Consider the following 229,826-nt stretch of genomic DNA (forward strand, 5'->3'; position numbering starts at 1 on the left):
TCCCTCGCGGGCTCCCCGGCCTCATCCGTGTCCACACGGCTCACGAAGCCTTTCCGAGCGCCTCGATGAGCTCGTCCCGGTTCATCGAAGAGCGCCCGGGGATGTCGGCATCGGCGGCACGTTCATGGAGCTGCTTCTTGTTGAGCCGTTCCAGGGTGCCCTTGCCCTGCTTGCCTCCCGCCCGGCCCTTGCGCTGCTTGCTCCCCGCCCGGTCGACGCTCTTCTGCAGTACGTCCGTCAGGTCGACCACGCTGGTGGCCTGCGGGGGCGGCTCGGCCTTCTCGTATGTCTCCCCCTTGGCCTTCGCCTCGACGAGCTCCAGAACGCGCTCGCGGTAGATGTCCCGGTATTCCTCCGGGTGCCACTCCATGTCGAGGGCCTCGACCAGCTCCACCGCCGTCTTGAGCTCCTTCTCGGGCAGCTTGGCCGACGTCAGGCATGTAAGATAAGTAGGCTGGTTCTGCACTTGCCTGAACGGTATCCAAGGGTGATAGGCACGTTGGCTACGTCTGCTGTCCTCCACCGCACTACCGAGCTGAGCGAGCCATATCGGGGGACGGGTCTACGTACTGGGTCGAAGTTCCTGCGCTACACCCTGCCGGGGTTCGAGCCGGGTGAGGACGGCCAGCACCGCACGATCCAGGCCCGGAGGATCAAGTACCGCGTCGCGGTGCCGGGTTACGAGTGGCTGTCGGACGACCAGATCGAGAAGGTCCTCGACTGCACGACGCACGCCCGCGACCGGTTCCTCGTGGCCCTGCTGGCCGTCACCGGGATGCGGATCGGCGAGGGGCTGGGGCTGCGGCGCGAGGACATGCACTTCCTGCCCGACTTCACCTCGCTGGGCTGCCGGGTCGGGGGACCGCATGTCCATGTGCGGCGCCGTCTGAACAGCAACAATGCGTATGCCAAGTCGCATTACTCGCGGTGGATTCCGGTGGAGGCCGAGACCGTGGAGCTGTACGCCGCCTACCGCTAAGAGCGTGACACGGTGCCTGAGGCGGAGGGCTGCGACATGGTGTTCGTGAACCTGTTCCACGCCCCGCTGGGCGTCGGGCCTGGCTGGACCGCCCTGCTCGACCAGCTCCACCGCGACCTGCTCACCCTCGCCCCGGACTACCAGCTCGACGACCTCGCCACCAGATTCGGCGGCCTGTGCATCCACATTGCCGACCGCTTCGACGAGGCCGGCGAGTACAACGGCGCCTTCATGGATGCCGCGACCGCCCTCAGCGATGCCGCGGAGACCGTCTCCGAGCACACCTGCGAGCTGTGCTAAGCCCCCGGCCGTCCGCGCTTCCGCGGCGACCACCACCCCGCATGGATCATCACCGTCTGCGAGACGTGCCGCACCCGCCCCCTGAGCAGATCAGCCATCCGAACGCGCGCCATCAGCAACGTGCCTAACCAAGCTCTACGGCGCTGAACTGCAAGAACTCTTGACAACACTAGATAAGCGACGGCCCCTGAAGATCACCGTGGAGACCACAGCCCTGACCGGCGAGACCGTGACCACCGTGTACGACCGCGGCCTCGCCCGCCTCATCCACCACGAGATCGACCACCGCGACGGCCTGCTCTGCACCGCCCGCATGCGAACTGGAGTCGACCCGATCCCCGTGGAGGAGTACCGGCAGACCGGCCGGCCCTGGGTGTACGAAGGCGCCTGACCATGCCTCACGGGCGGGGCCGGTGTCTGCCGTTTTCCCGTCCTACTGGAGTTCGCTGAAGCGTTCGGTCGCTCGGGTGCGGCCAGCGACGATGATGGTGTCGTCAGCCTCCACGACGGTCTCGGCGGTGGCGTAGGTGAAACCTTCGCCGGGGCGTTTGATGGCGACGACGGTGACGCCGTAGCGGGAGCGGACGGCGCTGTTGGACAGGGGGATGCCGACGATGTCGGCGGGCGGGTTGGTTTTGACCATGGCGAAGTCGTCCTCGAACTCGATGTAATCGAGCATGCGGCCGCGTACGAGGTGGGCGACGCGCTGGCCCATGTCGTGTTCGGGGTAGACGACGTGGTGGACGCCCAGCTGGGTGAGGATGCGGCCGTGGGCTTCGCTGATGGCCTTGGCCCAGACGTTTTCGATGCCGAAGGAGATCAGCAGCGAGGCGGTGAGGATGCTGGCTTCCAGGTCGGTGCCGATGGCGACGACGGCACGGTCGAACTCGTGGACGCCGAGCTGGCGCAGGGCGCCTTCCTTGGTGGAGTCGGCCCGCACGGTATGGGTGAGAGTGCTGGAGAGGGCTTGGACAACTTCTGCGTCTTCGTCGATGCCGAGGACTTCGGTGTCTTCGTCGACGAGTTCCAGGGCCAGTGCGCGGCCGAAGCGGCCCAGGCCGATGACGACGACGGAGCCGTGTGGTCCCGTGCGGCGTTTCTTGGGGGAGGCCTTCCTAGCCAATGACGGGTCGCTCCTCGGGAAGGTCGTACAGGCGGACGCGGCTGCGCAGGGCGAGTGCGGACGCGACGGTGATGGGGCCGAGCCGGCCGATGAACATCAACGCGATCAGCAGCAGCTGCAAGCCGGGGGACAGGTCGGCGGTGATGCCGGTGGACAGGCCGACGGTGGCGAAGGCGGAGGTGACCTCGAAGAGAGCCTGGTCCAGGCTGTGGTCGGAGACGACCATGAAGGTCACGGTGGTGATGGCGACGGCGGCCACGGACAGCAGTACCACGGTAAGGGCCTGGCGATGGAGGTCGCCGTGAAGGCGGCGGTGGAAGATGTTGACCGCGCCCTCACCACGGATCTCGGCGTATATGACGAAGAACAGCACGGCGAAGGTCGTGACCTTGATACCGCCGGCGGTGCCGGCGCTGGCGCCGCCGATGAACATCAGCACGTCGGTGCCGAGCCAGCTCGCGGGGTTCATCTGCGAGGTGTCGATGCTGTTGAACCCGGCGGTTCGCGGCATGACGCCCTGGAAGAACCCGGCCAGCAGCTTCCCCGGTGTGTCCAGGGGACCCAGGGTGGCCGGGTTGGACCATTCGATCGCGGTGATGAAGGCGCTGCCGCCGACCAGGAAGACCCCGGAGGCCCACAGCACGATCTTGGTGTGCAGGGACCAGCCGCGTGGCTTACGGAATCGGCGGCGCAGCTCGAACAGGACGGGGAAGCCCAGTCCGCCGGCGATGACAGCCAGCGCGATGGGCAGGCAGATCCACGGATCGGCGACGAAGCCCATCAGGCTGTCGGAGTAGAGGGCGAATCCGGCATTGTTGAACGCCGAGACGGCGTGGAAGACGCCGAGCCACAGCGCTCGCGTCCAGGACTCGTCGTAGGCGACGGCGAACCGCAGGGTCAGCACCAGCGCGGTGACCGCCTCCAGCAGCAGGCTGGCCTTGACCACACCGGTCACGACCGAGCGGACATCGCCCAGCCCCAGAGTCTTGGTCTCCGCGGCGGCCGTCATGCGCGCCTTCAGGCCGATGCGGTGGGAGACCAGCAGGACCAGCAGGGAGGCGAAGGTCATGATGCCGAAGCCGCCCACCTGGATCAGCGCCAGGATCACCGCCTGCCCGAATCCGCTCCAGTAGCCGGGGGTGTCCACCACGACCAGACCGGTCACACACACCGCGGAGGTGGAAGTGAACAACGCCTCCAGCACACTGGCACCGCCAGGCCCCGTCTTGGCGACCGGCAGCATCAGCAGACCGGTCCCGACCGCGACCGCCGCAGCGAAGCCGGCCACGACCACCTGCGCCGGATGCCGAAGACGCGGCCACCGACGCATCACCACAACAAGCCCTCCGCCCAGCGGACAGGCACCTTGATTGTTCGCACCCGGAGACGATAGACAACACCAGCACCCGTCCCCGGCACCGGACCCTGCCGTACGTCCGTCGTCGTGTCTGGGCTTGCAGCATGCGCCCCCGCCGCGGCAACCGTCCGCTACGGGTCCCGGGGGTTCAGTCATGACACCCCCGCCCGGCTCCGCTCAACGACGCCGCGGCCCTGGTGTCACGTGGGGCCGTCTGGCCGACGATGGCGACGACGGGAACGTGGTCGAGTTTGGCGTCATGGAGCCCGTTGAGCAGATGAACGGCTCCAGGACCTGAGGTCGCGGCGCAGACCCCGACTCTGCCGCAGAACTTGGTGTAGCCCACCGCCTGGAAGGCCGACATCTCCTCGTGCCGGGACTGGATGAACCTCGGTGGGTCCTCCGCCCGGTCCCACGCTGCGAGCAGTCCGTTGATGCCATCGCCCGCGTAGGCGAAGACGTGCTCCACATCCCACTCGCGCAGCCGCTTGAGGATGTAGTCGGCAACGTGCGTTCTGCTCATGACACACCTCCGACCGCTCGTGCGTCAGTGGCATCGTCGGGTATCACGCAGAAATCGCCTCAACCCCCGTTTCCGCTGCTCATCCGAGGAGCGCACGGGGCTTGAGCGGTGGAGTCCGCATGCCCTCGCCGGTGCGCAGGGCCGTGAGGAATTCGGCGAGCATCTCCTCGGCCGTGTGCTGCGGGGTCCCAGCTGGTCCCGGGCGCGTGCAGCATCCAGGAGGGGCAGCTCGAGCAGGGCGTCGAGCAACTGCGGCGGGACGGGGGCGAGGTGGGCCGTCCACGCGGCGCTTGCGGCGGTGTGGACGGCCTGCCGGGGCAGCCGCACCACGCGGGCGCCGAGCAGTCGGGCAAGCACCCCCGCGTCGATCACGGGTTCGGCGGCCAGGTTGAAGGCGCCCCGGGCGTCGGACCGCCGGTCAGCTGTTCCTGCGTGCCTGCACGGAGGCGAGCATCGACCCGGACGAGACGTACGTGACGAACGCGGTGACGCACTTCAGGTTCATCAGAGGGAGGAGCGCGGCAAGCGGCGCATCCACAAGCCCCGCTGCGCGAGCTGACCGCGTGCCAGCCGTGGCTCGCGGCCGAACGTCACCTCGTGAAAACCGAGTTGATCATTACGGTGGGCGCCACCGCGGGCAAGGCGCTGTACGGCTCCGGCTCCCGCGTGACGCGGGAGTGCAGCACCGTGCTCGACCCCCGGACGGCCTTGACGCCGACGAAGTCGTGGCCACGATCCACCCTTCGACCGTGCTGCGTGTCGAACGAGAACCGCGAGGAGATATACGCGGGCCTGGTGTGCGAACTCCGAGTAGCGACAGCGGCCCTGGGCTGACTTTGGCTTCATACGTTCACCTGGCCGAGCCCGCCGGGGGGTGCCGGTTCGCGGCTGAGGCTCGTCCGGTACGGCCAGCCGGGTATCTTGCCCTCTGGCTCGTCCGCGCCTTGGGGGCGGTGGAGGTTCTCGCTGAAAGCCTTGAGCAGTGTCGGAAGAACGGAAGGCAGCGGGCAAGGACGTGTCCGGGATGCTGGGCCTCTATGGGCGCGGAGTCCGTACGGCGCTGCGGGACAACGCGACGGCGTACGGTTTCTCGATCTCCATCACGGCAGCGTACGGACTCGTGACTAGCACCCAGGGGACCGCTGCCGCGGGCGAGACCGTGATGTTCGCGCTGGGGTCCGCGACGGCGTTCCTCGTAGTGGGCCTGGTCTTTCTGACACTTTTCCGCCACGCCCGGCTGTCCGAGGGAGAACAGGAACTGACCCTCGGCGGAGTCATCGATGTGCTCTCCGTGGCCGTTGCCGTGTCGGCGGCCTATGGACTGTCCCTCGTTCCTGGTTTCGCCGCGTGGCCTTTGACCGGCCTTGGCACGGTCAGCGCGTACCTGCTGGCCGGTGGCATGGACGTGGTCCTTGCCCGTCTCACGGCACGGCACACCAGCATGGGTAAGCCGGAGTGACGCGTTGCGTACCATGCGACCCGCCCGTTCGGCACCCGCGCGTACCGTACGACAGCAGACTGTTCCGCTTTCCTCGTGAGGGCCGCCGCCAGTTCTGCACGATTCATCGAGGACCTGCCGCGAATGCCGGCCTCGGTGGCTCGCTCGTACAGTTCGGACTTGCTCAGCCTGGCCAGATCCTTCTTTGCCGGTGCACGTTTTCCCTAGCCCCGGGCGGAGTCGACGCTGGCTTCCAGCACGCTCATGAGGTCCACGACGTTGGTGGACTCGGGCGGTTCCTGCGCCTTTTCCACCGTCTCCCCCCTTCTGCTTCGCCTCGACGAGCTTGCGGACGTTTTCCTGATAGACGTCGTGGTAGTCCTCGGGATTCCATGTGGTGCTCAGCGTTTCGATGAGCTGCACCGCGGTCTTGAGCTCCTTGCCGCGCACCCGCGACTTTCCGGGCAGATCGCGTACCTCGCGGTTCGGGTCGCGCACCTCATCGGCCCAATGCAGTGTGTGCAGCGCCAGGATGTCGTCCTCCGCCTTCACCGCCACGAGGTATTCGCGGTTCCGCATCACGAAAGTGGCGATACCGGCCTTGTTGCACTCGGCAAGCGCTCTGTGCAGCAGGCTGTAGACCTTTCCGTGCTCCTTCCCGCCCGGCCCCCGGTAGTACGTCTGGTCGAAAAAAATGGGCTCCACTTCATCGAGGTCGACAAAGCCGCTGATCTCCAGGGCCTTGGAACGCCCGGGCGCGATCTCGTCCAGTTCATCGGGCTCGATCAGGACGTATTCGTCGCCCACATCGAGCCCCTTGACGATCTCGTCGGCCGGAACCTCTTTGCCGGTGCGTTCGTTCACCCGCCGGTTACGGATCCGGTCGGGGGTACCGCGCTGGATGTGGTGAAAGCGGATGGTGTGGCTGTCCGTCGCGGAATACAGCCGCGCCCCCGCCCTCGCCCCGGGCGAGTGTTGACCCTGGGGCGGATGCGGATCACAGTGTGAGTAGGCATGCTCACGAGATCGGAGAATGCTGTGATCATTCTCGGAATCATTCTGCTGGTCATCGGTTTCGTGGCCGAGATCTCCATACTGTGGACCATCGGCCTCATCCTGCTCGTTGTCGGAGCGGCTCTGTGGCTCCTCGGTTCCATGGGCCGCGCGGTCGGCGGACGACGGCACTACTGGTAGCGGAAGTGGCCTTTTCCCATTTCGAGGAGGTGGTCCAGGTGACCGCTCCCACCCATGTGCCGAGCATGGAGCAGCACCCGGACATCGTGGAACTGCGCGCGCGTTACGAAAGAGCGGCTGTGACACCTTTCGGGCAGGGCCTGGAGGCCCTGGCCATTGTCGTCGGCCTCTTTCTCGCCGTCTCGCCCTGGGTTGTGGGTTTCAGCGGACTGACGACGCTGGCGGCGGCCAACCTGATCACCGGAGTCGCCTACGCGGTGCTCATCGGGGGTTTCGGCCCCGCCTTCGAGCGGAGCCACGCCCGCGGCTGGGCCGCGACCGCGATCGGACTGTGGACCGTCATCGCGCCGTGGTCCGTGGCCGGCGACGTCGCCACGACCCGCACCGTCATCAGCAACGTCATCACCGGCGCCCTGGCGCTGTGCCTCGCGCTGGCGATGTGCAGTCTCGCCAGAACGGATGCCCGCCGGCTGGCCAGGCAGACGGAGGGAACGCCGCGCCCGGCGGGCAGGCTGTTCCACCGCACCGCTCCGACGCCCCCGGCGGCCCGCGGCGAGCGCCCCGGGGCTGTGCCGGGCGCGAACCCCGAGGTCACGGGTATGGGCGACCGCCGAGCGGACATAGGGCGCGACAAGGACGCGGGCGGCCGAGGCGAGCAGTGACCGAGGGCACCGGCCCTCTCCCCGTACCGCCCGGATCACCTGCACGGGATTCCGCAGGAGGGCGTCGTCAATCGCCTTTCGGGCGGCCGGCCCCGACCCGGCAGGCACGCCCTGGGGCGCCCCGTACCCCCGGCCCCCCGGCGTCCGGACCACCAGCACATCGTCCACGCCGACCTCGGCCACCGTGTCCGCTCCGTCTCGGTGATCCGCCGTTTACGCCCCTGGTCACCGAGATCCTCCAAACCTTCCAGGCCACAACGGTTGAAGCGGTGCAGCCGGCGGCGCACAGTCTTCTGCCCGCATCCGACCTCATCCGCGATTGTTGGCACCCGCAGTCCGGCCCAGCTCAGATCCACCATTCGCGCCCGCATCACCAGATCTCGCGGAGCCTTCCGCGCCCGTGCCAGCCGCCGGATCACCGCAAGCTCGTCATCATCACGGCCCGGCCGTGCCCGTAACACCATCGACCAGCACCCGTCCCCGAGCACTCGCAACCACCCCGCCACCAGCACATATACCCAGCGAAAGAGGAATCGAGCACTAGCCCGCTGTCCTATCGCATTGAAGCTGTCGGATTCTCACCTCGTTCTCGTTCACGCTGTCGGATTCTCATCGCGTCACGCGCTGGGCGCGGCTTTTGCTTCGTTTCTGGGGTTTTGTCTCACTTCGTTGGTCGCGTTCTCACTGCACCTGCCACGGTCGCTTTCGGCATGGAGAGCCGAGCTGGCAGAGGGTTGCTCGCTTCGGTAGTTCCACATCTTCCTGGCCGAGAGCTGCTCCCCGGCGGCGAGGCCGCACCGCAGCCTGGTGAACCTCGCGCCGGAGCCCAAACCAGGCCCAAGGCCGATCGGCTGGCCGCGGAGTAAGTCGCGGCCGTTCCTCGTCATTGGCGGCTGATCGTGCGGGTGACGCCCGCCGCGATCGTCGTCGCGAGGACCCAGCCCGTGGTGATCAGGGCGTAGGCCAGCGACTGGAGTCCCGTGCTGGTCGGCGTATAGGCGTGTTCCTGGCCGAAGTCGATGATCGGCAACAGAAGGTCGAGTGTGTAGAAGAGCGCGTTGAAGGGCGGGGCCTCGTCCGGTTTCAGGGCGCGGGGGCGCTCGGCCGTGTAGGCGAGCGTGCCGATCAGCAGGAGTGAGAGAAGCCAGGAGGCCGCGCGGACGGGGCGGAAGCCGTAGCCGACCGTGGCGTCTTGGACGTAGCCCCACAGGCGGGCGTAGGGCGACAGAGTTGCGCGGTGCCGGCGCTGTTTGGCGAGTTGGACCGTGCGGGCCGCGCCGTCGTTGCCGATGCGGCGGTAGGCGGCGGTGAGTTGTTCGTACGAGAACGGGACGTGGCCGTCTCTGTCCCGCCGCAGCAGCGCCAGCCGGCGTTCGGCCAGCTCGTGCGGGGCGAGTGTGGTGTAGGTCAGGCCGTCGAGCCGGACCTCGTCGGGCCAGGTCTCCGGGGCGATGTGGAGCAGATCCAGCTGGGAGCGGCGCAGTGAGACCATGCCCTGGATGGGCCGGGCCTCGCGGAACCAGAGTTCACCGGCGACCAGGCTGCTGGCTCGCAGAGCGACACCGCCCGGGTGGGAGAGCGTTGCGTAGGAAAAATTGAGCTGGCCTGGTATGCGCGCACCGCGCAGATTAATCCGGCCGTTCGAGACGAGCCGCATCGCGTTCAGATCCGCGCCGACGCTGAGCGTCGAGGCGTGCAGGGTGGTGTCAGTGGGGTTGTCGAGCCGCGAGTCGCTGAGGCCGAGCGTGCCCGCGATCGTCGCTCCCTTGAGGCAGAGTTCGCCGTTCGCCGTCAAGTACCGGGCATTGAGGTCGGAGCCAACCGCCAGGCCAGTGCCACGCAGGGCCACGCCCGCGGGGCAGTTGAGCTGCGCCTCGTCGAGGTCGAGGGCGCCCGCGATGCTCGCGCCGTACAGACGGAGCGTGCCGTGCACGGTCAGGCCGCGTGCCGAGAGGTGGTCCTCGATCACGGCGCCGTTGAGCTGCAGGACGTCCTCGCGACGCCGGTTCGGGACAGGTGGGATGGGCGGGACGGAGGCGTCGTGCAGCGGCGCGGACGTCGCGTCGGCCCCCTGAGCCGGTTCGCCGATGCGGGCACGGTCCAGGAACAGCGCCCCCGTGATCCGCGCCCCGGCCAGGCGTACGGGGCCGCGCACCCGGCACAGCGTCAGGCGCAGTGAGTCGTCGAGTCTGAGCGCCGTGGCATGCAGCGACGGCAGGACGGAGACGCCGAGGCTGAGTCGGCGTAACTGAGCGCCGTACAGGTCGACTTCTTCCTCGAAGTAGCAGGCCCACAGGTGGACGGGGCAGTCGACGGCCGCGTACTGGAGGTCGAGCCGGCCCGTGATCCGGGCGCCCGCCACCTTGAGGACGGCGGTCTCGCCCGCCGTGCGTGGCCCGTTGAGCAGCAGGGTGCGCAACACCTCGGCGCGCAGGGTGCGTTCGGGTCCCCAGGTATTCCCGGCCGTGGCTTCCTCGTCGGGGGTCGTACGGAAGTTGACCTCGGTCCCGCGCGGAAACGCCTGCCAGACCCGCAGCTCGGCCGAGGTCAGCTCATCGATCTCCATCGCGCGACTGTGGCCACACGGGCCGGTCTTGTCAACGGGTCTACGGGGTCACCACGATCAACAGAGCTGTCCCGTCCATCAGCACGATTCCGCGAAAGCCATGTCAATTGAGAACACTGAGGCCCGGTGTTCTCAATCAAGGTGCCACCCCATCAGGTCAGCGGCTTGCCATCTGACAGATGCACTTCGACGGGACACCCGCCTCACCGCGGGCCCGCTTCGACGCTGTGCGCGCGACCTCGGGCGTGACCCGTGAGGTGGCAGTCCAGCTGCAGTGGCGTCCGGCGTGGCCCCCGCAGCTGGCGACACACCCCCGCACACCCTCTGCGGATCGGCCTGCCACCGCGGAACATTGTTCCATGGCCGCACGCCTATATCGGCTTCCCGACGACTCCGCGAGCAGAGGGGCTTCACATGACCGTGGGAAAGATGAATTTCGGCACGACCAACGATGCCGGTGGGGACGTGACCTCCCTTGTCTCTACTAGTTTCTCCACATTGCTCGTCTACGGGCACCAGGGGTCGGGCATCACGGGGAGGTCAGACCCGGGCAACGGGGTAAACGGTGTCTCCCAGTCGGGCGTCGGTCTGTTCGGGGAAACCACCACCGGCATTGGCGCGAGAGGGCTCGCCCTGGACAGCAGCACTGGGGCCACCGGGGTGCTTGGGGAGTCCCGGGGGTTGAACGGCAACGGGGTCGTCGGCGTGGCGTTCAACGGAACCAATGCTTACGGCATCTGGGGCCAGGGCGGCGATGGCTGGGCCGGGTGGTTCAGCGGGAAGGTCCATGTCTCCGGCACCCTGACCAAGGGGGCCGGCGGGTTTCTGATCGATCATCCGCTCGACCCGGAGAACCGCTATCTGCTGCACTCGTTCGTCGAGTCCGCCGAACGGCTGAACATGTACAGCGGCACGGTGGTGACGGACGCCGACGGGGCCGCGGTCATCGAACTGCCGGAGTACTTCGAGGCCCTGAACGAGGACTTCCGTTACCAACTCACCGCCATCGGCACCTTCGCCCAGGCGATCGTGACGGACGAGGTACGGGACAACCGCTTCACCATCGCCACCGACCGCCCCGAGGTGAAGGTCTCGTGGCAGGTAAGTGGTGTCCGGCGGGACCCTTTCGCACGGGCGAACCCCTTGAGGGTGGGCGAGGAGAAGCCCGAGGAAGAACGAGGCACATATGTGCACCCCGAAGCCTGGGGCAAGCCGACGGAGGCGGGCGCGGACTTCGCGCGGGCCGCAGCGCTACACGAGCAGGTGGAGTCGCTCAAGCCCGCCGAGTACCGCATGCCGCCCAGTGTCGGTGGCGAGCAGCAAGCCTGAGCGCGAAAGGCAGCCGGTGGGGCCGTCGCGAGGACCGGACATCATCCCGTGAGCAGAGCTCGTGGCGCCACGGCATAGGGGATATCCCCTATGCCGCCCCAAAGGCCAACGGACCAGCAGCTGACGCAGTGCCCGCGCCTTACCGTCACCCCGCAGCAACGTAATTAGTCGGTGGCCCCATCCAGGCAGGGGAGGTCCCCGCCAAGGTGCTCACCTCCGCCAGGCGCCTGGGCGCACACGGTCGGACCCGGCTGAGCCGCACAGCTCGACCAACTCCACCGAGACCTGCTCACCCTCGCCCCGGACTACCAGCTCGACAGCCTCACCACGAGATTCGGCGGCCTGCGCATCCACCTCGCCGACTGTTTCGACGAGGCCAGCGAGTACGACGGCGCCTGCATGGACGCCGCAACCGCACTCACGGACGCCGCCGAGACCGCCTCCGAGCACACCTGCGAGCGCTGCGGAGCCCCCCGGCCGCCCCCGCTTCCGCGGCGACCATCACCACACCTGGATCATCACCGTCTGCGAGACATGCCGTACCCCGAGTCGAGCCGACACCGTCGTTGCCGACAAGCGGGTTGACTAGTGAACACAAAAGCGTCTGCATCGCGATGGTCTCGCCGCGCGCCCGGAGCAGGGCAAGGGACTCACGGTTGCGCAAGGCCACCCTGACGACGGCGGCCAGGCTGCTCTCATGCATGGCATCGCGAAGGAGGGCGTACGGCCGCGCCGTGGTGGGGTCGCTGCCGAGGTAGTAGGGCTTGTGCAGCAGTAGCGGGTCGATCCGGTCTGCGGCAACGAAGGCGAGGACCTCGATGGCACGAGGCGACGTCGGCAGCGGAAGGTCGGCGAGGTCATCCTCGGAGAGCACCACAACGCGCCCGTCGCCGGCGTCGTAGCCTCGGGCTACCTGGTCAAAGGGGACGTCCACGCCCTCGCGTTCGCAGACACGTCGCAGCCGGATCCGGCCGCCGCCGCACCGCGTGTGCACCTGGTGGAGCGGGACAGGATGTGGGGCGGTCGCGGCGTGGACGGTCACTGGGATGGTCACCAGGCCCCAGGTGATCGTCCGCTTCGCGATGGTCTGCGCCATGATCCCATCGCACCGCCCACCCGGGCGGATCGCACGTCGGACGACCTGTCTGGCCCGGGCGGCAGACCCCATGATGCAGCTGTCGGCATGGGTGCCGACCAGCGGCCAGCAGCGTGGCAGGGTGGGGACATGTGCGGCCGATACGTTTCCACTCGCCGTCCGCAGGACCTTGCGGCCACGTTCGACGTCACGCAGTGGGACCCCGACCAAGCGCTCGATCCGAACTGGAATGTGGCCCCGACCAACGACGTGTGGTCGGTCCTGGAACGCGTTGAGCGCGACAGGCGGCGAAGTCACCCGGCAGCTGCGGCCGCTGCGCTGGGGCCTGGTGCCCTCGTGGGCGAAGAGTCTGAGTGTGGGCGCGAAAATGATCAATGCCCGGGTAGAGACCGTCGCGGAGAAGCCGGCCTGCCGCCGGGCCTTTGCCAAGCGCCGCTGCCTGTTGCCCGCGGACGGCTTCCATGAGTGGCAGGCCGTCGCGGCGACCGAGACGACCAAGGCCCGCAAGCAGCCGTACTTCATCAGCCCTGAAGACGGCCAGGTCATGGCGCTCGCCGGGCTGTACGAGTACTGGCGCGATCCCGACGTCTCCGACGACGATCTGGGTGCGTGGTGGACGACCTGCACAATCATCACGACCGAGGCCACCGATGCCGCCGGACGCGTCCACCCCCGCATGCCCCTGGCCATCGCTCCCGACGACTGGAGCGCCTGGCTCGACCCCACCCACCAGGACACCGGCGAGCTGCGCGCCCTGCTGGCAGCCCCAGCCGCCGGCCATCTGGACGCCCGCGCGGTATCCGTGGCGGTCAACAACGTACGCAACAACGGCCCGCACCTCCTGGACGAAATCGGCGAGGACCACGCCGAGGCGTGAGGCCGGGACCATCTCCTGGCCCAGCGGAATACCGTAGGGTACGGGTACGTACCCGTACCCTATGAGGGTGGGAAGGAGCCTGACGATGTCCGATGCCAATATCCGCCTCCCTGAGGAGGCCAAGGAGCGGCTCGCCGCGATTGCGGCCGCCGAGGGCCTGTCGCTGCGCGCATACCTGGCCCGCCTGGCCGAGACGCTGCTTACGCCGGCCGAGCGTGCCGAGCGCGCGGAGAAGGCCCGCATCGTGCTGGAGAAGTGGAACGGTTATGCCCCGACCACGGCAGAGGAACAGGACCTGGACAGTGAACTCGACCGGCGTCTGGCACAGGTGACCGGCCGGTGACCGACGCCATGCACATCGTCTTGGACGAGACCGCGATGGCCGCGGCCGGCCAGGGCAACGTCCTCGCCTCCCGTCTCATCCACCGAGCCCATGCCGAGGCGGACTGGTACCTGTACGCGCCCGCCTGCGCACTGGTGGAAGCCGATCGCAGGCGGCCTGGCACGGCCGAGCACCTGGCAGCCCTGCCCGGCATCACCGTCCTGGACCTGGACCTGCCCGCCGCCCTGGCCGTGGCGCAGCGGGAAACGTGGGCCGCGGCCCACTGCCAGTACGCCGCGCAGCCCACTCCCGAGCGCCCCGACGGCGCGATCGTTGCCACCACCGCACCGAAGCGATGGGACGGTGAACCGGTCCGCATCCTGGACCTCAACGCCTGACCGCTGAGTGTGGTGACGGGACTGGTCGTAGGGGACGTCGACGCCCTCGCGTTCGCAGGCGCGTCGCAGCCGGATCCTTGGGCAGAATCAGCCGTTTCCCGATTCCCCGCTGTATGCCGTGATGCTGCTCGACCTCAAGACGGCCTGACCCCGCACCGTGGCAGTCCGTACGTCTGCCATCAAAGCGTCGCCCCCTGGTCGTGCGGGTGCCTGGTCAGCAGCACGAGGTCGTCCCTCTCGCGCTGGTTGAACGGCTCCCGCTACGGCCTGCTCGAACCCCGCGCGGGCCTCCGGCGTTGCCGAGCTGGTGGCGGTCAGACCAAAACGGGGACGCCCGTGATCATCGCCACCCATCCATGGACGTAGCACCGTCCGGGTACGCCGTTACCGAAACCCCCTCGCAGAACGGCGTCTTCAGCCCCGCAGGCAACACTGCCGCCCTGACCTGCGACGTTGAGGAAGACAAACACCTACTTCGGCACTACTGGGCACCGCGCAGGTGGTCTTGGCGGGCGGTGACCAAAGCGCGCCAGCGGGCGCGGACGGTGTGTTGGTTGTCGAGCCACCGGATGGCGGGCCCGTCAGGCTGGGGCCGGTCGCCCATGGAAGCGGCGATGTGGACGTAGTACCTGAAGTCGCCGCTCGCGGTCACCTCGCGCAGGCGATCGAGAATGGCGGTCAGGTCGTCCTGTGCGTCGCGTACGGCGTGGTGGAAGGCAAGGACGGTCTCCAGGGGCGTCTACGAGATGAGGGAGATCGTTAGCGTGATCCTGTACCAGAACCGCGCCGGCTGCCAGTGGGACTTCCTACCGCACGACCTGCCCCCTAAAGGGGGGCCTACTACTACTTCGCCGTCTGGCGCGACGACGGCACCGATCAGAGGATCCACGAACTGCTGCGCTGGTACACGCGAGAACACAAACGCCGATTAGCCGACCCCAGCCTCATCGTGCTCGATACCCAGAGCAAGCACGCGGCTGCCGGGGTGCCCGCGACCACGACCGGGAAGGACGCGGCCAAGAAAGTGCCGGGCCGCAAGCTCGGGCTGGCCGTTGACGTGCTGGGCCTGGTGATCGCGGTGACGGTGGCGGCCGCCTCGGCCCACGAGAACCAGGTCGGGACCCGCCTGCTGCACAAGGTCGCCGAGCAGACCAGCACGGTCAAGAAGGCACTGGTGGACCAGGGCTTCAAGACCGCGGTCGTCGCTCACGGAGCACGCTTGGGCATCGACGTCGAGATTATCGAGCGCAACCCTGCCGACAAGGGCTTCGTCCCGCAGGCCAAGCGGTGGGTAGTGGAACGCGCCTACGGGATCTTGATGATGTACCGGCGCCTCGTACGCGAATACGACCACCGCCCCAAGAGCGCGGAATCCCGCGTGTACTGGGCGATGACCGACGTGATGACGCGCCGGCTGACCGGCACCCCTCACCTGGCGGGACGCATGACCGTCGCCGACGCCGCGAAGCCACTCCTGGAGCGGATCGATGAACGCGAGCAGGCCATAACCGACCAGGCCGAGCTGGTGCGGGCACAGATCGAAGAGCTCACCGCGCGGCTCGGTGAAGCCGACGAGCACCTCGAACACCTGCGGATCACCCGCAAGACGGTTCTCGCCCTCGCAGACGGACCCGCCCACGAACCGACGCTGCAGCCGGCGCCCGAACTGCCCGAACACCCCGCCTACCAGCAGATCATGGCCGTCTTCACCGACAGCGACGACCCTCTGCGGGCCCGCGACCTGTGCCCGGCCCTCGACCTGCCGATCGTGCCGAAGAACACCGAGGGCATCCGCTCCAAGCTCAAGCGCCTGGTCAGCCGCGGGATCCTCGCCGAGATCGAACCCGGCCTGTTCGCCCGGCCCCGCCCGTAGCCCTGCACCGACCCCCACGAGCGGCAAGCCTTACCTCGCGCCAACCCCGTAACGGACATCGAGCCTCATAAGGCCCTCTCACGCAGGAGCAGCAGGAGATCACCGAGACCCAGATGCGCGCCCTGAACGAGGCGAACCGCAGCTAGCCTCGCCCCAAGCGGGCTGTCCGAGGCGTGATCGCAAATGCGTAAAACACTCCTGACCTGGAAGGCCGGGTCAGCGGTCCGGCACTGTGATCGTTCCCTTGCCGATGACAGCGGTGAAGCCTCCGACCGTGATGCCGATGAGATGGCCTCCCTCGGTGTGAGCGCCTACCTCGATAAGACTGGGACGCCCCATGCGGACCCCCTGCAGGATGCGGAGCGTCTGCTCGCCGTCGGACAGGGCCGACCGCTGGGCGAGACTCCCGATCAGCCCGGCACCCGCGGAGCCGGTGGCGGGATCCTCATCGACCCCGGCAGCGGGAGCGAATGCCCGTGCGTACAGGGTGCTGCCGCTGCGGAACTCTCCGGCGAACACGTAAAAGGTGCGGCGGCCAGCCGTCGGCGACTCCGGCTGCCCAGACGGCCTTGTCCAGGACGGCGCGGTCAACAGCGTCGGCGGACGTCAGACGCACGTAGCAGAACGGGAGTCCGGCCCCTCCGTACCAGCACTCCACGATGTCCTCCCCTGTCAGGGAGAGCACCTGCGTGATCGTCTTCACCGGCGGGCGGTGGCAGGGGGCCTCGAAGGGAAAGTCCACGGCCATCCGGCTGAATATGCCGCGGACGTCCACGGTGACAGGACCGATGCCCTCCTCGGATGTCATCCTCTCGCCTGCCTCAGAGCGTCCGTGCCCGCCGACGGCGAGCACGGACGCGGTACCTATGGTCGGGTGGCCGGCGAACGGCAGCTCCATGTGCGGGGTGAAGATCCGCAGCTGGTAGCTGTGGCGGGAGGCAAGTGGGAAGACAACGGTCGTCTCGGAGAAGCCAAACTCCCTGGCCGGGGTTTGCATCGTGGCCGCGGACATACCACGCGCGTCCGGGAAGACAGCCAACTGATTGCCGCCGCCGAGCGGTTGTTCAGTGAAGACGTCGGCGATGACGAACCTATAGTCCATGGTCAATTGGCGATGACGTCGATCTCGACGGTGGCACCGAGCGGGAGCGCAGCGACGCCGATCGCCGTACGCGCGGGGTAGGGCGCGCTGAACATCTTCTCGTGCACGGTGTTCACCGCGGCGAAGTCCGCCATGTCGGTCACCGCCTTCTGCCGGCGTGCAGCCGATCCCAGATCTGCGCTTCACGGGGTGGGTGCTCTGCACCACCCCGGGCCGCAGGGCGTTTCAGCCGACGCGCCGCCGTGCGCCAAGGTCTGGACGAGCGCCGGGAGTTGGCTGTCTCCCGACCCCTCGACCCGGAACAAGAGCCGGCCATCACGTCCCGCAGAAAGGGTGGTTCGTTCGGGCCGCACCTGTTACCCTCCCACCCCCACCGATCATACATTAATTCAGAATGTGTATGAATGGAGGAAACGTGCGGGGAAAGACGGCCGTGGTACTCGGCGGAAGCGTGGCGGGGCTGTGCGCCGCGGGAGTGCTCGCGAGGCATTTCGACGAGGTAATCGTCCTGGAGCGGGACCAGCTCCCACCGGACGCGGAGCACCGGCGGGGCGTGCCGCAGAGCAAGCACCCGCACTTCCTCCTCAACTCCGGGCGCCGCGCGATCGGTGAGATCTTCCCCGGGTTCGAAGAGGCACTGATCGCCGCCGGCGGGATGCACCTGATGCCGTCGATGGACGCGGCCTACTGCGAGAACGACGGCTGGGCCCCGCGCAAGTCCGGCTCGATGACGATGGTCTACAGCTCCCGCGTACTCATCGAGCGGGTCCTGCGCGACAAGGTCCGCGAGCTGCCGACCGTCGAGATCCGCGAAGGCGTGACCGTCACCGGGCTCCGTACCACCGGGGGCGGCACCGAGCGAGGGCGCGTCGAGGGAGTCGAGTACCGTGCGGGCGACGACTCGGGCCACCTGGCCGCCGATGTGGTCGTCGACGCACTGGGGCGCGGGTCCTCCGTCGCCGACTGGCTGATCAAGGCGGGCTGGCCGGCGCCGCCGGAGAAGACCCTCGACGCCAAGGTCACCTACACCTCGCGGTGGTACGACCTGCCGCCCGCCGGGCGGCGTCCGGAGTCATGGTGGTGGAAGCACCTGGTCATCACTCCGTCCCAGGACACCGGTGACCATCCCGAGGAGCACGAGTTCCTCAGCAACTTCTTCCCGATCGAGGGCGACCGCGCCATCGTGTGCATGGGGGCGTGGGGCATCAGGATGCCGCGCAAGGTCGACGCTTTCGAGAAGGCCGTGGACCGCGTGAGGGCTACGGCCTTCGGACAGGCGACGCGTGCCTGCACTCCCACCTCCGAGGTGCACCTGACCCGTTCGACCGGCAACAAGTGGCGCCGCTACGACCTGCTCGACCGGCCCCCGCTCGGGCTGGTGTGCATCGGAGACTCGATCTGCGCGTTCAACCCGTTCTACGCCCAGGGGATGAGCTCGGCGGCCCGCTCCGCGCTCATCCTCGCCGAGCTGCTGCACGGCCGCGCCACCCTCGACCTCACCTTCTTCCGTGAGTTCCTCGCCCGGCAGAAGAAGTCACTCGACGTGCCCTGGATGCTCGCCATGGCCCGTGACCAGGCCTATGACTTCGCGACCGGCAGCGAGGTCGCCGCTCCGTGGCGCCGCAGGCTGGCCGCGCGCCTCAGCTGGCCGGTGTTCAACGCCATCAACGCCACCAGCCGCGAGGACGCCTACGTCGAGCGGACGTTCGCCCAGGTCTTCAACCTCGACAAGTCGCTCAGGGACATGGCCACCGATCCGCGGTTCTGGTTCGGCATCGCGCGTTACAAGGTCCGCCAGCGGCTCGGACGCACGGTCGTGCCCGGCGGGTTCGACGACCAACAGGACCCGCCCGGCACCGACTTCACCGACCGGACCGGCACCGGCCGCGCCGGTACAGCACCGTCCGCCGAGAGCGACCTCGTCCACGACTGACCGAGGAGCACGCAATGGCCTATTCATGCGACTCAGCGGCCGAGCGCCTCGCGGAAAGGCTCGGCTTCTCCTGCCATGACGCCAATCCTGTCGTGGACTTCCGCAACCCGTTCGGTCTCGAGAACGGCACCATGCCGTTCCTCGAACTGCTCGTCATCGGCGGCGCGGTGTTCGCCCTCGTCCATGGGTGGCGGCGATGGCGGCGCGACGGCGACCCGGTCAACATCTCGCTGTGGTTCGCCTCGGTCGTCTACCTGACGGTGATCGAGCCGCCGCTCTACTTCCCCGGCTGGTTCGGCCTGGAGGAACACGTTGGTCTTATCTTCTCCCACAACGTGTTCACCGTGCAGTTCATGTACGACCGGCTGCCGCTCTACATCGTGGCCTTCTACCCGGCGCTTTCGCAGCTCGCCTACGAGTTGGTCCGCGCCCTCGGTGTCTTCGCGCGGCGCGGGCCCCTGGCCGGTTCGCTGGCGGTCGCGTTCGTTTGCCAGGCGTTCTACGAGATCTTCGACCAGCTCGGACCCCAGCTGAAGTGGTGGGCCTGGAACCCCGGCAACAAGATGATCAACGAGCCGGCGCTCGCCTCGGTCCCGATGAACAGCATGTTCCTGTTCGCCTCGGTGTCCTTCGGCGGGATGACCTACCTCGTCATCCGGCTGGTCGGCGCGAAGGACGGGCGGGGCACACTCACCGGCCGACGGATCAGCCTGCGCACCGTCGCCGCCGGCGCCCTGACACCGTTGGCGATGGCGATCGCCGGCGTGCCCAGCAACGCCTTCCGCGGCGGGGATCAGGTCGGGATCCAGCGAGCCATCCTCGGCGCCGAGCTCGCCCTGGTCTGGATCGTCGGCCTCTACCTTCTCGCGGACGCCTGGCGCGCGCGGCGAACCGATCCGGCCCCGGTGGCGTCGCCGCTGTTCGTGTGGACCTACCCGGCGCTCTACCTGGGCGTTCACTTCGTCCTCTGGCTGATCGCGTTGCCGGCCTACTTCGCGGCGGCCGACGGTATCACCGAGCAGGGCTCGCCGATCGGCAGCCTGTGGTACACCGCGCTGTGCACCGTCGCAGCGACCGGGCTCACCGTGGCCGCACTCCGCGCGACCACGTCCCAACGGGCAAAGGAGCCTGTGCGATCCTGAAACCATGGGGCACCACGGCTGGGGAGGCCGACCTCCCGCATCGGAGGCGGAGGCACGGCAGCGCATCATCGATGCGACCGCCCGCTGCATCGACCGGCACGGTGTCACAAAGACGACCCTGTCCGACGTCGCCGGCGAACTCGGCGTCACCCGCCAGACCGTCTACCGCCACTTCGGCCGCCTCAACGACATCCTCGCCGAGGTCGCGGCCCAGGGCGCCGAATCGTTCGTCGAGCTGATGCTCGCTCACCTGCAAGGGATCACCGACCCGGCCGAAGCCGTCGTCGAAGGCATGGTCTTCTGCGTACGGACCATCCCCGCCGAGCCACGCCTGAGTCTGCTGCTGCAACTCGAAGACACCACCGCCTTCGGCCGCGGCGCCACCACCCGGCACACCATCGCCTACGGCGCCAAGATGTTGCAGCGCTTCCCCGTCGACTGGGCCACCGCCGACATCGGTGCGGACGACCTCGACGGCCTCGCCGAGATCATCATGCGACTCCTGACATCGCTGCTCCAGCACCCAAGCGAGCCACCGCAGGACGAAACCCAACTCCGCACCCTCCTCAACCGCTGGCTGGCCCCGGCACTGTCCCGGACAGCAGCGGCCGCGCATCCGCATTCTTGAGGCTCGCCATCCCGAGGAACGCGCCATCGGAGAGGTCGCCGACCGGCTGGCACGGGCCGCAGGGTGCACACGGCGCCTAGACACCTTGGTGTTCACCGACGACGCCGGTGGCCAGGACGACGAGCCCGCGGACGAGGGCGACGACGAGGCCGAGGACATTGAGGCGGTCCTGTCGCAGATCAAGGCCCACCCCGGAAACGTCAGCCTCAACTCGCTGCTGGACGAGATCTCCAAGCTCAAGCAGGTGCGGGCGCTTGCCGTGCCGGCCGACGCCTTCGCCCGGCGTTGTCACGTTGTTGGGCGGTAATCGCCTGACGGGGTGTCGGGGTGTGGTGGGCCTGTGGTGGGGGCCTTGGGGGTCAGCCCGTGGCGGGCAGGCCGGTGCCGGCGGTGATGTGGTCCCAGACAGTGAAGCGGACGAGCCTCTCGAAGCGGTGGTCGGCGGCGGTCATCAGGTGTCGTCGGGGACGGAAGTGGGGCGAGATGCCGCTGAACGCGGACAGGAACTTCTGGGCCGCGCCGGGTACACGCATCTGCTTCTTCATGAGCTTGGCCATGAACCGCCTGGCGGCCTTGGTGTCCCACTTGGACTGCACCAGGATGTCGAGCACATTGCCGTTCTGGTCAATGGCGCGCCACAGGGAGTGCCGCTCGCCGTTGATCTTCACGAAGCCTCGTCGAGATGCAGCGTCTCGACCGGGACCGACGGTCGTCCCAGCCGCTCGGCGAACACGGCCCGCCACGGAGCGAAGAACCTCCCGTCGTCCAGGAACGCATCAATCCGGGCCAGCTCGACCGGTAGCTGCCGTGCCTGCTCCGGCAACGCCTCCCACCACGTGTCCTGCACTCCCGCGACCCGCAACAACGCCACCACCCCCGGCCGCCGACGACCCATCTCAACTGTCGCGGCCATCCGCAACCCACACCAGCTCTCCCCAAAGGTCAATCCGGCGGCAGCCCCGACTTCTTCAGGGGCAAGTAGTTAACACATAAGCACAGCGCTATTACGGTGCGTGATAAAGTCCCAGTCGAAGATTCAAGCATCGAAAGGACACCTGCTGACGACGGAACTGCCGGACGTGCCCGATTCGGCGCCGGCGAACGCCGCGAGCGAACTGATGCGCTCATGCTCGCCGACGGTGCTGGCCAACCACTGCCTCCGGACCTACCTCCGCTGTCCTGCGGGCAGCACCGCGGCTGAACTTCAAAGAGTTCATGACCAGTGCCCACCTGCGTGAATCACACAACAAACCCCACTCCGCCGCTGCCACCCACTACGACGACACGGACATCGTGGAACGCATCGCGGCCGCACCGTTCGACTCCTGACGAAAAGAGGGGCAATGACCGATAACGCGGCCCCGGCCGCGGTCGGCGCACCGACACAGGATCTGACTGCCGTCGTCGGCTACCACTTCATCTACACCTACGCCAACGGATGGCGCTACGAGATCTACGTCAAGAACAACCACACCCTCGACTACCGCATCCACAGCGGCCTAGTCGGCGGCCGATGGGTCAAAGACCAACAGATGAGCCTGGTCCGGCTCGAAGAGGACCAATTCAAGATGTTTTGGACCGAACCCACCGGCACTTCGGTCGCGGTGAACATCATGCCCGCCCGGCGGCTACTGCACGGAGTGATCTTCTTCCCGCAATGGATCCAACAGCACGGCGAACGTACCGCCCTGTACCAGAACAAGCACCTCGACCAGATGCGCCGCTACCGCGACCAAGGACCCACCTACCCGATCAGCGTCGTCGCCGAATTCGCGAAGATCACGTTCGCTGAATACGTCGGCATGGACGACGAGACCGTCATCGCAGTCGCACCCGCCGACCTTCCGCCGGGCCGGCTCGACCGAACCAACTAGCTACTGGCCCCTGTCGGCGTAGGCGACCGCGCATCCCTTCGTAGGCCAGACAGGCGGGTGCGGCCGGTCGATACGGGCCGGCTGCACCCGCGCGGGCACAGTGGCCGCGCCAGCGCGGCGATCTCGTCCAGTTCCCTACGGTGCTGCGGCAGAGCCAGGCGCAGCGCCTGATGGAGTTTCAGGAACTGGGTGGTTTCCTGATCCGTGTAAGGCCGCATCCGCTCCGCGGCCAGAGTCCACGAAGCCCGCCCCACACCGCCGGCCTCGTGGCGCAGCAGCGCCTGCCCGTCCCGCCGGATCACCGTCACTGCGGTGATCGCCGGATGCCGCTGCGCGAGGTCCACACCTATGAGCGCTTCACAAGCGTTCTAAGTGCAATCTAAGAGCGTTTCAAGTTAACTTCACAAGCGTCTCGTGTAGAGTCGGCGATGGAGGTGAACCCTGTGCCCAACGACGAAGAGGCGCTGTTCAGCCGGGTCGACGCACTGCTTGAGAAGGTCGCCGACCCCCTGCCACCGCCTGCCGAGCGCAAGCGCCTTCGGGAAGCGGCCAACCTGAGCCAGGACGAGGTCGCCAAGACGCTCAAGACCCGACGCGAGTCGGTCGGGAAATGGGAGGCCGGCCACAGCGAGCCGCGGCCGCCGAAGCGCGCGGCCTACGCACGGCTCCTGGAGCGCCTCGCCGCGCGCTTCCCCGCGCCGGACGCCGCGCCCGCCCAACAGGAGACGCAGGCGCCCGAGACCTTCGCCGGACCCACCACTGTCGCCTCGCAGTCTGCCGCTTCTGCTCCGGCTGCCACGCCGCAGTCCGAGCACGCGCCGCGTCGGCCATCGTCCCGGCGCCCGGCGAAGAAGGCCGCCGCCAAGCCGGCCGTCGACGCGCGGTTCCCGCACGGGCCGCTCGCCGTGCTGGACGGCGACGGCTCCGCGTACGGCGTCGACGGGATCGTGCTGGACTGCCCGGCCACCACCGTCTCGGAGCTGGTGGAGTGGACGCTGCGCGAGTCCGGTCTCGGGGCCCCGCGGCTGCACCGCAACGGCCGCGACTCCGACCCGCTGATCGTGCTCACCGCGGCGGCCGCCGTGAAGCTCGGGCTGCCCGAGCGCCTTGAGGGCCACGAGCAGCGCCGCTCCCTGCGCCTGGAGGACGGCCACCCCGTCCTCAAACAGCTCACCAAGGCGAAGTGGAAGCTCACCCAGCGCGGCTTCGGCCCGTGGGCCCGCGTCTACCGCCCGGCGCAGGGCAACCAGCGCCAGTGCGTGCAACTCGCCGTGCTGTCCTGGGATGCGCTCGATGCCCGGTCCTGGCCCGCTGTCGCCGGCATGGCGCCGGCCGACATCGCCCGCGTCCTCGGCATCTACGCCCAGCGCGTCATCACCCCCCGCGGCTCGACCGCCGTCTCGGGGCTCGAGCTGATGACCGCGCTGCGCCCGCCGACTAGGGCCGTGCAGGACCACGCCACCGGTCAGTGGATCTCCGGCCACAACCCGGGCTCGCTCGGCACGGAACCGGTCGACCCGGCACCGCCGGAGGCCACCAGTGAGCACCCCGTGGTCGTGCACGGCGGCTGGACGGGCGGCTTCCTCGATGAGGAGGCGTACCAGTGGGTGCGCGACCCGAAGTTGCTCTCCGATGAGGAGTGCCTGCTGCCCTTCGCGATCGGCCTGGACATCAACACGGCCTTCCTCGCGGCCGCGGCCCGCCTGGTGGTCGGGCTGTCCGGACCCCAGTACGTGCAGCACCCGGCGTTCGACAAGAAGATCCCCGGTTCCTGGTTCGTGGACCTGTCCGGAATCGAACTGGACCCGCGCCTGCCGTCGCCGTTCACGCCCAGCGGACAGCGCCCCGAGGGCCCGGCCTGGTACCAGACACACACCGTCGCCTACGCTCAGGAACTGGGCTACAACGTCCAGCCCGTCGAGGCGTACCTGCGGCGCGAGACCGGCGCGTACCTGGACCCGTGGCACGACCGCCTCAAGACCGCCTACGTCGACACCATGGCCGATCTGGGCGTCACCAAGGACCTCAGCGACACCGAGTTCCTCGCCGCGATGGAGCGGCACAAGCAGACCGACCCGGGCCTGGCGGCCGTCCTCGCCGCCATCAAGGCCACGGTCAAGGGCGGCGTCGGCAAACTCCGCGAGCGCCCGCAGGGCCGCCATTACAAGGACGGCGAGCGGTGGCCTGCCCTAAAGCGCCCGACCTGGCGCCCGGACATCCGCGCCGCCGTCATCAGCAAGGCCCGGGTCAACATGCACCGCAAGCTGGCCAACATGGCGAAGATGACGGGCCTGTACCCGCTGGCCGTGCTGTCCGACTGCGTCGTCTACCCCTCCCCGGGGGCTTCACCGCTGGACTTCCTGCCGTACGCCGCCTCCGGCAAGCCGCAGCCGGGCGGGTTCCGCCTCGGACCCACCCCGGGCCTGGCCAAGCTGGAGGGCGTCCAGGAGATGGCCTGGGCGGTCGACCTGATGGAGCAGGGATACAACCCCGCACGCCACATCAAGGGCGGCGACGCCGTCATGGACGAAGGAGAGTAGGCCGTGACAGACGTCCACGACGCCCTGGAGCGCGCCGACCAGGAGACCTTCACCCGTGAACCCCCCAAGGGCCTGAAGGCCCGAATCAACTTCCTGGTCAAGCAGCTCAAGACGACCAAGGCCGTCGCGAGCGAGATCGGGGTCAGCCAGCGATCGGTGGAGCGCTACCGCACCGGCGAGCGGAAGCACCCGCCCAAGGAGATCACGGACCGGATCGACGCTGCGGTGCGTGCGCGCTGGCAGCCGCAGGTCCGCAAGAGGCGCCAGAAGCAAGCCGCCACCGCCACTGGCATCACCGTCGAGACCAGGGCCCGGTTCGGATACACCGCGCCGATCGGCACCACCGACGACGGCCGCATGCGGCGGCTGACTGTCCACCTCCCGCCGGAGTACGCACGCCGCCTGTTTGACGCCCGCGAGCAGGGCGCAAGCGACCAGCAAATGCGAGACATCGTCGCCGAAGGACTGCAGGAGATCTATTTCAAGGACGGCGGCCGACGCGCCGACAACCTCGAAGTCGAATTCACGGACATCGACTATTTCGATGTCTCGTTCTGAAAGGGGAAACGCGCCGCCCCGCTGCAGGTGACCACCCCGCACCCTGCCCCGCGCTGAAGCTGAGAGGACACACAGGTGATCCGCGCCGGACGAAAGCACCTCGTACGGACGAGGGAACAGCTCGCGCAGGACATGGGCATGGCCATGGGCACCTTCCGTAACGAAAAGCCCTACGCGGCAGGGGGCTTCCCCGCGCCCATCAGCTCAAAAGGGGTACGGGTGATGCTGTGGGACGGCGAGCAGACCGACGCCTTCCTGGCCGACGAGCCGGTGCCCGACCTTCCACCCGTCGGCGCCGACGACGACCTCCTCGACCGCCAGGAAGCCGCGGCCGAGCTCAACGTCATGCCGAAGACCTGGGACGACTACAAGACGAGCCCACAGATCGCCCCGCACCTGGTCGTGGTGCACGGTGTCGAGCACTATCCCCGCGCCGTCATCAGGGCCTTCAGAAACAGTCGGCCGGGCAAGCAGGCCGCGACCGGCCGCCCCAAAGGCAGCGCAAACGCCATCCCGCGCAGCCAACTGCACGACGAGATCGCTCCGCTGCTCGACGCAGCGCCGGCCATCGCCATCAACGAAGTCCGCGAGCAGCTGGGCATGGCCTACAGCACGGCACAGCAGGCCCTCGCCACGTTGCGCGGGGACCGCATCGCCGACCTCCTGACGGCCGCCCCGGAGCTGTCGTTCGACCAGGCCGCCGAACAACTCGGCTACCCACCGGCAGTACGCAGAGTCGCCCGCCAGGCAACCGCCCGAACACACCGAGAACACGACCATGCGTGATGCGTGAGGTCCTCGCTGCACACGAGTGGAACGCCCGCTACGCCGCAGGCCGCGGGTTCCGGCCCGTCACAGACGACGAAGCCGCCGCCTTCGCCGGGCACGATGTTCCCCAAGGTCGGGATCGCTCTAGCTGCCTGTGGCGCCCTGGTCTTGCTGACCGAGAACAAAGGAGCCTTGGCCGTCGGCGTCCAGTCCAGTGTCGAGGATCTTGTCGTCCAGGAAGGCAGCGGTCTGCTCGTCCATAAAGATCCGCGATCCCTCGGCGGTCAGGATCTGGTCGCCTTCGGCGGGTCCCGCGACGACCGCGAGCTGCAAGGTCTCGGCATCGTCGCTCGTGGTGATACGCAGTCCGACGTCCGCCGGTGCGCCCTCTGCGCTGGTGATCGTGCGAACGGCCTCGATGGCCGTGGGGGTGAGCATCAACATGGTCCAGATCCTCCCCCCAAACAGCCTCCCACGCACGTCGTAGGGTCGACCTCCGCACCACCCCGCGCGACTCCGGTCCGGCCCACCGACGCCGCGCACGATGGAGGGTGAGCGAGCACGACGAGGACCAGGGCGTCATCGCCGAACCAGCCCGGCCGTTGGACGCCGCGCAGGTTCGCGCGGTGATGCCCAGAACGGCCTGCAGGAGACTGGAGAGGGGCTCAGGAGGCCCTCATGCGTGTCCAGGACATTCGGATCGGCGAGACCTACCAGGTGAAGGTCCCGCAGCGTCTGCCGCCGGCCCTCCGCACCCGCCATCCCCGCACCCGCACGGAGTTCGCTGCCGACATGCGGCTGTACCAGCGCCGCGGCGACCGCTTCGACATCACCGTCACCGACATCGCCCCCGAAGCCGCCACAGTCGACGGCTACGAGGCCATCACCACCAACCGGGCCACCCTGCGCCTCACTGCAGAGCAGGCCGAGCTCCTGGAGCTCCCCGCCGGTCCCGCGTACGAGATCGACGGCTTCATCACCGACACCGACGGCAACGAGGCCATCCTCGACGCCACCGTCACCTACACCGCGCTGCCCGCCGTCTGGCTGCGCCCCCTCGAAGAGCCCGTCCGCATCGCCCCCGGCATCGCTCGCTTCCACCGCGCCCGGGTCCAGGCGCAAGCCACCGGGATGACCGTCCAGGACGTCACTCGTGCCGCTCAGGACGCCCAAGAACACCAGCGTGACGTCGCCGGGCAAGCACTGGACAGCTACCGAGCCGAGCAATGGCTCCGGATTGCCGAAGTCCAACACCAGGAATGGCGCCGGATCTCGGCACTCATGACAGACACCGCAATGAAGACCTACGCCCCGCAGAGCGACCCGGAGGCCGTACCGCCAGGTTCCTGAACGACGCTTGCGGCTACGCCGTTACGGTGACCGCCACGCCTTGCACGGCACCGTCCTGTAACCGCTGCTGCTGTGAGGCACACACCCCGTTTTCCCAGGTCGACGGAGTGCGACGTGAGACTCTCAGGTGTCAGGAGAGCCGTCGGCGAGTACCTGCGGCGGCTACATGTGGCGCTGCTCCTGGTCCTGCTGCTCGCGGTGGTGTGCAACGTGGTGCTGCCGGTAATCGTCGGAAGGGTTGTCGTCGGAGCGGTGCTGCTCGTGGTCGTCGTGGTGAGTGGCTGGGATGGTGTCGTGGGTGCAGCGCAGCATTTGCACGCACCAGGCGGCACACGGGTGCTCCACGGGTAGCAGGCCAGCCCCGCCCGCGCAGCCGCAGCCGGTCGTTTAACCTCGATTGGTTACAGAACGCCACATGCGTGATCGAAATGTCGAGGGATTCCACGTCGGAGCTTGTGTCGGACGACGATTCGCTGGGCGGTATGCGTCCGAGCCTGGACGGGGACGAGGCCGTCTTGGGTTACGAGCCCAGGAGGGTCTCCCGGATCGCTGCCGGGTTCTGCACACCATCACGGTGGGAGGGAAGAGGGGCCGGTGGGACGACGTGCCGGCACGGGTCGGCAGGCGGCTGGAGGTGGCTCGGGCCGAGGAGCGCCGCCGCCAGGCTGCGGCTCAGGAGGTAGCGGACCGGGCCGCTGCCGATCGGGCCCGTGCCGAGGCTGAGGCCGCCGAACGAGCTCGCCGTGCCCGGCCGTGCGCGCAGTGCGGGGAACCCGAGACCGGCGGGCTGTGCGCGGTGTGCTGGGAGCACGGCGAGACCGAGAAGCTCGTTGGCCAGGCCGTCACCGCGGCCGCCGTTGGTCTCGGCGACCCGCACGACCCCGGCATCACCGCAGCCCTCGCCGCCGAGGCCGAGGCCACCATCCGCACCCGCATCCAGGACGCCTGCGGCCGCGTCGATACCGACGGAGCCACCGACATCACGATCGCCATCGCCGGACGACTCGCTGCCGAGTCGATCCTCAAGGACCAGCGCGCCACCGCCCTGCACGCCTTGGGCCTCACCCACCAGGCCCAGGCCGAGGCCGACCTCGCCCGACAGGCGCAGCTCCGCCGCCTGCACCCCTCGGCTGAGGCCGCCGAGGAAGCCGCCACCGAAGCCGCGGAGCAAGTTCGCTCCCGCACCGCCGAGTACCTGTTCGCCACCCGCAGCCAGGCATGGCACCCTGCCCAGCTCCCCACCCAGGCCGAGACTCCGACGCTGCAGGGGCGTGCCGCCGTCTACGAGACGGGCGCCGCCCAGGTGCGCGCCGCGACCGTCGCCCCCGTGCAGGCTAAGGGCAAGGTCGTGCCGGATGCGCGGCGCAGCCCTCGCGTCGAGCGCCTGCACCGCGTGGAGCAGGTGGAACTGCAGGCAGCGGCGGAGGCGGAGGAGACGGCCCGGCTGCGGGCGCAGATCGCCGGCTGACACGCCGTCTGACCGCCCAGCCCGGCCGTGCCTCTGGAGTGCATGACCCGGTGGGCTGGCTGCTCGGACGAGGGCTGCCCACCCTGAGCCCCTGCACCGACATGCGGTGCGACGAGGGCGTCCTCATGCATTCCGGCGGCGTCTGCGAGCGCTGCGAGGACCTGGTCATCGATCGTCGCGGCCGCCGCCGTCGTGTCGCTGCCGAGGTCCAGGCCGAGCTGCCCGACGCCACGCCCGAGCAACAACGCGAGGCATTCGAGGGCCGGCTGCGTGAGAGCCGTGCCACCGGCCGTCCGCCCCGGCCCGCAGGCCAGATCGACGTGCATATCGGCGCCTTGCAGCGGCATCCGGTCGATGCCGCGCTCCCGCAGTCAAGCGCCGGCTCCGCGACCGTCACCATTGCCGCGTACGAGAACCTCCCGGGAGCCCCGCACCCGATCGCGGCGCCACGGCGGCGGTCACGGGGGAGAACCCGGCGTCCAGCAGGCCACGGGCCGCCAGCTCCGGCCGTACGCCCTCGCCGAACCAGTACGCCTCCTCCAGGTGCGGATAGCCGGAGAGGACGAAGTGCTCGATGCCCAGGGCGTGGTACTCCTCGATCCGGTCCGCCACCTCGCCATGGCTCCCGACCAGCGCGGTGCCCGCCCCGCCGCGTACCAGCCCGACACCGGCCCACAGGTTGGGTGCGATCTCCAGCTTGTCGCGCGCACCGCCGTGCAGCGCCAGCATCCGCTGCTGGCCCACCGACTCGCTCTTGCCCAGGGCCTGTTGGGCGGCAGCGACGGTGTCCGGACCGAGGTCGTCGAGCAGTCGGCCGGCGGCCGCCCAGGCTTCCTTCGCGGAGTCCCGTGAGAGGGTGTGCAGCCGGATGCCGAAGCGGACCGTACGCCCTTCCTGCTCCGCCAGCCCGCGAATCCAGTCGATTTTCTCCTTCACCTGCGCCGGCGGCTCGCCCCACGTGAGATAGACATCCGCGTTCCGGGCCGCGACCGGCCCCGCGGCCCCCGACGAACCGCCGAAGAAGATCTGCGGCAGCGGGTCCGGCGGCAGCGCGGTCAGACCGCCCTCGACCTGGTAGTGCACGCCCTCGAAGTCGATCGGCCGGCCACTCCACACACCCCGTACGACCTGTAGGAATTCATCCGTGCGGGCATACCGCCGGTCGTGGTCGAGAGGGTCACCGAACCGCTTCTGCTCGGTCGGGTCGCCGCCGGTGACCACATTCAGCAGCAGCCGCCCGCGCGCAATGCGCTGATACGTCGCGGCCATCTGTGCGGCCAGCACCGGTGAGATCACTCCGGGCCGGAAGGCGACCAGAAACTTCAGCCGCTCGGTGACCTGGGTCAGCGCCATCGTCGTCAGCCATGCGTCCTCGCACCAGGTGCCGGTCGGTGTGAGGACCGCTTCGAACCCCAACTGCTCGGTGGCCTTTGCGATTTGGGCCAGATACTCGATGTCCGGGGCGCGTACCCCGCTGACCGGGGTGATGCGGTCGCGCCGGATACCGCCGTCGGTGTACGTGTGCCGGTCGACGAGCGTTCGCCCGTCGCCGCCGGTCGGCAGAAACCAATGCAGGTGTACGGACATGTCACACGGCCTTTCACAGGCTTGCGCGGGGGGAGGAACCGACCGGCGGTGACCGGCAACCGCGAATCAGAAACCGCAGAGAGCGAGGGGAGAGCGTGGGAGAACCGGAGATCGGGGGTGAGAGGTGGAGAGCGCGTCAGCGGCCGCGGTGACACGCGGCGGAGGTCACTCGCAGCAGGTCGATATGACCGCGCGTGGTGAGGGGAGCTGACGTAGGCATGCGGCCGAACGTAGCGGCGCGCTTCGAGACGGTCAAACGTCATCTCGGCTGATGGACCATTGTTTCGCGGGTATTGCGGGCAATGGGGCGTCGCGTGCAGCCAGCCGGTCGCCATCGCACACACGCATCCAATCCCGTCGTACACATGGCGGTGCGCCACAGCCTGGAGTCTGTGGCGCACCGGTGGTGGGGTGTTGCCTGGCGAGCTACCCCACGCGCTCGATCCGCGCATTGCGGATGAGGAACTTCCCCTCCTCGCGGACCTGCTCGAACGCCGCGTTGTTGAGCAGCACACAGCTGCCCGACGTCGAAGTGACGGACACGGTGGTGGACTTGTTGTTGTCCAGGTTGGTCACCTTCAGCTTGGTGCCGGCGGGGAACTCGCCGCTGGACGCCGCCGGTGCACCGCCTTCGCCGGAGACGGTCACCGTCGACCCCTTGCAGACCACCTCGCCCTCCGGCGCTGCTGAGCCTTGCGCCTGATCACCGCCGCCGTTGTCGTTGGCGCCGCCGGCGTCACCTGCCTGGCCGCCTTCGCCGCCTCCTCCCACGCATCCGGCCGCCTTCCGCTGGGCCTCGATCTGTTTGATCACCGCCTGACGGTTGGCGATCCGGGCGACTGACTGGGCGTCAGGGTTGGCCTGCTGCGCGGCGATGAACTTCTGGTTGTTGCTCAGTGCGGTGGCCAGTCCGTCGCACGCCGCCGACGCCTGGCTGGTGCCGGTGGTGACCATGGCGATTCCGCCGACCAGCGTGGCGGCACTGGCGAAGAGGGTGATCTTTGTGCCCTTGCCGACTCTTCTCTTCCGGGACATGTATGGCTCCTGTCCTCATGGAACCCCGGGGGCGAGGGTTCGGTTGCCGGTCAGTACGTCGAGGCCGGTCGGCCCACTCAAGCCCGCCCCGAAGTTGTCCTGGGGTGACAAGCCCAACTGAGCGGTCGTGGTCAAGAGGAGGAGACGAGAGAGGGAGTGAGGGAAGGGCACCGTCCAGAGGGAACATGAAGGACGAATGGGGACATTGGTAATCATCGTGTGCTGTACGACCAAACGCCGGAAAAGCCGAAAAGGACGCTGATCTTCGCTTCAGGGATCTGCGGGGGGTGCCGTAGCCGCCCCGTACTACTCCATCCGTCCTCCCCTCCGCCGACTTGACGCTCTATCAGGCAACCCTCCTCCCTTTACTTGGCCCATACACAACTCTCTTTTGTATCGTTGTCGCCTCGATTCTTGACCATGGCGCGGCGGTGTCGTTCACTGCAGCAGTTCCGGGCCGGTCAGGGCGGCCCCATGGGAGGTACCTGAAATGAATGCAAGACTGCGTCGCATCGTCACCAGTGCGATGGCGCTTTCGCTTGCCGTACCGTTGGCGGCCTGCGGAAAGGATCAATCCGACGCAGGCGCCAAAAAGGAGTCCATTGGCCTGCTTCTGCCGGAGAACAAAGCGGCTCGTTACGAGAAGTTCGACTACCGCATCATCTCGCGGCGGATAGCCACCCTTTGCCTCGAATGTGAATTGGACTACCGCAATGCGCAGTCGGTGGTCGAGACCCAGAAAATGCAGTTCGAGGGTTTGGTGAAGAAGGGCGTCAAGGTCATCATTCTGGATCCGGTCGACGCCCAGGCGGCCAAGAGCTGGGTGAACGCGGCCGCCAGGAAAGGCGTCAAGGTTATCGCTTACGACCGGCTCGCCGAGGGCGATGTCGCGGCATACATCTCCTACGACAACGAGAACGTCGGCCGGCTCCAGGGCCAGGGCATCGTCGCGGCACTGGGCTCCCGGGCGGCCACCGCCGACGTCGTCATGATGAACGGCTCGCCGACCGACCCGAACGCGCCGTCGTTCAAGAGGGGTGCGCACAAGGTCCTGGACCGCAAGGTCCGCAAGATCGTCTCCGAGCACGACATCCCGGACTGGTCACCGGACGAGGCCAAGAGGAAGATGACCGAGGTCATCAACGCCCTTGGCCCGGAGGGATTCGACGCCGTCTACTCGGCCAACGACGGGATGGCGGGCGGCATCGCCGAGGCGCTCGCATCGGCCGGTATCAAGAATGTGCCGCTCGGCGGCCAGGACGCCGAAGTCGCCGCACTGCAGCGCATCATCAAGGGGACGCAGTCCTTCACCATTTACAAGGAGGTCAGGCCGGAGGCCGAGACCGCCGCCGAAATCGCTTTCCGCCTGCTGCGCGGCAAGAGCATCGCATCCCTCACCTCGACGACCGTCGACAGCAAGAGCAAGTCCGGGATTCCCGCCAAGCTCTTCAACGCGAAGATCGTCACCAAGAAGAACATGAAGGACACCGTGGTGCGCGACGGCGTCGTCCGTACCGACCTGCTGTGTGTCAAGGACATCGCCGCCGCCTGCAAGTCCCTTGGTCTGGAATGATTCTTATGTGCTTATACCTCAAGGGAGGCCCGCCGCTCCGGAGCGGCGGGCCTCCCTTGAGGTATGGGCCCGTCGCCCGGGACCCGGCCCGGACCTGGGCGGTGAGCTGCCGAGCCCTTGTGGGACGGTGACCGGACGAGCGGTGCCGCTGCCGTACGGTGGCGACGAGCGCGCTCCGGTCGTCCTGGGTCCGCTCCGGCGCCCGAGTTCGAGGTGCCAACGCTCAAGTCACGTTTGTGCCGTTATTGGTTCGATTCTTGACGATGAGGGTGGCTGTGACGTTCACTTTCAGCCGTTACGGGCCGGTCAGGGCGGCCCCTTGCGGAGGTACCTGAAATGAATGCAGCACTGCGTCGTATGATCACTGGTGCAATGGCACTCTCCCTTGCCGTGCCACTGGCGGCCTGCGGAGGTGGCAACGACGATGCAGGTGCCGGTCCGGAGTCGATCGGGCTGCTCCTCCCGGAGAACAAGGCGTCGCGTTACGAGACATTCGACCGCCGCGTCATTTCCAGCCGGATCTCGACGCTCTGCCTCGAATGCAAACTGGACTACCGCAACGCCGGTTCCCAGGTCGATATCCAGAAGCGACAGTTCGATGCCCTGGTGAAGAAGGGGGTCAAGGTCATCATCCTGGACCCGGTCGACTCCGAGGCCGCGGGGCGCTGGGTGGACGCGGCCGCCAAGAAGGGCGTCAAGGTCGTCGCCTATGACCGGCTGGTCGAGGGCGATATCGCGGCGTATGTCTCCTACGACAACGAGAAGATCGGCCAGTTGCAGGGACAGGGAATTCTCGATGCCCTCGGCTCACAGGCGGCCGCCGCCGATGTCGTGATGCTGAACGGCTCGGCGACCGATCCCAATGCCCCGTCGTTCAAGAAGGGCGCCCACGCGGTCCTCGACGGCAAGGTACACAAGATCATTTACGAGCGGTCCATCCCCGAATGGTCCTCGGACGAAGCCAAGAAGCAGCTGGCCAAGGTCATCAAGGACCACGGCCCGACCGGCGTCGACGCCGTCTACTCGGCCAATGACGGAATGGCGGGCGGAGCCGCCGAGGCGCTCGCATCGGCCGGCCTCAAGAATGTGCCGCTCGGCGGCCAGGACGCCGAACTCCCCGCGCTGCAACGCCTGGTGAGCGGAACTCAGTCGTTCACGATTTACAAGCAGGTCAGGCCGGAGGCCGAGACCGCCGCCGAAATCGCCTTCCGTCTTCTGCGGGGCAAGAGCATCAAATCCCTGGCCCCGACGACCGTCGACAACAAGAGCAAGTCCGGGATCCCGGCCAAGCTCTTCGACGCGCAGATCGTCACCAAGCAGAATATGAAGGAGACCGTTATCCGCGACGGTGCCGTACCCGCCAGCTGGATCTGCACCAAGGATTTCGAGGCCGCCTGCAAGTCCCTGGGGCTACTGGACTGACCCGCGCCGTCGGGACCGAACCGGTGGCGGAGCGCAGAGGCTCCAGGGCGTACGGACCGACCAGGGAGGACATCGCACGCCATGGACACCGAGGAGCCGCAGCACACCCCGGCCGGGGCCGGGACCGCCGGAGTCGGAGCAGCGCCCGCGGCCGACAAGCCGCTGGCCGGGAGCGTGGTGCTGGTCACCGGAGCCTCCAGCGGCATCGGGGAGGCGACGGCACTGTCCCTCGCCCGGCTGGGGTGCTCCCTCGCGCTGGTCGCGCGCCGCGCAGACCGGCTGGCGCGGCTCGCCGACGCGGTCGGCGCGGAGGGCGCCCCGTCCCTCGCGCTGACCGCGGACCTGAGTGCCCCGGATCAGGCCCGTCGGACGGTCGAGGACACGGTGCGCCACTTCGGCCGGCTGGACGTGCTGGTGAACAACGCCGGATACGGAGCGCGGGGCGCGGTCGAGGAGAGCGACCCCGAGGACTGGGAGCGGATGGTCGACCTCAACCTCAAGGCCGTGCTGCATCTGTCGCACGCGGCACTTCCGCATCTGCTGCGCGCCGCGGAGGAGGGCGGACGCGGCGTCGCCGACCTCGTGAACGTCAGCTCGGTCGCGGGCCGGATCGCCCGGAAGAACAACGGCGTCTACTCGGCCACCAAGCACGCGGTGTGCGCCTTCAGTGAGTCCCTGCGCCAGGAGGTGCACGGACGAGGCGTCCGGATCGGCCTGGTCGAGCCGGGGCTGACCGCCACCGAGATGACGGCGGACGGCTACTCGGCGTTCGGCACGCCGCAGGAACGCTGGCTGCGGGCCGCGGACATCGCCCGCTCCATCAGCTTCATGATCACTCAGCCGCCCCATGTGGCGATCAACGAGATCATGGTCCGGCCGACCGCCCAAGAGCGCTGACCCGTGCCACCCCAGCGCCCGCCGGGCGACCGCCTTCGGCGCGTCCGCCGTGGTCATGCGTGGTCATGAGCGGGCCCAGCGCCGGGGACGCCCCCCAGCTCACCGATGCGCCCCGGTGAGCTCCACGAGGTAGCCGCAGAACTGCCGCTCGCCATCGTCCGGTGTCCAGCCGTCCGCCGAGGTCAGCGCGGTCAGTGTGCCCGAGCCCGGCACGGGGTGGCGCGTGGTGTCGGATCCCCCGGGGCGGGGCGCGTACCGGCAGTGCACCGCGCTGATCCCGGCGACGGTCGCCCGTGTCTCCGCCGCTTCACCGGCCCCGCCGTGATGTTCCTCGGCGCCGTCGACCCGGTCGGCGGCATCGGCGCCCACGACGTCGGCGAGCCACTCCTTGTCGGCGTCGACGAGTGTCCAGGACACCGGTGACCCGATGCTGAACGGGGTGCCGCAGCACTGCATTTGCCAGTCATCAACCCAGACGGTGAGTTCCATCCGGTCATTCTGCTCCGCCCCGGTGCCCGGGAACGCCGGCGGTACCGGGGCCCGTAGCGGCACCGGGGGCGGCGGAACACCGGGGACACCGGCCGGTCGGCCGGTCCGGCGCTGACCGGGTCCCTGCGCTTCCCGTGATCACCGGCGCCCCGCCCGTTCACCTCACCGAACCGGCCGCCCGATCCAGTCGTACGCGGCCCGCGCCGTGAACTCGCCCTGGCCGCCCCTGAACAGCAGCCCGACCTGTGCGAACGCCGGATCGTCGGCCGTCTCCGCCACGTACGGGACCGCGATGCACCGCATCGCCGCCCGATGCGCCGCCAGCGCTCCCGGCGCCGCGTCCTCCAGCACCACACAATGGGCCGGCTCGACGCCCAGCCGGCGCGCCGCCTCCAGGAACACATCCGGCTCGGGCTTACCGCGCGCCACTTCCTCGGCCGACACGATCGTGGTCAGCAGCGAGTCCAGCCCCGTACCGTCGAGCACCGCCTCGATCGCCGCCCGCGACGAGCCCGACGCCACCGCCATCGGATGCCCGGCCGCGTACAGCCGCTCCACGAAACCGCGCATCTCGGGGAAGACCTCGGTATGCGCCCGTGCCAGCTCCAGATAGGTGCGGTTCTTGACCGCCAGCAACTCCTCGACCGGCGCGTCGATGCCGAACTCCCGGGTGAGGATCTCCAGCGTTTCGCGCGTCCCGATGCCGATGAAGCGACTGTGGTGCTCCCAGCTGAAGTCCGTCACCCCGTAACCGGCCAGCAGTCGGCGCCCCGCCTCGTAGTAGTTCGGCTCGCTGTCCACCAACGTGCCGTCAAGATCGAAGATCACCGGGGCGCGTGGGGCGGACATGACGCGGGTGACCTGGGAGGCGGGGGAGGAGCTCATGCCACCCAGCATGCCAAGGCGCCCGAGCGGCAACGCGCGGCGGGGCCGCTCACCACCGCCCAACGCCACTCACCGCTGTACCGACGTGCCGTCCACACGCTCATCGCTTCTCGACGTGCCGTCCACACCCTCACCGCTGTCTCGACGTGCCGCCCACCGCCTCCACCAGCGGCAGCATCCGTTGCGGCACCCGCTCCCGCAGCGCCACCTCCGTACGCGTGCGCACCACCCCCGGCAGACTGATCAGCCGCTGGATCACGTCCTCCAGGTGCTCCGCGTCCCGCGCCACCACCCGTGTCAGCAGATCCCCGCCGCCGGTCGTCGAGAACGCCTCGATGATCTGCGGCACCTCGGACAGCGCGGCGGCCACCTCCTCCAGCCGCCCCTGCGTCACCTCGATGTGCACAAACGCCAGCACGGTATGGCCGAGGGCGGCGGGTGACAGCCGCGGGCTGTAGCCGGTGATCACCCCGTCCCGCTCCAGACGGTCCAGACGCGCCTGCACGGTGCCGCGGGCGACACCGAGGATGCGCGCGTACTCCCGCACGCTGGTGCGCGGCCGCTCCAGCAGCAGCCGGAGGATCTTCGCGTCGAGGGCGTCCACAGCCATGGTCCAACCGCCTCCTCACGGATTGCGTGCGTTCCCTGTGACTGTACCAATGGCTCAATCTTCGCAGAGATGTTGAGCCACCGGCCCGACGGATAGTCCTCTGCTCCACAGATGGCGTTGCGATGGACTGCGCCGGGCGGCAATGGAGCCGTCCCCGGACACCCGCAGCGCCTCTGTCGTGCCTGTCGAGGCGCCCACGCAGGGTCGTCAGCCGCTGCGCCCAGTCGTGAGAAGGCCGTCAGCGAGAGAGAGGACGGCCAGGCGCTGGGCATCTTCGCGTTCATGTGTGGCGGCGCTTCTCGGCACTGTGCCGACCGGCTGAGTAAGGCCGAGATCTCTCCGCAGCAGGCGGCCACGGCCGCCGACGACCGGAAGAAGGGAACCGTCACCGGCGTGAGTCTCGAAGACTCCGATGACGGCGCCACCATCTGGTCGGTAGACGTCGTCACCACGAACGACTGGTACAAGACCACGTTCGACGTCGACGCCGCCAACGGCAAGGCCCTGCGGCAGAAGGTCGACCGGGACCTCTCCGTATCGGGGGTCGTGTTTCCTCCATGGCACGATCGGGCGGTCATCGCATCCCAGCGTCGGCAGCCGGCAATCAAGCTGCTGACGACGTTCGGGGCTTCGTGCAGCGAGTCGGGAAACGCCTTGGCTGAATGGCGAAAGCAGCCCTGAGCCCGACCCGTGTGTGGTGATCACGGGCGTCTGCTCAGCGACCGAGGCCGTTGCGGAGTTCCTTTCTGTTCAGGTGGGACAAGGGGCCCGACCGGCATGCCGCGGGAGCGCCGGCAGGTGCCAACCCGTGCGTGTGCCCCGTCGGGCAGCGTCTACCCGCGCTGGTCGAAGAACCTGTGTCAGGTCCGGGTTGGCCGCCCGCGCGGCATCGAGGTCCGACGGGGTGGGGCCTCCTGCAGCGCGCCGGTCAGCTGGAATTCTGCTGCCCCGGCCTGGTGGCCTTTCGCTTGAGCTCGTCGTTGTCGGCCGGGGCGCCCAGCCCCGACTCCTGCCATGCTTGAGCACGCAGAGCTTGAGCACGCAGAGTCTGTGACAGCCACGTCACCAGTCGCTGGACGCGGGTGGCCAGAGGGTATTGCGGGCCTGGTCATCGACGAGGTTCGCCACGTACTCCCGCACCCTCCGCAGATCCGTCCGCGAGAACCCCCGCCACCCGCGCGAAGACCGTCTCCAACCCAGCCCACAGGCCGACATCGCCCGTCCCCACCATGCCCAGAACCACGGAACCGCCCGGCTCGCGCACGATTCTCGCTGAAGTATGAGTGCGGTGCGACCAGGCTGACATACCGTTCGTGACCGTACGGCCCATACCGTTTGTGACCGTATGGCCGGGATTTCCGGTCGTGGGATGCAACTGGGCGCGTTGCGGGCCCCTAGTCTCCAGGGTCGGCGATCCTGGTGCGACCATGCCGATGCTGCTCCTCGCCGTCGTGGTGCTCGCGGCCGCGAACGCGCTCAATAACCTGCTCCCGCCCGCCGCGTACGTCCCGGTGTGCGCCACCGCCGCCGCGCTGCTCGTGCTGATCGCCCGCCGGGCCGGACTCACCTGGGGCGAGCTGGGGCTCGGCAGGGCCTCCGCCCGCCGCGGACTGCGCTGGGGACTGGTCCTGGCCGGAGCCGTGACGGTGGTGTATCTGATCGGCCTCGCCGTGCCGTTCACCCGGGAGGTCTTCCAGGACGAGCGTGTGGCGGGACTGTCCGGAGGAGAGGTCGTGTACCGGGTACTGGTACGCGTACCGCTCGGCACGGCGCTGCTCGAAGAGATGGCCTTCCGCGGTGTCCTGTGGGCCTTGGTGACACGACGGTGGGGTCCGGCATGGGCCACCGCCGTCTCCTCGGCGCTCTTCGGTCTCTGGCACATCCAGCCGTCACGTGGCCTCACCCACGCCAACGCGGCGGCCGCGGCGGTCTTCGGCCCCGGTGCGACCGGCGTCGCCCTCTCCGTGACGGCGGCCGTCGCCGGCACCGCCCTCGCCGGCGTCCTGCTGTGCGAGCTCCGTCGCCGCTCCGGCAGCCTGATCCCGCCCATGGCCCTGCACTGCGCCCTCAACAGCGCGGGCTATGCGCTTGCCTGGGCGGTGAGCCGCGGCGGGGACCATGGGGGATTCGCCACCTTGAAGTTGCAGGTTGCGGGCCTGGTGTGAGCGGCAAGTGGGACACTCGATCCAGCCGGTTGACAGGTCCCGTGATCGCGCCTGGACAACGCCCCTGATCCGTGTAACGGGGGCTCCCACGGTCCTCCGCCTCGGCTTTGGGCCGAATCCACTCGGTGCCAGGCAGCAGCCGCTCATCACAAAGCGCGCGCGTGACATAGCCGTGTGTCACGACCTCTTGTCCTCCGGTGGCGCGCTGTACCCGCAGCGCACTCCCCGCCGGTAGCCGGACCCGGCCCGGAGTCGAGTGGGAGCTTGGTCCACCTTGGTGGACCGTTGGTCTCCTTACGGTGTGCCAGGTGCAAACGAGGCTGTGCCAATGGCTCAACAAGTTCGGCTTCTGTTGAGCCAGCAGCGCCCTGGATGCTGTGATGTACCCGTCGATGGCGCTGCGGATTCCGTGGCGCCTTTTTCATGCTGGAACGCAAAGGGGCGGGAATCTGTGCTGAAGAGGGTGTTCGTGGCTCCAGATGCCGGGCGACTGCGGCTGCGCGGTGCCGTTCGGGCCGTCCTCGGCGTCGGCCTGGCGGTGGCAGTCTGTGGCCTTGCCGGGCATTCGCTCGTCGCGGCTATCACCGGTGGACTCGCCGCACTCCTCGCCCTCTTCACTGTCACCGACCCGACGGTCCGTGGGCAGGTGATCAGCACCGTGCTGCTGCCCACGATCGGATTCCCGGTGCTCGCCCTCGCGGCGGTGTTGCACGACGTACCCGGGGCGCGGGACGTGGCGTTCATCGCCATTGTGGGGGCAGGCGTGTACGCGCGCCGCTGGGGCCCGCGCGGTCACGCACTCGGTGTATTCGCGTTTATGACCTTCTTCGCCACGCAATTCCTGCACACGGTGCCGGCCCAGCTGCCCGAGCTGTACACCGCCATGCTCCTGTCCTTGCTCGCCTCCTCCGCCGTGCGCTTCGGCCTCTGGTGCTACGAGCGGCGGCTGCCCCCGGCCGTGGTGCCCACCCCGCCGGGCGGCACGGGCCTTGCCCGTGCGACCACCCGCCAGGCCGTCCAGGCGATGGCCGGCGGTGCCTTCGCCCTGCTGGCGGGGCAGCTGCTGTCCGAGCAGCGCTGGTACTGGGCCGTGGGCGCCACGTGGTGGGTCTTCGTGAACACGGCCTCGCGAGGCGAGACCCTCGTGCGCAGCTTCCGCCGGGTCCTCGGGACGGTGATCGGGATCGCAGTCGGAATGGTTGTTGCTGTCCCGCTGCAAGGAGCGGCGCTGCCCAGTGCAGTCCTCGTCGCGGTGTGTGTCTTCGGGATCTTCTACACGGCCGCGGTCTCGTACACCTGGATGATGCTCTCGGTGACGGTGATGGCGGGGCTGCTCTACGGGCTTCTGGGGGTGCTCGACCCCGGTCTGCTGGCTCTGCGTGTGGCAGAGACCGGTGTCGGGGTGCTCGGCGCCGTGCTGGCGGTCCTCTTCGTACTGCCCATCACCACCCACGCCACCACCGACGCCTGGATCGAGCGCGCCTTGCGTTGCGTGCACGCATGCACTGCCGAGGCCGCCGCGCGCCTCGCGGGTGATCAGGCCGCGGACCCCGCTCCACGTGTCGCTGAACTGGAGCTGTTGCTCGGGCGGGTGCGGCTTTCTCTCGCCCCGCTGGTGCATCCACTGAGCCCGATGCGCGCTCGTAAGGAAAGGGCTCGTCGCGTTCTCGCGCTGCTCGACGACTGCGCCCGCGAGGTTCGCGGACTGGCCTCCGTCGCTGCAGACCCGGAAGCCTCTCACGACGCCCGCCTGGCTGCCGCCTGCTGGCGTGTGGAGGCTGCGGTGGAAGGGCTTACGACGGCGGAGAAAGCGTGCGCGCCGTCGGTGGAATCCGCTGCTCTCGTGGCAGGTGCTGCGGCAGAACCAGCGCTCGCCCACTTGCACGGTCTGGAACGGGCCCTCGCCGAACTCGCTGTACCACTGAGAGGCTCCACCCGTGCGCCCTTGATTGGCGCTTGAGTTGCCAGTGTCTCGTGGCTGGTGTCGGCGCTCCGGGACGGTACGCGCTTACGTCCATGGATCTGGCTATGGATCCGGTTGTTGACTCGGTACACAGCATCAGCGGCATTTTTCTGCGCAGCGCTGCCGACTTCATCGTCGGCTGTTAGCGTCGGCCGAGCACCTCAACGGGCAGGCGGGTGAAGGGCGGACCAGTGGCCACGACGGACACCCTGCGGGCGTACATCGGATCGTTCACCACGGCCGGCGGCCTCGGCATCACCACCGCGGCCGTTGACCCTGGGACCGGCGCACTCACCCCGCGGCACGCCACCGCCGCCGTCCCCAACCCCTCCTACCTCGCCACGAGCCCGGACGGCCACCTCCTCTACGCGGTCAGCGAGACCCCGGACGGCGCGGCCGCCGCCTTCACCCTCACCCCGGAGGGGCCCCGACTTCTCGCCCCCGCGGTCCCCGTAGGCGGCGCCGATCCCACCCACCTCACGCTCACCGGCGGCCACCTCATCACCGCCAACTACAGCTCCGGCAGCGTCAGTACGCTCCCGGTACGGGCCGACGGCACGCTCGGCGGGCCGGCCATCGTGCTCCCGCACCGCGGCGGCGGCCCGCAGACCGGCCGTCAGGAGGGCCCGCACGCACACGCCGTGCTGCCCGATCCCGCCGGCCGGCTGCTGCTCAGCGTCGACCTCGGCACGGACTCGGTGCGCGTCTGCGCCCTCGACGCGGCCACCGGCGCGCTGACCGTACGCGACGAGGTCCCGCTGCGGCCCGGCAGCGGACCGCGCCATCTCGCCTTCCACCCGCGCGGTGACCGCGCCTACGTCGTCAACGAACTCGATCCGACGGTCACGGTCTGCCGCTGGGATGCCGACCAGGGCACGCTCACGCCACTGGGGGAGACCCGTCTGCTCCCCGACGGTGTCCCGTCGGCCGGTACCTTTCCCTCCGAACTCGTCATCTCTCCAAAAGGTCGGTTCGCCTGGGCCGCCAATCGGGGCCACGACAGCATCTCCGTGCTGTCCCTCGCCGCGCCGGACGTCCCCGCGACCCTCGTCACGACCGTCTCCTGCGGCGGCCACTGGCCTCGCGACCTGGCACTCCACCCGGACGGCAGGTATCTCTACGCCGCCAATGAACGCTCCGGCGACGTCACCTGGTTCACCGTCGACCCGGACACGGGTATCCCGGCCCGGACCGGCTCCATCGAGGCACCGGCCGCCTCCTGCGTGGTGTTCGCCTGACCTCGCCTGACCACGTCGGTCCGGCCCCGGGCGCTCACCCCTGCGGGAAACCGCCCGCCGAAGTACCCCTCGATCCCGGTGACCCGGCCGTCCCCTACGCAGAACGCGCCCTTGTCGATGTGGTCGTCCTGTGGACTGGTGAAGACGAAGTCCTCGGCGAGCAGCCGGCCCCTGGCCGCGCGGTCCTGCGCGAGACAGCTCGCGAAACAGGCGCGGACGGCGTCCGTGTCCGAGGTGTCCGAGGCACCCCACTGGAAACTCGACTGAGAGCCCGGCCGCGAGTCCGACTCGGAGCCCGGCCGCGAGTCCGACTCCGGACTCGGATCAGTACCCGGCATGGAACTCCTCCCGTAGGCGGCCTCCTCGCGGCCCGAGGAGCCTGCGGTCAACACCGGACCCGCACGAACGTAGACCGTGACCGCCGCCCCACCCGTCGGCCGACACGAGAGACGTACGGCAAAGCCGATGACAGGGGCGCTCGCGGACGCATGGAGGGCCGGGCACGCCCGCACCTTCCCCGCCACCGCTCCAGGCCGCAGAAGGGCGTCTGCGCTGATCACGCGATATGCATCACGCGACACCCATCACCCGACACGCATTCACCCGACACTCGTCACGCATCACACCTCACGCGATACCTACCGGCCCGGCCCGCCCCGCCCGGACAGCGCGAAGGGCCACCCCACACGCTCTGTGCGGAGCGGCCCTTCGGAGGTCCGCCGACGGAGTGCCCTACCGGACCGGCGCGCCCTGCTGCAGGGTGATACCCACCGCGGCCGCGTAGTTCGACAGCACCAGCCGACCCACCGCGCCGTACGCGCCGAGCGCCTCCGCCGACGCGCAGCCCGCCTCCGCCGCGGCCGCCCCCACAAGGCCATCGGCGATCTCCGGGCCGATCAGACACGGGGCCAGCGCCAGCTGCTGCGAGCCGGAGCCGCGCAGCTGCTCGGCGGTGCGGGAGATCGCGCCCTCCTCGTCCAGCGCGGCGGCCAGCACCGGCACCGCCAGCCGTGCCGAGAGCAGCATGCCGGTGATCCCGGCGGCCTGCACGGCCTCGTCGCCGCCCACGGTGGCGAGGATGATGCCGTCCGCGGCGGTGGCGACGGTGAACAGCCGCGCCCGGTCGGCGCGCGCCAGACCGGCCTCGGACAGCCGGACGTGCAGGGCCTCCGCGAGCAGCGGGTGCGGGCCGAGCACATCGGTCAGCTCGGCGCCGGAGCCGCTGTTCATGATGGCCTGGCGTATCCGGCGCTGCAGCGCGCTGTCCGGGCCGGCCAGCAGCGGGACGACGACTGCGGCGGGACCGGCCTCCGGGGACTGACCGTCGGCGCCTTCCCGGGCCGTCTGCTCGGCGGCGGCCTGCGCCAGCACGGCCTCCAGGGACGGAAACTCGTCGTCACCGCCGTCGACGTAGCCGATCCGGGCGTCGAGGCCCGGCAGCTCGGAGCGGGCGATGCTGGAGACCTCCTCCGCCAGGCTGCGGGAGGCGGGGGCGGGGGTGCCGGGCACGGCGAGCACCAGGGCGGGTGCGCCCTCGGGGGCGGCGAGCGGTTCCGGCTTGCGGTGGCGGCCGGACTTTCGCGCGCGCGGCATACGTACAGGCAGGCCGGGTGCGGCTCCAGGGCTCGGGGTTGCGGCGTCAACATGGGGCGAGCCAGGTGCGGGCCCAGTGGGGGAACTCATGGCGCCGCATGCTAATGCCTCGGACCACCCCGGCGCCGAGGGAGGGCTCGGTCGAGAGGTATCCGTCCCGATTTATCCCGCGCGTCTCGCCGGCTAACCCCTTACATGCCGCGTGATCTGCAACAACTTCGGATCGGTGGGCAAAACCAGGCGGTTTCCGGCGAGCGCCGCGGCGATGGTGACAGCCCCGTCGAGGGGGCTTCCCGCGGCCTCGGTCAGGAGAGCGTCCGGCAGCCGATCGGCAAGCGCTTCGCGCAGCGGAGCCAGCAGCGGTTCGCCGATACGGAACAGGCCGCCGGTGTACGCCACCGCGCCGCGGGATCCCGGAGGGCAGACCGCTGCGGCGGCGTCGGCGATGTGGCGCGCGGCATCGCACAGGATGCCCGCGGCCACCGGGTCCTCGGAGGCGCACCGTGCGACTTCCGGGGCGAACGAGGCCAGTGCGGCGGGCCGGTCGGGCCTCGGATAGAGCGCCCCGGGCAGCTCGGTGACCGGCCCGAACATCGCTTCCGCGCGGGCCAGTAGGGCGGCCGAACCGCCCCGCCGTCCGTCGTACGCGCGCATCGCGGCCTCCAGCCCGGCGCGGCCGATCCAGGCGCCGCTGCCGCAGTCGCCCAGCAGATGGCCCCAGCCGTCCGCGCGGCGCCAGCCGGCCGCCGGGGTCAGGTCCGTGCCCAGGGCGATCATTCCGGTGCCCGCGGCGACGACGGCACCGGGCCGCTGGTCCAGGGCCCCGGCGTACGCGGTGACGGCATCCGCGGCCAGGGCGAGGTGCCGGACCCCGAACGCGGTGGCCAGCGCGGCGGGTAACCGGGCGCGCAGATCGTCTCCCAGGCTGCCCATCCCGGCGGCGCCCACACAGCAGGCGGCGAATTCGTCCGCGCCGGTCTCGTGCCGCAACTCATCGGCGGCAGGCAGGAGTTGGGACAGTAGATGCGCCGCGTCGATACCCGCCGGGCCGGTGTGTACCGGCTCGTCAGAGGCGTACGTGACCGACGGGCCGACCCCGTGGCCGTCCGCGCGGGCGACGGCGATCCGCAGCCCGGAGCCGCCGGAGTCCACACCGAGGACATGGCTGCCGCGTCCCACGGGGGCGCCGGCGGCCCGGTCCGCTGGGGTGACCGGCGGCTCACCCAAGGCCGCGGGCGTCCTGCTTGAGGGCGGTGTCGACGGTCAGCGCCGTGGCGACCACCAGGCTCAGCAGCGGGTCGGGCAACTGGCGGTGGACCTGCAGCACATAGTTGTCCGCGGTGGTGAACATCGTCTTGGCGAGGCCCTCCCAGGTCTTGGTGATCCGGGCGACCTCGGTGTCGGTGTGGTCCACGATCGCGAAGTTCCACGCGCGCCAGTTCTCGGCCTTGATGGCGCCGACCTGCTGGCCGCTGACCATCATCGCGAAATTGATCTTCCCGATGGCGTTCAGCTGCACGATCTCGCCGACCTGCTGGCCGTCCGGACGCTCCACCAGCACCTTGGACTTGATGAGCTTCGCGGGCCGGGTCAGCAACAGCTGCGTCTGGCCGTGCGCGTCCCGGATCTCCAGCTTGTGGGTCATGTACTGATCCAGGCTGGAGACGACGCGCAACACCTTCTTCGCGGTGCTCTGGCCGACCTGCACCACCGCGCCGAGGGTGTTTCCGTGCTGGTCGAAAACGGAGTACTCGTTGGTGACCTCGATGAGCTTGGCCTTCTGGTTCACGACCAGGACCGGCTCGGTGAACAGGGTGCCGCCGCCCGGCCCGGTGGGCGCCACCCCGGCCTGCTGCTGGACCTGCTGCTGGATGCCCGCCGGGTTGCCGCCCGGCTGCCCCGGCACCTGCTGCTGGGGGTACGGCTGCGGCATTGGCTGGCCGGGCGTCTGCTGCTGGGGGGAGCCGTAGCCCTGCCGGCCCTGCTCCTGCTGGCCGTACGGCGCGCCGCCCTGCTGCTGCCCCTGCGGCGGGAACTGAGGCGCCTGCTGCGAGGGCGTCTGCTGCTGGAGAGTTTGCTGAGGAGCTTGCAGCGGGGTCTGCTGCTGTGGCGCCTCGTGTGCGGGGTGTTTGGCCATCTGGGGCGCCCGGCTCTGCGCCGGCGCCGACGACTGCTGGCCCGGGTGGGTGTGCGCGGTCCACTGGGAGCCGTCCCACCAACGCAGTTGGTGGGGGGTGCCCTGCGGGTCGGCGTACCAGCCCGCAGGGATGTTCGCATTGGTCATGCGGGCACACTATCGCCCGGCGTCAGGGCAGCCGCCAGTCCACAGGCTGTGCCCCCTGCCGCACCAGCAGCTCGTTCGTCCGGCTGAACGGCCGCGAGCCGAAGAACCCACGATCCGCGGACATGGGGGAGGGGTGCGCCGATTCGACGGCCGGAAGATCACTCAGCAACGGCCGCAGATTGCGCGCATCACGCCCCCACAGCACCGACACCAGCGGACGGTCACGTGCCACCAGCGCGCGGATGGCCTGCTCGGTCACCTCCTCCCAGCCCTTGCCGCGGTGCGCCGCCGGCTTGCGGGGTGCCGTCGTCAGCGCCCTGTTCAGCAGCAGTACACCCTGCCGCGTCCACGGCGTGAGGTCGCCGTTGGACGGCCGGGGCATCCCGAGATCGGAGTGCAGCTCGCGGTAGATGTTCTCCAGGCTCCCGGGCAGCGGACGCACATCCGGCGCCACGGAGAAGCTCAGTCCGACCGCGTGCCCCGGTGTGGGGTAGGGATCCTGTCCGACGATGAGCACCCGCACCTCATCGAAGGGCTGTTGGAAGGCGCGCAGAACGTTGTTGCCGGCCGGCAGATACGTACGCCCCGCGGCGATCTCCGCCCGCAGGAAGTCGCCCATCGCGGCGATCCGTCCGGCGACGGGCTCAAGTGCCTTGGCCCAGCCCGGTTCGACGATGTCTTGAAGAGGTCGTGCAGCCACAGGATCACCCTACTGGCCGACGGCCGATCCTTTTAATCGATGGCCTGCGATTCTCCTTCCCACGCATCCGGTCATCCGTATCCGGTCATCCTGACGTTGCTCACCTTGCCTACATTGCTCGTGTTGCTCACGTTGCGCCGACGGGGACCGCGTCGGTGATTCCGGTGGGATACCGACCCAGTCCCGGACGGAGCCCCCCGGCACGCGTACCCCGGTAGCCCTCCGACGGAGATCGCAAGGAGCCCCAACCGCGGGGACATGCAGGCGTGTTGTCCGTCCGCCACCGCGCACCCGCGCCCCCTCACCCCACGGCGGCCGCCCGTACGCACAGCACGTCCGGCAGATGGGAGGCGAGCTGCCGCCAGCTGTCGCCGTCGTCCGCGCTGGCGTACAGCTCGCCGTTGCGGTTGCCGAAATACACCCCCGCGGGGTCGGCGTCGTCGACGCACAGTGCGTCACGGAGCACCGTGCCGTAATGGTCTTCCTGGGGCAGTCCGGCGGTCAGCGCCTCCCAGCTCCCGCCCGCGTCGGCCGTGCGGTAGACCCGACAGCGGTGGTCGGCCGGCACCCGGTCGATATCGGCGGTGATGGGGAAGACATAGGCGACATCTCCCCTGCTGGGGTGGGCGGCCGCGGCGAAGCCGAAGTCCGAGGGCAGCCCGCCGCCGATGTCCGCCCATCGGGCGCCCGCGTCATCGCTGCGGTAGACGCCCCAGTGGTTCTGCAGATACAGCCGGTCGCGGTGCACCGGGTCCTGGGCGATCTTGTGGACACATTGGCCGAATTCGGGCTGCTGGTCCGGGAGGAACACCGCCTTCACTCCGGTGTTCGACGGCATCCAGCTGGCGCCGCCGTCGAGGGTGCGGAAGACCCCGGCGGCCGAGACCGCGACGGTCACCGCATCGGCGTCCCGTGGGTCGGTGATCACCGTGTGGACGGCCAGCCCGCCGCCGCCCGGCACCCATTTCTCCCGCGTGGGATGGTCCCAGAGCGGCCGCACCAGCTCGAACGTCTCGCCGTTGTCCTCGGACCGGAACAGCCCGCCCGGCTCGGTGCCCGCGTACACCACGTCGGGGGCGGCCGGGCCCGCCGGATGCAGCTGCCAGACCCGCTCCAGCGAAGTCCCGGTGTACGACGGGTACTTGACCGCGGGCCGGGCCGGCTCGTGCCAGGTTTCGCCCAGGTCGTCGGAGTGGAAAACCGACGGTCCCCAATGCGAGCTGTCCGCTCCGGCCAGCAGCCGGGGCGTGGCGCGACGGGTGTCGATCCCGAGGGAGTACACCGCCTGCGCGGGGAAATGGGGCCCGCTCAACGCCCACTCACCATGCCGCCTTCGGCCGATGAAGAGCCCTTTGCGCGTGCCCACCGCGAGTAGTACGTCTGTCATGCCGAACACCTCCGGGACGCCGTTGTCTCAGGTAGTGGCAAGTCTGCACCCGACCACTGACAACGGCGTTCCCGTGCGGTATCCGCGCAGGTCAGAGGGGAGAAGAGCGGAGCTGTCAGAGGGCTCGGTGGTACGGCCGCGGGACGTGGACGTCGGCGCCCAGTTCGCGGGCCGCCTGCTGGGCGAAGCCGGGCGACCGGAGCAGTTCCCGGCCGAGCAGCACGGCGTCGGCCTGGCCGTCCGCGATGATCTTCTCGGCCTGCCGCGCCTCGGTGATCAGACCGACGGCACCCACCGGCAGACCGGTCTCCTTCCGGACCCGCTCGGCGAACGGCACCTGGAAGCCGGGCGCCGCCTCGATCTTCGCGTCCGGCGCGTTGCCGCCCGTGGAGGTGTCCAGCAGATCGATGCCATGTGCCCGCAGGTCACCGGCGAACCGGACGGTGTCGTCGGCCGTCCAGCCCTCGCGCTCGTCGTCCGTGTCCTCGCTCAGCCAGTCCGTCGCCGAGATCCGGAAGAAGACCGGCAGGTGGTCCGGCCACACCTCCCGTACGGCGGCCACCACCTCCAGCGGGAAGCGGGTCCGGTTCTCGTACGAGCCGCCGTACGCGTCGGTGCGCAGGTTGGTGAAGGGGGAGAGGAACTCGTGGATCAGGTAGCCGTGCGCACCGTGGATCTCGGCCACCTCGAAGCCGGCGGCCAGCGCCCTGCGGGCGGTCGCCGCGAACTGCTCGACGAGCTCACCGATCTGCGCCGTGGTCAGCTCCGCGGGCGTCGCGGAGCGCTCGTCGAACGGCACCGGGCTCGGACCGACCGGCGCCCACCCGTAGCCCTCGCCGGGCCGGATCGGGGCGCCGCGGTCCACCCATGTCCGCTCGGTGGACGCCTTCCGCCCGGCGTGCGCGATCTGGATGCCGGGCACCGACCCCTGCGAGGTGAGGAAGCCGGTGATACGTCGGAACGCCTCGGTCTGGGTGTCGTTCCACAGCCCGAGGTCGTAGGGGCTGATGCGTCCTTCGGGGCTCACGGCGGTCGCCTCGGTGAGGATGAGGCCCGTGCCGCCCGCCGCCCGGGCCGCCAGATGCTGGAAGTGCCAGTCGCCGGGCGCGCCCTCCCCCGGGCCCTCCGGCGCCGCCGAATACTGGCACATCGGCGCCATCCAGAGGCGGTTCGGAATGGTCAGCGAGCGAAGGTTGATCGGCTCGAACAGTGCGCTCACGGCAGGCTCCTGTACCTGAAGGTGTTCGGGCCCGGACGGGCCCGGCGGGTCATACGATAAGCATCGTATTACGGTGGCTGTCAAACTACGATGTCTTTCGTACAAGCGGGGGAGGGTGTGGTCGCGCACAGGAGCAATGCTCTCGGAGGTCGTCCGAACTACGATGCTTTCCGTACGATGGCCGTCCGGTGAGCTCTCCCGCACTCCGCCGCGAGCGCCCGAATCCCCGCCCGGAACGTGACCGGGCCGCACGTCAGGAGCCGTCATGCCGACCGATACGACGTCCACGAATGCGACGTCCACGGGTGCCCCGTCCGGCTCCCGGTCGCTGGAGCACCCGGCCCGCGAGGACATCCGGCTCGCGGATGTCCTGCATGCGCTCGCCGACCCGATGCGCCTGCGGATCGTCCGGGCGCTGGCCGCCGCCGACGGGGAGCTGAACTGCGCGGACATCGAACTGCCGGTCAGCAAGTCGACCTGCACCCACCACTTCCGGGTGCTGCGTGAGTACGGCGTCATCCAGCAGATCTACCGGGGCACGGCCAAGATGAACGGGCTGCGCCGGGCCGACCTGGACGCGCTCTTCCCCGGCCTGATCGACGGCGTCCTCCGGGCCGCGGACCTTCAGGCCCGCCGTCTCGGCGACGTGTGAGCCCCGGGGCGCCTGCGCCTCCGCCCGGCTCAGCCCGCCGCTCTCGGGGGTGCCTGCGCACAACGCCGTCGCCCCCAGGGGGCCCGCCCTCCGCCCGGCTCACTCCGCCGAGCGTGCCGCCCCCAACAGCCCCTCCCAGTCCGGCAGTTTGACCGTCCCGCGCCCCAGCTGCTGACCCCACGCCGCCTCCGCGGCCTCGATGCCCAGCCAGCCCGCCCAGGAGACCGGCTGCTGGCCCGCCTGCCGCAGTGCGTCCACCGGATCGTCGGCGACATCACGCTCCGCCAGAGCGGCGGCATCCTCCAGGAGCGATGCCGCGGTCTCCTTGGCGCAGGGCCGGTTGGTGCCGATCACCCCGGTGGGGCCGCGCTTGATCCAGCCCGCCACGTAGACACCGGGGCTGGCCGCCCCGTTCAGCAGCACCCGCCCCGCCCGGTGCGGCACCGTCCCGGTCGCGTCGTCGAACGGCAGCCCCGGCTGCGGCGTCCCCCGATAGCCGACCGAACGCAGCACCAACTGCGCCTCGATGTCCTCGTATGCGCCGGTTCCCACGATCCCGCCGTGCCCGTCCGGTGCCGTCCGCTCGAATCGGACCGCCCGTACGCCGGTGGCGGCGTCCCCGAGGATCTCGACCGGACGCAGGAAGAACCGAAGATGGATCCGGCGCTCGTCCCGCTCCGACGCGGCCGTCGCCCCCGCCGTCGATCCCGCCGCCGCGGCATCATCCGACCGCTCCGCCCAGTCGTGCAGCACCTGAACGTTTCGCCGTCCGGCCGCCGGCAGCCCACTGGAATCGTGGTACCCCGGATCCCCCGCCAGCTCCTCGGGCCGTACGACCACCTCCGCACCCGGAAGGGTCGCCAGTTCCCGCAGCTCCTTGGTGGTGAACCTGGCCTGCGACGGGCCGCGCCTGCCCACCATCCAGATGTCCTCGACACGGCTGTCGGCGAGCGCGCCGAGCGCCCCCTGAGGCATGTCCGTGCCGGCCAGGTCCGCCGCGCCGCGGGCCAGGATCCGGGCCACGTCCACGGCCACATTGCCCACGCCGATCACGACCGCGGACCGGGCCGAGAGCGCGAAGCGGTGGGCGACGGCGTCCGGATGCGCGCTGTACCAGGCCACGAAGGAGGTCGCCGAATGGCTGCCGGGCAGGTCCTCACCGGGGATGCCGAGATGCCGGTCGGTGGCGGCACCCACGCAGAACACCACCGCGTGGAAGATCTCGCGCAGCTCCCGGGGGCCCAGCCCCGGCGCGCCCGCCTCCACATTCCCCAGGAAGTGCACGCGAGGGTGCTCCAGCACCGTCCGAAGGTTGTTCTGCAGCGATTTGATCTTCTCGTGGTCCGGCGCGACCCCGTAGCGGACCAGGCCGTACGGGCAGGGCAGCCGGTCCAGGAGGTACACCTCCACATCCGGCACGGCCTGCTGTTCGACCAGGGACTGGGCGGTGTAGACACCACTGGGTCCAGAACCGATCACTGCGACACGAAGCACAAGAGCCCCTTTCGCGGAGTACCCCCAGCATCGCACCGGCGGGCGCCCGGCGGGAGATGAGCTATCGGGGTTGCTCACGATGCGATGAGCGTGCCGCGTCCCTGGGCCGGGTGGGCCGGCGGCTACGTTTTTCCCGTGTCGGAAAGTGACTTTTATACCGTTAATAGCCGATATAAGGCCCAAGATGCGGCCTCGGAGTGGCCCGTCTGGGAGCTCCGAGGCCATGGCTCGGCCGCGCCCGCCCCGGAGCCCGCCGCCCCCGACGATCCGGCCGGGACGCCAGGCCCCGGAGACGCCCCGCGCCGGCCCGATCCGCTGGGGCCGTGGTTCAGCGCCCGGCTGACATTCGCCGACGGCGCCCGGATCGATGTCCTGGTGACGGTCGCCGACGACGGTCACATCACCGTCGAGGACATGCGGGCCGATCCGCCCCTGACGCTCGACGGCCTCGCCGCGCTGGCGCGCTGGATCGAGGGCCCGTTGGACGATGCCTGCCGGATGGTGATGGGACGGCCACGGAAGGACCGACCCTCCCCCGGGCGGGAGCAGGACGCGGTGGATCCGACGAAAACGGCCGGTTTGAAGCCGGGGGCATGGCCGGATTCGGTGCCGGTGCCCGGTCTGGCGGGGGATGTGGAGGCACAGACGGCCACGGACGCGGTGAGGGCTGTGGTGACGAATGCGGTCACCGGTGCGGCCGGGGATACGGATGCCGAGCCGGTTTCCCCCCGTATGGGGGACGAGGAACCGGCCTCGGGACGATCGGCGGACGAGGACGTGGCGGTGCCCGCGGGGGGCGTCGCCCACGGTGACGGAGTGCTGTGCGGAGAGGCCGCACGCCCCGCCGAGCCGCAGTCCGAGCACGCCGTCGCCGTGGAGGGCTGCGCGCACGCCCCGGACCCGTCGACGACCGAAGGTCCCTCGACGGACTCCGCGGCATCGCCGGAACGCGACGCGGCCTCCCCGGAGAGCCCGCCCCCGGAGAACTCGGTCGCCTCCCCGGACGGCTCCGCCGAGCCGCCCGCGCCCTCCCCGTCCGCCGTGCTCGCCCGGTTGCGGGCCGGTGAGCGCCGCAAATTCGCCGCGGACGTCTACCGGGAGGCGCAACGGGAGGGGCGCGATCCGGTGCTGGCCGTGATGAACGCCACCGGACGCAACCGCCGAAGATCGTTGCGTCTGATCGCCGGCGCCCGGGACGACGGCCTGCTGACGCCACGCCACAACAAGCGCTAGCGGGCCGTTTCCGCTACGGACCCACGGGGCCCGGTGTCCCCCTCCGTGGCCCCGACCCAGCGGGCGGCTCCGTATCCGGAGGAACTCCCAACTCCCAGTCCAGCCCATACCGTTGGAACAACTCGGCACGCAGCCGGGCCTGCGGCATCTGCGCTCCCGGCAGCAGCATCGGCACCACCGAGCCCATCAGCAGAGCCCGCAAGAGGGGATAGTCGGCATCCGGGTCCGTCGATCCGTATGCCACGACCGTCTCGCGCAGCAGCTGGGCCAGCCGTTGCTGTTCGGGGCACTGGATGAATCCCTCGGCCGTCAGAATGCCCGCCATATGCGTCCGCATCAGCAGCGGACGGTCGTGTGCCAGCCCGAGGATGGCATCGATGGCGCGGGCCAACAGCTCACGCCCCGCATCCGGCCCGGTCGGCTGTGGCTCGCGCTCCAGCGCCGCCTGGAGGGTGAGATGCATCAGCCGGTGCACGGCCGATTGCAGCAGCTGCCGCTTGCCGGGGAAGTAGTAGGAGACCAGCCCGCGAGCCGCCCCGGCGCGCTGTGCGATATCACCCAGCGTGGTCGCCTCAAGCCCGCGCTCGCCCACCAGCTCGACCGTCGCCTGCAGCAGCCGCTCCCGTGATCGCCGCCGCAATTCTTCGTTGACCGACGCGCTGCGGGGGGACATGCTGTAACTCCTGCGTTGACTGGCTGCGAGCCAATATACTCAGCACGACTCCGGATGTCCGCCTTCTCAAGGGTGGCGAATCCGGTCAGACTGCCTGATTCGGGCGACGCGGGGGATCGCCCGAATCGGGTGGCACAACGACACCCGGCCACCCCATACGACGTCTCGATTTCCCACGTCGGACGGGGTGGCCGGGCGCGCTTCGCCGGTCGCGGGATCGGCAGTCTCCGGTGCTACGGGGCAGTGGTGCGGCGCCCACCGGCTGCCCCGGCCCGTAAGCCCTTACGCCTTGTCCGCCGCGGCGTAAAGCGCCGCCACATCGATCTTCTTCATGCCGAGCATGGCCTTCATGGCGCGCTCCGCACGGCCCTTGTCCGGGTCGTTCATCAGCTCCACCATCCCGGCCGGCGCCACCTGCCAGGACAAGCCGTACCTGTCCTTCAGCCAGCCGCACGGGCCTTCCTCGCCGCCCTCGGAGAGCTTGGACCAGTAGTAGTCGATCTCTTCCTGGTCTGCGCAGTTGATGAGCAGCGAAATCGCCTCGCTGAAGGTGAACTCGGGGCCGCCGTTGATCGCGGTGTACTCCTGGCCGTCGAGCTCGAAGTCGACGGTCAGTACGGTGCCGGCCTCCCGCGGACCGGCCTCGTTGTAGTAGGAGACGTTGGTGATCTTGGAGTTGGGGAACACCGAGACATAGAACTCGGCGGCCTCCTTGCCCTGGGTGTCGAACCAGAGGTTGGGGATGATCTTCGGCATGGCCACTCTCCTGGTGTCGTCGGCGTTGCTGCCTCTCCCAGTACTGACCGTTGCACCGGGCGAAAGTCATCGCTAGTCGGTACCGCGTCTCGGGGCGCTCCCGATATCGCTGGGCGGGCATTGCCGTCCAGGGCTCCCGGCATCGCTGGGCGGGAACTGCCGTCCGGGACATGAACCGCCCGCCGACCGGTGCGTTCCGGTGGGCGGGCGGTTTCGTGCGACGTTGCGAAGTGCGGAGAGCACGGGGGAGACGGGAGGGGTGCGCCGTACGTCAAGGCCCCTACTTCGCGCGAGCCTCAAGGGTTGGTCGGACAGATCCCCTAAGGGTTGCGTCTGCCCCTAGCAGTCCACGACGTGCGGGGCCGGGGCGGTATTCCCGGGCCGGGGGAGGATTTTCCGCGGTGGGGGCAGGGGCGGCAGTCCCGCGGAGGAGGCCGCTCTCCCGCCCCCAGGGGAAGGCTGCTCAACCCCCTCCCCGGACGGGACCGCTTTACCGCCCCCGAAGGAAGCCCCTCTACCTCCGTGCCTCCGCCGTCACCGGTTTCGGGATCAGGAACGATGTCGCGATGGCCGCGGCCATGATGACCACGCCCGCGATCATGCCGGCGACGTAACCGGACGGCGACGACGGGTCCGCGGGCAGGGCCGCCGTCTTGACCGCGAAGAGCACGGCGAAGCTGAGGCCCGCGCCGAGGTTGAACGCGCCCGCGTTGAGGCCGGGGAGGAAGCCCGGGTTCTCGTTGGGGGACAGGACGATGCCGAGTCCGTTGAGGACGATGTTCGCGACGCCCGCATACGTGACGCCCACCAGCAGGGACGCCGCCAGGAGCAGCACACGTGAATGATCGTCGATGGTGACGAGCATCAGGACGACGGTCGCCACCGACCCGATGAGGCCGAGGCGGAGGATGCGGCCGTAGCCGAAGGTGGCGGCGAGGCGGCCGGCGACCGGGCCCATGGCCAGTCCGGCGAGGGCGTACGGCGTCAGGGTCCACCACGCGGACTGCTCGGCCGTCATGCCGAGCCCGGCCTGTGCGTCCTGGGCGAACGCCGGGATCAGCCCGTTCATGACGGCGAACACACCGGTCATGGTGAGCACGGTGGTCAGCAGAGTCGCCCAGGTAGCGCGCTGCTTGAGGTGCCGGGTGGCGACCAGCGGGTGCCCGCTGCGGTTCTCCGTCCGCCAGAACAGGGCGAAGGCGACCGCGGTGACGATGACGAGACCGGCGATCAGCGGCCAGTTGGCGGCGGCGAGCTTGCCCGCCTCGTTCAGCGCGATCAGCAGCGAGCCTACCGAGACGACCAGGAGCGCCACTCCGGGCCAGTCCATACGGGTCGCGGCGGCCGCCCGGGACTCGGGGGTCAGGGTGGCGACCAGGACGGCGGCGAGCGCCGCGACGATCGCCATCGCCCAAAAGACCGAGGGGAAGCCGTGGTTGTCGGCGAGGTAGCCGCCCGCGAGCGAGTCGACGCCCGCGATCCCGCCGTTGACGGCGGTGATCACGCCGAGCAGCGTGCCGTACCGCTTCGGTTCCCGCACCTCGACCCGCAGCATGATCAGACACAGCGGGACGACCGGACCGGACACACCCTGGATGACGCGGCCGGCGAACAGCATCGGCACGCTCGTCGCCAGCGCGGCGACCACACAACCGACCGTCATCAGGGCCAGCATGCCGGCCAGGACCTTACGACGGCCGAGGACATCGCCCAGTCTCGGCAGGAACAGGGAGAACAGGGCCGCCGACGTGAAGAACGCGGTCTGGGTGAGGCCGATCTCGGCGGAGCTGGCGCCGAGGGTGTCCTCGATACTCTTCAGTGCCGGGCTGAGCATGCTCGCATTGAGCTGGAACGCGAAACACGCCGCGAGCAGCGCGGTGAGGAGCACACCGACCCGGACGCCGGATCCGCCGCCCTTGATCTCGGTGGGGTCCTGTGGAGTCCCGGTGGGGTCCTGTGGGGTGGAGACGTCGCTGCCGGTGGAAGTCGTCATGCCGCCGCGTCGCCGATCCGTTCGAGGGCGTCCACCACGAGGTTCCAGAACCGCTCATGGTCGAGTGCGACCGCGACCTGGGTGGTGCAGTCGGCCGGGGCCGGCGCACGGAAGTCCGCCACCGTCATACCGAGGGTCAGTCCGCCGGTGAGCTCGATGTCCACGGGGGCCTTGCGCACCGTCATGACGTCCGGATCGATCACATATGCGACCGCGCACGGATCGTGCACCGGCGGGAACTCGAAGCCCTGGTTCTCCCGGTACGCCTCGCGGAAGAAGTCCAGCAGCTCCAGCACGAACGTGGCCGGCCTGGTGCCGACCGCGGCGATCTTCGCTTCGACCTCGGGGGTCGCCAGCGCCTGGTGTGTGAGATCGAGGCCGACCATGGTGAGCGGCCACTTCTCGTTGAAGACGATATGGGCGGCCTCGGGGTCGATCTTGATGTTGAACTCGGCGACCGCGCTCCAATTGCCCTGGTGGTACCCGCCGCCCATCAGCACGACCTCGCGCACCCGCTCGGCGATCCGGGGCTCCTTGCGCACGGCCAGCGCGATGTTCGTCAGACCGGCCGTCGGGACGATGGTGATCTCACCGGGCTCGTGGGACATCACGGTGTCGATGATCAGGTCGACCGCGTGCCGGCGGTCCGGCTCGATCGCCGGTTCGGGCAGCTCCGGGCCGTCGAGGCCGGTCTCGCCGTGTATGTCGGGGGCGATCACGATGTCACGGACGAGGGGGCGCGGGCAGCCGGCCGCGAAGGGCACTCCGGTGATGCCGGCGATCCGCGCCACCGACAGGGCGTTGCGGGTCACCTTCTCCAGCGTCTGGTTACCGACCACGGTCGTGACGGCGACCAGCTCGATGCCGGGGTTGCCGTGGGCCAGGAGCATGGCGATCGCGTCGTCGTGCCCCGGGTCGCAGTCGAGGATGATCTTTCTGGCCAACGGAAGAGCCCCTTTGCTCTGCTGCTCTGCGCTCTGCTGCACTGCGGAACGGCGGTGGAGTCGGTCGTCCGGCGGCGCCGGCACGTCCGCCGGTGGGGTGCGCCCCGGTCCTGATACGTCGAGCCGGGCGCGTGGGGCACCGATGCCGATACCGGGGCGGGGAGCCGACGGCGAGGGGGCTCGGACACATCATGGAAAACGTTCTCCGGAAACTTCGCCCATGGACCCGTCGATTGTCAACGGTTCAATCTCTGTCAATCTCCCGCTTTCCGGGCATTTCCGGGGCGCGAGGAAACGCACACCCAGCCCGTGAACCCGTATCAATGGCCTTGAACGGACAACGTTTACCGATCCCGTGCCGCCGCGTATGCTCCCACCCTGCGCAGCCGAGCCGAACGAAGGGGGCTGGGAGACGGTGGCCGAAGTCACCCTGAGGGACGTCGCCCGCGCATCGGGCTGCTCCGTCGCCACAGTGTCCCGCGTGCTGGCCGGCACCCGACCCGTCGGCGCCGAAACCACCCGCACGGTACGGGAGGCGGCCGAGCGTCTCGGCTACCGGCCCAACCAGGTGGCCCGCGCTCTGCGCAGCCGTTCCACCGGCACCGTCGGCCTGGTCCTCCCGCAGATCACCAACCCCTTCTTCCCCGCGCTTGTCCGGGAACTGGAGCACGCCCTGCACGCAGAGGGGCGCGCCGTACTGCTCGCCGACTGCGACGACGATCCGGCGACCGAGGCGGCCCGGATCAGCGCGTTCCTGGACCGGCAGGTCGACGCGCTGCTGGTCATACCCGTCGATGAGCGCCACAGCCGGGACGCGGTGGCGCGTGCGGCCGCCCGGGTGCCGCTGGTACTGCTGGACCGCGGCTGCGGCCCCGGCGTCGCCGACGCGGTCGCCGTCGACAACGCGGCCGGTATGGCCCTCGTACTGGAACACCTGGCCGCCACGGGACGTCGTCGCCCCTGCTTCGTGGGGGCCGACGGGACCGCTTCGGCGGCGGTCGAGCGACGCACGGCGTACGAGGCGGGGGCGGGGGCTTTTGGTCCGACGGCCCCTGGGCGCGTCGAACTCGGCGATTTCTCGGTGGAGTGGGGGCGCACCGCGGTCAACCGGATCTGGCCGTCCCGTCCGGACGCCTTCGTCTGCGCCAATGACCTCATCGCGGTCGGCGCGCTGCAACGGCTGCGGCAGTTGGGCGCGGACGTCCCGGGGGAGGTCGCCGTCACCGGCTTCGACGACATCCCGCTCGCGGGCCTCGCCGACCCGGCGCTGACCACTGTCCGGCAGCCGGTCGCCGAACTGGCCGCCGAAGCCGCCTGGCTGCTCGCCCGTCAGCCGGACGGCGGCGGGGCCGGTTCGCGGCGGACCGTCCGGCTCGCCCCCGAGCTCGTCGTGCGGGCTTCCAGCGGAGCCCGGGGCGCACCGGCGAAGTGAGGCGCGGCAGAGGGCCGTTGCGCACCCCTTGACCGTACGCGGTCAGCGAGTAAAGTCTAGACCAATTGGCGGTCCTGTCCACGGGACGCCGTGCTCGGAGTCGGCACCGGGCGGGGCGGGCGTGGGGCGCCGCCGCAGAACACCCTCGCGTCATCCACCCCCCACACTCAACGAGGCTTCCCGGGGCGGACAACGGCGCCCGTGGCGGCGTCGGGTCCCCTGTTTCTCGCGCGGTGGCCTCCCTCGCGAAAGGGTTGACATGAACAGCAAGAGAAGGCTGGCTCTCGCCATTGGCGCGGGAATCGCTCCCCTCCTCGTCGTGACCATGCCCGCCAGCCCGGCCGGCGCGCACGGTTATGTGTCCTCGCCGCCCAGCAGGCAGGCGCAGTGCGCCGCGGGCACCATCGAATGCGGACCGATCAAATGGGAGCCGCAGAGCGTCGAGGGCCCCAAGGGTCTGACGAGTTGCAGCGGCGGCAACAGCGCGTTCGCGGAACTCGACGATGATGCGAAGGGCTGGAAGGTCACCCCGGTCGGCAGCTCCCAGACCTTCAACTGGAAGCTGACCGCCCGTCACTCCACCAGCACCTGGCAGTACTTCGTGGGCGGCCGGAAAGTCGCCGAGTTCGACGACGGAGGCGCGCAGCCGCCCGAGACCGTCACACACACCGTCAACTTCGGTGGTCTGAGCGGCAAGCAGAAGGTCCTGGCGGTCTGGAACATCGCCGATACCGCGAACGCCTTCTACGCCTGCATCGACGTCAACATCGGCGGCTAGCGCCTGACCCATCGGACTGGCCCTGGAGGCCGGCATCGGTGGCCCACCGCTCCCGGCATCACGCACCGACGCGTGATGCCGGGAGCGGTGTGTGCCCCGGTAGCGGCTGCTCCTCCGGACCACCGGCTCACCGGCTCCGTGACGCGGAGGGCCCGCGCCCGTGGGGAGCCGGAGAAGCGTACGCAAGGAAGGACAGGGCCCTGGGCTGTCTCGTACCCGCCCCCGGCAGGCGGAACGTATCCGGTGCGGCGGGCGCACCCGTTACGATCAGCCCATTCATGGCCGTTCGTACGTGGCCTTCGCCGGGAGGAAGAGATGGGCCTGTTCCGCCGAGGACCGAAGCGGGATTCCCGCGACCTCGCACGCGATGCGGAATTCAGCTTCTTCTCCGAGCGGGAGGGCGGCGTCTTCCGGTCGGAGGTCCGGCAGGCGTTCGCCGAGCAGGGCCTCGAAGTCACCGTCTACGCGGGCGTGGTCGCCGACTCGGCGGGCCGTCAGTTCGGCCTCGGCAATCTCGCGGCGGTGTGCCACCGCGACCGGCGGGGCGAGCGCAGCTGGCCCACGCTGATCCGTGACCACGTCGGCAAGGTCCTGCGCACGATGGACGGCCCGCAGCCGCTGGAGATCCTCTCCGAGGACGAGATCCGGGCCTGCCTCTACCCCCGCGTCGTCGCCCAGGAGTCGCTGCCCGAAGCGGACTCCTTCCGGTACGGCCGGCAGCCCGCTCCGGGGCTGCGCGAAGTGCTCGCGCTCGATCTGCCCGAGGCGGTGCAGATGCTCAGCGAGGATTCGCTGGCCGACCTCGGGGAGGTGGCCGAGCTACGCATCCGGGCGATGAACAATCTGCGGGCGCTGCCGGTCGAGGGGCATGAAACGGTGCGGCGCGGCGACGGCTCGGCGTTCGAGGTGCTGCTCGGTGACTCCTTCTTCACCGCGAGCCGGGTACTGGTGCTGGACGAGCTGGTCCAGCGGATCATGGGCACCGGGCTGACCCCGGACGGAGCGCTGGTCGCGATGCCCTTCCGGCACCAGCTCGCGTTCCACCCCATTCACGACGCCCATGTCATCCCGGCGTTGCAGGCCATGGCACAGTTCGCGGCGGCCGGCCACAAGGACGCCGCGGGCGCCATCAGCCCCAAGGTGTACTGGTGGCGCGGCGGCGAGATGACCCCGCTGTGCGAGCCGGACGGCGACGGGCTGCGGGTGGTCGTGGACGGGGACTTCCAGGAACTGCTGGAGCGGTTGGTGCAGGACGACGCCTGAGGGGTGGACGGTGGGGGAGGCACGCCTGCCGGATCACAGCTGGGGCCGGAATTTCGTGCGGAATCTTCACGGAGAGGGAACCTACGGCGCCTCCCGCCCGTTCTTATAAGTGAGGCCCCGTGTTATCCCCCGTGCACGGGGCCTCACCATGTCTTCCTCGCTGTTCGTCCGGTGCGCCGGGCGCGAGGCGTGACCTACTCGCCGAGCCGGGCGCGTTCTTCCCCGGTCAGCAGCCGGGAGCGGATCAGGAAACGGACGCCTTCGGGTGCCTCCAGGGAGAAGCCGCTGCCCCGTCCCGGTACGGCGTCCACGGTGAGATGCGTATGCCGCCAGCGGGTGAACTGCTCCGCCGACATCCAGAACCCCACCGGTTCCGGCACCCCTGCCACCGACAGCCGCGCCAGCAGGACGTCCGACGATCCCGTACGGAATTCTCCTTCCGGATAGCACATCGGGGCACTGCCGTCACAGCAGCCGCCGGACTGGTGGAACATCAGCGGCCCGTGCCGCTCCCGCAGCCGGCGCAGCAGCTCGATGGCCGCCTCGCTCATGGCGACCCGCGAGGTGCCGTCCGTCGCGGGTGTGTCCGTTCCGTCCATCTCGTGCGTCACCTCGGGAGTCTCGGGGCCAGGTCGCGTGCGAAATCGGCGGCGAGGGCGCACATGTGCCGCGACGGCGCGCTGGTCGGCCGGGTAGCGCTGATGATGACCTTTCCGAACGACGCGGGCCACGCGACCATGCAGGCGTTGCGGCCCTTGCTGGGCGCGGCCGACGCGGCGGGTACACCGGGGATGGTGACCGGATCCGCGTTCGGGCCGATGCCGGGGTCCGATGCGGCGAACATGAGCATGAAGGTGGTTCGGTACCTGGTGTACGACGATTCCCACCAGCAGGCTTTCCCGAGCGAGCTCTGCTTGGAAGGCCTGCCCTGGTTCAGACGCCACTTCTGGAACAGGGTGTCCTCGGCCACCCGGCACGGCTGCGTCACCTCAGCGGGCCGGCCCGACGCCGTCGTCGTGGAACCGACGCCGGGCGGTGAGCCCGTCCGGTCCGGGCCGCCGTTGCCGTACTCGCGTGTCAGCGCCCAGATCCCGGCCCCCGCCACCCCGGCCAGCAGGGCCGCGGCGACCGCCACGATCAGCATGCGCTGGGGCCGGGGATTGTCGCCCGTCGGGGGTCTGTCCGTGGCCGGTTCCGGAACCCAGGTTTCCTGTTCCTCATCCCATCGCGTCATGTCAACTACCCTTGTCAGCCGAGTAGTTGGCCGATGGCCTGCACGACGGACGCCGCCGAGGCCAGGCCGGCCGCGGCCGTCGCGCCGAGTTCGAGGCGCTCGCGCAGCCACTGCAGACGGCCACGGCTCACCTGTCCCGTCGCGGCGGCTTCCGCCTCGGCCTCGTCGAGCTGGGTGCCGACTTCGTCCGTCTCCGCGGCGGGGGCGAGGGCGGCCAGCTGCTCACGTAAGGCGCTGAGAGCCGTGCGGAGTTCGGGGGACACGCCGATCAACTGTGTCGATTCGTCGGACGCTTTGGCACCGGGGCCGGAAGCCGCGGCGCCGCCGGTCATCGCTCCGATGCCGACGCCGCCAAGGGGCGCGGATGCTCCCTCGCCCGAGGGTAATGGCGGCGGTGGCGGTTGGCTTGTGCGCAGCGATCTGTCCTCGGCGCGGGCCCCCTCTCCGGCCGCCACCGCACCACCGGTCATCACGCCGACCGTGATACCTCCCGAACCGGACTGTGAGGAGGGTGTGTTGGCTGCCCTCGTCGCCCGACCCGCAGCCTCTCCCCGCACCGGCCCCTCCTGTGCCGGGCCCTGGCCTTCCTGCGCCGGTTCCGCCGGTCCCGTTGTCATGACGCAATGCCTCCCCTGGCGATGTCCTTGCCCACGTCCACATGCTTCGCCGAGGACCGCTTCCCCGTCGTGACCGCACCCCCGCTCATCGCCCCGATGAACACCCCGCCGGTGCTCACACTGATGATGTGCTGCTCGAACTCACCCGTCTCGTACCCCTTCACCCGCAGCGCCTCCCGCACCCCGCTCACGATCCGGTCCTGCAATGTCTTTACATAGCGGCTGATGTCCATCTCCTGGAACAGGGACACCTCCGTCACGCTCCCCAACTCCCGTACCGAGGCGACCGGCCCGTCCGGCTGTGCGTACTCCGGTGCCGCCAGCCAGGTACGGAAGACCGCGACGGCCGTCCGGACCAGGGAGATCCCGGCCGCGAGGTTCGCCGTGGGGCTGGTCAGCAGTCCGCGTACGGCGTTGCGCAGCGGATCGCCCGCGCCGCGTGCCGTGATCACATCCACGGCCATGAACTCCGGCCGCACCGGAGTGAGCACATGCGGCACGACCTCCAGGACGAGCATCCCGCCCTGGGTGTGGACGCGGACCAGCAGCGAGACCACCACCTGTTCGTCCCAGGCGCCGACCCGGATCCGCAGGAAGTGACGGCGCGCCTCGCCACCGTCGCCGACGGCGCCGTCGAGGTGCCACTGGACGGTGGCCGGGTCGTACTTGGCCTCCCCGCGCTCCACCCCGGCCGGCAGATAGACGAATTCGTCGATTTCCAGGGAGCGGAGGCGGTCCCGGCCGGTGGCCGCGGCGGAGGTGCGCAGCGCCTCCAGCTGCGGCTTGATGAGGTCGATGACCTCGCGTCCGGTGAGCGGCTCGGGGGCCGGACGGCGGGAGTCCGCCGGCCCGGCTTCCGGCCTGGACCCCGGCCCGGCGTCCGCCGGTGGTACGGTGCCCGGCGGGACCTGCGGGGCCGGCTGCGTCCGGGGTTTCAACTCGATGGCGAACGACCACGGTTTGTGCGGCTGGCCGGCACCGACGAAGGGCCGGAACGCGTTGTAGATCCCCAGCGGCGCATGCTGTTCGCGGTCGATGGCCCTGCCGATGCGCCGGAACCGGTCGCTGTCGGGGAGCTGCTCGCGGGGCGCTTCGGCATAGGCCGTACGGCTCAGCTTGCGGCACATGACGGAGACGAGGTGCGCGCGGTACGACCACACGGGAATCACCAGCAGGAACGGGAACACCGCGCCCGCCCATGCGTCCACGCCGCTGAACAGCGAGAAGAGCACCGCCGCCCAGTACACGACCGCCACCAGGAACGGCACGAGCGGCAGTACCATCTTCAGCCGGCCGCGTGTGGCCTCCTTGATCGCCGCACGGTCGAGAGTGAAGACGGAGACACTCTGCCCGGCCGAGGCCCGCACGCTCCACGACAGAAGGCAGAGCAGCCCGTACGTCAGGAACCAGGGGATGGGCAGCACCGTCCCCGAGCCGGCCCCCGAGACCCCGAGCGTGATGAACACCGCCCAGATGACCAGCAGCGCCAGCCCGGTCGTCGCCTCCCAGCGGCGGGCGCGCAGTGCGTGCGCGAGGACCGGTACGGCGTCGATGCCGAGTGACGGGGCGATCGGGCGCTCCTCGTGCCCGACCAGCTCATCGATGACGCGTCGGCGGAACTCGCCGTCGAGGTAGGTGCCCGCGCACAGCAGCCGGGTGGCCTCGTCGTGGCTGCGCCGTGGTGCGGCGTGCGGAGGTGGCGCGTCAGGTTTCTCGGGTATGGCCATGAACCCTCCCGTTCACCGAAGTCCCTTGGAAAGGTGGGACGTTGGGTAGTTCTCAGTGTTGCATGTGAAGGCAGTGGGGGCATGGAAAGCAGGCGAGGGCCGGCCCGGCGGGGCGACGGGGATTCCGGGCGGTGACCCGCCCGCCCGGGTGACCCGTGTCTCACCTGGGCGGCGCCTCTTGTCTATGCAACTCGTTGCACAGAAGGATCGGAGCATGGCGCTCGAACACGCGATCCTCGTCTCCCTGCTGGAGAAGCCGGGATCCGGCTATGAGCTGGCCCGGCGGTTCGAGCGGTCCATCGGATACTTCTGGACCGCCACCCATCAGCAGATCTACCGCGTCCTCAAGCGCATGGAGGGCGACGGCTGGGTCGACGTGCGCGAGGTGCCGCAGGAAGGGCGGCCGGACAAAAAGGAGTACTCCGTCGCGCCGCTCGGCCAAACCGCTCTCTCCCAGTGGCTGCACGAGCCGAGCGGACCCGAAAGCGTCCGGCACGACCTCGCCGTGAAGATCCGCGGCGCCGCCTTCGACGACCCGACAGCGCTGATCCACGAGGTCGAGCGGCACCGTCAGACGCACACCGACCGGCTCGCGCACTACCTCGCGGGGGAGCGACGCGACTTCACCGGGCCCGAGGGCCCCGGACCGCCCGACGCCGGCCGTGAACTCCAGCATGTCGTACTGCGCGGCGGCATCGAGTACGAACGCATGATGCTCGGCTGGCTCGACGACGTACTCGCCACCCTCCACCGGCTCGCGTCCAAGCACTGAACCGACGACGCCGCCCCAATCCCGGCCCGGAAGACCGCCCCGTCCCAAGCCCAAAAGACACACACCGCCATCAAGCCCACAAGACGCCCCATTCCCAGCCTGCAAGACGCCCCGTCCCCAAGCCAGAAAGGTGACCACCCATGGCCGACCCCCTGCTGTTCAACCCGCGTACCTACGACCCGGCGCACTTCGACCCCGAGACCCGCCGGCTGCTGCGCGCCACCGTCGACTGGTTCGAGGAGCGCGGCAAGCGCAAGCTGATCGAGGACTACCGCTCCCGCGCCTGGCTGGCGGATTTCCTCGCCTTCTCGGCCAAGGAAGGGCTGTTCGCGACGTTCCTCACGCCCTCCGTCGCCGCCGACGAGCAGCCGGACAAGCGCTGGGACACCGCCCGCATCGCCGCCCTCAACGAGATCTTCGGCTTCTACGGCCTCGACTACTGGTACGCCTGGCAGGTCACCATCCTCGGCCTCGGCCCGGTCTGGCAGAGCGACAACGCCGCTGCTCGCAGCCGCGCGGCCGAACTCCTCTCGCAGGGCGAGGTGTTCGCCTTCGGCCTGTCCGAGAAGTCCCACGGCGCCGATATCTACTCCACCGACATGCTGCTGGAGCCCGACGGCAGCGGCGGCTTCCGGGCCAGCGGCTCCAAGTACTACATCGGCAACGGCAACGCCGCCGGGCTCGTCTCCGTCTTCGGCCGCCGCACCGACATGGAGGGCCCGGACGCCTATGTCTTCTTCGCCGCCGACAGCCGCCACCCGGCGTACCACCTCGTGAAGAACGTCGTCGACTCGTCCAAGTACGTCAGCGAGTTCCGCCTCGACAACTACCCGGTCGGCCCCGACGAGATCCTGCACACCGGCCGCGCCGCCTTCGACGCCGCCCTCAACACCGTCAACGTCGGCAAGTTCAACCTCTGCACCGCCTCCGTCGGCATCTGCGAGCACGCGATGTACGAGGCCGTCACCCACGCGCACAACCGCATCCTCTACGGCCGCCCCGTCACCGCCTTCCCGCATGTGCGCCGCGAACTCACCGACGCGTACGTCCGCCTCGTCGGGATGAAGCTGTTCAGCGACCGCGCCGTCGACTACTTCCGCTCCGCCGGCCCCGACGACCGCCGCTACCTGCTCTTCAACCCCATGACGAAGATGAAGGTGACCACCGAGGGCGAGAAGGTCATCGACCTGATGTGGGACGTCATCGCCGCCAAGGGCTTCGAGAAGGACAACTACTTCGCCCAGGCCGCCGTCGAGATCCGGGGACTGCCGAAGCTGGAGGGCACGGTCCACGTCAACCTCGCGCTGATCCTCAAGTTCATGCGCAACCACCTGCTGAACCCGGCCGACTACGCGCCCGTGCCGACCCGTCTCGACGCGGCCGACGACGCGTTCCTCTTCCGCCAGGGACCTGCCCGCGGCCTGGGCTCCGTACGCTTCCACGACTGGCGCACCGCCTACGACGCGTATGCCGAGGTGCCCAACGTCGGCCGCTTCCGTGAGCAGGCGGACGCCCTGTGCGAGTTCGTCACCACCGCCGCGCCCGACGAGGAGCAGAGCCGCGATCTCGACCTCCTGCTCGCCGTCGGCCAGCTGTTCGCGCTGGTCGTGCACGGTCAACTGATCCTGGAGCAGGCGAACTTGACCGGCCTCGACGCAGAGGTGCTCGACGAGCTCTTCGCCGTCCTCGTACGCGACTTCTCCGCGCACGCCGTCGAGCTCCACGGCAAGGACTCGGCCACCGCGGCGCAGCAGCGGTGGGCGCTGGGCGCGGTCCGTCGCCCGGTCGTCGACGAGGCCCGCTCGACCCGGATCTGGGAGCGGGTGGCGGCGCTGTCGGGGGCGTACGAGATGGCGCCGTAACACCGGAAGCCGTCGTCCGCCCGCCGGCTGGCCGGCCCGCTGCCTGAGACGGACGGCCGAGGCCCGAGGCCCGAGGCCCGAGGGCTGAGGTCGGACGCGAGGTCCGCCCGGCACGCCGCCCGGCGCGCCGGGCGGACCTTCGGGGTTTCCGGGATCCGGGACCGGTGCCGCGGGTCAGCATCCGTTCTCGCCGTCGTCGCCGTGCGTGACGGCGAGCAGGGCCACATCGTCGGCCCGGTGGCCACCGGTGTACCGCTGGACGTCGGCCAGCGTCGCGTCGAGGAGGGCGTCCGGCCCGGAGAACTCGTGTCCGGCGAGCCGGCCCGCCAGGTCGTAGAAGGTCCCGGCGCGGTTGCGGGCCTCGACGATGCCGTCGGTATACAGCAGCAGGGTGGTCCCCGCGGGGAACGGCACGGTGTCGACGCGATTCGCCACGGCAGAGAGCGCCGACAGCCCCAAGGGCAGCGCGGGCTCGGAGGGCTCGGCGCTCCAGACGGTGCCGTGGCGGAGGAGCAGCGGTGCGGGGTGACCCCGGTTGATCAGCCGCAGCTCGGCCTCGCCGTGCGGGATCTCGGCCAGCACGCCCGTGATGAACCCCTCGACGGGCTCGACGCCGCTCCGCTCCGCCGCCTCCCGGGTCGTGGCCCGTTCGAGCCGGGCCACCAGCCCGGCCAGTGTCGGTTCCTCCGCCGCGGCCTCGCCGAACGTACCGAGCGCGATATTGACCGCCCGGACGGCGCCCAGCCCCTTGCCGCGGACATCGCCGACCAGGCAGCGCACGCCGTACGGGGTGTCATGGATGGCGTACAGATCACCGCCGATCCGCGCCTCCGCCTGGGCCGCCTCGTAGCGTGCGGCGACGCGCAGCGGACCGATGCGCCGCGGCGGCTGCGGCAGCACGGCGCGCTGCACGGCGACGGCGATGCTGCGGGCGGACCGCAGCTGAACGTGGCTGCGGTGCAGCAGCCGGTTGACGAGGACGGCGATGGCGCCGACGGTGGCGACGGACGCCAGCTCGGTGTCGCCGCTGTAATGTCCGAGGAAGCCGAAGTGAAGGAGGACGACGGCGTCGGCGGCGCAGGCGGCGAGCCCGGCCAGGACGGTGACTCTCAGGCTCAGGGGAGCGGCCGTCATCGGCGCGGCCGAGTAGAAGGCGGAGGCGCTGAAGCGCGGCGCGGTGAAGTAGTCCAGGAAGGCGCCGCCGATGAGCAGGGCGAAGGGCAGCACTGGGGCGTGCCGCATCAGGAAGCGTCCGGCGGCGAAACGCCCTTCGTTCGGCATGTCCACACGGCGCTCCCTGCGATCGGCCGTCGCGTCCAGAATCCCCGAACCGCTGCCGGACTGACAGCCGGGTTCCTCCGTCCGCGCACCGGTCCGCCCGCCTGACACTGCGTCGACGTCTCAGTGCGCCACGGCGAGGACGAGAGAGGCGACGGCCAGCAGAAAGTAGCCTCCCGGCGCGGCGATATTGTGGAAAACCCGGGTGCGGAAGTGGACAGCGAGGGCGCCGATAAAGAACAGCACAAGTCCGATCGCGGCGGCGATGCCGATGAACCGCACACCCAGGAGTCCGAGGAGCAGCCCGACAGCTCCGGCGCCTTTCAAGGTGCCGAGCAACGGGATCCAGGACTTCCGGAGGCCCAGTTCCTCGGCATTGGCAAGGACGAACCCGGCCTTCAGGAAGTCGGCGATGGCGGCCCCGGCATTGACCACCATGGTGATGACGGTGACGACCACGTAAGCAAGGAACATGTGCATGCCCTCCGTTCGGCCAGGAATTCGGTGGATGTCGAGGGAACGGCCGCTTGCCGCTATCGTGCCGCCGCTGCCCGCCCACTGCATCCCGCCCCGGCCCCGTCCATCCCGGCGACGCCGACGCGGCGGTGTCACAGTCCGCCGGGCCGCTTCGTCTGATGACCACGAAGAATTCGCATTCCGACCGGCAGCGGATCGTCGTCCTCGGCAGCCGTACCGCGAGCCGGCGGCGCACGCGTATACACAGCCGGGACAGCCGCCCGACTCGCGGCAGCATTGTCCAGTCGGCCCGGCCAACTCACCGTGGTCGGCGGCGGCCTGACAGGCACGGAGATGGCTGCCGAAATCGCCGAAGCGCACCCGGCCTGGCGCGTACGCCTGGTGACCGCCGGACAGATCGGCCCCGACCTCTCCCCACGCGGACGCGAACATGTGAGAGCCGCGCTGGGCCGGCCCGGTGTGCGCATCGAGGAGGGCCGGACCGTGGAATCGCCCGACGCGGTCGACGCCGACGCCGTCGTCTCGACGGCGGCGATGGCACCCACCACCGAACTCGCCGAGAAGGCCGGCCTGGAGACCGACGCGACCGGACGCATCCGCGTCGACACGGCACTGCGGTCGGTCTCCCACCCGGAAGTCGTCGCGGCCGGCGACGCATGCGCGGGGCCGCGGATGGCCTGCGCGACCGCGTTCCCCACCGGGTCCCACGCCGCGGGGACACTGCTGCGAGAGGCGTACGGCGGCCGGCCGGAACCGCTGCGCTTCCGCTACTGGATCACGTGCGTCAGCCTCGGCCGCGGGGACGGGCTGATCCGGATCCTGCGGCGCGACGACGCGCCACGCGACGTCGTGCTGACCGGACGCGCCGCCGCGCGGGTGCAGGAACAGGCGGTGCGTTCGACCGTCCGCTTTCTGCGCTTCGGCGCCCGTCACCCGGCGGTTGTCGGACGCTCCGGGGCTGTCCTGAGACGGCGATGGTGTCCGGAACCGTCACCGCCGGGAGCTACGCGTGCGCGGTGTGGGGAGTCTCATCGGGATGACTCCGTGCCGGTGCGCGCCGGTGGCTGGACGCCCCTTGCGCTTCAGGGCTGACGACTACAGCGACTGAGGCGCCCCCGCGCTCTGCGGACCGGTGGTGAGGGGCACGGGCGGCAGACCGAGCACGCCTCGGACCGCCCGCTCGGCGAGTTCGACGTCGTAGGGGGCGTGCCCGGCGAGCTTGATCACCAGCCCCTCCAGGGTGCCGAGACAGGCCTGCGCCATCTCCCGGGGAGGCGGGCCGGGCGGGATCGCGCCGCTTGCACGTGCGGCGGCGATCCGATCGGCGCTGTCGGCGAGAAACCGCTCGCCGACCTCGGTGATCGCCCGGCCGACCGGATGGTCCTGCCCGAGGAACTCGACACTCAGTGCGGTCATGACGCGGGCCACGTCGCGGCGGCAGTAGACGGCGTGGCCCCGTGCCATCGCGAGCAGCGCCTCGACGGGGTCGGCCGCTTCCTCGGCGAGCCGGCCGACCTCGGCGTACCAGGTCTCCTCGACCCACTTCACCACCGCCAGTGCCAGATCTTCCTTGTTGGCGAACTGGTGGTACAGCGCGCCACGTGTGTAGCCCGCCTCACTGGCCACCCGTCCCAGCGCCAAGTTGGCGTACCCGTACGTGGACAGCCCCCGTGCCGCTGCCTCCAGCAGGGCGCTCCTGGACCGCGCGCGCCGGCCCGCCTGCGTGCGCCGGGCACTCTCGGAGGTCTCCAGCGTGATCACCCTTCCTTACATACAGTCATGCATGTATGTTACTCGGACGCAGCGCCGCCACTGGGACCGACCCGAGAGGAGTCAGGCGTATGAACGTCGAAGCAGGGACCGACCGTGGTGCAGGGGCGGAGAGCGCGGTGGAGGGGACCGCCGCGCCAACCGCCCACCAGCAAAGCGATGTTCCCGAGGTCATCCGCTCCCTCAGCGCCATGGCCGACCCGGACTACGCCGACTGCTTCACGCTCACGACGAGTGACGCCACGGACTGGTCGGCCGAACAGTGGGCCCGTGCGACGTTCGAGGACGCCGCGGGCGAGTTGGGGCAACAGACCTGGCGAGAACGGCTCGGCCTGCGCCTCAGGCCGCTGGGAGCGACGGACACCGTGGCCGGTTGGCAGATCGGCGAACGCGGCGACAACTGGATCCGGCTTGAGGCCAACTCCGGGGCCATGACCACACGTCTCGTCTTCCACGTCGGCGACGGACAGGCGTCGTTCGCCACGTTCATCCGGTACGACGAGCCCGCGGGGGAACGCGTCTGGACAGCGGCGACCGCGACGCACCAGGGAGCGGTGCCCGGCCTGATGCGGCAGGGGTGCAACGTCCTGCGGTCGAGGCCGCGCTGACGGCCGGTCCGTTGACCGGCGGGCTCGGCGAAGGCGCCTGGGGCGGCGTCACACGGTGCCGCGTCCGGAACCGGAGGCCGAGAGTTTCCCCGGGCCCTGGGCGTGGGCGCGGATCCGTTCCCAGACGTAGTGCACCGTGTCCGCGTCGGCGTACGGAGATCCGAAGGCGGCCCGTACGGCAGGGCGACCGTTGACGCTCGCGGGGGTACACAGGAGCGTGGGGTCGGTTTGCAGGCGGGAGATCAGACCACGGGTGTCCTCGTCGGTGTCGCGACGGAAGACGACCAGGCCCAGTTCGTGCGCCTCCAGGTGAAACCCGGGCTCGGCGGTGACAAGGCGTGCGAGCTGGGCCGCCAGGCGGACGTCGTGACGGATGGCTTCGCGCAGACCTCGCACGCCATGGGCCCGCATCACGTACCAGAGTTTGAGGGCACGCATCGGGCGGCCGAGCGGCACCTGCCAGTCGCGGAAGTCCACGACCCGGCCGGAGTCGGTCGCGGGATTCCGCAGGTATGAGGGGGTGATGCTCATGGCGTCGGTGAGCGCGGTGCGGTCGGCGGTCCACAGGACATCGCACGGGGTGCCCGTACGCATCCACTTGTGGGCGTTGACGGCGTAGGAGTCGGCGAGGGCGATGCCGTCATTGAGGTGCCGGTATTCAGGGCACAGTGCCGCGGAGCCCGCGTAGGCGGCGTCCACGTGCAGCCACACGTTCTCCTGCCGGCACAGGCGGCCGATGTCCGGCACGGGGTCGACGGCGCAGGCGTTGGTGGTGCCGACCGTGGCGATGACGATGGCGGGGACGAGGCCGGCCTTGCGGTCGGTGTCGATCCGCGCGCCGAGCGCCTCGGGATCCATCCGGTCCGTTCCCGGCAGTGTGGCGATGAGCTGTGGTTCACCCAGGCCGGCGAGCCGGGAGCTCTTGGGAACGCAGGAGTGGGCGTGCTCCGTGCAGTACATCCGGTAGCGGCCCTCGGTTCCGGCCGAACGCCATCGCCCCAGCGACGCCCGTTGAAGGGCCGCGGCAATGGCGACGAGTACCGCCGAGGAAGCGGAGTCCTGAATGACTCCGCCGCCGCGGCCACTCGAATGGCGGAAGGCTTCCGGCAGGCCGAGGGCCTGGGCCAGCCAGTCCGTGACCAGCTGCTCCAGCTCCGTGGCCGCCGGCGATGTCGACCACATCATGCCCTGTACGCCCAGCCCCGCCGTGACGAACTCCGCGAGCACGGACGCCGGGGAGTTGTTGGTCGGGTAGTAGCCCAGGAATGCCGGATGCTGCCAATGGGTCAAGCCGGGGACGATGACGTTCCAGGTGTCGGCCAGCATCTCCCCGAGGCCCTCCGCCTGCTCGGGAGGCGCGGACGGCAGCGCGGTGCGCAGGAAGCCGGGTTCACACGGCGGGGTCACCGGTACCTCTCGGGCTGCCAACGCCCGCCAGTGCGCGACGAGTTGTTTGGTGGCTGTTTCTATCGCCGCTGCAAACTCATCGCCCATAACGTAAAAATAGCGGTCTTATTATAGTTTGTCTACTGTGTCGCTTATGCGTCCATGTCGTGTCGAACTCCGGCTCCCCGGCCCGGAGCAGCTGCCCGAGAGGGTGGAGTCGCTGTGGTGTTCATCCGTTCGAGAGGACCGCCCGGTTCGCTTTCTCCCGTGCCCGATGTCCGACCCACGGGAAGCGGACTACGACGCCTTTTTCGGTGTCATCCGGGTCTCCGGCGTATCGGCCGCCCTGCTGGTTTCCGAGGCGCTGACCACCACGGTGAGTGCGATGGCCTCGCTGCCCGAAGCCGCCGCGGAACCCACGCTCCATGAGGCTCTGGACGCGGCCCGCCTGGCTCCCGTCGCGGCACCAGGGCTGACACCGGACGCGCCCGCCCAGCAACGATGGATGCACGGGCACCGCCTGTTCTTCGCGCTCACCCAAGCGGCCATCGTGGGCTTGCAGGACGCGCTGGCCGCACCGAGCGCTCGTTCCTGCGGGCCGGGAGCGCAAGCCACCCACGTCTTCCTGCGCGCGAGCGCTGCCGCCATGCGCTTGACCGCGTCCTTCCCCCCGTCCGACTATCAGCGCACCGTGCGGCCTTCCATGACGCCGCCCCAGCATCCCGCCACCGGCTTCTCCGGCCTCTGGTCGGCCGATCACCGCGTTCTCATAACCCGATTGCGCGCCTGGGGTGCCATGCACCGTGCTATATGCGCGGATTCCTGTATGATCCGCCGGCGCATATTCGACGCCGTGGACGAGGTGTACGGCGCTCACATCGGTGTATGTGAACGCTTCGTGGGGGACGGCCCCTCGCTTTTAGGGGGCTCGGAGAACTCCATGGCCACTCTCGGTGAACTCGCCAGGCGTCGCCGTGGGCTTCTTTAGGCGGCTCTTGACTTTGTGCCGGGTGTCGCTGAACGCCGGGTGCGGCAGATGTCGGGCTGCTGACACACCACGTTCGGCCCAATTCCCCGTGAATGCCATCTTATCTGACGGAACATCGCCTTGAGCCTCGCCCTCATGTCTCCTCGTCACCGCCGACGGCGCGGACACAGCGGCCGGGCGACCTTGAAGGAACTCTTTCAGGAAGGGATCGACATGGGTCTCCGAGATGCCCTTCGTCAGGCCACTGCTGGACGAGACCCGGTTCCCCCAGCACGACGGCAGGACGGCGCAAGGGCATGGAAGGGAGCCTTTTTCGATTACGCTGCGGCACATCCGGGCACGTCGGTGGCGGTGGGAGGCGTCAGCCGCATCACGGGTGACGTGCCCTCCCACGAGGAAATGTGTCTCCTGGTGGACCTCGCGGTAGCCCGCTATCCGGAGCTCGCGGAATCGCCACCCGGTGGGCCCGGCAGCGGGGCGGGTGCCCCGTTCGCCGCCGAAGACCATGTGTTTCGTACATCTGTCGCTGCCGGAACCGGGCTGGACGGGCTGCGGGCCGCGCTGGGGGACCTGGCCACCGCACCCCTGCCGGAACGTCTCTGGGGCGTCTGGATTCTGCACGGCTACGCCCCCGATGAGTTCGCGGTCGTACTGCGGGGTCACCACGCGCACTTCGACGGCATGCTGCTCAGCGAAATCGTGCGCGGCACCCTCGGTGGGCCCGCCGCCTCCCACGCGGACGGCCCACCACTGCCGGGGCGGGTGGCCCGCCGAGGCACAGCGGCGGAACTGGCGACCGCCGTCCGCGAAGGCATCAGCGCCGCCGACGGGCTGCGCCGGGCCGCTCGTCTCGTACCGCGGAGCTTTCCCCTGACGGGCGAACTGCACTATGCGTGGGGCAGTGTGGAACTGTCCCGACTCCGGAAGATCGCCGCCGCGTACGGAGTAACCCCCAACGATCTGTACTTGTCGACCCTCGCCGGCGCTCTCCGGACGTGGGCCGGGGAACATGGCCGGCCGCTCGGCCGGCAACCGATGCGCATGATGGTGCCGGTCACCCTGCGGCGCCGGGAGGACGCGGGCAAGAGAGGGAACGCGGTGCTGGGCTCGGCAGTGCGGCTGCCGGCCGATCTGGACGATCCGGTTGACCGACTGGCGTACGTGAAGACCCGTACGGAGAAGGCCCGTTCATCGCTGTTCAATGCCCACGCCGGCGCCCTGGAGCGCCTGGTCCCCGAGCGGTTCGGCCGGTGGCTCCTCGAACTCGATCTGCACCCGCGGAGCACGACGGTACTGGCCTCCTACGTTCCGGGACCGGGGCAGCGTCTCCGCCTCGGCGACCGGGTGGTCACCGAAGCCGTACCACTGATCCTCCTGCCGGCCGGCCATGCGCTCGCGGCCTGTTTGTCCAGCTACGCAGCCACCGCGCACATCTGCTTCGTCGCTGACCGGGCGGTCGGGAGCTGCGACGGCCTGGTGCGGCTGTGGATGCGTGAGCTGGACGAGGTGACGGCGCGCGCCGGGCTGTGATGTGTATGGGCCGCGTCGCGCCGCGAAGACCACCAACCCCCCACACCCACCTTCCTGAGGAATCCGGATGACCAACAACACATACGAATGGATTGCCGGCCTGCTCACCGAGCACTTGGGCGTGCCGGAAGACATCATCCAACCCGACGCCACCTTCACGGACCTGGATCTCGACTCGCTCTCGATTGCCGAACTCAGCGTGATCATCGAGGACCGGCTCGGCGTTCATCTGACGGAGGAGGACCTCAAGCCGACCCTCGGAGAGTTCTGCCAGGTCGTCGACGAGAGGCGCGACGACGGGAAGGCCGCGGGCGCGGACACCGCCCAGCAGGACGCGTCGACCACCCCTACCAGCCCATGACGGCGGTCGACGTCGCGGTCACCGGACTGGGATTGGTGACCCCGGCCGGGGTCGGCGTCCACGCCACGTGGGACGGACTGCTCTCCGGCCGGTCGCTGGCGGCCACGGACGAGCAGCTGGCCGGCCTCCCGGTGGACTTCTCCTGCCGGGTGCCCGATTTCGACCCCGTGGCCCGCCTCGGGCGCCGGCTGAGCTGGCGTATCGACAGGTTCATCCAGATGGGGCTGGTCGCCGCCCGCGAAGCGGTCACCGACGCCGGATGGGACCCCGCCGCCTGGGACGGGGCCCGCGTCGCCGTGGTCCTCGGCAACGGAAACGGCGGCAACGACCACGCTCCCCAGGACTACGGCCTGCTCAACAGCGGTCGGCACAAGGCGGTCTCTCCCTTGTGCATCACGCGTGCGGTGTCCAACATGCTCGCCGGCGAGATCAGCGCGGATCTCCAGGCACTGGGCCCCAGCCTGGTCACCTCCACCGCCTGCGCGTCCGGGGGCACCGCCATCGGCGTCGCCCGCGACCTGCTCGGCTCCGGAGCGTGCGACATCGCGATCACCGGCGGCAGCGAAAGCGTCTGCAGACCCATGCCCGCGGTCGGGTTCGGCCAGATGGGAGCCCTGTCCACCAGGGTGCACGACCCGGCCAGTGCGTGTCGGCCGTTCGACGCGGACCGGGACGGGTTCGTGCTGGGCGAGGGCGCGGGCGTCCTCGTACTGGAACGGCTGGCAGACGCCCGCGCCAGACATACGCCGGTGCGTGCCCTCGTCGCCGGATACGGAGCCTCCGCCGACGGCTACCACTTCACCTCACCCGACCCGGAGGGCCAAGGCGTGGTACGGGCCATCCGCGCGGCGCTCGCCGATGCCGGCCTGTCGGTGTCGGACATCGACCACATCAATGCCCACGGGACGTCCACGCAGCAGAACGACCTCTCCGAAGCACGCGCCCTGTGCTCGGTCTTCGGCACACCGCCGCCGGTGACGGCGAACAAGAGCGTCCTCGGACACTCGATCGGCGGCGCGGGCGCCATCGAAGCCGCCGTCACCGTGCTGAGCCTGCAACACCAGACCCTTCCGCCCACCGCCAACCTCGACCGCCTCGACCCCGACATCGATCTGGACGTCGTCACCAAGGCACCCCGCCCCCATCACCTGCGGGCGGCACTCAGCAGCTCCATCGGCTTCGGCGGCCAGAACGCGGTCCTGGCCTTCCGCGCGCCGTAAAATCCCCTCCTCTGGAAGAAGCCGACCTTCTTGGGGGAGTAGCTGACCCGCAGTCTTTTGGTCTGCCGGTGGTACAACCGGCGCAATGACTCTCAGCGCCCTTCCCTTCGGCGGCAGCACGAGGAACGGCAGCAACGTGTGGTCCATCTCCCGCACGCGCCCGTGGGTCTCCTCGGGCCGCCGCAGACGGACCGAGGCCGCCCGGCGACCGGACTCCCCCTTTCTCCCACGCGGTCCGTTCCGCCGGGGTCAGCTCGGTCGTGAACGCCCGGTACAGGGTCCGCGTCGGCACCGGAGCGGTGTCCTTCCAGCCCTCGGCCAGGAACTCGGGCACCGGAGCACCCGCAGTGGTCCCGTCCCCGGCGGTCACCGCGAGGCGGGCCGGTGCGCGGCGGCGATGTTGCCCCGGTAGCAGGAGAACGCGCCTCACGACTCTGTCTCGCTCAGCTCAAAGCGGCTGCATACTTCGGGACTTGGCGTCGCGAGCCTCCGGGAGGTCGGGCGCCTCGTCGGTTTCGGGCTCTTCCGGGTGACATCGTCCGCGTTGGCGAGTATTCGGCTGGGCGTGCTGCTTATTGTCACGGTTATGGACACGTGCCCTGGGCCCGCGTTGCGCTCCGCCGGGTCCTCGGTGTGCTGCTGCTGGGCTGTGCCTCGGGCGCTTGGGGGGCCGCCCAGGAGGTGCGGCCCCAGGGGCATGCGCACATGGTGAACGTCGGCGTTGTCGCCGGGGCGGTGGGCGATGCGCGGTGGGCGATGCACCCGACGGTGGCGGGCACGCGTGCGCGGCCTGGGACGACCGATGTCCGGACGGGCGGGTCGAGAGCGAACCGTACATGGATATGAGTCCGGAGGGCGGTGTGGTGGCGTGTGTGCCGCCACAGGTCCGCGCGGGCTCGGCACCGGGATCATCCGGCGCTCGTACCGTGCCCTGTTCCTCAGGGCGTTTCGCGCTGTGTGTGATCCGTACCTAGTAGGGCTCCGTTAGGTCGGTGTGGGTCTTGGCGGGCGGCGTCTGCCTGATCGTCTGGGCAGGGGGCGGTGGCAGGTGGTGCAGGTGCCGGTCCAGCAGTTCAGCAGGGTCTGGAGGGCGTCCAGGACCTGGTAGAGCGTGAGGCCGGTGTGCGGGCTTTTGGGGAGAGCCGCTGTTCGGTGAGGAAGGCGTGGGCGGCGGTGACCAGGGTGACGTGGTGGTGCCAGCCGTTCCAGGAACGTCCCTCGAAGTGGTCCAGGCCCAGGCCGTGCTTGAGTTCCCGGTAGTCGTGCTCGATGCGCCAGCGGATCTTAGCCAGGCGGACCAGTTCGGCGAGCGGGGTGTCCTCGGGCAGGTTGGACAGCGAGCGGGGTGTCCTCGGGCAGGTTGGACAGCCAGTAGTCGGTCGGCGCTGCGGCGCCTTCGGGCCACTCGACCAGCAAGGTGACCTCGGGCAGGACACCGTCCCAAGAGCCGTGCCCGGCGACGGCGGCGGACTGGGTCAGACGACGGACCCGCACTCCGGCCGGCCGGACCCGCAGGGCCAGGAAGCGTGAACGCATTGGTCCGCGTGAGCCTTCACGCCAGGTAACGTCGGTGAAAGCCTGCCGTCCATGGCTGGTGGCGAGTGCGGCTACTGGGGGCGGCTTGTCGCGGTAGCGGGGCTGCGGTTTGCGGCCGTTGCCGGACCACGGCGGTGCGGTGGGCACCGCATCGTGCGGGTGGACGGTCACATCCGAGCGGATGGCGACGACGTACTTGATGCCGCGGCCCTCCAGGCCGTCGCGGAAGTCGGCGTTTTGGCCGTAGCCGGCGTCGGCCACCACCACCGGCGGCGCCAGGCCCCACCCGGCCAGCTCGTCCAGGATGTTCAGGGCCAGGCGCCACTTCTCCTGGTGCCCGATGTCCTCGGGGATCCCCGTCTTGTGCCGCCGGTCGGCGTCTGCGGCCCACTCTTCGGGCACGAACAGGCGCCACTGCAGCGGGCACGACGCGGTGTCGGTGACTGCGTGCATGCTCACCGCGACCTGGCAGTTGGCCTGCTTGCCCAGTGCACCGCAGTACTGGTGGGCGACCGCCACCGACATCCGGCCGTCCTTGGGGAACGACACGTCATCGACTGCCCAGGCATCCGGGCCGATCAGCGGCACCATCCGCTGCGCGATCCGTAGCCGCACCGGCACCGGATCCCAGGTGGACTGGTTCACGAACTGCTGCAGGTTCTGCTCGTTGCCGTCCGGCAGCCGCTCAGCCATCGGCTGGATCGACTTGCGCCGCCCGTCCAGCATCAATCCCCGCAGATAGCAGTCCCCCTTCGCCCGCTGATCCTTCCGCGGCACCGATGCGAACACATCCGCCACAAACGCTGATAACCCCGCCCGCAAACCCTGAACCTGCCGCACGTCCATCCGACCAACATGCTCCCCCCGAACTTGATCGGGAAGACCTAACGGAGCCCTACTAGGGCCTGTTGCGAAGTGGCTCTTGAGATCCATCCAGCTGACGGGATTCGTGATGACGAACGCCGCTGCTACGTGGTTCGCCCGCTGGTGGTGGCTCCCGCCGCGGTGAGAAGTTCGGCGGTTTCAGGGTGGGGGCCTTCGTTGGCCCAGTCCAGCGAGGAGCGGCCGGTTCCATGGTCTTCGCGCCGGTTGGGATCGGCGCCGTGCGCCAACAGTTCGCGTACTGTTTCGGTGTATCCCCAGCACGCGGCTGCGCACAGCGGAGTGCCCTCCGAACCGAATCCGCCGCTGCTCTCGGTGTCGGGGGAGGCGCCGGCCTTGAGGAGCAGGCGGGCGATGTCCGCTTCTCCGGTGACGGATGCCAGATACAGAGGGGTGGTACCCGCGCTGTCCGGCTTGTTGGGGGCGATCCCAGCCCGCAGTACCGCCTTCACGACGGCGGTGTCACCCATCAGAATTGCGTTGAAGAGACGCCGGGTGAGCTTCTTTTGCCGCCGCTGGTTCATGAGGGCCGAGGTTAGCGACCGGTACGTGGTGGGTCCAGTCATATCCATTCGTTGATGGCCGCGACCAGCACTGTTGCTTCGTAGCGGACCGCGAGTCTGTGGTATCTCGTGGCGACGGCTCGGTTCCTCTTGAGGCGGTTGATGCCGCATTCGACCGCGTGGCGCTCGCGGTAGTCGATCTTGTCGAACTTTGGTGGGCGACCGCCGCGCGAGCCGAGCTTCTTGCGGTTGCGGACGTGGTCTACCTTGTCCGGGATGGTGCGGCGGATGCCACGACGCCGCAGGTAGGCGCGGTTCTTGCGGGAGGCGTACGCCTTATCGGCGCGGACCCGAAGATCCACATTCGATACACGCCCCAGCACCGCACTGTGCCTTTCACCGCCCCGGACTTTCGATGCACCCGGCCTTGCCACGGCGCGGACCTCAGGTGGGGCCCTCACGGGACACTCCGGGACGGCCGCTCCGGTCGCGGCGCCAGCCGTCCGAAGCGCCGCACCTCGACGGGGCCCGCCTGGACGACCTCCCCCGGACGCCGGGCGCCGACACTACATCCGAGGCGTCATGCTCAGTGGACTCAATCGACCGCCGACCGCCCATGGCTGACCACTGGTTCGGGTCCGGCTCGTACGACGGGAGCCGGACCAGCAGCCGGGAACAATGGCCCGCCATTGCCCCTTGTCCCTCACCCCTTTGCGACTTCCCCTCGCCCCTTTGCTATTTCCCCTTGTCCCCTTCGAAGCACCAGCCGAAGAAGCAGGCCGACCCGGTCCAAGCCGGAGCCGGGCGATGCGGCAGCATCCGCTTCTCGGTCGGCTTGGGCGCGGGGCGAGGGGCGAAGGTGCGCGGAGCGGGCGTGCGCGCCGCGGGACGCCTCGGGACGGCGGGCTTGACCGATGCGCTGCCGGCGGTGGCACTGGCACTCGGGCTACTGGACGGCGACGACGGGGGCGGCGCACCCTCGTCCCCCGCTCGGAGCGGGTCAGTGGAGGCGGTCGCGTCACTTCCTACGGCGGGTATGGACCCCTGATCGTCGGAGCCACCGAACACGGTCGCGCCGATGGTCAGGCCGCCGCCCACGAGGACGAGCCCCAAGCCGAGCGTGAGGCACACGGCTGCCCCGCGCGACTTCGCCCGTGCTGGCGAGCGCGGGCTCCGGGGGGTGTCCTCGCCGCGCTTCCAGGTCGGCGTACGGCGCCGGTCGCGGCGCGCGCCGGGAGCGGGCTCCGTTCCGTCGCCAGCGTTGCCGCGGGCGTCGATCGTTCGTGACTCCGGCGTCGGGGCCGCCCCATGTCCGGCACCCGGTCCCGCACCTGGTCCCGCTCCTGGTCCTGCCCCTTGTCCCGTACCTGCTCCCGCTCCTGTCTCGTCGCCGTCGAACAGGGCAGCGTCGTACAACGGGTAGGAGCGCGGCCGGTGTTCCGTCGGCAGGTCGTGCCCTCGCCCACTGCCGTGCCCGCTCCCGCGCACATCCGCGGCCGGCTGGGCGGTGCCGCATCCCGGGCACACCAGAGCTCCGTTGAGATGGCGACGGCACGCCTCGCAGTAGTCCACCGCTGCCTCCACCTGCCCATCGACTGCCAGCCTTCGACGATTAGGGGAACCTTACTGCGCCTCCAGGTCACGAGTTACGGGCGGGGGGGTACGGGCCTGGGGAGGAACAGGCCGGGGAGAGGCACAGGCCGGGTACTGTGCGAATCTCAATGATCGTGTCAAGTAGCCTGCGCGACTGGCGGCGCAGAGGTGAACAGCCTCTCGTCACGCAACATGGCCCACAGAACGTCCGCGCGACGGCGAGCAAGGGCAAGCAACGCCTGGGTATGGAGCAGCCCTTCACCACGCTTCTTGAGGTAGTAATCCCGCGACGGTCCTGGGCGCATCATCGCGGTCTGAGCGGACATGTAGAAGAGCCAGCGAAGGCGCCGGTTGTACCGTTTGGGCCGGTGGTAGTTGCCGGTCCTGCGGCCGGAGTCGCGGGGCACGGGAGCCAGACCGGCGTGGGAGGCGAGACGGCCGGCGTCCCGGTAGCCGGACAGGTCACCGACGATCGCTATGAACTCGGCACCCAGGATCGGGCCCATGCCGGGGAGGGACTCGATGATCTCGGCGCGCTCATCGGTGCGGAAGGTCTCGCGGATTTCCCGGTCGTTGTCCTTGATCCGCTCGTCCAGGGCCAGGAGCTGGTGGGCGAGGTCGCGAACGAGGTTTGCGGACTTCTTCTCGCCGGGCAGCGCAGTGTGCTGCGAGGCAGCGGCTTCCACGGCCTTGGCCGCGACGTCACTGGCACCTCGGTCCTTGCGGCGCTCCAGCCAGGAGGCCAGCCGCTTGATACCGATACGCCGCAGGGCGGCCGGGGTCTGGTACTCGGTCAGCAGGATGACGGGTCCCTTGGCCGGGGAATAGTCGAAGGCCCGTTCCAGGGCCGGGCAGATGCCGACCAGCAGATCTCGCAGCCGGTTGATCAACCGGACTCGGTCAGCGATGAGGTCCCGGCGGTAGGCGGTCGGAAGTTGGAGGGTGGAAACGAGCTCAGGCGGCGTCTTGATCGGGGTGAAATCCCTGCGCATCCGGGCCTGATCGGCGATGACTAGGGCGTCCTTGGCGTCAGTCTTGCCTTCACCCCGGTAGCCGTCAGTGGCGCGGTTGACGGTCCGGCCGGGCACGTAGGCCACCTGCTGGCCGTGGGCGACCAGCAGGGCAAGCAGCAGCGCGGAGGCTCGGCCAGAGATGTCCACCGCCCACCGCACCTCGTCGGCCGAATCACAGGCCGCAGCGATGAGTTGCAAGATTTCGCTCTCATCGTTAACGACCTTCCGGGAGAACACCGTCTCACCGTCGGCGTTCACCGCGACCGCCCAGTGGTGTCCCTTGCCCGCGTCGACGCCCACCCATATCCGCTGATCAGAGGTGCTCAACCGTGTCGCTCCGTTCCACCGTGGCCTGAACCTTCGTAGTCCGAGGAACACTCCGCCGACAGGTCCCTAACCAGCGATGCCCGCAGCTCTCGATCAGCAGTCGGAGCGTCCCGGAGGGCCGGGCGGCCATTCGCACAGAGCCATCGAGGGCAAACATCCCGTCAGCCACACCCAGTCCTCCCGGACCGCCTCACATTCTTAGGGCCGCTCTCAATGAAGGCCTCAATCAGAGGGTCCAGGCAGGCGTCACGGTCCCGTACTCGAACAGTCCGGCAGTGCTCCGAGAAGCCGCGCCGGTGCCGCTACCAACGAATTAGGGTCCAGGCAGGCCAGGTCGATCTCGTTGAACCGGTGGATTACGTCCCTGACAGTATCCTCGTCGGCCTGCACCAGTTGGGCGATCACCGGCACGCGGTTCCCGCCGGCTGAGGCCAACAGCATCATCGCACGCCGGTAGCGCACCGAATTGGTGCTGCCGCGACGCACGATCTGCTGCAGCTTCTGCCCTTCCTGGTCGGTCAGTCTGCGCACGCGGACAGGCTCGGCCACCACCCCTCCAGCGGTCGGATCGCACGCCACCGCACATCCAACCGCCACGACACCAGCCCGGCGAACCTAATCCGTAGTTAAGGGCGTCCCGATGGAGCGGAGGCTTCTCGGGATGTTCGAGTACGGGGCTGCGATGCCTCCGGCGAACCGGGTCCACTGAGACCTCCGCATAGAGCGGCGCGCCGTCCCGGTACTCGGTGTGGTGACGGTTTCGTGGGCGCCGGGCGGACGCCTTGAACCAACCAGCCGGTCCGACGGCTCTCATGAGATCGAGCGGCGTCTGGCGCCTCCGAGACGGTCACCACAACGGAGTTGTTGGCGGGTATGCGGGTGCCAGGCGGATGTCTAGGCACATCCGGGCTTCGATGCCTCAGCACAGAGCGGCAAACGCTCGGCGTCTTCGTACCCGCCAGTACACCGGTGTTGACGTCCGCTGGCCTTGGGCAAATGCCTTGCCCGGACTGGTCCTCGACGCCCTCAACCAGAGCGGCGCCTCCCGAGGCAACCGAATGTCAACACCCACACGCTTGATCACTCGTTGGTGTTGGTGGTGCGAGCCCGCCGCACGGTGACCTCTTGATACGCCCGAGCCGTTCGAGCTCCCGCGCAGACTGGGGCCCGTGGGGTGCGCTGGTGCCACGAACGGCTAGTGAGGTGTCGGCCCGACCCCTGCGGTTGAGGCCTGGGATTAGGTCGCTCGCGCCGCCCGCGCTCACGCATGTGTCGACGTCAGCCCGTTCAACGGCCACTTCTCCGCCGAGCGGATCGCCGGCCCGGCCCGCTGGGCACTCGGCGCTTTCCCCCGCGTCCACTTCTTCGTGCCGGACACGGCGGCCGCCTTCACCCTGGAGGCTTTGGGGTACGCGCCGGACAAGGCGGCGTGGAAGGCCCGCCGCCAGGGTCAGTACGTACGGAACAAGATCACGCGGGCGCTGTCCGAAGCCGGCATCGGTGCACCGGACGCTCTCATCCTCGACGGACAGGCGCTGGCGAGGAAGCCCGACTACCAGGAGCTTCTGGAGCAGGTCGAGCGCAGTACCAGGCTGATCCCGCTTTCGCCCGGACCTGCCTGCGGGCGTCGGCATGGACGCTGGAGCGCCGCCTTCCCGCTGGGCAGCGGTTGACGGACGGGCGGCTACGCGTTGCGGTGCGGTACCTCCTGGCCGAGCTGCCACTGTTCCTGGACACCCCGCGGATCGCGAACGTGGCCTGCCTCGGTGTTCTGCTACCACCAGGTGCCGGTCTTTCTCGACGATCTGTACCACCACCGGCTGGTGCTGCGGCCGGTGCCTGGGCAGGGTTACCTGCACCTGGCGGGGGCGGCGCGGTGACCCGCGAGCGAGTACCGAAGCGCTGGTGGAGCTGGACGGCGGTCCCGAGGCGGCACGTACGATGACGCTTAGGTTTTCGTTCAGGGAGGCGGCCGGGATGCGGGGCTTCGGAGAGCTCGAACAGGCCATCATGGATGTGGTGTGGGACACGGATGCGCCGCTGACCGTGCGCGAGGTGCTGGAGAGCCTGAATCGCGACCGGCCGCAGGAGCTGGCGTACAACACGGTGCAGACGGTGATGGAGATCCTGCACCGTAAGGGCTGGCTGTCCCGGGCGAAGGACGGCCGGGCATTCCGCTACCAGGCGACGAAGGACCGCGAGGAGTACGCGGCGTCGCTGATCGACCAGGTGTGGGCGACCGGCGCCGACCGGACCGCGACGCTGGTACGGCTGTTCGACGAGCTGGACGAGGCCGAGGTCAACGAGCTGCGGGCGGCTCTCGCCGCGCGCCGCGAAGGAGGCCCGTCATGAGGGTCGCGATCCTGCTGCTGGGCTACGCGGCCCTGGTCGGCGCCCTTGCCCCGGTGCTGCTGACCCGTACGGGCTGGGCGGCGCGGGCACCAAGGCTGGCCATCTGGGCGTGGCAGGCGCTCACGGCCACGATCGTCGTCTCGGTGGTGCTGGCCGGGCTCGTGCTGGCCGTGCCGACGGTGCCGGTCAGCGGCAACCTGGCCGACATGCTGCATGCCTGCGTGGTGGCGCTGCGCGCGCAGTACGTCGCACCGGGCGGCGCGGTACTGGCCGCGACCGGCGCGGTGCTGGCCCTGGCGGTACTGGGACGCGTCGGCTGGTGTCTGGGCGCAGCCCTGTGGCGGGCGCGGCGGGAGCGCCGTCGGCACGCCGAGGTGCTGGCGATGGTCGGTTGCGCGCGTCCCGATCTGGGCGTGACCGTGCTGGAGGACGACCGTCCGGCGGTGTACTGCCTGCCCGGCACCGGGCACCGGATCGTGCTGACCTCGGCGGCGCTGGCCGCGCTCGCGCCGCGCGAGCTGGACGCGGTGATCGCCCATGAGCGGGCGCACATCCGCCAGCGCCATCACGTGGTCCTGGCCTACGCCGAGGCGCTGGAGCGGGCCTTCCCCAAGGTGGCGCTGTTCCGTACCGCGGCGGAGGAGACGCGACGGCTGGTGGAGATGGCCGCCGACGACGAAGCCACGGCCCGTACCGATTCGCTCACCCTGGCCGGGGCGCTGGTCGAGCTGGCCGGTGCAGGGGTGCCGGTGGCCTCGCTGGCGGCCTCCGGCGGCCAGGTGGCCGGCCGAGTGCGGCGGCTGCTCGGCCCACGGCGGCCGCTGGGCCGCCCTGTGGTCTGGCTCGGGGCGCTGGTGGCGGGCGTGGCGCTGGCGCTGCCGGTCGTGCTGGCCGCCCAGCCCGCGGTGGCCGCGACCGGCATGACCACCTGCCCGCTGCCCGATGCCCCGGTCGCCAGTGCGGAGCGTCTCTTGTGATGACCCCAGGGCCGGGCCCGGTCATCTGATAACCGCACTCCGGCTCGTCGCCGGGCGCGGGATCGCAGGGTTGGCCCCGGCGGGCCCAGGCGCTTGGCGTCGTGGTGCAGCAGCGGACGAGCTTCGAGGAACAGATCATCCGTCGAAGGTCTGCCGTAGGCTCAGCGTGCGGTGCGGGCGTAAGGCCGCGACATACCGTCGCGCTGTGCCGTGGTCGACGGTGACCGCGGGCCGGTTCAGCGTATGAAGTCGATCTCTGGGTAGTGGCGTGAGGGCCCGTCGAGCAGGTGGCTGTGCCGGTGGCGCAGGTGCTTGTCGAAGAAGGCCGCGAGGTAGGTGCGTTGGATCTCGATGGAGCGGTTGGGATCGATCGTGCCGAGGGCGTGCACCAGTTGGTCGGGGGACATTCCGAACGCGCCGGGCGCCTGGGGCAGGAGGGCCTGGTTGTCGACGAAGGAGTTGTGCCCGGAGTCGCGCAGCTTCAGGTCGAGGCGTTCTCCGTCCAGGTGCTTCCAGAACCTTGCCCAGCTCCGGTCGGTGTCGCGGTTGTGGTTTTGGGAACTGAACAGCAGGAAGGGGCGGTCGAGGTCACGGGTGGTCGCCGGGCCGAAGAACTGGCCGTCCAGGTTCGCGCCGGCGTCGATTCTGGAGTCCGCGTGCATGGCCTCTGGCACGGTTGCTCCGCCGAGGGAAGCGCCGAACATCCCGATTCGGTTCGTGTTCACGGCCTTGGACAGCCCGTGGGGGAGCGGCTTGTGTTCCACGTCCGGATTGTGGCCGTGGGCGATCGCGGCCAGCTTGTCGATGACGAAGTGGGTGTCCGCCGCCCGGACGGCGATCGTGTCGGAGGAGTGGGAATGTGGCGGCATGGTGTTCACCTCAAGGCGCCCGCCGGGGAACTCCACCGCCTCGGCCTGGTGAGTGTGGTCGATGGTGACGACCAAGTAGCCGCGGCTGGCCAGGTCCTGAGCCAGTGAGGTGCCCATCGCCCGGGGCCCGTGCAGCCCGGTCGAGTACAGCAGGACCGGCAACGTGCCGGCCGTGCGGTCAACCGGGGCGCCGGTGTGCCCGGCAGTGGTGGGCAGGGTCACCGAGCCCGGGGGCACCTGACGGTCGGCCAGGTAACGCGCGGCGGCGGCGGGCTGCATCCAGGGCGCGGCGGGATAGTGGGCGGTGTGCGTGGCCGGGTACCACAGCGTGACCATCAGCTCGCGCCGCTGATGGCCGGGCACATACGGATCCGTGCGTGACGAGTCGCGCAAGTGGAGGTCGACCGTTCCGACGCGATGGGGCCCGGTCGGGGCGGGGAGGGACAGCTCGCCCGGGGCTTTCGGCGCGTCCGGGGCCTTTGTCGCTGCCGCGTCCGGGGCTTCCGCCTCGTCCAAGGAAGCCGCCGTGGTCATGGGGGCACCGGTGGTCTTCCCCGCGGCGGCAGCCGGCGCGACTCCGGCGCCCAGGGTGACGGCCAGTACTCCTGTGGCGCCGGCGACCCGGGTGCGAAACCGGCTGTGGCGCTTTCGTGCGTGTTTCATGGGCAGCCTCCTCCATGGCGGCGATCGCCACGTCACCGGCGATCGGCTGGCGATCATCGTAAAGGCAGTTTGCCTTGTCCGCGCCAACCCACCTGACTGCGCAAGGAGTTCACGCTGCGGGTGATTGGCGAGGTGGGCGCTGCTGGCGCGTCCGGAATATACGGGGACGACTTCGGGCCCCGTCCGGTGCCGGGCCGCGCGGCCGGCCTTTTCCCCGGACGCGTATGCGCTGGAAACGACCTGTCGGCGCTCTTGGAGTATGCCACCGAGTTGAGCACGTCGAGTGCCGATACGGGATACGTGCGCGAGAAATGCCCCGGTGCGACCGGTGGCGGTCGTCAGAGCTCCTGTCGCTCAACATCCCTCATGAGGCCAGTCGCAGCAGCGAGGGCCGAGCCGCGGGAGGGCCAACGTGAGCGACTGTTCCGCACCTCAGCGCAGAGCGGCGGTGCCTGCCGGGGCGCCCCCGGCCGGAAGATCTCTGCCGGAGATTTGGCTCATTCACACCTCCGCCGTCGGTGACCAGCGATCCAGAATTCCGCCGGCGATGATCAAAGTTTTACTGAATGTTTTTGTTACGCGGCAGTTCGTAATCCCTTGGCGGCAGTTCGTAATCTTTGAGGGTGCCCTGAGGTTCGCCCGCGACTGTGCGTGACGCGGCGAATGCATGCCGGAAACGCTCGTTCAATCGTCCTTGCTGGAATGGGTGTTGGAATTCCCCCATATCGGGACGAGGCCGGAGGTACATAAGCGACCTATCCCTCGGGTGAGTTGAGCGCATTCCGCATGGGCCCTTATGCGGGGCACAGCACGAACGGACTTGTGATTATCCTGTGATCCCAGTGTCCGTACTGGCCGAGTTGCCGCACGGCTATCCCCACATGCAGAGAGGACGCTGCCCTGCACCCTGTTGCCCGCGCGCCCCGTCCGCACCGCATCCGGCGCCGCGCCGACATGCCCCTGCTCGGAGGTGTCCGCCCACCGATCGCCGCACTGCTCTGCGCACTGCTGGCAGTTGCCGCGTTCAACGCACTCGCTATCGGCACCGTTCACGAACAGGATGTCCCCCAGGCCGTACGCGACGCGGAACGTCACATCGCCGAGGATGCCGCCGACTCGGTCGGGACCTCCATCACCGCGAGAGCCACCGCGGTGCGCCGCTCCGCGGCATCGGCCACGTCGGCCGGCAGCCGGAATCCGGCAGCGATACTGCGGTCCCTTGTCCCGGCCGGACACCCCGCGCGGGGCGGTGTGCTGCTCGACCCGCGCACCGGCAGGTCCGTGGCGTCCAGCGGGGAAAAGGTGCCGCTGACCGGGGTGGATGTGGCGGCCCTGGTACGGCCCGGTACCGCGAACATCGCACCCCGATTGGTCTCTTCAGCGAGCGCCGAACCGCGACTGTTGCTCTTCGCCCGGGTGGCCGTCTCCGCTCCGGGCCACAAGCAGGACGAGAACCAGGATCAGGCACGGGACCTGGTGCCGGATCAGGGCACAGATGAACGCGAACTCCTCCTGATCGTCTCGGAAGAGGTCGCTGCCCCGGTGGTGTACGGGGACGGGCGCACCGGCAGGCTGGTGGACCGGGACGGGAAGGTGCTCGCCACCACCGCCGTCACCGGCGAGGCCCCGGCGCCCCACACCGAGCACCGCGCCCTGCCGGCCGCTGCGGTGAACGCCGCGAACGCCGGTCCGCACACCGGTGACGTTTCGGGCAGCGTGCTCGGTGACGGTCACGAGGGGCTGCGCAGGGTCACGGGGTGGGCGTCGGTCGCCGCGGCGGACGGTGAAGACGACACTTCCGGCCTGGGGCTGACGGTCCTCACGGTCAGGGATGTGGCTCCGGCGAAGGAGGGGGCCGACCACACGTGGTTCGGCGTCATGGCCGCGGGTGCGCTGGTGGTGATTGCCGTGCTGGGCACCTGGGTGCTGTGGGGCACTATGCAGCGTCCGCTGCTGCGGCTGCACCTGTCCGCTGCCCGGCTGGCCAGGGGCGTCAGCGACCTGCCCGAGGCACGGGAGGAGTTGGCGCGGCCGGTGCCGGTCGTCGCGTTCGGCGAGCCCGCCAGGGTCGGCCGGGCGCTGGAGTCGATTCGCCGCCAACTGCTCGGCGAGACGGGACCGGAGCCGGTGCGGCCCGTGCGGCGCCGCCCCGGTGTCCGGGCCGTGGTCCTCCTCTGCGCACTCGTGATCGCCGCGTGGGGGGTGCCGCTGGTGTTTCTGCTCAACCGCGTACCGGCCGCCAAGGCCGTACCGGCAGTCGTCGTCGCCGACCAGCAGGCACGCACCGAGGCCGTCGCTGATCGTGTGCGGCGGTCCCTCGGCCGGAGCCGCACCGACCTCGCGGCGGTGGCGTCAGCCGTCTCCGGTATGCCACGGGAGCGGGCGGCAGAGGTTCTGCGGCGCGAACGCACCGCCCACCCCATGTACCGGTCGCTGTATGTGCTGGACCGCACCGGCGCCATCGCGCTGCGGGCGGGCAAGCAGCCGCTGCGCACCCTCGTCCATGCGCCGACCGGCGGCGGAATCACCCAGGTCAACACCTCGGGCAAGATCCCCGCGATCGCCGCCTACGCCCAGATCCCGGCGGCCAAGAACGCCAAGAAGGCCAAGAACGCCAACGGCGCCCTCCCGGCTGTAGTCGTCGCCGAGATCGGCGTGAACGCACTGGACACCCTGGTTGCGCGGGAGGGGCTCGGCAGTGTGTGGCTGACCGACGAGCGGCACAGGGTGCTCGCGGCGAGCGTGGGCTTCGAAGCCTTCCAGCCTCTTCCCAGCCGGGGCCTTGCCCGCCTGGTGGCCAGGACCGAGGCAGCGCCTGGCGGCGTGGGCAGCCCGGCATCGGCCGTATTGCACGCGGGGACCGCGCCGGGCGGGGGCCCTTCGGTCGCGGCCGCCGCTCCACTGGCCCGGACGGGGCCTGTCGCCGGACTCGGCCTGCGGGTGGTCTCCGCCGAGCCTGCCGCAGCGCTGAAACTGGCGGCGTATCAGCTCCAGGCGCGCACCGTGCTGGCCGGGCTGCTCGCCCTGTCCGTGGGCGTCGCCTGCCTGGGCTGGCTGCACATCGTGGTGGTCAGGCCGCTGCGTGCCGTCACCAGGTACGCGGAACGGCTGGCCGGCGGTGACCGTCGCACTGTGCTGTACCCGGTTCACCACGACGAGTGCGGCTCGGTCACGCGCAGTCTGGAACTGCTCCGGCAGGCGCTGGCGGAGCGGGACCGTGGCGGCGGAGCCGACGTGGCCGCTGCCCCCGCCCAGTCGCCCCGGAGCGGCGGACCGCCGCAGCAGTGAAGGACCAAAGGACCAACTGACATGCTCTTCCTCTACGTTGTGCTGCTGCTGAGCTGTGCCGTGCTGCTGGTCGCCGGCGTGCTGGAGCAGCGGCGCCACTACGCCGCGCTGGCGCAGATCCCCACGCGGGTGCTGGTCAACGGCATTCGCGGCAAGAGCTCGATCACCCGGCTGTGCGCGGGGGCGCTGCGCGGCGGTGATCTGGTCACCGTGGCCAAGACCACCGGCACCGCTGCCCGGTTCATCCATCCGGACGCCACCGAGGAGCCGGTGTACCGGAAGCTGGGCATCGCGAATGTCGTCGAGCAGATCGGTATCGTCCGGCGGGCGGCGGCATACCGGCCGGACGCTCTGGTGATCGAGTGCATGGCGGTGATGCCCGCACTTCAGGAGATCAACCAGGAGAAGCTGATCCGCTCCACCATCGGCGTGCTGTGCAACGTCCGTGAGGACCACCTCGCCGAAATGGGTCCGACGCTGGACGATGTGGCCCGCTCGCTCTCCCGGTCGATGCCGGTCGGCGGGGTCTGTGTCACCGCCGAGCGGGAGCGGCTGCACCTCCTCGAGGAGGAGGCGGACAAACGCAGGTGCCGCCTGATCACGGTTGATCCGGAGTCGGTCACCGACGAGGAGCTGCGCGGGTTCAGTTGGTTCACCTTCAAGGAGAACGTCGCCATCGCGCTGGCCGTGGCCGAACTGCTCGGTGTGGACCGGGCCACCGCACTGCGCGGTATGTGGGACGCGCCGCCGGACCCCGGCGTGCTCTCCGTCGAGCGTTACCGCACACCGGACGGCAAACGGCTGCGCTTCGCCAACGTCTTCGCCGCCAACGACCCCGAGTCGACGTTGATGAACGTCCGCCAGCTGGCGGAGCTCGGTGCGATCCGCCGCCCGCTGAACGTCGTCATCAACTGTCGCCCGGACCGGGTGGAACGCAACGGGCAGATGGGAGCGATCGTCCCCGACCTGGGCCCGGAGACGGTCTTCCTCATCGGGCATCCGACCAAGAGCGCCCGCGACGGCATCCCGCCGGGCTGGTCCGCGGGCCGGGTGGTGGACCTGGGCGGCGACCGGCGCGACGCACCGGAGCTGACCCGCGCCATCCTCGCCGAACTGGGCCCAGACTCCTCGCTGGTGGCCGTCGGCAACATCCACGGCCAGGGCGAACTGTTCCTGGAGAACCTCGGCAAGCTGCCCCCTGACCACACCGACGAACCGCTTCCGATCGCCCACCCGCCCGAGCCGGAACCGTACAGCTGGGTGGCGCCGCTGAACGGCCCGATGCCCGGCCCGCATATCCGGAGCCCGGCCTCTGCCCATGCCGACGCCCTGTACCAGCCGACAAGGAACCCGCTGTGATCCCCGTCAATCTCACCCCGCAGACCATCGCGCTGGGGATCGCCCTCGGACTGGTCTTCTCGCTGGTCTGCTATCTGACCACCAACCTCTCTCCCGGTGGCATGATCACCCCCGGCTGGCTGGCGCTGACCCTCGTCACCGATGTGGTCCGGGCCGCCATGGTGATCGGCGTCACGGCGCTCACCTTCGTCGCGACCAAGGTCCTTGAGCGGCATGTGATCCTCTACGGCAAGCGGCTGTTCGCCGCCGTGGTGCTGTCCGCGGTGCTGCTCCAGACCACGGTGCTGCTCGCGCTCCAGCACGAATTCCCCCTTCTCTACACCGCCCAGACCCTGGGCTTCATCGTGCCCGGCCTGATCGCCTATCAGCTGGTCCGCCAGCCGTTGGCGGCCACCGTGATCTCCACCACCGCGGTGACCCTCGGCACGTATGTGGTGCTCGTCGCCGGGTTGCTGCTGGGGGCGCTGCCCATGGGCTGACCGAGCCCTACTGCCCGCGTCCGCCGCGCCCATCCGCATGTCGAAGAGGTCATCATGGCCACCACCCCCCTCACCCGCGACCCCGCCGACCGCCGCCACCGCTCCCCCCGCAGCAAACGCACCCGCCACGCCAAGCTCCGACAACGTGCCACCACCAGCGGGGAGTTGCCCGCCCTTCTCCTCATCCTGGCAACTGCCGCGCTGCTCTACGCCTGGGGCATCGACCATGCCGGAGTGCACCCGTACTACAGCGCAGCCGTACGGTCGATGGCGTCGAACTGGCACGCCTTCGTCTTCGGCGGGCTCGACCCGAGCGGCTCGATCACCCTGGACAAGATCCCCGGTGCGCTATGGCCGCAGGCCCTCTCCGTCAAGCTCCTCGGACCGCACAACTGGGCGGCAGTACTGCCGCAGGTGCTGGAGGGCGTACTGGCCGTCTGGGCTCTGCACCGCATCGTCCGTGCCTGGGCCGGCCCGTGGGCAGGGCTGCTCGCCGCGCTGGTACTCGCCCTCACCCCGGTCACCGTCGCACTCGACCGTCACAACACCCCCGACACCCTGCTCGTTCTGCTGCTGGTCCTCGCAGCGGGATCGCTGCAGAAGGCCATCAGCACCGGGAGACTGCTGCCGCTGCTGGTCTGCGGGACATGGGTGGGGCTGGCCTTCCAGGCCAAGATGCTCCAGGCGTGGCTCGTCCTGCCGGTCTTCGCCGCGGTGTACCTCATGGCAGCGCCTGGCTCCTGGTTGCGCCGGGCATGGCGGCTGCTGCTCGCCGGGATCACCGCACTCGTCGTCTCCTGCTCCTGGCTGCTGCTGGTGTGGGCGACCCCCGCCGCGAACCGTCCCTACATCGACGCGACCACCAACAACAACCCCTTCACCCTGGTCTTCGGCTACAACGGGCTGAGCCGCTTCGGCCACGACCCGAACGCCCTGGGCGCCGTCGCCGGCACCGCCGCCAGCCGCACCACCGACAACACCGGCTGGACCATGCTGGTCAACCAGAGCGTGGGCCCGCAGATCGCCTGGCTCCTGCCACTGGCCGTACTGGCCTTGGCGCTGGGCGTGATGTGGCGCGCCGGACAGCCGCGCACCGACGGGACGCGGACGGGGTTCCTGCTCTGGGGCGGATGGCTGGCGGTGCACGTCGTGGTCTTCAGCAACTCCAACGGCAACCACGGCTACTACACCGCCGTACTGGCCCCAGCCCTCGCTGCGCTGACCGGTGGCGGAATCGCCCTTTTCTGGGCCGAGTACCGCGCCGGTGGCCGACGTCGAGCAGCGCTGCCCGCCGCAATCGCACTCACGGCACTCTGGGCCGCGGCAATCGAGGGCCAGCACAGCGAATTCGCCCCCTGGCTACTGCCGATGGTGCTGATGCTCGGCCTGTGCGGGACCGTCGGCCTGTGGACCCGCGGGCCACGGACAACGCGACGAGCGGTGCACAGCGCCCTGGCAGCGTCCCTGGCATCCATACTGCTCGCCCCGACAGTCTGGGCCGTCTCCTGCCTGGTCCCGCGGTACGCCGGCTCACCGATGTCGCCGCTGGCCGGACCGGTCGGACCCGGCTACCGCCCGATGTACCGCCACCGGGCCAAGTCCCCGCGATTCCCCTTGAACAGTCCGTCCGCGCGGGACGCCGCCCTGCTGCACTACCTCTCCGCGCACCGTTCCGGGGAGAAGTACCTGCTCGCCACCCAAGCCGCCTACGGCGCCGAACCCCTGCTCCGTGCCACCCCCCAACCCATGCTGGTCATGGGCGGCTTCACCGGCCTGACCCCGTATCCGGCCGCACGACGGCTCAGTGACCTGGTCTCCGCCCACCAACTGCGCTACGCGCTGCTGACCACCCGCCGTCCGTCCACACCGGCATCGGCCTGGGTGAAGAGAAACTGCACCCCCATCCCGCCACGCGCCTACGGCCGAACCTCGGACGGAAGCTTCACCCTCTACGACTGCGCTCGACGGGGCAACTGACCCGCTGAACGCGGTGAGGTCTGCGGACACCTGCCTCACCGGAACACAACGGCTCCTTCGGCACGAGCACACGGAGAGGCCGAACCGGGCGCGGAGCACGGGGGCGTAGCCGGCGGACAGGGTGTCGTCGCGCAGGAAATCGCCTTCGAGGGGTGTCCCGGCCGTTCGGGGCCCCTTGGATGTTGCTGACGCCGCCGCGTGGCGACGTCGCGGATCAGGCTGGGCACGCTGGTCACCCCGTCGCCCGGCGGCGTCCGCAGCAACGCACCCGCCAAGTAGCCACCTTGGACACCCTCAGCGGCGGCTTGCTGCCCCGCCACCGTGCAACACCCCCGACCGCCGGTCCGGATTGCCGGATTCTGGCCGAACCGCCCGCCGATGCGCCGCGCCGCCCGCTGGGACGGTGCGGTCCCCTTGTTCGCTTTCGCTTCCGCCGGGCACGGCCCGCTCCGCCCATCGACCAGGTCCGCGACCTGACCGCATACCTTCACCGGCACCGCGACGACCAGAAGGACAGCCCCTTCGAGATCGTCCTCGGCGGCGCGACTGCCGGGAATGCGTGCCTGAACCACAAGCGGTTCTGATCCACTTCTTGTGGTCGAGGTGACGCGGCGTCACTTGGGCCTGGAAGGATGGCCGCCCGTGTGATTCCAGCGTGCTCCCGACGGCCTTGTCCCGTCTGACGCACCCGACCGGGGCGGCCGCCCGTGTGGCCGCTTCTGAGCTGTCACCGGCAGCCGATCGGGATTGGCCGAATAGAAGGCTGGGGCGGAAAGCGCATCACGTGCTGTGATGTGCCGCGCACGGAACGAACTGTCCATGCCCGAACACCAAGTGACGGAGGTCAGTTGATGCGACGTGGATTCACGGTCGCAGCCGTGGTCACGGCCACGCTGATGGCAACAGGTATGGCGTCGGGTACCGCGCAGGCGGCGCAGAGCAGTCCGCCGGCCTCCTGGTGCGGGGAAGGCTGGTCCTTCAGCCCTGCCTGGGGCTCCTCGGCGGGGCACCCTTGCTGGAGCCCGGCTCAGGTCCAGGGCTGGGTCCTCGACCGTGAGGCGGACAGTCACTGCGTGATCATGCGTTTCCACTGGTACAGGGACGGTCGTCTGGTCGACTCCCAGGACTCACCCCCGGCCTGCGGCCCCGGCACCTACAAGGAGTTCACCCTCCGGTCCGCCGACCAGAAGGCCACCTGGGTGAACTGGCACGTCCTGCGCGTCTGACCAGCATCCGATCGGGGTCCGACCACCGGAGAAACCGCACAGGGACGGGGCCGTGGGTGCACACCGGCACCTGCGGCCCCGGCCGAGTTCAGGCGGCCGCAGCCGCCTCTCAGGCCTCCCGGTCCCGCGGAGCCGCGACGACGGCGCGGAAGGCCGCGTCCAGCGCGGCATCCGGTAGCAGCCGCGCCAGCACGCTGGTGGCCTGTGAGTCGCGGCCGACGCGGTAGCGGGTTTTCGCCCGGCGCGCGGTGAGGGCGTGGGTGACCGCCTTGGCGAAGTTCTCCGGGCGCGTCGCGCTCGACCGGGCCCGCTGCTCGTTCCGTTCCAGGAAGCGCAGGAAGGACTCGCGGTACAGGCCGGCTACGTCCTCCGGCGCGCCGCCCAGAGTGTCGTGTCCGACGTCGCGGACCTTGCCCCAGATCGGAGTCTTGATCGCCCCCGGCTGCACCACCACGACGGCCACGCCGAACGGCCTGAGCTCACGGCGGAGCGCGTCGCTGAGCCCCTCCTTCGCGAACTGCGACGCCGCGTAGGCGCCGAGGTAGGGGCCGGCGATACGCCCGAGCCCGGAACTCACGTTGACGATCCGGCCCCCGGCCGTTCGGGACAGCGGCAGGAACGCCCGGGTCACGGCGAAGTGGCCGACGAGGTTGGTCTCCAGCTGGCGGCGCAGCTGTGCGGGCGAGACGCACTCCAGCGGCGCCGAGACGCAGATTCCCGCGTTGTTGACCAGCCCCCACAGCCCCGTCCCGGCCGTCTCGTCCGCGACCCGGGCGACCGCGTTCCGGATCGAGTCCTCGCAGGTCACGTCGAGCTTGAGGGGGCGCAGTCGGTCGGTGGACGACGCGGCGGCCAGCGCATCGGCGTCTTCGGCCCGCCGTACGCCGGCGAAGACCCGGAAGCCCAGCCGGTCCAGGCGGAGTGCGCATTCCCTGCCCAGGCCGGACGACGCGCCGGTGATGACGACGGACCGGTCCTTCGGGGAGAACTGCCGGGATGGTGCGAACAACATGGCTCCTTCAGCGGTGCTTGGTGTGCTGAGTGGATGGTGGTCGGCGGGACGCGGGCCGGACGGCGGAGAGGAGGCCGTCCACGCATGCGGTGGCGAGGCGCTCCGCGCGGGGCCGCGGCACGATGTCCTCGACGTGGGTGAAGTTCCAGTGGAGGTGGCCGTGACTGGTGTTCACCGTGGCGACGAAGCAGCCGGAGACGGAGATTCCGGCGATGAACTGGGCACCTGTGACCTGCCACTGGCCGACGCTTTCCGGGAAGTCGTAGCGGCCGATGTTGGACAGGCACAGGTTGCCCGGGCCACTGGACGCCACGCGCCGCACGAACGGTCCGCTTGTCGCGGGCGTCGCCGGGCCGGCCAGACCCAGCAGGTTGATCATGGCGAAGTGGTCCCCGGCCCGTCGGCGCCGTGCCAGGTCCCGGCTCACGTCGCGGGCCATGGGCCACAACGGCAGCCCAGGCCGGTACGCGACATACGAAGGGAGCGTCGCCACGTAGGCGCCCGCCTCGTGCAGGGAGACCGGCGGCAGGAGTTGACCGCGGAAGTCGACAGGCGATCCGATGACGTAGTGCCCCGGTTCGGCGGCGGCTCCGGCGTCGTCCGCGACGGCGGTGACCATCGCCGCGGCGAGTGCCCCGTGCACAGTCGCGCCTTCCCGCCGGCAGGCGCGGCTCAGCGCGTCGAGTTCCTCGGGGGCGAGCGACCGGTGCAGCAGCCGGGTGCGGCGCTGCTCGACGGGCACCGCCTGGCTCGGTGCCACCCGCCGTGCGCGGGTCCGCTGCCGGTCGAGCTGGTCACGCAGCTGTCGCGTGAGGGCGCCAATCGCGCCGGGCAGACCCCGGTGGCGGCGCGGGAACATCGCCTCGGGCGCCGGCAGGGCCCGCCACCCGGCAGGGCCCGGGGCCGCTGCCACCTCCTCGGCCGCGCCGCCGAGCCGGGCGGCGAGCCGGATCCACTCCTCGAGCAGCGCCAGAGCCGTGGTCCCGTCGGCGATGCTGTGCGAGAGCGTGAGCAGCAGGTCGTGCACATGCTCGCCGGTGCCGTCCGGTGCGCCCTGGGTGAGCACCACGGCGCGGGCCAGCGGGCCCGCGGCCCCGTCGATCGGATCGGGGAGCTCTTGTTCGTCGACCTCCCGCTCCCACCAGGCCGCCGGGTTCGTGTCGGTGCCCGCCGTCAGGCTTCGGCGACGCAGCGGGATCGGGCTGCCGGGGCACGGCATGAACCAGGGATCGCGGCCTGCGGCGTCCGCAGCGATGGCGACGCGCAGGAGCGGATGGCGATCCTGCAGCGCGTTGAGCGCCTGGCGCAGCAGCGGCACCGGTAACGGCCCCCGCACCTGCGCCCGGGCGATGACATTGAGCGGCGAGATCCGGTCCGCGATCCAGTACCAGCGCTCCAGTGGGCTGAGCGGTCGGCAGACCGAGGCCGCCGTCGTCGACGACGTATGGGCCGTCACGACGCGGCCCGGTTGCGCGCACCCTCGCCGACCGCGCGCTGGAAACGCTTCGATGGAGCCCGCAGCAGCTCCATCCTGATCTGCCGGCCGAAGTTCCGCGCCAACGTCCCGAGGTCGTACGGGACCTGCGAGGTGCCACGGTGGGCGGGAGGGTTCGGCAGGAGCTCGGGGAAGAGCGGCCCGCCCATCGGATCACCCTGCGTCGGCCCGTGCTTCCAGAACACCGGCATGGCGTTCGGGCGCGGGTCGTAGCGCGCGTCGTCACCGGTGAACCGGAAGGCGATGGCCCGGCGGCCCCGGGAAGACGAGGGGTTACCGAAGAGGTAGACCCGGCGCGACCGCATGGCCTGGCCCGCCACGTGCGCGAGGGGCGAGTCGAACCACAGCTCTCGCATCCGGTCGTTCTTCAGCCAGACGAACATGTCGTGGTAGAGCCCCTGCTTGCGCCGGGAGATGTAGCGGCCGCTCCACGTCGGCTCGGCGGCGGCTCCGTCGACCGCGCGGCGCACCCGCTCGACCCACTCCTGGTCCAGGACCCCGCGGACGCAGACGACGCCGTCCCGGTCCAGCGCCTGGAGCTCCGGCGGAGTGAGGTCCCGCGCGGAGGTCGCGGGCAGGCGGTGGTTCACCGGAGGGATCACGAATCGCTCCAAACTTCAAGGATGCGGCAGGTCTTGTCGAGGACGCGTGCCGCGAGGACTCCGTCGATGGCCGAGTGGTCGGAGGCGAGGACGAGGTTCATCACGGGGCGGATGACGATCTGCCCGTCCCGGACCACGGGGGTGTCCACGGTCGCTGCGCTCGTACTGCCCCGTTGGCCGCGTTCGCGGTAGCGCCGCTGGGCCTGTATGACCCGGCTCATGTCGACCGGGGCCAGGGCGAACAGCGGCGCCACTTTCCTGGCCGGCTGCAAGAAGTAGTAGATGTGGCTGCGTTCCTTGGGGAAGCCGCGCCGGGGTGTCGCAGGGCGTGCCGGTCGGGGATCGCTCATCACTGTGGTTCCGGTCGGGTGCCTGGGGGTGCCGCGCCGTGGGCCCGGTCCTCGGGCCCACGGCGCGGCGCTCACGGGGCGACGGTGGGAAAGGTCAGCAGGGACGCGTTCTGGCGGTACAGCACGGGCGCCGGTACCCACCGGAGGTACGCGTCGCGCAGCAGGCGTGGCACCGGGCGCTCGTACTGCTCGATCAGGCTGAGCCTGCGGGAGAGGTGGACCATCCGCCGCGCCCTGGCCCGACGCCGGGCCTCGTAGTCGCGCAGGCCCTGCCGGAGGTCCGCCGCCGAGGCGAGGCTGCGGGCCAGGACGACGGCGTCCTCCACGGCCGTGCCCGCGCCCTGGCCGAGGCTGGTCAGCATCGGGTGGGCCGCGTCCCCGAGCAGCGTGACCGGGCCTTCCCCCCACCGCTTGAGGAAGGGGCGGTCCTGGGCCGGCACGCTGACGATCGCCTGCCCGGGCGTGACCCGGATCGCCTCCCGCACCTCGTCCGCCCAGCCCGCGAAGGCCCGGACGATCTCGTCCTTGCCGCCGTGCCACGCGCGTGCGGCCGCGGGCGGCATATTCCTCGTGCCCCACCAGTACGCCCGGCCGTGGCCGATGTCGATGAGTCCGAAGCGCTGTCCGGGGCCCCAGTAGTGGCGGGCGCAGCCCTCGGTGAACCGCGGATGGGAGAAAGGGGCCGTCGCCAGCCAGCAGACGTATCCGGGCTCGCGCGGCTCCTCGGGCCCGGCCAGCTGACGGCGCACGGCGGAGTGGAAGCCGTCGGCGCCGATCAGCACGTCGCCGCGCACCTCGCTGCCGTCCGCGAACCGGACCCGGACGCCGTCCGCCGTGGTCCTGAAGTCCATTGCCTTCGCGCCCAGTTGAGGGCCCCCGCCGAGGGCTTCGAGAAGCGCCTGCTGGAGGTCGGCACGGTGGATGTTGACGCTCGGCGCCCCGAGCCGGTCACCGAACTCCTTCAACGGCAGTTTCCTGACCGGGCGTCCGGCGGGATCGAGGATCTGGAGGCTCTCGATGGCCCGTCCGCGCCGCTCAAGGCCGAGGTCGATCCCCAGCGTGCGCAGGGCGGACAGCGCGTTACTCATGATCGACAACCCGGTGCCGGCCGGGCGGAGCTCGCGGGCACGCTCGTAGACCTCGACGCCGATCCCGACCCGGCGCAGGGCGACCGCGGCGGTGAGCCCGCCGATCCCCGCGCCGATGACGATCGCCTTGGGTGCCTGGCCCGCCGTCATGCTCACCTGGTCACCTCGCGGATGCGCCGCGCGACGGTGGCGATGCAGGGCTCCTCCATGAGCTGGAGGTGGTCGCCGGGGACGTCGACGACATCGATCCGGCCGCTGGTCCACGTCCCCCAGCCGTTCGCCGGGTCGCGGTGCGCGCTGCCGACCGCGTGGTGCGCCGGCTCCAGCACCTTCGGCAGCGGCGCCGTCGCGCGCAGCAGGGTGAGGTCCTGGTCACAGGTGTCCGGGCGGTAGTCGAGCAGCGCCTGCCAGTTCGCCCGGAAGACCCGGAAGAGGCGGCGCACCCGGGCGGTCGAACCACCGGGGGGCAGGACACCCGCCTCCACCGCGCGGTGCAGGATGTAGTCGAACCGCTCCTGCTCGCCGAGGCCCGGTGGGAGGGGCTGCGCCGGGGCGTCGCCACCGCGTTCCAGCCAGAGCAGCTCCCATAGGAACCATTCGAGCAGCTGGTCCTCGGCCACGCCCTGGAGCCTTCCCGCAGGGGTGATCGAGTCGAGCAGCACGAGGCGGTCGACGGTCGCACCGGAGGACCGCAGCTGCCGCGCCATCTCGAAGGCCACGAAGCCGCCGAACGACCAGCCGCCGATCGTGTACGGGCCGCTGGGCTGCACCCGCCGGACCGCGTCGAGATAGCTGCGGGCGAGGTCCGGGACGCTGCGCAGCGGCTCCGTGCCCGGCTCGGCCCCCGCCGCCTGGAGCGCGTAGCAGGGCTGGTCCTCGGGGAGGCGCTGGGCCAAGCGGACGTAGCACAGCACGTTGCCGCCGATGGGATGGACGAAGAACAGGGGCGGACGGGTGCCGGAGGCGCGCAGCGGCACCAGGGGGTCGAAGTCCGCCGCGGCGCTCCCGGAGCGCAGCCGGTCGGCGAGCGCGGCGACCGTCGGCGCTTCGACGAAGGCGGACAGCGGGACTTCCGCCCCGTACCGCTTCTCGATCATCACGACGAGCCGCATCGCGGTCAGCGACGTCCCGCCGAGTTCGAAGAAGTCGTCGTGCACGCCCGGCTGCGGCACCTGCAGCAGCTCGGACAGCATCTCGGCCAGGCCGCGCTCGTACGCGTCGCGCGGCGGGGTGCGCCCGGCGGACGGCGGCGGCGGCTCCAGGGCTATCGCGCGCAGCGCCGCGTCGTCCCGCTTGCCGCTCGGGGTGAGCGGCAGTCCCGGCAGCCAGGCGAACCGCGAGGGCACCAGGTACTCGGGCAGCGTGGCGCGCAGCCGCCGTCGGACGTCGCCGAGATCGACCGACGCCTCGTCACCGACCAGGAACGCGGCGAGGAACGCAGGGGCGCCCCCCGGCCGACGGGCCACGACCGCGGCCTCGCGCAGCCCCGGATGGTGCTCGGCGAGCTTCATGAGGGCAAGCTCCACCTCACCGGGCTCGACGCGGAAGCCACGGATTTTCACCTGCGCGTCCGCGCGCTCCAGACAGACGACGGCGCCGCCGGGCAGGACCCGGCCGAGGTCGCCGGTGCGGTACAGCCGGGCGCCGTCCGGACGCAGGGGATGGGGGACGAAGCGCTCCCGGGTCAGCTCGGGCTGTCCCTCGTAGCCCTCGGCCAGGCAGGCCCCGCCGAGGTAGATCTCCCCCTTCCCGCCCTCGGGCACCAGGCGCAGCCGGGCGTCGAGCACCTGTACCTCGACCCCGTCGATGGGCCGGCCGATCGGCGGGAGGTCCGGGAAGGCCGCCGGGTCCCCGGTCATCGGGAAGCTGGTCACCACGTGGGTCTCCGTCGGGCCGTACTGGTTCTCCAGGAGGCAGCCGGGCAGCTCGCCGCACAGCCGGCGGATCTCCTCGGTCACCCGCAGCTGCTCGCCGGAGGAGACCAGCACCCGGAGGCGGCGCGGACGCAGGTCCAGCGCCTCGGCGGCCTCGGCGAGTTGCTGCAGGGCGACGTAGGGCAGGAAGACCCGCTCCACCCCCTCCCGGTCGATCAGACGCAGCAGCGCGGGCATGTCGCGGCGCTGTTCCTCGGACACCAGCCGGAGGGTGCCGCCGCCGCACAGTGTGGAGAAGATCTCCTGGAAGGAGACGTCGAAGCCGAGCGGGGCGAACTGGAGCGTGGTCCCGCCGACGGCGCCGCTCGGCACCCGGTTCTGCCATGTCACGAGGTTGGCCAGGGACCGGTGCGGCATCGCCACGCTCTTCGGCCGGCCCGTCGAGCCGGAGGTGAACAGCACGTACGCGACGCTCTCCGGCGGGATGGGCGGCAGCGGGTGCGGCGGGCCGTCGCCCGGGTCGCGGTCCGGGCCGGCGGTGACCGACTCGGCGGGCAGCACGGCCGACGCGTCCGGGACCAGGCGGGCGTGGCCGGCGTGCGCGATGACGCGAAACGGCTGCGCCTGCGCGAGCATGGCGGCGATCCGCTCCTCGGGGTAGCTGACGTCCAGCGGAACGCAGGCGGCGCCCGCCTTCGCGATGCCCAGCACCACGGCGACCGTCTCCGGGGAGCGGTCCATGGCGACCCCGATACGGGCCCCGGGCGGTGCGCCGAGGCTGAGCAGCCGGCGCGCCACCCGGTCGGCGGCCCGGTCCAGCTCCTCGTACGTCCACCGCTCGCCGGACAGCGCGACGGCGACCGCCCGCGGCGTGTGCAGCGCCTGGCGCTCGAACCGGCGCACCACATCGCCGGGCTCCTCGGTGAGGAAGCCGAAGTCGGGCGTCTCGTCCGGGCGTTCAACGATCCGCCGCAGGATCTCGATGTAGCGGCGGCCGAACAGCTCGGCCTGGGACGCGGTGACGATGCGGCCGTCACCGTCGATCCGCAGCTCCAGGCGCCCGTTCCGGGGGTCGGTGATCGCGTTCACCAGGAGCGGGAAGTTCGTCTGCTCCCAGATCTCGACGCCCGCCAGGCGCACACCCGCGGTGCGCAGAAGCGGGCCGAGGACATGGAAGTTGACGTAGTTGAACGCGGTCTGCAGGCAGGTGTCGGTCCCGCCCTGCGCCTGGATCGCGCTGAGCGGATAGCGCCGGTGCGGGTGGCTCTCCCGCTCCCTGCGGTCCACCTCGCGCACGGCGTCGAGCCACGTCCGGGCCGTGCCGCCGAGCCGCACCGGCATCGTGTTGAGGAACAGCCCGGCCACCCGTTCCCCTTCGGCCCGCTCCGGGCGGCCGTGCGTGACCAGGCCGGTGGTGACCTCGTCCGAGCCCTGGAGCAGCCGGAGCGTCAGGCAGTGCGCCGCGAACAGCAGGGACTTCACCGGCAGTTCGTGGGTGTGCGCGAAGCCGCGGACCGCCGCCGCGAGCCGGTCGGGCAGCGCTGCGTGCCGTACGACGAAACCGTCGTCGCCGGGAGCCTGGTGCGGCCGGAAGGTCTCCAGGCGCGCGGGCGGGGCGGAGCCGAGCGCGTCGCGCCAGTACCGCCGGGTGTCCTCGGAGTCCAGTGCCCGTCGCTCGTCGCGCACATGGGCCGCGAACGAGGGCAGGGGCGTGTCGGCTACCGGTGCCATGTCCTGGCCGAGGGCGTGCAGGTAGTCCTGGAGCAGCTCGCGGAGCAGGTTCGCCACGCTCCATCCGTCCAGGAGCGCGTGGTGGAAGCTGAAGACCAGGTCCACGGCTCCGGACGGCAGGATGTGCACGCGGAAGAGGCACAGCGGGGGCCGGTCGAAGGCGTAGCGGTGGTGGCGCCGCCGCTCGATGTGCTCCCGCACCTCGGCCGCGGCCGCCTCGGCGGAGCGGGAGCGCAGATCGGCGATGCCGAGGGTCCCGACGGCGTCGGCCGCGCGATGCACGATCTGCAGTGGCTGTGCGGAGCCGGACAGGTCGAACGAGGAGCGCAGGACCGGGTGACGGGCCACCAGCCGTGCGTGGGCCTGCCGGAACGCGGCCTCGTCCCAGTCCAGTTCGAGGGTGTACCGGAAGACGTCGTGATAGACGGCCGACTTCTCGTGCTCGCTGCTGTGGTAGAGCATCCCGAGCTGGAGCCGGGTGACCGGATACGCGTCCTCGGCCGCCGCCAGGCGGGCCCGGTCCACGCCCGGCACGAGGGCGAAGGACTCCGGCGCGGGGTCCGCGGGCACCTCGGCGGACGGGCCCATGGACGCGTGCGCGGCCAGCTCCGCGACAGTGGGGTGACGGAGCATGTCGCCGACCGTGAAGTGCAGTCCGCGCCTCTCCGCCTCCGCGCGGATCCTGAGCATCAGGATCGAGTCCCCGCCGAGCGCGAAGTAGTTGTCGTGGACTCCCACGGAGTCCACCTCCAGCACCTCCCCCCAGATGGCGGCGAGGGTCGCCTCGGCCGCGCCCTGGGGTGCGGTCTCGGCCATGGCGCCGGCGCGCGGCGGAGCGGGCAGCGCCCGCCGGTCGGCCTTGCCGTTCGGCGTCAGCGGGATCCGGTCGATCCGTACGAAGTGCGACGGGATCATGAACTCCGGCAGCGCGGTGCCGAGGTGGGCGCGCAGCCGCGTCGGGTCGGCGTCCTCGTCGGCGACGTAGTAGCCGACGAGGTGTACCCCGCGGGAGGCGGACGTCCGGGCGGCCGCCACCGCGTCCCGCACCCCGGGGAAGGCGGCCAGCCGGCTCTGCACCTCGCCGAGCTCCACGCGGTTGCCGCGGATCTTCACCTGCTCGTCGATCCGCCCGAGGTACTCCACGGTGCCGTCCGCCAGCCATCGGGCGAGGTCGCCCGTGCGGTACATGCGCTCGCCCGGCCGGAACGGATCGTCCACGAACGCCGAGCGGGTCAGCTCGGGGCGGCCGAGGTATCCGCGGGCCAGGCCGACGCCCGCGATGCACAGCTCGCCGGGCACGCCGACGGGCTGGGGCTCGTCGTGCCGGCCGAGCACGTAGAGGCGGATGTTGTCGATCGGCCGCCCGATGGGCACCCGCTGGACGGGCCGGTCGGGTCCGGCCGCGCAGCCGTCGTCGGGGCCCGGGCCGAGGTCGAAGTACGAGACGTCGACGGTGGCCTCGGTCGGGCCGTAGAGGTTGACCAGCCGCGGGGCCGGTGCACCGGCCGCGGCGAACACCCGGTGGAACCGCTCGACGAGGGCGGGCGGCAGGGCCTCGCCGCTGCAGAAGACGAAGCGCAGACGCGCGATGCTGCCCGGCAGGCCGGTGTCGCTCTCCAGCAGGTCGATGAACGGCCCGAACATCGACGGCACGAAGTGCACCACGGTGACCCGCTGTTCGGCGATCGTGCGCAGGATCTCCCGCGGCTCCCTCTCGCCGCCCGCCTCAAGCAGCGCCACGCGGGCTCCCTCGACGGCCCACCAGAACAGCTCCCATACGGAGACGTCGAACGAGCTGGGCGTCTTCTGCAGCAGCACGTCGGCGTCGCCGACGGGATAGCGCTTTTGCATCCAGGCCAGGCGGTTGACCACCGAGTGGTGCTCGACCATCACGCCCTTGGGCTTTCCGGTAGAGCCCGAGGTGTAGATGACATAGGCGAGGTGGTGCGGTCCCGCGGCCTCTTCGAGCGGGGCGCCCGAACCCTGCCGGAGTGCGTCCAGGGGGAGCACGCGGACCCCCGGGGCCCGGGGCTGGAGCGCCGGACCGCCTTCGCCGCGGCCGTCCCGGCCGGCGGTCAGGACGACCTTGGCGCCGCAGTCGTCCAGCAGCAAGCGGATGCGGTCCGCGGGGTAGGCCGGGTCGACGGGCACGTACGCGCCGCCCGCCTTGAGCACGCCGAGCAGCGCTACCAGCAGCTCGGGGCCGCGCTCCAGCAGCACGGCCACCCGGTCGTCGGGCCGCACCCCTTCGGCGCGCAGCCCTCGGGCGACCTGGTTGGCGCGGGCGTCGAGTTCGGCGTAGGTCAGCGCCGGGTGGGTCGCGCCCGCGGCGATGGCGTTCCGGTCGGGTGTGCGGGCGGCCTGCTCCTCGAAGAGGCCGTGCAGCGTCGTGTCGCCCGGGTACGGGGCGTCGGTCGCGTTCCGCGTCCGGACGAGGTCCTCGTGCTCCTCGGGGGCGAGCATCGGCAGGTTCGCCACCGGCTCCTCGGCCCGGTCCACCGCCTGTTTCAGCAGCGTTTCGATGTGCCGGGCCGCCGCCTCGACCGGGAAGTCCTCGTCGAAGACGTCGAGCGCGTAGTCGAGGTCGACGCGGACGTCGCCGATGTCGTCGTACTCCCGGATGTAGACGGTCAGCGCGTCCTGGTCGTGGCCGTGCGCCAGCGCGACCTTCTCCACCGAAAGCCCTGGGATGTTCTCGGGCTTGGGCAACCGCAGATACGAGACGGTCACGTCGTACAGACGGCGGGGCCCGGTGCCGCGCGAGGGCAGGGTGCGGAGCAGGTCGCCGAGGGCCAGCCGCTCGTGGCGCTTCGTGGCGAACGTCGATGCCATGATCTGCGTGGCGATGTCCTGCATCGACCGCTCGCCCTGGGCGGCAACGCGGAGCGGCAGCATGTTGACGAACTGCCCGACAGTCCGACGCTCGGCCCTTCCGTGGCGGTTGAGGAACGGGACGCCGAGCACGACCTCTTCGCAGCGGTGCACCCGGGAGAGGTAGGTCGCGAACGCGGCGGTGAGGAATGCGAAGACGGAGCTCTCCCGTTCGCGGATCCGGTCGATGAGCTTCCGGTCGAGCAGGAAGCTGTGGCGGGCGCTGCGCCGGGTGCCGTCCGGGGCGCCGCCGGTTGCCCTGGCCGAAAAGAGCGGAGGAGAGAGGTCCGCGAAGGTCTCCCGGTGGAAGTCGCGGTCGCGCTGCCACGGGGACGATCCGCGGTAGCGGGCTTCCTTCTCTGCTGAGGCGAGGAAGGAGGGCGGTGTGCTCTCCAGGGGGATGCCCGTCCGCATGACGTGTGCGTAGTCCGAGAGGACCTGCTGCGAAAACTGGTCCATGCCCCAGCCGTCGGTGATGATGTGGTGCGCCGTCACGTAGAGGTATCCGACGGACTCGCTCTCGCGGAGTAGCGCCAAGTCGAACAGTCGGCCGCCGTCGAGGGCGAGGGGGCGGCGGTTCGAGCGCTCCATCCAGGCCAGGCACGCGGCCCGCGGATCCGCTTCCCCGGACACATCGACGACCTCGATCTCGGGGATGTCGATGTCGGTCCATTGCACGGGAATTCCGCCCCGTTCCGCGAAACGCAGATGAAAGGCATCGTTCTTCCGCATGGCTCGCCGACAACATTCTTTCAGGACACCGAAGTCAACCTTACCGGAAAGCCGCAGGGCCCCGCCGATATTGAAGCGGGGCAGATCCGGCACCTGAGAACTCGCCGTCCAGATGTCCCGCTGATATGCCGTCAGCGGAATCGGCGATGCCGAGCTCATGGTCGTCCTCCGGAGGGTGGGGCGGCTGAATGGATCAGGGAAAAGACCAGGGCCAGGTCGGGAGTCAGCGGCTTCCGGCCGCTTCCCCTATTACGGCGACACCGCAGACCGGGGCGGTGCGCCACGAGAGAGACGGAATCACACAGGCGAGCCCATGGACAAATCTCGAAAGAAACTGTGTGGTACCCGACTTCATTCGGTTCGGTGTACCGAACAAAGACCCGCCGGGACCTGCGGAGTCCGCCGCGGAGACCGCCGTCACAGCCGCCGGGAAAAGCGGCATCGCGACGCCGCCCGTGACCGGGTATCACGTTCTGTCGGTGAAATTCGGAAAGGCGAAAACGAGCCATGGCGCCCACAGGGGGCGCCATGGCTCGTTCGACACGGTCCGGTGACAGCCGCCGGTCACCCGCGGCTGAAGAGCTCTCCGAGCTCCGTCCGCCCGGCGACGCCGAGCTTGCGGTACGCGCTGGTCAGATGGCGCTCCACGGCGCGCACGGTGACGTGCAGCCGCGCCGCGATCTCCCGGTTGCGGGCGCCGGAGGCGGCCAGGCGGGCCACCCGCAGCTCGCCGGGCGTGAGAGAGGACCAGCGGTCGCCTCCCGAACTGCGCGGCCGCGCCCCGGTCTTGGCCAGCTCGGCGGACGCCCGCTCGACCAGCCTGGCCGCCCCGCACCGGTGCGCCAGATCCACCGCGCGGCGCAGGTGTGCCCTTCCCTGGCGGAGGTCACCGGTGGCCGACTCGGCCACTCCGTAGTCGATCAGCGTCCGGATCAGTTCGAGCCGGGCGCCCGCTTCCTCCTGGCGTGTCACCGCGGTCGCCAGCATGCGCCGGCCCTCCTCGCCACCGGTCGCGACGCCCAGCGCCCACAGCGCCCGTCCGGCCACCCGCGGGGTCCCCCAGCGCTCGGCGAGCCGAAGCTCCTCGCCGGCCAGGTGGCGGGCCCGCTCCCGCTCGCCCAGCGTGGCGTGCAGAACCGCCGCGTCGGACCGCCACGTCAGCAGCGCCGGGTTCGACAGCCCGTGCCGGTCCAGCCGGCGTCCGCAGTCCAGCACTTGAGCGAGCGATCCCTGGATGTCCCCGGACGCCGCCCGCAGCCGACCGACGGCCAGGCTGACCACGGCGCGCTCCCAGCCGTCCACGTCGCCGTCGTCGCCGTACCCGGTCGTCCGGCGAGCGAGAGCGCCCGCCTCGTCGAGCCGGCCGTCGTCCAGCAGCACCGTGATCAGGTGGGCGGCCGCACCGCCACGGAAGCAATTGGGCGGCAGTTCGAAGAACTCGTCCACGGCCGTGGCCCCCGTCGCCAGGGCCTCCCGGATATCGCCCCGGCGCTGGTGCACCATGGAACGGCCGAGTGCGGCCAGTGCCAGCAGGATGCGTGCGCCGGCCCGCTCCGCACCGGCCCCGATCTCGCTGAAAGCCCGTACCGCGTCGGTCAGATCGTCGGTGCACACCAGGCTCAGAGCCACGAAGAAGGCCAGTTCCGAACAGCCCTCGCGGGCCACGAGCCCGGACCGGAACGCTTCGGTGGCCAGCGCCCGGGTACGTGTGGCCGAGCACCCGGTCAGCATGGCGTCCAGAGCCTGGATACCCAGCCGCCATGCCCCGTCGCTCGCCGTACGCCCTGCGGCGGTCTCGCCGGTGAGGGTGTCCGCCGTGGAGACCACCGTGGCCGGCGCCCGGTGCGGTACTCCGGTCACCCTGGCCAGCATGCACTGGACCCGCAGCCGTACCGCGAGCTCCTGCCATGCGGGCGTCGCGGCGTCGAATCCGTCGGTGAGGACGTCGACGGCCGTGTCCGGCCGTCCGCGCAGCAGATGAGCGGTGGACAGAAGAGCGGCCGCCCGGCTCCGCCGGCCCGGGTCCTCAATGGTGGTCATGGCCTCGCTGAGATACCGGCAGGCGACAGCCGGGTCCCGGTAGAGCAGTACGCGACCGAGTTCGGTGAGCAGATGCTCGCGCTCCGTCCCGGACACCGGCTGACGCAGCGCGTGGCGCAGATAGACGGTGGCGTCCTCCGGAGCGCGGCGGCGGAGCGCGTCACCCGCGGCGGCACGCAGGGCGGGGACCACCCACGGCTCGGCCAGCTGCCCCGCGGCGTGCAGCAGATGCCCGGCCACCTGTTCGTTGCCTGCCCCGGCGTCATGGCTCAGCCGGGCGGCGCGGACCCGCAGCGCGGACCGTTCGGCCGTGGCGACCTCGCTCTCCAGCGCTGCCCGTAAGGCCGCGTCGGTGAAGGCGATGCCGGGTGAGCCGGACCGCAGCACACCGATGCGCTCCAGGTCCTGGACCGCTGCGGTCGCGGCCCGCTCGTCGAGCCCGGACACGGCGGCGACGAGGTGCGGGTCGGCGCCGTCCCCGAGGACGGCCGCCACCCGGGCGAGCGCCGTGGCCTCCGTCGGCTCCCGGTGGATCCGGGCGTGTGTCATCCGCACCCGTAACTGCCGTACCAGCCCGTCCAGGTCCTCCGGCAAGCGGCCGCCGACGCCGGTCCGCCGGCTGCGCAGCGTACTCAGCAGCTCATGCACCAGCCATGGATTGCCGCCGGTCGCGGCCCAGCAGGCGTCGGGGAGGCCGTCGTCTCCGAGGGGTGGCCCGAGGCCCTGCCGGAGCAGCCACTCGACGCCGCGTGTCGTCAGGGCGGGCAGCTCCACGTGACGGCACCGGGGATGGTCCAGCAGCTCCGGGACGAACCGGTGGCCGGGGGCGGGCGTGGCCGCCGTGTCCGCGGTGCAGGTGGCGGTGGCCGCGAGCAGGGCACGTATGCGGCCCAGCCGCCGCGTGAGATAGCCCAACCACTGGAGGGACTGCCGGTCGCAGAGTTCGAGGTCGTCCACGGCGATCAGCACCGCATGCTCCGCGCACAGCGCCCGGATCGTCCGGTACAGGGCGTCGAAGACCTCGAACAGCGCGGGCGGCGCCGGGGCGGCCCCGGGCGCGGGGATGTGCGCGGCTCCCGGCGTGCCCTCGAAGAGCTGACGCACCGCGCCGAAGGGCAGTTCCCGTTCCGCGACGGAGCAGCGTGCCGTCAGGACCCGCGTACCACGGAAACGTTCCCGCGTGGTCCACGTGTCGAGCAGAGCCGTCTTTCCCAGACCGGGTGAACCCCCGATGAGAACGACGCCGCTCGCTCCCTCCCGCGCGCAGCGTGCCAGGTCTTCCAGCTCAGCGAGCTGATCGACGCGATCGACCAGTTTCACCAACGATGTTCCTTCCCTGAGGGGCCGTGCCCCGAATTCCTCCAGGGAGCAGATGCGCGAACGCGGGTACCGGTTTACCGCCGGCACCACAGATTGCCATGAGCCCGGTCCGGAGCCGCCATGCGGGCACGTGACCAGGTCGACGATCGCGGCGCCTGCGGGGTGAGTCGGGCCCTGGCCCGTGACTGGTCCGGAAGCGCTGGTCAGGATCGGGACAGCCGTGGGAAAGACTGGGAGGTACGACATGAACCGGGCCCTGCTGTGAGGGCTGAGCGGAAGGCGCCTGACGGGTAAAAGCCCGGTTCAGGCGCCTTTTTCGTGCGTCTAGAAGAAGCCGAGCTTCTTGGGGGAGTAGCTGACCAGCAGGTTCTTCGTCTGCTGGTAGTGGTCCAGCATCATCTTGTGCGTCTCGCGGCCGATGCCGGATTGTTTGTAGCCGCCGAAGGCCGCGTGCGCCGGGTAGGCGTGGTAGCAGTTCGTCCAGACCCGCCCTGCCTGGATGGCGCGGCCCGCGCGGTAGGCGGTGGTGCCGTCCCGCGTCCATACGCCCGCGCCCAGACCGTACAGCGTGTCGTTGGCGAGGGTGATGGCGTCGTCGAAGTCGGTGAAGGGGGTGACGGCGACGACGGGGCCGAAGATTTCCTCCTGGAAGACGCGCATGTCGTTGCTGCCCTCGAAAACCGTCGGCTGGACGTAGTAGCCGCCCGCCAACTCGCCGCCGAGTTCGGCGCGCTTGCCGCCGGTGAGGACGCGGGCGCCTTCCTTCTGGCCGATGTCCAGGTAGGAGAGGATCTTCTCCAGCTGGTCGTTGGACGCCTGGGCGCCGATCATCGTGTCGGTGTCCAGCGGGTGGCCCTGCACGATCTTCTCCGTACGCGCCACCCCGGCCGCCAGGAAGTCGCGGTAGTGGCCGCGTTGGATGAGCGCGCGGGACGGGCAGGTGCACACCTCGCCCTGGTTGAGCGCGAAGAGGGTGAAGCCTTCGACGGCCTTGTCGTAGAAGTCGTCGTCGGCGGACGAGACATCGTCGAAGAAGAGGTTGGGGCTCTTGCCGCCCAGTTCGAGGGTGACCGGCTTCAGGTTCTCCGAGGCGTACTGCATGATCAGACGCCCGGTCGTGGTCTCGCCGGTGAAGGAGACCTTCGCGACGCGCGGGCTGGCCGCCAGGGGCTTGCCGGCCTCCACCCCGAACCCGTTGACGATGTTGACCACGCCCGGCGGCAGCAGATCGGCGACCAGGCTCATCCAGTAGTGGACCGAGGCGGGCGTCTGCTCGGCCGGCTTGAGGACGGCGGTGTTGCCTGCCGCCAACGCCGGGGCCAGCTTCCAGGCCGCCATCACCAGCGGGAAGTTCCAGGGGATGATCTGGGCGACCACGCCGAGCGGTTCGTGGAAGTGGTAGGCGACGGTGTCGTTGTCGAGGTCGGAGAGGGTGCCTTCCTGGGCCCGGATGGCGCCCGCGAAGTAGCGGAAGTGATCGATGGCGAGCGGGATGTCGGCGGCCAGCGCCTCACGGATGGGCTTGCCGTTCTCCCAGCTCTCGGCGACCGCCAGCGCCTCCAGGTTCTGCTCCATCCGGTCGGCGATCCGGTTCAGGATCCGGGCGCGCTCGGCCGGCGCGGTACGGCCCCAGGCGGGCGCCGCGGCATGCGCCGCGTCCAGCGCGCGCTCCACGTCCTCGGCCGTGCCGCGCGCGATCTCGGTGAAGGTCTGTCCGTTGACCGGGGTGGGGTTCTCGAAGTACTGGCCGCCGGCGGGTGGTACGTAGGCGCCGCCGATCCAGTGGTCGTACCGGGGCCGGTAGTTCATGACGGCATCGGCGGAACCCGGGTTGGCGTAACGGGGCATGGGGCGGTCTCCCAATCACTGTCGGCGCGGTGCCCGCCGCTCCCGGGCGGCGGGCGTTGCCCGGAGGGTAGGGAGCCGGAGGTTGCGGGAACGTTGCGCCTCGGCCGGGCGCCGTCGGATCGGGTCAGCAGGTGCCCGGAGGCCCGTGGGCCAGTCCGTACGCGGCGCGCAGACGGTCGGCCGTGGCGCCGGGGGCGGCGCGCGCCGGTGAGTGTTCCGGCAGGGCGTCCACCAGGGCCTCCCAGATCTCCAGGTCGCCCTCGCCCCAGGGGGTTTGTGTCCACTGGCGCAGTTGGTCGGGGTTCCGGGCACCGAGCAGCGCGCGCCGCATCCGGTCCTCAAGCGCGCAGCGCAGCCGCCGTACGCCCGGTGCCTCGGACACCGGCAGCAGCGGACCGCGATAGGTCTCCAGCGCGGCGGTCAGCCGGCCTGCGGCCAACTCCTCCTCGACCACGGCGAGATCGGTTTCCACCGGCCGGGCGAGGCGGTACGGGCGGGCGTGGAGCAGCGGACCGACGGCCTTCCGGAGGCGGGACACCTCGGCACGCAGCGTCACCGGGCGGATGTCGCGCTCGCCGTAGAGCAGCAAGGACAACTGATCTCCCGTCAGCCCTTCGGGACGCTGGGCCAGCAGCACCATGATCTCGCTGTGCCGGCGGCCGAGGCGCAGGCGCTTACCGTCCACGGTCAGCAGCGCCTCATCCCGGCCCAGAGCGGTGAGGAAGACCCCTAACTCCCCTGTATACGTGGCGAGATGGGCCTCTGCCGCGCGGGCGGTGGCCTGTACCAGGGCCAGGCTGTGCGGGCTCGCCAGATGGTCGCCGCCGGTGATGTCCACCGCTCCCAGCAGCCGCCCGGTCCGTAGATCGTGCAGCGGTGCCGCGGCACACGTCCAGCGCTGCACCCGCCGGTTGTAGTGCTCCGCAGTGAAGATCTGCACGGCGTGGTCGGCGGCCAGCGCGGTGCCCGGCGCGTTGGTGCCGGCGTGCCGCTCGTCCCAGCGCGCTCCGACGACGAAGTTCATCCGCTCCGCGCTGCGCCGTACCCCGGTGTGCCCCTCGACCCACAGCAGGCGCCCCTGCGCATCGCAGACGGCCATCAGATGCGCCCCGTCCTGCGCGATGCTGCCGAGCAGCTCACGGAAGACGGGCATCGCGCGGGCGAGCGGATGCCCGTCCCGGTGGTCGCGGAGCGCGGCGTCGTCCAGCTCGACGGGGGCGGCGCCGTCGGTCGCGGCCCGTGCCTCGGCCGAGCGGCGCCAGGACGCGGCGACCACCTGGCGGACCGGCGGTGCCACCGTCCCGCCGGCCAGAAACGCCTCGTGGGCACGGCGTACGGTGCGGGTGCGTTCGACCGGGTCGGCGCCCGGCTCCATCGCCAGCCAAGGGTTGCGCACGTGTCACCTTTCCGATGCGGCTGCTGCCCCCGTCCGTACGCCCGATGGTGCTCGTACGGGACGCGGCCGTAAACCCCGCCTCGGAGCGGCGTCGGAAACGGCTGCTCACCCGCTGCCCGCCCGCAGCCGCAGCCCGTCCGCGGTGATCAGGTCCGAGGTGACCAGCGCCTGCTCGGCGGCCACATCCGTCATGAAGACGAACGGTGGGACGACCGGCGGCACCGGCAGCGTGTCGGGGGTGAAGGTGAGGCAGACCACCCCCTCCAGGCAGCCGCTGAACTTGGTGAGGTAGAGGGTCACCTCACCGCTGAGGTCCAACGAGTCGGCGTTCAGGCGGAGTTCGGGGCCGCCGTCGCGGGTGGTGAGACGGTAGTCGGTGAGCGATGCGGCCCTCATCTTCAGCACCATGACCTTGACCGGCCCGTCGGCGGTGGGTAGCTCGCCGACCCCCGCGAGGGTGAAGCCCTTCGGCGCGAACAGGGTCGTGGTCACCGTCGGCGGACGGGACGGCGCCGGGACGGAGGCCGCGTCGGCCGTCTGGGCCGGACCCCCGACGGCCGTCAGCAGCACGATCGGCAGGCCGACGGCGAGCGCCTTGCCGCGGGTGGCGGTGCGGGCCGGTGCCGCTCCCGCGGAGGGCGGGGCCCCGCCGGAATCCCGTTCCGGCGCCGTCCACCCGAACCCCATCGCACTGCCCGCGATCCCCAGCCCCATGCCCACCAGGAACCCGCCGAGGTTCGTCGCGGCGAAGGAGAGCACCGACAGGATCAGCGCGTTGACGCTCACATAGTGGTGTGCCGCCGGCGCGTACCACAGGAACAGCCCCGCCACCATCAGCGCCAGGCCGATGCCCAGGGCGGCCAGCCCGCCGATCCCCAGGCTGACCAGCACGGTCAGCGGCGACAGCGGGACGAGGAGCAGTTCGGCGCCGCCGAGCAGGAGCAGCAGCCCGGCCCAGAAGGGGCGGGTGCGCCGCCAGCGCCGCAGCGCCGCCCGTCGCCCCGGCCACGGCAGCGTCCGGTCGAGCCGGGCGGTCCAGCGTGCCCGGCGCGCGCTCAGAAACACTTCGTGCCGTCCAGGCTCACGCTCACCCGCAGCCCCTTGAGGCGGAAGTTGCCGCCGGTGGCCGACCAGGCATGCGACTTGACCCCGGCTACCTCGATCTTGCCGGCCTGCAGGCCGAACTTCCCCTTCGGGCCGTGAATCCCCGGTACGGCGTCGAGCGTGGCGGCGTCGCGCCCGATCTGGGCGGTGCCGAAGCGGGCGTCGCCCACCAGGTCCTCACCGTCGATGACCAGGCTGTCGGCGGTCACCGGCCCGGCCTTGCCGCCCGCGGTCAGTTTGAACACGACCGTGCCCACCGGCGTCTTCACCTGGGCCGCCTGGCAGATGTCGGCGAGCGAGGCCCGGCCGATGCCGAGCAGCGCGACGGGGTGGCCGCGCCCGTCGGTGTCCCGGTCGGTGTGGACGTACGAGGCGAGGCCCTTACTGGTCAGCTTTCCTGAGGAAACCTGGAAGTTGGTGCCCGATACCGCGAAGGACGCGGCCAGTGCGCCCTGGGCCATCACGGTCGCCAGCACCCCCACGGCGAGCACGGCGGGCACGGCGACGGCGCCGGCCTTCTTCCAGGAGGTCCGCCCCTCGGGCGGTGTGTCGGAGATTCGGGTCGTTGTGCTCACTGCGTCCTCCCCGGGGCAGCGGTCGAGTGCGCGAGGGAAGTGCTTCATCGAGCCCCTGCGGAGCCTGCCCGCAGGTCATGACGGCCTGTCATACTGCGAAAACCTGACAGTTGTTGGAGACTAGGGCCGAATTTGAATAATAGTCAACAGCGTGCGCGGAGAACTCCGCAGGGCGCCCGCGCCACCGAGCGGTCCCAGGCGCGTCGTGCCGAACTGATAGCCACCGGGCGGAAGTTGTTCGCCGACACCTCCTACGACGCACTGTCCATGGATGACATCGCCCGCCATGCCGGAGTCGCCAAGGGCTTGATCTACTACTACTTCACGAACAAGCGCGGCTATTACCTCGCCATCATCGACGACGCGGTCGCCGAGCTCGTCGAGCGCGCCGCCGCCACCCACGATCTCCCGCCCGTCGAACGCGTCCGGCACACCGTCGACGGTTATCTCCGCTACGCCCAGCACAACCAGGCCGCCTACCGCGCCATCGTGACCGGCGGTGTCGGCTTCGACGCCGAGGTACTGGCGATCCGGGACGCCGTCCGCGCCCGGCTGCTGGGCACCATCGCCCTCGGCGCCTGGGGCCGGCAGGACATTCCGGCACTGGCTCGCACCGCCCTGACCGGCTGGCTCTCCAGTGTCGAGGGCATCACCCTCGACTGGATCGCGGAGCAGGAAGTCCCGCGCGAGACGGTCATCGCGCTCCTGGTACGCGGCCTGGGCGACACCCTCCGGCTGATCGAGGAGTACGAGCCGACCTGCCCGGCACCGTCCCGGCGCACCGGCTGAGGGGCCATCAGGCATGGCCGGAACGGCGCGAGGGCGGGAGGCCGCCGAGCCTCCCGCCCTCACCACACCCGTACACCGGGGCCCGCTCGGCCCCTACGTGATCGACTCGATCAGTTCGCCGTCCGTGGTGTCACCGCTCAGCTCCCAGAAGAACGTGCCGCCCATGCCCTGCGCGTCCTTGAAGGCCATCTTCGCGCCGATGGTCTCCGGTGTGTCATAACTCCACCACTGGTCACCGCACTTGGCGTAGGCGGTGCCGCCCACCTTGCCGGTGGCGGGGCAGCGCTCCTTGAGCACCTTGTAGTCGTCGATGCCCGCCTCGTACTTGCCCTGGGCCGCGCCCGTCGCCGTACCACCCGGCGCGTCCTGGGTGACGCCGGCCCAGCCGCGGCCGTAGAAACCGATGCCCAACAGCAGCTTGTCGGCCGGGATCCCGAGGTCCTTGAGCTTCTTGGTGGTGTCGGTGGTGTTGAACCCGGCCTTGGGAATGCCGTCGTACGACGTGAGCGGGGAGTGCGGGGCCGTCGGTCCCTTGGCGTCCCACGCGCCGAAGTAGTCGTACGTCATCGGGTTGTACCAGTCGACGTACTGGGCCGCGCCCGCGTAGTCGGTGGCGTCGATCTTGCCGCCCTCCGAGGCGTCCGCGGTGATCGCCGCGGTCACCAGGTTGTCCTGCCCGAACTTCGACCGGAGTGCCTTCATGAGCCCGGTGAACGCCTCCCGGCCGCTGGTGTCACAGGTCAGACCACAGGCGTTGGGGTACTCCCAGTCGATGTCGATCCCGTCGAAGACATCCGCCCAGCGCTTGTCCTCGACCAGGTCGAGACAGGACCGCGCGAACGCGTCCGGGTTCTTGGCGGCCTCGGTGAAGCCGCCCGACCAGGTCCAGCCGCCGAACGACCAGATCACCTTGAGGTCGGGGTGCAGCTTCTTGAGCTTGCGCAACTGGTTGAAGTTGCCGCGCAGCGCGCCGCCCTCCCAGCCGTCCGCCTTGCCGTCGACGCTCTGGTCCGCGGTGTACGCCTTGTCGTAGTCGGCGTAGGAGTCGCCGATGGTGCACTTGCCGCCCTGGACGTTGCCGAAGGCGTAGTTGATGTGGGTGAGCTTGTCCGCCGACCCGGACGTCTCGATGTTCTTGACGTGGTAATTCCGGTCGTAGACACCCCAGTTGGTGAAGTATCCGACGACCTTGTCGCCCGCGGCGGCGGTCTTGGCGACCGTGGCCGGGCGGTTCGCGTCCGGGGCGTCGGCCGGGTTGGCGGTGGCCGACCGGGCGAGCAGGGTGCCGGCCAGCGCCGCCGTACACAGCGCGGTGGCGGCGGCGATCAGTCTGCGCGGTGAGCGCTTCCGGTGCGGTCTGAGCATGTCGTCTCCTCGGAGGGGGCGAGGGTGGTGCCTGACCTGATCCGCGTCCGAATTGGCATGAACGCGTTGAACGTTGAGGGGGAAGGTAGAAGGACTAGACCACTGAGGTCAATGGTTCGGACCAATCCTGTGAACGGTGGGGGAGGGGCCGGCGAACAGAGTCGGCCGCCGGGTGGCCTTTGCCCAGAGTGCGCCGACGCGTCCGGGGCGAGGTCCGGAACCAGTCATGATCGACCCGTGACGCGGAGCCTCCGATCGGGCATACTCCTAGCGCCACAGCCGCAGGTCATGCCCTGTCCGAGACCCGGACGGCGATCATGGGCCTGGCACTTACGGAAACCGGCGCCGCCGCCTCACCCCGCACGGCGTCGCCGCAGCGCCCGACAGGGAGGAGAGCGCCGCCATGACCGAGTACGGCCCCCGGCCGGTGGAACGCAGCTTGCCCACCGAGGAAGCCCGCGACCTCATGACGCTCGTACGCGAGCTGGTCGAGCGGGAGATCAAGCCCACCGCCGCCGAGGAAGAGGCCGCCGGCCGCTTCCCGCGCGAGACCTTCACCCTGCTCTCGGAATCCGGGCTGCTCTCCCTTCCGTACTCCGACGAATTCGGCGGCGGAGACCAGCCCTACGAGGTCTACCTCCAGGTCCTGGAAGAGCTCGCGGCCGCCCGGCTCACCATCGGCCTCGGTGTCAGCGTGCACACCCTCGCCTGTCACGCACTCGCCGGATACGGCACCAAGGAACAGCGCGCCGAACATCTGCCGGCCATGCTCGGCGGCGGGCTCCTCGGCGCGTACTGCCTCTCCGAGCCCTCCTCGGGCTCCGACGCGGCCGCCCTCACCACCCGCGCCACCCGGGAGGAGGGGGGCACCTCCCGTTCGAGCAGAGCCGAGAGTGGGGGAATCTGGACGATCAATGGCACCAAGGCGTGGACCACCCACGGCGGGGTGGCCGACTTCTACACCGTCCTGGCACGCACCGGCGGCGCCGGCCCCCGCGGCATCACCGCCTTCCTCGTCCCCGGCGACATCGAGGGCCTGAGCGCCGCACAGCCCGAGCGCAAGATGGGCATGAAGGGCTCCCCGACGGCCCAGCTGCACTTCGACGATGTCCGCGTCCCCGACTCCCGCCGCCTCGGCGACGAGGGCCAGGGCTTCGCGATCGCCCTCGACGCCCTGGACTCCGGCCGCCTCGGCATCGCCGCCTGCGCCATCGGTGTCGCCCAGGCGGCACTGGACGAGGCACTCTCGTACACCACCCAACGCCGTCAATTCGGCCGCCCGATCGCCGACTTCCAGGGCCTGCGCTTCATGCTGGCCGATATGGCCACCCAGGTGGAGGCCGGCCGCGCGCTCTACCTCAGCGCCGCCCGGCTGCGCGACGCCGGCCGGCCGTTCACCAAGGAAGCGGCGATGGCCAAGCTCTTCTGCACGGACGCCGCGATGCGGGTCACCACGGACGCCGTCCAGCTCCTCGGCGGTTACGGCTACACCCAGGACTTCCCGGCCGAGCGCTATATGCGCGAGGCCAAGGTCCTGCAGATCGTCGAGGGCACCAACCAGATCCAGCGGGTCGTCATCGCACGGCATCTGGCGGGACCCGAGTCGCGCTGACCGGGCGGGCCGGACGGCGGCGGCGCGCACAGCCGTCGCCGTCCGGCCCGTCGTTCCACACGCCCGCTGTCCGGGATCTCCCCCTGCCGTCCACGTCCGTCCCTGTCGTCCCCCTCAGCCGCCCGGCGCCTTGAGCCCGGTCGCCGTCCCGATGGCGACCACCAGCGCGCCCGGCGCCGTCACCAGCTCACGCGCCACCGCCACCCCGACCGCGGACGACGATTCCATCAGCAGGCCCTCCGCCGCCAACCGCCGGTGCTCCGCCGTGATCACCTCGTCCGTCACCGCGACCGCCGTGCCCCCGCTGCGCCACAGGGCATCCAGCCCCTGCCAGCAGGGCCGCTCCTCGCCCAGTGAGAACGCCACCGTGGGGCGGGACGCCACCCGCCTACGCTCCTGATCCGCCCGGTCCGCACAGCGCAGCGCGGCGGTGAACGGCGCCGACGCCGCCGGTTCCGCGGCCACCAGCCGAGGCACCTCCGGCAGCAGCCCCGCGGCCGCCAACTCCCGGAATCCACGGCCGACTCCGGCCAGCAGGTCCGCCCGGCTGGTGGGCACCACGACCGTGTCGATCCGCCGCTCCGCGAAGTCCCGCGCCAGTTCGTAGGCGACCGATTTGTAGCCCTCGTTGGCGTACGGGTTCCCGCCGGGCGACGGCCAGGAGAAGCTGGTCAGCGGGTACCAGCCCTGCTTCTCGACGGCCTGTGCCATCGCCGCGTTGCGCTCGGCCACGGTGCCCCGGTGCACCACCCGCTCGGCCCCCAGGGCATCGATCTGCGCCCGCAGCCCCGCCGGGACCCTCTCGTTGGTGAACACCACACACCGCAGCCCGGCCCGCGCCGCATATGCCGCAGCCGCCGCGCCCGCGTTCCCCGAGGACGCCGCGACCACCGTGTCCGCACCGGCCGCCACCGCGGCGGCGAGACCGACGGCCATCGCCCGGTCCTTGTGCGATCCGGTCGGATTCCCGCCCTCGTACTTCACCCACAACTCGCCGGGAGCGGACCCCTCCTGAGGGCCGTCCGGCTCGATGCGCAGCCGGATGCCGGGAGTGTTCCCCTCGCCGAGGGAGACCGGCGGACCGGGCGTCGGCAGGGCCTTCGGCCAGCCCCATGGTCCGCCGGGGTACGACGCGAGATCCAGCCCCGCGAGATCCGCGAGCGGTGGTGGCGTGTTGACGCCGATGCCCTCGCCCGCACAGACCCGGCAGCCGTCAAAGCCCTCCGCGGCGCGGCCGCAGCGCGGGCAGTGCAGAGGTGGTGCGGTCACCCTCGCTCCTGTGGGGCCGGGCGCTCAGGCCCCGCGACGCATCCGGGGCACCCGGACCGGCCGCGAGCCCGGTCCGCCGATGTGCGAGAAGGGCTGACGGCGCCAGTCCAGGCTCTCCGGGAGCGTCAGCAGCATCGCCGCGTCCTGCTCCTGGGTGTCCAACGTGTCATCGGTCGACGGGGCGTCGGCCACCGGGCGGCCCGATCCCTGACACACCGTCAGTCCGAACGGGTTCCACGGGGAGGGGCACAGCGCATGCTCCGGAAGCGCGTCCTCGTCCGCCAGCAAGGCGATCGGCTGCCCGCAGTCCGGGCAGGTCACACGGTAGATGTCCAAGGTCTCGAAAGGCTCGTCGGCGCCGTCGTCGCCGGTGAAACCGGGACTGTCGCCCTCCTGGGCGCCGACGTTCGCCGCAGCGGATTCCTGCTTAGGGCGTCGCATGATGTCCATCCCCCTCGGGTGGGCCCCATCCGGACCGCCGCATTCCTGTGACCGGCGGTCCCGGCCACCACCAGCATTTCCCTTCATGCCCGGCGCATAATCGCGGCGCCCCGACGGACACCGGTTCACGTGTGTGGCATTCATCACACTGTGCGGCGCACGGGGGCCACGCTCCGGCGTGCGCTGCGCATCCGCGCCCGAGCACAGTAGGTTGAACGGGTGGAGGAGTTGGACCGGCAAATCGTGGACCTGCTCGTCAAGGACGGGCGGATGAGCTACACCGACCTGGGCAAGGCCACCGGCCTGTCCACCTCGGCGGTGCACCAGCGGGTGCGCCGCCTTGAGCAGCGCGGTGTCATACGGGGTTACGCCGCGATCGTGGACCCCGAAGCCGTCGGGCTGCCGCTCACGGCCTTCATCTCGGTCAAACCCTTCGACCCCAGCGCGCCGGACGACATCGCCGAGCGGCTCGCCGAGGTCCCCGAGCTGGAGGCATGCCACAGCGTCGCCGGCGACGAGAACTACATCCTCAAGGTCCGGGTCGCCACACCGTTGGAGCTGGAGCACCTGCTCACCCGCATCCGCAGCCTGGCCGGGGTCTCCACCCGCACCACGGTCGTCCTCTCGACGCCGTACGAGGCCCGGCCGCCGCGTATCTGACCGGGCGTCCGACCCCGCGCGCGGCCCGCCCGCGCGCAGGGGCCAAACTGTCCGGTATGAGCGAGCGCATCCCCGAACCGGCCCCGCAGGGCACCTCCCACGCAGGTCGGCAGGCCCCCTCCCGCCCGGTCCGCCAGGGTTCCTCCCGCCCTGCCCGGCCCCGCACCGTCCTGCTGCGGGGCGGTGAGGTGCACAGCCCCGCCGACCCCTTCGCCACCGCGATGGTCGTGGAGGGCGACAGCATCGCGTGGGTCGGCGAGGAAGGCGCCGCCGACTCGTTCGCCGACGGGGTCGACGAGGTCGTCCACCTGGACGGCGCGCTGGTCACCCCAGCGTTCACGGACGCACATGTGCACACCACCGCAAGCGGCCTCGCGCTCACCGGCCTCGACCTGGCCGGTGCCGCCGCGCTGTCCGACGCGCTGACCCGGATCCGCGCCTACGCCGCCGCCCGCCCGGCGGACCGGATCCTCCTCGGACACGGCTGGGACGTCGGCGCCTGGCCCGAGGGGCGCCCGCCGTCCCGTGCGGAACTCGACGAGGCCACCGGCGGCCGCCCGCTCTACCTCACCCGCGTCGACGTGCACTCCGCGGTCGTCACCACGGCCCTGCTGGACCTCGTCCCCGGCGTGCGTGAACTGCCCGGATTCCGCTCCGGCGCGCCACTGACCGGCGATGCCCACCACGCCGTACGGCGGGCCGCGCACGCCACGATCACCCCCGCCCAGCGGACCGAGGCCCAGGCCGCCGCCCTCGCCCGCGCCGTCTCCCTCGGCATCGGCAGCATCCACGAGTGCGCGGGCCCGGAGATCTCCGGCGAGGACGACTTCACCGGGCTGCTCGCCCTGGCCGCCGAAGGCGACGGCCCGCGGGTCGTCGGCTACTGGGCCGAAACGATCGCATCCGCAAAGGACGCGGAGCGGATCCGTGCGCTCGGTGCGCTCGGCGCGGCCGGTGATCTCTTCGTCGACGGGTCGCTCGGCTCGCACACCGCCCACCTGCACGCCCCGTACGCGGACGCCGACCACACCGGCGTCGCGCACCTCGACGCCGCGGCCGTCGCCGCCCATGTCGCGGCCTGCACCGAGGCCGGCCTCCAGGCCGGTTTCCACGCCATCGGCGACGCCGCCCTGACCAGCGTCGTCGACGGCGTACGGGCCGCCGCCGAGCGCGTCGGCCCCGACCGGATCCGCGCCGCCCGGCACCGCGTCGAACACGCCGAAATGCTCACCGACCGGACCGTCGCCGGCTTCGCCGACCTGGCCCTGACGGCCTCCGTCCAGCCCGCCTTCGACGCGACCTGGGGCGGGCCCGACGGCATGTACGCCACCCGCCTGGGCGCCGACCGCGCCCGCACTCTCAACCCGTACGCCGCCCTGCTCAAGGCCGGCGTCCCGCTCGCCCTCGGCTCCGACAGCCCGGTCACGCCGCTCGACCCCTGGGGCACCCTGCGTGCCGCCGTCTTCCACCGCACCCCCGCCCACGGCATCTCCGCCCGCGCCGCCTTCACCGCTCACACCCGCGGCGGCTGGCGCGCCGTCGGCCGCGACGACGCGGGCGTCCTGGTGCCCGGAGCCCCCGCCGACTACGCGGTCTGGCGCACCGGGGACCTGATCGTCCAGGCCCCCGACGAGCGCGTGGAACGCTGGTCCACCGACCCCCGCTCCGGCACCCCCGGCCTGCCCGATCTCACCCCCGGCAACGACCTCCCGGTGTGCCTGCGCACCGTCGTCGGCGGACGCACCGTCTACCGGCGGCCGATCGAGTGACATCGCATGGGCAGGTGCCCCGGGGGACATGCCCGCAGCTACTCGCCCCACCTGCGAAGGCTCGCCGCTGACCTGGGACGACGCGAAATCGACGCAGGCGGAGCACCTGTTGACAGCAGCCGGTCGACGGCCGGTAGGTTCGGCCGGGTCCACCACCAGGACGTCCGATCGGGAGACCTCCGCGCAGTCGTCGAACGCAGCTGGGCCATGGGGCGGTGCGCCACACCGGCACTCCGCCACTGGGAGCCAGGTCCAGAACCAGAGGCACGGCGTGACGGAAAGTTTCGGCCGGATGGGGGTCCCTCCCTGCTCCTTGGGAGCCTGGGGGAAGGTGCGAACGGGTGGGGCCCGGATGCTCAGTAGACAACGGCTCTCGGTCGACCCGCAGCCAGCGGGTCCCAGGTCGGCCCGAAGGGCGCCGGGCCCCGATCCCGCACCACACCGCGGCCCGTCCTCTTCCGTGTGAACCCTCGGTCCGACCCCTCGGCCACCCGCACCCGCACCCGCACCCGCGACCGCGGCCACCCGATGTACGGTCAGCTCACCACCCCACGACCTGCAGGAAGGCCGCGACCGTGCCAACGGGTTCCGACACCACAGCAGAGGCCGTCAGCGGCACCTCGCCCGAAGGTCCGGTGCCGCCCGTCGCCACAGGACCGGCCACCGGGACGGATGACACCGCCGCGCCGCGCCCCGGCCGCGCCCGGCGGTGCGCCGCGCCGGTGCGCCGCGAGGCGCCGCGTACCGGCCTCGCCGTCGTCTCCGGCACCGCGCTGGCGCTCGCCTTCCCGCCGTACGACCTGTGGCCGCTGTCCCTCCTCGGCGTCGCCGCGCTCTCGCTGCTCACCCGCGGCCGGACCGTCCGGCAGGGCGCGTGGACCGGCTTCGCCTTCGGGCTGCCCTTCTTCGTGATCCTGCTCAAGTGGCTGCACGTCGTCGGCTGGGACGCGGTGATCGGACTGTCCGTCGCCGAGGCGCTGTTCATGACGCTGCTGGGCGGGGCGCTCGCCGCCGCCTCCCGGCTGCCGGCCTGGCCGCTGTGGACCGCCTGTCTGTGGGTCGCCGAGGAATGGGCCCGCGACCGCGTCCCGTTCGGCGGCTTCCCGTGGGGGCGGCTCGCGTTCGCCAACACCGGCTCGCCGTTCACCCCGCTGGCCGCGCTCGGCGGCGCCCCGCTGGTGACCTTCGCCGTCGCCCTCTCCGGTGCGCTGCTGGCCGCGTGCGCCGTCACCCTCTGGGGGCTGCGCCGCTCCGGGACGTTGCGCCGGGCGATCCCCGCCATCGAGGCGTTCGGGCTGGCCGCCGCGGTGGCCGGGGCCGGGGTGCTCGTCCCCGTCCCCACCAAGGCCGCTGACACCGTCGACATCGCCGTCGTCCAGGGCAATGTCCAGCAGCCCGGCATGGACTTCCTGGGCCGCCCGATGAAGATCCTCGACAACCACGCCAGGGCCACCGAGCGGCTCGCCGCCGACATCGAGGCCGGAAAGGCGCGGAAGCCCGATCTGGTCATCTGGCCGGAGAATTCCTCCGACCTCGATCCCTTCCAGTACCCGCAGGCCTACGACCGGATCGACAAGGCCGTGCGGGCCATCGGGGTCCCGGTGCTCGTCGGTGCGCTCATCGACCACCCCTCCAAGGAGGGCTATGTCTTCAACGAGGGCATCGTCTGGGACCCGAAGAAGGGGCCGGGCGCCTCGTACACCAAGCAACACCCGGTGCCGTTCGGTGAGTATGTGCCGTTCCGCGAGCAGCTCAGCAAGATCATTACGCGTTTCCAGCGAGTGCCCCGCGACTTCCACCCGGGCGACCACACCGGCGTCCTGCAGGTCGGCCCGGCCAGGCTCGGCGATGTCATCTGCTTCGAGGTCGCCTACGACGAGATCGTGCACGAGACCGTCGGCGCCGGCGCCCGTGCCCTGGTCATCCAGACCAACAACGCCACCTACGGCCGCACCGGCCAGCCCGAACAGCAGCTGGCCATGTCCAAGCTGCGCGCCGTCGAACACGGCCGGGCCGTGGTCACCGCCGCCACCAGCGGGATCAGCGCCGTCGTCGCCCCCGACGGCACCGTCACCCGGCAGATCCCCGAGTTCACCCAGGGCGTCGTCTCGGCGCGGATCCCCCTCCGCGACGAAACGACGCTCGCCGACCGCGTCGGTGCGGCTCCCGAGTGGGCGCTCGCTATCGTGGGGCTTCTCTCCTGTGCCGCCGCCGCAGTCGTCGGCCGGCGCGGGCGCACGAAGAACGAGAAGGGGCAGCAGTGACAGACGGCGGTCAGCGGCAGTACGGTCCGCTCGGCACCACGTTGGTGATCATCCCGACGTACAACGAGGCGGAGAACATCAAGCCGATCGTCTCGCGGGTGCGGTCCGCCGTCCCCGAGGCGCATGTGCTGATCGCGGACGACAACAGTCCCGACGGCACCGGCAAGCTCGCCGATGAGCTCGTCGCCGAGGACGAGCAGGTCCATGTGCTGCACCGCAAGGGCAAGGAAGGGCTCGGCGCCGCCTATCTCGCCGGCTTCCAGTGGGGCATCGACAACGGCTTCGGCGTGCTGGTCGAAATGGACGCCGACGGCTCGCACCGGCCCGAGGAGCTGCCGCGGCTGCTGACCGCCCTCAAGGGCGCCGATCTCGTGCTCGGTTCTCGCTGGGTGCCCGGCGGCCGGGTGGTGAACTGGCCCAAGTACCGCGAGCTGCTCTCCCGTGGCGGCAGCACCTACTCCCGCATCCTGCTGGACGTCCCGATCCGCGATGTCACGGGCGGCTACCGGGCCTTTCGCGCGGAGACGCTCAAGGGCCTCGGGCTGGCGGAGGTGGCCTCGGCGGGCTACTGCTTCCAGGTCGACCTGGCCCGCCGTGCCGTACAGGCCGGCTATCACGTCGTCGAGGTCCCGATCACCTTCGTCGACCGGGAGTTCGGCGACAGCAAGATGAGCCGCGACATCGTGGTGGAGGCGCTGTGGCGGGTCACGGCCTGGGGCGTCGGCTCCCGGGTGGGCAGGATCCGCGGCCGCTGACGCCGGGCCCGGCCGTCCGGCCGGCCGAGAACGTTCCGTCCGATGCGCCTGCCCTCCGAGGCCCGGCTGCCGCACGGCGCCCGACGCGACCTTCAGGGCGCGCTGACGGCCGGGCCAGGCACACTTGAGGCATGACGTTCGGAGCCACGCCACCGCCGAGTCCCCGCCCGCCCACGCGCTCGCGCGCCCGACGGTTCGTCCCGTTGGGCGTGGCCGCCTGGATGGTGCTGGAGATCTGGCTGCTGACCGTCGTCGCCGGTGCCACGAACGGGCTGACGGTCTTTCTGCTGCTGGTCGGGGGAGTGATCGCCGGCGGGTATGTGATCAAACGGGCCGGCCGTCGCGCGTGGCGGAACCTCACCGAGACCCTGCAGGCCGGCGGCGGTCCCACGGCGCCCAAGGCGCCCGTCTCCGCGGGCGGCGGCAATACGCTCCCGATGCTCAGCGGCCTGCTGCTGATGGTGCCCGGCCTGCTCTCCGACGCCCTGGGGCTGCTCTGCCTCTTCCCGCCGACCGCGAAGCTGATCGGCCGCCGCGCGGAGACGCTGCTGACCCGGCGGAAGTCCCACGCACCGGGCTCGCTCGGCGACGCCTTCCAGCAGGCCCGCATGCACATGCCGGACGGCAAGGTCGTCCAGGGCGAGGTCATCCGCGACGACGAGCCTCCGACCACGCCCCGGCAGGACCCGCCGCTCACCCGCTGAGATCACCGGGACACACAAAGGGCCTGGACACACAGAGGGCCACCTGGGCACACAAGGGCCGGGGCCACTGCGCAGTGCAGTGGCCCCGGCCCTTGTGCTTGTTCTACCGCCGTAGGCGCGGTCCGTCAGGCGGACTTGCGGTTGTTGTCGCGCGGATGCACGGCGATGTTCATGGTGCCGGAGCGCAGAACGGCCAGCCGCTCGGCCAGCACCTCCTCAAGCTCCTCGCGGGTGCGCCGCTCCATGAGCATGTCCCAATGCGTACGCGCGGGCTTCCCCTTCTTCTCCTCAGGGCCGTCGCCATCCACCAGAAGAGAGGGTGCACCGCATACCTTGCACTCCCACTCCGGCGGAATCTCGGCCTCAACCGAGAACGGCATCTCAAATCGATGTCCGTTCTGGCATGCGTACTCCACCGCCTGGCGCGGGGCCAGGTCGATGCCGCGGTCGGTCTCGTAGCTGGTCACCACGAGTCGCGTGCCGCGGAGAGCTCGCTCACTCATGAATCGTGCCTCCCGGGCTTGTCGCCCACAGGACAGGTGTCGCTGTCGTCGTCATCCGGTCAACGTCCGGTCGGCTGTGAAGATTCCCGTAATCGGGATATGCGCCCACCCGTCGCCCAACCACCGCCCTTGACGGAGGCGCCGTGCGCCGCTGCCTTCCTTCGTGCCGCCCCTTGTTGTACCCACCAACGCCCGGTTTGTCACATCTGGCAGCAGATGTCACCCAGCGCTTTCAGTGTTTGAGCGCGCAGTAACGGTCCGCCTGGTGAGCCAAAGGCGTATACTACCGGCCCGCTTGCCCCACGCCTAAATCCGGTCCGGTACGGGTTCCGGCCACCGCGATCGCCCGCCGCACCGGCGCCCTCGCGGGCAGCGGACAGCCCACCGCGATCAGCAGCGCCCAGGCCGCCGGCGAGCCGAGGACCGTCCGCTGCGCGCCGTACCGTCCGGCCAGCCGCCCCATCGGCAGCGCACCCGCCGCGGCCGGCACCTGCACCAGCAGGACCGCCGCGCTCAGCGCTGTCCGATCCAGTTTCAGCTCCTCGGAGCCGTACACGGACGCTGGGTGAGCACCGCCTGTACGCCGTCGTCGTAGACGAGATACGTCAGGAGGAAGGCCAGGGGCAGCGGATGGCGGCGCATGTCGCGGAGTGTGTGCCGCAGCCGGCGCCGGCCCAGGGAGGCGCGGGCCGCAGATCGGCGAGCAGGACCAGCGCCCCGGACGCGTGACCGAATGCCCAGCCCCGGGAGGACACCGGATCCCGCTCGTCCGGCTCGGCGATCCGCGGCAGGAACGCGTTACAGAGCATCGTCGGCACGACGAAGCACACATTCGCGATGATCAGCAGGGCCCCGCCCAGCGGACAAGCTCAGACCCAGGAGCCGCGCTCGGTCAGCACCGCACGCAGCGTCCCGATGTAATCGGTCATGATGCCATCCACCCCGAGATCCAACAGAGTTGCCATCCGCTCGGCGTCGTTCACCGTCCAGACATGGACCTGCATACCGAGCGCACGCGCCGAGCGGAGAAACAACCGGTCGACCACGGGGATACCGGACTGCCGCTCGGGGACCTGCACACAGACGGCACTGCGCCGCACCGCCGCACCCAGCAGCCGGTCCAGCGGCACCGCACCACGCCCGTACGAGCGCATCCGCAGGCCCGCCACACCCCGGACGCCGAGCGAGGTCGCCATCCGCGGGCCCGCCAGCCGCTGCGCCCGCGCGACCCGGGCCTCCGAGAACGAGCCGACGCAGACCCGGTCCCAGGCGTTGGTCCGGCGCAGCAGCTCCAGCAGCGGCACCAGGGCGGCCTCCGCCTTGATGTCGACGTTCCAGCGGGCCCGCGGGAACTCCTCCAGCAGCTCCTCGAAGAGCGGCAGTGGTTCCCGGCCGCCGACCCGGGCCCGGCGCACCGCCCGCCAGGGGAGGGTGCCGATCGCACCGCGGGTGTCCGTCACCCGGTCCAGCGTCGCGTCGTGGAACGCGACGAGTTGTCCGTCCGACGTGGCGTGCACATCGGTCTCCAGATAGCGGTAGCCGCTGTCCACCGCGCGGCGGAAGGCGGCGACGGTGTTCTCCAGACCGTCCGCCGCCCCGCCCCTGTGAGCAAAAGGAAGCGGGGCGGGGTGGTCGAGATAGGGGTGGCGCAGTCGTATCGCTGAAGTCACTCGGGCAGTATGGCGTGCTCCGGTTGCCGCCCTCCGCGGGCCATCACGGGCGACGGCCGCTCGGGCAGCCCCTCGATCACGAAGCGGCGGAGGAAGAACTGCGCCAGCGGCCCGATGGCCAGCGCGTAGCCGACCGTGCCCACCCCCACCGAACCGCCGAGCAGGAAACCGGCCGCGAGCACGGTCACCTCGATGTCGGTCCGCACCAGCCGCAGCGGCCGGCCGGTCCGCCGGTGCAGTCCGGTCATCAGCCCGTCGCGCGGACCGGGCCCGAAGCGGGCGGAGATATACAGGCCGGTCGCGGCGCCGTTGAGGACGATGGCGAAGGCCAGCAGCGGTACCCGGACGCCGAGCGGGCCGGCCTCGGGCACCAGCGCCAGCGTCCCGTCCATCACCAGGCCGAGGATCACCACATTGGACACCGTGCCCAGCCCCGGCCGCTGCCGCAGCGGAATCCACAGCAGCAGGATCAATGCCCCGGACACGATGGTCACGGTGCCGATCGACAATCCCGTATGCCGGGATATGCCCTGGTTGAGCACGCTCCATGGCTCCAGACCGAGCTCGGCACGCAGCATCAGCCCCATGCTCACGCCGTAGAACACAAGCCCCGCATAGAGCTGAAGCAGCCGGCGCGGCAGAAACCGGCGCGGCGGCAACGCCCGCCGGCTGCCGGACCCCTCGGTGACGGACATGAATCTTCCCCCTCCTGGCACGATTGGACTGGCACGTGCGACCATGTGGCATGTACGGGATCATCTAGAAGGGCCAATTCGGGGAAGGTGGACTGATCTTCATGGCTCAGTGGACTTCGGCGGTAGGGGCACCCCAACTCGCCCGGCTGCTCCGGTCGCAGGACTCGGGAGCCACCGAACTCCCCATCGGCGGGCGCAAGTTGCCCGCCTACCGCAGCCTCGCCGACGGCGTACGCCGCCTCGTACTGGAAGGCCGGGTACCGGTCGCCGCCAGGCTCCCCGCCGAGCGGGAACTGGCCGCCGCGTTCGGCGTCAGCCGCACCACCGTCGCCGCCGCCTACGAAGCGCTGCGCGCCGAAGGCTTCCTGGAGTCCCGGCGCGGCTCCGGCAGCTGGACCGCCGTCCCGGCCGGCAACCCCCTGCCCACCCGCGGCCTGGAACCCCTCCCCCCGGAAGCCGCCGGCTCCATGATCGACCTCGGCTGCGCCGCCCTCCCGGCCCCCGAACCCTGGCTGACCCGCGCCGTCCAGGGCGCCATGGCCGACCTCCCGCTCTACGCCCACACCCACGGCGACTACCCGGCCGGCCTCCCCGTCCTGCGCCAGGCCCTCGCCGACCGCTACACCGCCCGCGGCATCCCCACCATGCCCGAACAGATCATGGTCACCACCGGCGCGATGGGCGCCGTCGCCGCGATCTTCCGGTTCTGCACCGGCCGCGGCGAGCGGGTGGCCGTCGACTCCCCGTCCTACGCCAACATCCTCCAGCTGATGCGGGACGCCGGCGCCCGGCTCGTACCGGTCGCCCTGGGGGAGCGGCTGGCCGGCTGGGACATCCCGGTCTGGCGCCAGGTGATGCGCGACGCGGCCCCCCGTATGGCCTATGTCGTCGCCGACTTCCACAACCCCACCGGCACCCTCGCCACCGAGGAACAGCGCCGCCGCCTCGTCGACGCCGCACGGTCGGCCGGCACCCTGCTCGTCGTCGACGAGACGATGACCGAACTCCGGCTGGACGAGGACCTCGAACCACCGCGCCCGGTCTGCTCGTTCGACCCCGCGGGCAGCGCCGTCATCACCGTCGGCTCGGCCAGCAAGGCGTTCTGGGCCGGGATGCGGATCGGCTGGGTGCGCGCCGCGCCGGACATCATCCGCAGCCTGGTCGCCGCCCGCGCCTACTCCGACCTCGGCTCACCGGTCCTCGAACAGCTCGCCATCGCCTCGCTCCTGGAGACCGGCGGCTGGGAGGAGGCTGTCGGGATCCGCCGCGAGCAGGCCCGCGAGAACCGCGACGCGATCGTCGCGGCCCTGCACCGGCACCTCCCCGACTGGGAGTTCACCGTCCCGCGCGGCGGCCTCACCCTCTGGGCCCGTACGGGCGGGCTCTCCGGCTCCCGGATCGCCGAGGCGGGGGAGCGGCTCGGGGTGCGCGTCCCCTCCGGCCCGCGGTTCGGCGTCGACGGCGCCTTCGAGGGCTTCGTACGGCTGCCGTTCACGGTCAGCGGAGCGGTCGCCGACGAAGCCGCGGTACGGCTGGCGGGCGCGGCACGACTGGTCGCGACCGGGGCCCCGGTCGCGACGGAGGCGCGGCAGGCGCTGGTGGCCTGACGGGTTCCCTTGCCGTGGCTGGTTCGGCGTCCTACTGGTTCGGCGACTTGGTGGGTTCGATGCCCTGGTGGTTCATGTGCTGACGGGGTGACCGGCCTGAGGAGTTCAAGGCGGGTGGGTTCAGTTCCTGGTGGGCTCAACGTCCGGGCGGGCGCGAGTATGTCCTGACGCGAACTCAGATGTGCGTGCGCCAGGCCCGGGGCGACGGCTCACCAGCGGAACGGCGCCGCCCCGCCCTCACGAGCCGGGTGCCTCCGCCGTCCCGGTGGCCGCGAAGGGGTCAACGGTCCGGACGGTCGTCATCCGGGTCGTGGTGCCCATCGGCTCCGCGTCGGCCGGCGCCTCCCCGGCCGCGGCGGGCTCGGCGTCGGCCCCCGGACCCTCGGGCGGCAGCGTCTTGGCGGCCGCGGGCTGGACGACGGTCAGCGGCGAGAGGACGTCCAACGGCGTGGTGCGTGCCGCCTCACCGGCCGGAACCGTGTGCTCCGGCAGCAGCTCCAGGACGGCCCGCCGGTGGTCCTCGGGTGCGCAGTCGTCGAACGGATCGGGCGTGGCCGGTACCTGGAGCCGCACGACAGGGCCGGTGCCCAGCCGCACATAGCCGCGCCCCGGCGGCACCTGCGCCGTGGGCGTGGTGTGCGGCGGCGCCCCGAGCACCGCCCGCACCTCCTCCGGCGTGGCGGGGCCGAGGATCACCCGGGCCTTCGTGTGCGCCCGTACCGCGTCACCGAGCATCCCGGCGGTCTCGAACTGATCGGCCACGACCACCGTGACATTGGCCGCCCGGCCGTGCCGCAGCGGCACCTGGAGCAGCCGCTGCGGATCCGGCCGGCCCTCCGCGGCCGCGACATGGGCCAGCGCCGTCGGACGGTCCGCGAGGATCCACAGCGGCCGCAGCGTGTCCTCCGGCACGGGCCGGCCGAACTGCCGCGCCCGGTTCACCGCGATCAGCCGCCGCTCGGTCTCGTGTGCGGCCCAGTCCAGCGTCGCCAGCGCCCCCGACAGGGCGCTCTCCACCCCCATCACGCCACTGCGGCCGACCAGACAGGTGAACTCGCCGGTGCCGCCGCCGTCGATGATCAGCACATCGCCGTCGTCCAGCGCCTGCAGCGCGAGGGAGCGCAGCAGCGTCGTGGTCCCCGTCCCCGCCTGCCCCAGGGCGAGCAGATGCGGCTCGGTGGACCGGCTTCCGGTGCGCCACACCACGGGTGGCGCGTCCCGCGTCGCGTCGTCCCCGACGACGACCGGCAGGGTACGGCGGACGGAGTCCGGGTCGGTGAACCCGAGCACCGTCTCGCCCGGCGAGGTGATGAAGCGCTGCGCCGCGATATCGGTGGGCAGCGCGCCCAGAACGCTCAGTACCAGCTCATTGGCCTCCTCGTCCCAGGCGAAGTGGTACTCCCGGCCGCGGCCGCACTTGACGTGCAGCAGCTGCTCGATACGTGCCCGGGACCGGGGCTCGCCATCGGTGAAATAGGCCGGGTACTGCAGCCGCAGAAGCTCCAGCCGCCCGTCGTCGTCAAAGGCGTATTCGGTGAAGACCTGCTCCCAGTCGCCGCCATGGGCGTAGCGGGGACTGGGATCGCCATCGGCGGAGAAGTACGGCACCAGCGCCTCGTACAGCGACTGCAGCCGCCCGGTCTCCGCCTCGGCGGGCCCGGACTCCTCCGCCGGGGCCCGGTCCCGCCCCGCCCAGGCCGCCGCTCCCATCACCGAGATGAGCGCGAGCAGCGGCCCGTACGGGACCAGCGCCACGACCAGGACACATGAGGCGACGAAGAAGAACAGCGGACCACGGCGCTCCTTGGGCGTCTCGGACCAGCGCGCCCGGCCGACGGTGGCCAGCCGGCGCAGTCCACGGCTGATGATGATCAGCGGATGGAGTACATCGCGGGCGCCGTCGGCGGCGGTGCGCGCGATGGTCGCGCTGTCGGTCAGGATGCGGGGCAGGGGGCGCCGGGCCACATCTGTCTCCTGTCGCTGGTGCGGCGGTCGGGAACGGCTCGGCGGGGGAGACGAGCCGGGTCGTCAGGAGGGCGGCCTAAATCTTCAGCCCTCCAAGGAGGTTGGCCAGGCTCGCGCCGCCGGCCTTGATGCTGGGCGCGATGGCGGAGCCGGCCAGATAGAAACCGAAGAGCGCGCAGACCAGGGCGTGGGACACCTTGAGGCCGTCTTTTCGGAAGAACAGGAAGACGATGACGCCGAGCAGGATGACGCCGGAAACGGACAGAATCATGGGTTCTCTCCTGGGTGTGGGGACGGTCACCATGAGCTCTTCCAGCCTCACCGTAAGTATCAAGCCGTCAAAAGATGCAAATGGGCGATTTATCGTTGAAATCCCTCAGACGGTGGTGGTCCGTGGGGGTGCCCTTTCCCGCTCGCGCCGCGCGCCTCGCAGCCCGCGCCCGCCGGTCCGGAAACATCGTCCGATCCGGCAGAATCATCGGGTGTCGAAGAACGAACCCCGCCGCCCGGCCGCCATCGCTCCCGCCTCGCCCTGCCCCTGCGGACGCGACGCGACCTACCGCGACTGCTGCGCCCCCTTCCACCAGGGACGTGCCACCGCCCCGACCGCCGAGCGGCTGATGCGCTCGCGCTACAGCGCCTTCGCCGTCGGTGACGCCGCGTATCTGCTGCGTACCTGGCATCCGACGACCCGGCCCGACGCACTCGAATTCGAGCGGGGGCAGCGGTGGACCGGGCTGGAAATCCTCGGCACGACCGGGGGCAGCGCTTTCCACACCGAGGGCACCGTGGAATTCCGCGCGCACTACACACTGCGCGGACACACCGACAGCCGGTACGAGAACAGCCGCTTCGTCCGCGAGGTGGGCCAGTGGATGTATCTGGACGCGCTGCCGGAGGCGTAGCGCCGCCGTACCGCCGATGCTCAGCGGCCGCGCAGCTGCTCGATCTCGCGGCGGTCGCGCTTGGTGGGACGGCCGGCGCCGCGGTCACGCACGGCGACGACCGGGACCTCCTCACGCGGCGGGGCCGGCGGGCTGTTGTCGACATAGCACTCGACCGCTATGGGCGCGCCCACCCGCTTGCGCAGCAGCCGCTTGACGACCACGATCCGCTGCCGGCCGGCGTGCCGCAGCCGCACCTCGTCGCCGACGCGCACACCATGGGCCGGCTTCACGCGTTCGCCGTTGACGCGGACGTGCCCCGCGCGGCAGGCCGTGGCCGCCGTCGAACGCGTCTTGGTGAGCCGTACGGACCAGATCCAGCTGTCGATGCGGGTGGTCCCCTCGTCTGAAGCCATGCCACGACTCTAGGGCGCGAGGGGCGGGCGCGGGTGCTAGGCGGGGGACTTCTTGCTGGTCTTCTTCGCGGCGGTCTTTTTCGCGGTGGTCCTGGTGTTGGATCCGGCACTGCTCTTGGCGGTGCTTGAGGCACTCGTCGACGTGCTCTTCGCGGTCGTGGCAGCGGTCTTCTTCTGAGCCGGCTTCTTCTGAGCCGTCTTCTTCTCGGCAGCTTTATCGGTGGGCTTCCGGGCAGCGAACTGCTTCTCGGTTGTCTTCTTCCCGGCCGTCTTCTTTGCCGGGGCGGTTTTCGCCGCCGCAGTCTCAGCCGCTGCAGTCTTCGCCGTCGTGGTCTTCTTCGTACCTGCCGCGCTCCGCTTCGCCGGCTTCCGCCCCCGTAGCGACGTGACGGTCGCCGACTCCGCGCCCGCCTCGGGCTCGGCCCCCTGCGCCGCCCGCACACTCTTCTCCAGCGCGGCCGTCAGATCGATGACCTGCGCCCCGGGCGACGCGCTTGTTTCGGCGGCGACCGGCTCCTCGCCCTCCAGCTTCGCGGCGACCAGCTGCTCGACGGCCTCGCGGTAGTCGTCGTGGAGTTCCGTAGGATCCAGCTCGCCCAGAGAGTCCATCAGCGTCTCCGCGAGCTTGAGCTCGTTCTCGCGGAGCTTGACATTCTCGGGCGCCACACCGGACGCGGGCCGGACCTGGTCCGGCCAGAGCAGTGTGTGCATCACGATCGCCCCGTCGTGCGCGCGCAGCATCGCCAGCGTCTCCCGGCCGCGCATGGCCACCTTGCCGATCGCGACCTTCTGGTGATGTTCGAGCGCCTCCCGCAGCACCGCATACGGCTTCGCGGCGGAGAGGCCGTTGGGGCCCAGGTAGTAAGCCTTGTCCAGCTGGAGCGGATCGATCTCGGCGGCGTCGACGAACGAGAGGATCGCCAGCGTCTTCGCGGTCGGCATCGGCAGCCGCGACAGATCGTCGTCGGTGATCCGTACGACGGCCTCCCCGTCCGGTGTCAGATAGCCCTTTCCGACCTCCTCGTTCGGCACTTCCTCCCCGTCCAGCTCACAGACCTTCCGGTACTGGATCTGCGCGCCGTCCTTCTCATGGATGCGGACGAACGAGACCGACGAGGTGCGGTCGGTGGCGGTGTAGGTCTTCACGGGGATGGTGACCAGGCCGAAGGAGATGGACCCATTCCAAATAGATCGCATGTTTTATCCCTTGTGTGGGATTCTGTGTGGGATTCTCATCGTATGTCGCCGATCACCGTCGTGGAGGGGCGACGCCTCCCGCTGAGCAACCTGGACAAGGTCATCTATCCCGAGACCGGCACCACCAAGGGCGAGGTGCTGCACTACTGCACCATCACCGCCGATGTACTCCTCGCCCACCTCCACGACCGGCCGCTTTCCTTTCTGCGCTACCCCGACGGTCCCGACGGCCAGCGCTTCTTCACCAAGAACGTGCCGCCCGGCACACCCTCCTGGGTACAGACCTGCGAGGTGCCCCATACGAGCGGCGAAGCCACCCGGCAGGTCCTCATCCAGGACCTGCCCTCGCTGGTCTGGGCCGCGAACCTGGTCGTCGAGCTGCACGCCCCGCAATGGACCAGGGACGCCCCCGGCTCCGCCGACCGCCTCGTCTTCGACCTCGACCCCGGCGCACCGGCCACGATCGTGGAGTGCTGCACCGCCGCCCGTTGGCTGCGCGACCGGCTGGCCGCCGACGGCCTCCATGCCTACGCCAAGACCAGCGGCTCCAAGGGCCTGCACCTCATCGTGCCCATCGAGCACACCCCCTCGGAACGGGCCACCGCCTACGCCAGAGCCCTCGCCGTCGAGGCCCGGGCCGCGCTCCCCGACCTCGTCGTGCACCGGATGACAAAAGCTCTGCGCCCCGGCAGGATCTTCATCGACTTCTCCCAGAACGCCGCCGCCAAGACGACCGCCGTCGCCTACACCCTGCGCGCCCGCGCCACCCCCACCGTGTCCACGCCCGTCACCTGGGACGAGATCGCCGCGTGCACCGCACCGGAGCAACTCTCCTTTCTCTTCGGCGATATCGCGGCCCGCCGCGAACACCACGGCGATCTGCTCGCCCCGCTCCTCGACCCCGACCGCGCCGCGCCGCTTCCGAAGGCCCCGTGGTGAAGCCCCGTCGCGGTCGTGAAGTCCCCGTCGTGAAGTCCCCGTCGTGAGGGATGCGTCGTGGGGGATACGTCGTCGTCACGGGCTACATCGTCGGGATACGCCGTCGTGACCGGATACGTCATCGTGCCGGAGCCCGTCCGCCGCTCGGCATAGATTGACCACCATGATCGATGGGACATCGGACGACACCCTGCAGCTGCGCCCGGCGGACCGGCGGATATCCGGCGGCGTCCCCACCCCAGGGGAGCGGAGAGACACCGGCGGCCAGGGCCCCAAGGGCGGCCTGGCGCGCTCGTCGCTGCTGATGGCGGCGGGGACCGTGGTCTCCCGGGCGACCGGGCTGATCCGGCAGGTCCTGCAGGCCGGCGCGCTGGGCACCGGCCTGCTCGCCAGTACGTACAACATCGCCAACGTCGTCCCGATGAGCATCTACACCCTGCTCATCGGCGGCGCCCTCAACTCGGTACTGGTACCGCAGCTGGTACGCGCCAGGGCCGAGCACGCCGACGGCGGCCGCGCCTACGAACAGCGCCTGGTCACCCTCGTCCTGACCGTGCTCGCGGCCGGCACCGCGCTCGCCGTGTGGGCCGCGCCGCAGATCGTCTCGATCTACACACCCGATACGCCCAAGACCCACGCCGCCTTCGAACTCACCGTGGTCTTCGCCCGTTTCCTCCTCCCGCAGATCTTCTTCTACGGCCTGTTCTTCATCCTCGGCCAAGTCCTCAACGCCCGCAGCAGGTTCGGCGCGATGATGTGGACGCCCGTCCTCAACAACATCGTCCTGATCTCGATGTTCGGCATCTACATCGGTGTCATGGCCGGCTCCGACCGCGTCGAGGACATCACCCCCGCCCAGATCGACCTCCTGGGCTACGCCACCACCGGAGGCATCGCCCTCCAGGGCCTGGCACTGATCCCGTTCGTCCGCGCCGCGGGCTTCCGCTTCCGGCCGCGCTTCGACTGGCGCGGCACCGGCCTGCGCAAAAGCATCGTGGCCGCCCGCTGGACGCTGCTCTTCGTGCTCGCCAACCTGGCCGCGATGACCGTTGTCACGCGTTACGCCGATGCCGCCGACCACCAACTCCCCACCGCGGGCGTCGGATACAGCGTCTATTCCTACACGCAGACCATCTGGATGCTGCCGCAGGCGATCGTCACCGTCTCACTCGTCACGGCGCTGCTGCCGAGGATGAGCCGCGCGGTCACCGAACACCGCCTGGACGACCTGCGCGGCGACCTCTCCCGCGCTCTGCGCATCAGCGGCGTCATCATCGTCCCGGCCGCCTTCTTCTTCCTCGCCTTCGGCCCGCAGACCGCACAACTGCTGTTCGCCCACGGCGCGGTGGACGCCGCCTCGGCCGTTCCCGCAGGGCACATGCTGCAGGCCTTCGGCCTCGGGCTGATCCCGTACTCCGCCCAATACCTGCTGCTGCGCGGCTTCTACGCCTTCGAGGACACCCGCACACCGTTCTGGATGGCCGTCTGGATCAGCGCCGTCAATATCGCCCTGGCCACCGCCTGCCATCTGTGGCTGCCGGCCCGCTGGTCGGTCACCGGCATGGCCCTCGCGTACACCGCCGCGTACGGCATCGGGCTGGTCGTCACCGCGCTGCTGCTGCGCCGACGGCTCGACGGCCGGCTCGACGGACGGCGGCTGTTGTGCACCTACGGCAAGCTGACCGCGTCCGCCGCCGCTGCCGGAGCGCTCGGCTGGCTCGCGGCGCGCTCCTGCTCCCGTGTGCCCGTCTCAGAGGGGTGGACGCCGGTCCTGACACTGGCCGCCGGTACGGCCACGATGGCCCTGATCTTCCTGGGCCTGGCGCGCGTCTTGAGGATCGGGGAACTGTGGAGCCTGCCCGGCCTGCGCTTCGGGCGGACGGCGGGAGCGTGACGACAGGGCCCGGGCCGGACGGGGGTTATGACGCCCCCTCAGCGGCGGTCCCGATCCAGCCGATGACGGCGGCGACCGTAGCGTCGTCCAGCCGTGCAAGCGCCCGTACGGCGGCCGCGTCCCCGGCTGCCGGAGCGACACCTGCCTTGGTGAGTGCGGCCTGAAGGTCGAGTCGCCGGCGGTCGGCCGTCGCCACGGAGGACCGCAGCCGGTCCTCGGGACGCGAGAGAGGGGGCAGCCGCTCGTCGTGGTACGGGGGCTGGAGTTGAGGTCCCTGCGGATCCGTGAGGCTCTGCGGGGGCGGGACCCGGTGGCCGGCCGCCGCCACGGGGAACGGGAGCCGGTCCTCGGGGCGCGGCGGCGGACAGAGCCGGTCCTCCGGGCGCGGGGGCGGGAGGCGGACATCCGGGAACGTGGGCGGCGGGAGCTGCTCCGCCGTGTCCACCAGGGGCTGCTCGCAGTACAGCGACATCGAGGGCCTCCATGGCTGTGCTCGGGAAAGGGTGTCTGCCCTGTGGAAGCCGTGCCGCCGGGGTTCGGTTGCGTGGCCTGCGGGGTTTCACCCGATGGGAGCACCGGTGCCCGGCTCTGGCCGCGGTGGCCGGGTCTGCGACCTGCCCGGTGCCTCCGCCGAGCTGCGGTGCTCGGGGGGCGGCGGTACGTTCCACGCGGCAGTTTTGTACTGATCGATTCGATACGGGTAGTGTCCTCGCCGGGGTTCCCGCCCGGCCCCCCGACACGGGCGCGCGATGCCTCGCCCCGCCCGCGCTCACCCCTGACGTTCAGGGGCCAGTGCGAATCCGACGAGGAAGAAGACGTTCAAGGCCAGGCCGGCCAGCTGGACGCCAACGGTGTGCCGGTCGGCCAGCCGTCCGACGACGGTGTTGCCCACGACGGTCGCGGCACTGTAGGCGATGAGGAGCAGCGGAACGGTCCCGGCACCAAATCCGGTGACCTCGTTCGCGCACCTCCCCGTACCGGCCGTGGTGCTGATGACGGGCATCGGACTCGTCGGCGTCACGATGAATCCGGCGATGGCGATCCGCGTCCAACGCACCAGAAACGCAAGGCCGTTGGTGAATACCGTCCATTCGTCCTTCATCACCCTCGGCATCATCATCAGCTCTTCGGCCGGCGGTCTGGCCATCGACTCCTACGGACTACGGGCCCCGCTGTGGCTCGGTGCCTTCCTCGCCCTGGCAGGGCTCGCCACCCTCGTCCCCGACCTCCGCCGCCGCTCCGCGAAAACCCCCGAGCCCGTACCCGCCGCCCCGGCTGCAGAACCGAGAGAGATGTGCGCGGCCCGCTCATGACGAAGGATCGGCCCGGCACCGTCTCCAAGGCGGCGCGGGCCGATCTCGTCCCTCCGACAGAATCCCGGGTTGGGTATTTTGAACTGAGTCTCCCTCATAATTATGCTTCTGCCATTACATCACCATCTATTCCTAAATGATGATGCGGATTGTTATTGACTAATCCTGGAACAGGTGAAATATCTCGACAATTGGCGGCAAGAGGAAGAGGATTTAAGGGGGCGCTGTGGTCGCCGCCGGCTGGACATATAACCCTCTCCTGGCGTTCACGCTGTGGTGATTGATGCGATGGAAAGCTGCCTGCGGTTGTACACCCAACGGCCGGCGCCGGCCGTGCCCCACGTTTCGCGGACCGGTGCCACATTTCGGGGAGAGGACACCGTCCGTGGACAACACCCGCGTGACCCGTCGTGGCCGCATCGCACTGACCGTGGCCGCCGGAACCGTACTCGTGGCGGTCGCCGCACAGATACCGGCCACCGCTACGGCGGGACCGGCCGACCACACCAGATCCGGTGCCACGACCGTCGCCCAGCGCTCGTCCGTATCCGTCGGCGCGTATGACGACTCGTACTACGAAGACGCCGTAGGAAAGACCGGCCAGGCCCTCAAGGAATCGCTCCACCGGATCATCAGCAGCACGCAGACCGGAAAACTGGCGTATGACCAGGTCTGGGACGCCCTCAAGGACACCGACGAAGACCCTGAGAACAGCGCGAATGTGATGCTGCTGTACTCCGGCAGCTCTCGGAGCGAGAACTCCAACGGCGGCGACCCGGACGACTGGAACCGTGAGCATGTGTGGGCGAAATCCCACGGTGATTTCGGTACGGCCACCGGACCCGGAACCGACATCCACCATCTGCGTCCGGCGGATGTGACCGTCAACAGCGCGCGCGGCAACAAGGACTTCGACAAGGGCGGTTGGGAGGTCGGCGAGGCACCGGGCAATTACACCGACGATGATTCCTTCGAGCCGCGCGACGCGGACAAGGGCGATGTCGCCCGCATGATCCTCTACATGGCCGTCCGCTACGACGGCGACGACGGATTCCCCGACCTGGAGCCCAACGACAGCGTCGGCAACAGTTCCCGGCCCAGGATCGGCCGGATCTCCGTCCTGGAGCAGTGGCACCGGGAAGACCCGCCGGACGCCTTTGAACAACGCCGCAACCAGGTGATATTCGACAAGTACCAGCACAACCGGAACCCGTTCATCGATCACCCCGTGTGGGTCGACGAGATCTGGTAACCGCGCGACGGATCGGGTGGTGGCTGCAGATCGGATCCGGAGCGCCGCCGTCGGCACCGTGCGGCGGCGCTCCCCGCGCATACAGGAGCGATTATCGCCGTGCATTCCCCCGATCGGTCGTGAGTCCGTTGGTTCGATATGCCCTTGTCGGTGAAGGGGTGACGCGTATGCCACGGTTGTCGTGACTGTCGGGCGTTGCTCGGTGTAGCGTCCTGATCAGCTGTCGTGGTTCCGAAGTGCCGGGCGCCCGTGTCGCGTTCACGGGCGTTCTTGGTGTTTGGCGCGTCTCCGGACCAGGGCGATCACCTCCGGGTTCCGCAGGGTGCGGAAGCCGATTCGAGCCCATTGAACGAAGGAAACAGGTATGGCTTCCGGCACGGTGAAGTGGTTCAACTCGGAAAAGGGATTCGGTTTCATCGCGCAGGACGGCGGCGGCGCCGACGTTTTCGCGCACTACTCGAACATTGACGCCCAGGGGTTCCGCGAGCTGCAGGAAGGCCAGAAGGTGACCTTCGAGATCACCCAGGGCCACAAGGGCCCCCAGGCCGAGCAGATTCGCCTGGCGTAAACACAGGCCGCGCGCGACGGCGGCCGCTCCCGGGCCGGGGGTGGGCGCCGTCGCGCGCGGGGGAGGAGGATCACCCGATCGGCGGTGAGGCGGTCCGCCGGTTCAGGAGACCCCTCGCCGGTCACTCGGGACGAGGAATATCGCTGGCTTCGCGGCATTCGTTCCCCGGGGGTGTACTTATTCCCCGAGAGGAAATGCTTTCCGCTGATATTCCTGGGCGGACCAGGGGAGCCGCCGCGCTACGGCGCGGCTCCCCTGGGGTCAGTCCTGCGGCGGCTGATCCTTTTCCTGCCCCCCGCCGTACTGCTCCCTGAGCTTGTCCTGGGCTGTGTCGACCTGGCCCTGGAACTTGCCCTGGGGCTTTTCGTCGACCATGTCGCCGGCCTTCTCGATGCCCTTGTCGGCCTTAGCCTCGTGGCCTTTCAGCATGCTCTTGAGCTTGTCCATCATGGACATGAGCGATCCTCCTTGACGCATTCCGCTACCAGTCCAGCATCACCCCCAGCCGGGCGATCTGCATCTTCGCGCAGGGACACCCATCGGGACGCCGCGCACCTGCGGGTGTCACAGAGGATCCCGCACTCAAGAACCGCTGGGGACCGGGGCCTTGAGATGATCGCTGATGAATTTGATGGAGCTGGCTTCCATGCCCTTTTGGTAATCCCAGGCGTTGTGCCGGCCGCCGGGGATCATCTGCAATGCGGTGTGGATCGGGCCCGTGCCGTAGGTCTGCCGGAACCGGTTTATCTGGGAGGTGACGGCAGCCGGTTCTCTGGTGCCGGCCTGGAAGGCGAGGTAGACGTCCGGGCCGCCCTTCCGCAGCAGGCGCCGGGCCAGCTTCTCCGGGTTGTTGGCGTCCTTTTCCGCCTGGTGTCCCGCCCACAGCGGCGAGTCCGGCACGATGTCCGGACCGCTGGCGATCGCCGCCTTGAACTTCTCCGGGAACTTCAGCACCGACTTGAGTCCCACGAAGCCGCCCGAGGACGACCCCATGAAGGCCCAGCCGTCACGGGACTTGAACGTCCGGAAGTTGGCCTTCGTGAGGTTGACGACGTCCTCCGTCAGCCAGGTCCCCATCTTCTGCTGACCGGGGATATCACTGCCGTCGTGGTACGTGGTATCCGGGTTGAGCATCGGCATCACGACGATGAACGGGAGGCTCTTGCCTTCCTCGGTCCAGTCGGTGAGGTTCTCCTGCAGCCCGATGTCGCCGCCCACCCAGTAATTCGTGACGCCGCCCTCTTCCTTCGGGCTGCCCAGGCCGCCCGGCAGCGCTATCAGCACCGGAAATCCGCTCTCGGCGTATTTCGGGTCCGTGTATTCCTTCGGCGCCCAGACCCACACGCTTCCGGTGACTCCGGACTTCGCGCCCTTCAGGGTCGTCCGGCCGATGTGGGTGCCGTCGTCCAGTGTCCGGGTGATTCGGAAGTCGCTCTTGGGGCCGGTCGGCATCAGGGTGTCGCTGTCCGCCGGTTTGCCCTGCGCGGAGGCGTCGGCTTTGCCGCCGGCATTGAAGTCGATCGGCTTTCCGGTGTCCGAGCAGCCGGTGAGAAATGCGGAGGAAGCGACGAGCACGGCGGCGAGCGCGACGACGTAGGGGTGTTTCAACGGGGACTCCGCAGGCTGGTGATCATGTGCAAGTACACCTAAAGAGGGAAAACCCGCGACGGAGGTTCCGCTGCCGGGAGCCGGGCCATGGCGAGGCCACGGCGTACCCGTTCGGGTGGCAGGGCACGCCTGATCGTGCCGTGTGGCCTGCCCAGTCGTGGCGCGGGACAGGCCGGATCGGGTGGCGGCGGGCGCCCGGTCGTGACGGCCCGGGACACCCGATCGGCCCAACGCTTCCCGGGATGTTCCGCCCGCGCGGTGGTCCGTTCGCTCGACGGGCAGGGCGCCGCCATCCGGCCGAGAATGCAGCGGTGAGCGATGAACAGCACAGTGCCGATGACACCGCGCCCCGCCCCATGTCGGCCAAGGAGGAACGACGGCTCGCCAGGCGGGCGCTGGCCGACCGGGCGCGGGACGCAACCGACCTCTCCCTGCTGATGGACATGCTGGACCTGGAACCCCGCCACGACGCCCGCTATGAAGCGGCCCGCGGCCATGACCCACCCCACGGCCACGAAGCACGGCGCGGCCACGGTGGGATACGCGGGTCACGACACCGGGGGAAGCGCCGACCGTGAACCGGGGAGGGCCGCGGTGCCCGCAGCCGCGCCGCGACCCGTAAGCGGTGCCGGTCTCCCTGGCCGTCCGCTGGACCGAGCGGGCCTCGCCAGCCATCCGCCGAACCATGTCCGCCTCCCTACCAGCCGTCCGCCCGTGCCCCCGCTGCCGTCAACCGCAAGGTGACGATCTGGAACGGGCGGAGCGCCATCCGCACCGCGTTCCCCTCCCGCTCGATGGCCGGGCCGTCGTCCGTCGGCCGTTCGAGAAGGTCGGTGGTGACGGCGTCGGCCAGGTCGAAACCCGTGGTCAGGGTCGTCCTGGCCCGACCTCCGTACGCTTCGTGGAGGCGCACGACCACATCGCCGCTCGCATCGTCTGCGAGCTTGACCGCGGTGACGACCGTCGCGTCATTGTCGACCGTGACCAGGGGCGCCACCGGACCGGCACCGGTGATCCGGCGTTCGGGGAGGTTGATGCGGTGCCCTTCGCGTACCGCATCGCCGACCGCCGCGCCCGGCACGAGCGCGTACCGGAAACGATGCAGACCCTGGTCGGTCTCGGGATCCGGGAAGCGCGGGGCGCGCAGGAGGGAGAGCCGCACGGTCGTGGTGGTGCCGTGATCGCCGTCCTCCCGGACGGTGCGGGTGACGTCATGGCCGTAGGTCGCGTCATTGACCAGCGCGACGCCCCATCCCGGCTCCTTGACCTGCACGAAGCGGTGCGCGCATGCCTCGAACTTGGCGGCCTCCCAGCTGGTGTTGGTGTGCGTGGGCCGGTACAGATGTCCGAACTGGGTTTCCGCGGCATAGCGTTCGGCATGGACGTCCAGGGGGAACGCGGCCTTGAGGAATTTCTCCGTCTCGTGCCATTCGACCTCGGTGTCGATATCCAGGCGCCGCTGCCCGCGCGGCAGTGTCAGCGTCTGCACCACATGAGAATCACCGAAGGAACGGGAGACGTGCACCGTCGCGGCGTCCTGTGACACCTCGCCGAGCGCCACCTCGTCCGCCTCCGTCAGATCGGTGACGACATGGCGGTAAAAGGAGTCCACATCCCAGGCGTCCCACTGGTTCGGGAAATCCGGGTGAATCTGCAGGAGATTCGCGGCCTGGCCCGGCGCGACGGTCTCGCGTTCGGCCGCGATGTCGTATACGGAAACGATCAGGCCGCGCTCATCGATTCCGATACGCAACAGGCCGTTGCCGAGCACGAACCCGCCGCCGGCGCGGGCCTCGGCGCGTACCGCGTCTCCGCCGGCCACCGCCGGCGCGATGGCCCCGGCGGCGACCCCGCCGCGCGAGTGCGGTGCCGAATTCACCACCAGGCCATTGCCCCCGGTGCCGACCAGCGCGGCGAGCGCGGCCGCGATCATCCCTTCGAGTTCGGCGGCGACCTCGGCGTACGTCCTCTCCGCCTCGCGGTGCACCCAGGCGATGGACGAGCCGGGCAGGATGTCATGGAACTGGTGCAGCAGTACGGTTTTCCAAATGCGGTCCAACTCGGAGTAGGGGTAGGGGTGTTGCGCTGACACGGCCGCAGTCGCCGACCACAGTTCGGCCTCCCGCAGCAGCTGTTCACTGCGTCGGTTGCCGCGCTTGGTCCGCGCCTGGCTGGTGAGGGTCGCGCGGTGCAGTTCCAGATACAACTCACCCACCCACACAGGCGCTTGGGGGTATTCCGCCTCCGCCTTCGCGAAGAAATCGGCGGGCTTCTCCCACTCCACCACCGGTGAGCCATCCAGATCGCGCAGCCTTCGGGCCTTGGCTATCATCTCGCGGGTCGTACCACCGCCGCCGTCACCCCAACCGGTGGGCGCCAGCGACTGCCGCGCCACCCCCTTGTCCTTGAAATTCCTCGCCGCATGGGCGACTTCACCGCCGGACATCTGACAGTTATAGGAGTCCACCGGCGGAAAGTGAGTGAAAATCCGGGTGCCGTCGATGCCCTCCCAGCGGAACGTGTGATGCGGAAAGGTGTTGACCCGGCTCCAGGAGATCTTCTGCGTCAGCAGCCATTTCGACCCCGCCGCCTTGATGAGCTGCGGCAGTCCCGCAGCAAACCCAAAGGTATCCGGCAGCCACACCTCCTCGTTGTCGACCCCGAATTCCTCCATGAAGAACCGTTTTCCGTGGACGAACTGACGGGCCATCGCCTCCGAACCGGGCATATTGGTGTCCGACTCCACCCACATACCGCCCGCCGGTACGAACCGGCCGTCGGCCACCGCCTGCTTGACCTTGGCGTAGACCTCGGGCCGGTGCTCCTTGATCCACGCGTACTGCTGCGCCTGCGACATGGCGTAGACGAACTCCGGATGGTCCTGCAGCAAGGCCGTCATGTTCGATGTCGTCCGGGCCACCTTGCGGACGGTCTCACGCAGTGGCCACAGCCACGCCGAATCGATGTGCGCATGCCCCACCGCGCTGATCCGGTGCGCGGACGCTCCCGCAGGCGCCGTCAGTACCTCCCGCAACTGCGAACGCGCCGCGCCCGCCGAACCGTTGACGTCCTGCAGATCGACCGCGTCCAGCGCCCGGCCCACCGCCCGCAGCACCTCCCAGCGCCGCGGGCTGTCCACCGCCAGCTCCGCCATCAGCTCGCCCAGCACCTCCAGGTCCTGGACCAGCTCCCACACCGTCGTGTCGAACACCGCCAGATCCATCCGCGCCAGCCGGTACAGCGGCTCGCCGCCCGCCGTCTCCCGGTCGCCCAACCGGGTGGGCTGGAAGGGCGGTACGCCGAGGATGACGGGATTGGACGCGGCCTCCAGATGCCATGCGACGCGCTCGCCGCCCTGGACCGGCGTGCCCACCCGCACCCACTGGTTCCGCGGATTGATGGCCTTCACCGGACTGCCGTCGGGCGTGTAGACGAGCGCTTCGCACTGGAAGCCCGGCATCCGCTCGTCGAACCCGAGGTCGAGCACCGCCTCCACGGTGCGACCGGCCCAGCTCACCGGCACCTCACCCTGAACCGTGAACCAGGTCGTCCCCCAGGGCGCGCCCCACATCTCACCCACGGTCACGGGCGTATGCGAGGCGGACAGTCCCTCGGCGACGGGAACGGGCTCGCCGGGCGCGACCCATGCCGCGACCTCCAGGGGAACCGATTCCGGATACAGGGCGGGCCGGATGCGCTCGTCCAGCACACGCTTGAGCCGGGCTTCGACCAGTGCGCGATCGTCATGCATGGGAGGTGACTCCGTGGGTTGGGGAGGGCGTGGTGTTGTCCTCGGTTGGGGAGGGTTTTGTGGTCATCGGGAGGGGGTTGGGAGGGGCGCGTGGCTTTCGGCGAAGGGGTGTGGGCGAAGGGGTGTCGGAGGGGCGCGAAGTGCTCGTCCAACGGGTGCGATGGAGTAGTTGCCGTCCAACGGGTACGACGGTGCGAGGAACTCATCACGCTCCGTAATCGTTGCCGGAAAGAGGAGGCGGCGCGCGAGGCTCCCGACCGGGCCCGGAGCTCACCCAGGCGCCACCCGGTCCCGAACTCGCCGCCCGCCCCTCTGCGCCACCCGATACCGCAGGGCTGTCGAGGCCCCTGCAGCGGCTACCAAGGGGCCGGGGCCTGCGGCGCCCACCAAGGGTGTTGGGCCCCGGCCGGCTCCGAGAAAGTGAACAGCTCACCCACGGAGCGGACTTCAAGCAGCACGGCCCGCTCGCCCTGCTCACGGCGCAGACCGGGGACGTAGAACGCCGTACCGCACGTACCGCCCAGGAATCGCCGCGTCCCGTCGGGGAGCCGGCGGTGCAGCTCGTAGTGGCGTACCGGGCCGGTGGCGGGCTGCCAGCGCAGCCGCAGCGCCGTGGTCCCGTCCGCCGTGGCGGCGTCGGTGACCGTGAGCGCCCTGGGAGCACCCGGCTGCCCGGTGCCCTCGCGGACGGCCAGGGCACCCAGCCGCCATGCCACCGGCGCGCTCCCGCGGCCGGTCAGCCGTACGCCCAGCGTGTGCACGGTGCCGGCCCCGAGGGAGGCGAGCCGCACGGAGACGGTGCGCCAGCCGCCGCCCGGCTCGATGGTTCCGGCGGGCAGATACGCGTACGGGGCGGGCGCACCGGGCGCCGGCGGTTCCTGGAGCGCCACGGCCACTTCGACGGCCACCGGGCCCGATTGGACGGTCAGCGGGCCTGGTTCGGGGGTCACCGGGCCTGATTCGAGGGTCGCCGGGCCTGGTTCGGGGGGCACCGGGCCCGGTGCTGCGTCTGCCCGGTGGCCTGCCTCGCTCGGCCGGTGGCTCTCCCCGCTCGCGCGGAGGTCTGCCTCGTCCGGCCGGTGGTCCGCCCCGCTCGGCCGGTGGTCCGCCTCGCTCGGCCGGTGGGTGATGTCGGCACCCGTATGGTGGGCGTTGGCGTCGGAATCCGTGCGGTAGGTGATATCGACCACCGTGGCTGCGCCGGTCGGGAGCCGGGTGGGGAACAGGTCGACGGTGACGGGGGCATCCAGTGCGCCGTGCACCAGGAGGCTGCTGCCGCCGCGCCAGGCATTGGCGAAATCTACGAAAATATCCGGACGTTTTCCCTTTGTTCGGATTGACCAGCGCCGGGGTGGCAGGTGGTCCTGCAGGCCGAGATGGTTCCACGGTGTGTCCGACGTGACCGCGCCGTCCTCGTACCAGCGCAGGCCGTGGCCGGTGTTGAAGGTGGTCGCGAACGGCAGCGAGGAGATCGTCGAACGGTCGGCCACGGCGGCGGCCGGCGCCCGCCAGCCGCTGCCGGTGCCACTGGGCCGGGCCGGATCGACCACCTTGGTCGGATCGAGTCCCTCGCCGGACCAGAAGCGGTCGTCCGCGGCGTGGAACTGGCCAGGAGTACGCCCCTCCGGGAGGTGGTGGAGGGTCCACTCGGGACGGTAGAAGCCGTAGGAGACCACATGATCGCGGTCGCTGGGGATGATCGCGTCCCAGTCCGTTTCGGTGTCCCAGCCCGCCGATTCGACATCGACCCCGGCCCACAACTCGTAGCGTCTGCGGCCCAGTTGGCCGGCCAGCTCGCCGGAGTCCGCGAGCCGTCGGGCCGTCCAGCGGAAGTCCACGAAGAGGGAATCGGCCACCGGGCCCGCGTCGTCCTGGAAGAACGGCTGATTGAGCTCGTTGAGCGCGCCCTGCCAGCCGACCCGACCGCTCACATTCAACGCGTCGTACCAGGTGATGCGCAGCCCGCGACGAGATCCCGCGGCCCGCAGCGCGCGCAGGAACGCCTGCATGTCCGCGGCAAGCGCGGCATCCCCGCCGTCGGTCTCGGCGTTGATGAACCAACCGTCGAAGCCGTACGCGGTCGCGACCTGCACCAGCTTCGCGGCCAGCGGGAAGCGCCCCGCCGCGTCCTTCTGCACCAGGTCGCGGGTCCAGCGCAGATCCCCGCCGAAGGGGACCGGTGGGAGGAAGACGGTGCCCAGTACGGGGACGCCGTTGCGGTGCGCGGCGTCGACGACCGGCGCGTTCGGCGCCAGCACCAGCCCCTCGCCGGAAGACCCGCCCCAGAAGACCAGCTCGTCGATGTAGGCCCAGTGTGTCGGCGCGTAGTAGTCCGCGATGGCCGAACCCTGCGACGGATTGCCCGCGGTGTGGGCGAAGGCCGCGAGCGCGCTGATCCGGGCCTGGCCGGAGCGGGCCGTGCGGTTCGCCGGGACGGGCGTGAACCGCTTGGCGAGTGGCACCGTCGCGGTGTTGAACGGCAGATCCCGGTCGCCCTCCGGTGTCCATTCTGCCAGGCTCCGCCAGGTGATGCCGGGGCCGGGCGTGCCCGACGGGAGCGAGTCGGGGAACCAGTAGGAGGCGCAGGGCTGGAGGGGTGAGGCGGTCCGGGGGCGGCCGGCTGTCGTATCGGGCCGCGGCCCGGGGCGGCCGGCGGCCAGCGCCATGCCGCTTCCGAGGGAGGGGCCGAACAGGGCGGCCGCGGCGCCTGCCCCGGCCAGTACCGCTCGGCGGCGGGACAACGAGAAGGGGGGTAGGCGCCTGGGCTGGGATGGGTTGGTGGGTATCGGGCGCGCGGGCGGGCGCCTGGGCTGGGATGGGTTGGTGGGTGTGGGGTGCGCGGGTGCGCGCCTGGGCTGGGGCGAGGTGGCTGCTGCTGGTTGCGCTTCAGGGGGCATGGGGAGGTCCTCCGGTGGGGGCGGCGGGCGGACGGACGGCCAGGAGCTGCCAGGAGACGGAGCAGGGCCGGAAAGCGGGCCTCTTCCGGTCAGTCGGCTCCTAGTCGGCCTCCTTCGGAGTGGTCAGGCCTGATGGGCCTCTTCCGGTGTGCAGACTTCGGTGATGCCACGCGACGTCAAATGTGCGTCATCCGATGCCAGTTCGGCCAGTACGAAAGTCGGCCGGACGTCCTGGGCGGTGAGCTCGGTCCATGCCTCGAAGACGGGGCCTCCCGGTGCGCACACCGAGCGGCGCGGCGCGTCCTCGGACCCGCCGGCGTCGACGACCAGTGCGGTGCTGCGTACCGCAGGCCGGTGTTCGCGGCCGCGCCACTCCTTGGCCAGTGCGGCGATGGCCCGGCCCGCGGGCTTGACCGTACGGTCGTTGCCCAACAGGCCCAAGCCGTATTCCAGCTCCGGGAAGTCCGCAAGCGACCGCGCCACGTCATGCGAGCACCACCAGGTGACGCCCCAAAGGTCAGGACAGTCAAGGGCGTTGGTGATGGTGGCCTCGGTGAAGTGTGCCGCTCGGTCCGCCGGGATGTGCGGGGCGGGAGCGCCGACCTCCTGGAGCCATACCGAGCGGTGCGGGTCGACGGCCCATGCCTTGGTCAGCTCGATCAGATACTCGGCATGGTGCTCGGTGGCGATGCCGGTCGGCCCGTGCCGCTGCGCGGTGCCGTTGAACACCCAGGAGTGCACGGCCGTCACGGCGCCGAGCCGGGCGGCCTGGGCGGGGGTGAACGGATGGCCGTCGCGGTACCAGGTGACGTCGTATTCGGCATGCAGATGCGTCCGGCCCGGCGCGCCACGCTCGCAGGCCGCGAGCATCCGCTCCAGCCAGGCAGCGGCCTGTGCGCCGGTGATGCGGTCGGGATCCGGGTGCGGCCCGTCGGAGAACTGGTTGATCTCGTTGCCGAGCGTCATCCCGAGGAAGTGGGGCCGGTCGGCCAGCGCGGCCGCCAGCGTCCGCAGATATTCCTCCTGGCCCGCGAGCACATCGGGGTCGGTGAAGATATTCCGGCGGTGCCAGGTCTGCGTCCAGGCGGGCAGGAAGTCGAAACTCGACAGATGGCCCTGCAGTCCGTCGACGGTGACGTCGAGACCGCGCTCGGCGGCGGCGTCCGCCAGCTGTACCAGCTGCTCCACGGCGCGGGGCCGGATCAGGGTGCGATTGGGCTGGAAGAGCGGCCAGAGCGGGAAGACCCGGATGTGATCCAGGCCGAGGCCGGCGATGGAGTCGAGGTCGGCGCGTACGGCGTCCAGATCGAAGTCGAGCCAGTGGTGGAACCAGCCTTGGGTGGGGGTGTAGTTGGCGCCGAATCGCATGGGACTCCTGTGGGTACGGGGGCGGGGATGTGGGCTGGTTTTGTGGGCCGACGGGGCATACGGCTGGTTTTTGTGAGGCGGCGGGGACACGGGCCGTTTGCGGGCGGCGGGGATACGGCCGGTTTCGCGGGCCGGTCCGGGCTCAGCCCTTGACGGCGCCCTCACCGACGCCGCGGAAGAAGTAACGCTGCAGACAGGCGAAGAGCGCGATCAGCGGCAGCACGGCGATGACGGTGCCTGCCGCAACCAGCCGCTGGTTGTCCGCGAAGGTGCCGTGCAGGAAGTTCAGCCCGATCGTCAGGGTGAATTTCGACTGGTCGCTCAGCACGATCAACGGCCACAGGAAGTCGTCCCAGGCACCCATGAACGCGAAGATCGCGACAACGGCGAGGGTGCCCTTGACCGACGGCAGCGCGATCCGTACGAACCGCTGCCAGGCGTTGGCGCCGTCGACGAACGCGGCCTGCTCGATCTCGTACGGCACCCCGGCGAAGGCGTTGCGCATCAGCATCACATTCATCGCGCCGATACAGGCGGGCAGCAGCACCCCGATCAGGGTGTTGTTGAGCTGCAGTTCCCGCATCGTCACAAACTGGGCGATCATGATGCTCTCGACCGGGACCAGCATCGCCATGACGAAGACGACGAGCGCGGTCTTACGGCCCGTGAAGCGCATACGGGCCAGGGCGTAGCCCGCCAGCGCGGCGCCCACGCAGTTGGTGAGCACGTTCGCGGCGGCGACCTTGAGGGAGTTCAGTGCGAAGTCCCAGACCGGGATGATCTCCGCGACGTCTGCGTAGTTGCCGAAGGTGAGGTGACGGGGGATCAGGCTCGGTGGATAGCGGTAGATGTCCTCGCCGGCACCTTTGAGGGAGGTGGACAGCTGCCACAGGAAGGGGCCGATTGTCACTGCTAGCACAGCGAGCAGCAGCAGATATCGGAGCAGCAGTCGCCATCGGGGCATCCGCCGTTCCCTGCGCTCCTGCTTGACCTCCCCTCTCATGCCTCGTCCTCCTTCTTCCGGTTGGCGCGCAGCACCAGCAGCATCAGTCCGAGCGTGATGACGAAGACGACGACGGACAGCGCCGAGGCATAGCCGACCCGCCCGCTGAGGCCCGTACCGACCTGCTGGACCAGCATCACCAGCGTGGTGTCCTCGCCCCCGGGGCCGCCGGTCGGACCGGCCATCAGATAGACCTCGGAGAACACCTTGAACGCGCTGACCGAGGAGAGCGCGGCCACCAGCACCATCGTGGAGCGCACCGCCGGCACGGTGACGGTCAGAAAGCGGCGCACCGCCCCCGCCCCGTCCACCGCGCACGCCTCATGCAGCTCCCGGGGGACGTTGGCCAGCGCCGCCAGATAAATGATCATGTAGTAGCCGAGGCCCTTCCAGACCGTCACCGCCATCGCGCTGAGCAGCAGCAGCCAGGGATCGCTGAGAAAACCCACCGTGCCGACGCCCACGGCCTCCAGCAGCGCATTGATCAGTCCCCGGTCGTCCAGCAGCCACACCCAGATGAGCCCCACCACGACCACGGAGGCGACCACCGGGGTGTAGAACGCGGCCCGGAAGAAGGCGATCCCGGGGAGGTGCCGCTGTACGAGGATGGCCAGCAGCAGCGGCAGAATCACCAGCGGCGGTACGACCCCCAGGACATACAGCAGGCTGTTGCGCAGCCCCGTCCAGAACATCGCGTCATGGACCAGCTCCTGGTAGTTGGTGCCGCCGACGAACTGCCCTTCGGTGAGGGTGCGGGCGTCGGTGAAGGAGTTCACCACGGTGCTCAGGAACGGATAGAGGCTGAACCCGCCGACGATCAGCAGACCGGGAGCCAGGAAGAGCCAGGGGCTGGACGGTAGATGCGTGCGGATTCCTGGGGCCGCGCGGGCCCGTCGCCTGACTGGTTCAGACGGAGGAGAGGCGGTACCGGCGGGTACCGGGGCATCCGTGTGCTCGGGCCGGGGCGCTCCGGGAGACACCCCGCTCCGCGATGTCGTATCGGACATCAAGATGTGCTTCGCCTTCAGCATGTGCCCCGGCCTCAGCCCGTCTTGAGCAGGCGGTTGCACTCGGCGACCGCCCCGTCCAGCGCCGCCTTGGGCGACTGCTCGCCCTGTAGGGCCTTGGCGACGGCATTCCGCAGCACGGTCTTCATCTGGTCGCTGAGCAGCACCGGTGTGTAATTCACCGCGTTCTTGAGGGACTTGGCAGATGCCACCCGTACTCGTGTCGCGTCGGTGCCGTCCTCCTCGGTGAAGTACGGATCGTCCAGCGAGCCCTTGGTACTCGGGAAGATGGTGACCTGCTTGGCGAAGGCCATCTGGTTCTTCTTGTTGGTGACGAAGTGCGCGAACGCGACGGCCGCCGGCTTGACGTTGCTCTGTGCGTTCACCATCAGGCCCTGGACGTACATATTGGCCCTGCCGGTGTTGTTGACCGTGTCCGTGATGCCGATGTTCTTGTAGAGGCTCGGCGCCTCCTTCTTGAACGTCTCAAGGTCAAGCGCGCTGCCCGGGTTCATGGCCACCGACTGCTGCTGGAACTTACGTCCGGAGGACTCGGCCTTCGCCGTGAGCGCCTGCGAGTCCAGTGCCCCGGCGGCGTACAGCTCCTTGTAATGCCGGAGCAGTTCGACGCCCTTGGGCTCGTTGAACGTGAACTCCGTGCCCCGTGCGTTCATCAGCCGCACGCCATAGCGCCCGAAGTCCTCGATGGACGGGGTGCTCGCCAGCATCGCTATCTTCCGGTCGCTCTTCCTCGCCATCGACACGGCGTCCTTGAAGAGCTGGTCGTAGGTGGTCGGCGGCTTCTCCGGATCGAGGCCGGCCTTCCTGAAGAGGTGCTTGTTGTAGAACATCGGCCCGGTGTTCAGATACCAGGGAAAGGCATAGACGCCCGGCATCCCGGGCATCTGATTGCTCTGCCATGCCTCGTCGAGATATTCCTCGCGGTATTTCCCCGCGGCCTTTTCCAGGTCCAGTGCCATCCCGGCCTTGGCCAGCGGATAGACAAGATCCGGCGACGCATTCACGACATCGGGGAGCGTTCCGCCGGCGGCATCGGAGCTGAGCTTTTCCGGATATCCCTCGGCGGGCTGGTCCACCCACTTGATCTTGGCGTCCGGATGCTTCTCCTCGAAGTCCGCGATAATGCCCTCGAAGTAGTCCTTGAAATGTGCCCTGAGGTTCCAGGTCTGGAAGGTCACCTCGCCCTCGACCTTCCCCGACGCGCTGTCGGCCCCGCCGGAGCCGTCCGCGGCCCCGCACGCGGTGAGGGTGAGTAATGAGGTGACCAGGGCCGCGGTGGCGGTGGCTGCTCTGCGGGACATACGCATGGCCGACGGGCTCCTTCGCTCGTACCAGAAACATGTGGAAAGGGTTTATGGCAGCCGATGGGTCGGTGATGATGTGCTGTCGGTGGATGGTGATGCAGTGCCAGTGACTCTCGAAGTGACATGGCGAAGTGATATGGAGCGACCATCTGCTCCAAGCAAGCTCTAGAACTGAGAACTGAGAACTGAGAACTGAGCTATCTTCTCGGACTGGTCCATCCGGACTGCTGAAACCGCTCGGACTGAGATATCCGCTCTGCTTGATCTGACGATCCAGGCCCTCGGTGACGATGCGGCAGACTACTAATGCGCTTTAGCGAGTGTCAATACTCCAGCACGATTGACAAGCCGACCACCCCTGATCAGACTGTGCACTAATGCGGTTTAGATCGTGCTCACCGGAGGAGAGCCGTCATGACAGCGCCCGGTGAGGCCGCCCGCCGCAAGCCGACGCGCCGGCCGACGATCAAGGACATCGCGCGCCGGGCCGGTGTGTCGGAGAGTGCCGTCTCCTTCGCGCTCAACGACCGGCCGGGCGTCTCCCAGGACACCCGCGCCCGCGTACGCCGCGTGGCGGAGGAACTCGGCTGGCAGGCCAGCAGCGCCGCCCGTGCCCTGTCCGGCGAACGCGTCGGCTGCGTCGGCCTGGTACTCGCCCGCCCCGCACAGACCCTGGGCGTCGAGTCGTTCTTCCTGCAGCTCGTCTCCGGCATCCAAGAGGTGCTCTCCGCACGGAAGATCGCGCTCCTCTTCCAGGTCGTGGCGGACCTCGACACCGAATGCGCGCTCTACCGCCGCTGGTGGGCCGAAGGCCGGGTGGACGGCGTCCTCGTCGTCGACCCGCGCACCGAAGACCCCAGGCCGGTGCTCCTCGCCTCGCTCGGCCTGCCCGCGGTCGTCGTCGGCGGACTCGCCGCCCAGCCGCCGGACGCCCCCCGACCGCCCGCCACGCACCCGCCGCTCGCCACCGTCTGGGCCGACGACGCCAAGGCCATGGCCACCATCCTCGACCATCTCCACGCCCTGGGGCACCGGCGGATCGCGCATGTCGCCGGAATGCCGGGCCTGGCCCACACCGAACGACGGATCCGCTCACTGCGCACCGAAGCGGAACTGCGGGGGCTCGACAAGCGGCAGGTCCGCTCGGTGACCACCGACTACTCGGACGCCGAAGGGGCGGAGGCCACCCGCCGCATCCTCGACACCGCCGAACCGCCCACGGCGATCATCTACGACAACGACGTGATGGCCGTGGCCGGCGCCTCGGTCGCCGCCGGGCGCGGCATTCCCGTACCGGATCGGCTGTCGATCGTGGCCTGGGACGACTCGGCGCTCTGCCGCGTCACCCACCCCCGGCTGACCGCCCTCGTCCGCGACACCCCCGGCTTCGGACGGCTCGCCGCCCAGGAACTCCTCGCCGTCCTCGACGGCGGGCCGCTGCGCACCGTCCAGGGCGAACTGCCCCAGCTGGAGGCCCGGGAGAGCACTGGGTCACCGCCCGCGCCGTAACGCCTGCCACGGCATAAGCGGGGACGCGTCTTCCTGCCCGCCTCCACTCAGTGTGAACCCCCCTGCCCCACCTGCCCGTTCTCCCCGGGAAGCGGCGGGTAGGTCACACGCTCCGAACGCTCCCCAGCGGTCGTCTTGCCCGAGCCGTTGCTGCCCACCAGCGCGACGAAGCCCCGAACCGGGCGCTCTCCGGGCCGACGCCGGCAGGCAGTCGTCCCCCTCGGTGCGGGATGCCGCTTTCCTGCCCATGCGCCACCTTCCGTGCCGTACCTCGGTCCTCCCACTATGGATGGCCGGGCACGCGGGCGGCTCGTCATGAAAGGACCGGTCACGGACGAGCACTGGCCGGACAGCCGCCGGTCACGGACGATCACGGGTCACGAACAACGGCTGGAGGTGACGCCGCGGTCGGCCTGCTCAGCGATCAGGTCCTCGATGACAGGCGCGCAGTGCGTCAGCGACCAACGCCGACAACGATATGCCCGACTCGGGATCGGCGTCGACTTTCACGCCCCAGCCGCCGGCTGCTCCTGTGAGGGACAGCCGTTGCGGTCGGGAGACGGTGTTGAGGGTGAGGCGGAGGAGGTCGTCGGCCCAGTTGACGAGCCGGCCGACGCAGGTTGGAGTCCGCCCGCACCCGGGTGATCTGCGGTCTGAACCCGGGCCCCTGCGGCCGTGCCCCCGAGCCCCTTGGCATCCTGTAGGCATGACGAATCAGGCCGGGCGCGATACGGCAGTAGTGGTGGGGGCCGGGCCGAACGGGCTCGCGGCGGCGGTCACGCTGGCGCGGAGCGGGCTCCCGGTGACCGTGTTCGAGGCGGCCGACGAGATCGGCGGCGGCACCCGGAGCGGTGAACTGGACGTGCCGGGCGTGCTGTTCGACCACTGCTCGTCGACGCATGTGATGGGCGCCGGCTCGCCGTTCCTGCGGACGCTCGATCTCGCGGCGTACGGGCTGGAATGGCGCTGGCCCGAGGTCGATCTGGCCCACCCGGTGGACTCGGGCGAGGCCGGGGCGCTCTACCGGTCGGTCGAGCGGACGGCAGAGGAGCTCGGCGCCGACGGACGGGCCTGGCGGCGGCTGTTCGGACCGCTGGCCGCCGACGCCCAGGAGCTGACCGAAGAGGTCATGCGGCCGGTGCTGCATCTGCCCCGGCATCCGCTCCGGCTCGCCCGCTTCGGGATGCACGCCCTGCAGCCCGCCACCCTCGTCGCACGCCGCTTCCGGACCGCGGCGGCCCGGGGCCTCTTCGGCGGGGTGGCGGCCCATCTGTACGGACGGCCGCTGACGCAGCCGTTCGCCGCGTCCGTAGGACTCCTGATCATCGCGGCCGGGCACCGCTACGGCTGGCCGGTGGCCACGGGCGGATCCCGCGCCATCACCGATGCGCTGGCCGCGCTGCTCACCGCATCGGGCGGTCGGATCGAGACCGGCGTACGGGTCCGCTCGCTCGGCCAACTTCCACCCGCCGCGACGGTGTTGCTCGATCTGTCGCCGGCCGCGGCCGCCACCGTGATCGGCGACCGGCTGCCACCCCGCGTACGCCGCGCCTACCGCCGCTACCGGCATGCCCCCGGTGCGTTCAAGCTCGATCTGGCGGTCGAGGGCGGGGTGCCCTGGCACGACGAGGTCTGCCGCCGGGCCGGGACCGTGCACCTCGGCGGCGGTTTCGAGGAGATCGCGCACACGGAGCGGGAGGTGTGCCGGGGGCGGTTGCCCGAGCGGCCGTTCGTGCTGGTCTCCCAGCAGTACCTCGCCGACCCCGGCCGCTCCGCCGGCGACATCCACCCCGTCTCCGCGTACGCGCATGTGCCGCACGGCTACCCCGGCGACGTCACCGCCGCGATCCTCGCGCAGTTCGAGCGCTTCGCACCGGGAACCCGTGACCGCATCGTCGCCGCCACCGCCACCTCGACCGCGGCGTTCGCACGCGACAACGCCAACTTCGTCGGCGGTGACATCATCGGCGGCGACAACACCCCGCTGCGGCTGACGATGCGCCCACGGATCGCCCTCGACCCGTACAGCACGGGCGTACCGGGCGTCTATCTCTGCTCCGCCGCCACCCCACCGGGCGCCGGCGCCCACGGCATGAGCGGGCACAACGCCGCCCGGTCAGCGCTGCGGGCGCTCGGGCTCGGGTGAGTTCCCCAATTCTCCGGCGTTGCGGGCCGCTGGGGTGGGCTCCCTATCCTCCCCGGCGCTGCAGGCGCCGGGGACGGGAATGAGCCCGCACTCTCCGATCGCCCGTCAGCGGTGCGTCACGGCACCGGCCGCCATCCGGCCGCAGTTCGAGCCGGACACGCTGACGCTGACGGTCTCGATGGTGCCGCCCCAGTCGACGCACACGCCCTTTGCCGGCAGATACACCGGACCGGCGTAGGAGGTGTATTCACCGCTGTCGAATACCGGGTCGGAACTCCCGTCGGTCGGGCCGAGATAGGTATACATGTAGGTCGGCGTTCCGGGGCTGTTCCGCACCGTCACGACACAGTTCTTTCCGGTCTTCGCGCTGTACGTGAGATACACGGTCCCCTTTCCGGTGACCGGTACCGAATTCACTACGCGGTAGTCGCCTCCGCATGCGCCGTTGTACGTGGCGGTGGCGCCCGCCGGAGCGGCGGTTGCTGTGGTGGCCATGGCCATGGTGGCGATTCCGGCAACGGCGAGTACCGCGGATCCTGCGACGGCATGTGAACGCTTCATGGGAATACCCCCGTCGGGTGGTGTGCCTCGGGTGGTCATTTCGAAGCGTTAGACACGGGGCACACGGGGATGGTTGTACCGCAACGCCGTGAATAGTCCGCAGTGGTACCGGAGTTGGCCCGAACTCAGCGAAGAGCGCGGAGATGGTGCCGTAATCCCGGGCGTGGTCGGTAGGGGCTCTGAGCTGGCCGGACCGGGCGGATCCGGGCGCGAAAAACAGCCGGCCCCGGCGCCTTGCCCAGCGTCGGGAACCGGCCGTGCACGGGGGCCGTGGGATCCGCGGGGTCTGCGGAATCCCGGGGATCCCGGGTATTCCGCGGCCATCAGCCGTTCGCGAGGGCCTGGAGCCGGTCGAACGCGCCGTTGAAGCGGTTGCGGTCTCCGACCGGCTTGCCCGAGGAGGTGTGCTGCCAGATGGTGTGGAACCGCCAGCCGGCGGGCAGCGGCCCGACGGAGCTGCCGTAGCGGGGGATCCACAGCGGGTTCGTCTTGCCGAAGCGGTTCGAATTGCCGGTGCAGGCTTTCCACCAATTGGTCGAGGTGTAGATCACCGCGTCCCGGCCGGTCTTCGCCCGGTAGGTCCGGAAGAAGTCCGCGATCCAATTGACCATCGCCGAACGGCTCTTGCCGTAGCAGCTGGCCCCGTAGGGGTTGTACTCCATGTCGAGCGCGCCGGGCAGCGTCCGGCCGTCCCGGGACCAGGCGCCGCCATGGGCCGCGAAGTACCTCGCCTGCTCGGCGCCGCTGGAGTGGTCCGGCAGGGCGAAGTGGTACGCGCCATGGATCATGTGGGCGTTGTACGCGCCCTTGTACTGGTGTGCGAAGTACGGGTTCTTGTAGCTGGTCCCCTCGGTGGCCTTCACATACGCGAAACGCACCCCGCTCTTGCGCAGCACCCGCCAGGAGACGTGGCCGTTGTGGCTGGAGACATCGACCCCGGCCACGGCCTTGGCGGTGCCGCCCCGGGGCTCGGCGCCGTCGATGGGGTCGTCCCCATCGCCCCCCTCGTGGGCGGCGATGGTCGACCCCAGCCAGTCCCGCTCGGGGTGGGCGGGTCTCTTGCCCGCGTCCGACGACGCCCCAGCGGTGCCGGTCAGCGCGAGGGGCAGAACGAGCACGGAGAGAAGAGAAACGAGAGTTCCGGCCGCGATGGGGAGGTGACGGCGGGCCGGACCGGATCTGCGCAAGGGCATCGCGAGCCTCCGAGGGCCTTCGGTTGGGTCAGTTCCGACAGATTTTGAGCAGATTCCTGCCGATAAGAAGACTTATACGCTGAACTGACTGCATCCGTTCCCCTTACAAGCCGTCAGGCGGCTGACCGGTGGGGCTGTCTCACTCGACCGGACGTCAGCTGCGGGGGTGTGCCGCACCCATGCGAAAGCGGGTCCCGGCAGTGCCGGGACCCGCTCCGTTGCGCAGCGGCGAACGCGCCTTTCCGCCGCTGCGCCACGGCCTACGCCGACTCGGTCGGCGCATTCGTCTCGTCGTTCATGCCCACTGCTGCATCCGGCTCAGTATGCGGAGTTGACGTTGTCGATGGAGCCGTAGCGGTCGGCGGCGTAGTTGGCCGCGGCGGTGATGTTGGCGACGGGGTCGGTGAGGTGATGGGGGGTGCCGGGGACGTGGTAGGCGTCGAAGGTGGGCTGGATGACCTGGAGGAGGCCTTTGGAGGGGATGCCGTTGATGGCGTTGATGTCCCAGTCGTTGACGGCGTTGGGGTTGCCGCTGGATTCGCGCATGATGTTGCGGTGGAGGCCCTCGTAGGTGCCGGGGATGTCGTGGGTCTTCATGATGTCGAGGGCTTCGCGGATCCAGCCGTCGAGGTTGTTCGCGTACCGCTTCGGCGCGGCCGTGCGCTCGCTGGAGCGGCTGGCCTCCTGCTCCGCCGCGCGGTCCTGCTCGGCGACGGCGGTCACCTTCACCCGGTCGGCCACGGACTGCACGGCCTTGCTCTCGGTCGTGGTGTCGGCGGCCTTGGCCTTCGCGACGGGCAGACCGTTGGCGCTCACCGGCTGCACGATCGAGGCACGCGAGGGAGCGGCATGAGCGGTGCCGGGGCTCGCGGTGACGCTCAGCGCCGTGGTGGCACCCGCGGCGAGGAGAACGGCGGTGGCGACCGTGTGGGTGCGGGTGATCCGGGCGATACGCGCGGAGCGGGGCAGGGTAAAGGGCATGTGGGAGTGGCCTCTTCCAGGTGCTGGGACGGGCAGCGGCCTTCGGTGGCGCGTCAGGTCCGAGATTCATGGCCGCGTTCGCCGTCAGGACGGAATTCGCCGGCTCGTTCCCGGTGCTGCCCGAACCATGTTTAGCGAGGGCCCTGAAGCGTGGCAACGGTGTGATGTACTACCGAGCTTCGTGAGATGGACAGAAATGTCCGAAGCTGTGGGATCTTCCAGGGGTATATGGCCCGTGCGACTCGACTAAGCACGTTCGTAAGTGATGTGCGTCCTGTGCCCTGCATCACCTGGTGGGGCCTCAAGGTCCCCTCGGTGGACCCGTTGAAGTGGCCCGGCTCACGTGCGGATTACATCCTTCGGGTCGCTCGACTCCCCGGAGCGGAGCGGCAAAGATCGATTTCCGGCTGTGGGCGCAAGCGAATGACCGGGGAATCCCCTAAAAGGGAGATCGGTATTCTCCGAAAGTGGCGCAGTTCACTTCAGGAGGCGCTTCGGGTGCCTTTCCCGCTCCCATTCCGCATTCAGTCCGTGTGCTTCCCTGTACGGGTGGTATTTCCGGCGCACCCCCGAAAGTGACGTGGGTCACTCAGTCGAATCGGGATCGGAATCGCGGAGCGCATCAGGGGACCGGAATCGCGGAGCAGGGTGGCCCGTCCGCGCCGCATGAGCGACAGCGGGGGCGGAGTGTGCCCCCACTCGGCCGTTCGTGAGGTCTGCCGCGCCGATACGGCGGCGTGGCTCATCCGTTCGTAGCAGCGTTGGGGCTCTCGAATGGCGGCGCGCCCGGCATTGACGGAAAAGTGAGATCACGCACGGGAAATCACTCACCGTAAGGAGAAAGTCATGCTACGTCGTATGTCCGTCGTTCTCACCGGACTCGTTGTCGCGGGATTCCTCACCTCGGGGGCCGCCGCGGCAGCCGACAGGTACGACCCGGAGGCCTCGTCAGCCTACCGGGCCCCCTCTCCCACCGGCTCGGCGCCGATGGAAAACCGCGTGTTCAACGGTCTCCTCAGCGACACCCTCAATGGCCTGGTGGGTGGCCGGACCTACGGTCCGACCCGCTGACGTCCGTCCAGTCGCCGACCAAAGGCATGTGCCCTGCCCGCACGATGCGGGCAGGGCACATGCTGTCCCGGCCGGACCGGCTCGCTGTCCGGGTCGGCTCAGTATGCGGAGTTGACGTTGTCGATGGAGCCGTAGCGGTCGGCGGCGTAGTTGGCCGCGGCGGTGATGTTGGCGACGGGGTCGGTGAGGTGATGGGGGGTGCCGGGGACGTGGTAGGCGTCGAAGGTGGGCTGGATGACCTGGAGGAGGCCTTTGGAGGGGATGCCGTTGATGGCGTTGATGTCCCAGTCGTTGACGGCGTTGGGGTTGCCGCTGGATTCGCGCATGATGTTGCGGTGGAGGCCCTCGTAGGTGCCGGGGATGTCGTGGGTCTTCATGATGTCGAGGGCTTCGCGGATCCAGCCGTCGAGGTTGTTCGCGTACCGCTTCGGCGCGGCCTTGGGTGCCGCCTTCGGCGCGGCCTTGGGCGCTGCCTTCGGTGCGGCCTTGGGTGCCGACAGGGCCTTGCGCTCGGTGGACCGGTTGGCCGCCTGCTCGGCGGTGTGCCCCTGCTGGGCGACGGCGGTGACCTTGATGCGGTCGCCGACGGAGGCGACGGTCCTGCGCTCGGTCGTGGTGTCGGCGGCCTCGGCCTTCACGGCGACGGGCAGGCCATTGGCGCTGACGGGCTTCACCGCGGCCGGCGCCTGGCCGGCGGATGCCGCCGCATTGCTCGGCCCCGCGGACAGCGCAACGGCGGCGGCGCAGCCCGCAGTGGCCACCAGTGCCGCGGAGACCTTGTGCGTGCGACCGATGCGGGCAGCGCGGGCAGAGCGGGGCAGGGGGAAGCTGGGCATGCGGGAGTGACCTCTTCCAGGGGCTGGATGGCGGGGGAGGTGGCCTTCGGCGGCGCGTGAGGACCGAGGCTCATGGCCGCGTTCGCCGTCGGGCTGAGGTCGCCGGCTCGCTCTCGGTGCTACCGGAAACATGGTTAGCGCCGGCCCGGGACGGAGGCAAAGATGCCTTGTACTACCCAGCTTCGTAGAAAAGGGGGCGATGTCCCTTGTCGTGCCCGATCTGTAAGGGCTGTGCCGGAATGATGTCTACTAGGGCCCTTAGTAGGTGATTTACGTCCTGTGCCCGGCCTCACCCGGGACCGCGCTGAGCGGCTCTCTTCCCGAGCCCCCGTGAGGTTGCCCGCGCCACACCGCGAAAAGCCGTTCCCCGCCCGCTCGGCCGCAGCCCCACGAATCGCCGGCACCCGGAAGCACCGGCGAGCTCACCGACCGTCCGCCCCTGGCTCCCCGGGGCCGACATTCCACCCCGGGCAGATCGCCGCCGCAGAAACCCGCCGGCTTCCCGTACGAAGGCGATCTCGCCCGCACCGAGCACCCGGCCGTCGCCCGCGCACGCGGCAGGGAGCCGGGCTCAGTGTGTGTCGGTGACGAGGCGGGCTGACAAGACGGCGTTGTGCTCCGTGAGTTCGAGCACCACCAGCGTCGGCACCCCGGGCCCAGAGCACCCCCCGGCGCAGAGCCAGCCCCCGCTCAGGGCCAGAGCCAGCCCCCGCTCAGAGCCGGCCCCTCGAGCAGATCACCCCTCACCTGCGCCCAGGTGAGCCCCGGGCGCAGGTGAGGGGCTACGGGACGCGCGCCTCAACCGCGGGTCAGCACCAGGGCGGCGTTGTGCCCGCCGAAGCCGAGTGCCGTCTTGACCGCGCAGTCGAACCTCCCCGGCCGGGCCGCGTCGCGCACGATCTCGATCGGGATCTGTGGGTCCGGTGCTTCGAGATTGGCGGTCGGCGGCACCAGCTGCTGCTCCAGGGCGAGCACGGTGAGCGCGGTCTCGATGCCGCCGGCCGCGCCCAGCGTGTGGCCGGTCATCGCCTTGGTCGAGGTGACCAGGGGATGATCGCCCAGCACCCGGTGCAGCACGCTGGCCTCGATGAGGTCGTTGACGACGGTCGAGGTGCCGTGCGCGTTGACATGGCCGACGTCGCCGGCCGCTGCGTCCGCGTCCGCCAGCGCGCTGCGCAGTGCCCGCTCGATGCCGGTGCCGTCGGGGTCCGGTGCCACGGCCGCGTACGCGTCGCTGGACGCGCCGTATCCGGAGATCTGGGCGCGGACAGTGGCCCCGCGCGCCTTCGCGTGCTCGGGTCGCTCCAGGACGAGGAGTCCGGCGCCTTCGCCGACGACGAAACCGTCCCGCGCCGCGTCGAACGGCCGGACGGCCGCGGACGGGTTCTCCCGGCGGGTCGATGCCGCCTTCATCTGGCAGGCGCTGGCGATCAGCAGCCGGGAGAGCGGCGATTCGGCGCCGCCCGCGACGGCGATATCGCAGGCCCCGGTGCGCAGCAGCTGATGCGCGGTACCCAGGGCGACCGTGCCGGAGGAACACGCGGTCGCCACCCCCAGGCTCGGGCCCTGCGCGCCGATGTCCATGCACACGCTGCTGGCGGCGCCGTTGACCACGGTGAGCGGGGCGAGCTTGGGGGAGACCCGCCGTGCGCCGCGCGTCACCAGGGCCGTGTGTTGCTCGTCGTAGAACGGCAGCCCGCCGTGTGCGGAGCCGATGACGACCGCGACCCGGCCGGCATCCCAGGCGCCGGTGTCCAGTCCGGCGTCGACGATCGCCTCCCGCGCGGCGATCACCGCGAGCTGGGAGAAGCGGTCCATCATCCGCTGGGTGGCCACACCGAGGACCGCGGCGGTGTCCAGGCCGTCGATGGTGTAGAAGAAGTCGCAGGGCAGATCGGCGAGTTCCGCTTCGTGCCGCACCCCGTGCGGCACGGTGTCCTGGGTGACGGAATGCCAGGTCGTCTTCGCGTCCACGCCCGCGGCGGTCACCAGTCCCAGTCCTGTCACCGCCGCGTGGAACGGCGCCCGGCGGGCCGTCACGGGGTGACACCGTCGACGGCCGCGACCAGCTGGCCGACGGTGTTCCGGGGGGTCAGCGACGTCTCTTCGAGGTCGATGTCCAGCTGTTCCTCGATGAGGACGCGGAGTTCCTCCAGAGCCAGCGAGTCCATGCGCAGAGTGCGCAGCGGGGCCTCGTCGTTGAGGTGGGACGTGGGCACTCCGAATCGCTGGACCAGCAAGCTGTTGACAACTTCTGCCGCATTCACGTGGCGCTCCTCCACTATTCGTAGGCGATGCTGCCAACCGCGTCCTGGCGGGCTTTCGCCGGCGGCTCCCGGCTGGTACGGCCACCTTATATACGCCTTTGTCCTGATAAGTCCCCAACACTGGTAGCTCAATGGGGTGATGAGGGTGGCGGGGTGTGGGAGAAAGGGGTGTGCGGCCGGTGCGTGGACCGCCGAAAGCACCTGTTGGGCCTAACGGCGCGGCCGACGGGAAGATACGGGGGTGAAGTCCGACCGGGGCCCTTTTGTTGGCGATTGGCCGTCCAGGCTCCGCCCGGACGGATCAGGGCGCCGCGCGAGGTCAGGCCCGGTCGAGGGCGCGTGTCACACGCCCCAGCAGGCCCTGGAGCGTACGGAGTTCCTCGACCGTGAGGCCGGTCGCGGCCAGCATCCGCCGGGGCACCGGCAGTGCCCGTTCGCGCAGGTCCTCGCCGGTGGCGGTGAGATGGATCGTGACGGACCGCTCGTCCTCGGTGCTGCGCTCGCGGCGTACGAGGCCCGCCGTCTCCAGGCGCTTGAGGAGCGGGGAGAGGGTGCCGGAGTCCAGGCGGAGCTGCTCGCCGATGGTCTTGACGGGCTGCGGGCCGCGCTCCCAGAGGACCAGCATGACCAGGTACTGGGGGTAGGTCAGGCCGAGGTCCTTGAGGGCGTCCCGGTAGACGCCGCCGAACGCGCGCGAGGCGGCGTGCAGCGAGAAGCAGACCTGGTGGTCGAGGCGGAGCAGTTCGGAGTCGGGTACCGGGAGCGTGGTCATGGGTCCAGGGTAGCCGGTCGTGAATTATTTAGTTGCGCGCAATTGAGTTGCATGCAATTTAAATGTGTGCGAGGGTTATGAACATCGGGCGGCCGGAGACGGCCGCCGAGCCAACGAAGGGAACCGTGATGGACGCGCTCTACACCGCTGTCGCCACTGCCAACGGCCGCGAGGGCCGGGCCGTCAGCTCCGACGGCCAGATCGATCTCGCCCTGGCGCTGCCGCCGGCGCTCGGGGGCAACGGGGCGGGCACCAACCCGGAGCAGCTCTTCGCCGCCGGGTACGCCGCCTGCTTCGCCAGCGCGATGGGCAATGTCGGCCGCCAGATGAAGATCGACACCAAGGACGTCTCGGTGACCTCCGAGGTCTCCATCGGCAAGGACGACGCGGGCTTCGGCCTGGCCGTGATCATGCGGGTGGAGCTGCCGGACGCCCTGTCCGGCGAGACCGGCCGGCAGCTGGTCGAGGCGACGCACGCGTACTGCCCGTACTCGAAGGCCACCCGCGGCAACATCGACGTCGAGCTCGTCATCGAGTAAGGCGGCGGGACCGGAGCCGGCGCCCCTGGCAGCGCCGTGGGGGCCGGCCGTCGCACGGCGTCCCGGACTCAGGTCGCGCTACGGATCAGCTCGGCGTAGTGCCGGTCGCGTAGCCGACATGGAACAGGCCGAAGCGCTTGTCGTAGCCGTGGGCCCACTCGAAGTTGTCCATCAGTTCGAAGTCGGTCATCAGTGACCAGGCGAACACCCCGCCAAGGGCGCCCCCTTACGGTCCGCGCGGGCGCACGCCGCCACATGCTCATGCAGACACGCGGTCCGCTCGGGGGCGTGAACCGTTCCCCTCGGGGCCTACGGCATCGGGGTAGGCGGAGCCGTTCGCGGTGACATGGATCTTGCGCGGCCCGTACTCGTGGGTGGGCAGCAGCGCCTCCATGTCGTTCGCGTCGATCTCCCCGTGCATGCCGGTCCGGGGACATGCGGCCGGCGCTCCTGGCGGACGAACGGCGGCGGGCCGGACTGCTCGTCGGTGACGTGACGGGGGAGAAGGTGTCCCAGATGGCGGGGCCGCGGCCGTCCTCGGTGACGGCTCCTCGATCTGGTACGCCGATGTGGCCACACCCCAGGCGAAGTCGTCCGGCAGGGCGGCGAAGCCGATCAGGCCGGCCGGGGGACGGCTGGTCGGTCGCGGGGCTCCGATCGGTCTTGGCGTCCGGTCGGTTTCGGCGGTCCTTGCGGTCACGGAGGTGCTTTCGGCGTACGTCATTTGACGGCCCCCGCGGTGAGCCCGGCGACCAGATATCGCTGCAGGAGCCGGAACCCCGCGACCACCGGGACGCTGACGACCGGGGAGGCGGCCATGACCTGGTTCCCGTAGACGTCGTTCTGCGTGGCATAGCCCTGCAGCCCGACCGAGAGGGTGCGGGTGGTGTCGTTGGTCATCACGGACGCGAACAGCACCTCGCCCCAGGCGGTCATGAACGCGTACACGGCCACCGCGATGATCCCGGGAAACGCGGACGGCGCCGGCCGCCGTCCCGGGTGCGTACGACGGACGGGCTACCCAACGGCTGGCGCAGGCGGGCGGGAATGCGGGGGCGGCGCGGGGCGGAGGTCCCGGTGGTCGGCCGGCCCCGCGGCGCCTGCCCCCGCGTGGTTGTCGTTGGTGGTCGTCATCGCCGTCCGCTCACTTCGCCGTCTGCTGGCCACGGGGATGACCTCCAGCTTCACCCTGATCCCGGTCTGCCGCTCGAACTTCTTCAGCTCGGACCGAGGATCTCCTTGTCCGCCTCGGCATTCGGCCCCTGGTTGGACGCCCAATACGTCAGTGTCTTGGGGGAGTCGTTGCTGCCACCGCCGAAGGCCGAGCCGCCGCCGCATCCGGAGGCCGCGATGGCGAGTGGGGTGACGGTGCCAGGATGGTCGCGGCTCGAAGTATGCGCCTGACGGAAACGCCTCTCTCTGAGGAGTCCGGAGGACGGCCGTGTTCAATTCATGAACGACCTCATGGCTCTACTTGGGGTGTGAGTCACAGCCCGAGAGAAGGTCGTGTCAAGGGACCGCACGCCCACGGGCGGCGGACCGGGAGCGGACCGGAGGGCCGAGCACACCCGACGCACCGTGCGTGACCTGCGACGCGCCAACCGCGCCCGGCTCTGCAACGGTGGTATTCCGACCGCCCCATGAGCCGGCAGGCGTTTGGCCCCGCAACAGGACTCAGTTCAAGCTCCGTCAGCAAGGGCGGCGCCGAACTCGCCGATGGCTACTGGACGTTCAGTCGTGAACGCCGCCGCCTCCCGTTCCGCCTGAGCCTTCTCCAGGCTGGGTGAGCGTGGGCTCCAACGGTTCGCTACGGGGCGCCATGCGCGGAGCGCGACAGGCTGGCCATGGCTCGTCGAAGGGCCAGAGCAGGGGACCACCGCGAGCCGTCGGTGGCAGTGGGCGCCCCCGGTCTCGGGTGCAGCCGGGTCGTCTCCCTGGTGTGGGCGACTCCTCGCCGTCGCACTGTGTGATGAACCATGCGCCAGGCGTTTCCATCGGCCGACGCCCCGCCCCTGACGACGGTCTGGCCGCGCGTCCTCCTGAGGCGCGGCGGGCGGGCCTGGGAGACGATGGATATGCGCCCGGATATGACGGCGCGCGGTGGCGGAGGACGGAGACGGGGCTCCGGGCCCCGCCCTGCAGAGCCTTGTCGGGAGGCCACCATGGAGGATTACCCGGAAAGTTACGAGCTGGTATTTCAAGCGTCCGTCGTGGAAGACGATGTGGTGGTCGTCCGGCGCACCGAAGAGGCGGGAGCGGGCGGGTACCCGATCTACGAGGACGAGTCGGGGATCGTCCGCGCGGAGATCAGCGGCCGGGGCGAGGTGCGCATGCTGGCCAGCGGGGGGCACCAAGTGCTCCGGGCGCCGCTGATGGCGCGGCCACTGACCCCTTGACCCGGCTTGACCAGGATTGAGCGGACTCTCCTGGACGGCCGGATGACGGCCGTGGGCGGTCTGTCGCCAGAGGACACGCACGGTGTGCCGGCGCGGTGACGCCGGCATGACCACTGTGGTCGCCGTAGCGGTGTGGTGATGTGCTGTGGCCGGTCGGTTCGTGGAACGGCGTCACCACCCGACGGCTCGTTCATGGCGCCCCGGGGCCGCTGCGGCGACTGCTAGCCTCCACTTGCGCGAATCACGCAACTAGCCCACCGCGCGAGCGAGCGGGCAGGCGGTGGCCGGCAGAGGCGGGCAGTGAAGTGAGCAATGGGGAACGTTCGGCCACCCGGAGGCGTCGGCAGCGACTGGTGGAACTGCTCGGCGGTGACGACGTCAGCGTGCACGATCTCGCAGCCGAGTTCGATGTGTCGCTGTCCACCATCCGCCGTGATCTGGCCGCGCTGGCCGATGCCGGCCGGATCCGGCGCACGTACGGCGGTGCCGTCGACCACCGGGCGGTGGAGCGCTCCTGGCACGACAAGAAGCACGTGCGGCGCACGGAGAAGCACGCCATCGCCCGCGCCGCGGCCGGGCTGGTCCGCAGCGGCGACGTGGTGCTGCTCGACGCGGGTACGACCGTCGCCCGGCTGGCGCACGCGCTCCGGGACCGTACCGATGTCACCGTCGTCACCAACGGGTTGTCCACGCTGGTGGAGCTGGCGGACGCCGAGGTGGATGTCGTGGTGCTGGGTGGCCGGTTGCGGCGCCCCAACGAGTCGCTCCTCGGCACCCGGACGGAACAGGCGCTGCGCCGTCTCACCCCGGACGTCGCCTTCCTCGGCGTCGACGGTCTCGATCCCGTGCGGGGCATCAACTGCCCGGACCATGAACAGGCCGCCCTGAAGGAGTCGATGGCCGGGTGTGCCCGAGCCTGCTGGGTGCTGGCCGACCATTCCAAGCTCGCCGGGGGAGGGGGCTTCCCCTATTGGGCGGCTGTGCCGGCCGGCACGGGGCTGATATCCGGTGGCGACGCGGAGCAATTGGCCGCGTTCACCGAGGCGGACTGGTCGGTGCGGTCGGTGGGGCGGTGAGGGCAGGGGGACAGCAGGGGTGGCGTGCGGTGCCCTTGACAGCCCGTCCGACGGATCGCCACTCTGAGTTGCATGAATCACGCAATCTGAATTGCGTGGTTCGGTCACTTCGGGGTCACGTTCAGGACGGCCGGCACCGGAGCCGGCGGGAGGAGACCTCTTGGCGCAGGTGCTCGTCATCGGCGATGACCTCACCGGAAGCAATGCGACCGGAGCGCTCTACGCACGGCTCGGTCTCCAGGCCGTCACGGTCGGGGAACTCGCCCAAGTGCCACGCTACGCACACCGGGTGGACGTACTCGTCGTCAACACCGCCTCGCGGCACTGGGCCCCCTCCCGGGCCTACGCGGCTGTCCGGGCCGCCACGGAAGCGGCGGGCGAGGTGCCCCTGGTGGTGAAGCGGGTCGACACCACACTGCGCGGCAATCCGGGAAGGGAACTCGACGCGGTCGTCGACGCGCTCACCGCACACGACCCTTCGGCCCGGATCCGGGCGCTCGCCGTCCCCGCTTTCCCCGACGCGGGCCGGACCACCGTCGGCGGCCTGCACCTCGTCGACGGCGTACCGCTCACCCGTACCGCCGTCGCGCGCGACCCGTTCGATCCCGTCCGGCATGCACGGGTCGCGGAGGTGCTGAGAACGCAGAGCGAACGGAATACGGCAGAGCTGACGCTGGACGTGGTCGAGCGTGGGCCGGACGCGGTGGCGGCGGCATTGCGCGAGTGCCGGGCCGACATCGTCGTCTGCGACGCCACCGAGAACGCACACCTGCGGACCGTAGCGGTCGCCGCCGCTCAACTCGCCGACGAGGACGGGATCCGCTGGGTCGTCATGGACTCCGGTCCTTTCGGCGCGGCCCTCGCCGCCGAGCTCGGCCTGCGCTCCCAGGACGGCCCGCCCGCCCGTATCCTGGCGGTCATCGGCAGCATCACCGACCGCACCCGAGTCCAACTCGCCCATGCGGAAGCCGCTTTCGGCGTCCGCTGGGCCGACCTCGACCCCTCCGATCCGGATCCCGATCGCGTGCTGGGAGCACTGCGTGCGGCGGCGAGGCAGGGGGCCACGGTGCTCGGCGTCCGGGTGGCGCCCGAGCCGCGCCCCGGGGCCACGGGAGCATCTGCCGTGCCCGATTCCCGTTCCGCTGCCGCCGCGGTGCCCGATCCCGACACCGCCGCCCGCATCCTGCGCTGCCTGGCCGAAGTCGCCCGCCGCGCGGTGGCCGGGCTTCGCCCCGGTGCGCTGTACGCGTCGGGCGGCGATGTCGCCGCCGCCGTCACCTCCGCACTCGGCGCGGACGGCTTCGCCATCGAGACCGAGGTGCTGCCGCTGGCCGTCGCGGGCCACCTGGTGGGAGGCCCGTACGACGGGCTGCTCTTCGCCACCAAAGGCGGCCTCATCGGCGGACCGGACGCCACCCGCGACTGCCTGGAACACCTGCGCGCGGCCTGTACACGCCACACCCTCGGCGCGCATCCGACGGGTGCGAAGCAGCCACCTGCCGCCCCGGAACCAGAGGCCGACGCCCCAGATGCCGATGCCCCTGACACCGAGGCTCCAGATCCCGACGCCGGTGACACCGCCGCCCCTGACACCGACGCCGCAGACGTCGACGCTCCAGACCCCGATGCCTCGGAGCTCGCCCCCATCAGCCTCACCCCACCCACCGGACCACACCCCGAGAGGTGACCCCATGCCCCCCACAGCTCCCCCCACCCTCGCCGTCACCCTCGGCGACCCCGTCGGCATCGGCCCCGAGATCACCGCCCGTACACTCGCCGACCCGGCCACCGCCGCGCTCGGCCGCGGCCTCGCCGTCGGCGACGCCGCCGTACTGCGCCGCGCCGTCGGCATCTGCGGCCTGGATGTCCGGGTGAACGCGGTCGGCTCGCCCGCCGAGGCCCGCTACGCGCCGGGCACCATCGACGTACTCGACCTCGGCATCGCCCCCGCCGCCCTGCCATGGGGCGAGGTCGACGCGGTGGCCGGCCGGTCCGCCGTGGCCGCCATCGAGGCCGCGACCCGCGCCGCACTGGCCGGCGAGGTCGACGGGATCGTCACCTCACCCATCAACAAGGAGGCGATCTGGGCGGCCGGTTCGCGGCACCTCGGCCACACCGAGATGCTCGGTGAACTCACCGGCGCCGCGCACTACGACACCATGTTCGTGGTCCGCGGCCTCAAGATCTTCTTCACCACCCGCCATCTGTCGCTCCGCGAAGCCCTCGACCAGATCACCGAGGAACGGGTCGCGGCCGCCATCCGCCACGCGGTCACCGCACTACGCGTCTTCGGCCACGACGAACCCCGACTCGCGGTAGCCGCGATCAACCCGCACGGCGGCGAGGGCGGTCACTTCGGCGACGAGGAAATCACCGTGCTGCGCCCCGCCGTCGAGGAGGCGGCCTCGGAGGGGCTCGGCGTCATCGGCCCCGTCCCCGCCGACTCCGTCTTCCACCAGGGCCTCGACGGCCGCTTCGACGGTGTGCTCTCCCACTTCCACGACCAGGGCCATATCCCCGCCAAGACGGTCGACTTCGACGGCACCGTGTCCGTCACCGTCGGCCTGCCGATCCTGCGCACCTCCGTCGATCACGGCACCGCGTTCGACATCGCGGGAACCGGCCGTGCCTCGCACGCCACCATGGCCGCCGCCTTCCGCGCCGCCGCCGGCTTCAGCCGCTACACGGACCGGATCCGGGCCGCCTACGGGACGGCTGCCGCATGACGACGGACGCGATGCTCCGGGCAATCCCGGCCAAGCGCTGGATGTACGTCATTCCTGTCGCCGCATTCATGTACATGCTGGCGTATCTGGACCGGAACAACGTCTCCGTAATCCTCCCTTACATGGACGGTGCTTTGGCGCTGTCCAACGCCGACAAGGGAATGGTCGGCGGCATCTTCTTCGTCGGCTATGTCTTCCTGCAGATCCCGGCGGCGGTCCTCGCCCAGCGCTGGAGCGCCCGGAAGACCGTGGTTCTCCTCATGATCGCGTGGGGGCTGGCCGCGATACTGTCCGGACTCGTACAGAGCAAGACACAGTTCTATGCCGCGCGCTTCGTGCTGGGTCTTTTCGAGGGCGGTGTGTGGCCGGCCGTGCTGATCCTGCTCGCCTCATGGTTCCCGCTGCGTGAGCGGGCCCGCGCCAACGCCCTCTGGATGGCCTGTCTTCCCCTCTCCTCGATCCTCATGGCGCCGCTGTCCGGCTGGATGCTCGATCACGCGAGCTGGCGCTGGGTGCTGGTGCTCCAGGGCGTTCCGCCGCTCCTGTGGGCGGTGGTCTGGTGGTTCGCGGTCGCCGACCGGCCCGCGCAGGCCCGGTGGATCTCCCGCGCCGAGGCCGACCACCTGGAACGGTCGATCGCCGCCGACGAGGCCGCCAAGCCCGCCGCGCGCGGCGGCTCGTACCTCGACGCGGTCAAGCAGAGGTCCGTCCTCGTCCTCATCGGCGTCTACTTCTTCTGGATCACCGGCTTCTACGGCTTCAGCCTGTGGCTGCCCTCGGTCATCAAGGAGCTGACACACGACGGATCCGCCACCGAGGTCGGACTGCTCACCGCCCTACCGTTCACCATCGCGCTGGCCGTGATGATCGCCAACGCCGGCTGGTCCGACCGCACGGGCAAACGCCGCCAGGCTGTGGCCTTACCCCTCCTTGTGGCCATCGCGGCCCTGCTGCTGGGACAGGCCGTGGACGGGCCCTACGCACGGATGGCGCTGCTGTGCGTGACGGCCGCGGCGGTCTACGCACCGTACGGCCCGTTCTGGGCGATCCCCGGCCAACTGCTGCGCTTCGAGGTGGTGGCGGTGGCGCTGGGCCTGATCAACGCCCTGGGAAACCTCGGCGGCTTCGCCGGGCCGTACCTCGTCGGCTGGCTGACCGATGCGACCGGTTCGAGCGTGACGGGCTTCACGGTCCTCGCTGCTTTCCTCGCGGTGGCCGTAGCACTGGTGACGATCGGGCTACGGCCGAAGGAGCAGGCAACGCGGCGCACGACTGTGGAGGCGGCGGAGGAAGTATGACGGGACCGCAGTTGCACGAGGGGGCTTCCCCGCCCGACACCGGGGCCGTGCGCCCCCTGCGCCCCGCGGCGGCCGGCCCTAGCTGACGACTTTCAGCTTGCTCAGCTTCGACCAGCCGAGACGGTCCACTGTCCCGAACAGGTTCTTGATGTCGGACGGGTTGAGTTTGACACAGCCGTTGGAGTAGTAGTCGTTCGGATTGCTGTTGGTCCACTTCTCGGACTCGATCGAGCCCTGCTTGCCGTTGGGCTTCATCTCGCTGTGGATGAAGAGCTCGGTGCGCTGGGTGCCGCTGTGGCACCTCTTGTCGGAGATCTTGATGACATAGCCGTTGATGATGCCGTCGAAGTCCTTCTGGTGGAACTCAATCTTGTAGTTGCCGTTGGGCAGCCAGCCCTTCCCGACGGCACAGGTGTTGGTGCCGGTTCCCGACCCGGCCCGATAGCTCTTTATGACCTTGTCGGGACCGGCGACGCTCTTCATCAGGTACAGCCTGGAATTCGTCACGGTGCGCTTGTCGAACTTGAGGTAGTAACCGGCTGCTGCTGGGGCATTGGCGCTCCCGGCCGTCGGCCCAGCCTGGGCCGGGGCCGCTAAGGCTGCCGTCAGGGCTCCGACGACGGTCATGGCGAGGGCTGCAGATGCGAGTCGTGCTCGGGTTCCCATGAGGACTCCAATGCGTGGGGTGAGACGCGCCCGGCGGAATCGCCCGGGCTGCGACAGAGCCTGCCGGGGCACGCCGTAAGAGGGCAAGAGCGGATGCCTGCCCCGGACAGCATGCTGCTGTCCGGGCCGGTCACGGCGCTACCGCACGGCGACCAGTACATGGCTGTTGCCGAACTGCCAGACCGGCCCGACGTGTGCGAACCCTGCCTCCCGCAACAGGGCGACATGTTCGCTGAGCGTCAGCTCGTTCTCCTTGCTGCTCGGAAGCCGGCGGTTGCGGCGTTCGGCGACGAGTTCGGCCAGTTCCTGGTCGGCGGTGGCCGCCGACCACCAGGAGTTCCAGTCCTCGTGCGCGAACGCCCGCTGTCGCTCGGCCCGGCGACGTCCGACGACACCCGCGATCTCGGCGATCGCCGGGGCGTCCTGGCACAGGTGGTCACCGTTGACCAGAACCCCGCCGGGGCGCAGCAGCGCGGCGAGCTGTCGGTAGACCCGGTGGAGCGTGCGTTCGCCGAGATAGTGCAGCGCCGTGGTCGAGACGGCCGCGTCCAGAGGACGCCGCAGGGCGAGGGCCTTGAGCCAGCCGGGCTCGCCGATGACCGTTTCGACGTACCGGATGGGCGACCCGTAGTGGGCCCGTCCCAGCCCCATGAGGAGCGGGTCGGCGTCGACGGCCAGGACCTCCGCCTTCGGCAGACGATCGGCGAGCAGGGCCGCCAGTGCCCCGGGGCCGCAGCCGAGGTCGGCGATCAGGGGCGCCGGGTGACCGGCCGTCATATGCTCGACCACGTCGGCGATCACGGTGAACCTCTCCTGACGGTCGATCGCGTACCGCTGCTGCTGGCATTCCCAGCGTTCCACCCAATGCGCGGCCGTCGCCATGCTCAAGCCCATCCGGTCGTGCCGCCTTCGCCCTCGTGTCAGCCCCTGTCTAACCGCTATTGGAAATCATTGCAGACTGGCGAGGGTGGTGAGCAACCCGTCTATCTCTTCCGGGGTGTTGTGGACGTGCAGGCTCACCCGGACAGACTCCTCCTTCTCGGACGTACCGGCCTGGCAGTGGCTGTCACTGCGCACCATGAACCCGTCGCTGAACAGGATGAAGCCCAGGTCGCCCGAGCTGATCTCGCGGTGCCGGAACGTGACGATGCTCGTCCGCCGCTGGGCCCGGGCCTCGGCGGCCAGGCTCAGCCGGCAGCCCAGGACGTCGTAGGCGTCCAGCCGTTGCAGACCGTCGGTCAGCCGGGACGTCAGGCCGGCGGTCCACCGTTCGATCCGGTCCGGGCCGGCCGCCTCCAGCCAGTCGAGGGCCGCCGCCAGGCCGGCGATGCCGGCGGTGTTCGGCGTACCGCTCCAGCCGCCTGGCCGGAACCGCGGCCCGCGCGTCCCCCGGGCCCAGATCGCGCCGATACCGGGCAGCGCCAGCGCCTTGTGCCCGGAGAAGACCACGAAATCCACATCGAGTTCGGCCGCGGACACCGGCATATGGCCGACGCTCTGGGCGGCGTCCAGGCAGATCGGGACGTCCGGACCGACCACTCGTCGGATGCGGTGCACATTCATGTCGCTTCCGTAGACGTGGTGCACATGCGTGGCCGCGACGAAGCGGGTGCGCGGACCGATCAGCTCGGCGAGCGCCTCCGGGTCGTAGTCGCCGGACGTCGCCTGGCACGGCAGTTCCCGGACCCGGATGCCGACCCCCTGGCGGGCCAGCAGCTCGCGCGCCTCCAGCCACGGGGAAAGATTCGCCTGGTGGTCCGCGTACGGGACCACGATCTCGTCGCCGTCGGTGAGGAGGGTGGTCAGCCAGTCGCGTGCGACGGTGCGCAGCCCGTCGGTGGTGCCGGCGGTGAAGTGCACGGACGAGCGGTCCGGCGCCGGGTCCCCCAGGAACCCCTTGACCCGCTCGCGGGTCCGCTCCACCAGTGCCGTCGTGGCGTTGGCCCAGGGATAGGTGCCTCGGCCCGCGTTGGCGTTGGAGGTGGTGAGATACTTCTGTACGGCATCCAGGACGGCCTGCGGCTTCTGCGTCGTGGCCGCGTTGTCCAGGTAGGCCAGTTCCGGATGGGCCACGATGATCGGGAACTGCGCACGCAGCGGGCGCTGCCACGACGCCAAGTCGTCCAACGGGGAGCCGCCGCCCGTCCCGTCCGTCACACCGGTCATCTCAGTCACGCACCAGCGGGGCGCCCGCGTCGCGCCAGGCGATGATGCCGCCGGCCAGGCTGCGTACGTCGGGATGCCCCATACGGGTCAGCAGGGCCGCGTACCGGGCGGACTTCTCACCGACCGGACATGTCAGCAGCACCGGCTGTCGTCTGCTGAACGGCAGGCCGGGGCGTATGAGCTCGTCGAAAAGCTCGTCCACGATGTTGACCGCCCCCTCGATGTGCAGCGCGGCGTACGCGAACGGGCCGCGCAGATCGACCACCAGCGGCCGTTCCGCCGCGATCCACTTCTGTGCGTCGGCGGTGTCGATGACCGTGGCCGTCTGCAGCTCGGCGTCGGTGAGCGTGGCCACGGAGTTCTTCACCGCGGGGCGTCCCAGCAGCTCCGGACGGCGCTGACGGACATAGCTGAGATAGCTCTCGACGCGGTCGCAGACGATGAAGACAGCCGTCTTGCGGGGTGACTTGCGAGGTGATGACGCATTCCGTCCCGCGTCCGGCTTCGGATTCGGCTCCGCGCTCGGTTCCCGGCTCAGGTCATCGGTCAACACTGCGTCGACCGCGCGCAGTTGACGTACGGCGCCGAAGTAGGCGGCGCCGCCGGTGGGGCCGGAGAGGATGCCGCAGCGGCGGACCAGCGTCAGCATTCCGTCGAGCGCCTCCTCGGCGCTGACCGTTTCGATGGAGTCGTAGGTGGCGGGGTCGAAGAGTCCGACCTCGTTGACCTCGTCGATGTTGCGGATCCCCGGGATGAAGTCCGATTTCTCCCCGACCAGCCCGACGACCCGCACCGCCGGGTCGTGCTCGCGCAGCACCTTGGCCACCCCGGTCGACGAACCGGCCGTCCCCACGCAGGCGATGAACCAGTCCGGAGACCGGCCGTCCAGATCCGCCAGGATCTCCGGGCCGGTGCCGTTCTCGTGCGCCGCGGTGTTGAGTGTGTTGAAGTACTGATCCGTGTGAAGGCTGGCGCCTCCGGGCTCGGACAGTTTCTGGTGGAAGAGAGTCAGCGGGTCCTCGGTGTTGGTCGGGTCGAGGCATTCCGTCTGTCCGGGAAGCTCCTCGATCTCCGCGCCCAGCAGCAGAAGCAGGTCCTTGATCTCCGGAACCCGCATCCGGTTCGTGACACTCTTGAACGACAGCCCATGCATACCCGCGATGACCGCCAGCGCCTTGGCGGTGTTCCCGCTGGACAGCTCCACGACCGTAGCGCCGCTCTCTCTGGCGGCGGGGAGACCGGGGCGCGCCATGCTCCATGCGGCCCGGTCCTTCACCGAGCCGAAGGGGTTGAGCATTTCCAGTTTCGCGTAGAGGTCGATATTGCGCAGGCCGTGCACGGCCGGATCGATACGGACCAGGGGGGTGCTGCCGATGGCTTCGGTGATGCTGTCGTATCTCATATCTGCTGCCCCCCAGGACGTATGATCGGCCAGTACTGCTCGTCGAGGCACCAACGCCAGGAGCCGCCGTCCCGGTGGACGGCGACCTTGCGCGCGACGGGCTGCTGCTGCGCGTGGGTGGCGCTGAAGTCCATGCAGTAGCCCGCCGTGTTGACGAAAGCGAGAAGGTCACCCGGCTGCGGCAGGCGTGGCAGATGGACCGTTCTACGAGTGATCAGGTCGGCCTCCAGACAGAGGTTGCCGGTGAGATGGACGGCAACGGGCGTTGGGCTTGCGGGTGCTGCGCTTGTGGCTCCTGCGCTTGTGGCTCCTGCGCTTGTGGCTCCTGCGGTCGCTTCCGTACTTCTTGCAGCTGCGGCCCGTTCCGTGCCGCCATATCTTGCGGTGCTTTCCGTAACGGCATGCGCGTCCGAGCGGGGGAGGAGGACGGGGTCCATCAGGACGCCGTGTTCCTCCAAGCTGGCGTCGCTCGCCTTCATCGCGAGGCGGACCAGACAGACACCGGCGTCGGTACGGCGTACCTCCAGCACGCGCGCGAGGGAGAGCCCGCACTGGTCGACCAGCGACCGGCCGGGCTCGGTGTGCAGGTCGTACAGGTTCTCCAGGAGCAGGGTGCCCAGCGGACGGCCCAAGGCCGGGGCGGGGAGCGACAGCAGCTCGTCGAGGTAGGCGGCGCCGGCGACCGGGCGGTGGGCCGGGTAGAGGCTCAGGGCACCGCGGAGCGTGCCGCCCTCGGCACGGAGGCCGTAGCCGTGCCCGGACCATGTCATGGGCGGGCGCTTGCCCAGCACCGCATGGGCCAGTTCGGTGGTAAAGCGCTCCCACTGGGCGGCGTGGGCAAGGTAGTTGACGCCGAAGCCGCCGCCGATGTCGATGACGCGCGGCTGGAATCCCCGTTTGCGCAACGCGTCCATGGCCAGCAGGCAGCCTTCGAACGCGATCGCCTTCTCATCGAGGCTGGTGGTGTCGAGGTGGTAGGCGACACCGATGGGCTGGAGGGTTTCCTGGTGGCGCTCCACCACGTCCAGCAGCTGGTCCAGCGACCCGATGGAGGTACCGAAGCGGGTCTGCCGCGACAGCACCTTGGCACCGGGCGTCTCGAACTCCGACAGCCGCAGCAGGACCCGGACGCGGGGCAGGCCGTGCCGGCGTACGAGAGCGTCGAGTTCCTCCAGCTCCCCGGGGCCGTCCGCGCTGACGGTGACCCCGGAGCGGGCGGCGAGCCACCGGAACTCCGGGCTCTTGGGACCGGTCGCCAGGATGCGGTCCGGCGTGAATCCCGCGCCCAGAGCGTGCTGCAGCTCGGCGAGCGAGGCCACGTCGATGCCGGCGTCGGTAGCGGCGAGCCGCCGTACCAGAGCGCTGGAACGGTTCGCCTTGTGCGCGAAGAACACCTGGCCGACGAGGTTGTGACGGCGGTAGGCGGTGCGGAAGCGCTCGACGTTCCGCGCGATCTGATCGGGCAGAACGACATTGACAGGTGAGCCGAGCGCGTCTACGAGCATGTGGAGGAACGCGGCCGACTCCAGCAAGGATGCCAGCGGCGGTTCCAGGTGCGGTTCCAGGTAGAGGGGGGCACCGTCCATCCCACGCGTTCCTCCCTGTGAAATTTGCGGACCACTGTCGGCGCAGGCCCCACTAACGTGTATCCATTCGGAGGGGTGTTCATGCCCGGCGACCGGGCGGTGGGCCGGTAGTGGCGCAGGCCGCCGCCGCGGAGCCGTGCCGTGTGCGCCAGGGCCGGCATGTGGGGGCCGGGTGGCAACTACGCCCGGTGTGAGAGCCACGCGGCGGGGACGGAGAGGCAAGAAGGGGCGGGCCCGTAACGCGAGACGCTCCGGGCCCGCCTGGCCAGGCGCTCCCATCATGCCCACGCCCCGGCCGCCAGCGGTCTTCCCGGCCTGCGCGCCACCGCGGCTGCGGTGCGGCCCGGATCCGCCTTGTGCTACGTCGCCGGCGCCCGCGCCTCCGGAAGCGCCGACAGTGCCACCACGCTGACGGGCAAGGCCCCCGGCCTCGGGTGCCACCAGTGCCACTCCCTGCGCTTGCGGCTCCCCCGGAAGCACCGCCCGCACCGGGCATCCCGGGACGTCCGGCGCCTGCTCCTGTACGGCGGCGCCTGTTCCGGCACGACTGCCAAGGCGCGCCCGTGCCACCGGGACCCGTGCCACGGGGACTCGTGCCACTGCGGCTCGCACCGCCGCCAACCATGCGCCTGGCATACCGGGCACCCTCAGCGCACCCCCGGAACTTGCTCCGGAGCCACCGGCGCCGGAAGGTACGGAGCCGCCACTGACGCCACCCCCGCCGATGTCACCGCCAAAGATGCCGTTCGGCGCCGGAGCCAAGGCGTCTGGGCCCCCACCGGAGGGGTGTAAGGCGGACGTTCGGGAATCTCATCGTCCTTCGCCGGCGCAGGTTTCTCCAGCCTGGCCGTGCTTCGCTTGTACGACTTCCCCGGCTTCCGTACGTCCAGGAAGGCATCGCCGGCGACCGGGTTGCCCAGGAGGGGTATCACTCTGTCCGGGTTGGCGCCGCTGCGGCGAGGAAGTTCGCCGGTGCCAGCAGGAGCATCACAGCGCACAGCATCAGCCGGCGGTCGATTCGGGCGGTCGCCAAGGTGACGATCGGGGCCGATATACGGTCGTCGAAGCCTTTGGGGCGTGTGGCCGTGGTGGTCATGAAATCCATTCGGTTATGTGCATGCCGTGCATTCAGCGCATTCCCCGCATTCCGCTGGTTGTGTCATCCACTTCAGCGGTACTCGGCGGCCGAGGTCCGGCGGGTTTGCGTCGTGACCGTCACGGATGCGGGCCGCGCCGGCCCGGCCGGGTGCAGCCGACTGGCGACGCCCGCCCCGGCGTCGGGATCACTCACACGGACGATCTCAGCCGATCGACGAATGCGGATAAGTCGGAAAGTTCATCCTCTGGACAGGGCTCTGACCGGAACCTTGCAACGGCTTTCACCGGGGCCATGCAACTGGTTCCCACCTCTGACCGGAGCCGCTGCCTGACGGAAGGGAACCCGACATGCCTCTGCGTGCCCGCCCGCCTGCCGCTCGTACCGCTCGGCGTAGCGCACGTACAGCCCTCGTCACTGGGATCGCCGCGTTGGGCCTGACAGCCGGCGCGTTAATCCCCTCCCCGGCGACCGGCGCGCAGCGGCCCTCCGAGGCGACGCCGTCATCCGACCCCGCCCACACCGACGTCCTGTTCATCGGCGCCCACCCGGACGATGAATACCAGTCGCTGGCCGCCTTCGGGCAATGGATCGAGCGGGACGGGCAGAGCGCCGGCGTTGCGACCATTACGCGCGGCGAGGGCGGCGGCAACGCGGCGGGGCACCAGGAAGGTGCCGACCTCGGGCTGATCCGGGAGACCGAGGAACGGTCGGCTCTCGGGCCCATCGGCATCCGTAACGTCTTCTACCTCGACAAACCGGACTTCTGGTACACCCTCTCCGCCCCGCTGACCACACGGGTCTGGGACGGCCCGCCCAGGAAGCCCGATACCCTGGAGCGGCTCGTCCGGCTGATCCGCGCCACCACCCCCAAGACCGTGGTGACGATGGACCCCCGCCCCTTCAACCAGCACGGCGGCCACCAGCTTGCCGGCCGCCTGGCGACCGAGGCGTTCCAGCTGGCCGGGGACCCCGACGCGTTCCCGCAGCACATCAGCAAGGAGAACTACCAGCCTTGGCGGCCGACCCGGCTGCTGGCTCAGAACTGGGGCTTCAAGGGGCCGGTCGGCTCCGGCTGTGCCACCGCCGAGGAGCGCGACCCGCATACCGGGCTGCCGCAGCAAGGCGTCTGGGAGGGCGAGTGGTCGAAGAAGTACGGCACGACCTGGGCGCAGCAGGAGCGCAATGCCGCCCGCAAGTACGTCACGCAGGGCTTCGGCTCCCTCCCCGCCGAGATCACCACTCCTCGCGACAAGCTGGGCTGCGACTGGTTCTCCGTGCTGGCCGAGAATGGTGAGCCGGTGCCCGCCCCTGTCCATGAGCAGCAGGAGCTGCGCCCGCTGTTCGCCGAATTCCGGGACTGGACGAAGAAGGTGGGGATGCCGTGGCTCGCCAACGATGCGCAGCCCAGCTACCCGGACGCCCCCACCACCACGATCCCGGCCGCCGCGCAGCGGCCCAAGGTCGACGGCGAAGCCTCCGCTGGCGAGTACCCGGGCGAGGAGCTGAAGCTGGTGCACTGGCAGGACAAGGAGTGCAGCTCGGCCGACGACTGCTCGGCCACCGCCCGCCTCGCCCGGCACGGCGATGACCTGTACGTTCTCGTCGAGGTCACGGACGACTTCATGGGCGCCGCGCTGGCCCAGGCCGACTGCAAACGGCACTGGCGCACCGATTCCGTCGAAATCGGCCTTGACCCACGCGGCGACTCCGATGACACCTCGACCACGTTCAAGGCCGGGATCCTTCCGTTCACCTCCGAGGGCGGGGCGTGTGCGGCCCGGGACGCCGACCACCATCAGGGGCCCGCTCACGAGACGGCCCCGGGCATGGAGGTCGCCTCTCTCGTGCACCGGCCATATACGGGATACACCGTCGAAGCGAAGATTCCGCTCACCGGGCTGCCGGACACCGTTCACCCCGAGGCGATGACGGCGAACATCATGGTCTACGACTCCGACACAACGGACAAGATCGGCAAGACGCGGCTCGCCTGGTCGCCGTTCGGCAGTGCCCAGGCCGACCCGTACGTCTGGGGGACGGCGCGGCTGGACGGCTACACACCGCCCGGGGGCAGGCCGCCCGCCGGGGATCCGGTGATTCCGCTGGAGGCGGCGAAGAGCAGCAAGTCTCCCGCCTCGGTCGACCAGTGCCATCGGACCGGCGTGCCACTCGCAGCGGGGCCTCGTCTGGGGGAGCCATGTGTCGACCCGTGGCAGTAGTGGCCTGAATCGGGGCCGGCACGGGGGCGCGCACTCGGAGGCCGCCGGCGGACGGAGCCGGCGGCCGGGCGGGGCAGGGGCTTGTCGTGAGGGTTGTCGTGCGGCTTGGCGTGAGGAGGGGCCCGTGGCCGCCTCGACATCTGTCGCGTCGGCATCTGTCGCGTTGACGCCCGGCCGGATCGACCGCTGCCCGACAGCCCGCCCGTTTCCCGCTATTGCGTGTATGACGGACTGAACACCACAGGGATCGGGTCCCGTCCGGGCGTCTGCCACGCAGGCAGGTCCGGCAGGTCGCTTTCGGCACGCTCGCGGTGCGTACTTCCCGGGGCGCGTTCCCCGCGCCGTACACTCCCGCAGGCGCTCCCAGCGGGACGGCCGGAACTGCAACGACCGGTGGACCAGCACGAGATCGAGAGGCTGCTCGTCCTCCCAGCCGAACCCGGGAGCCGACGGTGTGGCACGCATCGGCAGATAGATCGAAGTCCCTGGGGAGCGTGCCGCGAGGAGCCGCAGAATTCCGCACCTGTGCTGCGCGCCGAGTCTGCGTCACCGCTCCGGTGTCACAGAGGAAGCCTTTGGCCCCGCCCCTCGCGGCGGGTGCCGCCCCGCATGCCCCGGGAGGGCAGCACGATGTCCGAAAACCGCCGGAAGTTCGCCCGAGGTACGCACAGACTCGGCTGTGCGGCAGCCGATGTCGCACAGCCCTGGCCGGATTGCGGAGCGCCGGCCGATGAGTGAATGCGCGGGCGGAGTGGCAGGAACGACGTACACGCTGATCGATCGGGACGGGCGGCCCTACCGGAGCGCTGCGCCCGGCTCGTTGGGCGGTTACCGGCCGGGCAAGTTGTACGGGCGGCTCGACTGCCCCTCCGCGCTGCGCGCCCTCGCCCGCGGTCAGTACGTACGTCACCGGGTCTTCTTCGCCGACGAAGACACCGCCGTCGCGGCCGGATACCGGCCCTGCGCGGTGTGTATGCCCCGCAAGTACGCACAGTGGAGGGCTCGCAGGGAGGGGGTCCCCGAGTTCTCCGGGTTCTCCGGGCGGGGCAGTCTTGGAAGAGAGAGTGAGAGCGTGACCATGGCATCCGATACCTCACGTGGTGCGTCGGCCGCACAACCGACGGAGGCGAGGCATGAGCCGGCGGGAAGTGATGCGGAGGCGGGTGTGCCCGGCGGGGCCGTGGTGGGCGAGGATGGGCTGGGGCGCTGCCGGTGGGCCGTCTCACATCCGCTCAACCTGCGGTATCACGACACCGAATGGGGACTGCCCGTCCGCGGGGAACGGGCCCTGTTCGAGCGGATCACGCTGGAGGCGTTTCAGGCCGGGCTCAGCTGGCTGACGATTCTCGCCAAGCGCCGGGCCTTCCGTACGGCGTTCGACGGTTTCGACCCCGAGGCCGTCGCGGCCTACACGGACGGGGACATGGCACGCCTCATGGGCGACGCCGGGATTGTCCGGCATCGTGCGAAGATCGAGGCGGCACGCACCAACGCGCGAGCCGTTCTGGCGCTGCGCGAGCACGGCGGGCTCGATCGGCTGATCTGGTCGCACAAGCCCCGCCGCACCCCGGTGCCCCGTACGGTCTCCGAAGTTCCGGCCCGAACCGCCGAGTCGAAGGCGCTGGCCGCCGAACTGCGGTCGTACGGCTTCCGGTTCGTCGGGCCCACCACGAGTTATGCCCTGATGGAGGCCATCGGCCTGGTCGACACACATCTCGTCGGGTGCCATCGGCGTGGGTCCTCGGGGCTGTATGACGAGTCCTTCGGGGCATATGACGAGTAGAGCGATCTACGTCCGCCACTCAGTCAGTTGTCTTGGGCCAGCCGGATGTCTTGCCGGTCTTGCAGAAATTATGTGGCAATATCCGCTACCGGCTTGAAATCCGGCGCCTCCCGTTTCATTATCGCGGTGACTCCTGTTCGCACGGGGCCGGAGTGCCCTATGCCGTGGGTGTCCAGGATCCGGGGGGAGATCTGTTCTTTGGCGATTCTTTGGCGCTCCATGCGCTCTCTACGCCTCTTTGCGCTCTGTCTGTTTGCGATATGACATTGATCGCGCAACGGTTGGACCTTCGGCCCTGGTGGCGTACGTGCCAATCCGTCCGCTGCTGCTTTGCGGTCGGGCAGAACAGGGATTCCCGTCTCACGGGGATCGAGTAGATCCGGGGCAATTCACTGAGGAAGGGCTCGACAACAGCCATGACGAACGATCAAGAGAATCAGGTACGGGGCGGGAAGCCGAAGGGGCATAGGCCCGAGAGAGCTCCCGCGGCCGAGTTCCGCGCGACGGAGATCGCGCCGGCCGACCCCCGTTACGCGGATCTGGTGCGCGGTATGAACCAGCGCTGGGTCGGGCGTCCGGAGTCGGTGCGGTTGGTCGACTCCACTCGCCAGGTCCGAGCCGTGGTGCAAGAGGCGGTCCGGGACGGCAAGAAACTGACGATCCGCGGCGGTGGGCACTGCTATGAAGACTTCGTCTTCAATGCCGACACCCAGTTAGTGCTCGACATGTCGGAGATGACATCGGTCTACTACGACGAGCGGTTCTCCGCGTTCGCCGTGGAGGCCGGTGCGACGCTGCTGGACGTCTACGAGCGGCTCTACAAGGTGTGGGGCGTCACCGTCCCCGGCGGCATGTGCTACTCGGTCGGGGTGGGCGGCCATGTCAGCGGTGGCGGATGGGGCATGCTCGCCCGGCAGCACGGACTGATCGTCGATCACCTCTATGCGGTCGAGGTCGTCGTGGTCGACGCCCACGGCAAGGCCCGCACAGTGATCGCCACACGCGAGAAGTTCGACCCCAACCGGGAATTGTGGTGGGCCCACACCGGGGCCGGCGGGGGCAACTTCGGGGCGGTTACCCGGTATTGGTTCCGCTCCCCGCAAGCCACGGGCCGCAGGCCGGAACAGGCTCTCATCAAGCCTCCGAGCGAGGTGCTGATCAGCGCCCTCGCCTGGCCCTGGGAGGATATGACCAAGGAGGCGTTCGCCAGGCTCACCCGGAATTACGTGGCCTGGCACATGGCGGACGAGAACGCCCTGCCCGGCAGTTCCTACAGCGGGCTGATGAGTTCGCTGCTCCTCAATCACAAGTCGAACGGCCAGATAGGGCTGGTGTCCCAGATGGATGCCACGGCTCCGAATGCGGAGAAGCTCCTGGAACTCTATATCGCCGCGGTCACCGAGGGCGTCGATATCGAGCACGGCCCGGTGACCAACACCATGGGCGAGCTCAAACCGATGCCGCAGTGTCACAAACCGCAGCGGATGCCGTGGATGCAGGCCACGCGGTACTTCGGCACCACCAACAACACCCTGGTCGATCCAACGCTGCGCGCCGACTACAAGTCCGCCTACAACAAGCGAGCCATGACGGGCAACCAGATCGACGCGCTGTATGAACACTTGGCTCACACCGACCTGGAAAACCCCCGCGCCATGGTGCAGTTGAGTTCCTTCGGCTGCGCGGTGAACAGCGTGAAGCCGTGGGAAACCGCGAGCGTTCACCGTGATTCACGTTTCAAGCTGCTGTACCAGACGTACTGGAATGATCCGGCCGACGACAGTGCCAACATCTCGTGGCTCCGGAACTTCTACGAGGACGTATACCAGGAAACCGGGGGCGTGCCCGTCCTCGACGACACCACCGACGGCTGTTACATCAACTACGCCGACATCGACCTCAACGACCCCCGGCACAACGCATCCGGAGTGCCCTGGTACACCCTGTACTTCGGGGACAACTATCCGCGTCTGCAGGACGTCAAGGCGAAGTGGGACCCGTGCGACCACTTCAATCACCGGCAGTCGGTGCGATTGCCGTAACCAGGCCCCTGGACCGGGCCGCGCCGTGCTGTCGTCTCGCCCAGTACCGATTGCCCCGGGCGAGACGACAGCCGGGCGGCGACGTCCGAGGGTGTGACGCCTTGGCTCAGGCGCCGAAGCCGCCGTCGATGTCCAAGCTCGCACCCGTGACGAACGCGGCGTCGGGACCGGCGAGATAGGAGACCATCGCGGCTATCTCATCGGCCCTGCCGAACCGGTCCAATGCCATCCAGCCGAGCATGCTGCTGGCCATGGGGCCGTCCGCAGGATTGGCGTCCGTGTCCGTCGGGCCTGGCTGGATGTTGTTGACGGTGATGCCGCGAGGGCCCAGTTCACGGGCCAGGCCACGGGTCAGCCCCGCTACCGCCGCCTTGGTCATGCCGTAGACGGAACCGCCGGGGAAGGGGATCCGGTCGGCGTTGATGCTGCCGATCGTGATGATGCGGCCGCCCTCCGGAAGATGCCTGAGCGCCTCCCGGATACCGACGACCACGCCACGGATGTTCACGTTGATCATCGTGTCGATGTTGTCGATGGGCAGCTCTTCCACGGGGCCGAACGTGCCCCCGCCGGCATTGTTCACCAGGATGTCCAGGCCGCCCAAGGACCGTACCGTCTCGTCGACGGCCGCCGCGATGTCCTCGTCCTTGCCGCTGTCGGCCTGGACGACCGTCGCCCGTCCGCCTGCGGTGCGGATGCCGGCGGCGACCTCCTCGGCGCGGTCCTTGGAGTGGGAGTAGGTCAGTGCCACCGCGGCGCCATCGGCCGCCAAGCGCTGTGCGATCGCCGCCCCGATGCCACGGGATGCTCCGGTGACCAGGGCGACCTTGCCGCTGAGCGTGTCCGTCACGTGATGTGTCCTCTCACAGGTATCTCGATGGTGTTTCTCAGGCTTCGGTGCTGAGTGGTGTGGGGCACTGCCAAGTGGTGCTTGGGCAGTGCGGAGTGGTGCTTGTGCGTGCTGACTGGTATGGGCAGTGCTGAGTGGCGCGCTGGTCCCCGGCGGACGACGCAGGCTCCGTCGTCGGTGGTGCCGCGCCGGATCAGGTTTCTGCCGGGGTGCTGGCCCGCTCGGCGCGTGGCAGGAACAGGGCGACGGCCGCACCGGCCACGCACAGCCCCAACGTCCACCAGAAGGCCCCGCCGAACGCCTCGGTGATCGGCCCGGCCAGCTGGGGTGCGGATATGACCGATGCGGAGGCACCGGTGGGGCCCAGGCGGTCGGTGAGCTGCTGCTGGACGACGACGGCGAGCAGGGCGGTGCCGACGGAGCCCCCCAGCTGGATGGAGGCGATCAGAGCGCTGCTGGCCCGGCCGGTGTTCTCCGGGGCGATGCTGGTGAATCCCGTGGAGAGCGCCGGGGCGAGGGTGGTGCCCAGGCCGACACCGCGTATCAGCAGTGCGACAACGAGCAGGCCGGTGTCGTCGGCGGGGTCGAGCTGGGTGTACGCGAGTGTGCTGACCGCTGCGATGGCCATGCCGGCGAGGACGACGGCACGTGGGCCGAACCGCGCGACGAGGCGTCCCACCACGGGCAGGATCAGTACGGTGCCGACGCCCTGCGGGGCGAGCAGCAGGCCGGAGGTCCATGCGTCAAAACCGCCGGCCTGCTGGAAGAAGAGCGGCAGCAGGAACATCACGCCGTAGACCGAGGCACCGAACAGGAATGCGCCGAGGGCGGCGGCGGTGAACCGGCCGGTGGCGAACAGCCGCACATCGATGAGGGGCACGCCGCGCATCCGCAGGGCGTGCACCACGTAGGCGATGAGCAGGACCGTGCCGACGCCGAACGACACCAGGACGACCGGGGAGCCGATCCCCCCGCCGGTGGCCAGCTGGGAGAAGCCGAGCAGCAGTCCGGCGAGGGCGGCGGGCAACAGGGCGAGCCCGGTCACATCGAGCCGGGAGGCGGCACGCTGTTCGCGGGGCGGGTCTGCGGGCAGGATGCGATGCGCCATCACCGCGCACAGCACGCCCAGCGGCACGTTGAACCAGAACAGCCACCGCCAGTCCAGGCTGTCCATGAGCACGCCGCCGATCATGGGGCCGAAGACCGGGGCGAGGGTGATGGGAATCTGGATGAGGCTCAGCACCGTGGTGGCGCGTTTCGGGCCGGCAGCGCGGGCCAGCATCGTGAGCATGATCGGCTCGAACATGGCGCCGCCGATGCCCTGGACGACGCGGGAGCCGATCAGGGCGCCGGCGGAGGTGGCGACGGCGGCCAGGACACAGCCGATGAGGTAGACGACGAGGGACGCCTGCCAGAGGGCCTTTTCCCCGAACCGGTCCATCGCCCAGCCGGCGATCGGGATGGCGACGGCGATCGCCAGCAGATAGGCGGTGCTGACCCACTGCACGGTGGACAGGGACACCGAGAACACTTCGGCGAGCCGCCCCATGCCCACCGACACGATCGTCGTGCTGAGCAGGGCGATGACGGCGCCGAGAGCCAGCGTCGAGCCGAGGGGCAGCAGACGCGTCTGCGCCGGTTCACTCCCTTCGGGTGGCCGCTCTGCGATCGGGGGGTTGTCGACTTCCGGCGGTTGCGCCGCCGCGGTCTCTTCCATCGTTACCTTCCGTGCTGTCATGGCGTTCGGTGGCCGCGTGCTCCTCGCGTGGGCGCGGCAGGCGGGGCTGCCGTTGAGGTGCGGAGTCAGGCCGTCGTGGCTGCCGGTCGGACGGGTCAGCCGGCGGGTTCGTCTCCCGGCTCCCAGCCGTAGCGCGAGCCGATCTCCGCTATCCGCCCGAAGTGTTCCGCGGGCCAGGGCTGTGGGTGTTCGCCGGGCCTGGCCGGATCTCCGGCTTCGAGGAAGAACTTGTCGAACCCGGCGGGGGTGAACAGAAAGACCATCTTCGCCACATGCAGGCCGGTGTTCTTGAACCGGTGGGTGACCCCGCGCGGTATGAAGACGAAGTCACCCTGACGGGCGGTGAAAGTACGTCCCGCGTCCAGCACTTCGAGCTCACCGGAGAGCAGGTAGTACGCCTCGTCCTCAGCTTTGTGCACATGCGCGGCCGGACCACAGCCCGGAGGCACGGATGCCTCCAGGAAGGCCAGGGAACCGCCGGTGTTCTCATGGCTCGCCTTGACGGTGTAGGTGTCGCCGTCGACCCAGACGGTGGGGCCCTCTCCGGCGGGCACATGAAGGACGCGTTGGGGGCGCTCCGGCCCGTCCTCCTTCCCCTGCGTTGTCGTTGCCTCGGTCACGGGGTCCTCCAGCTCGGGTGAGGTATGGACGGGGATCGCTGTGCTGCCAAGCGTCCGGTCCAGTGGATCGTCCGGATCAGCGGATTTCACATGGGGAACACCGCCCGGCCTGGATGGGTTGCATGCCGGGCTGACCGCCAGCCCGGCACGCGCCTCAGACGGGGACCGAGCCGTCCCTGCCGAGCTGCCGGACGACCGTGCGCTCGGCGAGCTGCCGCTGGGCGCTACCGGCGGTCAGACCCCGCCGGTCGGCCAGCGGATCGAGCCGGCCGAGCAGCCGCAGCGCCCCGTCGGCCGGATCGACCTCGACGAGGTCACGTGTGCACAGCCAGCCGCCCGGCAGGCGTCCCCCGTCCGCGAGGAAACGCGCGGGAGGTTCCTCCGGCGCGAGATAGGGGGATCCGGGCAGCCGTACCTGGAGTTCCCCGGAGACCACCCGGACCTGGACGCCGGGCGCCGGCACTCCGACCGTGCCGGGCCCGTGTTCTCCGGTCGCGTCGACCGCGATGACGCCCGTCTCGGTGGTTCCGTAGGCCTGTCCGATCCGTACTCCGAAGAGTTCGGCGAAGCGCCCACGGACCCGGGGGTCCAGCGCATCCCCGGCGGACAGGGCCACCCTCAGCCGCGGCAGTGGCGGTGCATCGTCCTGGGCGGCGAGGGCGGCGAAGTGCGCGGGCGTCCCGAGGACGGCGGCGACATCGTGGGCTCGGCAGGTGTCCAGCACCGACCGGGCGCCGCTGTCCCGGGCGAAGACCGGGACGGCACCGGTGTTCATGGCGTGCAGCAGACCGCCGATCAGCCCGAAGGAGTGCTCGGGCGGTGTGAGCAGCAGCGTCCGCTCACCCCTGCGGGGCATGCCGCCGATCGCACGGAACCGGCCGAGTTCGGTGGTGAGGGACTCGGCGGTGCGGCCGATGGCCTTGGCCACACCGGTGCTGCCGGAGGTGAACTGAACCAGGCAGTACGGGGTTTCCGCCGGGCGGCCGCCGACCAGACGGCGCACCAGGACCTCGCACTCGTCGTGGAAGGTGCCCGCGGCCCAGCCCGGGGCGTCGAAGGAGAGATGGTACTGAGGCCGGCAGCGGTCGAGGAGCGTGCCCAGCTCGCGGCCGCGCAGGCCGGGCCCCATGAGCATCACCTGGGCGCCGCACGACCACAGGGCGAGGAGCGCCCACATCTGCGTGAAGCTGCGGGCGCCCTGTAACGCGACGGTATGGCCCTCCCCGATGCCGTACGACCGGAGGGTGTGTCGCAACGACGCGACCTGGGAGCGGAGTTGCCCGTAGGTGAGCGTGCGGTGGGCGGTGGCCCATGGGGCGTCGGACGGGTTCCGGGCGAGCAGCCCGGAACCCCACCAAACGGCGTCCCGACGGGAGTTGAGAAACACCGTGGCTCAGCCTTCCCGCTCGCGCCTGAGCTCCAGCCGCTGGTAGCCCTCCTGCCAGGGCCGGCGGCGTTCCATGGCGGCGCAGGCGGCGACGACCTGCGGTTCGTCGAAACGCCGGGCGGCGACCTGCAGGCCCACCGGGAGCCCAGCCGGGGTGTAGCCGGCGGGGACCGTGGCGGCGGGGCTGCCGATGAAGTTGTAGAGGCCGGTCAGACACCATCCGACGAGCGGGTTGACGCGCTGTCCCGCGACCTCGGAGGGGCCCACGGTGGTGCGGTCGGGGCCATTGGCGATCCGTGCCACCGAGGTCACCGGGCTCACGATGAGGTCGTACTCGTCGAAGACGTCCTCAAGGGAGTCGAGGAGTTCGGTCCGCAGGACGTCCTCAAGGCGGTAGTCGACTGCCGAAGGGCGGGCGCCCATCTCCAGGAGTTCCAGGTAGGTGGGGGCCATCCGCTCGCGGTGCGCGAGGACATCCACCCCGGCGCGCCGCATACGGGTGATGAACTCGACCTGGCGGACCGCCTGGAGGCGCCGCCACAGTGCCGTGAACTCCTGGTGAGGGCGTGGCAGTTTGACGTCGACCTCGACGACTTCGGCACCGTCGTCGATGAGCGCTCCGAGCGATTCGCGTACGACCGCGGCCACGTCGGGCTCGACGGGGAAGCCGCCGAGGTCGGGGGAGTAGGCCACACGCATACCGGTGAGCGGACGCCGCAGGGCGTCCGTGAGGCGCTCGGGCGCCTCGGGAAGCGAGTAGGGGTCCCGGGCATGCGGGCCGGCCAGCACCTCGAACATCAGCACACCGTCTGCCACGGTGCGGGCGAGCGGGCCGTAGCACACCATGGGGTTGAGCAGCCCGAACGCGTTGGGCCGTACCACGGTGGGTACCCGGCCGAAGGTCCCCATCAGGGCGAACACCCCGCACAGGGAGCCCGGGACGCGCAGTGAGCCGCCCGCGTCCGATCCCTGGGCGAAGGGCACCAGTCCTTCGGCGACAGCGGCGGCGCTGCCGCCCGACGAACCGCCCGCGTTGGCGGTCAGATCGAAGGGCGTGCTGGTGGGCCCGAACAGGAAGTTGTCGGTGATGGCCTTGTGGCCGAACTCCGGAGTGTTCGTTTTGCCGACGACGATGGCGCCGGCCCGCAGCAGGCGTTCGGCGCTCACTCCGCTGGCCTTGGGCACTTCGTTCTCGAAGGCGTAGGACGCCTGGGTGGTGCGGATGCCCGCCACCGGGTCGAGGTCCTTCACGCCTATGGGCAGACCGTGCAGCGGAGGCAGCGGGGCGCCCGTGAGCACCTCGCGCTCGGCGCGCCGGGCGGCGTCCAGGGCTTCCTCGGCGCAGACGGTGACAAAAGCGTTGACGGTGGGGTTACGGCGCTCGATGCGGTCGAGGCAGGCCGTGACCAGTTCGACCGGGGACAGCTCCCGGCGGCGGATCAATCCGGCGAGGCGGGTGGCCGGCTGATAGGCGAGTTCATCCATGGTGCGACATCCCTCCACTTGGCGCTGCCGGCTCGGGCGCCCGCCTACGGGCCGAGCCTGGGGTGCGGCCCGTACGGGGCACCCGAGCCGGCGCTGGCCGCTATTTCTCGACGCAGAACTCGCCCACCGGCCAGCCGACATGGCGCTGATCGGTCGCGAGATAGCCCATGAGCTGGTCGCCCTGTGTGAGTTCGGTGACATTGCGCACCGCGTCCCCGGGGCCGAGGACCCGCACATGCCAGTCGTCCTGGACGGCGAGGCTCACGAGGGTGCCGTCGTCTGCCCGGGTCTTGATGGTGAGCAGCGGGCGGGACTCGAGCTTGACGCGTCCGACAACGACTCGGCGGGTGCGTCCGGTGGTGCTGACGGCCAAGGCGGTGTCGCCGGCGCCGAGTTCGCTCAGGTAGTTGGTGCGGTTGTCGGTGCCGAGGACGTAGGACTGCAGAGCGCCGGCATTGACGCGGAACGGGCGGGTCGGCATGTAGGGCAGGGGGTGGGTCTCGCTGGAGCACAGGATGAACCCGTGTGAGTACGAGCCCACCAGGATGCCTTCGTCCTTGTGCAGATAGCTGCAGGTGTCGACGCACACCCGGTCGCCGAGGCCGCTGTGTTCGATGGATTCCACGGTCAGCTGAGTAAGCGTCAGCGGCGGGGTGTCGGTCTGCAGGAGTTCGGCCAGTTCCAGCACTTCGGCCACGGACTTCGGTGCGAGCAGGATGCCCTCCGAGCCCTTTTCCAGCACATCCAGGATGATCTTCGCTTCCTCCAGCGAGTCCGCCCGGCAGATCAGCTGCCCGGGGGCCTTGTCGGCCGCGGCGATCACGATCTCCAGAGGGATCTTGGTGGGATCCTTGAAGGTGACCGCGGTGTAGGGCAGGGCGCGGGCGGCGGAGCACGCCAGCGTCAGCGAACTGTCATCGGTGACCGGGACATGGGCGGCGACCGAGTCCTGTCCTTCGAGGGCCCGGCCCTGCAGCACGGCGAGGCCGTCGTCGTCCGTGACCTCGGTGAGCAGTACGTCGTAGCCGTCCCAGCCCTCGGCGGTCCCGTGGCCGGGCGTCGGGGCGGCCAGCACCTTGCGCACGGTCGGGGGGAGGGTGGCCAGGATCTCCGGTCCGTCGTCGACGATGCCGTCGATGCGGGCATGCACCGCCGCCTCGACGAGTGCCGCACGCTGATCCGCGGAGACGGAGCGTATGTCAATCCAGGCGAACTTCACATCGCACCTGCCAGTTCGGGTAGGGAGGTTGTCTTCGGGGCGGTTTCCGGCCGTGGGCCGTGGACGGCGGCGGTGAGGGTGCGGACCGCCGCCGCCGGATCGGGGTTGTGGAACACCTGGCGGCCGACGGCGAGTCCTCGGCAGCCGGCGTGCATCGCGAAACGTGCGAAGTCGGAGAGGTCGCGGCCGCCGCCGGGACCTCCGGCCACGACGACCGGGACCGGAGTCTTGGCGACGATGCCCGCCATGTCCTCCGCGGAGTCCGGCGCGACGGTTTTCACCACGTCGGCGCCGAGGTCGACGGCGATGCTCACCACATGCGCGAGGAGCGCGGGGTCACGCGGATCCTGGATGCGGGGTCCCCGTGCGTACATCATCGCCAGCAGCGGCATACCCCATCGGTCACAGTCGGCCGCGATGGCGCCGAGGTCGGCGAGCTGCCGTTTCTCGGTGTCCGAGCCGACGTTGACGTGCACGCTGACCGCGTCCGCCCCGGCACGCACCGCTTCCTCGACGCCGCCGACGACGACCTTCGCATCGCCGTCGGGAGCGTGCGGAGTGCTGGCGCTGAGGTGAACGATCAGGGCGGCGCCCTGCAGCAGGCCCGGTTCGAGGGAACGGGCCCGCCCTTTGTGCACCACGATGGCATCGGCACCGGCGGCCACCACGTCACCGACGATCCGGCTGAAACCGGTGGCGTCGGAGATGGGGCCGTCGGCCACGGAATGGTCCATGGGAACGATGAGAAAGTTTCCGTCGCCGGGCCTTGAGAGCCGGGTCAGGCGCAGCGATTTTCCGCTCAGAGGTAGTAGGGGCACAACACCCTCCGTAAGCACGGGTGATACGGGAACCGTCAGTCGGAACTGCGGATTGATAAGGACCCGGGAATGACGAACTCATGGGAAACGGGCCGGAACATTCCGGGGTGATGACTTTCTGAGTGCTCCGGCTTCAGCCCGTGTACGTTCCGGCCGGGTACAGATTCTTATGTCCGCGCGGCGTCCTGGGCAACATCCTCGGGGCTCCCTTGCCGAACGGAGAAGAAGTTGAGGGCTACAGCGGTACTTCGCCGGTCGGGCGGAGGTCAATTTCCCGGAACAGGCAACTCCGTTGGCGTCTTCGGTGTTCTGCGGGTGTCCGTGTCCTGAGGGGCAGCGTGCCTGTGGAGGAGAAGCCGATGAGGAATGACATGCCGCCGCGTATCGCTGTGGTCGGAGGAGGGCTCGCGGGGCTGACGCTCGCGCTCGCGCTGCACCGCGCCGGGCTGGCGTGCCAGGTGTACGAACAGGCCCCACAGCTGGGTGAGGTGGGAGCGGGCATACAGTTGGCGCCGAGCGCGACCAGGCTGCTGCATCGTCTCGGCCTGGAGCCTCCGCTGCGATCATTGGCCGTGGAGCCGGTGGGCATGGAGTTCCGCCGCTGGGCGGACAGTTCGGTGATCAGCCGTGGGCTGCTGGGAGCGCACTGTGAGCAGCGGTACGGCGCCCCTTACTACGCGCTGCACCGCGCCGATCTGCATCGGGTGTTGGTCGAGGCGCTGCCGGCGGGCACGATCCGGCTGGACGCCAGGTGCGTCGACTTCCGGGAGGGGCCGGAGGGGGTGGTACTGCGGTTCGCGGACGGCACGGAGGCCGCGGCGGATGTCGCCGTCGGGGCCGACGGCATCCACTCCGTGCTGCGCCAGTCGCTGGTGGCCGACCGGCCGCGCGCCTTCGGCCAGTCCGTCTACCGGGGGCTGGTGGACGGCCGGCGGGTGCCCGAGCTGGTGGCGGAGCCCAGGGTGCTGCTGTGGCTGGGGCCGGGACGGCACTTCGTGTGCTATCCGGTGTCGGGGGGACGGCTGGTCAATTTCGTGGCGACGGTGCCCACCTCCGGCTCCACGGACGAGTCGTGGTCGCGCCGAGGCCGGGTCGAGGATGTGATCGCGGCGTACGAGCGATGGTGCGCGGATGTCACGTCGGTCATCGGCGCGGCGGACAAGGTGAGTCTGTGGGCGCTGCACGACCGGGCACCGGTGGAGCGATGGAGCACCGGCCGCATCACGCTCCTCGGTGATTCGGCGCACCCGATGCTGCCGTTCCTCGGCCAGGGCGCCAATCAGGCCGTCGAGGACGCGGTGGCTCTTGCGGGCTGTCTGCGGGACGCCGGGTCGCGCACGCTTCCCGCGGCCCTGGAGCGCTATGAGTCGATGCGCCGGCCCCGGACCACCGAGGTGCAGGAGCGTTCGCGAGGCAACAGCACGGCGTTCCATCTGCCGGACGGCGAGGCGCAGCGCGAGCGCGACGCGAGGATGGGTGCCCTCGCACCGGACGGGCCGGACTGGCTCTATGGATACGACGTCGAAGGCGCCCTGGCGGGCCGTCAGTCGACCTGAGCTGCTGACACCGAGGAGTAGCGAGCTGCTCCCTGGGACAGCGTGATCCGGGCCCCCTGGACGGCTCCCGGCCTCCAGGGGGCCATACCTCTTCCTGAGCGCGCCGTCCGACTCCCGCTCGGAAGGTCCGCGATGCATGGCTGAAATCATTCCGCGCCTCCAATGATCGCCACGGTCAAGTGATCAGGGTTTTCGGCGAAGTCCACAGAGGTCGGATCCCCCGCCCCCTTTCGTCGCACTCTGGCGTCAATTCTCCGCCCTGTCCTCTGGAACACCGCAGCGCCCCAGAAGGTTGCGGACGACGCGTTTCAGGAGCACCGTTCGAGTCAAACCAACGGGCAGGTGCTTTTCCGTGATCGATTCCGGTCTTGTCCCGTAGAGTTTCGTCCACACCGCTCCCACCAGGGAGTATCAACCACTGGTTGATCGCTGAAGCATCATGGACTTGGGGCTCGCTTTAGTTTCCTTTTGACTACCTTTTAGTTGCTGACTCTCCGACACCTGAGGTTCTCTGGGGGGCAGTCCGGTAAATGCACGGGGGAGCTTCGGGCGATCAAGAAATAGACTGACCCAGTGGTCTGTTTCTCGCCGCAGACCGGACCATTGGAAGTAGCGGGGGTTCACAACGGGCCTAGGTCAGAGCGGACCGGCTTCGGGCGGATTTGTCTACACGCTCACAACACCGGAATGATCTGACCCTTTTCGCGCTGCTCCGTGAGTGCATTCATCCCCTCTGCAAGCAAGCACGTACCGCGCCAGAGCGGGCGTGCGGCCGTACCGTCGCATGCCCAACGGAGGAGCTCTAGTGATCGTCACCCAGTGCGCCACCAGGCCGACGGCCGTTGCGATACCGAACGCGATAGCGGCCGCGGCGACCATGCGGAAACCCGCGCCCCCAGGGGTCGCCGACGTTCCGCTGCCGGACCCACCGTCCCCAGCCGGTTCCCGGTGCCCATCCGTCACTGCCGGCCAGCGGGTCCCAGCTGCCGGGGAAAGTCAACTGGCCGCTGCTCTCAACGAGTTGGGAGAGCTGATCGGTCCGCTTTTCGCCCGCCCCGAACCACGTGCTCAGGCGATGCAGTATGCCCTGGGCCTGCTCGCCGTCGGCGGGCGCAGCAACACCTGGCAGCTGGCTCAGCGGGTGGGGGACGCTTCGCCCTGGCGGATGCAGCGCCTGCTGACACGGGCCCGATGGGATGCCGACGCCGTTCAGGAAACGGTCCGCGGCTACCTCTCCGCATACCTGGGGCACCCCGGGGCGATGCTGGTCCTCGGGCAGAGCGACGCTTTGAAGAAAGGCGGGAAGACGGTCGCCGCGGCCCGGCAGTACACCGAGCTCACCCGGCGCGTCGAGAACTGCCAGACCGCCGTCATGACCGCCTATATCTCCCCGCGCGGCCAGGCCCTGATCGACCGTGAGCTGCATCTGCCGGAGTCCTGGACCGACGATCCGCAACGCTGCGTCAAGGCCGGCGTCCCCGAGGAGCGCCTCGCGTACCGGACCAAGGCCGAGCTGGCCCGGATGATGATCGAGCGCGCCGAGGCGTCGTCCGTACCGTTCCAGTGGGTGTGCGGCGGACAGGACTACGGCCAGGACGAGGAACTGCGCGGCTGGCTTGAGCAGAAAGGTATCGGCTACGTCCTCGCCGTGCCCGCCGGACGTCTCGACGCGGCCTCGGTCGCTGCCGCCCTGCCGAGGCAGCGCTGGTGGCCGTCCCCCGGTGCCCCGGGCGACCCCGGAACCGTTCCCGGCAGATGGACCCGGGTGATGGCACCAAGCGCACCGCATTGGGGACCGGCGGCGCCTCCCGGTGACGGCTTCGCCCGCTTCCTGTTGCTGCACCGCCGGCCCGACGCGCCACGGACCGAGTGCTATCTGGTGCACGCCCCTCGGGACACCCGATCCGGTGCCATGGTGACCGCTGCGCTGGCCCGCCACCAGGCGCGGCGCTACGTGGACACCGCCCGGCTGCACACCGGTCTCGACCGGCACGAGATCCGCACCTGGACCGCCTGGTACCGGCACACCACGCTCTCCCTCCTGGCCCTGGCGGCCCATACGGTCGCCACGAGCCGGACCGACTGACAACCGGGCAGCACCCAACTCTTGGGCCGTTCCGAGCGTTCTGTACGGAGTAGGCGCCTGCTCGTTTCCCGGTTCGACGACCATGGTGCCGCGCCGGGATGATGCCTGCGCAGAATCCGATGGCGATTCTCTTCTTTTACGGCTGCTCAGGTGTTGACTTGCGGAAAGTGTGGGTCAAATCCCTGCCAGTTTCTTGAAGGAATCTCCAAGTACCGCAGTAGGAACACACTCGGAAAGCCAGTCCTGTTGCCCCTTGCCCAGCCCCTGTGACGGATGCTGTCCTGAGCGAAGAACGACCCGCTTTGCCCCCATGGGCAGGACACAACCCCGTTATTTCGGGAATTCCTTCCGGAGGAGCGTGCACACACTGTCATGAGTATTTCCGCTAACTCCCTGACCAACGGGAGTAAAGAATTCCGGGACGAGGAATTCACCACGCCCGACGTCGACGGGTCTCCGGGACTGCGTCTCGCGCTCGCCTCGTTGCAGTCACAGGCGCAGGAGCTGAACCGGCTGGTGACCGCCACGCTCGACACCATGGCCCAGCCCCGGGAGAAGCTCGCCCCCCACACCGCGGCCTTCGCCGAGATCGCCACCCGTTCGATCCCGCGCTGGCACTTCGCGATGCTCAACGACACCGAACGCAATGACGCCCTCATCGTGGCGCTGGAGCGCCGGATCCCGGCCGGTGCCCACGTCCTGGACATCGGCACCGGCACCGGTCTGCTGGCCATGGCCGCGGCGCGGGCAGGCGCCGGACGGGTCGTCACCTGCGAGGAGAACCCGCTGCTCGTCGAGATCGCCCGCCAGATCATCGACCGGCACGGGATGTCCGACGTCATCACCGTGGTCAACAAACGCTCCACCCATCTGGCGATGGGCATCGACCTGGAGCGCCCGGTCGATGTCCTCATCTCCGAGGTCGTCGACTGCGGGCTGATCGGCGAGGGCCTGCTGCCCACGATGCGTCACGCCCGGGAGCATCTGCTCGCCCCGGGCGGGGTCCTGATCCCCGGTGCGGCGCGGCTGTACGGCCAGCTCATCCAGAGCGAGGTGACCAACGGGCTCAACCGGGTAGGAAACGCCGGCGGTTTCGATGTGTCGCTGATGAACGTGGCGTCGACCCGCGGGCACTTCCCCGTACGGCTGCACACCTGGCCGCACGACATCCTCTCCGGCCCCGTCGAGCTGCTGGACTTCGATCTGCTCGACGGTCCGCTGGAGGCCGGAAGCCGGGCGGTACGCCTGCCGGCCACCGCCGCGGGACCGGCACACGCGCTGGTCGCCTGGTTCGAACTCGACCTCGGCTCCGGAGTCGTACTGCGCAACTCTCCCGACAACGTCGGGTCCCACTGGATGCAGGCGCTGATCCCGTTCGACAAGCCCGTCCCGGTCACCCCGGGCGACGAGCTGGACGTGGAACTGCACTGGACCGACTACAGCCTCTCCGCGCGCTGAGCATCCGTACCCATCTCACAGGAAGGCCGACTTGATCAGATGAGCCACACTCCGTTCCCCTACGAACCGTACGAACTGCACGGCAAGGAGCTGCGCGACGCGGTCGTGCGCTATGCGAGCAACCCCCTCTATCTCGACAACGAGGAGTGGGAGAACAGCGACAACCCCTATCGGCGCCAGCTGCGCCCGCAGGTGCTCGCGCACCTGGACTTCGACCGTGTCCCGGGACGCGACGAATTACTCGACTACAGCAGCCTGGCCGTGCAGCGACTGCTTACCACGGTGTACGAGGCCGACCTGGTCTTCCTGCCCAAGTCGGGGCTGAAGGGCACGTGGGAGGACTTCAAGCGGTTCTACAGCCCGACCAACCGGGTGCTGGGCGAGATGATCCGGCCCGCGCTGGAACGGTATGCCTTCGGCTTCCTCGACAGGGAGGTGGAGACTTCCGGGAACTGGACGGCCGAGAGCCTGGAGGCGTATCTGGAATCGCTCAACGCCCACGAACCCGCCGGGGCTTCCCTGGCCGAGCAGGCCATCGCCGACTCCACCGACCGTGAGCGTGCGGCCCGTATGTGGCTCATCCAGTTCGCCCCGGACTTCCTCTCCGAGGCGTCGCCGATGATCCGGAACGTGCTCGGCTACTACGGTGCCGCCCAGTCCGAATGGTTCAAGATCATCATCGATGAGTACGGCTACGGGGTGCACGACACCAAGCACAGCAAGCTCTTCGAGCGCACCCTGGAGTCGGTCGGCCTGCAGGCCGATGTCCACCGGTACTGGCAGTACTACCTCAACAGCAGCCTGCTGATGAACAACTACTTCCACTACCTGGGCAAGAACCACGAACTGTTCTTCCGGTACGTCGGCGCGCTCTACTACACCGAGGCCACACTGGTGGACTTCTGCCGCCGGGCCACCGCACTGCTCAAGGACGTCTTCGGCGACCGCGTCGACACCCAGTACTTCACCGAGCATGTGCACATCGACCAGCACCACGGACGGATGGCGCTGGAGAAGCTGATCCGCCCCCTCGTCGAGGAGCACGGCGAGGAGATCATTCCGGAGATCGTCCGGGGCATCGAGGAGTACCGCCGCATCCAGGACCTCGCCGACGAGGACTTCGCCACGCAGATCGGCTGGATGGACAACGGCCCCGAGTTCAAGAAGCTCCACGCGCCTGTGTGGGAGGCCATCAAGAGCGGCCGGGTGACCGCCCCCGTCGCCGATATCGTCGAGCCGTACGGCGAACTGTCCAACACCCACTGCCACGACGGTGACGAACTGTGCCACATCGTGTCCGGGACGATGAAGTTCGTCTCCGGCTTCGACTCGCACCAGATTCTCGAAGCGGGCGAGGGCACCGTCATCCAGCGCAACCGTCTGCACGGCGCGATCATCGAGTCCGAGGAGTGCGTCTATCAGATCCACTCGGTGGGGGACTACAAGAAGTGCATGTCGTGACGTTCTCCGTGGCCGGCCGGAACAACTGCGCGGTGGTGGCCGGCGAACCCTATGTCTACGCGCGGACCGACGAGGGGGCCTTTGTGATGCGGGCCCGCTGCCCGCACCGCGGTGGCCCGCTGCACCTGGCCACGCTGGCCCCCGAACGCAACCGGCTGGTGTGCCCGTGGCACGAGCGCAAGACGTCGCTGACCCGGCTGCGACAGGAGATCCCCGCTGTGCGCAGCGGTGACACCGTCACCGCGGTCTTTCCCGGGACGCCCGACGCCACGGTCGGCTTCGGACACCGGCCGCTGTCGGTGGACCTGGCGGGATGACTTCGCAGCGCGGCCGGGACTTCGGCGGTCCCGGCCGCGGCAGACCGCCCCCGTACCCGGGACCGGGCACACCCACATGACACCGAGACCCCATCGAGCGGACAAGGAAACCTGCTGTGTCCCCGTATCCTTCCGGCAGCCCCGCCGTCATCGTCGACCCGTTCTCCTCCGGTGGCCTGTATGCCCCGGCCTTCCGCGCGGCGGAAGTCCCGGTGATGGCCGTCGTCTCGTACCCGGAGATTCCCCCGGCCTACGCCGGGTCCTTCCGTCCCGAGGACTTCGACGAGGTCCTGACCTGGACCGGGAAGGAAGACGCGCTGGTGGAGCGACTGCGGGAGCTGCGGCCGCGCTGCGTCCTGCCGGGCGCCGAGATCGGTGTGGAACTCGCCGACCGGCTGGCGGCACAGGTCGTCCCCGAGGTGGCGAACGTTCCCGCTCTGGCGGCGGCCCGCCGTCACAAGTACGCCATGGCGCAGGCCGTTGCGGCGGCCGGGCTGCCGGTGCTGCGGCAGCTGTGCTGCGACGACGCGGACGAGGTCGCCGCCTGGCTCGAACGGGAAGGGCTGACCGGCCACGACCTGGTGGTGAAGCCGCCGAAGAGCGCGAGTACGGACGGGGTGACACGGATCGTCGGCGGGCGCGGCTGGCGCCAGGAGTTCGAGGCCCAGCTCGGCCGACTGAACCAGTGGCAGATCCCCAACGACCAGATGCTGGTGCAGGAGTACGCGACGGGCACCGAGTATGTCGTGGACGTCTTCAGCCACTCGGGCACGCACACCGTCACCGATGTGTGCCGCTATCGCAAGATCGACAGCGGCGGACAGATGGCGGTGTACGAATCCATGGACTGGGTTCCCGAGGACCGGCCCGAGGTGCCGGAGCTCGTTCGCTACACCCGGGGCGTGCTGGACGCGGTCGGCTTCCGGTGGGGCGCCGCACATGTCGAGGTGATGATGACCGCCGACGGGCCGCGGCTGATCGAGGTCAACGCCCGCCCGCACGGCGGCGGCCACCCGCGCTTCTGCCGCACCGCGACCGGCGACAGCCAAGTCGACCGGGCAGTGGCGTACTTCACCGGCCGGGGCCCGGTGCCGAGCGGCTATGAGCTGCACCGACGAGTGCGCGTGGTGTTTCTGATCAGCCGGTCGTCCGGGATTGTGCGGAACGCCGAAGTCCTCCATGACATAAAGGAGGTGACGAGCCACCATGTCTCTGCGGTGCCGGTGCGCAACGGCGACCGCATCGCCCCGACGAAGGACCTGCTGGGCACACTGTCCCTCGGGTTCGTGGTACTCGCCCATGAGGACCCGGCGCAGCTCGACGCCGACCACGCCGCGATCCGGCGGATCGAATCGCTGCTGACGGTGGATCCGGAGGCGGACGCGGCATGAGCCCTCCCGGCCCGGAGACGCTCGCCTGCGCACACGGACTTCGTATGTCCGGTCACCGCGGTCGGCGCCCGCGAAGACCCGGCGGAGAGCGCCTCGGGAGGCACCCATGATCAGCGGGTTCTTCCTGGGCAGTTCACTTCTCGTGATCACGACACCTGGACCGGACGCGGCACTGGTCACCCAGCTGGTGCTGCGCACCGGGCGGCGGACTCCCGCGCTCGCCGCCGCGGTGGGCATGCTGACGGCGGGCGCTCTCCATGCGACGCTTGCCATCAGCGGAGTGTCGCTCGTGCTCGCCGGCCGGCCGGAGCTGTTCACCGCCGTTCGCTGGTGTGGTGCGGCGGTCATGCTGTTATGGGGCATACGGGCCCTGCGGGCCGCGCTGCGCCCGGACTGCCCGTCGCCGCGGGAGCCGGGGCAGGATGCCCGGCAGCCGGCCCCGACATCCCTGCGGCGCTGCTGGCTGCAGGGCCTGCTGTGCACCGGCAGCAACCCCAAGGTCGGGCTGTTCCTGCTGGCGTTCCTGCCGCAGTTCGTGCCACCGGGGGATCCCCCGGCACGCACCATGGCGGTGCTCGCCGCCGTCCATCTGTCGCTGGCGGCACTGTGGCTGGCTTTTCTGAGCGGCGCGGTGCATCTGCTGCGCCGCTGGGTGGCCGCGCGCCGGCCCCATGCCGGCGCCGGCATGGGGCGAGTGGTCGAGGCGGTGGTGGGGACAGTGTTCATCGCATTCGCCGTCCGGCTGGGACTCGGTGGGTGAGCGGCCGCGCCATCGGGTCAGTCCTGGGATTCCAGATCGAGCAGGAATCGCTTGGCGGCGACGCCGCCCGCGTATCCCGTCAGACGACCCGAGGCACCGACGACGCGGTGGCAGGGCAGCACCACACATAAGGGGTTCGCCCCCAGGGCCTTGCCAACCGCCCGTGCGGCCCCGGGGCGGTGCACCGTCGCGGCCAGCTCCCCGTACGTTGCCGTACCGCCGTACGGAACGTACTCCGCGACCGCCAGCACCACCTCCTTGCTGAATGGTGTGGCCAGGCCCGTGTCCAGCGGCACGGAGAACGAGCGCCGCTTCCCCGCGAGGAAGGCGTCCAGCTGACCGCGTGCCTCCTGTATCACGCCCAGCCGGCCGGCGCCGGCCGAGGACTCGTCCACACACTCCCGGCCTCCTGCCGCAAGCCGCTGCCGTACGGCCTCCGGCGGGAAGAAGCCGCAGTAGAGCAGGGCTTCATCTGTGGCGGCGAGCGCCAGGCGACCGAGGAGGGTGTGGTGCTCGGCGACGACAACGGGGGCCATCACTTCGTTCGCCGCGCTGCGGCTTCTGGTCTCAATGACGTTCTGCATGACGTCTTCCTCCCGGCTGGGTGACATGGCTGGCTGCCTCTTGCTTCGCGACTTCCGGCATGCCGCTGTGTCCCGCACGAAGCTGTGTTCTGTGCGTTGCTGTGTTTCGCACGGAGCTGTGTCCAGCACGGCGCGCGGTGGGGCTGACGCCGTGCTGGGCATCACCCCGCGCTGGGCCTCACGCGGCTATCGGCCGGCAGCTCTTGCAGGCCCGGTATCCCGCCTCGCGGGCGGCCCGCGCCGAGCGGAACGGCACCTGGTGGGACGGGGTGATCCGGCGCGCGTGGGCACAGGTCGGGTGGCAGTAGATACGCGTGGTATCGCTGCCGAGAAACACCGTCCCCCTGCGGGACAGCCCCACCAACGCGTCGTCGATACCCTCGGCACCGCGCAGCACCGCCCCGACTACGGGGCCGTACCGCAGGTCGCAGGGACCCCCCTCATCGAAGGTGACCCGATGACATGGGATCAGCAGCGGCACCGGATTGACCTCAAGGGCCTCGGTGACAGCGGCGGTCCCGGAGAGCGCGGCCTCCCGCGCCACCCAGGCAAGCGGCCGCAACTGACCGCGTGGAATGGTGCGTACCGCTTCGAGCACCGTGCACTCCACTTCGGTGAGCTCCGGCAGATCGATCCGCAGCCCCTTGGCACGCCCGGTGCGCAGGGCGGTCCGCAGCCCCGGCAGGGGCCTCGTCGTACGGATCGCGCTCCGGCCCGTGCGGGCGAGGTGTGCTTCCTCGAACGCCTCGGGGCCGGGCAGCGTTCTGCCGAGCGCTGCTCCCGTCACGGCTTCCGCCCCGTACGCGACGTACAGCCCGCCGGCGGGGGCGTCGAGGTGCAGATACATGTCGTATCGGTCCCTCGGGACGCCCACCCGCTGCAGCACCCGTGCCGCGAAGTCCGTCGGAGCGGGACCCACAAGTCCCGCCAGGGCCGCCTCCACGCCGCCGTCCGGCTGCGTGGTCCTTTCCCCACCTCGGTTCACATCGTCACCTCCCTCAGCATCGCGACTTGCGGTTCCAGCAATTGACGCAGGGTGCCGATCCCTCTCGACACCTGAGCCTTGGCCGTACCGACCGGGCATCCCTGCACCTCGGCCACTTCGGCGTAACTCATCCCGACCACATGCCGCAGCACCACCGCGACGCGGGCCGGCTCAGGTAATCGCGCGAGCGCCGCGACCAGCAGCGCCCGATCGGCGGCCGTGTCCGCGCGCTCCTGCGGCCCCGGCTCCTCGGCCGGCCAGCTCTCGCAGGAGTCCTCCACACGCGCAGCCGCGACGGGCCTGCGAACGCAGGTGCGCACATGATTGCGCCATATGTTCGCGGCGATCGTCATCAGCCAGGCGCGTGGACGCAACGCACGGCGACGTTGCGCGGAGTACCCCTGCAGTGCCGTGTAGGCGCGCAGGAACGTCTCCTGGCCCAGGTCGTCTGCTTCCGCGGCGGATCCCGTCACCCGGAGCAAGAAGGCATGGACCGCTGAGGCGTGGACCCGGACCAGTTCCGTGAAACCGTCGTCCAGATCCCTCGCCAGGCGTTCGCAGAGTGGCTCGGCTGTCTCGTCCATCACTCACAGAAACACCGACGGGCTTGCCATGGTTGCACGGGCCCGCGAAGCGGGTGGGGTACGGCCCGGTCGACACGGCCGGCCTCGGCCGTACCGTCCGGGGTGATACCGGCCGGGCCCTCGACCTGGAAGACCCGCCCCTTCTGTTCAGACCAGCCCCAACCGGACTACGGCGTTGGGGGCAGCGGCGTCCGCCGGATCCGGTTCAGCAAGTGGCCGGCTGGGCGAATGGGCCCAGCCGCTTGCCCGTTTGCCGGCCGTGACGTGCTCGATCTCCTCGTCCTCAGTCGTCTTCGCCAGTCGTCTTCGCCACCGTCTTGTCAGTCGTCCTCGTCACCGTCCTGTCAGTCGTCGGCGGCGACAAGGAGAGCGGGCACCTCGCCGGGGCGATGCGATCCAGCTACCACGGACCGTGCCAGGTCCCCTCGGGGGCGATCCCGTCACCGTGTCATAGGTATCCCGGAACGCGGGATGCGCGATCAGAGCCGCGAGCACGTTCCTCTCGTCGGGCATATCGGGCGGCGGAACAGGTGCCACACCGGGCAGGAGACGGAAACGCTGGATATCGACTCGGCGATAGCCGTGGCTTTTTCCCAGAGGGAATGAGAAATCCCGGAAGGTGATGAGGAGGCTGTCCAGAGGGGCAAGGGCGGGCACCAGCTCCATACTGCTCACACGGATTACGGTAGATCCTCGTGGAGGCTGGGGCCCGTGGCGCTCTTCTTGCTTTGCCCGCAGCGTACCGAGGGGCTGCCGGTATCCATGATCCCGGCAGCCCCTTCGCTCATTGCGTACGTGACTACTCGGCCTACTTGCCGGCCTTGGCGTACGCCTCGCGAATCTCGGCCGGTACACGGCCACGGTCGCTCACGGTGTAACCGTGTGCCTTTGCCCAAGCCCTGATTTCCGCGGTGTTCTCCCCGCCGGGAGCCCCCTTGCGAGCGGACTTCTTCCCCTTCCCGGTCTTGCGCCCCACCCTCGTGAACGGTGCCATGGCTTCCAAGAGCTGGTCATAGCTGTCCGGGCTCAGGTCGAGCTCGTAGGTCACACCGTCGAGCGAGAGGGTGTGGGTGGCAACCTCCGAGGACTCTTCGCCCGTGAGGTCGTCCATATAGATAGTGATGATCTTCTGTGCCATGGCCGGGATTCTACGGCCATCCGAGTGTGCTGCCACCACTCAGCTCACCAGTCATCCAAACGTGACAGGCGGGTTCGGGTTTCCTCGGCGCCTCACCAACGTGACCGGCGATACGGACGCCGTGCGCCTATCCGGTCGTTACGCTCGATGTCGACAGGACTCGACTCGAATGGACTCAGACTCGTACCGGCCTCATTTCAGGGCCGGAGCCCGAATATCATCCAGTTCTCTCCAGATTTCGTTCCGTTGACGGCGCGTTAGCCGGCCTTCTGGGCAGCTGTCGTGCCGTGCCAGTTCAGCCAGGTCGGTCCTTCACGGCGCGCTCGGCGTCGACCGCATGCGCGGCTATGAGGGAGAACCCGACGGACCTCAGGGCGAACAGGTGGTCGGTGACGGGGATGCTGCCGGGCTCGCCGCTCGCGGCTCCGTACGTCACCGGCCGTCCGTACGGGGCCAGTACGTCCAGGCTGCGGCGCAGGATCTCGCCGCCGGCCGCGGCCGTGCGGACCTGCTCCGGCCAGTCCTCGCTGGTGTAGTCGACACCGAGGTCGGCGCCCTGGGGGCGGGCGAAGTCCAGCTTGGCATCCGTACTGGCCATGGCGATGACCGTACCCGCACCGAGAGCTTCGCGAGCTGCACGGCGAGGTGGCCGATGGCGCCCGCGGCGGAGTGAACCAGTACGGTCTCGCCGTGCGCCAGCCGCCCGGCGTGCAGCACGCCCAGGGCCACCATCGGGAGCGCGCCGGCCGTGCCCGCGTCGAGCCCGTCAGGTACGACGGGGATCGGTGAGGGTCCTCCTTGATCCGCCGCTCCGAGCGGCGGCGGGCCCGGTCGTCGCACTCGGCCATCACAGTTCGGCGAGGGAGCCCCGGTAGCTCATCTGCTCCTTCAGCGCCGTTCGGCGATGTCGGGGAACTCCTTGCGGATCGAGGCAGCCGCAGCATCGGCAGGCCGTGTCGATCGCGGCGTCGGCGGCGTCGGCGGCTTGCCGGAAACCAGCCGGCCTGCTCCGTGGCCGGGTTCGGTATCGGCCTGGCAGCCTTGCGGGCCTCCAGAGCGACACGCCGTACTTGCGCTCAAGCTCCCGCATCGACATGCCGCCGCGATGGTCACGCCGGATCGCCGCGTACCGCTCGATCTTCGACATCTGCGGCATGACCAGCACCTTTCACCAGGAGCATTCCGATGCTGCCCTGGCAAGAGGCCCGGTGCCTCCCCAACTCATCAACCTCGTCCGACCGTGGTTCGGGGCGCCTCCCAAACTCATCGACAAGTGACGTCACTACTGCTCGACAAAGTCAGCCGTTCGCTGGATCACGTCCCGGACGAGGACCACATCTTCCCGTACGACCTTGGGGCTATCCGCCACGCATCCATACATCCGTAGTCGGACACGTTTCTGTCCTGTCGGTGGATTCGCTCGAACTTCCTTGCGCGAGAGGGTTTCTGCGCCACAGCACTCCTTTCAGAAGGACAGACCCACATGCGAAGTCGACGAATAGCACCGTTTCTGGCGGTGAGCGCCGTCGCAACCCTGGTTCCTGCGCTGGCCCCCGCCACCGCCTCCGCCGCTTCCAGCCCTATGAAGCAATACCTTCAGCAGAAGCCCGAATGGCACCGCTGCGACAGCGAAACTCCCGCCAGCTACCAGTGCGCGACGATCAAGGTGCCGTTGGACTACGGCCGCCCTGACGGCAAGAAGAGCGATCTGGCGATATCGCGAATCAAGACGAGCGCCACCGATGAGCGCCATGGGGTACTGCTGCTCAACCCCGGTGGCCCCGGTGGCGCGGGCCTCAGCATGCCGCTGGCCATGGCCTCCGAATTGCCCAAGTCCGTGAAGAGGCAGTACGACCTCGTCGGATTCGATCCCCGGGGTGTGGGGCAAAGCTCCCCGGTGAGCTGCGGCCTCACCGACAAGGAAGCCGACTGGCAGCGCCCGTACAAGCGCAACACGTTCAAGAAGGACGTGAGTTGGGCCCGGACCGTTGCCAAGAAGTGCCGCGCCAAAGGAGGCGACAAGCTGGGGCACCTCACCACCCGCAACACCGCCCGCGACATGGACCTGATCAGGAGCGTGCTGGGCGAGAAGAAGATCTCCTACCTCGGGTACTCCTACGGCACCTACCTCGGCGCCGTCTACACACAGATGTTCCCCCAGCGCGCCGACCGTTTCGTGCTGGACAGCGCCGTCGACCCCGGGCGCGTCTGGCGGGGCATGATCCAGGTGTGGGCTGAGGGGGCGGAACCCGCGTTCACAAGGTGGAGCGAATGGACCGCTCAGCGTGCCGCGACGTACAAGCTCGGTGACACCCCGCAAGAGGTCCGCAAGACCTTCTGGAACCTGGTCGCGCAGGCCGACCGCAAGCCCATTGAACTCGATGGTCGGCGCCTCACAGGGGACGACATCCGTGCCGGCCGTGCCATGTTCTTCACGGTCCGCGAGGCCGCCGAGCAGGTCGTCGAACTGAAGAAGGCCGCCGCGGGCAAGCAGCCGGCTCCCACCCGCACACCCAGGGCCACCGGGCGTCCTGCTCCGCCGTCCTTCGGCCGTGCCGTCCCGTCGGACAACTCCGCTGCGAGCTTCTGGTCCGTTGTCTGTGGCGACACGCGCTCCTGGCCACGCGACCCCGAGCAGTACCGTCGCGACGCGGTCCGGGACAAGGCGAGGTATCCGCTGTACGGCGACTTCGCGTCGAACATCAAGCCGTGTGCGTTCTGGGCGAACGGCAGTGAGCCCGCGACCAAGGTGGACAACAAGGTCGGGGCGCTCATCCTGCAGAACGAGTGGGACTCCCAGACACCTCTGTCCAGTGGCCTCGGCCTGCACCGGGCCCTGAAGGGCTCGCGGATGGTCACGGTCGACGAGGGCGAGGGACACGGCATCTACGGCACCAAGTCCTGTGCGGACAAGTCGGCCACCACCTACCTGACCACCGGCAAGCTCCCCGCCAAGGACGTGACCTGCCAGGCCTCCGCGGGACAGGCGCAGGACGCTCGCCGACTTCCGGTGCCCACGCCTCCGGGGATTCCGGGGATGCACGGCCGCTTCTGATGCGCACACTCCCCACGGACCGCAGATGACGCTGGACAGTGGGAAGTCGGCGCCCCGACCGGGGGCTGATCGGGTGGCAGGAGTCAGGGCGGGAGGAGGAGCTGCAGGCTTCTCCTCCCGCCTCGCTGTGATGTGTTGGCGCGCGTCCAGTGCCGCTGGTCCGGGCGGTTCCAGGGCGGACCAGCGGCATGGGCCCAGTCGTGGACGCGTGGCCCCTATGCGCCTTGTCGCCGTAGGAACGGCGCTTCCACCAATGGCCGAATGTGCGCGAGAGATGCCGGACGGGGCAGAACGGAAGCAGCCACACAAGCCCAGGCTTGCGTCACGACTTGCCCAACCTGTGTAGGCCGTTCTCCTGTTCACGGCCGGGAGAGGGCGCGATACTCGACCAGTGGACTCGATCTACCGCAGTGCGACGGGCAGGGAGCTCATCCGGCGCTGGTGTCTCGACCAGTTCGCCCGATGGCCGGTGCCGCACGAACGTGAGACAGTGACCGCCAAGGGCGCACCGACCCATGTGGTCCTCGCCGGCTCCGGCGCGACGACGGTCGTGTTCGTCCCCGGTACCAACTTCAACGCCGCCGCGTCCCTGCCGCTGGCCACGGCACTGGTCGCCACCGGCTACCGGGTCCTGCTGGTGGACGTCCCGGGCCAACCCGGCCTCAGTTCCGGCGAACGTGGTCCTTCCGGCGGCCGGTTGTCCTGGTACGGGGCATGGCTGAGCGAGGTGACCGAGAAGATCTCATCCGAGCCGGTAGCGGTGATGGGCCACTCCTTCGGTGCCGCCATTGCCCTGTCCAGCGGCTGTCCCCGGATCGACCGGCTCATCCTGGTTTCCCCCGGCGGACTGACCAGGCTGAGGTTGACTCCCGCTGTGCTGGCCGCCTCGGCCGCCTGGTTCCTGCGGCCCGCACCGACGCACAGCACCCGGCTCCTGCGTGCCATGCTCGCGCCTGGCCATCCACCCCGCGAGGAATTGGTGGACTGGATGACACTGGTCGCCCGGCATACGCGCTCCAGCGGGGCGCCGGGCGTTGCGACCCTGCCCGCGCGGTCAATTCCCCGCCTGGTCGTCACTGGGGAGCACGATGTCTTCCTCCCTCCGCGGCGGCTCGGTCCGGCGGTGCGCGCCACACTCGGCGCTGAGTTGGGTGTGATCTCCCAGGCCGGACACCTCGTGGTCGAAGAGCGCCCCGAATACCTGTCCACCTTGCTGGAAGTTCCGGGCCAGCCCACCTCAGACGCCCCCGTGGGGTAGCCGACCTCCGAGTGTCATGTCCACGGACCGCCCAAGACCGGGCCCACACAGCGGGGCGCTTCAATCGCTCCCCGAGTCGTCGGTGCCTTTGGGCCGGGAGACGACGAAGTGGCGCGCGGGACGGTGCTGAGGCGCTGGTTCGTTCCGGGGCCGCGGCAGGTCGGGCTCGTCGATGGGGGCGGTAACCGCTGGCGGATATTGGGCAGGGACACGTTGCCGATGCGCTCTTGGCGCGCCGCCGTAGGAGCCGGTCGGGTGCGACGCTGTGGAGGGCGGCGCCGAGCAGCGGCTTCTGAATGCGGGTGCTGGCCCGGGAAGAGGTCGGTATGGGGGTGGTTTGGGGATGGCCTGGGCGGGCCGTGCAGTGTTCGGCGGCGATGGCGGCGCGTCGAGACGTCGTGACGGGCCTCTGGGGCAGCCAGCTGTGGACCCCGGACGGGTCTGGGCCCACTGGAGCCGGGCGCATCCCGCCGACTCGGATGGCCCACACCGCGGGCACGCCACCGGTTGGGACCTGGTACGTGCTGTCACACGGACCAACTGGCCAGCGTTCGGTGCCTCGTTATGGCCTGGCGAGTGCCGCGGCCACGCCCTCAAGGGTGTCGAACGCCCGAGGGCCGCGTAGATGATGCATGATCTCGCGCGGGACGACCGTGTGGGCCAACACGTAGCACAACGCGTCTGTCGACCGGCGAGGAACGCGAGCGGCCACCACGGCGGCGTTCGGCTCTCTCCGATCGCGCGGGTCTGTGCCGCCTTCCGGAACCGCCACGATGAGAGCCCATTGCAGGCCGTCCTGGTCCCGTGCATGCCGCTCCAGGCTACCGAGCGGGAGATTGTCCACGAATGCGGAGTCCACGAATACGGATGAGGCCATCGGTGTCTGGAGATCCCATCCGCTGGCCAACTGCGGGAACGCGGAGTAGAAATCCTGGCGATTTCTGAACAGCGGAGGCGGCGCGGCAGTGCGCGACAGCGCGCCGTCCAGCCAGGCGCGATAGAGAGGGTCGGCCATCGGACGCCAGGCTCGAAATCCGGGAAGCCGGGACATGTCCCGGAAGAGCTGCTCCGCGAGGCGGGCCAGTTCTGCGGCGGCTTCGGCAGCGCGGGGTATCACGTCGGCTTCGCCGGCGCCGGAGCGGGCGATCATTTCCCGCTCCCAACAGATCGCTGCTTCTGCACGTACGCTGCAGGCGATGTGAGCCCATGTCATAATCCCTATCTGTGGCCCTTTTCCTGGCTGGGGGCCAGGCTGGGTAGCCAGCATCGGCGCAATGTGCTTGAACTCCTCGCGGAGCAGACCAAGTCCATGCTCCACTCCTAGGCCGCAAGGACGTAGCACCTCTGTCAGCCTCCTGGAATTCAGCCCTCTAGAATTCCCGCATTCCGGAGTTTTCGTTCCTTCCTCGGGGCACAGTTCTTCCTGGGTGGACCGTGCGCGCTGCGCCACCGACTCCAGCCTGTAGAGCCAATAGAGGATGTCGCCCGCGGCTGGGCCGGACGGACCGGCCAACCCGGGTGTGCGCGTCGGCCTTTCGTTCAGAAACCATCGCAAGCGCGATGCCAGATCGGCACCAACCGCGCTATCCCCGTCGTCCGCGGAAGCTTGTACGTGTTGAGTGCTGGAGTGGGTCACCGGCATGGCTCCAGGGCAATCGTCGGCCACCGGGCCGGGAACTCGGCGACCGTTCCGAACAACAGCACCTTTACAGGGTCAGAGTCCATTCCTCCGAGCCTCTCGTGCGCTCGCTCCGGCCACGGCCCGGGGCTCCCTCCACCGGCGCTGTGGTACTCGAAGAGGCCGTACCCGCGGGACTCCGGACGTGAGTTGTCGGCTCCGCAGTGCCAATTCGAGGTTGAACCGGGTGTCGGGTTCCCGGAGGCTCGGCCCGAATATCTTCTCGATCTGGCGCATTCGGTAGCGCACCGTCTGCGGGTGTACCTGGAGATACCTCGCCACCTCCGGGGTGCCGCCCCGTTCCAGCCAAGCGAGTAGTGTCTCTTCTATACGATCCCGCTGCCGGGGTGTGTACTTGGCGAGCGGTTCGAGGAGTCGATCGGCCAGCACCTTGGCCAGGGACTCATTGTGCAGAAGGGTCAACGTCGAGAGATGGTCCTCGGCGAATATGACGCCTGCCGCATCGCGTGCGCTCCGTATGTTCAACAGGCGCTGGACCCAGCGCAGGGACATGCCGGCTTCCTCATACGTCACGACCGGGCCGATCACCGTGCCGATCCCGTCGAAGGCGTCTGCCACCGCCGCTTTCGAGGGCGCGGTCGGGTCCGGCATGAGGAAGCAGAGCCCTTGTGCGCCCAGACTTACCAAGGGTGACCGCCCCGCCGCTTCCGGCCACCGGGGCATCCAGAGCGCACTGGAGGCCACGGCTCGGACGGTGTCGGGCAACGGCCATTCAGCCTGCTCGCACAGTGCATTCAGCGTGTCACGAGAGGTCAATTGATGTCCCACCAGATACGCAAAGAGCCGTTGCCGTGCCGCATTGCGCAACGGCCCATGCTCCTTGGAATCCTGTCCAGGACCGCTCAGGCTTTCCGCTTTCACGTGAACTCCCAGAGAAGAATCGACTGTTCGCCGTTCGCTGTACCGGTCACACCGTGTGCGAAGGCAGCCGACGGCACTCTGAAGGACGTCCCATGAGGACCACGCATCACGTCACTTTGCGATGGTTTTACTCGAACCTCACCGGGGGGACGTCACTGCCACTCTCAGGCATCGTGACCGTTACCCCGCGCAACCCTCTTGTTGAGAATGCAACAAAATATTCCTTCGGCACGCTGAGGCGTTAGGGTTCCGCGCGGGCCACCCCACCTTCCAAGGGGACCGGTACATCGATCCGAACTCATCCGTCGCGGGAAGTCCAGGTGAATCACCTACTGGAGGCACACGCCTTCGGGCCGTCGTATGTCCTGGCCGGCCTTGATGCTCATGCCCGTCTTGATCACAAGGCCCATCTGGCAGCCCATGGCAGGATTCCGTCCCTGGATGTGGGCGAACTTCTCTCGCTCAGCCTGAGCATCGGCCTACGGGAGCGGGATCACCGGTGCTTGCGCTTCGCCGACGAGCTCCAGTGTGTCCTGGATTCGGCCGCTCATGTGGGCCGTACGTCGGTCGTGGTCTGCGGCGATGCCGACGAGCTGGGCGGCGCCAAAGACCGCACGCTGTTGCAGCGCACACCGCACCTGGTCCTGGACGGCGCCCTCCTGGCCGCAACGGCGATCGGCGCGCAAGACATCGTCGTCACCTCGGACTCGGCGGACGCGCGCTGCGCGGTTCGTACCGCGATTGCTGAGCGGACGTCGAGGGACAAGAAGATACGCGTGTCCTCTTCACCACCTGAGACCTTTGATGCCGCGCTTGATGCCGCGACGTATGGCGATGGGCTACGGCTGGAAAGGAGCGGTACCCCCACCCTCGTTACCAATACCGAGACCCTGGCCCAACTGGCAGTGGCGGCTCGGAGAGGGGCCTGTGCTTTTGGGTCAACCGGATTGCCGTCGGAACCGGGCACCATGTTGCTGGATTTCGCGCACACGTGGATAGTGGAAACCCCCACGGGGGTGCCGCTGCGATACCTTTTGCAGTTCTGTGCCCTGAGCGCTGGGCAGGGTGTGCTCGTTGGCGGTTATGGCGGCAAGTGGCTCCCCCCGGAAGTCGCATCCCACATTATGGTTTCCCGGGACTCCCTTGTGGGCCACGGCGCGGGATTTGGCGACGGCACGATCCTGACCATGCCGGAATCCACATGCCCATTGGGGGAAGTCGGTCGGGTGGCCGACTGGCTGGCGAAGAAGCAGGCGCAGTGCTGCACCTGTTGCGCGCGAGAAGTCACCCATATGGTGTGGGCCCTCAACAGACTGGTGACAGTGGGCGGGCAGGCACCACTTGATCTCGTCGACCACTCGCTGGCGATGCTCGACACGCCTGCCGCGTGTTCACATGCCCGGCGCGTAGGGCAGTTCGTCGATTCAGCGATCACGGTGTTCTCGGGCGATCTCGCCGCCCACCTCCACGGTGCTGGTTGCGGCAGGCCCATTCGTGGTCATCTGCCCGTCACCGCCCCGGAATCCCGGAGCCGGCAGTGGCTTCTCGTGGATCGCGCACGATGTGTCGGCAGCGGAAGGTGCGCTCGGGCCCTTTCGCGATCCGTCACGCTGGAGCCGGACGGCTATCCCGCGGGCGTTCCCGTCGACGTGCATCCCCAGGAGCGAGACGAGGCGGCGAACGCCGTCAGGCGGTGTCCCACCGGAGCGTTGCGGCTGGTTTCCCCGCTCAGGGGCGAGTACCCGCTCAGGGGCGCGTAGCGTCCCCGTCCACGGGCGGGTAGCTTTCCGACGGATAGGACACGCCGTCCTGGAGAGGTCCTCGGACCTCCCCTTGGTCGCAAGCGGCCAGGGCTGTCAAGCCCGTGGCAACACCGACCAGGAAGCCGACGACCGCGACCGAAGCCCGGGAGCTTCCGGCGTGCGAAGGGGCCGCTCCACCACTCCAGCGGCCTCCCGCAGAGGCGGCCGCCCTGGTCTGGTGTACGCGCGGATGCTGTGTGGCTGCACCGGACCGGCCCCGCTCCAGCAGCCTCGCCAGGAACGGAGGATCAACCGTCGGCACCGGGATGGCCGCCTTCGCGCGGAGGTAGTTCTCCCCGGGCCACCAGCCCAACAGCCGTACCGGCAACTGTGCTTCCATCCGTGCATCGAGCTCGCTGAGGTCCTTGTACACACCCAGGCAGGCCGGGCAGGCGTCAAGGTGGTCGGTGATCTCCTTCGCCAGGGGCGCCTTGGGGCGCAGGGCCAGCTGCTTGACCACCTCGGCACAGTCCGGACGCCCCAACCGCTCCAGATACAAGTCCGTACGGGCCTGGCGCAACATCACTTTGGCCTTGTGGTACGTGTCCTGAAGCGCATCGCGGGAGAGACCCGTGATGCGGGCCGTCAACGCGGGATCGTCCCGGTCCACCACACAGTGCCAGATAAGGCACTGTGTCGTGGTCGGGAGGCGCGGGAACGCGAGTCCGAGCTGGACGTCCTCATCCCAGGGCCACTGGCATCCCGCCGCGATCCAGTCCCGGAATTCCGGCGAAAGCTCCGCGTACTCCCGATGCCTGATCGCTGCGGCACGCACGCTGTCCAGCAATTGGCGCCTCAGGCAACCCACATGACGTCCGTCAACGAACGGCTCTCCGGCCAGCATCCTTTGCAGCAGTTGCGCGAACACATACGAGGTCAGCTCGTGGGCATGCAGAGGTTCGGGCATGCATTGGGCGGCATACGCCTGTACGGCGGCATAGTGGCGGCGATAGATGTGCCGGAAGAGTTCGGCGCGTCCTTTGCGTACCGCCTGGATCACAGCGGTGTCGGATAGCGGCCGTTGCGGCGGTCGCAGACCCAGGAGCAAGTGCATGGTGGAAGCCCTCCATTCAAGTCCGGCGGTATCCCGGAGGAATGCCAATGGGTGCCATGGGTGCGTGGGAGCGGCCGCCGGATGACTGCTTCGGGCGGCCGACAATTCCAGGGGGATTCACCTCGTAGAACCCGGTATGAACAGCTGGTGGCGACGTTTCACGAGGAGGATGTGGCCGTCGGTTCCCCCAGGGAGTGCGTGGTGCGCAGGATCGGACACAACGAAGGACTGCGCCCGGCGGCGAGCGTCCCGCGACTTTGCGAGAGCTTTGCCAACCGGGGCCCGTGCTGGCGGTCTCGCACGGGCCCGTTCGTCGGTCAGGGGCAGTCTGTGCGATAGCGGAGGGCTGGTACGTCGTAGTAGTTGTATGTGATCACGACAGGAGTGCCGTCCGCGGGGCGCTCGCGTGACGTCCAGTGCTCCATGCCGAGTTGCATGCGGTCCCAGGGGCCGCCCTGCCGGGTCTTCACGTAGTAGCTGTCATCGCCCCTGCCGGCGAGGTCGAACAACTGCCCCCTGCCGTCCGTACGGCAGGGCCCCGTCTTGGGCCGGATCTGCTGAGTGCGGCCGGTGTTTTTGTCGCGTTCGACGGGGCCGGTGTAGTCGATGCACTTGCCGGTGGCGGCGTTGCGCAGCCAGCCGTAGTGCGGGGCCTCCTCGAACGCCACCAGCTGCCAGACCTGTTCTTTCCCGTCGTCACACGAGCTCTGTACGACTGTCGTGCCGGCGGGCTCGACGCACATCCCGCCGAACTGCGCGCTCTGGAGACGCCCAGACCATCGAGCGACTCCAAGGACGCCCAGGGTGGGTGAGGGTTTTGGCTTTTTCGACGGCATGGGGGGCGGTGCGGCCAGACGTGGTGACGTGGTCCGGGTCGGCGAGGCCGTCGGGGAAGGCTTGGTCGTGGGGGTGGCGGTCGGCGTGGGAGTGGCAGCTATGGTGGGCGGCCGGCTCTCTGCGCGCACCGGTGGCAAGTACACTGGCTCCTCTCCTCCGTCGCCGAAGGGCATCGGTACGACCAGGACCGCCGCCCCGAGCGCGGCGACGAAGGAACCGGCGACTGCGCCGGAGCGCAACGGAGACCCCTTGGCCTTGGCCCACCACCCCGTCCCGTGAGGGACGGCGGCGCCGGTGTCCGCTGCGCCGAACGCGGTTGCCGTAGAGGCATGCGCGCCCGCTTCGGACGAGCGCGCCGCCCCATAGGCGGAGGCGCCCCACAGCATCACGCCGCCCGGCAGAGCCGATCCCAACCGCTCGTTGAGGTAGGACACTTCCCTCAGGGCGCTGCGGCAGCGCTCGCAGGCGGCGAGGTGCCGTTCGAGGTCCTTGTTCGTGCGGCGCCCGACGCGGCGCACAGCGGCCCCCAGCAGCGAGCTGTAGTGGCGGCACTCGACACTGTCGGAACCGTTCTCGGCATGCACGGCCAGGTACGCCTCACGCAGTCCTTCCCGAGCGCGGGACGCCAGCGAGCTGACGGCGCTGGCGCTCATACCGAGCAGCGTGCCGACCTTCGCCACCTGTTCTTCCTCGACTGCCGTATGCCACAAGACGGTCTGCCAGCGCTCGGGCAGGGAGCGGAACGCCCTCAATATGAGGCTGTTGTCCTCCAGACGCAGCATCTGCTCCTCGCTGCTCTCCGCCTCGGGGGTGCCGGGTGCGTTGGCGAGCCACTGCTCGAAGTCGGGGGAGAGTTCCGTACGGCGCGCTGTGCGGGCCCAGTCGGCAGCGGTGCGACGGACGATCGTGAGCAGATACGGACGCCAGGCGGCTTCGGGGCCGCCGCCGGTCCGGACGGCCTGGAGGGCGCGGGCGAAGGCCTCGGAGGTGAGGTCCTCGGCGGTGTGCAGATCACGGCAGCAGGCGCGTGCGTAGGCGAGAACGGCGGAGCGGTGCCGACGATAGAGCTCGTCCACGGGTGCGTCGGACTCCGACTTCCGCAAGGCCGCGATGAGTTCGGCGTCGGACGCGGGCATTGCATGGTCATCGAGCATGCGACAATCAGACCTTCCGATGTGGGGGATCGGCATTTTGGTCCATGTTCGAATCCCCATGGAAGTGCCTTCAGGGGAATTTTTAGCAGCGCAGGCATAAAACCCTTCGGTACCGGACCACGGACAGCCCAAAGCAATCCAGTTACTACCCGGTACCAAGGCTGCGTGCGGCCCTTCGGTCTATACCAAAGGGGTGTCAGAAATCGCCGTACGACCTCCCGCGGCAGAATCTTTCGTCAATCTTTCGCCCCGCTCAGCCGCCCCTCCCAACACATCGATAAAGAGTTTCGGATCCTGGATTGGGTAGGGTCCTCGGTGCGCAATGCCGGGTCATTCATGTAGCGGGAGTCTCCATAAGGGGGCGTCAGGAGAGGCTGGCTCAGGGAAGTAAACTTCGGGCCCGGCTGGTGATTGGGGTATATCGGCGGTGCGTACAACCCCGTCAGGGCGGCCTCGCGCAGTCCGTCGCGACATCACGCTGATCGAGCCGGCTGACCGCGGAGGCGTCGAGCAGACCGTGTTCGGACTGAAGCATGCCGCGATCGTTCCGCCCGAGTCGCCGCTCGGTCTCGGGCGTCACCTTCGGGGCGGCTCGATCGCCCCGGCAGCGGCCCCGCCCGGCAGGAGTCTGACGAAGCCCGGGCGTGCATGACCTGACATGGCGAGGTCCGGCGAGGATCCGGGTCAGGAGTACGGCGCGTCGGGCGTCGCAGGACGCGGTAGGGCCGCAGGGGTCCTCGTCGGCGAGCAGGTCGAGGCCGACAGCGGCTTCGTCGTCCTCACCCCCGGTGCCGGGGGTGAGGACGACGGTGATGTATAACCCGGTCTCGGGCTCGACCGCGAGGTGGGCTCTGTAGCCGTCCTGCTGGTGGGTGCGGGTCTTGTGCACATGCGGGATCGATGGTGGACCACCCGGTCGCAGGCGGTGCCCCGGGTGATGCGCCAGGGCCCGTCGCGGCCGTCGGAGTCCTCGGCGGGCTCGACGTCCTGTCCTGCGGCCAGGGCCGGCAAGCCGATCGCGTTCGCGGCCTTCTCGCCGAGTCGCTGGTCGGGCAGGTGGCCCAGCAGCCTGAGCGTGTCGGTCTCGTCGTGCCGGGCGACCCTGGCGTATGTACTTGATGATGACGACAGCAGGCCGGAAGGCCGCCTCGGGCTCTTTGCCAGACCCTGTTCGAGATGTGCACACGGCTGGTGACCGAACACGGTCTGGGGCTGTCCCGCCAGGCGATCAGCCGGCATCTGGCCGTACTGGAATCCGCGGGCCCGGTCCTTTCGCGGCGCCAGGGCCGCTACAAGTTCCACGATCTGAACACCGAACCCCTTGAGCGCATCGTGACCCGATGGCTCAGGCCCGATGCACCGGAGAGCACCCCATGAGGATCCACCTTTCCAGCGTCTTCGTCGATGACCAGGACAAGGCCCTGCGCTTCTATACCGACGTGCTGGGTTTCGTGAAGAAGACCGAGGTCCCGCTGGGCGAGGATCGGTGGCTGACCGTGGTCTCGCCGGAGGATCCCGACGGGACCGAACTGCTGCTGGAGCCCGACGGTCATCCCGCGGTGAAGCCGTACAAGGCGGCGTTGGTCAAGGACCGCATCCCGGCCGCCTCCTTCGCCGTGGACGACGTACCTGCGGAGTTCAACCGGCTGCGCGAGCTCGGGGTGGACTTCACCCAGGAGCCGCTGGAGATGGGCTCGGTCACCACTGCGGTGTTGGACGACACCTGCGGCAACCTGATCCAGATCGTGCACAGCAAGTAAGGACCCGGCGCAGGCGCCGGCCGCGAGTCGCTGCGGAGCTCTGCACATCCGAGGAGCGCAGCTTGCCCGGACCAGTGGCGCCGGTGACGTCGGGGAACCTTCCCCGCCCCTCCCAACCCCCATGCCACTTCACTGAGATGGCCGTAAGGCCCTGGTAACCGATGCCGGGAACTGCCGGCCTATCATGGGTCCATGCCCGCCCCTGAGCTGATCCGCATCGTCTCCCGTGACTCTCCCATGGCCCTCGCGCAGGTGGAGCGGGTCCGCGCCGGACTGGGCGTGCTGCACCCCGGCATCGCCACGGAGGTCATTCCGGTCAAGACCACCGGCGACCGCTGGATGGGCGCCCTCTCCCAGGTCGAAGGAAAGGGCGCGTTCACCAAAGAGGTCGACGCCGCCCTGCTGGCCGGCGAGGCCGACCTCGCGGTGCACTGTGTCAAGGACATTCCCGGCGACCGCCCGCTCCCCGTCGGCACGACCTTCGCCGCCTTCCTCAAGCGCGACGACGTACGCGACGCCCTGATCCACCCGGGCGGACTCACCCTCGACGAACTCCCCTCCGGAACGCGCATCGGCACCTCGTCGGTACGCCGGATCGCGCAGCTCGCCGCCTCCCATCCGCACCTTGAGTGCGTACCGATGCGGGGCAACGCCAACCGTCGTATGGAGAAGCTGGCCGCGGGGGAGGCGGATGCGCTGCTGCTGGCTGTGTCCGGTCTGGAGCGCATCGGCCGCACGGACGTGATCAGCGAGATCCTGTCGGTGGACACGATGTGCCCGCCCATTGGCGCGGGCGTCCTCGCCCTCCAGTGCCGCGAGGACGACACCGTCACCATCGACGCCGTCAGCGGCCTCGGTGACCCGGCGACGTTCCGCGAAACCACCGCCGAGCGGATGCTGCTGCACGTACTCCAAGGTCACTGCAACAGCCCGATCGCCGGTTACGCCAAGACCGACCGGCGCGGCGAACTGTCAATTCGGGCCTGTGTGTTCACTCCGGACGGCAAGACGGTCCTCAACGCTCACGAATGGGCCGGCCCGCTCACGCCCGAGACGCTCGGCACCTCCGTCGCTGTTGCCCTCCTGCGGCAGGGCGCGCGCGAGCTGATCGACAACATCGCGCACCAGTGATCTCACGCAGCGCCGTTCGCCAATCGACGTATGGGCAATGCCGACGGGCTTCGCGGTTTACGGACACTTCAGCGGACGACGCCGGTGGGAATCTGTTCGCCGGTGTGACCGGTCGATGGCATGCTGTCCGGCGTGAACGGACCGGAGATCCATCTGAGTTTCGCCTCTGAACTGCATCTTTTCGTCGCCGCAGGCCGCCGTCTGGGCCGTGCGCCCCTGGTGACCGACGGGTCGTCGACGCTCGGCCATGTGGTCGAGTCGCTCGGCGTCCCGCTCACCGAGGTCGGGCGACTCGTCGTGGACGACCGTGAGGTCACCACGTCCCACATTCCGAGTGCGGGCGAGCATGTCGAGGTACGCGCCGTCGAGCGGCCTCAGCAGATCCCCGGTGCCCCGCTGCGGTTCCTGCTCGACGTTCACCTCGGCACCCTGGCGCGGCGGCTGCGGCTGCTCGGCGTCGACGCGGCGTACACGAATGAGGACCCGGGCGACGCGGCACTGGCCGCCCTCTCGGCCGAGGAACGGCGGGTACTGCTGTCGCGGGACCGGGGGCTGCTGCATCGGCGTGAGATCTGGGCAGGGGCATACGTCTACAGCGACCGGCCCGACGATCAACTCCGGGACGTACTCAGCCGCTTCGCACCAGAGCTCGCCCCATGGACGCGCTGCACCGCCTGCAACGGTCCGCTGACCGAGGCCAACAAGGACTTGGTCCAGGACCAGCTCCAGCACGGCACTCAGCGCACGTATGACGTGTTCGCGCAGTGCACGGAATGCAAACGGGTCTACTGGCGGGGCGCGCATCACGCACACTTGGAGGCGATTGTGGAGGAAGCGCTGCGGGACAACGCCGGGTGACGTGTGGGACGGGGCGAGGCGGGATGGGAGGGTCGGTTGGGAGGGGCAAGGACGGTAGGGAGCTCCTCATCGTGGGACCCGCCCGCCGGGCCTATGACGGGCCCTTCCCTCCCTCGCCGACAAGCAGCATGACCAGTCGTCGCGTCTGCTCCTGCGCGTCCTCCGCTCCGGCCCAACTGGACATCAGAAGGTGGTGGACGGTTCCGACGAGGGCGAGTGCGACCGTGGCGATGTCGGTGCCGTCCGCCAGGCGCCCGCGTCGTTGTTCGGCGTCCAGGTAAGCCGTGACCGCGCCCTGGACCGCCGCGAAGCCCGGTGCGCCGACCTCCAGCGCCTGGCGGACCCGCAGGGAGGCGCCGGGGCGGGTCATCGCCAGGCCGACGACCGTGGGCTCCGTGGAGGTCAGCCGACGACCGTGGGCTCCGTGGAGGTCAGCAGCGCGAGCGCGACCGTGACGAGGTTCTCGGCGACGGTGGCCTGCCCCGCTCGCCCTGGGAGATCCCCGGCCTGCGAAGCCGTGCAAGGAGACGCTCAGGTCTACGCCTGCGAACCGGACGCGTTCGACGTCGCCATCAGCCGCTTCGGAGTGATGTTCTTCGCCGACCCCGTCACCGCCTTCGCCAATATCGGCCGTACGCTGCGGCCCGGCGGCCGGATGACCCGCGTACGGGACCTGGGGCAGGGACGCCGACGACGCGGCCGCCTTCCTACTGGACTCCGGCCCCGGACGCCACATGACCAGCCAGGTCGACCCGGAGGTTCGAGACCGCGCCCGTGAGGTGCTCACGGAGAGGCTGCGTCCCTACGAGGAGAACGGCGCGTTGCGCCTGCCAAGCTCTGCCTGGCTGGTCACCGCCCACCGCCGAAGTGACTCGGCCGGGACGGCAGAGCTCAACACCCGTTCGCCAGTGGTGAGTCAGTCGACGCACCAACCGATGGGATCACGGGTGAGGAGAAGTGGTGCGCGGCGTAGCACCTGTGCCGACGCGGTTTTGAGCGGGCCCGTCCGCGCACGTGGTCGCCTTGGGGCGCGGGGCCCGTCCAGCGAATCCGCGACCGACTCACCAACGCCGAGCCGTGACCAGCCAGGCAGCGCTGCCCAGCATGACCCCGTCCGGCCGCTGGTGCTCCGCCATGGCACCCCGCAATGCGGCGCGCGCCTTGAGCCGGGCTTCCGCGTCGGCCGCGGCGATCATCGACTGTCCCATAGGGGTGCCAAGGAAGTACGCGACGGCGTCGTCCGCGTCGGCTCCCGTCCGCATGCGTTCGTCGACGGCGCTGATCGCCACCTCGTCGAATCCGGCGCCGGTCAGCAACTCCCTGATCCGCTCGGGGGCGGCCAGCGAGAACGGGCCCGGCGCGTCCGGGTCGGCCGGTTCGGGAAGTGGAACATGCTCGGCGATGGCTCCGAACGGCACCGTGAGGTACTCGTTCTCCAACAGGTCGCGCCAGCAGAGAAACGCCAACTGGCCACCGGGACGCAGACCATGGGCGACATTGGCGAATTCCGCCTTCGGATCGGCGAAGAACATCACCCCGAACCGGCTCAGGGCTACATCGAATCCCTCGGCCGTGAAGGGATGGACCTGCGCGTCCGCCTGCTCGAAGGACACGTTCTTCTGTCCGGCGTCCGCGGCCCGTTGACGGGCCGTGTCCAGCATCGGTCCCGAGAGGTCGACGCCGAGCACCGAACCGTCGCAGGCGATACGAGCTGCCGCCAGGCTGGTGCCGCCGTTGCCGCAACCGATATCGAGGACACGGCTGGTGGCGTCCAGCGGCACCGCGTTCATCAGGTGCGGGGTGAGATGGCGGTACCTCGCCTCCAGGCGGTCCCACTCCTGTGTCCAGTGCTGCCCCTCATCCCCGTTCCATGCCTGCCATTGCTGCTTGTTGCCCGCCGCGACGATGCCTTCGCTGAAGTCCTTCGAGTCCGTCATCGCGCTCTCATCCGTGCCCCGAACCATCATCCCTCCGCTGCCTTTTGACCGTATATATCAGCCAATTACCGTGGCAGCGTTGCCTGATGCCACCACTCTGCTGCTACGCGAGCAGTAGAACTACTACGTAGGGTAGTAGGAGATGAGTTCGGGTTGGGTGATCCCGTGGATGAACGCGCCGGGGCCATAGCGGGCCGGCGGTCATTCCCCGCCACACGCTGCCCGGACTCCCTTACACCATGGCGGTGACGTTGCCTCGCTGATCCACGCCATCCAATGGGTGATCATCAGGCCGTTCGCCACCCGAAGGGCCGATGCCGTAACTCCAATGCGGCGATCTCCAGTGGTGCCGGACCGCAATCCGTCTGACGGTGACCATGTCGCTACTGCGATTCGATGCGCTGACGATGTGTCGGCCTTCGTGGCCGCGGCGAAAGGATATTTCCCCATGCGCACTACCCGTACCTTGCTCAGCTCCGCAGCCTCCGCCGCCATCACCGTGGTCCTCGCGACCTCCACTCCCGTAGCCCATGCCGCCACCGCGTCCGATGACTGGGGACAGGATGAATCCGGGTATTCCGTCAGCAGCGATCAGGATGAGGACTCCTGGACGAGTGGTCAGGACGGGACCGGAACGGGCGACCGGGAAAGATCTGAGACGGCCGGCCAGGACAAGACCGGGACCGGTGACGAGGCCAGGTCCGGGCCGGACGGTCAGGACAAGCCTGAGACGGGTGCCCGCGACAAGCCCGGGGCTGGTCAGGACAGGCCCGAGACGGCTGGTCAGGACAAGACGAAAACCGGTGGCCGCGACACGTCCGAGACGGCTGGTCAGGACAAGGCCGAGACGCCCGGCCAGGGCAAGGCCGATGCGGACGACCATGACAAGTCCGGCGCGGCCGGTCAGGACAAGACCGGGGGCGACCGTGAGAAGTCCGCGGCAGGTGGTCAGGACAAGACGGCCACCGACCACCGCGACAAGTCCGGGGCGGGCGAACGCGACAGGTCTCAGAAGGGTGAGCACAACGAGGCAGGGAAGGGCGGCCAGGAGAAGCCCGGGCAGGGCCGGAAGCCGCATGGCGGGGTGCACACCGGCGGCGGGGCCATGGCCGTGTCCGGCAGCAGCCTGGCGGCCGGCTCGGCCCTGATTCTCGGTGGCCTCGGCACCGGGGCGTACATGCTGCGCCGCCGTAACCCTTCCGGCCGGGAGGCAGCTTGATCGAGCTCACCTTGCGCAGGCCCCAGACCTCAGACCTTCTTCCAGGCTCCAGACCTCAGACCCCAGACCATCTTCCAGGCCCAGGTTGCTGTGTGTACGTGGCCACCGTCGCCCGCCGACGGTGGCCACGGCGTTCCGTTCCGGTCGTCCGCAGCCCCGTGAGGCCCGCTCGACACCGAGGTGACGCTCGTTCCCGAAAGGCACCACCCAATGACCACCCCGCAGCCGAACCAGCCGAGCTCTCACGTCCAGCCGAGCCTTCGAAGCCAACAGAGCCCCAAAGATCAGCCGAGCCCGCAAAGCCCGTCGAGACCTCAAGATCAACCGATCTGGCCAAGCCAGCAAAGCCCGTCGAGCCATCAGACCCCGTCGAATCAGCAGCCCCCGGCGAACCACCAGGGCTATTCGAGCCGACCGAAACCACCCCGCAGGACTCCCGCCCCTGCCCCCGCCCCCCGCTCCTTCGACCGCGCGCTGCTGTGGCCGGCCGGGGCGGTGCTGCTGGGGGCCTTCCTCGTCTATAACTCCGTGGACTTCACCGAGGACCCCGAACCTCGGGCGCGCCCTGCGGCGGCCGCCTCCGCCAAGCCCGGAGCGGCCGCCTCCAGCGCGCCCACCCCCACTGTCGGCCCGGCGTTGCCCCGTTCCGTCCCGAAGCAGCTCACAATCCCGGAGATCGCCGTCCAAGCGCCCTTCACACCGTTGTCCGTCAGCGCATCCGGCCAGCTCAACCCACCCCCCGCCGGGAACAACAATCTCGTCGGCTGGTACCGGGACGGGGTATCGCCCGGCGAGCGCGGCGCGTCGATCGTCGCCGGCCACGTCGACACCAAGACCGGACCGGGGGTATTCCTGCAGCTCAGCACGCTCAAGCGCGGGAGCACGGTGGACGTCACCCGGGAAGACGGCATCATCGCGACGTTCAAGGTCGACTCCGTCGAGACGTTCAGCAAGGCGAACTTTCCCAACGACCGCGTCTACGGCGACACCCCGTCCGCACAGCTACGCCTGATCACCTGCGGCGGCGCGTACGACCACAAGGCAAAGGACTACGTCGACAACGTGGTGGTCTTCGCCCACCTCGCCTCCACGAAGCGCGCCGACCACCCGTCCTGAATGCCTGCGCGCAACGGCCGGGAACGGGTCTTTCGCCGAGCGGCCCCGTCAAGAGCCACTCAAGATGTCGATGCAGACGCATACTTCCCTGCATAGAGATGGAATGGAGGGGATTCAGGATGGGGGGATTCGGACTCCGTAGACGAGGGGAACCGGATCAGCATGTCGCCGTCGGTGGTACGACTCGCTCAGTACGCGAAGACGGAGCTTGATGAGATCACAGGGGGCATGAACGACCCCTTCGACGTGGAAAGGACTGCCCTGACTTGGCGCTCCAAGGAGGAGCACTTCGGTGTCAGGCTGGGGGACCGCCTGGTGGCGCATGCCGGTCTGGTGCCGGTGCCGGTGTCGGTCGATGGCACCCGAATGCAGGTGGTGGGCATCGGTGGCGTGATCGTGGCGCCTGACCTGCGAGGACATGGGTTGGCGCGATTGGCCGTCACGTCCGCGGTGGAGCAAGCGCGCAGCATGGGACCGGAGTTCGGACTCCTCTTCTGCTGGCCCGATCGGGTCCCCGTGTATCAGCGGCTGGGATGGCAGACCCTGGACGTCGACGTTCATGTTGAGCAGCCCGGCGAGTCGGTGGCCGTCATGCCGCTCAGGTCCATGTGGTTGCCGCTGCGGGAAGGAGCGCAGTGGCCACCAGGGCCGGTGCGCCTGCTGTCCCTGCCGATGTGACGTCTGTTCGACTGCTCTGCTCTGTTCGGCTGCTCGGCTGGCTGTTCCGACCACGTGATCGCCGCGCGGCGACACCGGTCGGCCTCTGGTGTCGCTGACGTGGCGTCGTATCAGGCCACCGCACCCTGCCTGCTGCAGACCGCACTCGTTGCGACTGTACCTACTAGTATGTATGGTCGTGATCATGGACGCGAGAGGGCGACTCGTCCATAGCACCCGTGAGCCGCTGTGGAAGCGCGGCCACCTGGTCGCCGATGAAGAACCAGCGATGATGAAGAACCAGTGACGCAGCCACCTTGAAAGGGGAATTGCCGTCATGCCATTTGTTCGTATTGACGCGTTGAGGGTCGACAGCGATCGCCTCGACGCGCTCGGCCGCGCCGCGCACGACGCTTTGGTCGAGACGATCGGCTTTCCGCCCGACGACCTGTTCCAGGTCCTGACCAGTCACGACGGCACCAGCAGCACATTGCGCTACGACAATTTCCTCGGTGTGCACCGCGATGATGGCATCGTGTACGTCGCGATCACGATGCGCTCCGGGCGCACGCCCGCACAGAAGCAGGCGT

At 69.8% G+C, this 229,826-nt stretch carries 197 protein-coding genes and 17 pseudogenes (1 of these 214 running past the window's edge); 99 read left to right on the forward strand and 115 right to left on the reverse strand.

Translation table 11 applies throughout. The features are described from left to right. Positions 1-40: 40 nt before the first annotated feature. Positions 41-466: a hypothetical protein gene (locus K9S39_RS39130; protein WP_248868025.1), complete on the reverse strand. Its 426-nt coding sequence runs from the start codon at positions 464-466 to the stop codon at positions 41-43. A 33-nt stretch (positions 467-499) separates the two neighbouring features. On the opposite strand from K9S39_RS39130, the gene K9S39_RS39135 reads away from it, so the two are divergent. The 3 genes from K9S39_RS39135 to K9S39_RS39145 all read left to right on the forward strand — a co-directional run bounded on the left by K9S39_RS39135 (position 500) and on the right by K9S39_RS39145 (position 1,670). Continuing rightward, the gene (locus K9S39_RS39135) at positions 500-979 is read left to right on the forward strand and encodes a site-specific integrase (RefSeq protein WP_248868026.1); all 480 of its coding nucleotides are present in this window, start codon (positions 500-502) and stop codon (positions 977-979) included. 12 nt (positions 980-991) lie between these two features. Next, positions 992-1,279: a hypothetical protein gene (locus K9S39_RS39140; protein ID WP_248868027.1), complete on the forward strand. Its 288-nt coding sequence runs from the start codon at positions 992-994 to the stop codon at positions 1,277-1,279. Between the two features lie 160 nt (positions 1,280-1,439). Further along, positions 1,440-1,670 carry a peptide deformylase gene (locus K9S39_RS39145; RefSeq protein ID WP_283113272.1) on the forward strand — a complete coding sequence of 77 codons (231 nt, stop codon included), beginning with the start codon at positions 1,440-1,442 and terminating at the stop codon, positions 1,668-1,670. Between the two features lie 42 nt (positions 1,671-1,712). Here K9S39_RS39145 and K9S39_RS39150 read toward each other — a convergent pair whose 3' ends face one another. The 3 genes from K9S39_RS39150 to K9S39_RS39160 all read right to left on the reverse strand — a co-directional run bounded on the left by K9S39_RS39150 (position 1,713) and on the right by K9S39_RS39160 (position 4,282). Continuing rightward, on the reverse strand, positions 1,713-2,402 hold the full coding sequence (locus tag K9S39_RS39150; RefSeq protein WP_248868029.1) for a potassium channel family protein: 690 nt from the start codon (positions 2,400-2,402) through the stop codon (positions 1,713-1,715). Then, entirely contained in the window at positions 2,395-3,696 is a 1,302-nt protein-coding gene (locus tag K9S39_RS39155; RefSeq protein ID WP_248869177.1) for a TrkH family potassium uptake protein, read from the reverse strand. The genes K9S39_RS39150 and K9S39_RS39155 overlap by 8 nt, the downstream gene beginning before the upstream one ends. Positions 3,697-3,907: 211 nt before the next feature. Next, positions 3,908-4,282, reverse strand: coding sequence for a thiamine pyrophosphate-binding protein (locus K9S39_RS39160; RefSeq protein WP_283113274.1), 375 nt, complete (start codon positions 4,280-4,282; stop codon positions 3,908-3,910). A 597-nt stretch (positions 4,283-4,879) separates the two neighbouring features. On the opposite strand from K9S39_RS39160, the gene K9S39_RS39165 reads away from it, so the two are divergent. Further along, positions 4,880-5,116, forward strand: a complete 237-nt coding sequence (locus tag K9S39_RS39165; protein WP_248868030.1) for a hypothetical protein — start codon at positions 4,880-4,882, stop codon at positions 5,114-5,116. 148 nt (positions 5,117-5,264) lie between these two features. Continuing rightward, the gene (locus tag K9S39_RS39170) at positions 5,265-5,741 is read left to right on the forward strand and encodes a hypothetical protein (protein WP_248869252.1); all 477 of its coding nucleotides are present in this window, start codon (positions 5,265-5,267) and stop codon (positions 5,739-5,741) included. 345 nt (positions 5,742-6,086) lie between these two features. On the opposite strand, the pseudogene ku (K9S39_RS39175) reads toward K9S39_RS39170, so the two are convergent. Next, positions 6,087-6,755: pseudogene (gene ku, locus K9S39_RS39175) on the reverse strand (non-homologous end joining protein Ku); the annotation flags it as partial. A 3-nt stretch (positions 6,756-6,758) separates the two neighbouring features. Here ku (K9S39_RS39175) and K9S39_RS39180 point away from each other — a divergent pair. Together K9S39_RS39180 and K9S39_RS42580 are read left to right on the forward strand one after the other, a co-directional pair. Further along, on the forward strand, positions 6,759-6,914 hold the full coding sequence (locus K9S39_RS39180; protein WP_248868031.1) for a DUF6131 family protein: 156 nt from the start codon (positions 6,759-6,761) through the stop codon (positions 6,912-6,914). A gap of 38 nt (positions 6,915-6,952) precedes the next feature. Continuing rightward, positions 6,953-7,576: an SPW repeat protein gene (locus tag K9S39_RS42580; RefSeq protein WP_319949618.1), complete on the forward strand. Its 624-nt coding sequence runs from the start codon at positions 6,953-6,955 to the stop codon at positions 7,574-7,576. Between the two features lie 35 nt (positions 7,577-7,611). Here the strand turns inward: K9S39_RS42580 and K9S39_RS39190 are convergent, their stop codons facing one another. Both K9S39_RS39190 and K9S39_RS39195 read right to left on the reverse strand, forming a co-directional pair. Continuing rightward, complete coding sequence (locus K9S39_RS39190) at positions 7,612-8,040, reverse strand: helix-turn-helix domain-containing protein (protein ID WP_319949619.1); 429 nt, start codon at positions 8,038-8,040, stop codon at positions 7,612-7,614. Between the two features lie 419 nt (positions 8,041-8,459). After that, positions 8,460-10,142 (reverse strand): membrane-associated oxidoreductase, encoded by a 1,683-nt coding sequence (locus tag K9S39_RS39195; RefSeq protein WP_248868032.1) that lies wholly within the window; start codon positions 10,140-10,142, stop codon positions 8,460-8,462. Between the two features lie 414 nt (positions 10,143-10,556). Between K9S39_RS39195 and K9S39_RS39200 the strand changes: the two genes are divergently transcribed. Beyond that, positions 10,557-11,471 (forward strand): hypothetical protein, encoded by a 915-nt coding sequence (locus K9S39_RS39200; protein WP_248868033.1) that lies wholly within the window; start codon positions 10,557-10,559, stop codon positions 11,469-11,471. Between the two features lie 418 nt (positions 11,472-11,889). On the opposite strand, the gene ku (K9S39_RS39205) is transcribed toward K9S39_RS39200, so the two are convergent. After that, positions 11,890-12,567, reverse strand: a complete 678-nt coding sequence (ku, locus tag K9S39_RS39205; protein ID WP_248868034.1) for a non-homologous end joining protein Ku — start codon at positions 12,565-12,567, stop codon at positions 11,890-11,892. A gap of 129 nt (positions 12,568-12,696) precedes the next feature. On the opposite strand from ku (K9S39_RS39205), the pseudogene K9S39_RS39210 reads away from it, so the two are divergent. From K9S39_RS39210 to K9S39_RS39220, 3 genes and pseudogenes are all read left to right on the forward strand, one after another. Then, positions 12,697-13,444, forward strand: a pseudogene (locus tag K9S39_RS39210) (SOS response-associated peptidase). A gap of 85 nt (positions 13,445-13,529) precedes the next feature. Next, positions 13,530-13,787, forward strand: a complete 258-nt coding sequence (locus K9S39_RS39215; RefSeq protein WP_248862107.1) for a hypothetical protein — start codon at positions 13,530-13,532, stop codon at positions 13,785-13,787. Continuing rightward, the gene (locus tag K9S39_RS39220) at positions 13,784-14,164 is read left to right on the forward strand and encodes a PIN domain-containing protein (protein ID WP_248868035.1); all 381 of its coding nucleotides are present in this window, start codon (positions 13,784-13,786) and stop codon (positions 14,162-14,164) included. The genes K9S39_RS39215 and K9S39_RS39220 overlap by 4 nt, the downstream gene beginning before the upstream one ends. A gap of 481 nt (positions 14,165-14,645) precedes the next feature. On the opposite strand, the gene K9S39_RS39225 is transcribed toward K9S39_RS39220, so the two are convergent. Next, the gene (locus tag K9S39_RS39225) at positions 14,646-14,816 is read right to left on the reverse strand and encodes a hypothetical protein (protein ID WP_248868036.1); all 171 of its coding nucleotides are present in this window, start codon (positions 14,814-14,816) and stop codon (positions 14,646-14,648) included. A gap of 297 nt (positions 14,817-15,113) precedes the next feature. On the opposite strand from K9S39_RS39225, the gene K9S39_RS43235 reads away from it, so the two are divergent. Continuing rightward, positions 15,114-16,037 carry a transposase gene (locus tag K9S39_RS43235; protein ID WP_406708094.1) on the forward strand — a complete coding sequence of 308 codons (924 nt, stop codon included), beginning with the start codon at positions 15,114-15,116 and terminating at the stop codon, positions 16,035-16,037. Between the two features lie 216 nt (positions 16,038-16,253). On the opposite strand, the gene K9S39_RS43240 is transcribed toward K9S39_RS43235, so the two are convergent. From K9S39_RS43240 to K9S39_RS39245, 3 genes are read right to left on the reverse strand one after another with little or no spacing between them, the layout of a single operon-like run. Next, positions 16,254-16,556, reverse strand: coding sequence for a PhzF family phenazine biosynthesis protein (locus K9S39_RS43240; protein WP_406708095.1), 303 nt, complete (start codon positions 16,554-16,556; stop codon positions 16,254-16,256). Then, positions 16,483-17,139 (reverse strand): PhzF family phenazine biosynthesis protein, encoded by a 657-nt coding sequence (locus tag K9S39_RS39240; RefSeq protein ID WP_248868037.1) that lies wholly within the window; start codon positions 17,137-17,139, stop codon positions 16,483-16,485. The genes K9S39_RS43240 and K9S39_RS39240 overlap by 74 nt, the downstream gene beginning before the upstream one ends. 2 nt (positions 17,140-17,141) lie before the next feature. Next, on the reverse strand, positions 17,142-17,273 hold the full coding sequence (locus tag K9S39_RS39245) for a Rid family hydrolase (RefSeq protein WP_248868038.1): 132 nt from the start codon (positions 17,271-17,273) through the stop codon (positions 17,142-17,144). Positions 17,274-17,554: 281 nt separating this feature from the next. On the opposite strand from K9S39_RS39245, the gene K9S39_RS39250 reads away from it, so the two are divergent. The 4 genes from K9S39_RS39250 (at position 17,555) to K9S39_RS39265 (ending at position 21,149) form a co-directional block, all read left to right on the forward strand. Next, positions 17,555-19,072 carry an FAD-dependent oxidoreductase gene (locus tag K9S39_RS39250; RefSeq protein ID WP_248868039.1) on the forward strand — a complete coding sequence of 506 codons (1,518 nt, stop codon included), beginning with the start codon at positions 17,555-17,557 and terminating at the stop codon, positions 19,070-19,072. 14 nt (positions 19,073-19,086) lie between these two features. Continuing rightward, positions 19,087-20,214, forward strand: a complete 1,128-nt coding sequence (locus K9S39_RS39255; protein ID WP_248868040.1) for a hypothetical protein — start codon at positions 19,087-19,089, stop codon at positions 20,212-20,214. Positions 20,215-20,218: 4 nt separating this feature from the next. Then, on the forward strand, positions 20,219-20,842 hold the full coding sequence (locus K9S39_RS39260; RefSeq protein ID WP_248868041.1) for a TetR/AcrR family transcriptional regulator: 624 nt from the start codon (positions 20,219-20,221) through the stop codon (positions 20,840-20,842). Between the two features lie 88 nt (positions 20,843-20,930). Further along, positions 20,931-21,149 carry a hypothetical protein gene (locus K9S39_RS39265; RefSeq protein ID WP_248868042.1) on the forward strand — a complete coding sequence of 73 codons (219 nt, stop codon included), beginning with the start codon at positions 20,931-20,933 and terminating at the stop codon, positions 21,147-21,149. 52 nt (positions 21,150-21,201) lie between these two features. On the opposite strand, the pseudogene K9S39_RS39270 reads toward K9S39_RS39265, so the two are convergent. Next, positions 21,202-21,542: pseudogene (locus tag K9S39_RS39270) on the reverse strand (DDE-type integrase/transposase/recombinase); the annotation flags it as partial. After that, positions 21,528-21,707: pseudogene (locus tag K9S39_RS39275) on the reverse strand (ISNCY family transposase); the annotation flags it as partial. The pseudogenes K9S39_RS39270 and K9S39_RS39275, both read right to left, overlap by 15 nt. A gap of 478 nt (positions 21,708-22,185) precedes the next feature. Here K9S39_RS39275 and K9S39_RS39280 point away from each other — a divergent pair. The 4 genes from K9S39_RS39280 (at position 22,186) to K9S39_RS39295 (ending at position 26,600) form a co-directional block, all read left to right on the forward strand. Continuing rightward, a complete protein-coding gene (locus K9S39_RS39280; RefSeq protein WP_248868043.1) occupies positions 22,186-22,716 on the forward strand; it encodes a phenolic acid decarboxylase in 531 nt (176 codons plus the stop codon). 428 nt (positions 22,717-23,144) lie between these two features. Then, entirely contained in the window at positions 23,145-25,256 is a 2,112-nt protein-coding gene (gene tap / locus K9S39_RS39285) for a telomere-associated protein Tap (protein ID WP_248868044.1), read from the forward strand. A gap of 3 nt (positions 25,257-25,259) precedes the next feature. Beyond that, a complete protein-coding gene (tpg, locus tag K9S39_RS39290) occupies positions 25,260-25,814 on the forward strand; it encodes a telomere-protecting terminal protein Tpg (RefSeq protein ID WP_248868045.1) in 555 nt (184 codons plus the stop codon). A gap of 75 nt (positions 25,815-25,889) precedes the next feature. Further along, entirely contained in the window at positions 25,890-26,600 is a 711-nt protein-coding gene (locus K9S39_RS39295; protein WP_248868046.1) for a hypothetical protein, read from the forward strand. A gap of 126 nt (positions 26,601-26,726) precedes the next feature. Here K9S39_RS39295 and K9S39_RS39300 read toward each other — a convergent pair whose 3' ends face one another. Next, positions 26,727-27,026 carry a hypothetical protein gene (locus K9S39_RS39300; RefSeq protein ID WP_248868047.1) on the reverse strand — a complete coding sequence of 100 codons (300 nt, stop codon included), beginning with the start codon at positions 27,024-27,026 and terminating at the stop codon, positions 26,727-26,729. A 234-nt stretch (positions 27,027-27,260) separates the two neighbouring features. Between K9S39_RS39300 and K9S39_RS39305 the strand changes: the two genes are divergently transcribed. Further along, entirely contained in the window at positions 27,261-27,932 is a 672-nt protein-coding gene (locus K9S39_RS39305) for a hypothetical protein (RefSeq protein ID WP_248868048.1), read from the forward strand. A gap of 162 nt (positions 27,933-28,094) precedes the next feature. Here the strand turns inward: K9S39_RS39305 and K9S39_RS39310 are convergent, their stop codons facing one another. Further along, a complete protein-coding gene (locus tag K9S39_RS39310; RefSeq protein ID WP_248868049.1) occupies positions 28,095-28,244 on the reverse strand; it encodes a hypothetical protein in 150 nt (49 codons plus the stop codon). A 262-nt stretch (positions 28,245-28,506) separates the two neighbouring features. Here K9S39_RS39310 and K9S39_RS39315 point away from each other — a divergent pair, with 262 nt between their 5' ends. Continuing rightward, positions 28,507-29,400, forward strand: a complete 894-nt coding sequence (locus K9S39_RS39315; RefSeq protein ID WP_248868050.1) for a hypothetical protein — start codon at positions 28,507-28,509, stop codon at positions 29,398-29,400. 393 nt (positions 29,401-29,793) lie between these two features. On the opposite strand, the gene K9S39_RS39320 is transcribed toward K9S39_RS39315, so the two are convergent. Next, positions 29,794-30,987: an LLM class flavin-dependent oxidoreductase gene (locus K9S39_RS39320; protein WP_248868051.1), complete on the reverse strand. Its 1,194-nt coding sequence runs from the start codon at positions 30,985-30,987 to the stop codon at positions 29,794-29,796. Between the two features lie 426 nt (positions 30,988-31,413). Beyond that, positions 31,414-32,022, reverse strand: a complete 609-nt coding sequence (locus tag K9S39_RS39325; RefSeq protein WP_248868052.1) for a hypothetical protein — start codon at positions 32,020-32,022, stop codon at positions 31,414-31,416. Between the two features lie 490 nt (positions 32,023-32,512). Here K9S39_RS39325 and K9S39_RS39330 point away from each other — a divergent pair, with 490 nt between their 5' ends. The 3 genes from K9S39_RS39330 (at position 32,513) to K9S39_RS39340 (ending at position 35,914) form a co-directional block, all read left to right on the forward strand. Then, complete coding sequence (locus K9S39_RS39330; protein WP_248868053.1) at positions 32,513-33,595, forward strand: sugar ABC transporter substrate-binding protein; 1,083 nt, start codon at positions 32,513-32,515, stop codon at positions 33,593-33,595. A 336-nt stretch (positions 33,596-33,931) separates the two neighbouring features. After that, positions 33,932-35,017 carry a sugar ABC transporter substrate-binding protein gene (locus tag K9S39_RS39335; protein WP_406708097.1) on the forward strand — a complete coding sequence of 362 codons (1,086 nt, stop codon included), beginning with the start codon at positions 33,932-33,934 and terminating at the stop codon, positions 35,015-35,017. A gap of 81 nt (positions 35,018-35,098) precedes the next feature. Next, the gene (locus K9S39_RS39340) at positions 35,099-35,914 is read left to right on the forward strand and encodes an SDR family oxidoreductase (RefSeq protein ID WP_248868055.1); all 816 of its coding nucleotides are present in this window, start codon (positions 35,099-35,101) and stop codon (positions 35,912-35,914) included. Positions 35,915-36,013: 99 nt separating this feature from the next. Here the strand turns inward: K9S39_RS39340 and K9S39_RS39345 are convergent, their stop codons facing one another. From K9S39_RS39345 to K9S39_RS39355, 3 genes are all read right to left on the reverse strand, one after another. Next, complete coding sequence (locus tag K9S39_RS39345; RefSeq protein ID WP_248868056.1) at positions 36,014-36,403, reverse strand: DUF6578 domain-containing protein; 390 nt, start codon at positions 36,401-36,403, stop codon at positions 36,014-36,016. 162 nt (positions 36,404-36,565) lie between these two features. After that, on the reverse strand, positions 36,566-37,288 hold the full coding sequence (locus K9S39_RS39350) for an HAD family hydrolase (RefSeq protein ID WP_248868057.1): 723 nt from the start codon (positions 37,286-37,288) through the stop codon (positions 36,566-36,568). Positions 37,289-37,418: 130 nt separating this feature from the next. Further along, complete coding sequence (locus K9S39_RS39355) at positions 37,419-37,898, reverse strand: Lrp/AsnC family transcriptional regulator (RefSeq protein WP_248868058.1); 480 nt, start codon at positions 37,896-37,898, stop codon at positions 37,419-37,421. 282 nt (positions 37,899-38,180) lie between these two features. On the opposite strand from K9S39_RS39355, the gene K9S39_RS39360 reads away from it, so the two are divergent. From K9S39_RS39360 to K9S39_RS39375, 4 genes are all read left to right on the forward strand, one after another. Continuing rightward, on the forward strand, positions 38,181-38,579 hold the full coding sequence (locus K9S39_RS39360) for a PepSY domain-containing protein (protein WP_248868059.1): 399 nt from the start codon (positions 38,181-38,183) through the stop codon (positions 38,577-38,579). Positions 38,580-39,325: 746 nt separating this feature from the next. Beyond that, a complete protein-coding gene (locus tag K9S39_RS39365; protein WP_248868061.1) occupies positions 39,326-40,063 on the forward strand; it encodes a CPBP family intramembrane glutamic endopeptidase in 738 nt (245 codons plus the stop codon). A gap of 451 nt (positions 40,064-40,514) precedes the next feature. After that, entirely contained in the window at positions 40,515-42,023 is a 1,509-nt protein-coding gene (locus K9S39_RS39370) for an FUSC family protein (RefSeq protein WP_248868063.1), read from the forward strand. Positions 42,024-42,217: 194 nt separating this feature from the next. Beyond that, positions 42,218-43,264, forward strand: coding sequence for a lactonase family protein (locus tag K9S39_RS39375; protein ID WP_248868064.1), 1,047 nt, complete (start codon positions 42,218-42,220; stop codon positions 43,262-43,264). Positions 43,265-43,996: 732 nt separating this feature from the next. Here the strand turns inward: K9S39_RS39375 and K9S39_RS39380 are convergent. From K9S39_RS39380 to K9S39_RS39405, 6 genes are all read right to left on the reverse strand, one after another. Next, the gene (locus tag K9S39_RS39380) at positions 43,997-44,947 is read right to left on the reverse strand and encodes a sirohydrochlorin chelatase (RefSeq protein ID WP_406708098.1); all 951 of its coding nucleotides are present in this window, start codon (positions 44,945-44,947) and stop codon (positions 43,997-43,999) included. Between the two features lie 93 nt (positions 44,948-45,040). Then, positions 45,041-46,084 (reverse strand): N-acetylglucosamine kinase, encoded by a 1,044-nt coding sequence (locus tag K9S39_RS39385; RefSeq protein WP_406708099.1) that lies wholly within the window; start codon positions 46,082-46,084, stop codon positions 45,041-45,043. After that, positions 46,077-47,141, reverse strand: a complete 1,065-nt coding sequence (locus tag K9S39_RS39390; RefSeq protein WP_248868067.1) for a phospholipid scramblase-related protein — start codon at positions 47,139-47,141, stop codon at positions 46,077-46,079. Before K9S39_RS39390 ends, K9S39_RS39385 begins: the two co-directional genes overlap by 8 nt. A gap of 22 nt (positions 47,142-47,163) precedes the next feature. Then, positions 47,164-47,841 (reverse strand): uracil-DNA glycosylase, encoded by a 678-nt coding sequence (locus tag K9S39_RS39395; RefSeq protein WP_248868068.1) that lies wholly within the window; start codon positions 47,839-47,841, stop codon positions 47,164-47,166. 301 nt (positions 47,842-48,142) lie between these two features. Continuing rightward, a complete protein-coding gene (locus tag K9S39_RS39400) occupies positions 48,143-49,228 on the reverse strand; it encodes a WD40/YVTN/BNR-like repeat-containing protein (protein ID WP_248868069.1) in 1,086 nt (361 codons plus the stop codon). Positions 49,229-49,343: 115 nt separating this feature from the next. Further along, positions 49,344-50,447, reverse strand: coding sequence for an NADH:flavin oxidoreductase/NADH oxidase (locus K9S39_RS39405; RefSeq protein WP_248868070.1), 1,104 nt, complete (start codon positions 50,445-50,447; stop codon positions 49,344-49,346). A 265-nt stretch (positions 50,448-50,712) separates the two neighbouring features. On the opposite strand from K9S39_RS39405, the gene K9S39_RS39410 reads away from it, so the two are divergent. Continuing rightward, positions 50,713-51,099 carry an ArsR/SmtB family transcription factor gene (locus K9S39_RS39410; RefSeq protein WP_248868072.1) on the forward strand — a complete coding sequence of 129 codons (387 nt, stop codon included), beginning with the start codon at positions 50,713-50,715 and terminating at the stop codon, positions 51,097-51,099. Between the two features lie 99 nt (positions 51,100-51,198). Here the strand turns inward: K9S39_RS39410 and K9S39_RS39415 are convergent, their stop codons facing one another. Continuing rightward, on the reverse strand, positions 51,199-52,593 hold the full coding sequence (locus tag K9S39_RS39415) for an FAD-dependent oxidoreductase (RefSeq protein WP_248868073.1): 1,395 nt from the start codon (positions 52,591-52,593) through the stop codon (positions 51,199-51,201). A gap of 135 nt (positions 52,594-52,728) precedes the next feature. Between K9S39_RS39415 and K9S39_RS39420 the strand changes: the two genes are divergently transcribed. Further along, positions 52,729-53,826 carry a DUF6214 family protein gene (locus tag K9S39_RS39420; RefSeq protein ID WP_406708100.1) on the forward strand — a complete coding sequence of 366 codons (1,098 nt, stop codon included), beginning with the start codon at positions 52,729-52,731 and terminating at the stop codon, positions 53,824-53,826. A gap of 13 nt (positions 53,827-53,839) precedes the next feature. Here the strand turns inward: K9S39_RS39420 and K9S39_RS39425 are convergent, their stop codons facing one another. The 4 genes from K9S39_RS39425 to uriH all read right to left on the reverse strand — a co-directional run bounded on the left by K9S39_RS39425 (position 53,840) and on the right by uriH (position 58,192). After that, positions 53,840-54,499: a TetR/AcrR family transcriptional regulator gene (locus K9S39_RS39425; RefSeq protein WP_248868076.1), complete on the reverse strand. Its 660-nt coding sequence runs from the start codon at positions 54,497-54,499 to the stop codon at positions 53,840-53,842. Between the two features lie 282 nt (positions 54,500-54,781). Then, positions 54,782-55,255 carry a VOC family protein gene (locus K9S39_RS39430; protein ID WP_248868078.1) on the reverse strand — a complete coding sequence of 158 codons (474 nt, stop codon included), beginning with the start codon at positions 55,253-55,255 and terminating at the stop codon, positions 54,782-54,784. Between the two features lie 514 nt (positions 55,256-55,769). After that, on the reverse strand, positions 55,770-57,248 hold the full coding sequence (gene uriT / locus K9S39_RS39435; RefSeq protein WP_248868079.1) for a uridine transporter UriT: 1,479 nt from the start codon (positions 57,246-57,248) through the stop codon (positions 55,770-55,772). Continuing rightward, complete coding sequence (gene uriH / locus K9S39_RS39440) at positions 57,245-58,192, reverse strand: uridine-preferring nucleoside hydrolase UriH (RefSeq protein WP_248868081.1); 948 nt, start codon at positions 58,190-58,192, stop codon at positions 57,245-57,247. The genes uriT and uriH overlap by 4 nt, the downstream gene beginning before the upstream one ends. A 415-nt stretch (positions 58,193-58,607) precedes the next feature. Between uriH and K9S39_RS39445 the strand changes: the two genes are divergently transcribed. The 3 genes from K9S39_RS39445 to K9S39_RS39455 all read left to right on the forward strand — a co-directional run bounded on the left by K9S39_RS39445 (position 58,608) and on the right by K9S39_RS39455 (position 61,665). Continuing rightward, positions 58,608-59,624, forward strand: coding sequence for a LacI family DNA-binding transcriptional regulator (locus tag K9S39_RS39445; RefSeq protein WP_248868082.1), 1,017 nt, complete (start codon positions 58,608-58,610; stop codon positions 59,622-59,624). Between the two features lie 259 nt (positions 59,625-59,883). Then, positions 59,884-60,402 carry a lytic polysaccharide monooxygenase auxiliary activity family 9 protein gene (locus K9S39_RS39450; protein WP_248868083.1) on the forward strand — a complete coding sequence of 173 codons (519 nt, stop codon included), beginning with the start codon at positions 59,884-59,886 and terminating at the stop codon, positions 60,400-60,402. A 315-nt stretch (positions 60,403-60,717) separates the two neighbouring features. Then, positions 60,718-61,665 (forward strand): hypothetical protein, encoded by a 948-nt coding sequence (locus K9S39_RS39455; protein ID WP_248868084.1) that lies wholly within the window; start codon positions 60,718-60,720, stop codon positions 61,663-61,665. Between the two features lie 194 nt (positions 61,666-61,859). Here K9S39_RS39455 and K9S39_RS39460 read toward each other — a convergent pair whose 3' ends face one another. The 4 genes from K9S39_RS39460 to K9S39_RS39475 all read right to left on the reverse strand — a co-directional run bounded on the left by K9S39_RS39460 (position 61,860) and on the right by K9S39_RS39475 (position 65,243). Beyond that, complete coding sequence (locus tag K9S39_RS39460; protein ID WP_248869181.1) at positions 61,860-62,264, reverse strand: DUF779 domain-containing protein; 405 nt, start codon at positions 62,262-62,264, stop codon at positions 61,860-61,862. Between the two features lie 8 nt (positions 62,265-62,272). After that, on the reverse strand, positions 62,273-62,899 hold the full coding sequence (locus K9S39_RS39465) for a DUF3558 family protein (protein ID WP_248868086.1): 627 nt from the start codon (positions 62,897-62,899) through the stop codon (positions 62,273-62,275). Between the two features lie 14 nt (positions 62,900-62,913). Then, a complete protein-coding gene (locus K9S39_RS39470) occupies positions 62,914-63,231 on the reverse strand; it encodes a hypothetical protein (protein ID WP_248868088.1) in 318 nt (105 codons plus the stop codon). A 281-nt stretch (positions 63,232-63,512) separates the two neighbouring features. Next, complete coding sequence (locus K9S39_RS39475; protein ID WP_248868089.1) at positions 63,513-65,243, reverse strand: hypothetical protein; 1,731 nt, start codon at positions 65,241-65,243, stop codon at positions 63,513-63,515. A 214-nt stretch (positions 65,244-65,457) separates the two neighbouring features. Here K9S39_RS39475 and K9S39_RS39480 point away from each other — a divergent pair, with 214 nt between their 5' ends. Beyond that, positions 65,458-66,015: a PadR family transcriptional regulator gene (locus tag K9S39_RS39480; protein ID WP_248868091.1), complete on the forward strand. Its 558-nt coding sequence runs from the start codon at positions 65,458-65,460 to the stop codon at positions 66,013-66,015. Positions 66,016-66,155: 140 nt separating this feature from the next. After that, positions 66,156-67,877 carry an acyl-CoA dehydrogenase family protein gene (locus K9S39_RS39485; protein ID WP_248868092.1) on the forward strand — a complete coding sequence of 574 codons (1,722 nt, stop codon included), beginning with the start codon at positions 66,156-66,158 and terminating at the stop codon, positions 67,875-67,877. Positions 67,878-68,051: 174 nt separating this feature from the next. Here the strand turns inward: K9S39_RS39485 and K9S39_RS39490 are convergent, their stop codons facing one another. Both K9S39_RS39490 and K9S39_RS39495 read right to left on the reverse strand, forming a co-directional pair. Next, positions 68,052-69,158: a PP2C family protein-serine/threonine phosphatase gene (locus tag K9S39_RS39490; RefSeq protein WP_248869182.1), complete on the reverse strand. Its 1,107-nt coding sequence runs from the start codon at positions 69,156-69,158 to the stop codon at positions 68,052-68,054. A 120-nt stretch (positions 69,159-69,278) separates the two neighbouring features. Then, positions 69,279-69,629, reverse strand: coding sequence for a DoxX family protein (locus tag K9S39_RS39495; protein WP_248868094.1), 351 nt, complete (start codon positions 69,627-69,629; stop codon positions 69,279-69,281). A 180-nt stretch (positions 69,630-69,809) separates the two neighbouring features. Between K9S39_RS39495 and K9S39_RS39500 the strand changes: the two genes are divergently transcribed. Then, the gene (locus K9S39_RS39500) at positions 69,810-70,724 is read left to right on the forward strand and encodes an FAD-dependent oxidoreductase (RefSeq protein ID WP_406708190.1); all 915 of its coding nucleotides are present in this window, start codon (positions 69,810-69,812) and stop codon (positions 70,722-70,724) included. Between the two features lie 3 nt (positions 70,725-70,727). On the opposite strand, the gene K9S39_RS39505 is transcribed toward K9S39_RS39500, so the two are convergent. Then, a complete protein-coding gene (locus K9S39_RS39505; protein ID WP_248868097.1) occupies positions 70,728-71,393 on the reverse strand; it encodes a TetR/AcrR family transcriptional regulator in 666 nt (221 codons plus the stop codon). Positions 71,394-71,473: 80 nt separating this feature from the next. Between K9S39_RS39505 and K9S39_RS39510 the strand changes: the two genes are divergently transcribed. Further along, positions 71,474-72,010: a hypothetical protein gene (locus tag K9S39_RS39510; protein WP_248868099.1), complete on the forward strand. Its 537-nt coding sequence runs from the start codon at positions 71,474-71,476 to the stop codon at positions 72,008-72,010. 48 nt (positions 72,011-72,058) lie between these two features. On the opposite strand, the gene K9S39_RS39515 is transcribed toward K9S39_RS39510, so the two are convergent. After that, entirely contained in the window at positions 72,059-73,504 is a 1,446-nt protein-coding gene (locus tag K9S39_RS39515; protein ID WP_248868100.1) for a pyridoxal phosphate-dependent decarboxylase family protein, read from the reverse strand. Between the two features lie 166 nt (positions 73,505-73,670). On the opposite strand from K9S39_RS39515, the gene K9S39_RS39520 reads away from it, so the two are divergent. From K9S39_RS39520 to K9S39_RS39535, 4 genes are all read left to right on the forward strand, one after another. Continuing rightward, positions 73,671-74,384 (forward strand): hypothetical protein, encoded by a 714-nt coding sequence (locus K9S39_RS39520; protein WP_248868101.1) that lies wholly within the window; start codon positions 73,671-73,673, stop codon positions 74,382-74,384. Between the two features lie 381 nt (positions 74,385-74,765). Further along, entirely contained in the window at positions 74,766-75,914 is a 1,149-nt protein-coding gene (locus K9S39_RS39525; protein WP_248868102.1) for a WS/DGAT domain-containing protein, read from the forward strand. A gap of 67 nt (positions 75,915-75,981) precedes the next feature. Next, on the forward strand, positions 75,982-76,275 hold the full coding sequence (locus K9S39_RS39530; protein WP_248868103.1) for an acyl carrier protein: 294 nt from the start codon (positions 75,982-75,984) through the stop codon (positions 76,273-76,275). Continuing rightward, a complete protein-coding gene (locus K9S39_RS39535) occupies positions 76,272-77,495 on the forward strand; it encodes a beta-ketoacyl-[acyl-carrier-protein] synthase family protein (protein WP_248868104.1) in 1,224 nt (407 codons plus the stop codon). The genes K9S39_RS39530 and K9S39_RS39535 overlap by 4 nt, the downstream gene beginning before the upstream one ends. Positions 77,496-78,568: 1,073 nt before the next feature. Here K9S39_RS39535 and K9S39_RS39540 read toward each other — a convergent pair. From K9S39_RS39540 to K9S39_RS39560, 6 genes and pseudogenes are all read right to left on the reverse strand, one after another. Next, positions 78,569-79,877, reverse strand: a pseudogene (locus K9S39_RS39540) (IS701 family transposase). Between the two features lie 122 nt (positions 79,878-79,999). Further along, positions 80,000-80,437 (reverse strand): ankyrin repeat domain-containing protein, encoded by a 438-nt coding sequence (locus K9S39_RS39545; RefSeq protein ID WP_248868105.1) that lies wholly within the window; start codon positions 80,435-80,437, stop codon positions 80,000-80,002. Between the two features lie 38 nt (positions 80,438-80,475). Then, a pseudogene (locus tag K9S39_RS39550) lies at positions 80,476-80,772 on the reverse strand (transposase); the annotation flags it as partial. Between the two features lie 379 nt (positions 80,773-81,151). After that, the gene (locus K9S39_RS43420) at positions 81,152-82,000 is read right to left on the reverse strand and encodes an SCO2400 family protein (protein ID WP_454896233.1); all 849 of its coding nucleotides are present in this window, start codon (positions 81,998-82,000) and stop codon (positions 81,152-81,154) included. 146 nt (positions 82,001-82,146) lie between these two features. Next, positions 82,147-83,349, reverse strand: a complete 1,203-nt coding sequence (locus K9S39_RS39555; protein ID WP_248868107.1) for an IS110 family RNA-guided transposase — start codon at positions 83,347-83,349, stop codon at positions 82,147-82,149. A 315-nt stretch (positions 83,350-83,664) separates the two neighbouring features. Continuing rightward, a pseudogene (locus K9S39_RS39560) lies at positions 83,665-83,898 on the reverse strand (helix-turn-helix domain-containing protein); the annotation flags it as partial. Positions 83,899-84,659: 761 nt separating this feature from the next. Here K9S39_RS39560 and K9S39_RS39565 point away from each other — a divergent pair. The 3 genes and pseudogenes from K9S39_RS39565 to K9S39_RS39575 form a co-directional block, all read left to right on the forward strand. Beyond that, positions 84,660-85,051 (forward strand): annotated as a pseudogene (locus K9S39_RS39565) (tRNA-dependent cyclodipeptide synthase); the annotation flags it as partial. Positions 85,052-85,326: 275 nt separating this feature from the next. Next, positions 85,327-85,701 carry a BlaI/MecI/CopY family transcriptional regulator gene (locus K9S39_RS39570; RefSeq protein WP_248868109.1) on the forward strand — a complete coding sequence of 125 codons (375 nt, stop codon included), beginning with the start codon at positions 85,327-85,329 and terminating at the stop codon, positions 85,699-85,701. Continuing rightward, on the forward strand, positions 85,698-86,678 hold the full coding sequence (locus K9S39_RS39575) for a M56 family metallopeptidase (RefSeq protein WP_248868110.1): 981 nt from the start codon (positions 85,698-85,700) through the stop codon (positions 86,676-86,678). Before K9S39_RS39570 ends, K9S39_RS39575 begins: the two co-directional genes overlap by 4 nt. Before the next feature lie 236 nt (positions 86,679-86,914). On the opposite strand, the gene K9S39_RS39580 is transcribed toward K9S39_RS39575, so the two are convergent. Continuing rightward, positions 86,915-88,210 carry an alpha/beta hydrolase family protein gene (locus K9S39_RS39580; RefSeq protein ID WP_248868111.1) on the reverse strand — a complete coding sequence of 432 codons (1,296 nt, stop codon included), beginning with the start codon at positions 88,208-88,210 and terminating at the stop codon, positions 86,915-86,917. A gap of 954 nt (positions 88,211-89,164) precedes the next feature. Here K9S39_RS39580 and K9S39_RS39585 point away from each other — a divergent pair. The 6 genes and pseudogenes from K9S39_RS39585 to K9S39_RS39610 all read left to right on the forward strand — a co-directional run bounded on the left by K9S39_RS39585 (position 89,165) and on the right by K9S39_RS39610 (position 96,539). After that, positions 89,165-91,498: a HAMP domain-containing protein gene (locus K9S39_RS39585; protein WP_248868112.1), complete on the forward strand. Its 2,334-nt coding sequence runs from the start codon at positions 89,165-89,167 to the stop codon at positions 91,496-91,498. Between the two features lie 21 nt (positions 91,499-91,519). Beyond that, a complete protein-coding gene (pgsB, locus tag K9S39_RS39590; protein WP_248868113.1) occupies positions 91,520-92,857 on the forward strand; it encodes a poly-gamma-glutamate synthase PgsB in 1,338 nt (445 codons plus the stop codon). Next, a complete protein-coding gene (locus K9S39_RS39595; RefSeq protein WP_248868114.1) occupies positions 92,854-93,336 on the forward strand; it encodes a poly-gamma-glutamate biosynthesis protein PgsC/CapC in 483 nt (160 codons plus the stop codon). The genes pgsB and K9S39_RS39595 overlap by 4 nt, the downstream gene beginning before the upstream one ends. Positions 93,337-93,390: 54 nt before the next feature. Then, positions 93,391-95,313 (forward strand): ArnT family glycosyltransferase, encoded by a 1,923-nt coding sequence (locus K9S39_RS39600; protein ID WP_248868115.1) that lies wholly within the window; start codon positions 93,391-93,393, stop codon positions 95,311-95,313. Between the two features lie 146 nt (positions 95,314-95,459). Further along, positions 95,460-95,861: pseudogene (locus K9S39_RS39605) on the forward strand (LLM class flavin-dependent oxidoreductase); the annotation flags it as partial. Between the two features lie 303 nt (positions 95,862-96,164). Next, positions 96,165-96,539, forward strand: coding sequence for a hypothetical protein (locus K9S39_RS39610; protein WP_248868117.1), 375 nt, complete (start codon positions 96,165-96,167; stop codon positions 96,537-96,539). 109 nt (positions 96,540-96,648) lie between these two features. Here K9S39_RS39610 and K9S39_RS39615 read toward each other — a convergent pair whose 3' ends face one another. From K9S39_RS39615 to K9S39_RS39665, 11 genes are all read right to left on the reverse strand, one after another. Then, a complete protein-coding gene (locus K9S39_RS39615; protein WP_248868118.1) occupies positions 96,649-97,551 on the reverse strand; it encodes an SDR family oxidoreductase in 903 nt (300 codons plus the stop codon). Between the two features lie 7 nt (positions 97,552-97,558). Next, positions 97,559-99,007 (reverse strand): phthiocerol/phthiodiolone dimycocerosyl transferase family protein, encoded by a 1,449-nt coding sequence (locus K9S39_RS39620; protein ID WP_248868119.1) that lies wholly within the window; start codon positions 99,005-99,007, stop codon positions 97,559-97,561. Continuing rightward, positions 99,004-99,648, reverse strand: a complete 645-nt coding sequence (locus tag K9S39_RS39625) for a phytanoyl-CoA dioxygenase family protein (RefSeq protein WP_248868120.1) — start codon at positions 99,646-99,648, stop codon at positions 99,004-99,006. The genes K9S39_RS39620 and K9S39_RS39625 overlap by 4 nt, the downstream gene beginning before the upstream one ends. Then, the gene (locus K9S39_RS39630; RefSeq protein WP_248868121.1) at positions 99,645-99,998 is read right to left on the reverse strand and encodes a 2-oxo acid dehydrogenase subunit E2; all 354 of its coding nucleotides are present in this window, start codon (positions 99,996-99,998) and stop codon (positions 99,645-99,647) included. The genes K9S39_RS39625 and K9S39_RS39630 overlap by 4 nt, the downstream gene beginning before the upstream one ends. Positions 99,999-100,069: 71 nt before the next feature. Continuing rightward, complete coding sequence (locus tag K9S39_RS39635) at positions 100,070-101,236, reverse strand: FAD-dependent monooxygenase (RefSeq protein WP_248869183.1); 1,167 nt, start codon at positions 101,234-101,236, stop codon at positions 100,070-100,072. A 2-nt stretch (positions 101,237-101,238) separates the two neighbouring features. After that, positions 101,239-108,453, reverse strand: coding sequence for an amino acid adenylation domain-containing protein (locus K9S39_RS39640; RefSeq protein WP_248868122.1), 7,215 nt, complete (start codon positions 108,451-108,453; stop codon positions 101,239-101,241). Between the two features lie 405 nt (positions 108,454-108,858). Beyond that, positions 108,859-111,654: a helix-turn-helix transcriptional regulator gene (locus K9S39_RS39645; protein ID WP_248868123.1), complete on the reverse strand. Its 2,796-nt coding sequence runs from the start codon at positions 111,652-111,654 to the stop codon at positions 108,859-108,861. A gap of 324 nt (positions 111,655-111,978) precedes the next feature. After that, positions 111,979-113,502, reverse strand: coding sequence for an acetaldehyde dehydrogenase ExaC (gene exaC / locus K9S39_RS39650; RefSeq protein ID WP_248868124.1), 1,524 nt, complete (start codon positions 113,500-113,502; stop codon positions 111,979-111,981). Positions 113,503-113,626: 124 nt separating this feature from the next. After that, complete coding sequence (locus tag K9S39_RS39655; RefSeq protein ID WP_248868125.1) at positions 113,627-114,898, reverse strand: GAF domain-containing protein; 1,272 nt, start codon at positions 114,896-114,898, stop codon at positions 113,627-113,629. Positions 114,899-115,003: 105 nt separating this feature from the next. Continuing rightward, positions 115,004-115,963 (reverse strand): DUF6114 domain-containing protein, encoded by a 960-nt coding sequence (locus K9S39_RS39660; RefSeq protein WP_248868126.1) that lies wholly within the window; start codon positions 115,961-115,963, stop codon positions 115,004-115,006. After that, positions 115,954-116,463, reverse strand: a complete 510-nt coding sequence (locus tag K9S39_RS39665; RefSeq protein WP_248869184.1) for a DUF6230 family protein — start codon at positions 116,461-116,463, stop codon at positions 115,954-115,956. Before K9S39_RS39665 ends, K9S39_RS39660 begins: the two co-directional genes overlap by 10 nt. Positions 116,464-116,709: 246 nt before the next feature. On the opposite strand from K9S39_RS39665, the gene K9S39_RS39670 reads away from it, so the two are divergent. Further along, positions 116,710-117,366 carry a TetR/AcrR family transcriptional regulator gene (locus tag K9S39_RS39670; protein ID WP_248868127.1) on the forward strand — a complete coding sequence of 219 codons (657 nt, stop codon included), beginning with the start codon at positions 116,710-116,712 and terminating at the stop codon, positions 117,364-117,366. A gap of 93 nt (positions 117,367-117,459) precedes the next feature. On the opposite strand, the gene K9S39_RS39675 is transcribed toward K9S39_RS39670, so the two are convergent. Continuing rightward, complete coding sequence (locus tag K9S39_RS39675) at positions 117,460-118,731, reverse strand: glycoside hydrolase family 18 protein (RefSeq protein ID WP_248868128.1); 1,272 nt, start codon at positions 118,729-118,731, stop codon at positions 117,460-117,462. 403 nt (positions 118,732-119,134) lie between these two features. On the opposite strand from K9S39_RS39675, the gene K9S39_RS39680 reads away from it, so the two are divergent. Next, on the forward strand, positions 119,135-120,343 hold the full coding sequence (locus K9S39_RS39680) for an acyl-CoA dehydrogenase family protein (protein ID WP_248868130.1): 1,209 nt from the start codon (positions 119,135-119,137) through the stop codon (positions 120,341-120,343). 114 nt (positions 120,344-120,457) lie between these two features. Here K9S39_RS39680 and K9S39_RS39685 read toward each other — a convergent pair whose 3' ends face one another. Together K9S39_RS39685 and K9S39_RS39690 are read right to left on the reverse strand one after the other, a co-directional pair. Continuing rightward, entirely contained in the window at positions 120,458-121,612 is a 1,155-nt protein-coding gene (locus tag K9S39_RS39685; RefSeq protein WP_248868132.1) for a threonine synthase, read from the reverse strand. Between the two features lie 24 nt (positions 121,613-121,636). Then, positions 121,637-122,062: a hypothetical protein gene (locus tag K9S39_RS39690; protein ID WP_248868134.1), complete on the reverse strand. Its 426-nt coding sequence runs from the start codon at positions 122,060-122,062 to the stop codon at positions 121,637-121,639. Positions 122,063-122,272: 210 nt separating this feature from the next. Here K9S39_RS39690 and K9S39_RS39695 point away from each other — a divergent pair, with 210 nt between their 5' ends. The 5 genes from K9S39_RS39695 to fxsA all read left to right on the forward strand — a co-directional run bounded on the left by K9S39_RS39695 (position 122,273) and on the right by fxsA (position 128,205). Further along, on the forward strand, positions 122,273-122,713 hold the full coding sequence (locus tag K9S39_RS39695; RefSeq protein WP_052860045.1) for an Lrp/AsnC family transcriptional regulator: 441 nt from the start codon (positions 122,273-122,275) through the stop codon (positions 122,711-122,713). A gap of 56 nt (positions 122,714-122,769) precedes the next feature. After that, positions 122,770-124,482, forward strand: a complete 1,713-nt coding sequence (locus K9S39_RS39700; RefSeq protein WP_248868135.1) for an amidohydrolase — start codon at positions 122,770-122,772, stop codon at positions 124,480-124,482. A gap of 575 nt (positions 124,483-125,057) precedes the next feature. After that, positions 125,058-126,746, forward strand: a complete 1,689-nt coding sequence (gene lnt / locus K9S39_RS39705; protein WP_248868136.1) for an apolipoprotein N-acyltransferase — start codon at positions 125,058-125,060, stop codon at positions 126,744-126,746. Beyond that, positions 126,743-127,501: a polyprenol monophosphomannose synthase gene (locus tag K9S39_RS39710; protein ID WP_248868137.1), complete on the forward strand. Its 759-nt coding sequence runs from the start codon at positions 126,743-126,745 to the stop codon at positions 127,499-127,501. Before lnt ends, K9S39_RS39710 begins: the two co-directional genes overlap by 4 nt. 131 nt (positions 127,502-127,632) lie before the next feature. Then, positions 127,633-128,205: an FxsA family membrane protein gene (gene fxsA, locus K9S39_RS39715; RefSeq protein ID WP_248868138.1), complete on the forward strand. Its 573-nt coding sequence runs from the start codon at positions 127,633-127,635 to the stop codon at positions 128,203-128,205. A 125-nt stretch (positions 128,206-128,330) separates the two neighbouring features. Here fxsA and K9S39_RS39720 read toward each other — a convergent pair whose 3' ends face one another. The 4 genes and pseudogenes from K9S39_RS39720 to yczE form a co-directional block, all read right to left on the reverse strand. After that, positions 128,331-128,708 carry an RNA polymerase-binding protein RbpA gene (locus tag K9S39_RS39720; RefSeq protein WP_248868139.1) on the reverse strand — a complete coding sequence of 126 codons (378 nt, stop codon included), beginning with the start codon at positions 128,706-128,708 and terminating at the stop codon, positions 128,331-128,333. 352 nt (positions 128,709-129,060) lie between these two features. After that, a pseudogene (locus tag K9S39_RS39725) lies at positions 129,061-129,568 on the reverse strand (MFS transporter); the annotation flags it as partial. Between the two features lie 9 nt (positions 129,569-129,577). Then, positions 129,578-130,378: a glycerophosphodiester phosphodiesterase gene (locus K9S39_RS39730; RefSeq protein WP_248868140.1), complete on the reverse strand. Its 801-nt coding sequence runs from the start codon at positions 130,376-130,378 to the stop codon at positions 129,578-129,580. Continuing rightward, positions 130,375-131,073, reverse strand: a complete 699-nt coding sequence (yczE, locus tag K9S39_RS39735) for a membrane protein YczE (RefSeq protein ID WP_248868141.1) — start codon at positions 131,071-131,073, stop codon at positions 130,375-130,377. The genes K9S39_RS39730 and yczE overlap by 4 nt, the downstream gene beginning before the upstream one ends. 101 nt (positions 131,074-131,174) lie before the next feature. Between yczE and K9S39_RS39740 the strand changes: the two genes are divergently transcribed. Then, on the forward strand, positions 131,175-132,680 hold the full coding sequence (locus K9S39_RS39740) for an SCO1417 family MocR-like transcription factor (RefSeq protein ID WP_248868142.1): 1,506 nt from the start codon (positions 131,175-131,177) through the stop codon (positions 132,678-132,680). A gap of 237 nt (positions 132,681-132,917) precedes the next feature. Here the strand turns inward: K9S39_RS39740 and K9S39_RS39745 are convergent, their stop codons facing one another. Both K9S39_RS39745 and K9S39_RS39750 read right to left on the reverse strand, forming a co-directional pair. After that, positions 132,918-134,645, reverse strand: coding sequence for a hypothetical protein (locus K9S39_RS39745; RefSeq protein ID WP_248868143.1), 1,728 nt, complete (start codon positions 134,643-134,645; stop codon positions 132,918-132,920). A gap of 76 nt (positions 134,646-134,721) precedes the next feature. Then, positions 134,722-134,916, reverse strand: coding sequence for a hypothetical protein (locus tag K9S39_RS39750; protein WP_248868144.1), 195 nt, complete (start codon positions 134,914-134,916; stop codon positions 134,722-134,724). A gap of 211 nt (positions 134,917-135,127) precedes the next feature. Here K9S39_RS39750 and K9S39_RS39755 point away from each other — a divergent pair, with 211 nt between their 5' ends. Then, positions 135,128-135,550 carry a YchJ family protein gene (locus tag K9S39_RS39755; RefSeq protein ID WP_248868145.1) on the forward strand — a complete coding sequence of 141 codons (423 nt, stop codon included), beginning with the start codon at positions 135,128-135,130 and terminating at the stop codon, positions 135,548-135,550. 20 nt (positions 135,551-135,570) lie between these two features. On the opposite strand, the gene K9S39_RS39760 is transcribed toward K9S39_RS39755, so the two are convergent. Then, a complete protein-coding gene (locus tag K9S39_RS39760) occupies positions 135,571-135,945 on the reverse strand; it encodes an RNA-binding S4 domain-containing protein (RefSeq protein ID WP_248868146.1) in 375 nt (124 codons plus the stop codon). Between the two features lie 36 nt (positions 135,946-135,981). Beyond that, complete coding sequence (gene ku, locus K9S39_RS39765) at positions 135,982-137,142, reverse strand: non-homologous end joining protein Ku (protein ID WP_248868147.1); 1,161 nt, start codon at positions 137,140-137,142, stop codon at positions 135,982-135,984. A gap of 42 nt (positions 137,143-137,184) precedes the next feature. Here ku (K9S39_RS39765) and ligD point away from each other — a divergent pair, with 42 nt between their 5' ends. Both ligD and murJ read left to right on the forward strand, forming a co-directional pair. Further along, positions 137,185-138,081, forward strand: coding sequence for a non-homologous end-joining DNA ligase (gene ligD / locus K9S39_RS39770; RefSeq protein WP_248868148.1), 897 nt, complete (start codon positions 137,185-137,187; stop codon positions 138,079-138,081). A gap of 163 nt (positions 138,082-138,244) precedes the next feature. Next, entirely contained in the window at positions 138,245-139,975 is a 1,731-nt protein-coding gene (gene murJ, locus K9S39_RS39775; RefSeq protein ID WP_283113301.1) for a murein biosynthesis integral membrane protein MurJ, read from the forward strand. Positions 139,976-140,000: 25 nt separating this feature from the next. On the opposite strand, the gene K9S39_RS39780 is transcribed toward murJ, so the two are convergent. Further along, the gene (locus K9S39_RS39780) at positions 140,001-140,447 is read right to left on the reverse strand and encodes a hypothetical protein (RefSeq protein WP_248868149.1); all 447 of its coding nucleotides are present in this window, start codon (positions 140,445-140,447) and stop codon (positions 140,001-140,003) included. 318 nt (positions 140,448-140,765) lie between these two features. Then, positions 140,766-140,933 (reverse strand): annotated as a pseudogene (locus K9S39_RS39785) (MFS transporter); the annotation flags it as partial. A 34-nt stretch (positions 140,934-140,967) separates the two neighbouring features. Here K9S39_RS39785 and K9S39_RS39790 point away from each other — a divergent pair. The 3 genes from K9S39_RS39790 to K9S39_RS39800 all read left to right on the forward strand — a co-directional run bounded on the left by K9S39_RS39790 (position 140,968) and on the right by K9S39_RS39800 (position 143,108). Then, a complete protein-coding gene (locus tag K9S39_RS39790) occupies positions 140,968-141,288 on the forward strand; it encodes an MFS transporter (protein WP_406708101.1) in 321 nt (106 codons plus the stop codon). Between the two features lie 385 nt (positions 141,289-141,673). Further along, positions 141,674-142,540 (forward strand): endonuclease I family protein, encoded by an 867-nt coding sequence (locus K9S39_RS39795; RefSeq protein ID WP_248868150.1) that lies wholly within the window; start codon positions 141,674-141,676, stop codon positions 142,538-142,540. Positions 142,541-142,904: 364 nt separating this feature from the next. Next, a complete protein-coding gene (locus K9S39_RS39800) occupies positions 142,905-143,108 on the forward strand; it encodes a cold-shock protein (RefSeq protein WP_248868151.1) in 204 nt (67 codons plus the stop codon). Between the two features lie 261 nt (positions 143,109-143,369). Here the strand turns inward: K9S39_RS39800 and K9S39_RS39805 are convergent, their stop codons facing one another. Beyond that, positions 143,370-143,564, reverse strand: coding sequence for an antitoxin (locus tag K9S39_RS39805; RefSeq protein ID WP_248868152.1), 195 nt, complete (start codon positions 143,562-143,564; stop codon positions 143,370-143,372). Between the two features lie 126 nt (positions 143,565-143,690). Then, positions 143,691-144,716 (reverse strand): alpha/beta hydrolase, encoded by a 1,026-nt coding sequence (locus tag K9S39_RS39810; RefSeq protein ID WP_248868153.1) that lies wholly within the window; start codon positions 144,714-144,716, stop codon positions 143,691-143,693. Positions 144,717-145,027: 311 nt separating this feature from the next. Here K9S39_RS39810 and K9S39_RS39815 point away from each other — a divergent pair, with 311 nt between their 5' ends. Next, positions 145,028-145,294: a hypothetical protein gene (locus tag K9S39_RS39815; protein ID WP_248868154.1), complete on the forward strand. Its 267-nt coding sequence runs from the start codon at positions 145,028-145,030 to the stop codon at positions 145,292-145,294. Between the two features lie 119 nt (positions 145,295-145,413). On the opposite strand, the gene K9S39_RS39820 is transcribed toward K9S39_RS39815, so the two are convergent. From K9S39_RS39820 to K9S39_RS39845, 6 genes are all read right to left on the reverse strand, one after another. Next, the gene (locus tag K9S39_RS39820; RefSeq protein WP_248868155.1) at positions 145,414-148,467 is read right to left on the reverse strand and encodes an alpha-mannosidase; all 3,054 of its coding nucleotides are present in this window, start codon (positions 148,465-148,467) and stop codon (positions 145,414-145,416) included. Between the two features lie 356 nt (positions 148,468-148,823). After that, positions 148,824-151,133 (reverse strand): endo-beta-N-acetylglucosaminidase, encoded by a 2,310-nt coding sequence (locus K9S39_RS39825; protein ID WP_248869186.1) that lies wholly within the window; start codon positions 151,131-151,133, stop codon positions 148,824-148,826. Between the two features lie 354 nt (positions 151,134-151,487). Further along, entirely contained in the window at positions 151,488-152,732 is a 1,245-nt protein-coding gene (locus K9S39_RS39830) for a glycoside hydrolase 5 family protein (protein WP_248868156.1), read from the reverse strand. Positions 152,733-152,874: 142 nt separating this feature from the next. Further along, positions 152,875-153,735, reverse strand: coding sequence for a carbohydrate ABC transporter permease (locus tag K9S39_RS39835; RefSeq protein ID WP_248868157.1), 861 nt, complete (start codon positions 153,733-153,735; stop codon positions 152,875-152,877). Then, positions 153,732-154,742 (reverse strand): carbohydrate ABC transporter permease, encoded by a 1,011-nt coding sequence (locus K9S39_RS39840; RefSeq protein ID WP_406708102.1) that lies wholly within the window; start codon positions 154,740-154,742, stop codon positions 153,732-153,734. The genes K9S39_RS39835 and K9S39_RS39840 overlap by 4 nt, the downstream gene beginning before the upstream one ends. 35 nt (positions 154,743-154,777) lie before the next feature. Further along, complete coding sequence (locus tag K9S39_RS39845; protein ID WP_248868158.1) at positions 154,778-156,070, reverse strand: ABC transporter substrate-binding protein; 1,293 nt, start codon at positions 156,068-156,070, stop codon at positions 154,778-154,780. A 411-nt stretch (positions 156,071-156,481) separates the two neighbouring features. Here K9S39_RS39845 and K9S39_RS39850 point away from each other — a divergent pair, with 411 nt between their 5' ends. Together K9S39_RS39850 and K9S39_RS39855 are read left to right on the forward strand one after the other, a co-directional pair. After that, positions 156,482-157,576, forward strand: a complete 1,095-nt coding sequence (locus tag K9S39_RS39850) for a LacI family DNA-binding transcriptional regulator (RefSeq protein WP_248868159.1) — start codon at positions 156,482-156,484, stop codon at positions 157,574-157,576. A 706-nt stretch (positions 157,577-158,282) separates the two neighbouring features. Beyond that, positions 158,283-159,722 carry a phytoene desaturase family protein gene (locus K9S39_RS39855; RefSeq protein WP_248868160.1) on the forward strand — a complete coding sequence of 480 codons (1,440 nt, stop codon included), beginning with the start codon at positions 158,283-158,285 and terminating at the stop codon, positions 159,720-159,722. A gap of 105 nt (positions 159,723-159,827) precedes the next feature. Here the strand turns inward: K9S39_RS39855 and K9S39_RS39860 are convergent, their stop codons facing one another. The 3 genes from K9S39_RS39860 to K9S39_RS39870 form a co-directional block, all read right to left on the reverse strand. Continuing rightward, a complete protein-coding gene (locus K9S39_RS39860; RefSeq protein ID WP_248868161.1) occupies positions 159,828-160,283 on the reverse strand; it encodes a spore-associated protein A in 456 nt (151 codons plus the stop codon). A 323-nt stretch (positions 160,284-160,606) separates the two neighbouring features. Beyond that, positions 160,607-161,476, reverse strand: coding sequence for a lysozyme (locus K9S39_RS39865; RefSeq protein ID WP_248868162.1), 870 nt, complete (start codon positions 161,474-161,476; stop codon positions 160,607-160,609). Positions 161,477-161,794: 318 nt separating this feature from the next. After that, positions 161,795-162,457: a transglycosylase SLT domain-containing protein gene (locus K9S39_RS39870; protein ID WP_248868163.1), complete on the reverse strand. Its 663-nt coding sequence runs from the start codon at positions 162,455-162,457 to the stop codon at positions 161,795-161,797. 846 nt (positions 162,458-163,303) lie between these two features. Here K9S39_RS39870 and K9S39_RS39875 point away from each other — a divergent pair. Further along, positions 163,304-163,528, forward strand: a complete 225-nt coding sequence (locus tag K9S39_RS39875; protein WP_248868164.1) for a hypothetical protein — start codon at positions 163,304-163,306, stop codon at positions 163,526-163,528. Positions 163,529-163,626: 98 nt separating this feature from the next. Here K9S39_RS39875 and K9S39_RS39880 read toward each other — a convergent pair whose 3' ends face one another. The 4 genes from K9S39_RS39880 to K9S39_RS39895 all read right to left on the reverse strand — a co-directional run bounded on the left by K9S39_RS39880 (position 163,627) and on the right by K9S39_RS39895 (position 167,403). Further along, a complete protein-coding gene (locus tag K9S39_RS39880; RefSeq protein WP_248868165.1) occupies positions 163,627-164,364 on the reverse strand; it encodes a transglycosylase SLT domain-containing protein in 738 nt (245 codons plus the stop codon). Between the two features lie 798 nt (positions 164,365-165,162). Next, the gene (locus tag K9S39_RS39885; RefSeq protein ID WP_248868166.1) at positions 165,163-166,404 is read right to left on the reverse strand and encodes a beta-ketoacyl-[acyl-carrier-protein] synthase family protein; all 1,242 of its coding nucleotides are present in this window, start codon (positions 166,402-166,404) and stop codon (positions 165,163-165,165) included. Then, complete coding sequence (locus K9S39_RS39890) at positions 166,401-166,631, reverse strand: acyl carrier protein (protein WP_248868167.1); 231 nt, start codon at positions 166,629-166,631, stop codon at positions 166,401-166,403. Before K9S39_RS39890 ends, K9S39_RS39885 begins: the two co-directional genes overlap by 4 nt. Positions 166,632-166,950: 319 nt before the next feature. Next, positions 166,951-167,403, reverse strand: a complete 453-nt coding sequence (locus K9S39_RS39895; RefSeq protein ID WP_248868168.1) for a MarR family winged helix-turn-helix transcriptional regulator — start codon at positions 167,401-167,403, stop codon at positions 166,951-166,953. 128 nt (positions 167,404-167,531) lie between these two features. On the opposite strand from K9S39_RS39895, the gene K9S39_RS39900 reads away from it, so the two are divergent. Further along, positions 167,532-167,942 carry an organic hydroperoxide resistance protein gene (locus K9S39_RS39900; protein ID WP_248869188.1) on the forward strand — a complete coding sequence of 137 codons (411 nt, stop codon included), beginning with the start codon at positions 167,532-167,534 and terminating at the stop codon, positions 167,940-167,942. Positions 167,943-168,045: 103 nt separating this feature from the next. Here K9S39_RS39900 and K9S39_RS39905 read toward each other — a convergent pair. The 3 pseudogenes from K9S39_RS39905 to K9S39_RS39915 form a co-directional block, all read right to left on the reverse strand. Further along, positions 168,046-168,458 (reverse strand): annotated as a pseudogene (locus K9S39_RS39905) (family 1 glycosylhydrolase); the annotation flags it as partial. A 204-nt stretch (positions 168,459-168,662) separates the two neighbouring features. Further along, positions 168,663-168,923, reverse strand: a pseudogene (locus tag K9S39_RS39910) (carbohydrate ABC transporter permease); the annotation flags it as partial. Between the two features lie 180 nt (positions 168,924-169,103). Next, positions 169,104-169,338, reverse strand: a pseudogene (locus K9S39_RS39915) (sugar ABC transporter substrate-binding protein); the annotation flags it as partial. Positions 169,339-169,520: 182 nt separating this feature from the next. Here K9S39_RS39915 and K9S39_RS39920 point away from each other — a divergent pair. The 6 genes and pseudogenes from K9S39_RS39920 to K9S39_RS39945 all read left to right on the forward strand — a co-directional run. Beyond that, positions 169,521-169,657: pseudogene (locus tag K9S39_RS39920) on the forward strand (sugar kinase); the annotation flags it as partial. Between the two features lie 447 nt (positions 169,658-170,104). Then, positions 170,105-170,338, forward strand: coding sequence for a DUF6296 family protein (locus tag K9S39_RS39925; RefSeq protein WP_248868169.1), 234 nt, complete (start codon positions 170,105-170,107; stop codon positions 170,336-170,338). A 305-nt stretch (positions 170,339-170,643) separates the two neighbouring features. Next, positions 170,644-171,414 (forward strand): DeoR/GlpR family DNA-binding transcription regulator, encoded by a 771-nt coding sequence (locus tag K9S39_RS39930; RefSeq protein ID WP_248868170.1) that lies wholly within the window; start codon positions 170,644-170,646, stop codon positions 171,412-171,414. 169 nt (positions 171,415-171,583) lie between these two features. Next, positions 171,584-173,101, forward strand: coding sequence for a four-carbon acid sugar kinase family protein (locus tag K9S39_RS39935; protein WP_248869189.1), 1,518 nt, complete (start codon positions 171,584-171,586; stop codon positions 173,099-173,101). Between the two features lie 4 nt (positions 173,102-173,105). Beyond that, on the forward strand, positions 173,106-174,140 hold the full coding sequence (pdxA, locus tag K9S39_RS39940) for a 4-hydroxythreonine-4-phosphate dehydrogenase PdxA (protein ID WP_248868171.1): 1,035 nt from the start codon (positions 173,106-173,108) through the stop codon (positions 174,138-174,140). Continuing rightward, positions 174,137-175,438 carry an MFS transporter gene (locus K9S39_RS39945; RefSeq protein WP_248868172.1) on the forward strand — a complete coding sequence of 434 codons (1,302 nt, stop codon included), beginning with the start codon at positions 174,137-174,139 and terminating at the stop codon, positions 175,436-175,438. Before pdxA ends, K9S39_RS39945 begins: the two co-directional genes overlap by 4 nt. Before the next feature lie 78 nt (positions 175,439-175,516). On the opposite strand, the gene K9S39_RS39950 is transcribed toward K9S39_RS39945, so the two are convergent. The 7 genes and pseudogenes from K9S39_RS39950 to K9S39_RS42220 form a co-directional block, all read right to left on the reverse strand. After that, positions 175,517-176,104 carry a L,D-transpeptidase family protein gene (locus tag K9S39_RS39950; RefSeq protein WP_248868173.1) on the reverse strand — a complete coding sequence of 196 codons (588 nt, stop codon included), beginning with the start codon at positions 176,102-176,104 and terminating at the stop codon, positions 175,517-175,519. Between the two features lie 138 nt (positions 176,105-176,242). Continuing rightward, positions 176,243-176,998 carry a class I SAM-dependent methyltransferase gene (locus K9S39_RS39955; protein WP_248868174.1) on the reverse strand — a complete coding sequence of 252 codons (756 nt, stop codon included), beginning with the start codon at positions 176,996-176,998 and terminating at the stop codon, positions 176,243-176,245. Positions 176,999-177,052: 54 nt separating this feature from the next. Beyond that, positions 177,053-178,270, reverse strand: a complete 1,218-nt coding sequence (locus tag K9S39_RS39960; protein ID WP_248868175.1) for an aminotransferase class V-fold PLP-dependent enzyme — start codon at positions 178,268-178,270, stop codon at positions 177,053-177,055. 1 nt (position 178,271) lies between these two features. After that, positions 178,272-179,672 carry a pyridoxal-phosphate dependent enzyme gene (locus K9S39_RS39965; RefSeq protein WP_248868176.1) on the reverse strand — a complete coding sequence of 467 codons (1,401 nt, stop codon included), beginning with the start codon at positions 179,670-179,672 and terminating at the stop codon, positions 178,272-178,274. Beyond that, complete coding sequence (locus K9S39_RS39970; protein ID WP_248868177.1) at positions 179,669-181,258, reverse strand: Y4yA family PLP-dependent enzyme; 1,590 nt, start codon at positions 181,256-181,258, stop codon at positions 179,669-179,671. Before K9S39_RS39970 ends, K9S39_RS39965 begins: the two co-directional genes overlap by 4 nt. Positions 181,259-182,201: 943 nt before the next feature. Then, a pseudogene (locus K9S39_RS39975) lies at positions 182,202-182,327 on the reverse strand (MFS transporter); the annotation flags it as partial. Between the two features lie 99 nt (positions 182,328-182,426). Continuing rightward, positions 182,427-182,549, reverse strand: a complete 123-nt coding sequence (locus K9S39_RS42220) for a hypothetical protein (RefSeq protein ID WP_283113305.1) — start codon at positions 182,547-182,549, stop codon at positions 182,427-182,429. 236 nt (positions 182,550-182,785) lie between these two features. On the opposite strand from K9S39_RS42220, the gene K9S39_RS39980 reads away from it, so the two are divergent. The 3 genes from K9S39_RS39980 to K9S39_RS39990 all read left to right on the forward strand — a co-directional run bounded on the left by K9S39_RS39980 (position 182,786) and on the right by K9S39_RS39990 (position 188,401). Next, on the forward strand, positions 182,786-184,576 hold the full coding sequence (locus tag K9S39_RS39980; protein ID WP_248868178.1) for a sugar-binding protein: 1,791 nt from the start codon (positions 182,786-182,788) through the stop codon (positions 184,574-184,576). A 730-nt stretch (positions 184,577-185,306) separates the two neighbouring features. After that, a complete protein-coding gene (locus K9S39_RS42585; protein ID WP_319949620.1) occupies positions 185,307-186,359 on the forward strand; it encodes a DNA-3-methyladenine glycosylase I in 1,053 nt (350 codons plus the stop codon). Positions 186,360-186,775: 416 nt separating this feature from the next. Beyond that, entirely contained in the window at positions 186,776-188,401 is a 1,626-nt protein-coding gene (locus tag K9S39_RS39990) for an FAD-dependent oxidoreductase (RefSeq protein WP_248868179.1), read from the forward strand. Between the two features lie 106 nt (positions 188,402-188,507). On the opposite strand, the gene K9S39_RS39995 is transcribed toward K9S39_RS39990, so the two are convergent. The 7 genes from K9S39_RS39995 to K9S39_RS40025 all read right to left on the reverse strand — a co-directional run bounded on the left by K9S39_RS39995 (position 188,508) and on the right by K9S39_RS40025 (position 196,536). Beyond that, entirely contained in the window at positions 188,508-189,251 is a 744-nt protein-coding gene (locus K9S39_RS39995; protein WP_248868180.1) for an SDR family oxidoreductase, read from the reverse strand. A 193-nt stretch (positions 189,252-189,444) separates the two neighbouring features. Then, positions 189,445-190,968 carry an MDR family MFS transporter gene (locus tag K9S39_RS40000; protein ID WP_248868181.1) on the reverse strand — a complete coding sequence of 508 codons (1,524 nt, stop codon included), beginning with the start codon at positions 190,966-190,968 and terminating at the stop codon, positions 189,445-189,447. A 116-nt stretch (positions 190,969-191,084) separates the two neighbouring features. Next, positions 191,085-191,609, reverse strand: coding sequence for a cupin domain-containing protein (locus tag K9S39_RS40005; protein ID WP_248868182.1), 525 nt, complete (start codon positions 191,607-191,609; stop codon positions 191,085-191,087). Positions 191,610-191,763: 154 nt separating this feature from the next. Further along, positions 191,764-192,996: a class I adenylate-forming enzyme family protein gene (locus tag K9S39_RS40010; protein WP_248868183.1), complete on the reverse strand. Its 1,233-nt coding sequence runs from the start codon at positions 192,994-192,996 to the stop codon at positions 191,764-191,766. Positions 192,997-193,002: 6 nt separating this feature from the next. Further along, a complete protein-coding gene (locus tag K9S39_RS40015; RefSeq protein ID WP_248868184.1) occupies positions 193,003-194,481 on the reverse strand; it encodes an amidase in 1,479 nt (492 codons plus the stop codon). Positions 194,482-194,581: 100 nt separating this feature from the next. Further along, positions 194,582-195,700, reverse strand: coding sequence for a 3-dehydroquinate synthase II family protein (locus tag K9S39_RS40020; RefSeq protein WP_248868185.1), 1,119 nt, complete (start codon positions 195,698-195,700; stop codon positions 194,582-194,584). Further along, positions 195,697-196,536, reverse strand: a complete 840-nt coding sequence (locus K9S39_RS40025) for a 2-amino-3,7-dideoxy-D-threo-hept-6-ulosonate synthase (protein WP_319949621.1) — start codon at positions 196,534-196,536, stop codon at positions 195,697-195,699. The genes K9S39_RS40020 and K9S39_RS40025 overlap by 4 nt, the downstream gene beginning before the upstream one ends. A 341-nt stretch (positions 196,537-196,877) precedes the next feature. On the opposite strand from K9S39_RS40025, the gene K9S39_RS40030 reads away from it, so the two are divergent. From K9S39_RS40030 to K9S39_RS40060, 7 genes are all read left to right on the forward strand, one after another. After that, positions 196,878-198,074 carry an FAD-dependent monooxygenase gene (locus K9S39_RS40030; protein ID WP_248868186.1) on the forward strand — a complete coding sequence of 399 codons (1,197 nt, stop codon included), beginning with the start codon at positions 196,878-196,880 and terminating at the stop codon, positions 198,072-198,074. A 1,021-nt stretch (positions 198,075-199,095) separates the two neighbouring features. Beyond that, a complete protein-coding gene (locus K9S39_RS40035) occupies positions 199,096-200,160 on the forward strand; it encodes an IS701 family transposase (RefSeq protein WP_454896263.1) in 1,065 nt (354 codons plus the stop codon). Positions 200,161-200,532: 372 nt separating this feature from the next. Beyond that, positions 200,533-201,618, forward strand: coding sequence for a 50S ribosomal protein L11 methyltransferase (locus K9S39_RS40040; protein ID WP_248868188.1), 1,086 nt, complete (start codon positions 200,533-200,535; stop codon positions 201,616-201,618). Positions 201,619-201,657: 39 nt separating this feature from the next. Further along, positions 201,658-203,079, forward strand: a complete 1,422-nt coding sequence (locus K9S39_RS40045; protein ID WP_248868189.1) for an iron-containing redox enzyme family protein — start codon at positions 201,658-201,660, stop codon at positions 203,077-203,079. Further along, the gene (locus K9S39_RS40050; protein ID WP_248868190.1) at positions 203,076-203,396 is read left to right on the forward strand and encodes a Rieske 2Fe-2S domain-containing protein; all 321 of its coding nucleotides are present in this window, start codon (positions 203,076-203,078) and stop codon (positions 203,394-203,396) included. Before K9S39_RS40045 ends, K9S39_RS40050 begins: the two co-directional genes overlap by 4 nt. Before the next feature lie 116 nt (positions 203,397-203,512). After that, complete coding sequence (locus tag K9S39_RS40055) at positions 203,513-204,787, forward strand: ATP-grasp domain-containing protein (protein ID WP_248868191.1); 1,275 nt, start codon at positions 203,513-203,515, stop codon at positions 204,785-204,787. Between the two features lie 106 nt (positions 204,788-204,893). Beyond that, positions 204,894-205,547: a LysE family translocator gene (locus K9S39_RS40060; protein ID WP_248868192.1), complete on the forward strand. Its 654-nt coding sequence runs from the start codon at positions 204,894-204,896 to the stop codon at positions 205,545-205,547. A 17-nt stretch (positions 205,548-205,564) separates the two neighbouring features. Here the strand turns inward: K9S39_RS40060 and K9S39_RS40065 are convergent, their stop codons facing one another. From K9S39_RS40065 to K9S39_RS40090, 6 genes are all read right to left on the reverse strand, one after another. Next, on the reverse strand, positions 205,565-206,131 hold the full coding sequence (locus K9S39_RS40065; RefSeq protein ID WP_248868193.1) for a methylated-DNA--[protein]-cysteine S-methyltransferase: 567 nt from the start codon (positions 206,129-206,131) through the stop codon (positions 205,565-205,567). Between the two features lie 178 nt (positions 206,132-206,309). Next, positions 206,310-207,116, reverse strand: coding sequence for an MGMT family protein (locus K9S39_RS40070; RefSeq protein WP_248868194.1), 807 nt, complete (start codon positions 207,114-207,116; stop codon positions 206,310-206,312). Further along, the gene (locus K9S39_RS40075) at positions 207,113-207,700 is read right to left on the reverse strand and encodes an RNA polymerase sigma factor (protein ID WP_248868195.1); all 588 of its coding nucleotides are present in this window, start codon (positions 207,698-207,700) and stop codon (positions 207,113-207,115) included. The genes K9S39_RS40070 and K9S39_RS40075 overlap by 4 nt, the downstream gene beginning before the upstream one ends. A gap of 808 nt (positions 207,701-208,508) precedes the next feature. After that, entirely contained in the window at positions 208,509-208,838 is a 330-nt protein-coding gene (locus tag K9S39_RS40080; RefSeq protein ID WP_248868196.1) for a histone-like nucleoid-structuring protein Lsr2, read from the reverse strand. 295 nt (positions 208,839-209,133) lie between these two features. Continuing rightward, positions 209,134-209,436, reverse strand: a complete 303-nt coding sequence (locus K9S39_RS40085) for an MDR/zinc-dependent alcohol dehydrogenase-like family protein (RefSeq protein ID WP_248868197.1) — start codon at positions 209,434-209,436, stop codon at positions 209,134-209,136. A 249-nt stretch (positions 209,437-209,685) separates the two neighbouring features. Beyond that, a complete protein-coding gene (locus K9S39_RS40090; RefSeq protein ID WP_248868198.1) occupies positions 209,686-209,985 on the reverse strand; it encodes a hypothetical protein in 300 nt (99 codons plus the stop codon). A 336-nt stretch (positions 209,986-210,321) separates the two neighbouring features. Between K9S39_RS40090 and K9S39_RS40095 the strand changes: the two genes are divergently transcribed. Both K9S39_RS40095 and K9S39_RS40100 read left to right on the forward strand, forming a co-directional pair. Next, complete coding sequence (locus K9S39_RS40095) at positions 210,322-211,893, forward strand: alpha/beta hydrolase (protein ID WP_248868199.1); 1,572 nt, start codon at positions 210,322-210,324, stop codon at positions 211,891-211,893. 391 nt (positions 211,894-212,284) lie between these two features. Further along, the gene (locus K9S39_RS40100) at positions 212,285-213,151 is read left to right on the forward strand and encodes an alpha/beta fold hydrolase (protein WP_248868200.1); all 867 of its coding nucleotides are present in this window, start codon (positions 212,285-212,287) and stop codon (positions 213,149-213,151) included. A 562-nt stretch (positions 213,152-213,713) separates the two neighbouring features. Here K9S39_RS40100 and K9S39_RS40105 read toward each other — a convergent pair. Both K9S39_RS40105 and K9S39_RS40110 read right to left on the reverse strand, forming a co-directional pair. Further along, positions 213,714-214,301 carry a hypothetical protein gene (locus K9S39_RS40105; protein ID WP_248868201.1) on the reverse strand — a complete coding sequence of 196 codons (588 nt, stop codon included), beginning with the start codon at positions 214,299-214,301 and terminating at the stop codon, positions 213,714-213,716. A 564-nt stretch (positions 214,302-214,865) separates the two neighbouring features. Then, positions 214,866-215,441, reverse strand: a complete 576-nt coding sequence (locus K9S39_RS40110; RefSeq protein WP_248868202.1) for a PucR family transcriptional regulator — start codon at positions 215,439-215,441, stop codon at positions 214,866-214,868. A 590-nt stretch (positions 215,442-216,031) separates the two neighbouring features. Here K9S39_RS40110 and K9S39_RS40115 point away from each other — a divergent pair. Next, the gene (locus K9S39_RS40115) at positions 216,032-217,471 is read left to right on the forward strand and encodes an NADH-quinone oxidoreductase subunit NuoF family protein (protein WP_248868203.1); all 1,440 of its coding nucleotides are present in this window, start codon (positions 216,032-216,034) and stop codon (positions 217,469-217,471) included. Here the strand turns inward: K9S39_RS40115 and K9S39_RS40120 are convergent. After that, complete coding sequence (locus K9S39_RS40120) at positions 217,458-218,567, reverse strand: RNA polymerase sigma factor (protein WP_248868204.1); 1,110 nt, start codon at positions 218,565-218,567, stop codon at positions 217,458-217,460. The genes K9S39_RS40115 and K9S39_RS40120 overlap by 14 nt on opposite strands. 317 nt (positions 218,568-218,884) lie before the next feature. Beyond that, positions 218,885-220,558 (reverse strand): sigma-70 family RNA polymerase sigma factor, encoded by a 1,674-nt coding sequence (locus K9S39_RS40125; RefSeq protein ID WP_248868205.1) that lies wholly within the window; start codon positions 220,556-220,558, stop codon positions 218,885-218,887. A gap of 658 nt (positions 220,559-221,216) precedes the next feature. Here K9S39_RS40125 and K9S39_RS40130 point away from each other — a divergent pair. From K9S39_RS40130 to K9S39_RS40155, 5 genes and pseudogenes are all read left to right on the forward strand, one after another. Continuing rightward, complete coding sequence (locus K9S39_RS40130) at positions 221,217-221,378, forward strand: hypothetical protein (RefSeq protein ID WP_248869254.1); 162 nt, start codon at positions 221,217-221,219, stop codon at positions 221,376-221,378. Between the two features lie 341 nt (positions 221,379-221,719). After that, positions 221,720-221,935: pseudogene (locus tag K9S39_RS40140) on the forward strand (helix-turn-helix domain-containing protein); the annotation flags it as partial. Continuing rightward, a complete protein-coding gene (locus K9S39_RS40145) occupies positions 221,932-222,318 on the forward strand; it encodes a VOC family protein (protein WP_248868206.1) in 387 nt (128 codons plus the stop codon). The pseudogene K9S39_RS40140 and the gene K9S39_RS40145, both read left to right, overlap by 4 nt. Before the next feature lie 192 nt (positions 222,319-222,510). Next, on the forward strand, positions 222,511-223,449 hold the full coding sequence (gene hemC / locus K9S39_RS40150) for a hydroxymethylbilane synthase (protein WP_248868207.1): 939 nt from the start codon (positions 222,511-222,513) through the stop codon (positions 223,447-223,449). 132 nt (positions 223,450-223,581) lie between these two features. Further along, positions 223,582-224,307 (forward strand): Mut7-C ubiquitin/RNAse domain-containing protein, encoded by a 726-nt coding sequence (locus K9S39_RS40155; protein ID WP_248868208.1) that lies wholly within the window; start codon positions 223,582-223,584, stop codon positions 224,305-224,307. A gap of 91 nt (positions 224,308-224,398) precedes the next feature. Here K9S39_RS40155 and K9S39_RS40160 read toward each other — a convergent pair whose 3' ends face one another. Continuing rightward, a complete protein-coding gene (locus tag K9S39_RS40160; RefSeq protein ID WP_248868209.1) occupies positions 224,399-224,677 on the reverse strand; it encodes a hypothetical protein in 279 nt (92 codons plus the stop codon). 147 nt (positions 224,678-224,824) lie between these two features. On the opposite strand from K9S39_RS40160, the gene K9S39_RS40165 reads away from it, so the two are divergent. After that, entirely contained in the window at positions 224,825-225,085 is a 261-nt protein-coding gene (locus K9S39_RS40165) for a class I SAM-dependent methyltransferase (RefSeq protein WP_406708103.1), read from the forward strand. A gap of 283 nt (positions 225,086-225,368) precedes the next feature. Here K9S39_RS40165 and K9S39_RS40170 read toward each other — a convergent pair whose 3' ends face one another. Beyond that, entirely contained in the window at positions 225,369-226,244 is an 876-nt protein-coding gene (locus K9S39_RS40170) for a class I SAM-dependent methyltransferase (RefSeq protein WP_248868210.1), read from the reverse strand. 448 nt (positions 226,245-226,692) lie between these two features. On the opposite strand from K9S39_RS40170, the gene K9S39_RS40175 reads away from it, so the two are divergent. From K9S39_RS40175 to K9S39_RS40190, 4 genes are all read left to right on the forward strand, one after another. Continuing rightward, positions 226,693-227,463, forward strand: coding sequence for a hypothetical protein (locus K9S39_RS40175; protein ID WP_248868211.1), 771 nt, complete (start codon positions 226,693-226,695; stop codon positions 227,461-227,463). Between the two features lie 474 nt (positions 227,464-227,937). Continuing rightward, positions 227,938-228,579 (forward strand): class F sortase, encoded by a 642-nt coding sequence (locus K9S39_RS40180; protein WP_248869192.1) that lies wholly within the window; start codon positions 227,938-227,940, stop codon positions 228,577-228,579. A gap of 228 nt (positions 228,580-228,807) precedes the next feature. After that, positions 228,808-229,257 (forward strand): GNAT family N-acetyltransferase, encoded by a 450-nt coding sequence (locus K9S39_RS40185; protein ID WP_248868212.1) that lies wholly within the window; start codon positions 228,808-228,810, stop codon positions 229,255-229,257. Between the two features lie 316 nt (positions 229,258-229,573). Then, positions 229,574-229,826 carry the 5' portion of a tautomerase family protein gene (locus tag K9S39_RS40190; RefSeq protein WP_248868213.1) on the forward strand. It continues 158 nt past the right edge of the window, so 253 of the gene's 411 nt are visible here — the first part of the coding sequence; it begins with the start codon at positions 229,574-229,576; the stop codon falls past the right edge of the window.

Origin of the sequence: Streptomyces halobius, assembly GCF_023277745.1 — a bacterium.
In the GTDB taxonomy this organism is placed as follows: domain Bacteria; phylum Actinomycetota; class Actinomycetes; order Streptomycetales; family Streptomycetaceae; genus Streptomyces; species Streptomyces halobius.

Coding starts and splice junctions, on each gene's coding strand:
- K9S39_RS39535 (WP_248868104.1), top strand. CDS start 76,272: ATGACGGCGGTCGACGTCGCGGTCACCGGACTGGGATTGGTGACCCCG.
- K9S39_RS39850 (WP_248868159.1), top strand. CDS start 156,482: ATGACAGCGCCCGGTGAGGCCGCCCGCCGCAAGCCGACGCGCCGGCCG.
- murJ (WP_283113301.1), top strand. CDS start 138,245: ATGATCGATGGGACATCGGACGACACCCTGCAGCTGCGCCCGGCGGAC.
- K9S39_RS39425 (WP_248868076.1), bottom strand. CDS start 54,499: ATGTCCCCCCGCAGCGCGTCGGTCAACGAAGAATTGCGGCGGCGATCA.
- yczE (WP_248868141.1), bottom strand. CDS start 131,073: ATGTCCGTCACCGAGGGGTCCGGCAGCCGGCGGGCGTTGCCGCCGCGC.
- K9S39_RS40065 (WP_248868193.1), bottom strand. CDS start 206,131: ATGCAGAACGTCATTGAGACCAGAAGCCGCAGCGCGGCGAACGAAGTG.
- K9S39_RS39510 (WP_248868099.1), top strand. CDS start 71,474: ATGAACGTCGAAGCAGGGACCGACCGTGGTGCAGGGGCGGAGAGCGCG.
- K9S39_RS39635 (WP_248869183.1), bottom strand. CDS start 101,236: ATGACGGCGGGCCAGGCACCCAAGGCGATCGTCATCGGCGCGGGGATC.
- K9S39_RS39825 (WP_248869186.1), bottom strand. CDS start 151,133: ATGGCGCTGGCCGCCGGCCGCCCCGGGCCGCGGCCCGATACGACAGCC.
- K9S39_RS39255 (WP_248868040.1), top strand. CDS start 19,087: ATGGCCTATTCATGCGACTCAGCGGCCGAGCGCCTCGCGGAAAGGCTC.
- K9S39_RS39760 (WP_248868146.1), bottom strand. CDS start 135,945: ATGGCTTCAGACGAGGGGACCACCCGCATCGACAGCTGGATCTGGTCC.
- ku (WP_248868147.1), bottom strand. CDS start 137,142: ATGCGATCTATTTGGAATGGGTCCATCTCCTTCGGCCTGGTCACCATC.
- K9S39_RS39575 (WP_248868110.1), top strand. CDS start 85,698: ATGAGGGTCGCGATCCTGCTGCTGGGCTACGCGGCCCTGGTCGGCGCC.
- K9S39_RS40160 (WP_248868209.1), bottom strand. CDS start 224,677: ATGACCCGCCCCGGCGCCTCCCTGCGGGTCCGCCAGGCGCTGGAGGTC.
- K9S39_RS39630 (WP_248868121.1), bottom strand. CDS start 99,998: ATGAGCGATCCCCGACCGGCACGCCCTGCGACACCCCGGCGCGGCTTC.
- K9S39_RS39895 (WP_248868168.1), bottom strand. CDS start 167,403: ATGACCACGCTCCCGGTACCCGACTCCGAACTGCTCCGCCTCGACCAC.
- K9S39_RS39800 (WP_248868151.1), top strand. CDS start 142,905: ATGGCTTCCGGCACGGTGAAGTGGTTCAACTCGGAAAAGGGATTCGGT.
- K9S39_RS40080 (WP_248868196.1), bottom strand. CDS start 208,838: ATGGCACAGAAGATCATCACTATCTATATGGACGACCTCACGGGCGAA.
- K9S39_RS39355 (WP_248868058.1), bottom strand. CDS start 37,898: ATGGCTGTGGACGCCCTCGACGCGAAGATCCTCCGGCTGCTGCTGGAG.
- K9S39_RS39325 (WP_248868052.1), bottom strand. CDS start 32,022: ATGTCCCGGAAGAGAAGAGTCGGCAAGGGCACAAAGATCACCCTCTTC.
- K9S39_RS40000 (WP_248868181.1), bottom strand. CDS start 190,968: ATGGAAGAGACCGCGGCGGCGCAACCGCCGGAAGTCGACAACCCCCCG.
- K9S39_RS39750 (WP_248868144.1), bottom strand. CDS start 134,916: ATGATTCTGTCCGTTTCCGGCGTCATCCTGCTCGGCGTCATCGTCTTC.
- K9S39_RS39350 (WP_248868057.1), bottom strand. CDS start 37,288: ATGAGCTCCTCCCCCGCCTCCCAGGTCACCCGCGTCATGTCCGCCCCA.
- K9S39_RS39875 (WP_248868164.1), top strand. CDS start 163,304: ATGCTACGTCGTATGTCCGTCGTTCTCACCGGACTCGTTGTCGCGGGA.
- K9S39_RS39490 (WP_248869182.1), bottom strand. CDS start 69,158: ATGCCGAACGAAGGGCGTTTCGCCGCCGGACGCTTCCTGATGCGGCAC.
- K9S39_RS42585 (WP_319949620.1), top strand. CDS start 185,307: ATGAGTGAATGCGCGGGCGGAGTGGCAGGAACGACGTACACGCTGATC.
- K9S39_RS39460 (WP_248869181.1), bottom strand. CDS start 62,264: ATGGACGGAACGGACACACCCGCGACGGACGGCACCTCGCGGGTCGCC.
- K9S39_RS39690 (WP_248868134.1), bottom strand. CDS start 122,062: ATGGACATCATGCGACGCCCTAAGCAGGAATCCGCTGCGGCGAACGTC.
- K9S39_RS39855 (WP_248868160.1), top strand. CDS start 158,283: ATGACGAATCAGGCCGGGCGCGATACGGCAGTAGTGGTGGGGGCCGGG.
- K9S39_RS39990 (WP_248868179.1), top strand. CDS start 186,776: ATGACGAACGATCAAGAGAATCAGGTACGGGGCGGGAAGCCGAAGGGG.
- K9S39_RS40105 (WP_248868201.1), bottom strand. CDS start 214,301: ATGATCGCCCGCTCCGGCGCCGGCGAAGCCGACGTGATACCCCGCGCT.
- K9S39_RS39835 (WP_248868157.1), bottom strand. CDS start 153,735: ATGAGAGGGGAGGTCAAGCAGGAGCGCAGGGAACGGCGGATGCCCCGA.
- K9S39_RS39345 (WP_248868056.1), bottom strand. CDS start 36,403: ATGGAACTCACCGTCTGGGTTGATGACTGGCAAATGCAGTGCTGCGGC.
- K9S39_RS40015 (WP_248868184.1), bottom strand. CDS start 194,481: ATGGATGAACTCGCCTATCAGCCGGCCACCCGCCTCGCCGGATTGATC.
- K9S39_RS39945 (WP_248868172.1), top strand. CDS start 174,137: ATGACGACGGACGCGATGCTCCGGGCAATCCCGGCCAAGCGCTGGATG.
- K9S39_RS39190 (WP_319949619.1), bottom strand. CDS start 8,040: ATGGTGTTACGGGCACGGCCGGGCCGTGATGATGACGAGCTTGCGGTG.
- K9S39_RS40130 (WP_248869254.1), top strand. CDS start 221,217: ATGGCGAGGTCCGGCGAGGATCCGGGTCAGGAGTACGGCGCGTCGGGC.
- K9S39_RS39960 (WP_248868175.1), bottom strand. CDS start 178,270: ATGACCGGTGTGACGGACGGGACGGGCGGCGGCTCCCCGTTGGACGAC.
- K9S39_RS39700 (WP_248868135.1), top strand. CDS start 122,770: ATGAGCGAGCGCATCCCCGAACCGGCCCCGCAGGGCACCTCCCACGCA.
- K9S39_RS39305 (WP_248868048.1), top strand. CDS start 27,261: ATGCGTGTCCAGGACATTCGGATCGGCGAGACCTACCAGGTGAAGGTC.
- K9S39_RS40095 (WP_248868199.1), top strand. CDS start 210,322: ATGCGAAGTCGACGAATAGCACCGTTTCTGGCGGTGAGCGCCGTCGCA.
- K9S39_RS39160 (WP_283113274.1), bottom strand. CDS start 4,282: ATGAGCAGAACGCACGTTGCCGACTACATCCTCAAGCGGCTGCGCGAG.
- uriT (WP_248868079.1), bottom strand. CDS start 57,248: ATGACGACTTCCACCGGCAGCGACGTCTCCACCCCACAGGACCCCACC.
- K9S39_RS39925 (WP_248868169.1), top strand. CDS start 170,105: ATGGAGGATTACCCGGAAAGTTACGAGCTGGTATTTCAAGCGTCCGTC.
- K9S39_RS39880 (WP_248868165.1), bottom strand. CDS start 164,364: ATGCCCAGCTTCCCCCTGCCCCGCTCTGCCCGCGCTGCCCGCATCGGT.
- K9S39_RS39485 (WP_248868092.1), top strand. CDS start 66,156: ATGGCCGACCCCCTGCTGTTCAACCCGCGTACCTACGACCCGGCGCAC.
- K9S39_RS39965 (WP_248868176.1), bottom strand. CDS start 179,672: ATGAGATACGACAGCATCACCGAAGCCATCGGCAGCACCCCCCTGGTC.
- K9S39_RS39820 (WP_248868155.1), bottom strand. CDS start 148,467: ATGCATGACGATCGCGCACTGGTCGAAGCCCGGCTCAAGCGTGTGCTG.
- K9S39_RS39340 (WP_248868055.1), top strand. CDS start 35,099: ATGGACACCGAGGAGCCGCAGCACACCCCGGCCGGGGCCGGGACCGCC.
- K9S39_RS40125 (WP_248868205.1), bottom strand. CDS start 220,558: ATGCTCGATGACCATGCAATGCCCGCGTCCGACGCCGAACTCATCGCG.
- K9S39_RS39470 (WP_248868088.1), bottom strand. CDS start 63,231: ATGACCGGCGGCGCCGCGGCTTCCGGCCCCGGTGCCAAAGCGTCCGAC.
- K9S39_RS39475 (WP_248868089.1), bottom strand. CDS start 65,243: ATGGCCATACCCGAGAAACCTGACGCGCCACCTCCGCACGCCGCACCA.
- K9S39_RS39900 (WP_248869188.1), top strand. CDS start 167,532: ATGGACGCGCTCTACACCGCTGTCGCCACTGCCAACGGCCGCGAGGGC.
- K9S39_RS39410 (WP_248868072.1), top strand. CDS start 50,713: ATGCCGACCGATACGACGTCCACGAATGCGACGTCCACGGGTGCCCCG.
- K9S39_RS39245 (WP_248868038.1), bottom strand. CDS start 17,273: ATGGCGGACTTCGCCGCGGTGAACACCGTGCACGAGAAGATGTTCAGC.
- K9S39_RS39450 (WP_248868083.1), top strand. CDS start 59,884: ATGAACAGCAAGAGAAGGCTGGCTCTCGCCATTGGCGCGGGAATCGCT.
- K9S39_RS40075 (WP_248868195.1), bottom strand. CDS start 207,700: ATGGACGAGACAGCCGAGCCACTCTGCGAACGCCTGGCGAGGGATCTG.
- K9S39_RS39790 (WP_406708101.1), top strand. CDS start 140,968: ATGACGGGCATCGGACTCGTCGGCGTCACGATGAATCCGGCGATGGCG.
- K9S39_RS39600 (WP_248868115.1), top strand. CDS start 93,391: ATGGCCACCACCCCCCTCACCCGCGACCCCGCCGACCGCCGCCACCGC.
- K9S39_RS39680 (WP_248868130.1), top strand. CDS start 119,135: ATGACCGAGTACGGCCCCCGGCCGGTGGAACGCAGCTTGCCCACCGAG.
- K9S39_RS39360 (WP_248868059.1), top strand. CDS start 38,181: ATGTGTGGCGGCGCTTCTCGGCACTGTGCCGACCGGCTGAGTAAGGCC.
- K9S39_RS39955 (WP_248868174.1), bottom strand. CDS start 176,998: ATGGGCTTGAGCATGGCGACGGCCGCGCATTGGGTGGAACGCTGGGAA.
- K9S39_RS39870 (WP_248868163.1), bottom strand. CDS start 162,457: ATGCCCTTTACCCTGCCCCGCTCCGCGCGTATCGCCCGGATCACCCGC.
- K9S39_RS39215 (WP_248862107.1), top strand. CDS start 13,530: ATGTCCGATGCCAATATCCGCCTCCCTGAGGAGGCCAAGGAGCGGCTC.
- K9S39_RS39195 (WP_248868032.1), bottom strand. CDS start 10,142: ATGGAGATCGATGAGCTGACCTCGGCCGAGCTGCGGGTCTGGCAGGCG.
- K9S39_RS39530 (WP_248868103.1), top strand. CDS start 75,982: ATGACCAACAACACATACGAATGGATTGCCGGCCTGCTCACCGAGCAC.
- K9S39_RS39380 (WP_406708098.1), bottom strand. CDS start 44,947: ATGAGTTCCCCCACTGGGCCCGCACCTGGCTCGCCCCATGTTGACGCC.
- K9S39_RS39610 (WP_248868117.1), top strand. CDS start 96,165: ATGCGACGTGGATTCACGGTCGCAGCCGTGGTCACGGCCACGCTGATG.
- exaC (WP_248868124.1), bottom strand. CDS start 113,502: ATGCCCCGTTACGCCAACCCGGGTTCCGCCGATGCCGTCATGAACTAC.
- K9S39_RS40085 (WP_248868197.1), bottom strand. CDS start 209,436: ATGGCCAGTACGGATGCCAAGCTGGACTTCGCCCGCCCCCAGGGCGCC.
- K9S39_RS40060 (WP_248868192.1), top strand. CDS start 204,894: ATGATCAGCGGGTTCTTCCTGGGCAGTTCACTTCTCGTGATCACGACA.
- K9S39_RS40145 (WP_248868206.1), top strand. CDS start 221,932: ATGAGGATCCACCTTTCCAGCGTCTTCGTCGATGACCAGGACAAGGCC.
- K9S39_RS40185 (WP_248868212.1), top strand. CDS start 228,808: ATGAACGACCCCTTCGACGTGGAAAGGACTGCCCTGACTTGGCGCTCC.
- pdxA (WP_248868171.1), top strand. CDS start 173,106: ATGCCCCCCACAGCTCCCCCCACCCTCGCCGTCACCCTCGGCGACCCC.
- K9S39_RS39970 (WP_248868177.1), bottom strand. CDS start 181,258: ATGGACGGTGCCCCCCTCTACCTGGAACCGCACCTGGAACCGCCGCTG.
- hemC (WP_248868207.1), top strand. CDS start 222,511: ATGCCCGCCCCTGAGCTGATCCGCATCGTCTCCCGTGACTCTCCCATG.
- K9S39_RS39580 (WP_248868111.1), bottom strand. CDS start 88,210: ATGAAACACGCACGAAAGCGCCACAGCCGGTTTCGCACCCGGGTCGCC.
- K9S39_RS39365 (WP_248868061.1), top strand. CDS start 39,326: ATGCCGATGCTGCTCCTCGCCGTCGTGGTGCTCGCGGCCGCGAACGCG.
- K9S39_RS39240 (WP_248868037.1), bottom strand. CDS start 17,139: ATGGACTATAGGTTCGTCATCGCCGACGTCTTCACTGAACAACCGCTC.
- K9S39_RS39640 (WP_248868122.1), bottom strand. CDS start 108,453: ATGAGCTCGGCATCGCCGATTCCGCTGACGGCATATCAGCGGGACATC.
- K9S39_RS39585 (WP_248868112.1), top strand. CDS start 89,165: ATGCCCCTGCTCGGAGGTGTCCGCCCACCGATCGCCGCACTGCTCTGC.
- K9S39_RS39480 (WP_248868091.1), top strand. CDS start 65,458: ATGGCGCTCGAACACGCGATCCTCGTCTCCCTGCTGGAGAAGCCGGGA.
- K9S39_RS39720 (WP_248868139.1), bottom strand. CDS start 128,708: ATGAGTGAGCGAGCTCTCCGCGGCACGCGACTCGTGGTGACCAGCTAC.
- ku (WP_248868034.1), bottom strand. CDS start 12,567: ATGGCGCAGACCATCGCGAAGCGGACGATCACCTGGGGCCTGGTGACC.
- K9S39_RS39860 (WP_248868161.1), bottom strand. CDS start 160,283: ATGAAGCGTTCACATGCCGTCGCAGGATCCGCGGTACTCGCCGTTGCC.
- K9S39_RS39805 (WP_248868152.1), bottom strand. CDS start 143,564: ATGTCCATGATGGACAAGCTCAAGAGCATGCTGAAAGGCCACGAGGCT.
- K9S39_RS39390 (WP_248868067.1), bottom strand. CDS start 47,141: ATGACCAATGCGAACATCCCTGCGGGCTGGTACGCCGACCCGCAGGGC.
- K9S39_RS39280 (WP_248868043.1), top strand. CDS start 22,186: ATGACCGATAACGCGGCCCCGGCCGCGGTCGGCGCACCGACACAGGAT.
- K9S39_RS39740 (WP_248868142.1), top strand. CDS start 131,175: ATGGCTCAGTGGACTTCGGCGGTAGGGGCACCCCAACTCGCCCGGCTG.
- K9S39_RS39515 (WP_248868100.1), bottom strand. CDS start 73,504: ATGGGCGATGAGTTTGCAGCGGCGATAGAAACAGCCACCAAACAACTC.
- K9S39_RS39400 (WP_248868069.1), bottom strand. CDS start 49,228: ATGACAGACGTACTACTCGCGGTGGGCACGCGCAAAGGGCTCTTCATC.
- K9S39_RS40120 (WP_248868204.1), bottom strand. CDS start 218,567: ATGCACTTGCTCCTGGGTCTGCGACCGCCGCAACGGCCGCTATCCGAC.
- K9S39_RS40170 (WP_248868210.1), bottom strand. CDS start 226,244: ATGACGGACTCGAAGGACTTCAGCGAAGGCATCGTCGCGGCGGGCAAC.
- K9S39_RS39465 (WP_248868086.1), bottom strand. CDS start 62,899: ATGACGCGATGGGATGAGGAACAGGAAACCTGGGTTCCGGAACCGGCC.
- K9S39_RS39845 (WP_248868158.1), bottom strand. CDS start 156,070: ATGCGTATGTCCCGCAGAGCAGCCACCGCCACCGCGGCCCTGGTCACC.
- tap (WP_248868044.1), top strand. CDS start 23,145: ATGGAGGTGAACCCTGTGCCCAACGACGAAGAGGCGCTGTTCAGCCGG.
- K9S39_RS39780 (WP_248868149.1), bottom strand. CDS start 140,447: ATGTCGCTGTACTGCGAGCAGCCCCTGGTGGACACGGCGGAGCAGCTC.
- K9S39_RS39615 (WP_248868118.1), bottom strand. CDS start 97,551: ATGTTGTTCGCACCATCCCGGCAGTTCTCCCCGAAGGACCGGTCCGTC.
- K9S39_RS39950 (WP_248868173.1), bottom strand. CDS start 176,104: ATGGGAACCCGAGCACGACTCGCATCTGCAGCCCTCGCCATGACCGTC.
- K9S39_RS40175 (WP_248868211.1), top strand. CDS start 226,693: ATGCGCACTACCCGTACCTTGCTCAGCTCCGCAGCCTCCGCCGCCATC.
- K9S39_RS39545 (WP_248868105.1), bottom strand. CDS start 80,437: ATGAACCAGCGGCGGCAAAAGAAGCTCACCCGGCGTCTCTTCAACGCA.
- K9S39_RS39320 (WP_248868051.1), bottom strand. CDS start 30,987: ATGTCCGTACACCTGCATTGGTTTCTGCCGACCGGCGGCGACGGGCGA.
- K9S39_RS39260 (WP_248868041.1), top strand. CDS start 20,219: ATGGGGCACCACGGCTGGGGAGGCCGACCTCCCGCATCGGAGGCGGAG.
- K9S39_RS39520 (WP_248868101.1), top strand. CDS start 73,671: ATGTCCGACCCACGGGAAGCGGACTACGACGCCTTTTTCGGTGTCATC.
- ligD (WP_248868148.1), top strand. CDS start 137,185: ATGTCGCCGATCACCGTCGTGGAGGGGCGACGCCTCCCGCTGAGCAAC.
- K9S39_RS39840 (WP_406708102.1), bottom strand. CDS start 154,742: ATGTCCGATACGACATCGCGGAGCGGGGTGTCTCCCGGAGCGCCCCGG.
- K9S39_RS39455 (WP_248868084.1), top strand. CDS start 60,718: ATGGGCCTGTTCCGCCGAGGACCGAAGCGGGATTCCCGCGACCTCGCA.
- pgsB (WP_248868113.1), top strand. CDS start 91,520: ATGCTCTTCCTCTACGTTGTGCTGCTGCTGAGCTGTGCCGTGCTGCTG.
- K9S39_RS40090 (WP_248868198.1), bottom strand. CDS start 209,985: ATGTCGAAGATCGAGCGGTACGCGGCGATCCGGCGTGACCATCGCGGC.
- K9S39_RS40040 (WP_248868188.1), top strand. CDS start 200,533: ATGAGTATTTCCGCTAACTCCCTGACCAACGGGAGTAAAGAATTCCGG.
- K9S39_RS39330 (WP_248868053.1), top strand. CDS start 32,513: ATGAATGCAAGACTGCGTCGCATCGTCACCAGTGCGATGGCGCTTTCG.
- K9S39_RS39300 (WP_248868047.1), bottom strand. CDS start 27,026: ATGTTGATGCTCACCCCCACGGCCATCGAGGCCGTTCGCACGATCACC.
- K9S39_RS39495 (WP_248868094.1), bottom strand. CDS start 69,629: ATGTTCCTTGCTTACGTGGTCGTCACCGTCATCACCATGGTGGTCAAT.
- K9S39_RS39675 (WP_248868128.1), bottom strand. CDS start 118,731: ATGCTCAGACCGCACCGGAAGCGCTCACCGCGCAGACTGATCGCCGCC.
- K9S39_RS39570 (WP_248868109.1), top strand. CDS start 85,327: ATGCGGGGCTTCGGAGAGCTCGAACAGGCCATCATGGATGTGGTGTGG.
- K9S39_RS39665 (WP_248869184.1), bottom strand. CDS start 116,463: ATGGCCCAGGGCGCACTGGCCGCGTCCTTCGCGGTATCGGGCACCAAC.
- K9S39_RS39430 (WP_248868078.1), bottom strand. CDS start 55,255: ATGCCGAAGATCATCCCCAACCTCTGGTTCGACACCCAGGGCAAGGAG.
- K9S39_RS40110 (WP_248868202.1), bottom strand. CDS start 215,441: ATGCCGGACCCGACCGCGCCCTCGAAAGCGGCGGTGGCAGACGCCTTC.
- fxsA (WP_248868138.1), top strand. CDS start 127,633: ATGACGTTCGGAGCCACGCCACCGCCGAGTCCCCGCCCGCCCACGCGC.
- K9S39_RS39865 (WP_248868162.1), bottom strand. CDS start 161,476: ATGCCCTTGCGCAGATCCGGTCCGGCCCGCCGTCACCTCCCCATCGCG.
- K9S39_RS40045 (WP_248868189.1), top strand. CDS start 201,658: ATGAGCCACACTCCGTTCCCCTACGAACCGTACGAACTGCACGGCAAG.
- K9S39_RS39335 (WP_406708097.1), top strand. CDS start 33,932: ATGAATGCAGCACTGCGTCGTATGATCACTGGTGCAATGGCACTCTCC.
- K9S39_RS39830 (WP_248868156.1), bottom strand. CDS start 152,732: ATGCGATTCGGCGCCAACTACACCCCCACCCAAGGCTGGTTCCACCAC.
- K9S39_RS39310 (WP_248868049.1), bottom strand. CDS start 28,244: ATGCTGCGCTGCACCCACGACACCATCCCAGCCACTCACCACGACGAC.
- K9S39_RS39200 (WP_248868033.1), top strand. CDS start 10,557: ATGACCGTGGGAAAGATGAATTTCGGCACGACCAACGATGCCGGTGGG.
- K9S39_RS40030 (WP_248868186.1), top strand. CDS start 196,878: ATGAGGAATGACATGCCGCCGCGTATCGCTGTGGTCGGAGGAGGGCTC.